A 230,686-nucleotide genomic window follows, 5' to 3' on the forward strand; every position below is an offset into this window, starting at 1 on the left:
TATGCGGTATTAACAGTCGTTTCCAACTGTTATCCCCCAGTACGAGGCAGGTTGCCCACGCGTTACTCACCCGTCCGCCACTAAGATCTAACAAGCTTTGACCGAAGTCTCTGCAGCGTTAAATCTCCGTTCGACTTGCATGTGTTAGGCACGCCGCCAGCGTTCATCCTGAGCCAGGATCGAACTCTCACGTTAAATATCTATCTCTTCACCTCTCGGTGATTTGATCGTTCGTCTGACCAGAACTAAAGCTTGGCTTTGTTCTGTCCGTTTTACCTTTGTTAGGTTTTGTTCTCTGAATATTCTTTAATGGAATTTTCAGGGTTGCATTACTATTTTATTGTCAATGTGCTTCTTATCGACTTAGCCGATAAGGAACGCAGAAGGAGGGATTTGAACCCTCGCGCCGCTATTAACGACCTGCACCCTTTCCAGGGGTGTCTCTTCAACCTCTTGAGTACTTCTGCAAAAGTTGATTCTTAAAACCACTCTTCAATTGAGCGGAGCGAGAGGGATTCGAACCCTCGTGGCGTTGCCGCCAAACGGTTTTCAAGACCGCCTCGTTATGACCGCTTCGATATCGCTCCATACAAGTAAATCTATTTATTTGCTGTGCTTTTCGCTTGCCGTTCATCGCACAGCGCGATAATTATATTAACAATGTCATGGGATAATGTCAATAACAATTTTCAAATTTTTTAAAAAATTTTTTTCAGTATATTTTCTGCCAAAATTACGTCATCCGGAGTTGTTATTTTTATGTTCTCATAACTGCCCGGAACCAGTTTAACTCTGCGGTTTCCCAGTGTTTCCATCACCATCGCGTCATCAGTTATATTGATTCCCTTGGAAATCAGCTCTTTTTCTTTGTTTATGAGTTCCTCATACAAATAATGTATTTCAGGATATAAAAAAACCTGAGGTGTCTGTATTATCCATGTCAGATCTCTGTCAGGTGTTTCTTTTGCAAACCCATCACTATCAGCTATTTTTATTGTGTCCTTTACCGGCATTCCGACAACGCATGCTCCATATTCTTTAACAGCATCCAATGCCCTTGATAATATTTCGTTGTTCACAAAGGGTCTTGCGCCGTCATGAATAAAAACAGCTTCTGTGTCCAAAGAAGCTGCTCTTAAGCCGTTACATACACTTTTATATCTGGTATCCCCGCCTTGGGTAATTGTTTTGATCTTAGTAAAGTTATATGGCTTTAAAAGAGTATTCTTGACATATTCCAGATCATCTTCAGGCACAACAAGAACGATCTCATCTATAAAGCTTTTCTCAAAAGCTTCAAGCGCATAATAGATCAGTGGTTTGCCACATATCTCCAAATACTGTTTTTTTACTTTACTTTTCATCCTGCTGCCACTACCTGCAGCAAGTACTATAGCTGTGGTTTTCATTGTTATCTCCGGATCATTTCCTGCAGTATCACGCTAAATACTAAAAAGGGCATATTATTGTCATTAAAAAAATCAATCTAAGAAGAAGTTAATTGCTACTTCTTCCGTGATATTTTCTTTCTCTGTTGCCAAGAGGCAGATTGGGAACAGCATTAAGTTCCATACCGCTTCTTACTCCTTTTTTAAATTCGTAGTAGCCTGCAGCTCCTATCATTGCTGCATTATCAGTACATAAAACAGGAGATGGACAGTAAAAATCTATTCCCGCCTTTTTGCATTCGCTACTAAGCCTCTCACGGAGGGATGTATTTGAAGCCACTCCTCCTGCAATCGCTATTTTATTGCAGCCGTATTCTTTTGCAGCCTCAATTGAATGCTCTGTAAGCACATCTACAACTGCTTTCTGGAAAGAGGCAGCTACATCATTTTTGTTTACCTCTTCGCCTTTCATTTCTGCCTGATTCAGGTAATTAAGCACAGCTGACTTAAGTCCGCTAAAACTGAAATCATAGGACTTTTCTGTAGTCTTTGCGCGAGGGAAAATGATAGCATCAGGGTTTCCTTCTCTGGCAGCTGCATCAATTTTGGGGCCACCCGGATATCCAAGTCCTATCGCCCTTGCAACCTTGTCAAAGGCTTCTCCGGCCGCATCATCTCTTGTCTGACCGATTATTTCATACTCACCGTAGTCTTTTACGAGGACAAGGTGAGAGTGTCCTCCGGATGCAACAAGACACATGAACGGAGGCTCAAGCTCTTTGTATTCTATATAGTTTGCACATATATGACCTTCTATATGGTGTACGCCGACAAGCGGTTTTCCTGTAGCAAAACTTAGAGCCTTGGCTTCAGAAACTCCCACCAAAAGAGCACCTACAAGTCCGGGGCCATAGGTTACAGCAATCGCATCAATATCCGACAGCTTAAGTTTTGCCTCTGCAAGCGCAGTCCTGACGCAGGTATTGATTTTTTCCACATGTTTTCTGGACGCGATTTCAGGGACAACACCTCCAAAAACTGTATGAAGTGCTATCTGGGAAGATATTACATTAGACAAAACTTCCCGCCCGTTTTTTACAACTGCAGCTGCAGTCTCATCGCAGCTGCTTTCAATTGCAAGTATAGTAACATCATCTTCTAAAAAAGATGTATGTTGTTCCTCATCATTTTTTATTGACATAAATATCACGCCGTCCTCATCGGTACGGCGCGTAATTGTTTCATTACTTTGCTTATTCAAAATCATTCCGCCTTTTCCTGGGAAGTCCATCCCATCAGTTTCCACTTGTCTTCGCTGTTTTTTCTGAGTATGAAAAGATAAGTATACTTAGTAGAGGATGTTCCGTGTCTAAGTGATACATCTGCGAAAACATTGGAAATTTCTTCGCCATCTTCTGTTGTCTGTCTGGCATCATTTTTATCAACTTCATATACGGGGATAGAGTAATCTCCATCTTTTTTATCCTGCACTTCGGTTTTAAGTCCGTTCGGCCAGTCATTTTGCTGAGCGATCAGCTCGGTATCAAAGATTCCCTTTAGGACCTGTGCCATGCTGTCAAATTCTTCATCCGTGTAGGTCTGTTTATACATTACCTGCATGGTCTTAAGATATAAGTCAGCAACAGCGGCAGGTGTCTGAGGGTAATTCTTTGACAGATCAAGTGTGGTTATTTTCTGAACCTCTGTCAGCTCGCGGTCTTCTTCCTGCGTATTGGATTTACTGCCATTTCTGGTAAAAAGCATAAAGAGTCCAAGCACAACCATAGCTGCAAGAATCATCATAACTATTGCTTTTATGATGCTATTCTTCTTAGATTCTTCCATAACTGCCCTCCTTAATCTGTGTCATCCTTAAATCTTAGTGTCTTTACTCTGCCATCTTTCGCGGCAATTGTGTTTTTAAAGATTTCTTTGGTTTTTCCCAGATATTCCTTGGGGTTTACCAGCGAAGGGCTGTAATGTGTAAGCCACATCTCACTTACATTTGCCCTCTTCGCCATGTCAGCTGCCTCATAAAAAGTCATGTGCTTATTTTCTTTCGCCTTTTTTAATTTGTCAGGTTCACCGTACATGCCTTCACATATAAACAGATCGGAATCTTTTGCGTTTTCGACTATGCTGTCAGTAGGTCTTGAATCTGTAACATATGTAAGATGGATTCCCTGTCTCTGCTCACCAAGTACCATGTCGGGAGTCAGGGTTCTTCCGTCATCAGTGTGGATTATTTCCCCTTTTTGCAGAGGATTCCAGTATTTTCGTTCTATGTTATGAGCTTCTGCGGCCTCTACATTGAATTTGCCGTTTCTTGACAATGTCATGGAATAGCCATAGCAGGTAATATTATGATTTACCTTAAATGCATTGATTTTAAATCCGGTCATTCCATCAATTGTAAATTCTTCGCTGTCTGTGGTTATTTCCTTGTAAATAATTGGAAAAGGCAATTCGGGGGCAATTGTCCTTAATGCTTTTACAACTCTCTCAAGTCCCTTGGGGCCAATCATTAAAAGAGGCTCACTACGCTCTGCATTTCCCATGGTAAGAAGCATTCCCGGCAGGCCTGATATATGATCTGCATGGTAATGCGTAAAGCAAATAACATCGATCGGTTTGGGACTCCATCCGGTTTTCCTTAAGGCAATCTGGGTTCCCTCTCCGCAATCGATAAGTATACATTTTCCATTATATCTCACAAGAAGTGAGGTTAAAAATCTGCCTGGAAGCGGCATCATTCCACCGGTTCCAAGTAAACAAACATCAATCATCCTTTGTCTTTCTCTTCCAATAAATTATTGCATCATCTGCAGGCTCGGTATAGAAGCCTTTTCTTAAGCCTTCGCTTTTAAATCCAAGCCTTTCATACAAAGCTATGGCAGGGGAATTCTGTGCTCGTACTTCAAGAGTAAAATCCCTGCATCCTATTTTCTCTGCTCTTAGAAGCAAAATCTCCAGCATTCTTCCGGCTATTCCGGCATTTCTGCAATCAGCAGCTACGGATACATTGGTCACTTCACCTTCTCCGGATATATTTCTTACTCCGCAAAGTCCAACTATTCTGCCTGCCTTCTCAGCTACAAGGTAAACCGTGTCATCTCTTGTACTAGCCTCTAAAAGCTGTGCTTCAGTCCACGCTTCCTTATTGAGCGAAGCCTTTTCAAGCTGCGCTGCATCTGTTATGTCTTCGGCCTTTAAGTCCCTGATAAGCACCGAATCCTTATCTATTGAAGCAGTATTTTTCTTTTTCTTCTCTGCAGCTTCCCTCTCAGCCTGAGAAGCTCGTAAATACTCAGGCGAAAAACTGTCTGTATCTACTGTTTTTCCTTTTTTCAGATATATAAGTGCAAGCTCTGCCAATGCTGCTGCGCGCTGTCTGTTCATATGTGACGGTGCACAGGTATAGTCAACTGTCAAAAGCTTTTCGAGTTTGTCTCTGTAAACAGGAACGCCATCACCAAGAAGAATTACCTTTTTCCCAATGGAATTAAGTTTCTCCGCAATCTCCTCAACAGACAAGGCAGCCTGTTCCATAACTGTTTTCATCTTATACGTAAATTCTTTTTGTCCATCATTTTCTTTTTCGGGCACAAAAGAATATATTCCTGTATATACCTGGCTTCTTCTGGCATCCATCATAGGACATATTATGCAATCGCTACCGTAAAAATTGTATGCAAGTGCATCAAGAGTGGGGACTGCTATAAGCGGCTTTTCCAATGCAAGGCATAGTCCCTTTGCCGTGGCAAGACCTATCCTAAGCCCGGTAAATGACCCGGGACCTGCGCAGACAGCTATAGCGTCAACTGTGTCCAGATCAAGCGATATTTTGTCCCTTATCTGCTCCATCATGGGGAGAAGAAGTTCCGAATGTGTGATCTTGTGCTGTATACTAAATTCCGACAACAGTCTGTCATCTTCTGTGACTGCAACGGTGCATACAAGCCCAGATGTATCCAGTGCTAATATTTTCATTTTATCTGTTATCTATCGTAGTCAAAGTAATCCTGCGATAGTCTGTTCCTTTCCTTAAATCCTTTTCTATGCGGATCTCTTCGTATTTTTCCGGTAAAATGTCCTCTATGAGATTCGCCCATTCAATAAAGCATAGTCCCTTTCCGTAAAAATAATCTTCATAACCGATTTCATCCATTTCGCTGATGTCTCCTATTCTGTATACGTCGAAATGGTAAAAGGGAATCCTGCCCTCATCATATACCTGGACAATTGTAAATGTAGGACTGTTTACCGGACCTTCAATCCCAAGACCGGCTGCAACGCCCTGTGTAAGGACTGTTTTGCCAACGCCAAGATCACCGACCAAAGTATATACTGTGCCCGGTTGTGCGCTTTCTCCTATTCTTTTTCCGAATGCGAAGGTTTCCTCCGCTGAATTTGTTTCTAATATTGTACTCATATTATAAGATTATTCCAGCAAAGTTAAAAAAGCAACTATTGACTGATTTAATATCCGTTATATAATGTGATTGTAACGAAATCTTCGGGGCAGGGTGCAATTCCCTACCGGCGGTGATCACTCATGTGTAAGTCCGCGAGCTGCGTAAGCGGCCGATTTGGTGAAAATCCAAAACCGACAGTATAGTCTGGATGGTAGAAGATGTGTTTTTTTCAGTTGTTAAATTCCCCGAACCGGCTTCATTAGCGGTTCTTTTTTATTTTTGTCAACTTGAAAATATTACCGGAATCTAAAAACTGTAATCTCGCAATTCTTCCCCCGGAATAATTTAATTCACAGGAGGAAAAACCCATGAACAACAACTTAATTTCATCAATTGCGGAAAATGCCGCATACGTAGCAGTATTTCTTCTGCTTATTCTTGCAATGTTTATGCTTGCAAAAGCAACTGAGGTATTCATTCTAAAGAGAACCAAAACCAGCAATGTAGAATCTGCGACAAGAAAGCTGGTAGTAACCGGTGTCTTTTCTGCTATATCTGTAGTTCTTATGATGATCGAAGTACCGCTTCCTTTTGCTCCAAGCTTCTATAAGCTCGACTTATCTGATCTGCCTGCAGTCATCGGCGGATTTGCATTTGGTCCAATGACCGGTGTAATGATCGAATTTATCAAGATTTTACTTGAGATTATAATCCGAGGAACAACAACAGCTTTTGTAGGAGAACTTGCCAACTTCGTTGTAGGATGCAGTTTTGTACTGCCGGCTTCAATCATTTATCTCTTTAATAAGACAAGAAAAACGGCACTTATTTCATGCATCAGTGCGACTTTGATAATTACAATTGTCGGAAGCTCACTTAATGCATTCTACCTTCTTCCCGCTTTTGCAGCACTGTATGGTATGCCGCTTGATGCGCTTGTCGGAATGGGAACTGCAGTAAATTCAGCTATTACAAACATTCCTACATTTGTTTTATTTGCAGTAGCACCTCTTAATCTTATTAAGGGCTCACTTCTTAGCATTGTTACTCTTGCTGTTTACAAAAAATTAAGTCCAATCCTTAAGAAAACAACTGTAAGTGTGGCTAAAAAGCAGGAAGCATAAGTACTTCTTTAAAGAGTTTAGTATATCTGATAATATAAACCTTCCCATACATGCTGTGTGGGAAGGTTTTGTAATTAATAGTTTATTTATCATTTTTTAATAGCTTGTAACTGTGCGTTTTATTGACTTTTATTTGGTCGCATTTTAAGATTAATTCGTATAAAAATTTATGTTTCTACTGACAATGAGGCATCTATGAAGCGGCTGATAACAAAAAAACTTGTTCCCGGCATGATATTGTCCGATAACGTATACTCATATAACAATAATCAGCTTGTATTGCCTAAAGGAACCGTATTGGATACCCAGGCAATTACCAAGCTTTCTTTTTATTCTGTACTAAATGTCCTTGTTGAAGATCCGCCTGAGGAAATGCTATCTCCCGAGGACAATAGTTACTCTTATGCTGCCCGCTTGCGTCAGACAAAAGAATTTCAGGAATTCAAAGAAGATTTTGAAAATTGTGCATCCAAATTCAAGGTTGGGATTGAAGTTCTCGTAAACGATAAGGAAAACTTTGATCTGGATACTATTATGGAGCCCATTTATGCACTGGTTCAAAAAAGCAGATCCTCTTCAAATCTTTTTGATATGATCCACAATCTAAGAACTTATGACGATGCTACGTACGTACATTGCGTAAGTGTCGCTATGATATGCAATATTTTAGGGCAGTGGCTGAAAATGAGCGAAGAAGATACCATGACTTTGACAGAAGCCGGGCTTTTACACGATATCGGCAAGCTGCTGATACCGAATGAAATCATCACCAAGCCCACAGACCTTACTCAGGATGAATATAGTGTGGTTCAAACACATCCTTCGCAGGGCTATATGATATTGACTGACCTCAACGTGAGCGATCATGTCAAAAATGCCGCTCTTATGCATCATGAACGGTGTGATGGAAGCGGTTATCCTGCTCACCTGAAAGGTCCTCAGATAGATTTCTATGCAAAATGTGTATCGATTGCTGATGTATATGATGCCATGACTTCTGCCCGTGTTTACAGAGATCCGCTTTGTCCGTTCATCGCTATCGAGATGTTTGAGTCGGAAGGGCTTCAAAAGTATGATACGAATGCCATAATGACATTTCTCCAAAATATCGTAAATACGTATCTTCTAAACGAAGTTCGCCTAAACGACGGAAGAGAAGGTGAAATAATCTTTATTAACAGGGATCATCTTTCACGTCCCACGATAAGGATTGGAAGCGAATACCTTGACCTGTCTCTTTATCCTGATCTTCATATTGAGGAAATAATATAAAAGACCTTTCGTCATGTAAACGAAAGGTCTTAATTTTTATGCAAATTTCAATTTAAATTTCTGAAGATCTCTGTCAGAATCTATTTTTTCTATCTGGGCTCCGAGTTCTCTGAGTTTCATATCAAAGTCCTCATAACCTCTCTCTATATATCTGATATCTTCTACTGTTGTAAAGCCTTCTGCTGTAAGTCCTGCAATGACAAGTGCAGCTCCGGCTCTAAGATCAGGTGCGGAAACTTCTGCGCCGGTATATTTATCCACGCCCTCTATAATTGCTGTACTTCCTTCTACCTTGATATTGCCGCCCATTCTGGTAAGCTCATCAACATATTTAAATCTGTTCTCGAAAAGAGATTCCGTAACAAGACTTATGCCACTGGCAAGCCCCAGCACTACTGTTATCTGAGGCTGCATATCTGTAGGATATCCCGGATAGGGAAGTGTCTTTACATGAACATTGCGCATGCGCTTGGTTGCAACAACTCTGACAGCATCATCTGATTCAAGTACCTGGCATCCCATCTCAATAAGTTTTGCACTGATAGATTCAAGGTGCTTGGGTATAACATTTTTAATGGTAACATCGCCCTTAGTAGCTGCAGCTGCCATCATAAATGTTCCCGCCTCGATCTGATCGGGAATAATCGTATACTCAGTACCGTGAAGCTTCTCAACACCCTTAATACGTATAACGTCAGTACCTGCACCCTTTATGTCGGCACCCATACTGTTAAGGAAGTTTGCAAGGTCTACTACATGGGGTTCCTTCGCAGCATTCTCGATAATAGTCTTTCCTTCAGCCATGGATGCAGCCATCATTATGTTGATGGTAGCTCCCACGCTTGCGATATCAAGATAAATATGGCTGGCATTCAGACTGTCAGCAAAGGCATTTATCATACCATGTTCAATTGTAACAGTAGCACCAAGTGCAGAAAATCCCTTGATATGCTGGTCAATAGGTCTAAGTCCTATATTACAGCCTCCGGGTATGACAACTGAAGCCTTCTTGTATTTACCAAGAAAAGCTCCGATCATGTAATATGAAGCACGAATTTTCTTAATATATTCGTTTTCAATCCTATAGTCGCTAACCTGAGAAGCATTTATCTTAACAGAATGACGGCCCGTACGTTCAACTATTACACCTATATTGGCCATTGCACTAAGCATTACGTTAGTATCAGCCTCATCAGGCATATTATCAATATATACAGTCTCATCTGTCATGGTGGCAGCCGCAAGAATAGGAAGCGCAGCGTTTTTAGCGCCGCCTATCTCAACTTCACCAACAAGCGGAGTTCCGCCTTTAATCACATATTTTTCCATATTATCTCTTTATTCACACCATTGTGAATATCCCAGCTCATATTAAAATTCTAAAAAAAATGTTAACGGGTAATGTTATACCACAAATATATCTTTTTGTAAAATTAACAATTAATCCAAGTAACTGAGCGGATTTACCTGTGATCCGCCTATAAGGATCTCAAAATGCAGGTGAGCGCCGGTACTTACACCGGTGTTTCCACTAAGCGCAATCTTCTCACCCTGAGAAACTGACTGACCCGGCTTAACAAGTATCTTGGACAAATGTCCGTACCTTGTTTCCCTTCCGTCTGCATGGCTGATATAGACAACATATCCATATCCTCTTCCCCATCCGGCTCTTGTTACTACGCCGGCATTAGAAGCCATGACAGCGGTTCCGACAGGAGTTGCCCAGTCTACGCCCTTATGGAATGAGCTTGCGCCTTTTGTAGGTGCCTTTCTTCTTCCGAATCCCGAACTCAGTCTTCCTCCGGAAATAGGTTTAATATATGTCGGAGGCACAATGGTACCACGTTCAACTATTTTAGGCACAGCCTCATAGGTTACTTCTTCTTTTTGGATCTCTCTTTGTGTCTCACTATTATTTTCGTATGTGATCTGAGCTACAACTTTTCTATGACCGGCAGACGGTTCCTGTACAACTTCCGATTTCGTAGTATACCAGGAATCATTATCAATATAGATAACGTCAGCTTCGTAATCTTCCTCATAGTATTCCTGCTTAGTATATACTACCGACAGTTCGGGTTCAGGAACAGTTACTATGATTTCATCTCCGACTCTAATGGTCGACTCCGCTGTTTCAATTGTTTCATTCATTGCAACAAGGTCATCCAGAGTAAGATTAAAGTTTTCGGCAATAATACCAAGTGTATCGCCTGGCTGGATCTCGTAAATCTGATTTGTTTCTTTATCCTTTGTAACTTCATCTATCGCAGTTTGGATATCAGTAATCTCAGAGACAGGAAGATAACTCTCTACGACCTCAACCTTGTCTCCAAAATCTATATTCATCAGTCCCAGGTCGTAATCCTCAAAATCTTTATCTTCCGACTCAGGATGTATTTCTTTGAACAAATTGGTCATTGCAAGATCAAATCCTGCTTCAGGAAGGTTTACAGCCTCTGCTTCTTCTCTTTCTTCCTCCTTGGAGTTGATCTGCGAAGTAAGCACATTAATCTCACGAGTTGGATCAGTCACAAGCTCCACAACATACTCTCCATCCGTATCATAGCGTGATAGAGCTTCCTGAAGGAGCTTAAAAACATCATCCTTGCTGTCAAGATTGACGGAATATTTGTTTATTTTCACTGTATATGAACGATCTAATGTACCTGAAATATTATCCTTAAGGACATTTAGCATATTCTGTCTTACTGTTTTTCTCTTATCGACCTGTCCGAAGAAGACATCATCGCCTTCAAGTTCAAGCTCTGCAGAAGCAAGAACAAGCTCATCGCTTTCGGATGAGAGTTTTCTTCTGGCATCTCTTAAACACTTTCTTGCGGCCTTTTCGGATGAAAGAGTACCTACATAAACTCCGTTTAGCGATACCTTAAAAATATTGTCTCCGCTGCTTTTTATCGGCGAAAATGACGGGAGGATCAAAATGATCCAGATCATTATAGAAAGTGCCGTTCCATATAACAAACTTACGCGGAATTTCTTGTGTCCTAAAAACTTCATTTTAAACCAAACCTATAATTCTTAATATGAGCAATACAACATTAGCGATAGAAGCCAGAAGTATTACAACTGTAAGCGGCAAAACGCCGTTGTTATTTCCTTTTGGAGTACTACTCTGCAAGGATTCCATCTTTTCAATCATAACATTTAATTCTTCCTTAATGGAATCCATTTGTTTATCTAAATCAGCTTTTATTGCATCCATTTGCTTTTTTTGCTCATCTGCAACAGAAGCCTGAACATTTCTGTATATGCGAACGCCTACATCATGTGTAGCTTCATCGCTTTCATCAACTCTTTGAACTATTTCCTTTTTCAGATCATCGAGACGGTTTTCCATTTTTTGAGCATTTTGACGAAGAAGTTCCAATTCCTGTTCATACTGCTTATTCTGATCTTCTATCTGTTTGCGGTATGCCGCTTCAGCAGCATTGTTTGCCTTGATCATTTCCTGTGCGCTGAGCTTCTCAGCTAATTTCCCCATTAAGTTTTCCATGCTTCCTCCTCTGTTGTTTATCCGACAAGTCTTATAAAAGGTTACATCATTTATGCATTTCGTACAATATTTCATTATGAATTTAGATTCTTTTGTTGGTATTAACCTTTAATTTAAACATTATTCATAATTTGTTCATAAATCGTTGTTATAATTTATATTGTGTTAAGGAAATGATTCCGAACACACGAAGCTCAAATTAAAGTAGCTCCGAAAGATAGATAAATTTTTTCATAATAGCCCGGGCGCCGAAAGGTGTCTGGGCACTCCTCATTAATAGGACTTTTTATTCCTGAAGACTTATTGCCTGAATTTCTTCATTGAGTGATAGCATTCTCTCATCGAGTTCCGCAACCATTCTTGCGCATTCAAACAACTGTGCCTTGATATTGGCCGGAGCTTTTGATTCGAATTTGTACTGTATCTTATGTTCAAGGCTTGCCCAGAAATCCATAGCAACTGTACGGATCTGAACTTCTACTTTTACTTCCGCCTTATGATCTGATAAATATACCGGAACAGCTACTATCATGTGATAGCTTCGATATCCACTGGTCTTGGGATTCATGATATAGTCCTTGATCGTAAGGACTCTTATATCCTGCTGGTTGCTGATCATATCAGCGATCCTGTAGATATCCGAAGTAAATGAGCAGATAATTCTGATACCTGCGATGTCATTTACATATTTCATCATGTTTTCAAGGGTAGACTCGTAGCCATGTCTCTTAAGCTTCTTAACAATGCTTTCAGGAGTCTTTATTCTTGACTTGATGTGTTCCATCGGATTATATCTGTGAACTTCCTGAAACTCGTCATTTAAGATTTCAATCTTGGTATTCATCTGTTTAAGGGCTGAATTGTATAAAAGGCTAACCTCTTCCCAGCTCTTTATATCCCCATCTGATAATCTCTTTTCCATAGAACCCCCTATTAAAAAGAAACGCCAATAAAGCCAAAACTATTTCCAATAACTCTTATTCATTGAACAGGCAACTACAAGCTTTTTGGGCAAGCTCTTGTAATGTCTTCCAAGCTTGTACCCGATGTATCTGCATCCACACATAGCTATATAATGTGGCACAAGATAGAATTTCCCGATACGGTGGAAATGTCTGATAGTATCACGGACCATCCTTTTTCCTTCCGATTCGGAACGAATGCCTGAGAAAATCTCGGGATGATCTGTCTGGGATACCCCCAGGTCAAAATTCCTGTGGAACTGCTGCATGCAGGTGTAGTTGTGAGAATGGATCACACCCGCCTCAGGAACATAGCATATAGCATATCCCTGATACATCGCATTTCCTGCATAAACCATGTCTTCATTAAAAATCGCCTTGTGAAGAAATCCACCTATATTGTCAAAAACATCTCTTCTATACATCGCACAGACATTTGAACAGAAAAATGTTTTTATTCCAAGTCTGGGTAAGTCCTTGATTGTCTTCCTCTGAGCTTCTGTAGGATAGTTGAATTTTCTTGAATATCTCTCAGCAAGGTTGCAATCATATTTAGGATATTGTCTAGCATAAGCAGCTGCTACCTTTTCATCCTGAAGGGCAGCAACAAGATTGGATATAAGGTTGCAATCTCTTGGAACCGCATCCTGAGTTATCATCAAAAAGAAATCTGCATTTGAAAAGCTTACTCCGAGGTTTCTGCTCTCACCATGGTCAAACTCCGACTTCTTTATATGATGAACTTCTATGTTGTCATATTTTTTTATAACATCCTGAGCCGCAACATTCTCGGCAAGATATCTCTTTTCTGTATTGATTATTATGATCTTCTGTGGTCTGTATGCCTGTTTTTCAAGCTCATCAATAAGCATTGTAAATTCCGGTCCCGGCTTGTATACAGGTATTATTACGTCTACTGTCTGCATGTATTCTCCATAAAAATAATGCTTGTTCTTTTTGCATTCAAAAAGTATTGATATAGGCTAAAAAAGGCTCCAGATAAAACCGGAGCCTCAACTTTGTTGTCATTTATTGTCCCAAATACTGTGCAGCATCGGCAGCTATCTTATCGCTGTATTTCTGCACGCTGGATGATACCTGGTAGTCTGTATCATTAAACAGGAATTCGTGCAGCCACTTAACATTGGTTGCAAGGTCTACCGGAATAACACAACTTCCCTTCTTACCCATGGTACCTGTTGATCTGTAATCAGCTGTAGGGAATCCATCATTTCCAACAACCTTATACTTAGGAACATTTCCAAGGAGCTTAATAATATCATCCAGATCAAAGGATGTGTATGTTTCATTGAACACTTTGCTTGCAACAGACTCAAGTTCACTTGTTGAAGCCTGTTTAGCCTTCTCCAGAATGGCCATAAGAACTGTTCTCTGTCTCTCTGCTCTTCTGAAGTCATCACCTGCTGTATATCTGATCCTGCAGTATGCTGTAGCCTGAAGCCCGTCAAGTGTCTGAAGTCCCGGAGTTGTAACAGGTGTATATTTCATGTTAAGTTCTTCCGGACTAGCCATTGTTGACTGATAGTTGTTAAGGTGAGTTATTTCGCTCTCCTCTACATTAACTTCAATTCCGCCAAGTTCATTAACAACATCTGTAAGTCCGCCAAATCCGATAGTAACAAAATCTGTAATATCAAGATCCAGGTTCATATTGAGCATTGAAATAGCCTGCTCAGGACCGCCTGTAGCATATGCTGTATTACACTTGTTGTAAGAGTCATTACTTAAGTTAAGATATGTGTCACGATATACAGACATGAGTTTGACATCGCCTGTCTCATTGTTTATCGAAGCAATTATTATCGTATCACTTCTTGTTTTCTTGGTAAGCTCACCATTTCTGTCATCTACGCCAAATAATGCGATATTGGTGTAGCCTGTCATTTCCTGGTTTTCTTCAACGCCGCTGTTAACGCTCTCTGCAATTTTTTCTTCGTTGAGGTTAACCTTGCCAACGTTATCTACTTTTACTCTAAAGAATAATGTATAAATTATGAAAAGAAGAATTGCGAGTACAGCAAATTCAACGCCAAGTAATATCAGAGCATTTTTGCTGTTTTTCTTTTTTCTCCTATGTCCTGCGGGTCTTCTTGAATCACTTTTTGAGCTTCTGGAGCCCCTGCTTCTCCTAAGCTCGTCGTCGTTTCGATTTGACATCAGAGTCTATCTCCTTTTGTGTATTTTCCACTGACATATTTTGCCACAAAAACGCAAAATATACAAGTGTGTCGGTCAATATGCATTTTTATTGATAAAGCCATGAAACAATGTACCGACAAGTATCCTCATGTCAAATCCAAAGCTCCAGTTCTCAATGTAATATATATCGTATTCTATACGTTTTCTTATAGAAGTATCACCTCTGTAACCGTTAATCTGGGCCCAGCCGGTAAGTCCCGGGCGTACCTGATGTTTTACCATGTACCTGGGAATCTCCATCTTAAACTTCTCGACAAACTGAGGCCTCTCAGGTCTTGGTCCTATCAGCGACATGTCACCTATCAGAATATTGAAAAACTGAGGCATTTCATCGATGCTGTGGCTTCTTAAGAATCGTCCGATCCGCGTTACTCTTGGATCGTTCTTGGTTGTCCAACCCTTCTTTTCAGCCTTTTCAGACTGGATTTCCATGGTTCTGAACTTGTACATCATAAACTTCTTACCATGAAGCCCTACTCTCTCCTGCTTGAAGATTATAGGTCCTGGGCTTGATATCTTTACAGCAATTGCCGCAAATATCATAAGGGGTGAGAACAGGATTATAGCTATGATAGAGCCTATTATGTCAACAATACGCTTTATCATAGAATTAACTCCGTTTGTAAGCGGAACGTATCTTATGTTGATAACAGGAAGTCCCAGTATCTCTTCTGTATATGGATTACTCGGGAAAAGACTTGTGTAATCCGGTATAAACTTGGTGTGGACTCCCGATCTCTCACATATATCAACCAGTTCCTCGAGCTTGTCATATCTGTCCAGAGGAAGTGTGATCGTGATCTCATCATATTCATTTTTTTCAAGGAAATCATTCAGATCATCAATTTCTCCGATGACCTTAACTCCGTGGTAGCTTGTTCCGACAGGAACCATATCATCAAGGATACCGCTTACAACATATCCCCACTGAGGGTTGTTGTTGATCCTGCTGATATAACCTTCAGCAGAACGCGAATAACCTACAAGGAGAATATGCTTTAGATTATATCCCCTTCTTCTTATGTATCTGAGGAATTTTCTGAGAGCAAGCCTGGAAATGCTTGTCAATGTAACATTAAGCACGAAGAAATAGGCGAGCATCCATCTGGAAAAGTGCACCTGTTTTATCATGTACAGAACAACAAGAGTGCCGATTATTCCGACAACATTCGCCATAAAAATATTGTACAGTTCGTAGCGCATTCTTGTAGCACGTCTTGGTGTATACAAGTTCATCACACTGTACAATATCAGATATGCGGGTATCAAAAAGTAAAGGGCCGAAAAATATGTGCCCATGTCCAGAATACCCACATCAGAAGTCACATTTGAAAATACAGACTCAAATTTTATATACCATGCGAGCATATATGAACAGGCTATTATCACACCGTCCCCAACAATATGAAACCTATTCAGATTTGTCTGATTATCTTTAATCATATCTAATTAATTTTATAACATTTTAATTTATCCAACAAGCCTGCGAAAACAGTTTATTATAAGTTCTATTTCGAGCAGGAGATAATTCTTAAAATGTCCAACCTTATATTTTATTTTTTTATCTCTATTGTCCGCAGATTTCTTTATGCCGCTTAAAAGCCCTTTAAAGTATGCTGCTCCCAGGCCTTTCTTCGAAAAGTATATCTGCTTGACTACGATGCCCGCAATGATAAGTGGGCTGTTTATTACAATCTGAAGAACCGGCATATTCTTATAAATCAAATATAAGTTGTTTGCCGAAGTAAGCTCTTCTTTGAAAACATTATATCTGGATCCGCTGCTGCCGCTGCCGGCATGATAAACGATCGCTGAAGGCTCAAAATAGTTACTGTATCCGTATACTCTTGCTCTGTATCCGACGTCAACGTCTTCAAGATAGCAAAAATGAGCATCATCAAACCCGCCTATTTCATCCATTATACTTTTTCTGTATATAGCTGCTCCTGCACATGCAGAAGTTATTTTTGATACCTTATTGTACTTTTTCCTGTTCTTGTCTCTGCCTGGAGAAAAAGCCCAGCCCAGTGCGCAATATAAATCCCCGGAATCATCTATCAGTTCAGGATCCTTCATTGATAGCATCTTTGCACTTACAGAAAAAGCTCTTTTTCTTTTTTCTATGGATTTAAAAAGTCTCTCGGTAAAATTCTCATCTGCGACAGTATCGTTGTTCAGAAGGATAACAAACTCGGTATCGCACATACTTATGCCTACATTTACGGCATGGGCAAAACCGGTATTGTCATTTAGCTTCTTAAACTCTAATTCCGGATATCTGCCGGGATGCACCTTCATATCATCAATTATCTCTTCCAAAGCTCCATCATCAGAGCCGTTGTCCACAACAATGACTTTGGAAGGCATTGTCTGTTTTGAAAGGCTTCTAAGGCAGTCCTTTAGAAACTTTTTTCCATTGTAGTTTGGAATTACTATGGTAACTTTATAATCTGTCATTTCTTTTTCCCGGGGAGCAATGCTATCGCACTCATGCCCTATGTCAAATTTTTGTACTCAGCTCAGGATCCCACATTATATGATATCCAAGCCTGCGAACTCTCTTTCCGAATTCGATGCATTTTTCCTTTATTTCACGCTCATTTCCAAGGCCTTGTGCTGCAATTACTGTTGTACCCTCACTAGTTGTGTCCACGTAGTTCATTCCGAAAACAGCCTGATAAAGTCCATACAGTTCAGGGCGTATCTTCATACATCTAACATCCACAGCATCTGCCTCCTGTTGAAGCACGGCAAGATGCTGATATCCGCCGCTAAATCCCTTGGGAAGTCCTTCATATCTTATATTGCCGTTTTCTTTATAATTGCCGCCAACAAGTGTTCCTCTGGCGTCCACTATCTTTCCGCCTATAACACCCAGGTCTTTTCTTTCAACAAAAGGATCGGACTTATATACAACTCTGTAAAAGCCGACATGCTTAAGGTGCTCAACTTCTGCATTTATGCCCTGTGAATTCATAAAATCCCTAAGCGCTCTTCTACCTGCTTCATAGGCATAGCTTTTACTTGCCGGATTGACTGATGTTGAATTGTCATGCATTCTCCAGTGATACAAAACCTTTGGAATATGAACCACCTGTTTTTTGGAATCCTTACTCCACATAGTATCGCCTATGGCTCTGAGGAAAAGGTCATAATCCTGTGCTCCGTCATATTCCGAACGGAATCTGCATCCAAATATCACATCAGATCTGAGCATTGTAAAGTGGCATATATAATTATTTGACAAAAACATATCCGGATTAAAAGAAGGCTTTTTATGACATTGAAAGAAGTTTTTCCCTTCATAGTCGCATTTGTCCTCATTTGAATAAATAAGCTTAGGATAGTTTTTTATAGCAGCAATTGCCATTTCACAAAGAGCATCCCTTGTGAGAAGATCGTCATGATCAAGCAATGCTATGTAGTCACCGCGGGCTATATCCAGTGCACCATTGGTATTCTCGGATATTCCTGCGTTGTCTTTTAATTTAAGATATCTTATCCTTCCATCTCCAACCGAACACTTCTTTATCCAATCCGTAAGAGGATATATTTTAACCTGTTTTCCACTCTCGTTTGTCTTAGTAACAGGCGCTTCCGCAAGTATCAGCTCCCACTTCCCGTAGGTCTGGTTCTTAACGGAATCTATCATATCCTTAAGAAAATGCTTATCAGTGTTATAACACGGAACAAGAATACTGATAAACGGAAGCATCTTGGATTTTGCAGGGTCGTTTAACAGAGCCCTGTACCACTTAAGCTGCTTGGTCAGTTCTTCCTCTGTAGGAGGAACATAGGTATAATTATCATTTCTTCTGTCCCTGAGTCTCTCAGCTGTTGCAACAATGGCATCGGACACTCCGTTTCTTCTCGCATATGCAATTGTCTTTTTTATATTGTTCAGCATAGATATAAATTATACCACAACCATAGGTTTACTCACTACAAATTTAAGCACATAAAAAGCGAAAAAAGAAGCACTGTCAGTCATTTAGACTGAAAGTGCTCCTTAGGATTATAATTATTTATTTCTCAATCAAAGCCTTTACAGCAGCAGTAAGCTCTTCCTGCTTCTTTTCTGCATCTTCAAGGCTGCTTCCCTTAACGCCCATGTAGAACTTGATCTTAGGCTCAGTTCCTGAAGGACGAGCGCAGCACCATGAATCATTATCAAGGTCAAAGTAGAGAACGTTAGATACAGGAAGATTAGTTGATCCCTTCTCACCGGTAGCAGGATTGATCGTTTCACCTGTCTTGTAATCACGGAATTCCTGTACTGTCCACTGACCGAATGTCTTAGGAGGATTGCTTCTTAATCTGTCCATAAGAGCAGCAATTTCCTTAGCGCCTTCGATACCCTTCATAGTGATTGAATACTGGCCCTCTTTGTAGTAACCATACTCATTGTACATATCGATCATAGCATCCCAAAGTGTCATGTTGTTCTTCTTGCAGAATGCAGCAACCTCGCAGAGCATCATAACTGCAACGATCGCATCCTTATCGCGGGCATGTGTACCTGCAAGGCATCCATAACTCTCTTCAAGACCGAATACATAGTTGTATTCCTGACCATGCTCTTCGAAAAGCTTAATCTGCTCACCGATATACTTAAATCCGGTAAGAACCTCAATATAGTGAAGGCCGTACTTCTCAGCCACTCTTCTTGCCATATTTGTTGTAACGATTGTTGTTACAAATGCAGGATTTGCAGGCATTGTGTTTGTGTTCTTTCTCTCTCTGAGGATATATTCACCGATAAGCATACCTGACATATTTCCTGTAAACGGAACATACTCACCGCTCTTAGTATCAAGTGCATATACGCCAAGTCTGTCTGCATCAGGATCTGTTGCAAGAACGATATCTGCTTTCTTCTCCTTTGCAAGCTCAAGTGCAAGCTTGAATGCCTTGGGATCCTCGGGATTAGGATATTCAAGTGTTGTAAATTCGGGATCCGGAAGCTCCTGCTCAGGAACGATGTAAACATTCTTAAATCCAAGCTCTGCAAGAACTCTCTTTACAGGTACAAGGCCTGTGCCGTGGAAAGGTGTGTAAACTATGGTGAGCTTTTCTGCCATTTCCTTGATAACATCAAGGTGAATGATCTGCTTCTTAAGCTCTACCATATATGCATCATCTATTTCTTTTCCGATGATCTCGTAAAGACCTGCTGCCATAGCATCTTCCTTTGACATAGTCTTTACATCATGGAAATCTGTGATAGCCTTAACTTCGCCGATGATTCCTGTATCGTGAGGAGGTGTAACCTGTGCGCCATCCTCCCAGTAAGCCTTGTAGCCGTTATATTCCGGCGGATTGTGGCTGGCTGTGATCATAACACCTGCGATACAGTTAAGCTTTCTAAGTGCAAATGAAAGCTCGGGTGTAGGACGAAGTTCGTCAAAAACGTATGCCTTGATTCCGTTTGCTGCAAGGCATCTTGCTGTTTCATCCGCAAACTCAGGAGAAAATCTTCTGCAGTCATATGAGATAGCGACGCCTCTCTTTGCTCCGTCTGCTCCGCCATTTTTCTTAATATAATTAGCAAGACCCTGGGTAGCTTTACGAACCACATACTTATTCATGCGGTTGGTTCCTGCACCGATTACTCCACGCAGTCCACCGGTACCAAATTCAAGCTCCTGGTAAAATCTTTCCTCTACCTCTTTTTCATCATTTCTGATTGACATAAGCTCTTTCTTGGTATCTTCATCAAAGTAAGAATCGTTAAGCCAATATTCGAGTTGCCTCTTTGCTTCGCTCATATTTTTCCTCCTTAGAAATCCATTCGTGCACTTTAAAAGTACACACATTTTAGTAAAACATTTATACGTTAAAAAAGCAAGTTGCGAGTTTAACCCTATTTATTTCTCAAACTGCTGTAGCCTTCAACATTAAGCGAAAAATCACTTCTATCAAGCGAGAAATTGGGATTATAGTAAGGGTCACCCTTATCAAGTACTTCTTTCCACTTGGTTCTGAAATGCTCAGATTCTCTGTCATAGCGTTTTGCATTTTCGCCTTCAAGGTCAAGGCCTCTTGATGCTGATTCGAAGTGGAACATCTCCGCAAAAGGAGTGAAAATGTTAAGGTATCCCTTCTGCCTTAATTTCAAGCAAAAATCAACGTCGTTAAGTGATACTTCAAAACCTTCGTCAAAGCCTCCTACTTCGTCGTATTTTTCCCTTGAAACCATGAGGCAAGCGCCTGTTACAGCCGATACATTCTGTGCATAGCACAATCTTCCCATGTATCCGAGGTTCATTCCCTCCTGGCCGTAATGAGAATGTCCTGCTGTTCTGTGTGCTCCGAGCCTTAAAACAATGCCTGCATGCTGGATCTTTCTATTCGGGAAATAGAGTTTTCCGCCAACAGCTCCGACATCTTTTCTCTGGGCATACATAAGCATTTCTTCCATCCAGTTCACGGTTATTACCTGTGTATCATTATTAAGAAGCAGTATATAATCGCCATCTGAATGTTTAACCCCGTAATTAACCACCTTGGAGTAGTTAAACGCAGGCTTTTTGCCATCTGCAGTAAGGTTGTTTTTATCTGCGTAAAAATCTACGATCTTTACAACACTGCTCATGGCACCATTTCTGAGCTCATCATAATATGCTGCTGTTTCTTTGGATGTACTTCCGTTTTCCACAACAATTATTTCATAGTTGTCGTAGGTTGATTTTTCATAGATAGAAGTAATGCATCTTCTTAAATCTTCTACATGCTCGCAGGTAGGGATCACAATTGAAATCTTTGGCGTTCCCTGAACTTCGTATGCAATCTTGAAGATTGTTTCAAATGCCCTGGTACTGGTGATCTTAAAGTGTTCGTAGCCGTGTCGTCTAAGATGATCCGCAACAGCGCCTCTTGCCGCGTCTATGGCATAGCTCTTGGCACTGATGTCAGATGCTACGCTTCCTGCATGTGATCTCCAATAATAAAGGAGCATTGGTACATGTACTATTTTTTCTGCATTGTCGGTAAGTCTAAGGATCATATCGTGATCCTGACTTCCGTCAAACTTGGTCCTGAAAAGCTCTGTTCCATCAAGGAGGCTTCTCTTAAACACGCTGAAATGACAGATATAGTTATTTGCTCTTAAGTTATCAGGCGCATAATCCGGTTTAAAATGCATAGTTATCATATGATCAATGCTGTTGCCTGAAAACGTAGCTTCATCACAGTATATATAGTCTGCATTCTGCTCGTTTATCACTTTTACGTAATGGTACAAAACCTCCGGATGAAGTATATCATCATGATCGAGAAGTCCTATGTACTCACCATCCGCAAGCTTTAGACATTCGTTGGTATTGCCGGAAATACCTGTGTTTTTCTCAAGTCTGTGATAAAGGATGCCGCATCGGGCGTCAGGACCTTTTTTATTTCTGCTGTCCTTTTCATATTCCCTTACTATCTGCTCAACATAGTCATGATCGGCATCAGAACCGTCAGCAAGACAAAGCTGCCAGTTTGAATAAGTCTGATACAAAACAGACTCTATCATATCCCTCAAAAACTTCTCGGGTGTATTATAAAGAGGAACCAGAATACTTATTAGAGGCATTTTCTCAAACTTCTCATTTTCCTCTTCTGTGCGTCTTTGTTCATCAGGAAAACTCTCTGTTCCGTAATGAACCTTTGCTTTTCTCTCTATCTGCTTATATTTAAGCTTAGCAATAACTCCGCCAATAGAGCCTGCATTTTTTACTCTGTCTTTTTGTCTTATGACAAAGTGCATCACGTTTCTTGCAGGAGTGCTTGCCTTCCAGATCGGATTGTTCTTAATTCTTCCAAGCTTGAATTCAAGCTCCTGATTCTTATCCTCAAGATCAGCCACTCTCTGTGCAAGCTCCGCACTCTTTAGCTTTTCTTTCTCGTATGCACTTTTATAATCCATTTCATTATTACTGCTCATCGTTTCACCTTAAGTAAATTTGGTACCCAGTTGATCAGCTTCAGACTTCCGGTCTGATCAAGCGCAACCATTCCCACCTGATAAAAACCGGGTTTTAGCTTTCCTCTGGCAATTCTCACCTTATAGCCTGTCATATCCACATCTATCTGATCCTGGAGTCGTAGTCTGATATCCGGTCTGTACCATGTATAAACCGGCATACTGTAAATCACCTTGGAGGCAGGCCTTGCGCCTTCATCGGATCTTTCAACCTGTCTTAATACAAGATGCCTTTCAAAAAAGGCATTATCTGAGCCTATTACAAAGCTGTAGCCTTTTATAAAATAGCCGTCCTTTGCTTCTCCGTCGCGTATTCCGCTCAGCCAGTTTTCCATGGTCCCGGCATACTCAACTCCAAGTCTCAAACAAGCATCCTCTCTGATCTCGGGAAGTCCGTCCTCATGTACTTTTATCTGATGATAAGGAATATCCGTAACCGGAAGGAAATCTTCACATGGTATGATCGCACTTATTGTCTCATCATCAGTCAGATATTTGCTATAAAAAGGATCCTTGTTGTAAAAACCGGGATGCCTTCTCATGAGCACTTCGTACTCCGCTGCAAGTCTCTCCATTTTTCTCATATCAAGCGTATCAAGGCCTCTTGATAATGATTCGTGATGATACAAACTTATATGGTTGCAGCATACGTTGTAATATCCTTTTTCAAATACGCTAAAGCACAGATCAACATCATTAAATGCAACAGCGAGTTCCTCCGGGAATCCGCCGATCTCATTAAATTTGTCCCTGCTGAGCATAAGGCATGCACCGGTCGCACCTATGAGGTTATGAATGCCTCTGTTAAATCCGAAATAGTGGGATTTCTGATCATGCATTCTCTGGAGCTTATGCACAGGACCTAGCCTTACATTGGTTATTCCCGCATGCTGAATAAGGTCGGTGTCGGGATAAAGAAGCTTGGCACCCACAACACCTACATGTCTTAGCTGTGCCTGAGATATCATCTCCCTGATCCAGCCATCTTGCGTAGCCTCAATATCATCATTAAGGAAAAGCAAAAAATCACCGCCAGATCTCGCAGCTCCTCTGTTACACATATGCGAGAAATTAAAATCTTCAACTTTATATAGATAATTTATCTTGGTTAATCCGTCTACGGTTCCAATACTGTTTATATATGAGCCATAGCGGACTCTGTTATAGGCGCTACTGCCATTATCAACAACTACAATCTCATACTTGATATTTTTTTCATGGGTCGTTGATACTATTGATTTAAGACACTGAAGCAATATATCCGGATGATCCTTTGTCGGGATAATGATGCTGACTGTTGTGGGTTTCATCAGCATATGTCTTGAATTGTGAAAGCCCCTTCCATAGAAAACATCCGCATCTGCATTGCGGTGGAATAATATCTCATCAATATGTCCTATAGGGAACTCGGTACCCGCTCTTTTTCCGAAAGCTCTCTCTTCTATGGCAAGCATGCAGAAAAGGACATCGGCAGATAGCATACTGGCTTCCCTACCAACAGCCTCGGGAGTATTTTTCTTAACTCCGGAAGTTCCACCAAGCATCTTTAATGCATTGTCATACTCGGAAAGTGCAGATTCATAAGTATTGGCTCTGCAGGCAAAAACACTTCCGATATAGAAAGCATTTAAATATGTATCGGGAGACCAGTCAGGCTTAAAATACGGATGAGCATATCTCCCTCGTCCTTCATATACGTCCTCGTCTCCGTACACAACATTTATTTCGGGATGCGCCTCAAAGTATCTTCTGATATTTTCTACAGCATGCCCGGCAAGCTTTCCCTTCGGGCTAACAAATATCAAAATCTTTTCAGCTGTAGCAGTAACATCTGACTCAAGCCACACACTGGTATAAGAGATCACTTCCATCGTCAGCTGAAGTCTGCCCGTGACTTTAGAAGCCTCCCCTCCCTCTACGAGGATTGGACGCTTCTCTCTCTTTTTCTCCCAGATGTTGTAAGCATTTCTTGCTTCCTGTACTGCCTTCTGGTAGCTTCTTTTTCTGTTTTTGATTAGAACACTTTTAGCTACTTTTTTAAGCATCATTTCCTGCCCTTAAAGGACACCCCTTGTTAACTCCTCCCACGCAGATATTAGCTGCGCAGAATCTTCTTTTTAATTTTGGATAAAAATTCGCCTTTTTCTTCAGTAGAATTATCCTCTGCGATTCTTAATGAATCTTCGAGTGTTTCAGCCGTCTCTCTGGGAATAATAGTCATCATAAGTGTAACCTTAAGATGGTTTTCCCTCTTCTTCTCAATATTTTCGCCCTCAAGCCCGAACTCAATATTAGGATCATCTGTTCCAAAAACTATGCTGTCTTCGGATATCCAGGAGCCGTTTGGATGAATGGATATGTGAAGATCACCCTCTTCTACCGATACATCATTCCAAAGAACCTGCTTTAATGTGACAATGCAAGATGAAAATGCAGGATCTATACGGATATTTCTAACCCTATCATTGCACTCAACGTCCAAAGTCACAATATTGTGATCGTTGTATGTATCCTCCGGGAAAATGGAATCATCTTCGCTATAACCATCGCCCTCATCCACATAAATCTGGATTTCTTCGGCACTTCTGGCCATATCAGCCTTGCCTGCAAGTTCTTTCGGAACAAAGGTATTTCTTCCTATCTTTTTCCATAATTCAACATAAGACTTGCGTCTTCCTGTCACATACTTCTGGAATTCAGCTTCTTCAGCAAGAAGTCCCTTGATGTCCTCCTCAGAAAGGCCTATCTTTTCATACAATTCCTTGACATCAAGCTTCTCTCTTGCTCTGTCCTCAAGCTTGTAACTGTACAATGCCCTGAAAGCAATCTCCTTGGCAGGTATACATTTGCCGTAAGTCCACTCGTAATCGATTATTGTCCAAATAGGACCGTTTACAAGTATATTCGGGAAGATCAGATCATAATCGGTTACCGGATAATCAGGTCTGTAACCTATCCTGCGCATATATTCCCTGAAAAGTGCATCAAATGAGTCCTTATCATCTGACTCAAGACACGCATCAAAGAGAGCTGTAAGCGGGATACCGTTAACATACGAAAAGATCGCACATCTTGACTTCTCATCAAGCTGGCAGTCATTAACCTCCAGATCTCCGCCTCTATATCTCTCCCTAAGTCCATAATAAGCATCCTGCATGCCAAAAATATGGTCGATTGCAGCCTCTGTAAGAGGATATTTCTTTATAACCTTTCTACCGAGCTTATCAACTGTGATATCGGTTCTTATCTTATATTCATCCGCTCTATCGTTAGAATATTTACAATATATCGTATCAAATCCAGGTCCTAATATTACCTCAAAAGAATTGGCAAAATCCGGGTACATTCCATCATGTATAAGGCACTCATATGCCCTCTTTTCATTGAAAAGAATCATTCTGTCCCTGTCGTAATTGCGAACGTTATCCAAAAGTTCCCCATACTGAGGCAGATGCCTATCTGAATGAAGGGACGTCATCAGCTTGTAATCCGGATACGGATAATAGAAATGATAGTCTTTTATGCCGCACTTTCTAAATATACGAATAAGTCCGTTTCTTGTGAAAGTCCTTGCCACAGCATCCTTTGAGTATCCTTCAATACCGGAGAAGTAACTGCCAAGGTGATCCTCGGGGGCTCCTGCAAAATACTTAAGACCTGTTCTGTTTTCGATTGCGATTACAATTCGGCCATCCTTCTTTAGATGTTTTTTCAGCATTAAAAGAAAGTTCTCGTACGGATTTTCTGTGCCAATATACCCCTGTCCGTATTCAAACACGCCTATCAGAAATATGAAGTCAAAGTCAGAGGGTAGATCAGGCTCTATATCCCTGAAATTACCTACATGTATTGTGACATTGTCACATTCACTGTTTCTGGTAGCATTTATCTCACTTCTTCTGCGTGAAAGGTCACAGGCAATAACCTCCCCTGCCTTTTCAGAAAGCATGCCAGTTATAGCGCCGCATCCGGCACCTACTTCAAGCACTTTCTCATTTCCTTTCATCGGAATCCATTCGACAATATTGCTTCTAAGCTCAGATAAATGGTAAAGAATCGGCCAACTTGCCTTCTTCTCTATTATCTCAGGGTATTCTTCCTTTTTATGCTTTCTGACAATGTCGAAGATCTCGTTCTCAACAGCCCCGTCACTGTATAGATCGAGTCCTGCATAATGTTTGTAGTTAAGTTTTACATTCCCAATAAATACTTCTTCCTGCATTAAATTCAATCCTTCTTTGAATCTGTCACACACACAGTTGATTCCATATCAAAATATCCGACAGTATTTTTATCTGATACAACAGTAATGTTAAGTGCATCGTAGAGACGATGATACACTACAAAATCATCCTGCTCAAACCCTGTTACCCCAAAGGATACAAGATATTCGCCGCCCTGAAGCAGCATCCTCTGTGTGAAAGTAATATCCTTCTCATCACCTGCTTTTACAGGTTCAAGAAAAGCTTTTTCAACCATGGAATTGGTTCCTGTTATCTCAATGCCCATGATATTTTTAAATGTATAAGCAAATATAGGACCGGCTATATCCTTAAGGAATTTAACCTTCATATGAATAGTAAACTCCGTGCCCTTTACAACAGAATTAGTCCTAAGCCCCTTTGCGTCTGTTGCGTAAAATTCTGTTATCTTAGCTCCGCTGTTTCCATATTCCAAAACATCCGGATTAGTATCATCTGCCTTGGACTCTTTCTCTGCTGCCTTTTTTTCCTCTTCTATCTTTTTAGAAGCGGCAGCTCTTATATCCTCATCTTCAAGAAGTGACTTCACATCACTAGTCGGCAGTGGATACTGACCTACAAGCACCTGCTTGTAAATATCTATCATCTTCTTGGGTGCGCCTTCGCCGAGAATAACACCCTGATTTAAAAGCACAGCCCTGTCACAATATCTGCTTATTGTCGACAGGTCATGTGATACAAACAGAATTGTCTTACCCTGCTGTTTGAATTCTTCAAATTTGTGATAGCACTTGGCCTGAAAAAATACATCTCCAACTGAAAGCGCCTCATCAACGATCAGAATTTCAGGATCGATGTTTATCGCAACCGCAAAAGCAAGTCTGACAAACATACCGCTTGAATAGGTCTTTACAGGCTGATACACATAATCGCCGATATCGGCAAATTCAAGAATTGCATCAAGTCTTTTGTCTATCTCCTCTTCGGAAAAACCGATCATCATTCCGTTCAGGTATATGTTGTCGATTCCGTTGTACTCCATATTAAATCCGGCACCAAGTTCAAGCAGCGCAGATATATGTCCGTCAACTTCAACATTTCCCGATGTGGGAGAAAGAACTCCTGTGATTATCTTAAGGATCGTGGATTTACCGGAGCCGTTTGTTCCGATAATTCCTATTGTCTCGCCTCTTTTGATCTCAAGGTTTACATGATTTAAGGCTATATGCTCCGTGCATCTGTCTTCTTTTAAAAGTCCCAGAGCATCCTTCAACCTGTCGGAATTCTTATTATAGAGTTTATATACTTTTGTAAGGTCCGTGACCTTTATCGCTATATCCTTATCCATAAACAGTACTTTCTATGTATTAGAGCACATCAGCAAAATGTGTCTTTGATCTCTTAAAAATAAGTGAGCCGATACAGAATACAACTACAACAAAAATCCAAAAATAGGTGCTTGAATAAAAATGTTCAAAGAACCATTCCTGTCCGTATACCGAGCTCCTGTAGCCATTAACAATATAAGTCATTGGATTAAGCTTGATTATCCACTTAAACTTATCGGGCAGCATATTCAAATCCCACATAATAGGAGTTGCCCACTGTCCAACCTGCAGTACTATCGCAAGTATCTGTGTGAGGTCTCTGAAAAACACTACAACCGCGCATGTCGTGTAGCATAAAGAAAGCACGAGAACAAATTCACAGATAGCATAATAAAACAACTGCAAGGTATAAACAGAAGGAGCATACCCGTATAACCAGGCTACTATCAGCATAACAAGTGCAAAGAAAACATGAATAAAAAGTGCTGCAATAACCTTAATAAGAGGCAGAATACTGATCTTAAAAAGGACCTTCTTAACAAGGTAATTGTACTCAAGAAGTGATGTTGTACCATTCATCAGAGCTTCATTAAAGAAAAACCATGGTACAAGTCCCGTTGTCAGAAACAGAACAAAGGGGACATCTATCCCTCCTGCAACCATCTGTGATCTCTGATGAAAAATACGATCAAAAACAAAGAAATACATCAAAACAGTGACCACCGGCTGAACCAGTGCCCACACGATGCCCATATAGGAACCTGCATATCTTTTTTTGAAATCATTAACTGAAAGCCGCCAGATAAGTTTTCTGGAATTATAGAGCTCCACAGGTAAGACCATGAGCTTGTCATACCACACCGTCATAAGGATACATGACAGTATGATAAGCACGCAGGCACAAATCTTTTTTAAGAACTCAGTCTCCTGATCTGCAAATGGATTATAGTGGAATACTATGACTGCCATAAAAACAGCAGCCACAATATAATACACACCAAGCACTACCTTCTTGGGAAACTCACTGATTATCGGCAAACGGTCTCTTTTTCCACTGGCCATTATTACTGTACTCCGTGTTCCCTCTTATAGTCCGCAAGTGTTCCCCACTTAGGATCCTTCTCTGACATGATAAGTTCTGATTCATCAGCGTAAGGCCAATCAATACCTATCTCCTCATCCTTCCAAAGAATTCCACCTTCATCGTCCGGATGATAAAAATCAGAACATTTATATGCAAACTCAGCATAGTCGGAAAGTACAAGGAAACCATGTGCAAAGCCCTTGGGGATAAAGAACTGTTTCTTATTCTCTGCTGAAAGAGTAACGCCAAACCATTTTCCGAAGGTTTTTGAACCCTCTCTTAAGTCGACTGCAACGTCAAATACTTCACCGCTTACAACTCTTACAAGCTTATCCTGCGGAAAGTTCTTCTGGAAATGAAGGCCTCTTAAAACACCCTTCTTGGATGCTGACTGGTTATCCTGAACGAATTCCATATCAATTCCTGCAGCCTCAAAGTCCCTTTTTGAATATGTCTCCATGAAATAGCCTCTGCTATCTCCGAAAACCTGCGGTGTAATTACTTTAAGTCCTTCTATTTCACATGTTTCTACAGTTATCTTTCCCATTTTAATTCTAAATCCTCCAAAAATAGATTATTGTTTTTCATCTGAAAAACAGAAGTTATACTTCATAAATCAGTTGGAAGCTTCCTTGGAAGCATCCTCGGGTTTAACATCATAAGGTCTGTCTGTTCCGGGTCTTGTTGCTTCATTTAAAGCATCATTTGATGTTCCTTCTTCCGGTGTAACTTTATCTGTTTCAGACTCTTTCTGCTTGTCCTGGTCCTGTGTTTCTTCAAGATCCTGCTCATCTTCGGGTTCAGCGCTATCTTCTTCATCAGCTGCTTCATCCTGATCATCAGATTCTAAATCCGCAGATTCATCAGCCGGCTTATCTATAAGATCCGTGGTATCTTCTTCCTGTTCCTCTGCATTGGCAGGAACGGGTACATTATCAACCACTACAACTACAGATGGCCTTTGCTCGCTCTTATCAAAAAAGTCATCTGCGGTAAGAAACCCCTTTAAATCATCTCCGATCTGTTCTCCATACTCGCTGCTTATCTCCTCTGTTGTTTCATAAACAGAATCATCGGTATCTGCAAAATCATCAGCACCGATGAGCGCATGAATCTTATCCCTGTTGGCTGCGTAAACCACAACTCCGACAAGGACACATGTTGTTATTATTGCAAGTATAGACAGTTTGAATGATTTAGAGTCCATTTGCTACCTCAACAAGATATTTACCATAGTCAGTTTTCATAAGGGGTTCTGCAAGCTTAAGGAGCTGCTCCTTGTCAATAAAACCTCTCTTGTAAGCAATCTCTTCGATACATGAAACATAAAGTCCCTGTCTCTTCTGGAAAGCACATACAAAGTCTGCTGCATCAAGCAGTGAATCGTGGTTTCCTGTATCAAGCCATGCAAAGCCTCGGCCCATAGTCTCAACCCTGAGGTCACCACGACGAAGATACTCGTTATTTACACTTGTTATCTCGATCTCGCCTCTGGCAGAAGGCTTTACGTTTTTAGCAATCTCTATTACATCATTGTCGTAGAAATAAAGTCCCGGTACTGCATAGTTGCTCTTGGGATGCTCGGGCTTTTCTTCGATTGAAAGAGCCTTGCCGTTTTCATCAAATTCTACAACGCCGTATTCTCTTGGATCACGGACATAGTATCCGAATATTGTTGCACCCTTTTCTCTTGATGCAACTTCCTTAAGAAGCTTACTAAAGCTCTGACCATAGAAGATGTTATCTCCAAGGACAAGTGCTACAGAGTCGCTTCCGATAAATTTCTCACCGATAATAAATGCATCGGCAAGTCCTCTTGGCTGCTCCTGAATTGCATAGGAGAATGACATTCCAAGCTGCTCGCCAGTTCCGAAGAGGTCTTCAAAGATAGGAAGGTCTCTGGGAGTTGAAATAATAAGTACTTCTCTTATGCCAGCAAGCATAAGTGTTGATAAAGGATAGTAAATCATCGGCTTGTCATAAACCGGCATAATCTGCTTTGAAATTGCTCTTGTTAACGGATAAAGTCTTGTTCCGGAACCTCCGGCAAGTATGATACCTTTCATTAAAAAATCCTCCAATTCTTCATTCGAAGATAGTCAAAAACTGCGGTGCATACCCTGCACCAATATATACTATAACATAAAAACGTGATTTATCATCATATGTTTAATATTGCACGTTATTTAGATTCTAAATCATCACTTTTACGAACTTCATCAATAATAAACGGGGGCCTGTTGCGGGACTCCTCAAGAACTCTCCAAATGTACTCTCCAAGAACTCCAAGTGTGAGCATGATCATTCCCGAAGCAAATAAAATAACGCACATAAGTGATGCATAACCCGCAATCGGTGTGCCTACAGTGAGTTTCTCATAAATAGCGCTGATGATACCGATAAGTGAAGCTATTGCAAACAAAACTCCGCACACAGACATAGCTCTGATAGGAAAATATGAAAAGCTCATCATTGAGTCAACAACAAGTTTAAATTTCTTGCCAAATGTCCATCTGGATTTTCCGACGGTGCGATCTTTTCTGTGGAAGTAAACCTTTGCACTGCGGAATCCGAGCCACATAACCTGAAGTGTAAGGGATGAATTTTTCTCATCCATAAGTTCAAGCACTTTTATAGCCTGCCTGTCCAGAAGATAGCAGTCACAACCACCCTGTGGCATTTCCTTGTTTATTGTTTTTCTAACAAGATAGTAATAGCAGCCGGCAAAGAACTTCTTCATAGCGCCTTCATCTCGCTCAGCTCTTATGGCAAGAACAACCTTGTTTCCCTCTTTCCATTTCTCATAGAGATCCAAAATGAGCGTTGAATCTTCCTGAAGGTCTGCCTGCTTGGTAACGGCACAGTCACCTGTACATACCGACAAGCCTGCAAGGATTGCAGCATGTTCTCCAAAATTCCTGGAAAGCCTTGTGCATACGACATTTTTATCCTTCTTGGCAATGTTATTCATTATTTCCCAGGAATTATCTCCTGAACCGTCATCTACAAACACGATCTCATAATCGCCAATCTTTCCGAGGATTTTTTCTTTCATATCCTCGTAAAGCATCTCCAGTGTATCGGAGTTGTAGTAGACAGGAACTACGATTGAAATCTTACTCATTAACGTCTCCTGTTTAAAGCATATATTTTAGCATATATCCATTATGCTCTTTTACCAGCTTATTATAATTTGAACTACCTCTATAACGCAACAACAGAGAGCCTTGGCAGTTAGCCATAGCTCTCCTGTTATAAATCAATTTATAGAATATATGATTTCTTTGGAAATTCAATATTCGTATTGGATCTGGTCCTTACAAAGCGCTTCTATCAGATCAAAGCTTGTTCCCATACATGCTGTCATAATACTTCTGATAATCGCCGCTTGTTACGTGCTCCATCCAGTCTTCATGAGCAAAGAACCATTCAATTGTCTTTCTGATGCCTTCCTTGAACATTGTCTCAGGCTCCCAGCCAATCTCCTTCTTGATCTTATCGGGAGCGATGGCATAACGACGGTCGTGTCCCTTTCTGTCCTCAACATAAGTGATAAGATCGTATGTGAGCTTCTCTTTTCTGGGGTCTGAATCGTCAAGTGATTCTCTAAGTACATCGATGATTGTCTGTACGATCTCGATGTTCTGCTTTTCATTGTGACCACCGATATTGTAGGTCTCAAAGAGTCTGCCCTTTTCCTGAACCATGTCGATTGCCTTTGCGTGGTCCTCAACATAGAGCCAGTCACGAACATTCTTACCGTCACCGTATACGGGAAGTGCCTTTCCTTCAAGAGCATTGTGGATCATGAGAGGAATAAGCTTCTCAGGGAACTGGTAAGGGCCGTAGTTGTTTGAGCAGTTTGTGATATTTGCAGGGAACTTATAAGTATCCATGTAAGCCTTAACAAGCATATCTGAGCTTGCCTTACTTGCTGAGTAAGGACTGTGAGGATCGTAAGGTGTATCCTCATAGAAATATGCGCCAGGATCTTCGGGAAGTGAACCGTATACCTCGTCTGTACTTACGTGAAGGAACTTCTTACCTTCCTTAAATGAACCGTCAGGAAGCTCCCATGCTTTCTTAGCTGCGTTGAGCATTGTAGCTGTACCAAGAACATTGGTCTCTACAAAGATTTCGGGATTAACGATAGATCTGTCAACATGGCTCTCAGCCGCAAAATGAACTACGCGGTCGATATCATTTTCCTCAAAAATCTTATTGATGGCATCTCTGTCACAGATGTTAGCCTTGATAAATGTGTAGTTATCTCTCTTCTCAACATCAAGAAGGTTCTCAAGGTTACCTGCGTATGTAAGCGCATCCACATTGATAATACGGATCTCATTGTCATATTTTTTGAACATGTAATGTATATAGTTAGATCCGATAAATCCCGCACCACCGGTTACTAAATAAGTTCTCATTATAATCCTCCGAAAACATTGTTATAAAATCATTAAACTATTCTAACTGTTTAATAAGATTAATGCAAATCAACTAAATTTCTTTATATTGCAAGTTGTTTTTATCCCTTATATGCAAAAACCTGTAAAGATATGCTCCCACTATTATCAGGAAAAAATTTCTGCCTATATATCTTGAAACAAATGTAGCCTCTACTATGGTATATAACGATATGGAAAAAAAGATAAGGAGTACCCAGACATTTTTTTCCTTAAGGCACATATAGATAACTACCAACATAATTACAGCCATAAGGGCAACAGGTATTATTCCGTACCAGTAAAAGAGTCTCACCCATCCCATATCAAAATAGTCCTCTGCATCATGGCCTGCAAAAAGCTTCCAATTGCTTAAAACCGCCCCATGATCATGAGCACTGTAATAGATACTGCTTAGTCTGTTGCTTAGATTTCTGTCTATAGCCCAGAACAGTTCTCCCGGCTCAAGTCCCCCGTCAGAATATCCGCCTTCACTGTATGCAGCAGTAAGTATCGCAGTCACGATGCAAAAAACAGGAGAAAATAAGGCCTCTAAAAAATATACAAATCTCCACCCTGAAATCATTGGGAACAATCTTATCACCACGGCCAAAACTAAAGTAATAAAGAGAACAATAATGCCTGTTCTTGATCTTGTAAGATATGAGCTTACGGTAAAAGCCAAAAACAAAATAAGGTAGTGCCAGAGCTTACCTGTCATCCCATAGAGATACAGCCACATCAATATAAGAACATATATGCAGCCAAGGAGTGTATTTGGATGTCCAAAGCCAAATACATATCTTTTTTCAGCTTCTATACCTCTTCCAAAATCCGCAACCTGATATACATCTCCCAAAACTCCGATTAAGGAAAGAAAAGCGATAATAACAAACCCTGTAAGGCTCACATAAAAGCTTACTTTAACCGCATCTTTTAAACTGACATCCTTTGCAGCCAGAATAAAGGCCGTAATTCTAAGAAGGTCATTTTTACCGGATAATCTGTAACAAATAAATGTAAATAATAACAAAAATATTATTACAGACCATTCCTTTTTATCATGAAAAGATATCATCACTGCAAGGAATGTAAGAGCAAAGGTAATGCGAAAGACGTAGCTTTCATAGGGAAAAATTATTTCGCTTTTTTCAATTATCATAAGGACAAGCTCTATAAAAAGGGCCACGTAAAATAAAAGCCCTGATATCTTTTTCCTTATATCTTCATATTCTTTTAGATTAAACGCTCTGATATTCATAACAAATAAAAAATTAAAATCCCTGTAATTATCAGTATCATTCCTATGATTTTGTTTCTGGTTATCTTCTCATTAAAAAATAATCTGCCAAGAAACATAACAAGTATATATCCTATTGGCTCAATTATTACCACATACATGTAGGGCATATGACCATAACATACTATGGCAATAAACATTGAAATTACTAAAAGCCCATAGCCGCCTACAACCAGAATATTAAGGTATTGCCTTATAAAGCCGTTATATTCTTTCCCTGAGCTCTTCTTTAGTAATATCTGAGAAACAGAAGCAAGGAGTTGTCCAAACAGGGCAAGCAGCACAAATAATATCAAATTATCTACCTCCTGTTTTCAAAAGAGTTTGACTCTGACTTTTCTACTAAAAACTCCGATTTGGTATTTCCAGGAGCATTTAAAATGATCGTTCCTACAATCACCAGAAATACTCCAATTATCTTAGAAGGACTAATATTTTCTCTAAACAGCAAAACGCTCCACAGAAGTGACCATAGAAGCGTCATCGCTTTATTTGCATAAGCAATCGACAGTTCGAAACGCTTTAACAGCTGCTGCCACAAAATGGCATATATGCCAAGAACAGCAAAGTCAAGAATATAAAGCAAAATAAATTCTTTTGACAAGAACTTATAGTCAGACACCAGCTTACTTATAACAGTTGTAAGGGAGTATATAAAAACCGCCCCCTGCAGAAAAAAAATCGCATAGATTCTTTTGTAGATACCATTTTTCATGGATTAAAAATATCTCCTCTATAAGCAAAATCATGATAAAAATACAGGTGGCTTAGCTCCAAGCATGATGCGAAGCCTTTTTAGCCTTAATTTATCCCACTCTCTGTATTTACATACGCTTTCTTCACACTTTTCAAGCAATGACTTGAATTTATCTTCATCCTCCATCCATGAATTTTTCTCATACTGTGATGTAAAAATCCATGGAAGAAGCCTTTCAACCAAGTACGCCTCAGCAGGAAAATTGACCTCTTTTCTGTATTCCATAAGTGTATTTAGATTTTTGTAAAAGGTTTTTGAATTTTTCAGAATCTGTGCCCTGTTTATAATGTAGCATCCGCCGGGACTAAAGTTACAAAACCTCGGTATAACAGGATTTTTATATACAAATCTCATAAAATCATCCATATCATAAAAATACCTGTATTCATGGCTTCTATTCATATACCAGGAATTATTTTTCTCTATATATCCTTCTTCGCAAAGAAGTGATGCCAGAGAATCCGGATCTCCTCCCTTTTTATACTTATCCCACATTGAGCTGTCCTGGTAGAGAAACGTGAACCATTTGTTTTGATATACCCTGTCAAAAAACTCTTTGGATACATGCCTTCCTATAATGTTCCCCTTTAAAAGTACAATCCACTCGGGGAGGGAGTCGTAATTGTCTATAAAATAATGAAAATAGCTTGTCAGATTATGCCCTGTATTCTCATAATGTATAAACTCAATCCCCTCGTTCTTAAGCTTTGTGGTCGTTTCACCATCATCCGAGGTATCAATGACAAGATATTTCTCACAATATTCTAAAAGCTCGCGTGGTACAGTATTATAATTATGAATCAGAAAAAAAGTATCTGTCTTCTTCATAGATTTCCCCTCTAAGTTCAATAATTACTTCTTGAATTATATTTCAGATATACTACCTGTCTAATAAACCAAGTCTACATTCCATAAATAACATCTGCAAAATGAGCAGCGATATGCTCATTACATGCCTGATTCACATGAATGTTATCAAGAAGAAACTCTGCGCTGTTGGTTTCATCTATTGTTCCGTAGTAATTGTCTATAAATGAAACCCCGGTATCCCCACAGGCATCTATCATATGCTGAAGATATGTGGTAAGTCTTCCGTTTCCAAAGTCCACCATATCTCCGTTTTTAAGTGTTCCGTCAGAATCATACGCATAGCAGAATGTAAATGACATGCAGACAATTCTTATAAACGGATATTTTTCCTGAATCGCCCTGATTCCGGCATCCAGCGCTCCCATATATGTCATGCTGTCAAGGGAATCGTTGGGATTCATTCCGGGTCTTAGGTTTACATAATCCGAAGCATTATAATATATAACGATCGTATCGACCGCATTGTAGTCAACACCTGAAAGTGTCTGAACGGCTCTTAAATATGTAGGGTCGTCCATTCCCTGTGCGGTGCTTTCCATTTCAGAAAAATCTCCGGAAGCTACTGACATCGCAGCATTATAGAAGCTGAATCTGTCGAGCTTGTATGAGTCATCATATGTAGCATTCTTTAAAGCTATTGTTGTTTCGGGAAATCCCGCATTTATTACTTCTGCGCCAGTCTTTTCAGCTATCTGGCCGCAGATTCCGCTCTCCGATGAGTCGTAGGTAACAGCGTCATTACCGAAAACAAGAATTGTTTCCTTGTCATCCTGCTCATGTCCCTCAAGCTTTTCAGCAGGGAGCGTGAAAATCTGATCGAGCATCTCAACCTCATACTCCGTCGGATCAACATCTGAGGTATCGATCGTAGTTCCCTTGTTCCACTTCAAAAGTCGCATAGCAGCAAACAATACAATTACCAGAATAGTACAAATAATGGCAATATGTACCCATATAGGAATGCCGCCTCTTTCATCGTTATCGTTTTGTCTAAAATCTGACATATTTTTTCCTTCCTTTTTTCAAGCAGTGCGCTGTCAGTACTCTACAGAAAACAGCTCTTCAAAATCAAACCTCTCTATTATATCTCTCATAGAAGAAAGCTCATCCTCAAACTGTTCCATGCTGCGTACCTCATGTGTACCGTCAGCAAAACACTCCGTCATATATCTGTTTATTTCAGGCTTGTAGTGGGTGTAATCCGCATAATTGTTAAGGTCGGTCACAACCTCCTCCATATTCTGAAAATAAAACAGATGCACATTATCATACTTCAAAAATTCCTCTGCGGCAAATTCGTACTGTCTCATAGTTGCCTCAAGGTGATTTTCGCAGATGACATTATTCCAGTACAATATGCTGTAAGGCGGGAAAAATACATAAAACTGAGTATCCGGATTCTCTTCTACAAAGGGAAGGATATTGACCTTTAAATTTTCTCCGGTCTGTTCTATAAAAAGCTCTTTGTCAGCTTCGGTCTCCACCCTTTGCGGTTCCTCATAATTGTGCATTACCCACTGGATATTATAATATTCGTCAGTCCACCAGCTCGCATAAGCCTCTGATAAGTTTGTTCCCTTTTTCTGAATAAACGGACGCATAATATATTGTAAAAGCACATCCTTATTCCACAGATACTTAACATCATTTATAGGGTTGTCATCATACAGATACATTGGAAGCTCGTACTTTATCTCATTAACATCCGCTGTGAGAGTCGGCACGTCAAGCCCCAGGAAAACCGCTTTAACATCATTGTTTTTCCTTGCATAACTGTCCTTGTCAAAAACAATGTTTAATATATTCGAATCATCCTTGGGATATGCTCCGCTGTATGAAAGCTTAAGAGTATTCAGGCCCATGAGCTCATAAAAATCATCCGTATGGAAATTGACCGTCATCGAGGATCCTATTATGCAGCTGTCATAATCCATATTCCTTGCCATTCCCGGGTTCTGTGACAATTGATTATCAACAACATAATAAAATCCATCTCTTGGTCCGTGGTAATGGAAAAACGGATCCACATAGATTACAAGTGCAGTCACTGCTGCGAGCATAACTAAAACCAGTCCCAGAAAAATCCATATTAAATTCTTTTTGCTACTCTTTTTATTATCCATGATCAAAAATTCACATAAAGGAAGGTGCTGACTCCGCCGAGACTAAGCACGCTCCATACAAAAATAATGCTTATAAATACTGTCTTTAAGATACCGTTATTGCCTTGTGCAAATTTATCCGCCATATTTCTTGCAGTCTTCCCACTGAATATGAAAAGCGCGGAAACAACCAGGATTATCCACATACATAAATATCCACTCTTATTCCAGGAGGGAATTGGTGTGACTTTAAATACATACCACAGCTCGTCAAGCTGAAAACATTCAGCAAGCTCTATAGATATATGAAGTCCGTATTGCCCTATGCCGGTTGCACACTTTTTGAGGATAAGTGCCGCATCATTTACGGAAGGCGCTCTGAAAAATACCCATGCGGCGGTAACATATATAAATGTAAGCGCTGTCTTTATTACATTAATTGCGCCAAAGGGCTTGTTTTTATCAGGACCGTTTTTGCTCTTATCCTTATCGGTACTAGGATGAGCTTTTATCCTTGTTATCACCATCATTACGCCATGCATCATTCCCCATATTATGAAGGTCAGTCCTTTTCCATGCCAGATTCCGCTTATAAAGAACACGATAAGTATATTCAGATATGTACGCAGCACACCTCTCCTGCTGCCTCCGAGCGGGATATACACATATTTTGTGAAAAACTTCGTAAGTGTGATATGCCATCTATCCCAAAAATCCGATATATTTCTAGCGATATATGGTGCATTAAAATTCATCTGAAGCTCGATTCCCATCATGCGGCATACGCCCTCAGCCATGTCACAATACCCGGAAAAGTCAAAATACAATTGAAATGAATACGATATAGCGACTATAACTGCATCAAGTGCTGTAAGCGAAGCAACATTTCCATATCCGAAGTCAACTGCTTTTCCCAGTATATCTGACAGAAGAACCTTCTTGAAAAGTCCGAGTGCAAACAGATAAAGTCCGTCCATTATACCTTCTGAGTTTATCTTTTTTTCACTAAGAGAGGCTATCTGCCTGTTTAAATTATCATACTCTGATAGAGGTCCCTGCAGTATCTTAGGAAAAAACAAGATATAGGACAGATAATTTAACAGACTAAAATCCTTGATATTTCCTCTTTTCAGCTCTGTGAGAAATGCTATCTGCTGGAATGTGTAAAAGCTTATAGCCACTGGCATTACAGGATTACCTGAATATTTAAATGCGCATAATAAAGATACATTAAAGACTACCGCTATAGGGAGCCCCTTATTTTTTTCGGATATTATCTTTGCAAATATCGTATTTACAACAATGCTTAGTGCAAACACGCAGATGCTGCGCATCCCAAAGAACACAAAAAACAGCGCGGACATGGCAATTATCCACAATCTGATAGCCTTATCCGCACTTTTTTTGTCCACATATATTTGCATCAGGTACAATACAGCCAGAAAAACAGGCAAGTATATAAATATAAAGCTGTATGAATTAAACGTCATATCATCACTCTACCATTTCCGGATCTTCATAAATATTATAGCCGTCTATCGTATCAATCAGAGTCAGTCCCATAGCCTCAAGAGAATAATCAATGCTTCTGTCCTTGTACATAACTATATATCTGCACTTGGTTTCTCTTGTGGTCTTTAACAGTTCAGATGCGTTTATCGTTTCAACATTTTCAAAGGCTTCATGCACCGCATTGTAATACTTCCAGGCGATGATATCTCTGCCGTAGGGCATCATTATATTTGTGTCATACTGTCTGACAAAATGAACAAGTTCCTCAGGAAAAAGCGCCCTTACTCTCGGCTCTCCCTCCTCCGGACTTATAACATCGCAAATATCAACCGCAACCTGTGGTATATGATACAGATTTTCAGCCCTCTTCATATATTCGTTTTTATAGACAATGCTTCCGCACAAAATAATCGCAGCGCTGACAACCACAAGTCCTATCCTCTTATGGGATTCAAAGAGCTTGCATCCTGCATAGGCTATGCACACTCCCATAGGAAGGAGCCACAATATTCTATAGTAGGTATCCGCTCCGTCATCAAGTATTGCCACAAAAGCTATTTTAGTAACAGGCAAAAAGAAAAGAACGAGCACTATAAAAGGAGCTATCGCTATCACAAGCTTTTTCCGCATATCCTTCTCTGTAAAGAGAAGATAGATAAGCGCTGCCACAAACAAAAACAGCAGATACCCGTTTCCTCCGTATAATTTAAATGTAACCAGGTTTTCCCTGAAAATACCGTACATATTATTGTCACCTCAGTTTTTTATAGCAAGAAGTCATGGCATCCAGACTGCGAGGTATATCAAAAGATAAACCGCACTTGGGATCATCGCAAGTATCACTTTAATGATTATCTTAAAATTCCTTGTGTAGATAAGAAGTATAAACGACAAAAGGCCGATGAGCGCACCGCAGAAGATAATTCCCATAGAACTCATTATCCCTGCTGCCATATTGACCAAAAATAAGAGGACCCAGGTACTGTTTCTTATTATGGTTTTTCCTCCGCCTGTCTCTTCCTTCCACAGATAGCCGGGTTTTCTGCAATCATCAAATCTCCACAAAAACAGCCATAAAACAAGCGGAAGCATCATATTTGCAACCATTGCTTTTCCCTGCCAGGTACGCATCATAAGAAAAGTTTCAGCTGTGTAGATAGAAGTGTTTCCAAACATCTGAAACAGAGCTATGAATATCATAAAAACAGGAAGTGCATCACGCTTTGATCCCACAAGGATCCTTCCACATTCAAGATAGATCATATAAACAAGCGGAATTAGAACAAGTGGCATGACAGAATGAGCAACAATTGTTGCATGAACACCGCTCATCTTTGCTATAAATGCTATCCACATGGTAAATACTGCCATAGCATGTCTTATATCAAGAGATGTCGAGCTTCCCGTATACGGAAGGATCGTATTCATAACATCAGCCTGCTGAGCAAGCAGTGATTCCACCACATAATAGGCATCATCTCCGTCAAAAGGAGCCATTGCGATAGCCATAACAAGCTGAAACACAACTATCAGGACAAAAATCGCCCAAAATACGATTCCTTCTTTTGAATACTGAAGCTTAAGGAGTCTTACGTCTGTCCTTGGGCTCATAAGAGCCTCAGGCTCTGCCTTTTTATTGCCGGGAAAGGTAAGAAGAAAAGCAGCCTTTACTTTCTCAAAAGCTCCGGTACTGATCGTGCCCTCTTCTCTTGCCTCGGTAAAACTCTTTCTAAGTTTAGCTGCCGTAATACCGATACCCAGTATTGCTATGATCATCTGCACTGCAGAAAAGATACTGCAGCAGACAATAAAAGCGCCGTACTTGATCTTAAGCATACTTCCTATCGCTACTATTTCAAACGATGCAAAAGACAAAAGATATCCGCAGATGAAAGTAATTCCCAGTGTTTTTTTAGTTGTAGGCAGAATACTTTGTACAAACAGTCCCATGCACAGCGGGATTATAAGCAGCCAGAAAACAAGCAGCAGAACCTTTATCAGGATCATCCTTTAGTTAACCTCCTCCCTGAGCATTGATTTTAAGTGCTCAGTAAATATGTTGATTCCGGTGAGGTTTTCTCCACCTCTTGGAATAATAAGGTCGGCGTATTTTTTGCTGGGTTCGATGAACTGCTCATGCATGGGCTTAACCGTCTGCGCGTACTGAGTAAGGACACTGTCCACGCTTCTTGCTCTTTCAATAGTATCCCTTCTGATCCTTCGCATAAGTCTCTCATCGGCATCAGTATCAACGAACACCTTTACATCCATAAGGTCTCTTAACTCCTTGTTTTCAAGGATCAGGATTCCCTCAAGCAAAATAACCGGCTTTGGTTTAATATGAATAGTCTGCTCTGATCTGTTGTGGATAGCATAGTCATATACCGGAATATCGACCTCTTCACCCTTTTTAAGCTTCTTAACATCCTCAATAAGGCGTTCTGTGTCAAATGATGAAGGATGATCGTAATTAAGCCTTGATCTCTCATCATAAGTCAGGTCATTATGAGCCTTGTAATATGAATCATGGCTTATAACGACAATATCATCCCCAAATTTCTCCCTTATCCTGTTGACGATCGTTGTCTTTCCTGATGCTGATCCCCCTGCTATTCCTACGATACAGACTTTACTCATTTATTATTTCCTTTCATTAACTTAGTACATATTCCCTTCCTGCTGAAGTAAAATACACATGCGATACAATATCACCGTTATCATCATACAAAATGATCTGGATATCTTCGCTCGTATGACTATCATCATACAGGAAGTTTGATTCTTCATCAGAAGTAGGATACAGTAATCTGAATTTTTTCTCAATGGGAATGTAATTCAGATCCCCAAGAGCCGTATGTATCCCCTCAAGATTAGTTAACCCGCAAGACTCTGCGGTTTCTCCTAATGTCTTGTCTTTAATAAGAAGATATGGTCCTCCTTGATCTGCTGCCTCATCTATAGCCCCGGAGCCTGATAAATTGCTTATAAGATGCCTTAATCCGGAATCTGTAAGAGCATCCGAGTCCTCATTTATAAAAAGGATCATATTAAGGTCTGATTCTCTTAAAAGATTCAGCTTTTCAGACAAATCTGCGCAGTCATTTATATAATTCGCAAATTCCTTTTTATAAGCTTTTGCCGCCTCGTCGTAGTCTTTATATTTTTCATCCCCTCTGTGGTCTTCAAAAATACCAAGGGATGAAAAATAATCACCTATATATTCCGTTACCTTCTTTGCGCCGATAACGTTCAGATGTCCGTGATCGTTAAGATCTGCAGCCTCATCGATGATTCCTTCAGCTTTTAACATATTAAGGCAGGTGACATCATACATTGCAGCTATCTCTTCTGCAGAATTGGCCGCTATCTGGTCAGTTGTGGTTGCTGAAAAAGGAAGATATGTTACTACAATGCCGATGCCATCCCTCTGACACTCATCTATTATCTTCATGAGATAATTTCCGCCAACTGTAATATCAGGCAGTGTCTCTCCCTCCAAAGCACTCTCGTACTCATCAACATTTGTCTTTACGCCATACCTCATCTCAGCCCCCATGAGGCTGTTTACTTCAAGATTTCCCGTAAGCTTCTTAAAATCCTCCCCCGTAAGCTCTTTCCATCTGTCGTGATAGACTTCAAAATCAAAGAGGAACTGCCGCCTGATATCAGGATCCTGAACCAGATCATTTACAGCTGCTATTTTCAGCTTTGATAAGGGATATGCATCCATATTAAGATGCAACTGATCTATAGAAGTCTGCCTGTCAGCGTCTGATGAATCTTCATACATCCTGTCAATAAACTGATAGTCTTTTTCAAGCATATACGCATCCACTACAACATATTTGGGTTTGCAATTATCAAGCGCCCTTATAAGCTGCCAGTAGCTCTCCTGAAGAAGGCTCCCGTGTCCTCCCAGGTTGTAGGAGCTTATCCCGTATTCATCGTACAAAACAGCCGGATTTATACCATTTATCACATGTGATGATCCCAAAAACAAGACGTCGATATTATCTTTTTTTGCTTCCTCAAAAAAAGCTTCGTTTTTTATATAGCTTTCTTTTCTCTCTGTAACTGCAAAAACAATAAGTAAAGCACATCCCGCAATTATGAAAAATAAAGCTGTTTTTAGAAATGTCCCAAGTTTTTTGCTCATAGCTTAAGACTCCTATTTTTTTGTATAAGTCAACGTAAGTATACCAAAATCCATGCAAAAAAAGAAGTGACGGCACTCGCCATCACTTCTTAATGATTTCATTACAGGGCTCAGCTTTTATGATCCGAAGCTGAAATTATCAATTTCTATATATGACATGGGTTCGGGATCTGTTCCAAGAGCCTTATTTATAAAGTGCGCAATTGTCGTTGCGTAAATCTGTCTGCCCAGTTCTTTGTAATGAAGACCATCTGAAAGATATGAATCCACAGTAGTTCCATTAAGATCAAAATATGTGGAATACATTGTATCTACGTATGTATATCCTCCATCTTCGCAGACATTGTTGACTATGTCAGCATAGTCAGAGAGTGTACCTATTCCTTTACTTACTGTGTAACTGTCGCCGATAGCATATCCGTCAGCATTGTACCACATACAGTATGAAGGGCTGCAAAGAATGAACTTTGCATTGGGGCTGACCTCTTTAAGTGTATTTATTCCCACTTCCAAAGCGCCTCTGAAAGTATGAACATCAAAGCTACTGTTTGGGCTGCTAAGGTCCTTACCATTAATATAGTCATTTGCGCCATATTCGATAACGTAAAAATCTACTGTAGCAGGATCGATTGTATCCATCACCGCTCTTGCTTCATATTTATCAAGGAATGACCTGTCAACTTTTCCTGCAAGTGCATAAGCCATGCCTACAAAACAGGTATCACTCCAGCCATCAAGAGCATCTGTTGCATTTCTCTCAAGGGAAGCAGGTGTTCCGCCTATTGCCAGGTTGTACACCTTTGTCTTCTGCGGAATAAGTGCTGCTGTATATGCAGGGATCTCGCTTCCTGTTCCTCTTGCATTGTCAAACTGAGAATCTCCCATGAAAACAACGTGAATTGCATCATCTTCCTCTTTGACTTCTTCAACCTGTACGGGATTCTCTATTGTTTCCTCTGATAATTCCGGCTCTACAACCTCTTCAGGAGCTACGGTTGTTGCGGTCTGAGCGCTGTCTGCAGAAGTATCCTGCGCGTTTTGTGTATCTTCTGTAGCTTCAGTTGAAGCACTATCTGCTGCAGCTGCTCCGTCTTCAGCATTTTCAGATGTTTCTGTGCTTGCATCGGCTGTGCTCTCTTCTGTGCTTGCCTCAGAAGTAGCCTCTGTGCTTTCCATGTTATTTGCCTCAACAGATGTTTTGGCAGAACCGTCATCGCACCCTGAGAGTGCAGTCATTACTGTAAAAACCGACAAAATAATAGCTAATTTTTTCTTCATAATACTCCTCCTAACATGATTAAGATAAAACCTAATCGTGTTATTTTTGTGAACTCAATAATTTATTTTTGTCCGCATGAAGAGAAATAAGCCTCATTTCAAACTGTCTTCTATGATTGATAGTCATGTTGTGTAGTATGATTCCTGCAAACAATGAAAGGATTGCTGCTACCATGACAAATCCGCATACAATAAGTGTCGGGAATCTGAGCACCAGTCCTGTCTTTAAGTACTCAGCAAAGATCGGCACAAAGAAAATTACTGATATAAGTGTAAGAAGTAAGCTTACAAGGGAGAAAAATCCCATCGGCTTATAATCTCTGTAGAGTCTTGCTATCGTCAAAAGAACTCTCATTCCGTCCGAATATGTGTTAAGTTTGGACTCAGAGCCTTCCGGCCTGTCTCTGAACTCTATTACATAATTCTCAATCTGCATGTGATTGTTTACCGCATGGATAGTCATCTCTGTTTCTATCTCAAATCCGGTTGAAAGAACAGGAAATGTCTTGGCAAACTCAAAGCTGAATGCTCTAAATCCTGTCATTACGTCCCTTATGTCGCAGTCAAATAATTTATTGATGCTTCCTCTTACTATGCTGTTTCCAAAGTTATGAAAAGGTCTCTTATTCTCTGTAAAATATGTTGATGAAAGTCTGTCTCCGACTACCATATCTGCATTTTTTTCAAGGACCAGTCTGCACATTTCCGGCGCTGAATCCATAGGATAGGTGTCATCACCGTCTACCATTACATAACATTCAGCATCTATCTCTCTGAACATTCTGCGGATTACATTTCCTTTTCCCTGTACATATTCATGTCTTACGATGGCACCTGCGTTTTGCGCAATCTCCGATGTTTTGTCGGTAGAATTATTGTCATAAACATATATCACCGCCTCAGGCAGCGCCTTCTTTGAATCATTTATTACCTTTTCAATTGTCTGTTCCTCGTTGTAGCAAGGAATGAGTACCGCTATCTTATCCATAAGACTCCCTCGTTGATCAATATTATTGCGGAATATCAGCCATTTACGGAATCCGCTATTCCATAAACGTATATTGTATACGGTGATGAAGGATCACTGTATGTATTTATAAGCTCAAGACCAGCCTCATCGGCATTGCTTATATCTATTCGTGAAAAGATGTAATCACAATCCAGGTCATACAGCGCTTTTGCATCGATATAGATGTCGTTATCCGTAACTCCCTGCATGCTCTTTGTAGCCATTACAATGGAATCATCCGTTCCTGAATACAGATAACATCTTGCACCCCAGTCATCAAAATAGATCCTTGTCTGTTCCATCCTGTCAAGCGCGGGCGCGATAACTTTTCTGAACTGTTCCTTATACTCCTGAGTATAGAAGCCAAGGTATCCGTCAAGTGTCGAAATGCCGTTATATTCGAGGATTGCGGGGTGCATTCCATAAGCCACCGCCCACTCATCCTCTTCATATTGCAGATCGCTTTTTATTTTATCAAAAAGCTCTTTGGAATAAAACTCGCCGTAGCTTAATCTGTCGAGTGTTTTCCCTGTCTTAATGCGGTAAGCCGTTCCATAAGCGGTATCATACACATCGTTATAGTGAGAAGAACAAATAAGTATAACAAATACTGCTATAACAGGTATTGCGTAAGAAATTGCGCGTAAAAGCTTTTTACCCTCTGCTCTCAAATACAGCCTTCTGCAGAAAATAAAGAGCATTGCATACCACAAAAACGGGCTAAAGAAAATGGTTCTGTTGAACTGCCATCCTGTAAGAGGCGGTACAAGAAATGCGACAAGATTTCTCATCGCCTCACTATAGTAAATTCCATAGACAAAGCTGTTGAATACTATAAGAAGCATGAAGAAATTGTATATATCTTTGAATATTCCCTTGAAATCCTTTTTTACAATATATCTTGCATTAAGGAATACAAAATAGGCGCAGCAAATCGGAAATATAAAGTACTGATGCGCATCATCTGCGTGCATCATTCCGTTTTTAAACACTCCCCATATCTCTGTCATGATCTGGGCTGCGTTCATATTGGCATCCTTCATGGTGCTTCTTATCGTTACTTCATCAGTAAAAAGCATCTGCCCAAAGAGCCTGTATTCAAGAAGCACAAACCCGATAGCCAGGACAAAGAGAGAAACAACAAGTGCCCATGAAATCCTTCTGTCGCTTATCCATCTCCAGATGATCGCAAGTACGAGATATCCAAGGATGAACATTCCAAAGTATGAAAAATAGGAAACAACAGGGTACAGAAACAGTATCACATAATAAGGTATTGTCTTTACAGATAGTCCGTATCTGTAGATTCTTCTAAACAAAAAGATCACGAGCGGGATCGATGCAAAGGGTATTCCAAATGCCGGAAAAACATTGATTATCCCATAAGCAAATGCACATATAAAACCTATGCCCTTTGCAGCCTCATCCTTCAGATCAAAATCCCTGATAAGAAGAATGCCCGATAATACGCCTATTATTATCTTACAGATATAGTTAAGAACATAGGCTGTAAAATCAGGAAAAATCATGCATAGAATTGTATAAAAATAGAATTCTCCGGGTAAATTGTCCCTGCTTATTCCTCCCAAAAAAGGAACTTCCGCGTCGTGCATGAAAAACGTACCTGTATTGGACATCATTTTCATCTGTGCCACAAACAGATCCAAATTGTCTGCTATTGCAATATAGCTGTCTTTACCAACTATCATGAACATGGCAAAAACAGCTACTATATACAATACGCCAAGGCAAATATACCATTTTGATAATGCTTTCTTAACGAAGGTTTTCACTTCTTCTCCTTATCAAATGCTTTTATCCTCAGTCTTCTTTCTTAATAAGTTTCATTCTCTGCTGACCACCAAGTGCATTGGCATCACGTCCCTCAAGAATTGCATTTACAAGAGTCATTCTGAATCCTGCATCTATAAAGTCACAGTGCTTACAGAAGGGCTCATTCTGACGTCCGTCGGCAATACGTCTTCTTACATCCATAAGTTCCTTGGAAGCCCATCCGTCTTTAAGAGATGTCTTGGTAAGATCGGCATAATTTGTAACTTCATAATTATCACAGCAGCAAAGACCTATCTTACCGTTAGGCATGATCCACATATCTGTGAAAGGAAGAAGGCAGGTCTCCTTTATAACTTTCTCTGTTGCCTGCTTGTTCGGAGCAGATCCTGCTCTGTTTGTGAGAACTTCCTGCAGATAACGCATCTGGATCTGAACATCGAGGTCCTCATATTCCTTGGGATGATCCTTGATGTAATCATAAACCTTCTGAATATTATCATGAAGTTTGAATTCCATGCTGTAGTTGTTGATAATAAGCTGATTTATATAGGGTTTTATCTGATTAACCTTATCAATATCTAGTATGAGACCGTTTGTACTCATAAAGATATAGCAATCCGGAAGCTTCTCCCTTGCGTATTTATGAAACTCAATGATCCTTGTATCGAGCCAGGGTTCATTGTTTCCGTAAAGTGTAAGGTGTCCCTTGTATCCCCAGTCTGCGAGCTGATCAATGATGCTCTTATATACATTTTCATCGATCTTGCAAAAGGGGCGCTTCTCAGCATTCCTGTTGGCTGTACAGAATGCGCATGTGGAGTTACATCTGTTTATTGTCTCTATATTTACAACATTGGGCATCGGTACTTCTTCTGCATTCATGAAGTAGTCGATATAAGCCTTCTGCGATTTATTTCTTGTAACGAACTGAAGCTTAAGATATGCTTCACTAGCCAGCATAGGGAAATGCTTTCTTGCAAACCAGCCGAATTTTCCCATAAAACTGTTTATTTTAATAGGCATTTAAAAAAACCTCCTGAAAAAATGTTCACAGCAACGGGCATATTATACCACAAGGATATATTTTTTCAACAAAGTTTGACTGTGCATTGTCATTTTCCTATAATGAAAAGACGAGTAAATAACGCATCATTTGGGAGAATCACATGGGAACTTTCAATATTTTTTCTACTTTAATTTATATCTGTATTATATTTTTCAGTCTCTACTTATTTTATAGAAGAGACAAATCATCCTACTCACCCATAAATCTTTCCGATGTTGTTTTTAACAGAATCTATACACTGATACTTCCATTCGCAATGATAGCGATCGGAACTTTTCTTCGCTTTTACATGATCGCACAGATTCCATACGGCATTCATCAGGATGAAGCTTCAATTGGTTATGAGGCCTATATTCTTTCAGCCTTTAGGATGGACCGTAACGGCTACCATCTGCCGGTTTATCCTATAACTTATGGTTCAGGCGGCGGAAGTCCTCTTATGGTTTATCTTACAGCCCTTATGACAAAGCTTTTGGGTGTATCCGAGTTCTCACTTAGATTTTTGCCAGCATTTCTTGGAAGTCTGACACTTGTTGTTTTTTTCCTTGCTGTAAGGCTCCTTGTTGCTGAATCACTGCTTTCTTCAGAAAAAGTTTCAAGTGTTCAATATATGAACGGAGAATACTCCTGGATACCGCTGATTTCTCTTACGATCCTTACACTTAGCCCATGGCATATAATGTTATCGAGGTGGAGTCTTGATTCAAATACAACACCTTTTTGGATAAGTCTTGGCCTTTTGTTTTTTGCCCTAGGAATAAAAAAGCAAAGAGAGTCTTCTTCATTTAACAGTATCGGGTCACTTTTTGCTGAAAGAGACAGAAAAAAATCACGTCTTCTTTCCATGTCAAACGGTACTGCCAACCTGTTTTTTGTTTTATCTGCACTGGTCTATGCACTTACAATGTACAGCTATGGTTCAGCGACTATCATCATACCTGTTCATCTTCTTATTCTGTGCATTTTCAGTATAAGGAAGAAAAAAATGACTGCATTTCAGATGATCCTCGGAATCCTTGTATTCCTTGCAGTTTCCAGTCCGCTGATCGTTTTTTACGTGATAAACGCATTTAATCTTCCTGAAATAATAACACCGTTCTTCTCAATAAACCGCTTTACTGCAAAGCGCTCTGTTTTCGTAAGCGATGGGATACTGATCAGCATTGCGGGTAATATTTTGACGATGATCAAAAATCTTACTATAGGCAATTCCGCCGAGCAGATCCTAAATTATGTTGAAGGATTTCCTCCACTTTTTGCCTTTACTTTTCCTACCGCACTTGTTGGTATTGTCGCTTCATTTGTTCGTGCTAAAAAGGGTAAGGACGTCGATGTCTTCATGTTAAGCGTATTTGTTCCGGCATTTTTGTTTGGATGCTTTGTGGAAGAGGATATAAATCGAATGGTGCTCATCTTCATTCCGTATATTTACTTCCTTGCGCGCGGATACATCTTTTTTATCAATGAGATTGTCTATGCTCAGAAAAATACCGGCAAGAAAGCCATTAAGTACCTGATGATCCTTATCAAAGGACTTGCCCCTTTTCTGTTCTTTGTCGCAGCAATGCTGTTTATAAAGGTTTATTTTACAACCTATAATGCACTTAGCAGCGACGCTTTTATGGCAGGATACGGAGAATGCTGCAAAACCGCAGAAAATGAAGTGGCAGACGATAAGATTATCTATTCCACCTACGAGCATCTGTCAGCGCCCTTCATGGTAGCGCTCTACTACACAAAAACACCGCCCACAGAGTTCCTGCAGACGGTGCATTATAAAGATGAAAAAGCTGAGTTCAGAATAGCTGATTCTTTCGGTAATTTTATTTTTTCACTTCCGGATGATCTATCTGATAATTTGGACAGCTACATATCCGAAGGAAACGTACTTATTCTCCATAGATCAGAGCTTGAAAGCTACGACCTTGATAACTATGAGGTTAAGACTAGCGGTAATTACGCTGTTGTTTCTTCAAAATGATGGACTCAAGCTTATCAAGGATAACACTTATGCCATATGCGCCAAAAGGCATAAGGCACATATAATATCTGATAATATAACGGGATGATCCTTCCCATATCTGATGGAACAACATTCCGCCAAATACAAATAGTATTAAAAGCGCTTGCGGCAACGTAAAGCGCTTATTTTTTATTGTGCTTATGCTGTAGATCACTACGCCCAGATAGATAAGGAAGTGCTGAATATCCATTATCATCTGAAAAATTTTCGACCACACTCCGTATACGATCGATCTTGCAAAGTGCGATTTAGTATCAGAATGTCTAAGCGAGAGTTCAAAATTCCTGATTGAAACAAAGGTCGGATCTGCCCACTGAGACAGGAATTTTCTTAGGTAAAATCTGCACATGTGAAGAGGTCTTGCCTTAAACTCTGCTATTCTCTCAGATATGGCGGTCTTTGCTGCCTCATCGGTTTTTTCATAGTCATAATCATTTTCTTCATATGAATTACGATTATAGCCGTTATACCAGCCCCATTCGCCTTCTCCCTCCTGCATGGCCATCGCAAAATAGGTGGACTTGGGAACTCCCTGAGGGTATGATTCAAGTCCTGCTTTTTTAGCATATATATTGCCTGCAGCTTTTAAGGGAATAAGTGCAGCTGCAAAAAGCAGTATTATAATAAGGAGTGCAGAAACATAGCTTTTTCTATTTTCACGTTCCTTTTTATCAGCTTCTGCGACTAGTAACATATCATTTAATACGTCAACCACAAGAAGGATCACCATTGCAATAAGCGCAATATACAGATTAGTCTTCAAATAGCACGCAAGGCCAAGATAAACTCCCGCATATATTCCAAAACGGATATGCTTCTTCTTAAGGTACATGACTTCATAGTAAAGAGCCATGATTCCCGGCGCAAATGACCACACATCGTTATAAACATAAGTGGAATATGAAAAAAGAAAAAACATCATCACGGACAAAATCAGGTATATATTGCATACTCTTTCATCCTCAAACAGTTCGCATGTCACCTTATACAGATAAACAACGCACAGACCAATCGAAAGCAGGTTTATAATCTGATATACAAAGTAGTTGCTATCACCAAATAATCTGCCTATCAGCTGCCCGATCGACACATATCCAATCTGGAAAGGATAGATATACAAATATCCTCCCTTATAGAGACTATCGTAAATGCCATTATTAAAATCATTGATAATGTTATCAAGAAGCAATCCATCAGTAACAGCTTTTGCTCTTGCAGCTATCACTATGATAAGACAAAAAAGAATTTCCAAAAAAAATACAATATATGCTCTTTTCCCGGGCTTAAAGCTCCTGAGAAAATAAGCCAGCGCAAAAAAAATGAAGATTCCTGCAAACAAAGCAATATAATTCTGAGACCCAAACCTGGGAAGATCTGCTCCCTGGTCTGTATCATAGTAGACAGTTGTCAAAAAAGAGCAAACCAGAATAACGAAGCTTAATAGAGTAAACGGCACAAAGAAGATATACGAAAGTCGACGAAAGAGTTTATGCATCATATTTGGATACCCTTCTGATAAAATCAATCGTTATTATTACAAATGCCGCAATTTCAAGGATTGAAACAAATACCATGGATACTTCTTTTTGCCCGAACAAGACGATTATATATACAAGCATTGAATTGAAATTCATAACAAATGCTGCCCACATATTCTTCCTTATGATCGCTACAAAAAGCGCAGTTGCAAGGAGTACGACAGCGTAGTCATATCTCTCATGCATTCCCGGAAGGATCATGCAACATGTCCAGGATGAAAAGACTGCCAGATAAAGGATGTTTTCTTTTGTCTTCAAAAATCCCTTATGTTTATAAACAAATACAGCAAGAAATACCATAACAGCCGCAAACAGCAAAAGTCCCGGAGTTTTAAGTACCTCATCAAAATTGTCCAAGCCGAAATTATAGAAATTAGGGTAATATGACACAAGTCCGTACCCTTCTGTCGATACCTCCTGAGTCTGTGACAGATATGCAAAATAAGTAGCACGAAGCCCTCTGTGCAGAAGTACGCAGGGAAGTCCCAGTACAAAATAGATAACCGGTATCCAAAAGAACTCAAGGATTGAGAACTTCCTCTTAACCATATAAATTATCAAAAACAGGGGTATGAAAAATATCGCCTGAAGTTTAAATCCAAAAGATATTGCCAGAAATACGAAAGCCCATCTGTATTCTTCACTTAAAAGCTTATATAACGCGATAACCAGAAATACAACATATATCGCGTCGCACTGCTTCCACAATGAGCCATTCCATACAACAAAAGGAAGGTACAATGTAAGGATCGGAACATAAAGTGATAAGAGCTGAGCTTTCCTGTCTTCTTTACCATTCTCCTTAAGGATAACGTTTATTATTTTTCCAACATAAAATGCAGTAATGAATTCTGCTATCATGGAGAATATAGTGAGCGGAATATATGGCTCGCAGTCAAATAGAGAGCATATAGCATACATCACATTAAAGGGAACATAGTAATCCCCGATCGTTGTAGATAATCCGCCTATGATCCCAAGTCTCTTATACTCCAAAACCCAGGGCAGATAATAAGATTCGTAGTCGGGTGACAATGAAGTCTGTGGCATAAGCATTATTCTTATTGCAACTGCAACAATAACAAGTATAGCGGCTGCAATTTTATCCAGATGATTGTCTATCAGAAAAAATATCCCATTATCTATTATGTTATTTTTATTGTCCCTGTTTTGACTCATAAGCCTCGGGATTCCTCCGTTTAATTATTTGTCCGTTTTTTCAAGAACTACTGATTTTTTATGATAATATTCAGCTACCGCCTTATTAAGCCAATCCTTCTTATCCTCAGTGACATCTGAGAAAAACAACAATTCAGGCTTAACAGAAAATTCGATAAGCTTTGCCTTGGATACATTGTCATCCTTAAGTACTGATAACCTGTCATAAAACTCTTTGTTGTATTTATAAGCTTTTCCGTTTACCACATCACAGATTGCCGAGCTTGTTACATAAAAATGATGATCAACCTTCACAGAAAGGCCGCTTCCTATCACAAACAAGGCACATGCAATTATTATGACTCTTGAAGCATTTTTGCCAACATAGCCGTCATATATGATGCTTGCAAGCTTGCGTTTTTCTTTTTCTTCATCCGTTATCTTGCCGGAAAAAGAAACCTGGCATCTAACCCAGCCGCATGCATATCCTATGGTTAGAACAAGAAGCAGCATCGACTGCATATAGAAAATACCCACTATTCTTCCCGCCTCTATATTTCCTGTTGCGTAAAGAGGAGGTGTGATATTGGCTGCAGCAAGAAGGAATGCAAATACCGTAAACAGAACAGGATGCCCAAAGCTGTAGTATTTCTTTATCCTCCCCGCAGCTTTCCACATAAGAGGAACCATGATTATGATAAGCACTATGACGGGCCAGGAAAGCCATGTTCCCAGCATATGCTCCATAGTGTAGTAGATAGACATAAGTACAGCTTTGACAGGTGACATTGCGCTTTGTGCTGCTCTGTTCTTATTTCCCGGAGCTATTACCGACAGAACAAATCCTATGATCATAAATACCGAAGGTGTCACAACTTTTGAAAGAGCTCTGAGTGTTTTAGCTGCCGATACGATTGGATTCTTATATAACAGGCTCTCAGATTCTGTGTTTTTATCCATAATCATATTAATTGCACTGATAAGGAGAATACAAAACGAAAGAATTGCCAGGCTAAGAGCAGTCATATAATTAGCCCCGCCAAGAAGAAATCCGAGCACGCAAGCACAAGCAAAATGAAGCTGCGGCCTTTCCTCAGAACTTGCAATTCTTATGAGAAGCCCTGTCCACAAAAGTCCCATTCCAAACATAAACATATAGTTTATTGCACCACTATACCAGTAGAAGCTCTCAACTCTTGCAAGTCCATGTGGCATGCACTGAACAAGTAAAAAGAACACGAGACTTGTAATGCATCCTGTAAGATCTGTGCCAAGCCTTAGGGCATTACTGATAAGCTGCCTCAGAAAATACCAAAGACCTAGCGCAAGGATCAGAAGCACAGCAAAGCTTCCGAGAAAATAAAGCCTCTCTCCAAATACTGACGGAGCAAGAGCCGTAAGCATATCTGAAAAGAAATATCCGGTCCAGTTCATGTAATACCATATTCCCATATATATACCGTAGAAAATAGTGTATAACACGTTTCCCGAACCAAGAAAGGCTTCATGAACCTCAAAAGACATACTGAAATCGTCAGCCGAGGGAACATTATAAACAGCTATGACAAGCATAGGAATTACTGCAAGCACATTTATTGCAAAGAAAATCTTCCTCAGATTTCTAAGTCTAATAGCACCTGCTATGTTTAGTTTTTTCTTGTATGATGCGTTATCTTCTGTCATCCCCTCATCCCCGGCACAATCAATTATTTCTTAAAATTATTTATAGCGCTTATCACATAATCTATTTCATCATCTGTCATACCACAGTAGATGGGAAGTGATAAAACTTCATCCGCATAGTTCTCAGTGATAGGCAACACACCCCGCTTTAATCCGAGATATCCGTAAGCCTCTGATAAGTGAGGCGGGATCGGATAATGAATAATAGTTGTTATGTTTTTATCAGCAAGATAGGCCATAAGCTCATCCCTGTATTTGGGAACTCTTATTACATACTGATGCCATACGCAGCTTGATCCATCTGCCACTTCAGGTTTTATGACAAGAGTGTTATCTATACCCTTAGCATATTTTGAAGCAATAGATGCTCTCTCATCATTTATCTCGTTTATGTATTTCAGTTTTACTCTAAGGAGTCCCGCCTGCATCTCATCAAGTCTTGAGTTGGCACCAACAACCATGTTGTGGTATCTCTTCTCACTGCCGTAGTTGCGGTATATCTTCATAAGTCTTGCAAGCTCTGGATCATTGCAGGTTATGGCACCGGCATCTCCAAAGGCTCCCAGATTCTTGGAAGGATAGAACGAAAAACAGCCGATATCTCCAAAGCTTCCTGTCATCTTATCGCCAAATTTGGCGCCATGTGACTGTGCACAATCCTCCACAAGTCTGAGGCCAAACTTTTTGCACAGATCTACGACTTTGTCCATGCGGGCAGCCTGTCCGTAGAGATGAACGACAAGAATAGCCTTTGTTTTATCAGTTATTTTTTCCTCGATCTTGTCTACGTCTATCTGATAATATTTATCAGGCTCAACAAATACAGGCGTTGCTCCGTTTATGGTAATCCCCATAACACTTGCTATGTATGTATTACCCTGAACGATGACCTCGTCGCCTTCTCCTATTCCCAGTACCTTAAATGCAAGCCAAAGCGCATCTAGACCGCTCGCAAGTCCGACACTGTATCTGCAGCCGACATAATCCGCAAATTCTTTTTCGAAGTTCTCTACTTCTTTTCCGAGTATGTACCAGCCTGAACGAAGGACTTCAAGCGCCTTGTTCTCATACTCTTTCTGATGTCGCATGAACCCTCTGTCCATGCGGCTCTGCATAATCTTATCCATTGAATATCACTCGCTATCTCTTCTCTTTACATATCCGGCATACCAGTCAACAAAGCGGTGAATACCTACTTCAAGTGGTGTATCGGGTTTAAAGTCAAAGTCGTTCATCAGATCGTCAACGTCCGCAAATGTAGCTTCCACATCACCCGGCTGCATAGGAAGAAGCTCTCTGTGTGCTTCAAAATCAAAATCCTTAGGAAGAACATCATGAGCAACAAGCTCCTGCTGAAGCAGGTCAACGAAGTGCATAAGGTTCTCAGGATTGTGGTTTCCGATGTTATAAACCTTATATCTGTTACCCTTCTCATCTTCGTCGGGTTTATGCTGCATTACATTAACAACACCTGTTACGATATCGTCAACATAGGTGAAGTCTCTCTTACAGTTGCCATAGTTGAATATCTGAATTTTTTCTCCTCTAAGAAGCTTATCAGCAAAGAGGAAAAGAGCCATATCGGGTCTTCCCATAGGTCCGTAAACTGTAAAGAATCTAAGACCTGTAGTAGCCATTCCGTACAGATTGCTATATGAATAAGCAAAAAGCTCATTTGATTTCTTGGTTGCCGCATAAAGTGAAAGAGGATGATCCACCTGATCCTTTGTGCTGAATGGAAGCTTGGTATTTCCGCCATATACACTTGAGCTTGAAGCATATACAAGATGCTCTACCTTAGGCTCTGAATGTCTGCATGCCTCCAGAATATTGTAAAATCCGATTACATTAGCTTCGATATAAGCTCCGGGATTTTCAATTGAATATCTGACACCAGCCTGAGCAGCAAGGTTTACTACTACATGAGGCTTATATTTTGCAAAAGTCTCATCAACCTGAGCCTTATCTGCAATATCGCCCTTTACAAAAATAAAGCTGTCATATTTTGAAAGCTTATCAAGTCTTTCGTACTTTAAACGAACATCATAATAATCATTTACATTGTCATATCCAACAACTGTTATGCCTTCAAATTCATTTAAAAGTCTCTCTGCAAGGTGTGATCCGATAAATCCTGCCGCACCTGTGATGAGAACTGTTTTACCTGTTAACACTACATTCTTTTCTTTCATGATAAAAATCCTTTCATGTTCTCGATTTTATACATCTCTTCTTTTATAATATAATGATGTATACGGATTAGTCTGCTCCTAAACAGTAGCTCATATAATCCCTCAATATATAATAGTAAAAAACACCTTGGAGGTCAATTTGATGGGCAGAGTCAAACTCGCCGCTAAAAATATAACATTCGGCTACATCGGTCAGCTCGCAACTGCGCTGATGTCCTTTATCCTAAGAACAATCTTTGTATTCAAGCTATCCGATACCCTGCTTGGAGTAAACGCATTATACAGCAATATACTATCACTTTTGTCAATGGCTGAGCTCGGAATAGGAACAGCTCTTAATTTCAGCCTATATGCACCTGTTGCCAAAAAAGATACTGAAAAAATAAAGTCCTACATGCAGATGTACAGAAAGGCCTACCACACGATTGCGATGGTAGTTGCTGTGATAGGACTTATTCTCACACCATTTCTTAAATACCTTGTTAAAAATCCCGGTCAGACAACCACAAGAGACCTTACTCTTTATTATCTGATCTTTTTGTTCAACACTGTCAGCACCTATTTTGTAGCTTATAAATACAGCCTTGTTAACGCGGAGCAAAAAAACTACATTCAGACCAACATAAATACACTTACCAAGGTAATAACTGTATTTTTCCAGATCATAGTGCTCCTTGTAATGCCAAACTTCTACCTTTATCTTCTGACAGATGCCATTGTGCAGCTTATCCAGAAGATATTTGTAAGCAGATACCTTGATAAGCTCTATCCGTATCTCACAGACAAGCAGGTCACTCCGCTCTCTGCCAAAGAGCACTCTGAAGTATGGCGTAAGACCAAGGCACTTGTCATGCACAAGGTAGGTGACGTTGCAAGGCTTCAGACCGATACGCTCATCATTTCCTCATTTATAGAAGTTGCAGTTGCCGGTGTTGTAGACAACTACACTCTCGTAACCGGCACCATTGCTAACTTTGTGAACATCATATTTAATTCAGTCATATCAAGTTTTGGCAATCTTATTGCTACCGAGAACAAAAAGAAGCAGTATCAGCTCTTTAAAGTATATCGGTTTTTCGCATCGTGGGTGTACGGTTTTACAGCTACAGGCTTTTTCATCATGCTACAGCCCCTTATTTACCTCTGGATAGTGACAAGACTTGGCAGCTCATGGATGCTTCCTACACTTGCAGTTTACCTGTTTATAACTGATTACTACTTTAAAGGCGACCGCATTGTACTATCCAACTTCAAGACCGCTGCAGGTGTATTTGAGCAGGATAAATATCTGGCTCTCATACAGGGCGTAGTAAACCTGATAATATCTATCGCCCTCGTTCAAAAGATAGGACTTGCGGGCATTTATATCGGTACAGTTGTATCCGGACTCATCGCCAATATCACAAAGCCCATAATAATCTACCATGTCTGCTTTGACGTTAATGCATGGTCCTATTTCAAAGACAGCGCAAAATACATATTAACCGAAATTGTCATGATAGGAATCCTTTATTTTATCAGCACCTATGTACTTAAAAACATAACCATTCCCTCTTTTATACTGATGGGAATAATTGTTACAATCGTATATAACCTCACCTTCTGGATTGTTTTCCACAAATCCGATGAATATGAGTATTTATATGGCATTATAAAAAGCAAATTATCCCGGAAATAATATAACTAGAAAGGCTTACTTACTATGGATATGGAACTCATGATAAAAATCGCATCTAAGGATTTAGATAAAATAAAAAAGCCCGGTCTTAAGGCATCCCTTAAAGAAACAGCAAAGAAAGCCATGGGCAAAAATGTCGCTTCTTCCGACCTCCTCTTTTGGCCGTCAGGACTTTTGCTCCTTGGATTGTCCGAGTGTGCACTAAGAGACAATACAGATCCGCATCTGACATCAGCTGCCAAGGAACTTGCTCTTGCATCTGCATCAGATTATATAAAAAACTGGAAAGACCAAACCGGTGAAAAAATATCATTTGTCGATGATGCTCTCTCCGGAGTAGCCATGATAAATCTATTTGCCAGAACCGGACAAGAAGATTTCATGCAATCTGCAACAAAGATTGCCACCTTTCTTCACCGCGCTCCTAAAAACATTGAAGAAAGCATTATCTATAATCCCAAAGCCGGCAATGACTACATTTTTGCGGATGGCGCAGGTCAAAGTGCCATGTTTTTATCTTATTACGGATTTATATTCCACAAAACATCCGCAACAAAGCTTTCTGCAAAGCAGCTCCTTAATTACTACAATCACGGCATAGATAAAACCACCGGTCTTCCATATCATGCATTTTCACTCGGAGAAGCCAAAAAACTCGGACTCCTTGGATGGGGTCGTGCTATGGGATGGCTCCTTATGGGTTATTCAGAATATGTCGCCACTATGAAGATTACAGGAAACAAAGAAGAAGACCATATAAATAATATAATCCTATCCCAGTATAAGAATCTCGTATACACAACCCTAAGCTATCAGCGACTTGATGGTGGCTTTTCATGGCTTCTTCCCGCTGTTGAAGGAGAGCCCGACACCTCCGCCACAGCCATGATCGGATATGCCATCGCTCTCTCACTAGCATTTGATCTTCTCCCCGAAGATGGATCAAAGATCAGGCAGGCACTATTACGTATGAAGGACTTTATCCTAAACCATACAAAAAACGGCCAGGTCAACCAGGCACTTTCGTCCTGCGAAGATCTGGCCGTCCACAGACAGATTTATGGGCATTTCCCATGGGGACAGGGAGCTGCACTTGCATTTTTGTGTAATCTGTAATATCAAAACAGATTACATTTTTAATAAGGCTCATCATAAGTGTCTTGCCAAACCATCTATGCCTGGTAAAAGTTGCAACTAGTCTCTATCAACACAAATAAATTTGCCCAATAATGAAAAGAGCATCAACGGATAAAACATCAAAATTAGCGGCTGCGCGTAACGTGCAAGTGATCTTGGACAGGCAAAAAATATTAGCACAGACAATAATGGAAGTAGCCATACACTCCAAAATCTCCCGTTTCTTCCTGACGTGGCCAAAAACATAAACACTGTAGCCCATGTATAAAAGGGAACTGCAAAAATCAATCCCCCAAAAGGAATCCTCTGTACAAGCGCAAATATACCATATATTTTATCGCTTCTATTTTCATCTATAAAAAATGATCTGATATACAATTCATCATTTTGATCTACTCTACTTCTAAAATACGTAAAGAACGGATGCCCAATCCACGAAAAATCAAAGTATTTATATGAAGTATTCAATGTAGATGCAAAATAAACTCCCGGATGCTTAAAGAGCATTGCTGCCCAGCACTTTAAGTACTCTTTTCTATCTTCTGCTGTAGCCGCCTGTTTATAAGTAAGCTTGATTGGATTAGTCTGCGTAGGATCATATAAATCCATTATTTCATCATAACTGATCACAGCATCGATTGCCGCTTTCTCCTTGTCAGTCACTTCATCTTCATAATTCACTACATATCTGGCAGTTTGCTGAAAAAGCACTCCGAGCATTTCCTGTTTTCCTCCGGGAGAAATGTTTAGTGCATTTAGCAATACCCCTTGCCAAACTACTGAAAAGAATACCAAAGGTACAATAAATGAAATGCAAAGCTGAAGATAGTATTTTCTATATGAGATAAGTTCAGCAACAAAAATAGCAATTACAAAATACTTTCCCTGTCCCTTTGACATCATCATCAAAAGAAGCGACATTCCAAGCAAGATTTGGAACCACCACTTTTTTAAAATCTCTCCTCCTGAGATAACTACCTCCATAAGGGCTGCGCAAGTTGACACGCAGAATATAGAAAAAGTCATATCCTTGACCATGCAAACTGAAAGAACCGGAAAATACGGAAACAGTCTGACAAACCAAAGACTGATCTTTTCTGCTTTAAGACTCATACCTAAAGCTTTAAACCTCAAAATGAAATGAGAAAGCAAAAGAGCCACCACAATCATCTGCATTAATGAAAAAACAGCTACCCCAACATACGCATTACCAAACACATCGATACCCAATTTGACAAATGCACCATACAAATAAGTAGTAAAATACGGGTGGTGATCGGTGATAAATATATCCGGTCCCTGCAGAGGAGACACATTTAAAGGGAATCCTACATCCCTGTGAAAGAACATTCGAATCTGTTTTTCAGTGTCACCATAATTACTTGTTCCCGGAAAAAACAATATATAATATGGCATCCAGCACAAAATCGTTATTACTGTCGAACGCACATAATCTCTTAATGATATTTTCGCCTTTTCAGTTTCCTTACTCTCATTGATCGTATTTAAAACATGATTAAATGCATAGAAACCAATAGATGAAACATAATACGAAATAAAGAAATAGCTTAAACCTATAAATAATGAACAAAATACCAAATAGCTGCTTGCTCCTATAGCATCAAGCTTGTTATCAGGTCTAAGATCCGCACTTATGATCTGCATGATTGCAAATGGAATGGAAAAAAGAATTCCTCTCCTTTTATCCGCTGCTGAAATCTGTAACGAGCAATATAAAAGAGAAACAGCCAATACTCCGGCAAAAATAATAAAATGAAATATTCTGTCAGAACTAATACTTTTTAAAATATTTACAACATATTTCCCTACCGTAAACAGTAAATTACGACCGGGACTGACATCTCTATACTCAACAGGGATGGTCAGTCCTATCATGATGAAAAATGCCATCATTATATTTTTTATTTTATTATTCATTAAAGTCTCTTTACCCTGCATAATCATGCTTTTTTATCTTACGGTTTATTTTTGAAGACATGCTTTTTCCCGGTGAAATAATTTATTACTATAACCAAAACTGTTACTATTATTTTGCCATAGAGTTTTTCCATATGTACGACCTCTACCAAAAAGATAAGACCTACATAATCTAAGATCATAGTTGCGCCACGCCAGAAAACAAATCTGGCAAATTCCTTAACAAGCTCCCATAAATTCTGGCACTTACTCTTAAAGACAAAATTTTTATTACACAAGTAAGCCGCAAGCTTGACGGTAATAAGTGTGATAATGTTCGCAATTCTATATTCCACACTAAGCAGAACAAGGACGTGAAACATAACAACATTAAGAACGCTTGTAAGCATGCCAAATATCGCATATAGCATAGTCTCTTTATTTACAAGCTTCTTCCATATCTTATCTATCATATAAATTAGTTATTCCCATCCTTTTTATCTACAACTATGAGATCTTCTGTTACATTCTCTTCACTACATTCGAGTTTTTTGACCCTAAACTGTATATCTTCCAGGATTTTTCTGTTTGCAGCAGTTAAATCTGCCTGGAATCCCATAAATATCATATGCACTCCGGTCAAAAGCAAGATAGCCATAAGAATTAGTGACTGAATATGCCCTGAAGCGCCAAGACAAAGGAATCTGATTCCTATAATAAGTCCGGCAATAAGGAATGCAATTCCTACAGTAGAGAAAAAGCGGAGCGGTTTATACATCATGTAGCTTCTGATAATAACTCCTCCGGAACGTTTCATATATGCCCACATGCTCTTAAACAGACGGCTCTCTCGAAGCTCAGGATTCGTTGCTATATCAATGCTCTTCATAGCAACCTTATTTCTTCCGCCCTGAATAATCGTTTCAAGAGTATAGGTATACTCATTAATAACATTTAAGCGCATAGCAGCTTGTCTGCTATATGCTCTGAATCCACTTGGTGCATCAGGCATATCTGAATTACTTGCCTTCTGAACCACATAACTTCCAAGGTGCTGGAATTTCTTTTTCGCTTTACTAAAGTGAGGTGTATCATCGATAGGTCTTGCACCTATAACCACCTCTGCCTGCTTATCGATGATTGGTCTGACAAGCTTTTCTATATCAAAACCGGAATACTGATTGTCCGCATCTGTATTTACAATAATGTCAGCTCCTAAATGAAGACATGCATCTATTCCTGCCATGAAGCCATATGCAAGTCCTCTGTTTCTTCTGAAATTGACTATATAATCTACTCCCAGATCCTTAGCCACCTGCACAGTGTCATCCTTACTTCCATCATTTATGATAAGTACTTTTATCTCATCTATTCCATCTATCTTCTTCGGCAGATCATCCAATGTAACTTTTAGTGTTGCTGCCTCATTGTAGCAGGGTATCTGAATAAATAACTTCATTTTATTTTCCTCCAAAACATTGTCATTTTAATATTCTATCACATTCATTTTTTAATTCGCAAAATAACTATCGTCAGATTCCCTTAGCTAGCTCCATTCTGATCGATCCGTCATCCTCATAAATAATTCTGTACAATCCGTTTTCTGTTATTTCACACGAAAATCTTTCCAAAAATTCATTCTTTAAATAATTATTATAAGAATGAACCCAAACGTAAGTATATCCGCCCTGCCTGAGCCTGTCTCCAAATTCATCGATAGTATTATCTGTTGATGCGACAAAAGTTATACTTCCGTCTTTTGAATATTCCCAAGGCTCGCGCAGATAATTGCTTACCTGATTGTCCATATAATAAAGAGCAACACATAAAGGATACTCATTCATAGATTCAAGTGAATACTTATTGGAAATAAGATATACCCTGTCGCCCTCAGTAATATAATCCTGAATTTCATTAACCTGTTTCTTAGTCTTGTCTATAACATAATAAACAGGATTTTTCCAATAGTGCCTTGAAGATGCTTTATATACTATTATAGGATTCAGATTACATAACATAAGCAGGCACAAAAGAATGCTCAGCAGAAAGCTTTTTCTCTGCAGCACTCTACCAGTGCCGTTTTCACCAGCTACCAAAGCATTATCTATAGCCATATTTTCTGCCAAATATCCGCACAGTATGATAAATTCATACACAATAACGATAGACAAATAGCGATATCCTGTAGCATTTCTTATACTTTCATCATAGGAAAAAACAGAAACATAGCTGACATATAATCCTAATGAATACAGAACTACCGCAATTGGGAAAAATGCTGATGTGAAAATAATCTTCCTTTTTCCCTTTTCCCTGTCCGAACAAATATATACAAATAATAAGACTACAAGAAACATGATCGTAGTCTGCACCGTACAAAATGGCATGTTTGGATTGGATGTAAGACTTTTCTTAAACAGATTCTTTATAAGAGTCTTTGCTGTCAGCTGCGCCTTAGTCGTTGAAAAAGTAAGCGCCTCAACTATTCCCGATAAATTCGCAGGTATAAAACTCTCTCCAAGTAAAAGCCAGGCAATAATAAATGTACAAACAGCCGCCAAAACAAGTGCAATGATCGCTTTACGTTTTCTTTTTACGAATGTGATGATCACCTTATCTTCATCATTTATTATTCCCAAAAGGATTACATAGCCTGCAGCAAAACAGAATATTATAGCACCTACGCCCCACTTGATTCTTGGAATAAACAAAAGCGTCGGAAGAATTGCGATAAAGCTCTTTGCAAATTTCCATTCATTTATAAGAATTGAAAAAGCTATACATGTAGCACCGGCCCATACAGCAACCGGAAGGTCCACGTACATACTCTTATATGGCTGATTGTAAAGAGTAAATAACCCGGAATACACTAATACAAGGTAAACCACTCCGTTTATCCACTTCTTCCAGCCTATGCACATAAGAGGTACAACCGCAGCTGCTGCCGTAAGCATAAAAGACGCGGTATACATATGTCCCTCATTATATCCGCCAAGGAACTGGAAAAAAGCAACAAATAAGCTTGTTTCCGGAGGCATGCTCGCACTTCCTACAAAATCACTTCCAAGCGGAATGTGATTATTTACAAACATATATTTGACTTCCGCAGCCCACTGATGAAAATCATCATAGGTCTGGATATAGTCTCCATGAAAAGCAAAGAGCATGATAAGCGACATAAAAATGAACGATACTATTCCAAAGGAAAAGTATCTGCCCTTATCCTTGCATCTGACTAAATAAAATACAAACAGAGCTATCGAGATCAGACAATATATGATAATCCCCTGTCTTATCCCAAAAGATAAGCCTGAAATATGCGTTATAGCAATCAGTGTCAGTATGGAATAAACAAGAGATAGCTCGCTTGAAACTTCAAAAATAGCATAGTATCCCATGCTACACATAATAAGCACAGCTATTCCAAGGACAAACATTATTTCCGACATGTATTAATAAGCCTTTCTAATCACAATATAGCGCATACAACAATTCCTACTATCACTCCGAGAATTGCACCAATGACAACCTGAGAAGGAGTATGCCCTACAAACTCCTTAAGCTGAACATCTGTGGGCTGTTTTCCCAACTCCTCAAAATATTCCATCATATTGTTAATAGCTATTGCCTGTTTACCGGTTTCTCTTCTTACTCCCATGGCATCATGCATAACTATAATTGCAAATATTAGTGCTATAGCAAATTCAGGACTTTGGCCACCACATACATTTGCGACTGCTGTAACAGTAGCCATAACAGTTGCAGAATGTGAACTGGGCATACCACCATCCCCAAACAGTCTCTCAAGCACAAATTCCTTATTTACCACAACATATAAGATAGTCTTCAATATCTGAGCAGAAATCCACCCCCAAGCCGCTGCTATCAAAATAATATTATTGCTTATCTGATTCCAAAATATATGCATATCTCAATCCCATCATATTTACTTTATATCGTCTGTGTGTCTGCACTTCGTTCAACATTCAAAAAATATATACTATTATCAAAACACACCGAGTTATTATATTACTAAATAAAAAATCAATCAAACTGATATATCCGCAGTATCAATTTAGGTTTCTTCCGCCAGAGATTTCTTCTTACATTTTTATACAAACAAATATCAGAAAAAACTCTGCACTTCTACAATTCCTCGTTCTTAAGAAGGTATGCCTTCTCAACATCGAATGCAAAAAGGCGATAGAAGATCACGTTCATAACTTCTCCTATTTCAATAGGTCTACGCTCAAGGGAGCGATGAGCCGTTAGTATTACACCAAAATCCAAACACAGATAAAAGCATACATATAGCACATATGAAAAAAGCATAACCATATGGAATAAAAGGTCCTTCTCCAGTATATTCTACTTTTAAGGAAAGATCATCAACATAGCTCTCTTCTCCCAAGGTCAGACTGCCCTCATATGAATCAATGTAGTAATTATCTCCGGTATAGAACATTATATTTGTTCCATCCATTGCTTTTTTCTTTATTTCAAGCCGGTATTTACTTTTCTCGGGAAAAGGCACTACATCGCCAATATCAAGTTTTAGCTTTCCCTTCTTTATATCTCCAGAATTAAAATCTTTTTCGTATATAACACTGCCAGATTCATCATATAGAGTTACCGCATAGTCTGCGGTCTCTCCCTCCGCTTCTGCCCTTATTGTTAATTTGTTAAAAACATCATCACAATAAAAGGTTTGGCTTAGCATGTTATGATCGTCCACCTCAATAGAAATCACGTCATCACTTCTTGAGTATGTATCACCATTAATCCTGTTGTACGTATACTTGGAATTTGAAGTCAATATTATGAAAAATGCCACGGACAAAACTCCAATGACAACACCGCCAAATGCCCTCACAAAACGGTTATTAGTTACCCTCTTAACTCCAGGAATTCTGTCTATTCCATCAGCAGAGACAATAGCCATGAGAAGCAGCAGTGAGTCCGCATAATCCCCCTTAACTTCCCACAGCAGATAAAAGAGCATCTCTCCAAACAAGGTTATGATAAAAAGGCTGCTCCTTCTGTCAGCTTCTCCAAAGTCCTTTATACAGAAGACCGCGTACAAGAACATACCAAAAACTAGCATTATCCTGTAAATATAAGCAAAGAATTCTCCAACATCTCCCCTCAGTATTTCAAATATCTCTCCGGTATAAGCACCTGAATACGCTCTTGAAACCACTGAAGGGAATGCATCTGAGAAGGTTATCCTGAGCTTATTTGCAAAAAGCTTTGCTATCCCTAAGGCTCCAAGCCTTTTATAATTATATATGATTCCTTCAACGTAGATTTTTGACTTTTCCTCCTTGTTCTTTCCAAAAAGCCTAGAGTAATCAAAGCCATTGTCCTCATATTCTGTTTTAACACTTCCATCACCATGCGATCCCACAAAAATCCATCTTATTGTCGGTAAATTATATTCCTGATACTCTCCAAAAATCTCTGAAATTCTGCCATTTATACCCTTAATACCCGCAAAGGATATAACCATGACACCCAATGCAAAAAGGATGCGCACTGAGTTTCTTTTCTTATCTAACACTTTTTTATCAGCCGTAAGCAGATCAAGTGTCCTGATCATCACATAAGCTATTACAGGAAATACAGCAGTAAGTCTTATTTGGAAACCAATAATTATCAGCACACTTAAAACCAGGCACAGTATTGTCCTCTTTATACTATTTTCTTCGTGATAAAGTTTTAGAAGCACATAGAATATCCCCATTAGTAATGGCACACTCATGGACGAACTATACACCCAAAATGCAAGATAATAATATATTGGATTCAAAACAATAAGAGTTAATACTTTATTTGCTTTTTTATGACCTGACAACTCATAAGCGCACAAAAACGCAAAAACAATACCTGCAAAAAGAAGGAAATAATTTATAAGCCAAAGATACCCTAAAATATTGGAGATTCCGATATGCTCCCCAAGAACTGCTAGTTCTTTCAACACCAGAATAAGAAAATAATTGTTCGGATACATTCTAAGCCATTTGACGTGAGCGTTTGTCTCAGTTAGAACATTGTCCTTTAAAAACCAACCCGTATCAATATCAGTCAAACTGTCCGAATTTGGTCTATAATCGATACACGCAAAAAGCCAGATAGAAATTACAAACTGAATCAAAATCAGTATAGCCGTAACCACTATCTGCCTATTTTTTGAAAGTCTATCAATTATTCCAAACCACTTCTTAACAGCAAAAATAAAGCATACGGAAAAAATTATACAAAGCGCATACAAAAAAGGTGTATATCTCTTATTCACAAAAGTCAGCTCTGACAAATTATAAACTATTCCACGCATAACTATAGCTGACATAAATGCTACCAGAAACATAATGATTTTTTCCGGTATAGAAATATAACTCCCCTTTTTATCCATATATATTCACCTTATATATCCAATCTTTCCAAACATAAAAGGATTATAGCCTCCTTTTTTCCTATGTAAAGCTAAGAATTTTAATGCCCCTATAGCAGTAATATCGTTTGCACAAAAAATAGCTGTTGGCTTTGCTTCAGCTTCAAGCAATGTCTTCATGGCTTCAAAGCCTTCTTTTTCCGTCTGATTCGTCTCTATTACATAACTAGGAACAAGATCAAAATTACTCTCCGTCAGAGCATCTGAAAATCCCTGATTATCTCCAGCTCCGGATTGTTCACCATCATGAAATGCTGAATGGCTGATGTTCCGGTTTTAGGTGTTCCAATATGTAAATAAAGTGTTGACACTTATTCTCTCCATTTCCTTTTTGAATACATCAAAAAATTTATTTTACTTTTACAGTTATCTTCTTCTCCACACCATTATAGGTTTTGACCGTGATGGTTGTAGTTCCCTTCTTCTTAGCTGTTATAAGACCTGTCTTTGATACTTTTGCAATCTTTTTGGAGGCAGAAGAATAGGTATAAGTACTGCAGGCCGTGTTGACCTTGGGGTTAAGCTGATAGGTCTGCCCCTTCTTTAAAGTGATCTTCTTTTTTACATTCTTTATCTTGGTCGGAGCTTTCTTGACAGTAACATCAGTTGTAACATTGACCTGTCCGCTTCCGCAGGTCCATGAAGCGCTGATAGTACTCTTTCCCTTTTTCTTTGTCTTTACCTTTTCAGAAGAAGTTACCTTAAGTACCTTCTTCTTGCTGGATGAATAGGACGGTGTGATCCTTGAGCTTAAATCATTGGTATAGACTGCAAACTTATCCTTCTTAAGGTTCTTGGTTTCTCCCAGTCCCAGATTATAACCCGGAACTATGCTTGAACCGTTGCAGTTTGATCCGTCTTCTACATATATTCCAAATGCACAGTCCCTTGTCAAAATATTTCCGCTCATATCATAGACAGAGCTTTCGCCGCGAACCGCAATGCTTGACAGAGTTTCCTGTGAAAATGTATTTCCTGATATAAGGCTTGCCTCTGAACCTGTCTGCATGAGTATACCGTGATTTCCACATGAAATACTGTTGCCCGATACATTTACGCCTCTTATGTATGCAGCACATATTCCGGCATAGATATTATCGTTTTCATAGGTACCCCAGTCGCTATATCCTACTATGTTATTACCTGAAACAGTAAATCCGGTGGGCTTATAAGTTCCTTTTACATACTTTTCTCCGCTGTCCTGACTGTTATAGCCTCTGAGCATTAAAGAAGTGTATACTCCACCGCTTCTGTCAGCTCCGCCAACAACGATCGTATTTCCGGTAATTGAAAAATCAGCATTGTATGAAAGCGCTGAAGGATTCTCATCTTCCTCCTCAGGGTAATCAGTATACCAATAGTACATAGTAGTGTTGACACCTTGTCCTACATTGGTCATGACATTGTCTTGTACGGAAGCCCCCTTCCACATGGCAGCCATGATTGCAAATCCTTTAATATCCTCAAAAGTATTGTTGTGGACATATATGTTTTTCTGATAGAACTTTCCAAGAAGAGTTATATGGCTTCCGAACCCTCTCTGAAGGTTTCTGAAGGTGCAGCATGAGACCTCAACATTTTTGCAACAAGTATCATCATACTTAGGATCCTTACCATAAGTAAATGCTCCCTCATGAAATGCATCTATCTGAAATGCCTCTAGTTCATCGCTTGGGTGTCTTGAATTCTGAAAGACACACCCCATAACCTTAACATCTTTACATCCCGCTATCTCAAGCATATGTGAAGCAGCATTATCTTCAAATGTTACATTCTCAAGTGTAAGCCCTGTCATATGACCAAGTCTGACCATTGCATGAGTAGACCCTTCACCATCAAAGCATCCACCTATAATGGTTACGTTCTTATAATCACTATATCCACCTTCTCCTCCAACATCACCATTTTTCTTCTTGAATTCAAGCATTACTTTATTGCCATTATTAACAATTGTTGCTCCATCCATACTAATTGTTATATTATTCCATATCCTAAGTCCATTTCCTTCTCCATCGTTTACAAGATAATATCTTCCGGGTGGAATTATTACCTTAAATGACAATGCATTGTTTAAATTATATTTTTTATATGCATCATTAAGAGCAGCTTGAACAAATCCACTAAAATCACCGGAAAGCTCACTCCTGCCCGTAAGATTATAAGTGACAACATTTCCGTTCTGCGCCTCTGGTACTACATATGAATTTAATGTTGTTACCGCAAACAATGAAAAAGAATCCGTATCAAAATCCAAAGTGATAGAATCTATATAAGAAGCCTCTTCGCCTCCAGATGCAAGAACAGTCGTCTCTTCAAGCGGAATTATAAGCTGACCCGTTTCAGGATCCACATTGCTCTCATCAACAAAAACTTCTTTTTCTTCATCTACAGGAACCGGAATATCTGATTCTTCCGTTGTCTTTTCAGTATCTATTTCGCTTATCTCAGTCTTTGTACCATTTTCTTCATGAATATGGGTCATGTGCACTTCTGCACTGGTATCAAGCTCGGAAAGCTCATACCAGTCATCCTCGGACAGAACTATTGATACATGAACTTCTCCGTCCTTTGGCTGTATTTCATTTCCATCTGCATCAAATAAAGAGATATCAAAAACCGTAGTATCCAGAATTGTCTTATCTGTCTTATCCTGCAGGGTTTCTTCATAATCTGCAGCTTCATCATCTGATAAAAGTCTGATCTTAACATCAGCATCTTCCGGAATGATATTCTCCTTTGCAGAAAGCTCGATATGATAACCTTCTACATCTTCTTCATAGAAAAATGCAGCACTCTCTAAGGACTCTTTTTTATCTGAAGCTTCTTTATCTAAAACTTCTTCCTTTACCGCATCTTCTGTTGAGGCATTATCTATGTTCTCATTAGTATCTGATGCTTCGGTATTTTCTCCGTTTTCATCTTCCGTCTGAATTTCTTCCTGCAAATTATCGCCTTCCGAAGTTTCATCCGTTTTTTCTTCTGAGGATTCTTCTGCATCTTCTTTATTCTCATCATCTGAATCAGAATCTTCTACTGATCCGGAGTTTTCAGCATTATCGCCATTCTCTGAAGTTTCACCAGCATCCTCTTCTTTGTTCCCATCGTTATTATCATCATGAGAAGCATCTCCTGATACGCCTTCTGAAGAATTTCCTTTTCCTGCATCAGTATTGGTATTTTCCAAATCACCTGATACTCCGTCACCTGCTTCATTACCAGCAGTATCCTCTGAAAGCGCAGTATTTTCACTCTGCTCAGCAAGCGCTTCTGCCTTTACGTCAGTTCCAAACGATCCCGACACTACTGCTATTGCCAGCATCATAGATAAAACTTTCTTTTTCATAAAACTCCTCTTTAATAATGTTACTAATACTTTTTAATACCTCAATAGTATATTTTCCCAAAAATAGAGCAAGGAGTCAAATAAACTCCTTGCTCTATAATAAATTCATATATAAGATTTTTATTTTCTTACCTTGTTGCCCTTAATACTTTTCTTCTTAGCATTATCGCAGAAGATTGCGCTATCCTTTGCCACCTTAGTGGACACTATATTATTCTTAATTGTAGTCTTACCGAATTTGCAGTTTCCGGTTCCACCTGATGCAACCATGATTCCGTAGCTCTTAGACTTAACAGTATTATTTTTTATAACATTTTTCCCACTTGTAAGCCCTTTGCCCTTACCGTAGAACTGCATGTGAATGCCTATTGAATAATACTTTCTGGACTTCTTACCGTTGCTAATCACGTTATTTCCTGTAACTGTTGCACCCTTAGTATTAAAAAGCATGATTCCTTCAGAAGTTTCACCTACAACTTCACAATTGGTAATTTTGATATTCTTGTGATATTTATTATAATAGGCGCTATTTTTACTTCTCACATCAAGATTTGCGCAGATTCCTCTTCCGCCGCCTTTAACAACACAATTATTTATCGTTACATTTTGGCAGCAAGTCCCGTTTTGTAAATTACTAGGCAAAAATGCTGCAAGATTTTTCGTGGCCTGATCAATTTGAATCTGTTCTTCAACGCTACTACTTTTTGAAGGCGCACTTATTGCCTCTATAGTACAACCATCAATATTAACATTTCTGCACGCAACAAGCTCTAATGCATGTCTATCGCCGCCAGCATGCTTTATTGTCATGTTCTTAAATGTAAGGTTATCAGCATATGCAAACTGAATCGAGCTCCCTTCAAACGGGTTTGCTCCTTGAGGAGCAAGCCATGTACCACCAATCATTTTAAATCCATGTACTGCTGTATAATCTCCCTTTGAATAATCTTCGTTTTTCACAAGACCTTTCTTACATATTATAGTTGCACCTGTCGCATTAATTGTTATAGCTCTATCAGAGGGTATTAAAATTGTATAGTCCAACGTGTATGTTTCACCTGATTTAAATGTTAATGTATCATACTTTCTAATAAGTTTAGCTATATAATCAGAATATCTATTTTTTTCTCTGAATTCTTCCAAAGACTTTGTTTCCCACCCAGGAGCTTTTCTAAGATCTTCTTCAGTTATCTTTTCTGCAGGAACAAGCTCAATTTCCTCAGCATTAACGCTCATTCCTCCAGTAAGCAGGATCATACAATTCAATCCTATAGCTGCTACCAAAAGTTTTAAGTGTTTTTTCGCAGAACTAAACATAAATGGTGTCCTCCTTAACTAATCAGACTTACATCAAAGATAGTTTCTAATATTCATCCCTAAGAATACTTTTTATAATCACTCTCTATCGTCAGCAGTTTATTAAATTGTATATTTCAAATCAACAAAATACAAGCATTGTCGCCTTCTTTAATAATTATTTATTCTACACTTTATACTAATTTAACACACTTTTACTTGTTTTTTTGTTGGCAAGAATTACTCGATGCCTCTTTACCATACAGATTTAATTTTTTTATATTTTCTCCTAAATTTACCAAGTATCCTATGCCTTTTATCCCACTCTTTCTCTTTTGCTTGAATCTCCATCTGCTTATATTTTTCAATCCATTCTATCCTACTTCTCTCAATAAATACTTTAGGATTTGCCACTAACGGCTTATGCACTCTTTCATTACACTCCTTTAAAGCTGAAATCAAAAAATCTGCTGATAATGAAGAAGCATGCTTAACTAATTCTGATGTAGTATCATAATCAATCTTCCCAATAGAATCGACACCTACAAAGCTATCTGCAACAATCCATCTATCTGAAACGGCAAAGCGATTCAACAAAGACTTTATCTTATCTCCTCCTCTGGCTCCACAAAAGAATTGCTTTTCAAATATAATAGAAAAGCATGTTCCATGGAAGGAATTAGTAAATATCCACTCTGCATGATTAATGTACCATAGCCATTCTTCTACACCTGCATTATAAACAACCTTAAGATTAACACCTTCTTCTAAAGCATACTTTTCATGATGTAGTTCCTCCGATAACTCAATTATCGGTAGACCCTTATCTTTCGCAAATCCAATTACCTTCTTTACAAAGGCTTCATCCATATCCTGAGCCAAATATACTAAGATATATTTGTCAAGCGTATAATCTGGTTTTATTTGTAGCTGTTCATAAAATGATCTAGGTAACAAAAAGACCGGGTCAACTACATGTCTAGCATCGATATCCATTCTGTCTTTTATATATTTCTGAAGTGAATCCTCCCTTGCAGAAACAAAATCAAAATCTCCAACCCACTCTATAAATTGCTTCTCCTGCTGTTCATTATATTTTCTTGCACCCATACTAGCAGAATAGGCTATTTTAATCTTATTATTCATGCATTTTGAAGCCAAAAAGAAGCCCTTATCAAATCCGACTTCAGTTGCTTTCCATATAACATCAGATGCACAAATATATACGTCAAACCCAGGATCTTCTTTATCCAAAAGTTCAGGAGTATAACATTTATCTGTTTTCTTGTAATAATTATTTACAAAGCCAAAAAATTTATCATACCGTTTTTCACGGTCGTAAAATAAGTCTTTCCATTTTATCAACTGTTTTCCATCAAGTTTTTCTCTCTCAACTAATGAAAATAGTGGATGCTTCACATCAAAGACTCCATAATAATTAGGCTTATACTCGATGACAGTAGAATCAATCCCATTTAACCTTAAAAATTGTTGCAGTGCAAAACTATGAATAATGCATCCATAATTTAATGTTTTAGTATGTATATTGATTGATATAATCCCTATATTCATATTAACCCTCATTTTATCGAATTAACTTTTTCACTATTTTTTTTATCAGATCAATCTTTTTTTGATTTTTAATCCATCTAATACGATTACTTATAATGTAATGCTTAGGGTTACTTATAACACTTTTATGTGCACTATTTTCAAGATTCTTAATAGTTGTCAAAAGAAAATCCGATGATTTAGTAACAGCCTCATTTACAAGAATATTTACAGCATCATAATTAATATTGGGCTTATTATAATCATCAAATTTTCCTGGCAATAACCATCTGTCACCAAGACCAAACATATCTAAAATCTCTTCTATCTTTCCGCCGCCTCTTCCACCAGCAAAAAACTGCGTATTATAGATTATCGACATGCTTGCTGCATGAAAAGAATTAGTAAACACTATTTCCGCATTATGTAAATACCATAACCATTCTTCCACTCCGGCATCATATATCACTTTATAAGGCACATCAGCTTCAAAATTCCTATGTTGTATTTCAACCGAAAGCTCTATAACACTAAGATTATGGTCTTTTCCATATTTGAGTGCCGTCTGAACAAGTTCATCATTGTTGTCCATAGCTAAGCATACTACCAAAAAACCGTTCTCCGGCGCATCTTTCGGTTTTATTTCCAGTTTTTCATAAAAGGATGCATCCATTAAAAAAACCGGATCTACTACACGGAGTACATCTAAATTAACCTTTTCCTTAATGTATTCTTTAAGTGTCTGCTGACGTACAGAAATAGCATCAAAATCACTGATCCATTTTATAAAGTCTTCCTCAGCTTTCAAATTAAAGTGCTTTGGTGACCCCTTGCTGGCAGCATAAGCAATTTTTTTCTTACCCTGCATAGATTTGCATGCCAAATAAAATCCTCTGTCAAAACCAACCTTTTGATTATATTTCCATATTACATCTGATGCGCAAATATAGCAGTCATATCCCAGATCAGTTTCATCTAATAGTTGTTGGTCGTAGCACTTCTCTGTTTTTTTATATCTTTGAGCAAATGATTGAAATTTATCGTAACGTTTTTCTCTCTCATAAAACAGCTCACGCCACTTGATTAGTCTTTCTCTTTGAGCATTTTCATCAGCAATCGGATTACTAACATATGAAAAAAGGGGATGCTTTTCATCAAAATCGCCAAAATACGCTGGCTTATACTCAATTACATCTGAATCAATATGGTTTTTATCTAAAAACTTTTGAAATGCATAACTATGAAGCATTGATCCATAGCTTAGCGTTGTAGAATGAATATTCACTGACAAAATACCAATTTTCATATTTTCCTCTCTAGACAATCACATATTGTATTTTTATTTACTGAAGCAACTCAACCAGTCTCTCCGCAGCTTTGCCATCGTTTTGCGGTAGATATCTTTCCCGGAAATTCTTAAGTATTCCCATGTCATACTCATCAACATTTTCTATTTTTTCGACAAGTTCCTTAGCATCACTTGTAATTATTTCAGGAAGCAGTTCTTCGTAATCCATATACATTTCCTGCGCCTTACCATAGGTTACTCGATCAGGTACCCATAAAAACAAAGGCTTTTCCGCAACAGTAGCAGCCATTGTCTGACTTGCATAATCACCGATAATTACATCTGCTATGCTGCAGGCTTCCAAGAGTGTGATCGGAGGGAACTTCTTCCAGTCTATTTCATCGAATCTTATTCCTGATGCTTCATCCACATCAAGAGTATTGGCATCCTGCTGATTGACACGTTGTCCAAGAATATATTTGGGATCAACTCCAAAGCCTTCCAGGTATTCAGCTATCTGCATTCTAATGCCCGGTCTTCCGTCGCAAGCCATACCAAGGCATACATATTCTCTGGCAAACTTTTCATGCATATACGTCATGATATTGTTCAGATAACCCGTCAGAGCATCTCTGTCCTTACCCATAAAGAGAACTATCTTTTTACCCTTTGCATAAGGACATACAAGCTCAAGTCTCTCTCTGGCAGCCTTTTTGTATTCCTGATCAAAGAGCATATCAAGGGTAACATTACCTATATTTACAATCTTTCCATCCTGGGAAAGGGAATAATTTGCCTCAATATATTTATTCTCTTCTTCTGCACTTCCCATTATAAGTGAGTACTCGGAATGAATAGGGAAAAGCCTGCACTCTTCTTTCTTATACCTGCTCCGTGATTCCTTGGAATTCTTCCACTTGGGATATAGAGGAAGAAGTTCAGGGCAAATCTGTATAAGCTTTGTATCCTTTCGAACATTTATCATTCTCATGATATATGGCTCACCTGCACATACTATATATTCTGCTCGTGATAGCTTCTCCATATAGTCTGCGACATTTTTTTCATTGAAAACTATATCTGAAAGGATTTCATATTTTCCTGCTTTTTTTATAGCTTTTTCAAGTGCTACAAAAACATCCCAATCAGAGCCTTCATCGGCAAGAAGTGCTATTCTTCCCTTTACAATGGGCTTTCCTGCAAATTTATCGTATGCACGGCGGCCCTTCTTCATTACCTTTTTCATCTTCTCAAGGTGAGCATCTTCATCTCGCTTGAATGTGTTAACTTCCGGTAATGTATGATAGTCTCCACTCAAAGGCTCTTCTCTTCTGTATTTTTCGATCTCATTTCCAAAGAACTGATCCATTATGCGCCTGGTTGCATGTCCATCGCAGGAACTCATAAATCTTTCTCTGAATGCCTTAACCTGATCTACATCAAATCTCTCATCGATATGTTCGATATATTCAATCATCTCAGAATTGGTGTAGCATACCGGTCCCGGTGTCAGTTCTTCGAAGTTGTAGTAGAACCCTCTCCAGTCAAAATAATTTGCCAGATCATAAGCAAAGAAAATCATCGGTTTTTCAAAGATGGAATACTCAAATATCAGAGATGAATAATCTGTAATACATATATCAGATACACATAAAAGCTCGGATATACTGAGCATTGTAGTCATATCAACAGCAAATTTACTGTATTCAACAGGAATAGACGGTCTTTGCTTTACCAAAGGATGATGCTTTATCAACATTACATATTCTTCACCGAAATGTTCATAAAATGCACCTACATCCAGCATATCAGGTGTAACAGCAAGTCTTGCACTTCCGCGGAAGGTTGGCGCATACAAAATAACCTTCTTACCCTTAGCTTCCGGCATGACATCATACAAATGTGTATATGCAGCATCAATAAATGATTGTCTGTAAAAGACATCCGTTCTGCTGATTCCGGTAGCTTTAACACATTCAGGGTGTTTTTCTTTACCCATAGCCTCTACGTACGCCCATTCAATCTCCGGGCTGCTCACGGTAACAAGGTCATACTCCGGATGAAGTCCGTATGTAGCCTTCTCTTTTTCAGTACCACCGAATATCTTATTCATAGTACTAAAGCCGAATTTCTTAAATGCGCCACAAGCATGCCATGTATTGAGGACATGTGTGCCTTTTCTTACACGAAAAGAGCCTTGTGTATCACTACTATCATTATAAATAAGATACTTAGCAGTCGCCGCATCTTTCACAAAATCTATCTGTCTTTTAAGTTCATTTTTGGGTGTCACAAATCCCTGTCTGAAAAAGTGACAGTGAATATCAAGCTCATAATTACGAACAAGCTCATTAAAGATTTCCTGATAGCTGTCTGTAAGCTCAGAAAATCTGATTTCCATGAAAATTACTTTGTCCTGTTGTATCGGCTTTAATGCATAGATGTGATATAAAACGGGAAATAATATCTTTCTTGTCAGCCACCTTTTTACCATAGCGGCTGTGCTTCTATTTAGCTCAAGGCTGCTTCTAATGATATTTTTTCCACTGACTCTTCTGTTATTAACAAAACTCATCTTTATCCTCTTGGCTTCAGCATTCAATATGCCCTATTCAAATGTTAATCAAGCTTTCTATATGCAAGTTTCAATGCTTCCGGTCTGTTTTCTCTAAGTATTGCAAGTGCTGCCTCAACTGCAGGCTCGCTCTCGCCTTCTCTTAGCATTTGCAGGAACCTTTCTGTTTCTCTCTTAGTTTCTTCTCTCATGGCTTTAGCATGTCTTTTTTCAAATGCCGCATTAAGCTCGTTCAAATCATCGCTATTTTGGGGCAGCTTACCTGTTGCAAGAAACTCCTCATAGCAATTACATAAAAACTCAGCATTGTCTCCAAATGCTATCTGATTGCCATGGTCAATCCACAGTATCTTATTACATAATTCTCTGACCTGAGTAATAGAGTGGGATACAAGAATACCGGTTATTCCTTCACTGAGGATCTGACGCATTTTATCTCCGCTCTTTTTTCTGAAGGCTCCGTCTCCTACACTTAGAACTTCGTCCAATATAAGTATATCCGGGTTAACCAGACAAGCTATGGAAAAGGCAAGTCTTGATCTCATACCACTTGAAAGAGCAGAAAACGTATAATCCTGAAACTGTTCCAGCTCAGCAAATTCAATGATCTGATCATATTTATCATCCATAAACTGACGGGTATAACCAAGCATTGCCCCTCGTAAATAGGCATTTTCTTTTACGGTCAGATCAAGGTCGAATCCACTTGATAATTCCAATAAAGCAGCTATATTTCCTCTTGTTTTTACATTTCCTTTCACAGGATCAAGAATTCCTGTGATAGCCTTAAGAAGGGTACTTTTACCTGCTCCGTTCGTTCCGACTATTCCAAGCATATCTCCTTCCTGAAGAGAAAAAGAGATGTTTTTATCAGCCCAAAACTCCTTTACCACATATTTTCCGGTAACTCTTTTAATTAAATAGTCCTTAAGACCCATGTGCTTAATGTCACCGGTTTTATATCGTATACTTACATTATTACACTCAACTACTGTCTTTCCCATTTTTTCACCTATACTCAGATATAATATATAAACTCTTTATTGTACTTCTTATATATAATGCTGCCCAAAATCAAGAAGAACAAAGCATAAAATGCAACCAGGCCATGATATTGAACTGATGGCAGCTTTCCATCGATAACTACAGTTCTAAAGTACTTAATGACAACATAAACAGGATTCAGCAAGAATAAATTTTGTATTTCCTGTGAAAATCTGTCTACCTGGTAAAAGATTGCAGATACATAAGTTAAAAGAGTTAAAAATACATCATACAAATATTGCGTGTCCTGAAAGAATACATACAGAGCTGACAATATAAGCCCTATGCCTACATTCATTATTGTAAGCATTACTATAGGATAAATCAGCGCAATCATATGGAAACCAAAATGTATTCCATCGATCATGCAAAACATGAAATATACCAAAAGTGTAAGTGAAAAATTCACCAGAGCTGACACGTTTTTCGAGAATGTAAAAAGATACTTGGGCAGGTTTATCTTATCTATTATTCTGCGGTTGCTTATAAGACTGCTCATGCTGTTTTTAGTTGCTTCCTTATAAAAGGACATGACCAGGTTACCGCTGAAAAGATATGTTGTATAGTGAGGTGTATTTCTTCCAAAAAACTCTGTAAACACAATTTTCATGACAAACAGTGTAAGTAGAGGTGACAACACACTCCATAATACTCCCAGAGAAGTTCTCTTATACTTTTGCTTGAAATCACGCTTAACAAGTTCAGCAAATAAAAACCTGTATTTTTTAAATCGACCAATCCACTTTTCTATCATCTTTCTATCCTTCATTTTCATTCAAATTGCAACGTGTTATTTTATCAAAAAATAACTATATAGACAAATTAATGCTCTGCTGCAATTATTTAATCTTATACGCCTGCATACTGTGGGTTTTGCGCTTATCTTCCGGGGGAAGTGTCATATAATCGCCAAACAGATTAGTAAGGTATTCGTTCCAATATGATGTAGCCTTGAATGTATGTCCTTCGAATTCTACATCTATTGATTTTTCGTATGCTTTTTTCGGAATAGCTTCTTTAACGCCGTAAAGACCTTCCGTCACGATGCCCACAAGGTTTGAAGTTTCGTAGGCATTGGCTCTTGCAGCACTGACAAGCTTCATATTATATCTGTCTGTATTTATGATATGTGCAAAAAGATATAAAAACGGTTTTGTCACTGCCTTTGCCAGACTCTTAGCCTTAAAAGGACGCACATATTTCATCTGTACAAGCTTCCTGTATCTGAACATCTTCTTATAAAGAAGCTTAGTCTCTTCCTCGGAATCCGGTATGCCATCAACAGGAAGAAGGTCTATCCATAGGCTGTCGTAATCCTTTTCCTTGAAATACTCATTGAGTACCCTTGTTCTCTTATCAAGCACCTTGATGAAAGGGAACCTTGATGTGCCGTTTTCATAGCATACAATCTCGAGCCAGTCAGGTTTATCAAGCTTTTGCTCACGGGCAAGATAAGCCAATCTGTCATATTCGGGGCGGGTCATGCATATATCTATGTCATCATCCCACGGAATAAAGCCCTTGTGCCTTACCGCGCCAAGAAGTGATCCTCCGCACAGATAAAATGTAAGATCGTTTGCATCACATATCTTCTTGAATTCCAGCAAAATATTAAGTTCAGTATCTTTTATTTCCTGTAAAGAAAGCTGCTTTTGCAATTTTTCATCACCCTTTAGTTCTTTTAATAAAGTAAGACGGTTTAACCTGCACTATCTGTGCAAATTAGGCCGTCTCTATACAATCACATATTAGTCCAGATTTTTAAGTACATCTATTGTTCTGGTCAAGCCAGCCCTCATATCATACTTTGCGCTCCAGCCGAGGCTCTTAAGCTTGGCTGAATCAAGGATCGCCTTGGTTGCCTTGGAATAGCCTGCTGCCTCTGTGGCATCCGGAATTTCGAACACTACCTTTTTGCCTGCATAATCAGCTATAAGTGCAGCCATATCTCTAAGTGTTATGTCAGAACCGGGATCTGCGATATTGTAAGCTCCGCCGCTTTCTCCCAAAAACAGGCAGTATAGAAGTCCTGAAACAGCATCTGATACGTAGCTGTATGAATAAAGCTGCGTGCCTTCTGACTTAAGTACTATGTCCTCGCCATCAACACCCTTTTTAATGAACTGTGAAATAGCCTTGGTATCGCTCTTTAGCATTGAAGGGCCATAGGTTCTTGAAAGTCTTGGTATTACGACGTCTAGATTTTTCTGGCTCTTATAAGCCTGGCAAAGAGCTTCTCCCGCTCTCTTACTCTCAGGATATCCCGCACGTACTGTATTACAGTCGATATATCCAAGATAATCCTCTGCAAAATACTCTGTATCTCCTCTGTTTTCACCATATACCTCAACTGAGGATGCAAACAGGAATCTCTCCGCCTCGCTATCTGCCGCATAATCGAGCATATTTTTAAGTCCGATGATATTGGTAATAACAGTACCTATAGGATCTGTAGAATATTGAAGCGGATGTGTATTACTTGCAAGGTGAAGCACATAATCAGCCCTTATAGCCTTAAGCTCAGGATTAAGGTCATCGTTAACGTCCTGCTCTATTGCTGTAAAAAGTGCATTATCTCCGGAAAGACCGAATCTTTTATAAATGCGCTCCTTACTTCTTCCAAGTGCTACAACCTTTACATTTGCGGAATTGTTCTCATTCCTGTATCCAAGTACATCAATAAGAAAACTTCCCACAAGTCCTGTTGCACCTGAAAGCACAAGTGTTTTTCCTTCGAGCTTTTCCCACGGAAGCGGAAGTTCTGCTACATATTTAACGTCTTCAAGATATTTTTCATTCTCAATAAGTTTCATCGCTGTTTGCTCTTTCCCTGTTTTAAGCCGGTTTATTTAAGCCAGTTGTCTTTATCTGATTTAAGGTAAGCCTTGAACATCTCAAGATCATCCTTGGTAGTAAGCTTGATGTTCTTATCGGAACCTGCTGCAAAATGAAGTGTTTCGCCGAGGTCTACCATCATTGTATTGGTATAGGCGCTTCCCTTAATGCCGATCTCCTTTTCAAAAGCTTCATGATAAGCCCAGTCAAGTTTTCCAAACTTATATGCCTGGGGAGTTGAAACCCTTCTAAGTGTCTCTCTCGGGATATACTGCTTTGTTGTACCTTCCTCAGCATCATTTACAACGAATATCTGCTCATTGTAAGGAAGTGAAGTAACTGCATTGCCGTATTTCTGGCATACTACGATAACATCTGATAAAACATTCTCATCTACAAGAGGACGGATTCCGTCGTGTACTATCACGATATCATCATCCTTAAGTTCACCTTCAAGGTTAAACACGCCGTTTCTTATGGATTCCTGACCACTCTCGCCGCCCGGAACGATCCATTTGAGTTTTGTTATATTAAACTGCTTGGCATATGCCCAAACCATATCCTGCCAGCCATCTATGCAAACAAGCTCGATCGCATCGATCTGAGGATGTTTCTGAAATCCCTCAAGTGTATAAATAAGAACCGGCTTGTCATACACGTTGATAAACTGCTTGGGAATATCCTGCTGCATACGATGTCCTGAACCACCTGCAATGATAAGTGCTATATTTGCCATATTTCCTCCTAATGAAAAACAGTTGTGAAATGCTCATAACCTAAGCATCTGCAATTATAATCTATTTAATAAGTAATAACAACTTTCTAAAAAAACAGTGCCACCTAAGAGGCCAAAACCTTTTATAACTTAAATTCTATTATCGAATGTATTTCTCTGTCTCCTACGGGCGGAATCTCCATATATCCATCGCCATATAAAACATGCATATATTTATCAGTTCCCTTAGGTATCCTGACCTTTAGATTCTCAAATGTAGCTTCTTTGGATTCGTTCATATCGCTTCTAAGATACATTTCTCCAAAGTAATGCTTTCTCCCGCTCGGAATGCAGACATATTTTGTATTGTCATCTCTGCATCTTGAGTAGAGCTTCATAACTTTCTTTGAGAGTGCATCGAGACTTATAAAGAAAAACAGTTTTCCTATGATCATCTTTTTTCTGTAGGCTTTTTTTAACGCATCAACATAGCCTATATAGGGAAGGAGCGCATCATACTCATTTGCTGTCTTCTTACAGGTGAGTGCATAGCCCCAGAACAGACATCTGTAGCCATGGAGCTTTCTTAAAAAAGCATTGTCATAAGTATTTTCCAGAACAAAAATATCGATATAGATGCCGATATCCTTCATCTTAAGTTCATTTAGAGCCTTAAAAACTGTATTTTTCTTTTTGATCTGAACATGGCTCATCCCATAGCCTCTGCCAATTTCCGGCGCGCACAGAACATATTTATCGCCCAGCTTTTCATCAAATATTTCTTTTAAATGCTCAAAATCACGCCTCGGCATATTTATGTCTATATCATCATCCCAGGGAATGAAGCCCTGATGCCTTATTGCTCCAAGGACTGAACCGCCGCTTAAAGTATAGAATATTCCTTCTTCTTCAAAGACCTCTATGAAGTCCTTTAGCATGTCAAGAAGCAGGCTCTGAAGGTTCTTTAACTGCTCATCATCAAGCTCGAATGTGCCCGGAACTTCTCTGAATATTGTCTTGAAAAAATGCCTCTTATCCGTACTTCCGAGAGTACCTTTACTCATCTTACTTTCTCCTGAAACATAGTCCAAAAATGCTCTGCCGGGCTCACCGAATCTCGTCACGAGCCCTGCCCAAATCATAAGAATTGCAGCCATAACTTTAATTATGCCTGCAAGCCTGTGTCTGTATTTAAAAACTATGCTTATATTTCTTGTGAAATACCTTTGCACGTAAAAACGCATATCCTTTTTTTAACCAGTTGATACGCTCCATGTGTATGCAAGGCAGCTCTTTTATCTGATATCTCGGAACTTCTCCTGTTGTAATCTGATAATCAAGCCATACATTAAATATGATCTCACCGATTCGTCCAACATATCTGCCCTGATAGGGATCAAGTCTGTTATCCTTTAATTCATTCTCCAGTTCACCGAGGATATCAAAGAGCCATTTGCAATATCTTGATAATATGTCTCTTCGCATTATCATCATATTGAACATATGCCCTGAAGTCTGACTCATAACACGCTCGTAAGAATCAAGATATTCGGGATATTTCCTCTCTATAATGCTTTTTGTCTTGGTAAGCTGTTCCTCATAATGTGTATGAGAATAATGTGAATGAAGAGTTTCTATATAATAATTTCTCTTTGCAGGGACAACGATGCTGGATGTTTTAAGTATCTCTTCCAGTTCATCCCTTTTAAGTACTCTGTCAAAAACATCTTCTGCCTTGGAATTCTTAGGAGAACCAAAATATCTTCTGTAGTGAACAAGTCCTATAAAATCGGCATTCAGATTCTTCCATGCCCAATAAAGGCCTGTGAGCTCACAATACTGAGAATTTTTCTCAGATATATTGTCATCTCCGTTATCGTCTCTTTCATAGCCGGGGATTGTACTCTTCGAATTCATAGCACCTACATGCAAAGGAAGATACATATTGTCATCCGGCATCTTATATTTTTTTGTAGTTGCAACAACTATCTTAATATTCGACATCCTATGATGCGCTCCTAAACAACTGCGTATTTCTGCGTGCAAGATAATTAAGCACGCATGGTTATTAATCCAACAATCGTATTATTGTACCAATAATCAGATGATTTTTCCATCCCTATCGATAAGAATCCAGCCCTTCCAGTATTCATGCATCTTTTCAGGATCGCACTCCTGGTTATTTCTCATTCTGAAGGTTCTGACAAATTCTCTGTCACTTCTACTGTTAAGCCTAGCGCCCCAAAATGAAAAGGTTGAGTTCGCACAGATATTGCCCATGCAATGGCTCATAAGCTCGATATCTAGCAAGCTGTTTCTACCGGTATTATTGGTAACTACCGTGAATTTATCTGTATCTGAATACTTCTGCCTTGCGTATTCGGGATCGTTTGTGAAGATATAAAAGTGAGCATCCTCATATTTATCTAAAAAATACTTAATTGCCCTCTCGTAATATTCGTCCGTAGATATATTTCCAAAAAGCGCCGCATTTTCAGGATCTAAATAATCCCCTCTTCTTATGTGGATACTTACGCTCTTTTCACTATCCATCTTTTGCATAAGTTCCTCATTTTTCCTCTGCATATTTTCATCTTCATGGGATGGAAAAACAAATAGCTTCTGAAGCTCCGGCAATATATCATCATAATATTTCTCGCAGGCAAAATAGCCCTCTATATAGCAGTCCTTTAGCTCAAAGACCTCCGGATGATACATTTTGCTCTCTTCAAATATCCTGCTCGTTCCGGGAACAAACTTATTAAGTGCCTTTGTAAAAACACTTCTTTTTAAGAACGAATTCCTCTCGTCCCTGGTGCACTCAGGAAGCGGGATATCCTTAAAAAATCTAAGCTCAAGTTCTCTCTTTGCAAGGACTCCCTTCTGAGCAGATTCATCAAACCATGAGGTATCAAGTTTTACATCTCTATCTGCACCCGCAACCATGAGCTTTCTGTACAGAGCATATTGCTGCATCTGATTTCCAAGCCCTCCGGCAATACGTACAATTATCATTGGTCACACCCCGTTTTAAACAAAATATTTCACGTTGCCCGATGCCCTTTTTATATACTCGGGCATAACTTCACTTAGGCGATCTCTTATCTCATCTTCTTTACTCATTATCCATTTATAACCGGATAAAAGGTCATCCTCTTTCTTAAGTCCCCAAACAGGGATAACGTAATTCTCATCTGTTCCAAATATATCCCTTGCTATTCCCCTTGATTTTACGGAATATCCTATAACAAGTGTGGGAACACAGCTTGAATATGCAGCTATCGTGGAATGTGTCCTTGCTCCGATAAAGAATCTGCACTTACTTATTATTCCTTTTAGCTTACTTGCAGGCATATCCTCTATGAGCACAACTCTATTTGATCCGGCGGGGCTATCAGAGTCTGACTTATAGCCCTTAAATTCATCATAAAGGTCCTTTAGAGGCTTCCTGTCATCATTACTGTTCCATACAACATGAGGCACAAGTGCAATTCCATAACTTGTGTTATCAAGGATATACTTGATAAGTTCCCTATAATTCTTCATTGTCATTCCGGGAGAGCTTTCCTTTCCCTGGACCATGGGACTTACATTTATTCCGATAACATCAGTTTCTTTAAAAATTCCGGGAAGCTCAACCTCTTCCGTATTAAGCGCAAAAGCAGGATCAGGGCAAAGTGACAGCTTCTCTTTATCTATACCACCTGCTATGAGTCCTTCGTACGTGATCGATTCGCGCGCAATTATGTGATCATATCTGTTTAAGTCATCCCTTAATCCCTCTACAGAATCAGGCTCAACAGAACAACCCATAAGGTATGTCTTCATGTTTTTCTTTTTAAATACATTGTGAGACAGTACCAGGTCTTTGATCATCTCAGGATAGCAGTAGTTATCTCCACCTATAGAAACTGCTATATTGTCATCTCCCGATAACCGGTTTAAGACATCCCTGTATCTGTATCTGAAAAAAGATTCAGCATCCTTTGTTATCTTTCTGTATACATAATACATAACATGTGTGAGCTTGTGTCTTGCTATATGACGCTCCTCCACAATATCACACTCTCCCCTGTCGCGAAGTCTCCCAAGGCCGTACTCCATATCTTCGCTTTCATTATTCGTAACAAAAACTATATCGTTATCTTTAGTTTTATTCTCATCCATTAAAAGCTTCATGGTACTTACGGCGATTGCTTCGCAGCCATGATTCTTGCTTCCTGCATGCATATAAAATATCATTTGTTTCTTTTGCTTTTGCATTATTTTCCCCTGTATCTGTTTGTACCGGCAAAGTTTGTATTTACAATTACAACTACTCTTTTCACTTCCATCAGTACAAGCATTTATGCCTTAAATAATCCATATAACCCAAGGTACAGTTTGGCATTCATCCTAAACACAGATACCTTGATCTTATATCCTCCCGGCAGTTTAGAAAACGCCCGTTTTCTTTCAAGTGCATGTTCTATAAGGTCCTGACATGTACTTAATATGGCATTTATCATATCCGCATCAGCAGACTTTTTATCTTCTCTGCTCATACAGGCTATCTTCCCCGCAACCAGCATCGAGTTCATTATCTGTATCACTGAGAGCCTGTCCTTAACATCCTCCGAAAAAGCATAACCGCTCTCTGTCATCTTTTCCTCTGCCTTTTTCCAGCAGATAAGCTGATGTGCGTAGCTCTCTTTAAAGGCGCTTTTCATCGCACCTTCTTCATTGTCATAATAATTATATCCGCCTTCAGGAATAACAAAGAAATCCCTGCTATCTCCTTTTTTCAGAGCAAGGTCAAGAAGAAACAACATATCTTCTCCAATTGAAAGCCCTTCGGGAAATACCACCTTATTCCTGACTATAGCTTCTCTCTTAAATAGCTTCCCCCACACATGGGTATTCTCTTGCAGTGTAACCAGGCTGATATACTCTATTCCGCTAAAGCAGCTTCCATCTTCAGCGCCATTATACATGTCAATAACATCCTTGCCGCTATCAAGCGCTTTTCTATATAAAGTGCAAAGATATTCTTCTTCAACAGTATCATCCGAATCCACAAAAGCAATGTATTTACCGGAAGATAGCTCTATTCCGATATTTCTTGCATGGGACACGCCATGGTTACCGGTATGTCTTACAATTACCTTTTCTGATGCAAATTCATCACACATCTTCTTGCTGTCATCTGTTGAGCCATCATCCACCAGAATGATCTCGCAGCTTGCACCCGCAAATTCAGGGTTGTTTTCAAGATGATCTGCAGCTGCTTTCACCGTTTCAAAGCATATTCTAAGTCTTTTTTGCGCCTGGTATACAGGAATAATGATACTTATATCAGTATTTGTCCCATTCATCCCTATCCACTCCTAAAAGCGTTTTAAATCCATAGTAATTCGCCATCATCATATTGTTCCAGTTGGTCCAGTCCTCAGTTATATCGCAGTCGTATGCTGCAGTATATCTGTTCTCAAACTGGGGTCTGAGCATTGGTGCCTCAGCATCCTCCGCGCCTTTTTTTGACCATTCTTCAAGATAGTCGTATCTTTCTTTTTCTTCGCGGTATATTCTCACAAGGCTCGCACCACAGTCAAGATATGTAAATAGCATATAAAGGAGCATTAGATAAACAGATGCCCTCTTTATAAGCTGTATCCACGTTTCATTTGTGGCAACATACTCAAACGCCTGAACTATAGCGATAATAAGGAATATTCCGCCGCCAAAAAGCGCTCTGTTCTGAGGTGTCACGGTCAGTATCAGACTATAAGATGTCGCAAGGAATAAAAATCCAAAAACAAGAACATCCAAGAGTTCTGCCCATTTTCTGCCCTGGATCCTGAGAAAAACAACAAGTACAATAAACGCACCAATAAGCACTATAAATTCATCCCTGATAGCAAGGGTAATGTTCATAAATCTTGCAGCCATTCCAAGAAGACCTGTGTGAAGCTCTTCTCTTCCTGCTGCCCTCAGCGCATTTCCGGGAGCAAGAACCATTATCGCAAGACCTGTAACATTGCCTACAAGTCCTGTTATCATCCAAATTTTCAGCTTTTTACCTTGTTTTAAATACATAGCAAGAAGGATGAGAATAAATAAAAGACATCCTCCACTTGTATTTTCATTGCACCATCCGGCAAGAACACCTGCAATCAGCATCAAAACAGCCTTCAATACGCCTTTTTCTTTAGCCGTATCATCTAAAGCAATGCTTTTTTCTATGCTGCTTCTAAAGTAAGTGATAAAAGCCATTATTATAGTTGTTGTAAACAGATAATTGCAGGCACCCGTTTCCCACAATACCGTCTGTGCAAAAGAAACACCATACATCCACACAAGGAGCAGGATGAGCAGATATGCCAAAACATCATATTTTCTCGTCTTTTGGATATTTTTGTAAATAAGAAGCGAAAATATTGTAAATGCCGCAGAAGATATTATATTGAAAATCATTCTTCCGCCGCCAAAGATGTGAAGATCGGCAAACATAACGAGTCTTAGCATCATGTGCGCTACAGATCTTCCTGTCCAGCCAAGATACTGCTGCTTTTCCTGTGCAAGAAGTCCCGCAATGCTTCCTGCCTTTTTAACCTGGGAAAGATATGTCATATCATCCATCATCATCGGCGTAAATAGTTCATATAAAAAAATAGTGGCAAAACAAAGAACAACTGAAATAACAAATAACCTCTTGCGGATATTTTCTTTTTTCATTTCTTCAGTCTCTCTAATTGTCACCATTTTATTCTCCACCCTGTCTTAACCTCTGTTTTTTAGTGAAAAAGCCGCGGTCAGGATAGACGCAGTTACAACATTTGGCTTTCTCATCACTAAATATAATAACTGATTTCCCTTATCCTTTACAACAAGAGGACATTTTTTAACTCTGTTTTTAATATCCTCCTCTTTTATCAGATCAAGGACTCTTTCTACTCGTCCTCCCTTGTGTTTAAGCTCGTTCTTCATCTGCAACATAAACATAAAGAGCTCTTCCTTCTCTACCATTACAGCAGATAGCTCCTTGTCGGAAAACTTATCTTCCATTACCTTTTTGATAGCAGCATCAAGGTATTTCATATTTTCATTCATCGTTTTGTCATAGTAGTGGACCATGGACTTGTCATTGTAGTAATAATGGTAATAATACGAGTCCTTCATCACAACTATACGCTCTGCATCGAGCATAACAGGGAGCATAGCATTTACATCCTCTGCCATTCTGATCCTTTTATCAAGATATCCCAGATTATCCCTTATAAGACCTGCCCTTGTAAGCTTCATGCATCTGGACATGGCTACAGTCCTGTTTTCATTTCCAAGGATGTTCCTGAAAATCTTTTGCTCAAGCTCAAGGCCTTCATAAATTCCGGGCGCAGCGCCATGCGCACACTTTGTCTGCCTGCCATCCTCATGCTCTATCATATGATTGCAGCAGATTATCTCATTTTTCCCGGTCAGGTACTTTGACATCTCTTCGATCATGCAGGAATCCACAAAGTCATCGCTGTCAACAAAGCTTAAATAATCTCCGCCGGCTACTCTTACGCCTTCCATCCAGGCAGAAATAAGGCCGCCGTTTTCCTTGTGGATAACCTTTATCCTATCGTCCTTACGGGCATATTCATCACACATGTCCCCGCTTCTGTCCTTTGAACCATCATCAACCAGGATGATCTCCATATTGTCATAGGTCTGACTTCTTATGCTGTTTACGCACTTTTCAAGATATTTCTCAGCACCGTATACCGGCACGATCACGCTAATAAAAAAATCTGCCATATTATCTCCGCTTTTTATCTGGCTCCGCGGCCAAATAAAACAACGCCCACTGTTTTTATCAAAATACGGATATCAAGTCCCAGTGACCAGTTATCAATGTACTGAAGGTCGAGTTTAACCACATCATCAAAGTCATCAATATCGCTTCTGCCGCTTATCTGCCACATTCCCGTAAGTCCCGGGGTCATACTGATCCTTCTTCTGTAATGCTGATTGTATTTGTCAAACTCATCCTCGGTCGGAGGTCTTGTACCCACAAGGCTCATATCGCCCTTTAATATGTTCCAAAACTGAGGAAGCTCATCAATACTTGTTTTTCTGATAAAAGCACCAACCTTGGTAACTCTTGGATCATCCTTCATCTTAAACATAAGTCCGTCGATTTCGTTCTGATCCCGAAGCTCTTCCTTTATTTTTTCAGCATCGGTCCTCATGCTTCTGAACTTATATATCTTAAAACGTCTGCCGTTTCTACCGATCCTTGTCTGTGAAAAGAAAACAGGTCCGGGAGAATCAAGCTTTATTGCAATAGCAACAAAAGGTGTAACTACCGCAGTTATAAGAAGTCCTACCAAAGAGCCCACTATATCGATAAGTCTTTTTACAATAAGTGCTCTGTATCTCTCGGTTCCGTTGATATAAGTAATCACGGAATATGTTCCAAGAGTACCAACTGAAGTACTTCCCGCTATTCCCGGAAGCTCTACGCAGTAGTGAACGGTCACACCCATGTCTCCAAAAGCCTCAATAGTCTCATTAAGAGCAGTCTGGCTTACATTAGGAGTATATATAAACACCTCGTCCAGAGGCATTCCTGTCATAACGTCAATGATATTTTTCTTATTTGCAAGAACTTCAACGCCCCTTATGACCATTCCTGTCATATCTTCATCGATACATACTGCACCAACGATCGAATAATTCATCTCGATCCTGTGCTGAAGATGTCTGATTGTCGGCATAAGGATCTCTTTTTCTGATACCACGATAAGCTTTATTGCTGTATCTCCGCTACTCCAGTACTTCTTGAGCATACCCTTTATGCTCTGATGTACAAAAAGCATAAGCGCCATATTGATAAGCGCAAAGTAGAACATTACAAGACGTGAAAACTGCTCTGCGAGCTGTAATGTATACGCAACAGCTATTGTTCCGAGAATAAGAACTACCGAATACTTAAAAATAGCAGTTCCCTCTTTCCAGACGGTTCTTTTTATATAATCCCTGTTGTAGTCAAGTGCGAAACTGTAAACTGTTCCAACCAGCATGAAAACAATACAGATATAGAAATGGAGCGATTTATCTCTCATGTCTCTGAAGTTAAAATATCTGACATAAGTAGCTATCGCAAAAGACAGCATTATTGTCCCCATATCTGCAGCCCACAGAATGTAATTCAAAAGATATTTATTCTTTCCCTGCAACTTTTAGTCCTCCCGGCTTTTAGAAAAGCCCAGCTCCCTTTTTATCTTGTGATAAGCCTTTCTCATAAATCTGCCTGCCGTAATGTCTATCTTGTGAGTAAGTTTCATAAAAGGAGTAATCTTCGGCATATAGAGATGCTCGTATTCACCAAGATGATATCTTAAATACTCAGGATAGGTTTCGTCAACTTCGACCCTCTCAAACTTTGCCTTCCTGCCAAATATATCCTCTCCAAGGATCAGATGGTCCATTGTTTCAGCAAGAACTTCGCGGTCATTATATTCCTGATGAGCGGCAGCTTTGACCTTAACGCCGATTCTCTTTGCAGGATTTGTCTCCTTGTATCCGCCCATGTAGCCAAAGTGCCATCCGCCATCCGCAACTCTTACAGACTTTTCATCGCAGGGTGAAACCAGATCCCTAAGCCTTACAATACCTTCCTTCGGGATATTGTCTATGCTGCAGACCTTGGTTCCAAGCCATTTTCTGTCCTCTTCCCTGATTTCCGGAAACTCACCTGTAATAGATAACAGCTTGCCTGATTTTTCCTCCATATTGAGGAAAGCATAAAAATTCCTCTGGGCAAGATGATAAACCCTGGTCTTATCAAAATTATCGATTATTTTTTTAAGGGCTTTGGGACTAGGTATCTCATCGCAATCACCGAAAATTATAATATCATCACTCGTTGCATCTTTTATGCCTTCTATCAGATGATTCTTCTGAAAATAATCTCTCTCATGAGTAACCTTGAAATCCCTGTCTTCTCTTACAACAACATATTCAATCTTGTGAAGAAATTCCTTGAACATATCCTTGTTTTTTTCAAAGCAAAGCTCCTTCTCCTGTCCGGAAAAAGTAGTAGTTGCTTCTTCAATTACAAACTTATCCACATACGGGTCAAGAATGTGAAGCCTAAGCTTTAAAATATCAAGTTCATTAAAAAAAGGAATTAAATCATATACCATAATATTCTCTCAAATCTACGGACTTTTTCTGTCAGTCTTTAAATCCGTGCTTTTGTCTCCAGCTCTTTGTCTTTCTCCAAAAAAGAAGCGGCCTTATCGCATTTTTTATTCTCTTATCAGGGCTGTAAAATCTTGGATAGTCTGCATTCTCGCCTCTCCACTTATGAAAAGTAAAGGGCTCTATTCCTTTATTCTCCGGAAGTGCATGCTCTCTTCCAAAATAAACAGCCTCCTCTAAAGGAGCTATTTTTATACCTTCCTGCTCCATCTCCTTTTTCAGATAGCAGCAGATATAGATGTCTTCGTTATAAAAATCATCATATACAGGAACCCACTTACTGTTATGTTTCCCCGGATATTCCATAAGTCTCTTGGATCTTATCGAAACAGAATTGCCAACCCTGCACAGATTACCCTCTCTGTCTCTGTAGAGATAGTCATTATCAGGAATCGGCCAGGGAGCTCCTATATAGTCATAATTTAGAAATTCATCCCGCCACAGTTCAGGATGAATTACAAATCCGTCAGCATGAACTATCAGCGCATAATCAGTTTTGATATGCCTGCACAGTTCATAGGTCATCTTATAATTAAATTTATCAATGCTATCAAGTTTATCAGTATAAGAAAATCTCACATTCTTTGGCAGATAAAACGGTTTTTTATCGGATATAAAAACCACATCGCCAAAATCTATGTCCTTCATACTGTACTTCAAAGCTTTGACTGTCTCATAAACGTTAACACTTGTCATAGCACAAAGCGTTACATTCTTAAGGCAAAGCTTTTTTGATGTATTACTCATCTTAAATATCCTTATCTTTACTCAGCTTTAAATACCTTAATGATTCCAAGTCTTCTCTCGAGAGACCTTATGATCTTCTTGCAGAAAAATACTCCATACAGGCATTTTCTCCTGATTATCTGACAATATGATCTCACCTTGCCGGGTTTAATGTTCCTTCTTGCATAAAGGGACGACTTCTTCTTGTACTCAGCAAGTTCAGCCCTGCACTCAGGCGCTTCCCATATTCTGCCCTTCTTATCCTGATAGTGAAGGAAGCTGTATATATTCTGCTCTGATGACCAGAACCCATCTGATACATTATGTCTTGCCCAGTATTTAGGTGCAATCGCGTATTTCAGCTCTGTGCTTGATAAAACAGGCATTATTGAAAATGATGAGTTTGACAGGATTAAATATCTTGCGTTTTTAATTGTCACATAATCCTTGCCCATATCAAAGTGATGGCATTCGTATTCAGGAAGAACCTTCCTTGCAGCTTCCTCATCCTCCGTAACAACCATAAACCTCATATCAGGGTTTATCTTCTTCATATTCTTAATGGCATTTAAAAAATAACGCCTGTCTAGATATAGCTCCGGGTGATCTGTATACTCACCACCTCTTATATTGATTATGCACAGATCATCTGCTGTATATTCATAGGACTCCGCTTCAGGTTTTACATGAAGCCAGTTCCTGATCTCATCCCTGTATTTTTCAAAATAACTCTCATCCTGCATATTGCCGTAAATAAGAGTATTGTCTTCTATATCGAACATCCTGGGATCGGCGCCGCTTATATAACAGCCGTTACTCATATCATGTCTGGAATTACCCATGTAGAGTCTGTCATCCTGCTCGATGAAAATATTGAATTTATCCTTATCCTCCATGGGAATCTCTTTTCCCATGTCTATGTCCATAAAATACATACCCCTGCTCGAATGGAAAACATTTCCAATCTGCCCGGGGTTAATAAATCCAAAATCAACGCCTTTTTCAGCTGCCATACATCTTGTTGTCACATAAAAAAACAACTGATTTCCAAGGCCGTATCCTTTTATTAATTCTGTTCCTATCATAATTTTTCCATCCCGTGGCCATATATAGCGCCACTTAAAACGCACCAAAGCTAAACAAAAGCTTTATGCATGAATTATAGTCTTTCCCTCTAGACTACTTTCAACAATCTTCTCATCCTTAACTTCGTAGATGATATCACATTTCTCAATAGTATTTAGTCTGTGTGCAATGATGATCATTGTCTTCTTGCCGTGGAAGCTATTTATCGCCTCCATAACAGCAGCTTCTGTTTCATTATCAAGAGCACTTGTAGCTTCATCAAATACAAGGATCTCCGGATTGTGATAAAGCGCTCTTGCAATACCTATTCTCTGTCTCTGACCGCCTGATAATCTTACGCCCCGGTCACCTATTTTGGTGTCGAGTCCTTCCGGAAGAGTCTTTATGAAATCAGCAAGCTGAGCTTCCCTGCACACTTCCCATATTCTATCATCATCAATCTTATCAGCAGCTATACCAAATGCGATATTATCTCTTATTGATTCATCAATAAGATAGATACTCTGAGGAATATAACCTATCTGTGCAAGCCATGACTCATAGTTACTAAAGATATTAACTCCGTCGCACAGAATATCTCCGGACTTTATATGCAAAAGTCCAAGAAGTATATCAACTATTGTAGATTTTCCGGCTCCCGATGATCCCATGATACCAACAGACTTACCCTTGGGAACTATCATGTTTGCACCTGTAAATATATTCTTATCTGAATCAGGATATGCAAAAACTATGTCCTTAAGCTCTATCTTGTCATTTAGCTTAAGCGCAGGTCCTGCAATAGCCATTCTCTCAGCTTCCATCTTCTTATCTGTCTTCATGGATTCACTCAGATTATTGTAGACAAAGTCAAGACTAGGCTCCTCATAAGCTATTTCTGTAATATATGTATTTATTCTGTTTGCACCGGGCATAAGTCTTACAGCTGCAACACCGAATGCAGCAAGCTGCGTCATAAGACGATTCACATCTCCGCCGCCTGCAACATAAACCATGATAAATCCAAATACGGAAGCCATGAATACAGTTTCGATCATAAGTCTGGGCAGATTATTCAAAACCGTATAATCCCTTCCAGTCTCAGCACCGATCTTGCCTGATTCGTAATAGTTTCTGATAAAAAAGTCCTGTCTGTTCAGAACCTTTACGTCCTTAAGACCGTAGATAGCCTGGATTCTCCACTTTGCAATCCTTGACTGAATATTCTGGTTCTTCTTACCAATCTCATTCATACGGGGTTTGATAAACTTGGTGCTAAGCAATGTCATTCCCGCAAGAACAACGATAATAAGAACCGCCATCTTCCAGTTCGTGTACACAAGGAATGCTCCAAGGAATAGCGATACAACACCCTCTGTCGCAAGACTTAGAAGTGCAAGCATCAACGAAAACATATGCGGTATATCGCTATCAGTTATTCTAAATACCGTAGGTATGTCCGCGCCAAGATAATCCTCATAGGGTCTGTTCAAAAACTCCCTCATAACCCTTGATATCATGTCATTTCTGGTTCTTGCAATAAAAGTATTCTGCTGATATGTGAGAAACAATAGATAAAGATTCTTGACGATATAAACCAAAATGAGAAGCGCCATTATGGCACAAATCTGTTTCTTGTCGGTATTAAGCCCCAATGATAACGCAATATCATTCACCATTGGAACCTTATCCATAAACTTATGGAGCGATTCAGGATTAAGGATTACCGTAACTACTGGAACAAGCATTGATACTCCAAGTGTTTCAAACACACCACCTATAAGTATCATTATTCCCAAAATAACCAAGTATCTCTTCTGCCTCTTATCGAATATATAATTGATTTTTTGAAAAAGCGAAAGCTCCTCCGCTTTATTATCATCAGGTTTTCCTAAACTCATAAACTACCTTAAATTTTCTCCATTCTATCTGTGTAAATATCATTCATCGGCTTATTATTGAGCCATTTTCCCGGAACGATCACCGTTTTTGAAGGATCATCGTTTATCCATGCGCTCCACCAGCTAAAGCTTGAATTTGCAAGTATATGATGCTTGCACAGGCTCATCAGATACATATCAACAGCATCCGCATTCTCTTCTCCGGTATCAACCATGTGGAACCTTTTGCCTGAAACATTCTGCTCACACCACTCTTTGTCACTGGTAAACACATAGAATTCCGCATTGGGGAATCTTTGGAGCATTATATCGATTGCTCTCTTGTAATAGTCTGTATCGCAGATCCCGCCGAAGGTCTCCACTGTTCCGGGCTCTAAATAATCCCCTCTTCTTACGTGGATACTTACAGATTCCGTCTGCCTTATCTGCCTGTAAAGCTCCCACGATTTATCTGAGACGAGCACCTTATCCTGGTCAAATGAATACTCTCGTCTAAGCTGCTCAAGCACATCCTTGTCCGTAAAATACTTGGCTGACTGAAAATATCCGTTAAGATAAGCAGTCTCCATCTCAAGTACCTTCGGATCAAAATTGCCTGATTCATCAATATACTCGTGGTTTTTTCTTCCAAACAGTTTTCTCTTTATTCTGCTAAAGAGGTCCATGTGCGAATCGGTTATATCTATAACCTCTTCGTTTCCGGCCTTATCATAGGTTATCCCAAACATGTCAAAAAGAGCAGGATCACGCTGTTTATCATCAACAAATCCGGAAACCTCGTCTACCTTCACCTCTCTGCCAAGGGCTTTTAGCTGTAAATATAATGCGTACTGAAACATCTGGTTACCCAGACCGCCCTTCAATCTGATTATTATCATGTGTCCCCCTGAATCTTTCTCCTGTTATTTTTTGATCTTCTGTCTAAGCGGCAAAATAATTCCCTCATTAACATCCATAAACAGGTTATAAGCCCATGGATGCCACAAAAACAGATCCATCCTCATTCTCTCATGAGGATTGGCTATCCTGCAGCCATAGATTTCATCAATCCTGTCTTTGCAGTTTCTGATGCGCTTTTCAAGTTCTTCCTTGATATGCTTCTTATTACCACTCTTATCTCTTCTTGCCTCTGTATAAAGAAGAAGGAGCTTTTTATACATAAGATAATCCTGCGTATTAACAAGGTCATCACGGCCTATCGACTTTAAGTACTCATCCCTTTTCAGATAAGCAGGAATCTGATCCGTCAAAATGCCGTCGCACGCACCTTGATTCATTATACTATCTTTTCTGTCAATTATATAGTGATATAGCGGAGTGTCAACGTATGCCGCGCTTTCCACAGCCCCAAGGAGCTTTAGTGTGACAAGAATATCCTCATAATATTTCTGACTCGGAAGCCTTATCTCGTCAAACAGGCTCTTCTTATAAAGCTTGTTCCAGACAGCATTCCTTATAGGATACTCCTCCGATTCCTCAATGTATAGACTAAGGAGCTCATCCTTATCGATTACCGATACCTTACCGGCTCTCATCTCCTCGGTAAGAGGATGGATATCGATTTCTTCATCCACGCCGTTACTGTAATACTTACAAATGCTCAAAGCGCACTCAGACCTGAGTAATGCCGTTATCAGATACTCATACATGTAGGGTTCCACATAATCATCCCCGTCAACAAAAGCAATGTAGTCACCCTCTGCCATATCGATCGCAAGATTCCTTGCTTCCCCGGGACCTGTATTGTTCTGGTGAACGACTCTTATCCTGTTGTCCTGAGTCTCGTAGTAGTCACATATAAGACCGGAGTTATCCCTTGACCCGTCGTCAACAAGGATTATATCCAGATTCTTATAGGTCTGCGCCAACACGGACTCTATACATCTTGCAAGATATTTTCCCACGTTGTAACAGGTTATCGCCACCGTTATTTTGGGAGAATTTCCCACGTTCCCATCCAAATAAAAATTATCTATCTGTCTAATCATGCCTTCTCCAGCCACTCTTCAAACATCAGAATATACCACAGAACCGGTCTGTATTCGCCACCTTCAAAAAATTCCGAAAATACCCGCTGGACCGCTTCCGCATTCAAAAAGCCTTCTCTTTTTATCTTATCAAAAGCTATCATGTCCTCAGCCCAGCTTCTTAGCTCAGTATCCCTGATCCATTTTCCGACAGGGATTGAAAAGCCCTTCTTTGGCCTGTCAACCAGCTCTTTGGGAACTCGTCTGTATAAAACGTCCCTAAGTACCTGCTTTCCTTCGTTAGTCTTCTTATCAAGAAGGTACTCTGTCGGAAGACTCCATGCAAACTCTACTACATCCCTGTCAAGGAGCGGTATCCTGCTCTCTAGTGACACAGCCATTCCGCACCTGTCTACCTTTACAAGGATATCATCCGGATGATACATCTTCATATCAAGGAGCATGATATCGTGGTTAACTTCAGAAAGGGTATCTCTTCCTGCCAGCGTAAGACTGTAGGGAAGTCTGATCCTGTTTTTTGCAATATCCAAAGCATCAGGCTCCATCTCATACTGTATGCGGTAGAGATCTTCGGGACTCTTTGCCTGAAGAAGCCTTGCCTTATCCCCTTTTACCTTATCTTTTTTGGCTGCTCCTGTGCCAAGGAGGAGTTTCCCTGCAGTATTTCTAAGCGCATAGGGCATCGAATGCATCTTACCCCATATCCTTCTTACGGACTCATAGGATCTGTATCCGCAAAACAGCTCATCTCCGCCATCTCCTGAAAGTGAGACCGTCACATGATTCCTCGTCATCTTACTTACCAGATAAGTCGGTATCTGCGACGAATCCGCAAAAGGCTCACCAAACATATATGCCAGATTGGGAATAACTTCCTTTGCATCCTTCTCTGTTATATACATCTCTGTATGCTCGGTTCCAAGATGCGCTGCTATCTCTTTTGCTATCGCTGCCTCATTAAAAGCCGGATCTTCCATCCCAATGGTAAAGGTTCTGACCTTGCTGTCACTTATGTCCTGCATAAGAGATACCACAGTACTTGAATCAATTCCCGCAGATAAAAATGCCCCAAGCGGAACATCAGAAACCATCTGACCTTTTATGGACTCCTTAAGAAGCCTCTCCAGCTCATCAGCCGCTTCCTGCCTTGTTCCCTTGAAGGGATTCTTCATTCCGGAAACAGCTACTTCTTCTATATCATAGTAAGTCTCAAATTTCCACGCGTCCCCGGAGAGCTGCTCTCCTCTTATCATCTCATCTTCCCTGCACACAGGATTGAAATATGAAAAAGGAGCCGTCACCTTAAGTATAGTTCCGGGTACAAGCTTATAAATGTCGCGATATGCTGAATAAGGAGCCGGAATATATCCATGACAAAAATAGATATTCAGGATCTCCTCACAGATTCTGTTTTTAAAGCCTTCAATTTCCTTAAGCGCGCCTATTTCAGAGGCAAAAGCAAATGCACCGTTTACAAAGCCGTAGTATAAAGGCTTTTCTCCTATTCTGTCTCTGGCAAGGCAGATTTCATGCGTCTCCAGATCATAAACTGCAATCGCAAACATGCCCTTACTTAGCTTAAGTGTTTCATTTATTCCAAGATATTCTATCGCCTCAAGAAGTACCTCTGTATCGGATGTTCCACGGAACTTATCTGTATATCCGCTTTCGTAGAGCTTATCCTTTAAGACATCGATATTGTAAATCTCACCATTATAACAGATAGCGCATCTTCCGCTGTGTGACACCATAGGCTGCGCACCGTTAGAAGATAAGTCACGTATAGCCAGTCTCCTGTGACCAAGCCATACCATATCATCAGGGCTATGCCAGATACCGCTTGCATCCGGTCCTCTGTGCTGTAGTCTGTCTATCATCTTCTGTATACTGTTTTCTGAGTCTCTTCTAAAACCGCATAATCCGGCAATTCCGCACATATTATCCCCTTTTGATCGCTGCAGTATCCCAAATCACTTTTCTTTTTCTTCGAGCTGCTTTTTTCTGTAAATATCAAAATCAATAGTACTCATCTCAGCGCCGCTTTGTACGCCGCTTCTTTTGACCACCATTCCGATAGTCCTTCCAACTATCTTAAGGTCCATCAAAAATGAGCAGTTGTTTACATATTCAACATCATATCTGAATCTGTCCTCCCAGCCAACAGTATTTCTGCCGTTAACCTGGGCAAGCCCTGTAAGTCCCGGCCTTACATCATGTCTGTGCATCTCCTCTTCAGAATAATAGGGAAGATACTTTACAAGAAGAGGTCTTGGTCCAACAAGGCTCATATCACCCTTTAAAATATTGAAAAACTCCGGAAGCTCATCTAGGCTGGTAGCCCTAAATACCCTTCCGAATTTGGGAAGTCTCTCCTCATCCGGCAAAAGCTCACCATTTTCATCTCTCTTATCAGTCATTGAACGGAATTTATATAATCTGAAAATCTTCCCATATCTTCCCGGTCTCTCCTGAGAAAAGATAACAGGTGAACCCAGCTTAACCCTTACAAGAATTATCAAAATAAGGTATAGCGGGCTAAAAACTACAAGTACGCAGAGCGCTATAATAAAATCCAGTAATCTCTTAATAAATCTTTCGTAGATCAAAACACCAAAGTTCCTTCCATATTTTATTCCCGGAAATTCCCGGGATTTACTCAGATATCAAATCTCTGATGAAATTCATTATCCTATAGCAATCATATCATTCTAGCCTACAAGCTGATTATAGTCAAAATTAAGGAGAAGCTCCTCTTCAGCTCTATAGTATTCATCCTTATTTTCATTAGTTATCCTGTCGGATATTCCTGCATTTTCAGCCGAAAGCCCGCTCTCACATTCATATATAAGCTCTATGATATCCTCATTTACCATGCTGTCGTAATGAGCCACATCCCTGTACCTGTCAAGATCCGCTGTTATATCCGTATGCAGAGAAAAGCTGTATATATGAATATTCTCGCACTCAAGCATCTCTTCTATAGCAGCCTGCTTATACCGGATCATCTTAGAAAGCTCGCCATTTTCTCTTAGCTCGCCAAAATATACCATTGAATAAGGAGGAAAGAAATATATAAACGTAGTCTCAGGATGCTCTTTTGCGATCTCTACCACGTTTTGTCTCACATTTCCCAGTACCATCTCATATTCTTCATCCGTCACGTTCAAAACCTGCTTGGGATTCTTGAACTTCTTTCTTCCAACGAGCACATAATCTTTTCCGTACACATGCTCATCGGAAGTATTACTGTACTCATCAAAACTCGTATATCCGCCATCTTTGCCCTGAAAATACCACAAAAGAGAGCGCAGCGTGTATCTTAAAAATACATCCTTATTAAACAGATACTTCACATCATCAAAGGGATTGCTGTTTGTAAGATATTCAGGGTACTCACCCATATCAAGCCTCAGCTCATCTTTATCGCGCACAAGCAGTGAATAATCAAGAGGCTTGACCACATACTTTGGATCATGCCCGCTCTCATAGGAAACCTTGAGATTATCATTGGTCTCCTTATAAGTTGCACCTGAATACACAACCTTTATAGTCTTTACCCCGAAAAGCTCTTCAAACTGCGAAGCCTTGAAGTTCTCCGCCATGGAAGTGCCTGTTATTATCGCATCATAGTCAAAATGCTTTGTTATCCCATCATTCTGGGAGCGCTGGTCATAGAGCCTGTAAAACAAAGCTTTATTTGGTGCTCTGTAATGAAAAAACGGGTCCACAAAAAAGACCATGCCACCAACCGTGACAAGAGCCGCAAGTAATAGCGCTATGCAGGAAATAAACCATTTTTTTGACGTCATTTTTTCACCCAAACCAAGTAGTAAAATTAAAAGTTAAAATACAGGAAGGTTGAGATCGAGCTCATAGAGATTATGCACATAAACAAAAGAGCAACCGTAAACAGCATATTCCTTATATTTAACTTATATTCTCTCTCATAATTATTTTTGCAGCAAAGGCAGATGATCAGTGCAAAAGCCATCGCAAGCGCGCAGCTTATCCTAAGAGCTGCCCCATCCGACGAAGGAAGGGATAGTGCCGAAAGCAGATATGAAAACTTAGGAATCCTGAAGGGTTCAAGCATGTCTTCTCTTATATCAAGATTAAGAACCGTGAGCCTCTTTAAGATCTGCAACCACATAGTGACAGAATCTGCCCTGAATAATAGCCATGTAACATTTAAAAATGCAAAAGTTATGACCCAGGCAAAAGCTCCAAAAAGCTTTGACAAAAGCTTTCCTGCCATGCTCTTTTCAAGGAACCCACAACCTGAACGCCACACATTATGGAACAGCTTATTTATGCACTGTCCTATTCCGTGAAGAACTCCCCACAAAATAAAGGTCCAGTTTGCACCATGCCATATACCGCTGACAAGGAACACGATCATCGTATTTATATAGGTCCTTACTTTGCCCTTCCTGTTACCGCCAAGCGGTATGTAAACATAGGTTGTAAGGAATCTTGTGAGTGTCATATGCCATCTCTTCCAGAAATCAGCTATGGACAGCGCCTTATAGGGCGAATTAAAGTTCATCGGAATATCGAAATTGAACATTCTTCCAAGTCCCGTCGCCATATCACTGTAGCCGCTGAAATCAAAATAAATCTGGAATGTATATGACAGCATCAAAATAATAATCTCAGGCCTTGTAAGTGCTCCTTCTCCAACAGCAACAACGCTTGCCTGATTTATCCCAAAGTCTACCGCACCGCCAAACATATCCGCTATCAGCATCTTTTTGGCAAGTCCTCTTGAAAAGATCATGAGACCTCTGCTTAAGTTATCAAAGCTTGGCCTATACTTTTCCTTATTCCTGAACTCAGGGATAAGTTCCTTATGCAAAACGATTGGACCTGCGACCAGCTGCGGAAAAAATGACACAAACAACGCATATTCTATAAAAGAATAATCCCTGACCTCTCCCCTGTACGCATCGACAATAAATGAAATCTGCTGAAAAGTGAAAAAGCTGATTCCAAGCGGCAGCGTAATATGCCTTAGCACAAAATCCGTCTTGAATAATGCATTTATATTTTCAAGGAAAAAGTCGTAGTATTTAAAATAAAAAATAAGTCCTATATTAAAGATAAGTCCCAGAGATAAAAGCACCTTTTTAGGCACCTTCCCTGCATCCATCCCTCTGTATAGCACATAGTTTATAACTATGCTTGCGCAGATTATAAGTAAATATGATGGATTAAAATATCCGTAAAACCACAGGCTCATAAGGAGAAGAAACCCCTGAGCCGCGTTTTTTTTGTTTATATTGTGCAGTCCGAAATATCCCAGTAGCGCGATCGGCAAAAAACACAATATAAAAATGTATGAATTAAATTGCACTGCTACCTACACTGCCTTTCTTTCGCGCTAGTGCGCTCTATACTCACTTCATGAGTTTATTAAAATATTCCTCCCACAAACCGTTGATGCGGTCAGGGCTGTAAAGCTTTCTCACTTCAAGAGCATTTTCCGAAAGCTTCTTCCTAAAATCATTATCTTCTGTTAGTTTAAGGAGCGCATCTGCAAGAGTATCTGTCATCTCCTCGTCACTTCCCATAGGGATAAGGATTCCGTTCTCATTATTATATATAAGATCTCTTGGACCGCCGCAGGGACAATCCGTTGAAACGCAGGCAATACCAAGTGACATGGCTTCAATAAGCGCATTTGGCATTCCCTCCTGCTTAGATGAGAGAACAAATATCCCCGCACTCTTTATCTTCGCCGGAATATCAGAGGCATTCCCCATAAAGGTAATTGCGCCCTTGTTCGCATCCTTCATCAAAGAATCTGCCGCACTCTCAAACTTTTTTCTTGAGGGGCCGTCCCCGTACAGAACAAGCCTGTACTCCGGATGCTTATCCATTATCTTTCCAAAAGCCCTGATAAGAAGGATCTGGTTCTTATTATCATCAAGCCTTCCGACAGATACTATTGTTTTCTCCCTGTCCTCAAACTCCGTTATCTCTTCGTTCATGAAGGACTGGTGCACGGAATTAGGCAAGATCACGCACTTTTTCCTTATGGATTCCTTGAAATAATCTCTCGCACCTGTAGTCTGCACAACAACACCTGCTGCCCTCTTAAACAGCACGTTCATGGCCATATTAAGCCCTTTTGCAGCATACTCTCTTGAAGGATTGGACCTTACAGAAACGACGACAGGAATTCCAAGACCTCTAGCTGAGTAAATCGCCATCACATTGTTTTTTCCAAGGAAAGATAGTATAAGGTCAGGCTCTAGCGCCTTCCATATCGCCCTGAGCTTGCCTACCCTCCCTACGAAATTAGAAACTCTTCCCTTTCTCTCATCAGGCATAAGTGCAGAAAATACGCGGTTTATCCCTGTATCTTCACTTTGCTTTACATACACCCTGCGAGGAGCATCCTCCGGAGATAGCACATCTAAAGCATGGTAGCCTTCATTTAACGCGTCACCGTTTTTGGCAAAATCATCTTCTCTTATCCAGTTTGCACCTGCTACCTCGTACTCATCATCTGCAAGATAAGTCGTAACCAGAGTTACCCTGAAACCTCTTTTATTAAAATACTCAGCGAGGTTACACATAACTCTCTCAGCTCCGCCCTTATTTAAAGAGCCTATGTACATGGCTATATGCTTTTTTCTCAGATTGTCTGTATTTTCATTTATCATAAGTATCTCTCATACCACTGCTGGAAGTTTAAAAAGCTCCACGACAGCTTGGAGAAATTGGCTCCCGAACCCGAGCCTCCATCTCCCTTTTCAAGGTAGCTTCGTATGAATTTCGAAGCATACTCAGGGTTAAAAATCCCCTGTCTTCTAAGAAAACTCTCATCACTAAAGTCAAGAAGCTTTTCCTTAAGAGGACCCCTCAGCCAGGCATCCATCGGAACTCCGAAGCCTTTCTTAGGGCGCTCTAAAATATCCCTTGGAATATAGTCATAAGCAATATCCTTTAGGATATGCTTCTTATCGCCGTTTGCGTACTTATATTCATGCGGAATGGCAAAGCTGTATTCCATAACTTCCGTATCCATTATAGGGCATCTGCACTCAAGAGAGTACTTCATGGATGCTCTGTCCATCTTGACCAGAATATCCCCCGGAAGATAAGTATCCATATCAAGGAGCATTCTCCTTATCTGCCAGGAAGGCTCCTCATAATATGACTCCACAGGATACTTGCATGGAAAATAATCTCCGTAGCCTCTTCCATTTATGTAATCATCATAGGACACAGTTGCATCATCCTGCTCTTTTCCCGTCATAAATGCATGAGCTGCCCTTATATAAGAAGCTGAAGCAAGCTGAGTCTTTGTTTCTATATCTCTGTTTTCAGCGATAGTGCGAACCTTGAAAGGCATTTTGTCGATAAGCTTTTCTTTTCCAAAAGGGATGCTTCCCACTGCATGAGCCAATCCCCCAAGCAGGTCAAGTTCCCTTGCCTTAGCTATATTTTCATATATATTATAGCCGCAGAAAAACTCATCTCCTCCATCGCCTGACAGAGCAACAGTGACCTTCTCTTTTGCAAGCTTGCACACAAGCATGGTAGGTATCTGTGACTCATCCGCAAAGGGTTCGTCGAAATACTTAGGAATACTCTCAACAAGGTCAAGCATCTCCTTTTCATCTATGTACAGCTCGGTGTGATCTGTACCAAGATGCTCTGCTACTTTTTTGGCAAACTCCGCCTCGTTGTAGTCAGGCACATTAAAACCTATCGTAAAAGTCTTTACCGGCTTATCACTGTTTTCCTGCGCGATCGCAGTAATAAGTGACGAATCATAGCCTCCCGACAAAAACGTTCCCAGGGGCACATCTGCTATCATTCTGTCAGCAACAGACTTCCTAAGTCTATCCTTAAGCCCCTGCTTTGCTTCCTCATAACCGGAAACCGGATTTTTCCTGCGCTCATGGTAGACTTTCTTGATATCCCAGTACTTGCGGATTGTCACCTCTCCCTTATAAAAGCGAAGTACAGATCCGGGCGGAAGCTGCCACACATCCTCAAAAATGCTCTCGGGAGCATTTATATACTGCTGGAACATATATCTTGGTATAACTGATCTTCTGACCCTTCCGCTAAATCCGGGGCTCTTCATAATAGGCTTAAGCTCGGATGCAAAGATCAGATTGCCATCTTTTAAATAGTAATATAAGGGCTTTTTACCGATCCTGTCCCTTGCAAGGATCAGCTCCTGTGACTGCCTGTCATAAATTGCAATCGCAAACATGCCATGGATATGGTCGATAACATCTACTCCCCACTTAAGGTATCCCGCAAGGATCACCTCCGTATCACAGGTCGATTTAAAACTGTAGTCCGACAGCTCCTCTTTAAGCTCTAAAAAATTATATATCTCACCGTTGAAAACAACGGATATCCTTCCATCCTCAGACTCCATAGGCTGGTGTCCCAGAGGAGAAAGATCTAATATTGCAAGCCTTCGCTGTGCAAGTCCGACCGTATAGCCACCCGGTCCGTCATAGAGCTCAACGCCGCTATCATCGGGACCTCTGTGTATCATTGTGTCATTCATTGCCGCAAGGTCTTGCCTTGAAATTATATTTTTGGAAATATATCCGCAGATTCCGCACATAGGCGCTCCTTCTTAGTATTATCCTCTAAAATATGTTATACTACTCTTACTTTTTTAGCAAACGACTTTTATGAGGCTGATATGAACAGTAAGATCAAGGTTCTTCACATCGTCGGAGCAATGTATCCCGGCGGAATGGAAAACTTCATAATGAACATATACGAAAACATAGACTTAGACCGTTTTTCTTTTGACTTCGCGGTTCACGACATAAGAGAGGGCGGCTACGAGGATAAGATAAAGGAAATGGGCGGAAACGTATATCTCCTCCCTAGAATGACAAGACATCCTCTAAAGAACCTTAATACTCTCTCTGACATCATAAAAAAAGGCGGCTATGACATCGTAATAAGACACACCGCAAATGCCCTGATCGCGCCGCAGCTTCTTGTAGCAAAAAGACTGCACGCAGTAACCGTCTGTCATTCTCACAACGAAACAGACCCCAAAAAGCTCGCTCACTATATCGGCAGAGAGCTTTTATTAAAGGTTACGGATGTAAGGCTTGCATGCTCTGAAAATGCAGGTAAATGGATGTATAAAAACAGGGATTATACAGTAATAAACAATGCCATCGACCTTAACAAATTTTCTTTTAATGCAGAAAAAAAGGCAAGGATAATAAAAGAGTTTAATCTCGAAGGAAAGCATATCTACGGCCATGTTGCCAATTTCATCGCTTCCAAAAACCATACTTTTTTGCTAGACGTATTTAAGGAAATTGCAGCCCTTGATGACAAAGCAGTTCTCATCTGCCTTGGAGAGGGCGAGCTCAAAAGTTCCATAGAGGAAAAAATATCCTCCTTATCTCTTGATGACAAAGTAATACTAACCGGAATAAGGCACGATGCAGATGCGTTTTTCTCTGCTTTTGATGTGATGCTCTTCCCTTCAATATTTGAGGGACTCCCGCTCACACTTATAGAAGCTCAGGTAAGCGCTCTTCCAATGCTTATTTCAGATACCATAACGCCAAATGTTAAGGTCACTGACAATCTGGTAAACGCAATGTCTATCGAGGACTCTCCCCTTTCATGGGCTAAAAAGGCAATTGAAATAAGAGAGCAAACCTATGGGTCAGACAGAATCTGCCAGGTTGATAGCATCAGATCATTTGGCTACGACCTTGAAAGCCTGGTTAAAGATTATGAAAAGATGCTCACAGAGCTTTCAAATAAACCCGGGGAGAATAAATGACATGAAGATATTATTTCATTTAAACAGCATGGGACGCGGCGGCGCAGAACACGTTGTAAGCATCCTGTCCCGCAAGTTTTCCGCTGCAGGGCATGACGTAATAGTTGCCACCGAATGGTTTTCGGAAAACGAATATTCCCTCGGTGATAAAGTAAAGCGCATAAATGTCGGTTTATCTGAAAGCGAAGAAACAAAGGGCAGGATCAGCAAGGCATTTACAAGACTTGCAAGATTAAGAAAATGCATCAAAAAAGAAAGCCCCGACCTTGTTATCTCATTTTGCGCCAAGGCAAACTTTAGAAGCGCGTTTTCACTCTTTGGAATGAAAACTCCCCTCATCGTTTCCGTAAGAAACAACCCTGTTGAAGATTACGCGGGGCACCGCTTCTCGACAAGATATATGGAGAAAAAAGCAGCAGGCTGCGTGTTCCAGACACCTGATGCCATGAACTACTTTTCAAAGGATTTCAGAGACAGATCGGTCATCATCTTTAATCCAATTGACGAAGCCTTTCTAACTCCGCTCCCTGAGACTCTTCCTTTATCCAACGAGAAAAAGATCGTAAACATCGGAAGAATATCAAAGCAGAAGAACCAGATGCTTCTTCTTAAGGCATTTAATAAAGTATCCAAAAGCCACCCTGACTATACACTTTGTATTTACGGAGGCTCACAGGAAGATGACATCTATTCCTCACTTAAAAAGTACGTAGAAGAAAATGCCCTTACCGAAAAGGTAAAATTCATGGACGTATCAAACAACATAAGAGAAGAAATCATGGGCTCTGCTATGTTTGTACTATCATCTGATTTTGAGGGAATGCCCAACGTACTTATCGAAGCCATGGCACTTGGAATCCCCAGCATTTCAACCGACTGCCCCTGCGGTGGCTCAAGGATACTGATAGATGACAATGTATCAGGTCTTCTCGTCCCCGTAGGAGACGCAGAAGCACTTTCAAATGCCATGGACGAAATACTTTCAGATAAAGAATATGCAAAAGAACTTGGAAACAATGCAAAGAGTATAGTATCAAAGGTTCTCCCCGATAAAATCTGCAAAGAATGGGAAGAATTTATCAGCAAAGCATTAAAGGCCGCACGATAAATAAACCGTGCGACCTTTTTTGTCTTTATCTAATTGTCTTTATCTAATTATCTTTATCTAATTATCTGAATCTGTTTGCCTATTAGCTCAAAATTTCCCTGTTGTATAAAACAACTGCATTCTCTGTGCCTGAGTCTTAACATCGAATCCCGCCTTCTTTATCATCTCGATAACAGGCTCTGATGACGCCTGCCTATCGCCGACGGGAAGGACTTCATCTGTTTCAAATTCTCCCTCCTGCCCGATTCCCGAAAGCATCAGATCATTTAGCATCTTCCTTGCCCATACTGAAGGATCTTCATCTAAACTGAGTCTGCTAACTAAAGGAGTGATATCAACCTCTGTAGTTATCGAATCTGACACAAGACACTGTAGTCCTGCTGCCTGAGCCTCAACCACAGTTCCCGGAAGTCCCTCGTATCTTGAAGGGAACAGGAAATAATCCATAGCCTGATAGTACTCATTTGCGTTGCTTCTATTTCCGCAGAATATGCAGTAATCACCTATATGAAGATCATGCGCAAGCTTTTTCATATCATCCATAAGTGAACCTTCGCCCAGCATCATGAGTTTGATCCTCATACCATGAAGCATACTGAAGGAATTGGCATCATCATGATTAAGGATATTCATAAATGCCGCAAATACCCTGAGTAGAAACTCATGGTTCTTGGCAAAATGGAATCTCCCGACATGACCTATTACAATAGCATTGGATAATCCCAGCTCATGCCTTATTTTTTTCCTTACCTCTTCATTGTAGACAAAACGCCTTAGATCGATCGCATTCGGAATTATCTCAACAAGCCCCTTGTCAGTAAGATTATCGCCAAATACAGCCCTTGCCGCATTTTCAGTACATGCAAATCTAAAGTCGCAGGTATCCTGACTGGACAGAGGTCTTCTGATCATCTTGGTAACCATGCCCTTTATCCCGGGATCTACTCCTGCGCTTCTTGCATGCGCTATAGTCACAGGAATCGCACAGCTCTTGGCTATAGGAAGATATATAGCAGCAGTACTCGTCATATGCCCCTGGATCATCTTCCACTCGCCTCTGTGCTGCATGAAAAACATCCTCAGCGCATTCTTATAGTCCCTTGCATTTGTACCGTGAAATCTGGGAACGCAGTAGATATTTCCCCCAAGCTTTTTGACCGCAGCATCAAAATAGTCGGGCTCTCTTACAAGCATCAGCTCATCTGAAGTAGGACACTTTTTCCCTGTTGCTTCAGCTTCACAATGTACCAGGAAATCGAACTGCACCCTGCTTCTGTCTATATGCCTGTACAGATCCATTATCCTGCTCTCAGCGCCGCCAAGTCCCAATTTTCCAAAAACGTGTAATATCCTTATTGGTTCTTGCATGAATATGCTCCTCCAAATCCCTCATGATCAAAACTTTTTATGTACCAGAATATATTTTACCCTTGCCATTATATATTCTTTTATTCCCTGAAAATCAGAAGCCTCAACAGGCTCTACCGATAGCCATTCATTGAAGCTCACAACATTTTTTTCGCTAAATAGCTTTTCATAATAAGCAAAGTCATCACCTGTCATAGTCCCTGTGTGAACAACAAACGTTGTAAATCCTTCGCTATTATTTTTCACCGCGCTCTTCTTATTATATGATATCGGATAAAAAGTGATATCAAATCTTCTGTAAGCCTTAGTCCCAAATCCATCGGTGATGCGTCTAAAGCCCGTTTCAAGAAGGGCTCTTATTGTATTTTTATCGTACGAATGACTCGGTGCCATGAAAAAGTCAGTCGCTATGCCGTGGCTTTCAAGTATCTTCTTACCCTGCCTTAGCATTTTGATCTGCTCCTCAAGGTCAATACCTGCAAACTCCGACTGTTTATTAAGCGGCAAAAGGCCGCCTTTTTTAGTTGTGTATTTATGATGAAGTCCGTGCATGGCTATGATCCACCCCTCAGTTTGAAGGGATCTTACCATTCTCCAGAATTCCGCATCTTTTTCTGATCCGAAGCCTTCATCCTTGTTATCTTCTATGTCGAATGGCCCCTCTTCCCTGTCGGACACTTTAACTCCAGATTCAGCAGCCTGAGCAATTCTTACATCATCATCGTCTCCGGCCATGAGTTTTGGATCCTCATTATCAGGAACCACACCAATAAGCGGCTTTATTCCGTGTTCATCAAGTATTCTCTTGAATCTCCGGAATTTCCCCATATCCATTCCCGGAGCAATATCATCCATACGAATAACTATCTTCATACAAACCCCTGCATATATCTTTTTGAAACGCGCGCTGTCAAGCGCATATACAGAATATGCCGCGAGTTTTATCCCGCTCGCGGCATAGTTTCACCATCTGTTAATTACAGTCTCCAGTATGCAAATTCATCTGTGTCGTAATCTGCCTTGTTGAAGATTCCCTTGATATCAAGGAATACTCTTGTTTTGTGAGCAGGATTAAACCACTTCTTCACATCTTCAGGCTTTATTGACAAAAAGTCCTCATGAGCTACAGCAACAAGAACTGCATCCATATCGTGAAGTTCATCCATAGAATCAAAAGTGATGCCATATAATCTCTTAGCTTCATCACTATCTGCCTGAGGATCGATCACAATAGGATCAATTCCGTATTCCTTAAGCTCGTTGTAGATATCAATAACCTTAGTATTACGTGTATCAGGGCAGTTCTCCTTGAATGTAAATCCAAGGATTCCGACTCTTGCGCCCTTAACGCCTATATCCTGAGCGATAAGATTCTTCACACAGCACTCAGCGATATATTTACCCATGTCGTCGTTTATTCTACGACCTGACAGAATGATCTGGCTGTGATAGCCAAGTGACTCAGCCTTGTATGTAAGGTAGTAAGGATCAACACCTATGCAGTGTCCGCCTACAAGACCGGGTGTAAATTTAAGGAAGTTCCACTTAGTACCTGCTGCCTCAAGAACGCTCTTTGTATCGATTCCCATTCTGTGGAAGATCATTGAAAGCTCGTTCATGAATGCAATGTTGATATCTCTCTGGCTGTTCTCGATAACCTTGGCAGCCTCGGCAACCTTGATGCTCTCTGCCTTATGAACTCCTGCAAGAGCAACAAGCTTATATACATTGGCAACTTCTTCAAGTGTCTCTTCGTCCATACCTGAAACAATCTTGGTTATGGTCTCAAGTCTGTGAACCTTATCACCGGGGTTAATTCTCTCGGGTGAATAACCAACCTTGAAATCAACTCCGCACTTAAGTCCTGACTCTTTTTCAAGGATCGGCACACATATATCCTCAGTAACTCCCGGATATACTGTTGACTCATATACTACGATCGAACCCTTTGTAAGGTATTTACCAAGAGTTCTTGTTGCACTCTCAACAGGTGTAAGATCCGGTGTATGGTCATCATTAACCGGTGTAGGAACTGCAACTACGTGGAATTTGCACTCCTTAAGCTTCTCGGGATCAGCTGTGAACTCTACCTTTGTCTGTTTGATAGCTTCATCGCCGACTTCTCTTGTAGGATCGATTCCTCTGTGATAAAGAGCAACCTTCTCTGCGTTAAAATCATATCCTACTACCTTAATCTTCTTGGCAAATGCAACAGCTATAGGCATTCCTACATAACCAAGACCAACCAGTGACAGTTTCTCCTCACCTGCGAGGAGCTTTTCATACAAACTCATTGTTTTATCTCCTAAAATAATTATTTATCACATTTTTTCCATTACGTTTAATATTTCATCAATATACGCATCTATTATACTATGTCTGTCAAACTCTCGCTCAACCTTTGCTCTTGCTAAAAGCCCCATAGCTCTTCTCTGGCTGACATCAAGAGATGCCATTCTATCCATCGCATCAAAGAGAGCTTTTGCATCCTGCTTTTTAAACAAAAATCCTGTTTCGCCGTCGTCAACGATCTCCTTGCATCCACTGATATTACTTGCAAGAACAGGTCTTGCGGTTGCGCTGGCCTCCATAAGGACATTGCTCATACCCTCATGATAACTTGGCATTACTATGACATCGGCCTCCTTAAGATAAGGTCTTATATCCTTATTAAAAGGTATTGTCTTAAGCTCTCCTCTTTTTCTTGCCTGCTCGATAAGGTCTCCGAAGTCCTCATCAAAATATCCGATAGTCGCTACCGAAACCTTATTACCATATTTCTCATGCATAAGGTGAGCCGCTTCAAGGTACTCAGCGGTTCCCTTCTCCTTCATGAGCCTTCCTACATATAAAAATCTGACCACATTATCCTCATGTCCCGGATAATCCTGAGGCACATGCTTTTCAAGGTCAACTCCGGACCCGTTTACAAGCCTTGTCTTTAGCTTTTTGGTGATACCGAATCTCTTAAACTTATTCTGATTTTCCTTGTTCTGGAAAAATACGCAGCTGCAGCCCTTAAGTCCCATCTTGTACATCATAATGACAAGATGCTTTATTATGCTCCTTTTTAAGCCTCCATCCTGAAAAGCGCTTCCAAGTCCCGTTATCGTTGATATAAACGGCACTCCCTTTTTCCTTGCAGCAAAGCCTCCGTATACATTTGGTTTGATGGTATAAGTCACAACCATATCGGGCTTTTCAGCTTCTATCAGGTTTTCGTATGCCTTAAGAAGCTTAAAGTCCTCTATGGGGTTCATTCCGCGCCTGTTTATATCTGTATGGACAACTTTTGCACCTTCTGCCATAAGTTCAGGTACCCTTAGTTCATCCGGAAGAGATATGACAACGTCATCCTTTTGCGCTATAAGCCTTGTTATCAGCTCGTTTCTAAAGTCGTACAGTCCCCCTGAAGAATTCGCAAGTATCAAAATCTTACTCATTATTTTGTCTCCATTTTGTTTTTGGAATACCCTTTAGAGCTTTCCGCCCTGAAGGTCTTTTGCAGGTTTTACCATGATCTCGTTATATTTCATCATGACTACGCCTTCTTCATATTCGCCTATTGCAGGCTCATTTTCTTTTCCTTCAAGGTTATTTATTATCTGGCGCGGTATATTGACTCCGCATGCATAGGCATGCGGATAACCACCGCCAAATCTCGGGTTAACTTCAGATAGATACCACTCGTCATTTTCTTCGTCATGGAACAGATCGATATCTATCATTCCACTAAATCCAACCTTCTCAACAAAGGTCTGTATCTGTGAAAAGAGTCTCTCATCTTTTACAGACAGCGACTTATCGGTTTCGCCTGCACGCATCTTTATCTTCTTTTTAAGAAAGATAGATGTGCACTTGCCGGAAATAAGATCTATATATACATCTGCGCCGTATTCCTGTCCGCGCATAAACTCCTGGATCATCAGCCCTTCATAGTCATTGTAGAGAGCTTTAAGCATGATATCCGATCTTACCGAATTGATATTGATCGAAGCGCTTCCTGCTCTTGGCTTTACAAAAACAGGGAAATCAACGTCCCCATTTTCTCTTGCAGCTTCAAACTCCTCAATAGTGTTGTAGCACCTTGCAGTAGGTATTCCAAGCTTTGTGAGCATCTCATACATCCTGTATTTATCAAGGCTCGTCTCGCACAGCTCATAGCTGGAAACAAGTGGCGTTACGCCTATTTCCCTGAACCTGTCTTCATTTTTGGCAAGAAGCGACAGCTCAGGATCTATCAAGCTCAAAACACCGGATATTTCTTCCTTTTTACATATATCCAAAATGCAGTCTATATAATCCGGCGCATCGATCCTTGGGACGATATAGCACTTATCCGCATCATATATAGCAGGTCCAATATTAGAGCAATCAGTAGCAATCACTTTGCCCTTTCCCTCAAGCTCTTTTTTAAATGCCTGCACAACCTTATTTCTGGTTCCTGCACTGAGAATCAAAATATTAGTCATATTCTGTATTTATCCTTCCAAAAATCCTATGAAAACTTGCAGTAAACAATTGAAAATTGCCTTCAGCATAATGTATTATAACTTAAAGGAAGTGCTTTGTTAAATCTTGATATTTTGGAGTAGGTATGAAAATAGATCTTAAAAGAGGTTCTGTAAGATTAGCAGTCGTTCTTGTAGCGGCTTTTTTAATGGCAATTAATATCCAGACGTTTGTAAATGCAGGCGGTCTGTACCCCGGTGGAGCGCAGGGAATCACCATCATCATTCAGCGTATCGCGCTCAAGTACTTTTCATTCGCGATTCCATACACACCCATCAATATACTGCTTAACATATTCCCGATCTATATAGGTTTCCGTTATATCGGTAAAAAGTTTACACTATATTCCATGATAATGGTCATCGCAAACGGTATTTTCGTCGATCTTATACCTGCACACTTTATAACCCACGACCCTCTGCTCATCGCAGTATTTGGCGGAATCCTGGGCGGCGTATCACTTTCCATATGCCTTATGGTTGATGCCACAAGCGGCGGAACAGACTTTATATCCATTTATTTATCCCAGAAAAAAGGAATCGATGCTTTTCCAATAATCCTTGCGGGAAACTGCGTGATCCTCACTATTGCAGGTTTCCTATTTGGTTGGGACAAAGCGCTTTATTCGATCATATTCCAGTATGTTGCAACCCAGGTTCTTCATATAATGTACAGAACCTATCAGCAGGAAACACTTTTCATAATAACCGAGTATCCCGAGGAAGTATGCGAACTCATCTATGACATAACCAATCACGGTGCTACACTTATCCACGGCGAAGGAAGCTTTGAACACAACAACAGGAAAGTAATCTATTCCGTTGTCAGCGCTTCCGATGTAAGAAAAGTTATTCCCGCGGTCAAAGAGCTCGACCACAAAGCCTTTATCAACACCATTAGAACCGAGCGTCTTCAGGGTAACTTCTATTTAAAGCCCAGAGATTGATCAATAATTTTTAATTTCTTAACGATAACGTCACATAAATGCTTAAGAAAAAGCCCTTCACCCACATTTTATAATGAGTGAAGGACTTTTTTTCAATTAGCGATTGCCTTATGACTTTTCGTCATTCATTGCTTTCTTATTCTTCTTTGCGTCTTTTTCCTGTTACAAGAAGTGTTGCTACAAGTCCTGCCGCAATGAGAAGTACCAGTGTTCTGGAAGCGTCTGTTGTATCATCTGTTCCGCCTCGTCTTGCTCCGAGAACTCCTGCCTCTTCGGGCTCTTCTCTCTTTGCTCCGAGAACTCCTGCCTCTTCCTGAGGACGGTTTACACCCTGAACCTGACCACCATCATTGTCATCATTGTCATCATCGTTTTCAACGAACGGAGCCTGTCTTGCAGGTGTGTCATCATCGTCATCATCATCATCATCATCGTCGTCATCTACAACCGGAGGTACAGGATCGATTATAGGATCGATTATAGGATCAAGCTGATCAGGATTCTTGGTCACGATACTGTAGACAATTATATCCGATGCAGGCATTGTCATTGTCTGACTTGCTGCGTGGCTTGTGATCTTGCCTGTAAGTACTGCTCCAAGTTTTGAAAGTGCATCCGACAGCTTAACTCCGAGCATCTCAGCCTTAACTTCTTCCATATTCCAGATACCGAATGTGTATCCTTCTACTGTAGGAAGGTCAGGACAATCAAATACTTCACCGGCTGTTGCTGTTCTGTTATGAGTTGCAGCTTCTGCAAGAAGTGCATCCCAGTTTGCAGGCTTCTCTACACCATCAGCTATTCTGTACTCGAATTTGATGTTATAGATTATTGCCTTAAAGGTTGCTATAAATGTTGTGTCTTCGTAAAGTGTGTAAGTTTCCTGAGCTTCGCCTGAGATATATCCGGCAGAACTATCAGGATAGCCATCTGTGTAGTTAAGATTCTTGATTACATCATCTACGCTAAGCTTTTCTCCGACACCGTCGAGCTTGACCTCAACATCTTCGCCTGCTTCATTCTTCTTAACAACATACCATGCATCAAACTCATATCCAGCCATTGGCTGTGCTTCAGATCCTGTGATCTTATCTGTCTTTGTCTTCTGGATATCAGCATCCTTATCATTAGATGTCGTTCCTCCAGCCCTTGCAACGTAGGAAACTGTGTAAGTATCATCATCGTCGAGCACAAATCTTGCTTCAAACTGTGCACCTACAAACGGTCCGGTTTCTCCGCAAAGTGCTTTGAGTTCTGAGCTGATAACTTCAGGAGTAAGTACTTTTTCCTGACTTACAAGTTTTCCGATAACTGATGCATCAAGAGGTGCTCTAAGTTCAAATTCACGGGTCTCTGCATACATGTACCAGCCGTCGAACTTGTAACCTGCGTCAGGCTTTGCAGTTGATCCGATAATTCCATCAGTTGAGCGGATCCAAGGAACTGTTTCATAGGTCATCTGATCGAATGATTCAGGATTATCAGGCCATGAAACAAGACCATGATCATATACTCCATCCTCATTTCTTACAATATATGTTATGCCATATGTTGCTTCAGGATCCTTTTCGTAGGTTCCTATAACTGTTACATTGTTTGCAGGCATCGTAAATGTGCCGCTTACTTCACTTTCATCAATGGTCCAGCCTGTAAAAACATAGCCTTCAAGATAATCTTCATCAAGGATATTAACTGTATCACCTTTATTGTAAGTATTTTCATCTATAGGTTCTGTTACTTCAGGACGAGGGCAATCTACAAATACATATTCGTAGGTTACTTTGTAATCAATCGGTGTGAAGGAACCAATAAGCTCAACATTGCTTGCTGGCATCACTTGTTTACCTGTAACTACTTCTTCCTGTCCATCAATCTTCCATCCATTAAAGGTGTATCCTTCAGGAACAGTTGCAAGTTCCTGTACTGTATAAGTATCTCCTGCGTTGTATGTATTCTGATCCACAGGTGCTACTGCATCTTCAGGTGATCCTTCTACAAATGAGTATGTCACATTGTAGTCGATCGGTGTGAAGGAGCCAACAAGAACTACGTTGTCTGCAGGCATCACTTGTTTACCTGTTACAACATTGCCTTCTCCACCAATCTTCCAGCCATTAAAGGTGTATCCTTCAGGAACACTTGCAAGTCCCTGTACTGTATAAGTATCTCCTGCCTTGTACTTATTTTCATCTACAGGTGCTACTGCACCTTCAGGTGATCCTTCTACGAATTCGTAGGTTACTGAATACGTTGCTGCAGGTTTTTCCCATACTGCGAAGATTGCCTGATAAGGTTTTGCTTCATCTGCTGCTACCTTATTTGCTTCTTTCTCAAATGCACTATCTCTGTAGAAATTTGTACCATTGTAGTAAAGGAGCATATTGGAAGGAAGTTCTGCACCATTCTCAATAATAAGTGCAGACTGTTTATAGTTGCTTTCTGTTGTCATGAAAATGTCTACTTCTTCATCGCTGCTACCCATATTTACAATTGCCCAGCCCTTAAATGTGTATGCTGTGCGTGTAGGTGCTGCCTGAATAGCTACTGCTTCATTGATACCAAGTGTGCTTTTCTTGTAGTTGGCTACATTATCAACATGGAAAGCTGCTTCTCCATCATTTTTGAACCACGGTATGAATGTAGGTGTGGGTTCTCCATTCTTCTTAAATGACGGTCTTAACTGAACCGTATAGTTGTATCGAGGCTTGCCGCTTGCATCTACCTTTCCTGTAGGTTCTTTTTTTGCATTTGCTGCAAGAACATTAAATTTAGATCCCGGATAAATCACTGAGTTTTCTACATCTACATATTCTCCTTTATCTCCTTTATCTTCATCATACTTCTGCATTACCCAGTGATCAAAACGATATCCTTCAGGTGCTTTAATTGCAGCAACTGCTGATGCTTCTGCATTATCTACATAAATATTAGAGTCAACAGGGTTTCCTTCTCCTGTAACTGCAGGATCATAATCAGAATCTGTCTTAATATATGTAACTTTAATGCCATCTGCACCTTCAAGTACCTGACTCCATCTTCCGTACAGATTGAATTCATTTTTAACCCAATATCTGTTTTCCTGCTTATCCTTATTATAGGTTGCACCCTCGCCGTGCTTATCCATATCATCTGTAAAGTGATTATCCCAGTCATATGGAGTTGTCACAGTCATGTCGTTAAGGACTGTATCTGCGCTGAACATCTTTCCGTCATCAGTATACCAGCCAACGAAAACGTATTCATTTCTAACTCCTTTAGGTAAGCTGATCTTTCCGCCATAACTTACACGGAAACACATTCCCTGTTTATCAGATCCCCATGAAAGAGATTCATCTCTATCTGAGTTTGGATGTAAGAATACACGATATTGAATCTTTCTCCACTTTGCATATACTCGTATTCCGCCTATAGGCATCGTAGTATCAAAGTTAAAGGGAGTATTACAAGTTGCATCCGTATACCATCCATCGAAAATATATCCGCTTTCACCTGCAGGAAGATCAGGAACATAATTCTTTACATTATCCGGGATTAGAGCTCCCTGATCTATTTCATCGCTTTCTTTAAACAGATGATTGTCGTTACTTCTGAAATTACCTTCATCACCTTCTATATATTTTCCATCAAAGAATGCTACTTTATAAACTTCACGCCTATAGAGATAGTTTGTGTGATGGACTGTCGGATTTTCCGTAGTCCAGCTTCTGTTCTTTCTCCAGTTATTATCAAAGCCTACTTCTCTGTTATTTTCTGAATAACAGATATAGCCATCATATTTAGGAGCATTCTGCTCTGTAACATTTGTATTACTTGAGCGTGATTGAATAACATCTGCCTCATAATAAGTAACACCATCAACAGTCTTTACTGTTTTCCCGGAATAATCCTCACCTTCAACAGTCTCATACCAAATATGATATCTCCAGTCATTACTATTACCAGGGAATCTTACTATAAGGAAATTACCATCATTACCTTCTGCCACATTGGTTTTACCAAGGATATTCTCATTTAATACAGAAACAAGTCCCTTAACTGTACCATCGCCACCTGCTGACTGATTGGGCTTAAGCTTAGTGCCGACCATCATGATAAAGCTTACAGGATAATAATTTCCCACGCCTTGTATTTGTTCATATTTTGGCCATTTTGCACTTATATCTTCTCCGTAATATGCATCAAGTTCGAAATAATGTGCAGTAAACCCTTCTACAGTAGCCTGATGATCCTCTAAGCCTGCAAGAGTAGGATGATTTCTCTGGTCGTCATGCCATGTTGCAATACCCCAAATATTACCTCCCCTATTCGAATTATTAGCAAAGGAATATCTGTTATTGCCATTTCCATTATCTCTATAGTAATAGAATCTTACTTTATACTCTATTCTATCGAAGTACAGATTCAGAACTGTATCACCTTCAGGAGTGATTTTTATTTTCTCGTCTGCTATTTTATCTCTGTTCAGGTTGAATCCTATATAATGCTTTTCAACGTTTTTATCATTACCAATCTTTACATAGTCTTCGTCCCTGTTGTCAACAATAGTATAAGGAATGTTCTGTCCAACTTTTCCTTCGTTCTCTATATAAGCTTCCTTTAAATCATATCCGCTTCTCTTATTGTTCTGAAGCCATAATATAACTGTATATGGAGCCTTATCTTTCGCTTCCCACTTTGCAAAAATATTCGTTCTATCAACGAGGTATTCGTTAAAGTTAAACTCATTACCTTCAGTACATGCCTCGTCTCTATACCATCCGGCGAAATTATATCCATTTCTCTTCATATCAATGGTAGGTTCTTCCGGATACTTTCCACTATATACAAACTGAGGAGCTACATAAGTTGCACCTTTACCATTCTCATTAAATACAAGCCAATGACCTTCTGGTGCATTTACTGAAAACTCTACATCTCCGGAAATAACAATCTCATCACCTACGCCATATACTTTTCCTTCAGTATAGTCCTTAATATTGCTGCTACCTGACTTTACAAACCAGCCTTCAAAATTGTGATAGTCGTCAATAGGTGTATATCCAAGAGTTATAGTATAATTTGCAGTTTTATCAGATGCTGTCTCGCTTATCTCTGCAGTATCAGAACCAAGAGATATGTTATTCATATCAAAGAACGAAACCTTATATCCTCTGCTAAACATAGCATAGTAGATAACAGGCTCAGCGCCTTCTTCATCTGCATCTATGTCAGGAGGAAGCATACGTTCAACTGCTGTTCTTACTTCCTCTATAGTGAGACCTTGAGTATCTAAAGTATAATCTTCTTCTGTTGTCCAGCCTCTGAAAATAGTTCCATCTTCCTGATCGTCAACACCGGGATCATAGAGAACCTGCTCCATGTTATCGCCCTGTTTTACGAGCATTGAAGCTATCTCTTTTGTTCCGTTCATGAACTTAACACGAAGTCTTGCATCAGGATCTCTGCTGGTAACAACTACATAAATTGAGAATGCGTCTGAGCTAAATGCTACCTCATCTCCACTTACCTGAGGATCGCTAACAACTGCTGCTTCACCTGCATTATCAATATGAACAACGTCAGTATTTTCAGCCTGAGCGATTGCTGTGTTCTGAAGTACTACGCTTATAGCCTTGAGGGGCTCTATTTCTTTCTTTTTGTACCAGAATGATATATCTACAGCTGCTACGCTCTCTACTTCTCCTGCAACCTTTTCTGTTGCAGCATCAAGTATTCCCTGATCCTCAACTACAGATACTTTCATTTCTGTATCTGCAGGGAATGCGCCTTCGGGAGCGCTTACTTTTACAGAGATATCTCCGGCGCTGCCTTCGAAATCCTTTGCAGGCATTTCTATTTCTTCTTCAGGCTCTTCTTCTACTTCGATCTTCTCGAAATTAGCAGTATATGTAGCGCCATCTATAATCTGAGCATCTGCCGGAACAAAGCTCTCTTCTTCGCCAACCGGGTTACCGGCTGCATCTGTCCAGTTTATGAAGTCGTATCCTTCTGTTGCTTCTGCAATAGCACCTTCAAAAGCTGCTCCTTCAACTGACAGATCAACAGATTCTGAAGGCTTTGATACAGAGCCGCCTTCTGTTGCTGCATAATTTATTGTAACAACGCTGGAAGGCACTTCTTCAGGAACTTCAGCTGCAGGTGTTTCATCTACAGGAGCCTCTTCTGCGGGAGTCTCTTCTGCAGGTGTCTCTTCTGCAGGTGTCTCCTCTGCAGGTGCTTCCTCTGCAGGTGTCTCTTCTGCAGGTGTCTCCTCTGCAGGTGCTTCCTCAGCAGGAGTTTCCTCTACCTGTTCTTCTTCAGAAGCAGTGAGTTCTTCGGGAGTCTCTTCTTCAGGTTCTTCTACCTCTTCTTCGGGAGCCTCTTCGGCAGGTTCTTCAACCTCCTCTTCAGGCTCTTCTTCAATAGGCTCCTCTACCTCTTCAGCCTCTTCTTCGGCTTCGATGTCTCCCAAAAGATCTGCCTCATCTTCTATAGTGTCATTTTCATCAATGGAATCAGCCAGCATAGATTCATCTTCTGTGGCACGAACACCGATACTGTTGTAATCGGATCCGAAGGTTGTAAATATTAAAACCATTGCCAAGATCATTGCCAGCTTTCTAAAGAAAGATTTACGCATATGCAATTCCCCCTTCTTAAGAATACATATAACTACTGTGTATAATTATTATAAGAAATATTCTTTCAAAAATGCGTACGAAAAATGATTAGTTTCCTTCAAAACTCGTACTTGACAATCCATTTTGTTAACGAACAGTTTATAGTTTCTTTAGAATTAGGGATATCCTGTTAGCCTGTCCTTACATACACGAAAGGATTTTTGCAAAGAAAATACCCCGCATCTCTGCGGGGTATCTCTGTGTTATGAGAAATTATTATTTATCCATTTCTCTGCGTTTTTTTCCTGTTGCAAGAATTGTTGCCATAGCACCTGCTGCTATAAGTACAACCAGCACTCTGGATGCATCTGTTGTGTCATCCGTTCCGCCTCGTCTTGCTCCAAGCACGCCTGCTTCTTCAGTTTCTTCAGTTTCTTCTGTTCTCTTTGCTCCGAGAACTGCTGCTTCATCTGCCTGTACATTTGAAGAAGCCTCTACCTGATCATTGCTTGTATTATCATTGTTGTTTGAGGAAGGAGTAGTTACTTTTTTCTTCTTTTCCTTCTTCTTATCAGGTGTGTCATTTTCCTTAGTAGGTTCTACTGTCAGTGTTCCGAATGCCTTGGTTATATCATAGTTTGTAAGCTTTGTCTGTGCATTACCTTCAGCTATATCGAAATCATTAGTTGTTGAACCAACTTCAGTCTGGCTCTTAGTAAATGTGTAAGTAAACTCGTCACCTTCTGCAAGCTGAGGATTAACGGTTACTGTGTTGTTTGTAAGAGCTGTTCCGTCGTAAACCTTAGTTGCTGAACCGGATATTACATCGACCTTCATAGGAGTAATTGTAAGTGTTCCTTCATTAAGAACAGGCTCTGCAAACTGATCTGTAACGATGTTGCCATATTCGTCAACAATCTTGAATTCTTCGCTAACAGTCATTGCAAGTATATGGTCTCCAACATCTCTGTAGTTAACACTGTCACTTACACTTATTCCATATACCTGGAACTTAGCCTCATCGATTTCAACTTCCTTGGTTCCATCTTCAGCATGTACATTTAATGCTCCAAGTACGGTATCAACAATATCCTTTACTGCATCAATTGCCTTTCCAAGTACTCCGGCTTCTCCCTGTACAGAACCTTCAAGTACATAATCGAAGTCTGCTGCTGTCCATGTCTTTCCGGTGAATACCTCTTTTCTGTCCTTAATAGTTGCAGTAATCATGAACTTGTTGCCATCAACTCTCTTAGAAATTACAAGAGCACCGATTGTATCGTTGATCTTATAGTTGCGAGAGTCTGTACCTTCACCGTATACAATAGTGTATTCGTTTGGCTCAGTTTCAAGTACAGCTTTACCGGTTATTGTAACTGTAGCCTTATCATCCTTAATGAGTTTTACTTCCACAGGCTGATTGTTATGCTTAGCATCTATTGTGGTTGTATTCTCTGATGTTTTTACTGTAGCACCAGCATAAAGAGGTTTTCCATTATAAAGCTGTGTATCAGTATCTGTAGTAATCTCAATTTCTGCAGGTGTTATTGTAAGTGTTCCGGCTTTCTTGGTAACACCGGTGAAGCTTGATGTTCTATCCTGACCCTCAGCATTCTTAATCACATAACTATCAACTACGTTATTGCCGGCTGCTGTGTCAGCAACATTGATAATATCCTTGGTAGACTTTACAACTGCCTCAACTGTAAATCCTTCAGGAAGTCCTGCAGGAGTAGCATTTACAAGTTCAGCCTTTGTAAGAGCCGTTCCGTCGTATACCTTCTCGCCGCTTGCAGCTTCAAGCTCAATGGCTGTGTCGTTCTTTCCAATTGTAAGGTTCTGCTTGCTTCCGCTAATGCTGTAGTTAGAATCTGTAGCCTTAGTCCAGTTAATTGTGTAATCATTGAGCTCAGTACCTTCATCAGTAATTGTTCCGGTAACTGTGATCTCAATTTCTTCATCTCCTACAAGCTTAACAACGACCGGATTATTTGCATGGTCATCATCTATTACCTGAACGCCGTCAATACCTGTTACTTTAACGGATGCTCCCTTTGTAAGAGGTGTTCCGTCATAAGGCTTGGAGCCTTCCTTGGTATCAATTATGATCTCTCGTGCTGTTACTGTTAACTCACCATCAATCTTCTTAATGTTGGTGAAGCTTGCAGTCTGATCTTTTCCGCTTGCATCATAGATTACGTATGTATCTACTTTGTTTGCTTCTGTACCTGCATTTGTAATGGTACCGGTAGCTGTTGCCTCAACTGTGAAGTCTTTAGGAAGTCCATCAAATGCTACAGGATTCTCTTTATCAGATCCGTCAGCAGTGAGCGCTGTTCCATCGTAAACCTTTCCAGCACTGGGTGCTGTAAGGGTTACAAGAGTATCATCATTAATCGATACAGTAAGCTTTCCTGTTGAAACATCTACAATATTGTAGTTACCTGCATTGTAGTTGCCGAAATCAATATCAGCATGTGTGTTGTCACTTGAACCTACTTCTGTCTGTGTACCTGTGATTGTAATAGATGCTGTCTCGTCATTTACAAGATCAAAGGTAAATGCCTTTCCATTATGATCATCAGGTACAGTAAAGGTCTCATTGCCATCCACGGATACTGTAGCGCCCTTTGTGAGAGCTGATCCGTCATACTTCTTGGTTCCTGCCTTAGTAGATACTTCAATATTTCTGGGATAGATCGTAAGCGTTCCGTTTTCAGCTTTTACTGTAAAGTTCTCTGTCTTATCTTTATCACCAAGCATGATCGCATAATCAGTGATTATGTTGTTGCCATCAGCTGTATCAGCAACTTCTACGACAGGCTTGTCAGAAGATACGGTTGCAACAATTGTGAATCCTTCAGGAAGTCCTTCAGGTTTATCTGTTACAAGTTCATTCTTCTCAAGTCGTGTTCCATCGTATGTCTTATATGCACTAGCTGCGGTGATGGTGATTACTGTATTGTTCTTGGTTACTGTAAGGGTTCCAAGTTCTTCCTTGACTGTGTAGTTTTCTTCTGAAACTCCTGCTGCCTTCCAACCAAGGTTGTAAGTATTGTTGCCCTCTTCACCGCCGACCTCAGTCTGCTTTCCGGTTACCTCAAGGTTATCCTTAAGAGCTGCAATTTCAGCCTTAACCGCGTCACTTACTGTGCCGGTGGGAACGATATCAGACTCATCCTTGGTAAGAGGTGTTCCGTCATACTCCTTAGTGTCAGAACCTGTTGATATAGTGATCTCAACTGCTGTTACTTCAAGAGTACCATTAGCCTTTTTAAAGTTTGTGAAGCTTGCAGTCTTATCTTCGTTCTTAGCATTCTTGATCACATAACCGTCATCAACTACGTTAGCGGCTGTACCGACGTTTGTGATGGTTCCGGTAGCTGTAGCCTCTACTGTAAATCCGTCAGGAAGTCCGGTTGCTGTAACCTTCTTGTCACCCGTACCATCTGCTGTAAGAGCTGATCCATCGTACTGCTTACTGTCACTGGGAGCTATAAGAGTAATTTCTGTGCCGTTCTCTGTTACAGTGAGTACTCCAAGCTGTTCTGTAATAGTGTAGTTAGTTGATTTTACATTGCCCCAGGTAATCTCATAGGTATTTTGGCTGTCTCCTACCTCTATCTGCGAACCGGTTGCTGTAATAGTAGCTGTCTCGTTAGCCGCAAATCCTGTAATACTTGCTTCAGAATTTGTAAGAGCTGTTCCGTCATACTGTTTGCTATCTGAACCTGTTGTTACAGTCAGTTCCTTAGGAGTGATTGTAAGTACGCCTTTCACCTTAGCTACATTAGGGAAATTCGCAGTCTTATCCTCTCCGCTGGGATCTCTGATGATCCAGCCATCATTAACTACGTTGTTACCTGTGATAGTTCCGTCTGCATCTGCCTTAGGATTATCCTCTACGTTTGTGATGCTTCCGGTTGCTGTTGCCTCTACTGTAAAGCCTTCAGGAAGACCTGTTGCTGTTACTTTCTTTTCGCCTGTTCCATCAGCTTTAAGAGGTGTTCCGTCGTATTCCTTGCTGTCACTTGGTGCTGTAAGAATTACATCAGCATCAGATTCAGTAATTGTAAGTGTTCCGGGTTCTTCAGTTACCGTATAGTTCGTTTCCTTTGCTGTTCCCCACTCGATAGAAACAGTATTGGTTGTAGAACCAACTTCTGTGATAGTTCCGGTACCTGTTACTGTAGCAGTCTCGCCGTCTACAAGACCGGTGATTTCAGCATCCTTGGTCTCGCATGTAAGAGCCGTTCCGTCGTAAGGCTTAGAATCTGATCCGGTCTTAGCAGTTGCTGCTTTAGGATTGATTGTAAGAACTCCGTCTACCTTCTGAACATTTGTAAAGAAGGCGGTTACATCCTGTTCTCCCTTATAAATCTTGTAGCCGTCATTAACAATGTTGTTACCAACTACTTTACCGTCTTCATCAGCTTTAGGATTATCCGCTACATTTGTGATGCTTCCGGATGCTGTTGCTTCAGCTGTGAAGGCTGCAGGGAGTCCTTCGACTGTTACATCGCTGTTTGTAAGCGCTGTTCCATCATAGGTCTTGGAATCTGAAGCAGCTATAAGCTGAATGAGGTCATCATTAGCTGTTACTGTAAGAGTTCCAAGCTCCTCATTTGTTACTTCATAGTTATTCTCAAGAGCTGTGCCGTCCCAAGTAATCTCATAAGTATTCTCGGTTTCTCCAACATCTGTGATCTTACCTGTTGCATTGATAGTTGCTGTCTCGTTGTTCTTAAGACCTGAAATGCTCTTCTCTTCATTGTAGCTATGCTCGGTTCCATCATACTCAAATTCCTTGGATCCGGTAGTTACTGTAAGAGGTGCCTTGGTTACTTCAAGAGTTCCATTCTCAAGCTTGATATTGCTGAAGTAAGCCTTAACATCATTACCCTCTGAGTCAAGAATCTTGTAGCTTGTGATTTCGTTGTCAGCTGTACCAACATTTGTGACGGTTCCTTCTACTACAGCTTCAAGTGTAAGAGCTGAAGGGAAGTTGTCGCTCTTAGTGTATCCACTATCAGTAAGAGCTGTGCCGTCATATACCTTGTCATTGCTGTTTGCGGTAATAGTAATCTCGGCATCATTGTCTGTTACTGTAAGTGTTCCAAGGTTAGGTGTAATTGTGTAGTTATCTTCCTTAACACTTGCAGCTGTCCAATTGATAGTATAAGTATTGTCACTGGATCCCACATCTGTCTGTGAACCGGTTGCTGTAATATTTCTGTTAAGGGCTACTATCTCAGCAGCTACCTTTGTGCTTACCTGACCATCAGCTGTAACTGAAGCTTCGTCCTTAGTAAGAGCTGTTCCGTCATATGCCTTGCTGGCTGATCCTGTAGCAACACTGATCGGAACTGCTGTAACTGTAAGAGTACCATTATAAGTCGCTACGGACTTGAAGTTAGCTGTCTTGTTGTTACCCTCAGCATCTTCGATTTTCCAAGTTTTAATTACGTTGTCTACAGAACCAACATCGGTAATTGTTCCTTCACATGTACCAACAATCTCGTATCCTTCAGGGAGCTTCTCACTTCCGCCGAGAACGATTTTGTTAAGTGTAAGAGCTTCTCCATCGTACTGCTTGGTAGCACTGTCAGCCCTAAGTGTAATCTCAGCTTGAGAAACTGTAAGTGTTCCAAGGCTCTCACCATTTTCTGCAAGCTCATAGTTAGCAGCACTTGCTGTTCCCCATGTAATTGTATAGGTGTTGTCACTTGTGCCTACTTCGGTCTGTGATCCTGTTGCAACTACTGTTGCAGTCTCATTATTAACAAGTCCGCTAATAGTTCCGTTGCCTGTAGTCAGAGCTGTTCCGTCATAAGGCTTAGCAGCTGTAGGTGTTGTAACTGTGTACTTAACCTTGTTAACAGTAAGGGTACCATCAACCTTGGTTGCTTTTGCAAAGTTCTCAGTCTTATCTTCGCCGGCTGAGTTCCTAATTACATATCCGTCATCAACTACGTTAGCTGATGTTCCGGCATTGGTCTGTGTGCCGGTTGCTGTAGCTTCTACTGTAAAGCCATTAGGAAGTCCGGATGCTGTTACCTTCTTTTCACCTGTTCCATTGCAGGTAAGAGCTGTACCATCGTATACCTTGCTGTCACTGGGAGCTGTAAGTGTGATGGTTGCAGTATTCTTCTTAACCTCCAGAGTTCCGAGATTCTCGGTTACTGTATAGTTTCTAAGAAGAATTCCAACATTCTGCTCATTCCACTTGTATGTATTAGTGCTGTGTCCAACTTCTGTCTGTGTACCGGTTGCTGTTACTGTAGCGCTTTCGCCGTTTACAAAACCGGTTGCAGAAGCTGTAGCATTTGTAAGAGCTGTTCCGTCATATTCCTTTTCAGCCGAACCTGTTGTTACAGTTACGGTTGCAGGATTGATTGTGAGCTTAAGTTCATTATTGTCATCAATAGAGAACTCAACTGTAAATGCAATGTCGCTTTCCTTGGCAAAATCGCCAATTGCAAGAGTCTCAGTGTATGCAATAACGTTTTCATCAGCATCACGCTTTACATTGGTCTCGCTGATTGAAGGACCGGAATAAACGATGTCATCCTTATTAAATACATCGTCAGATACAGTTACTTTTGCACCATGTACCTTATCGTTGCCTTCATAGTAATACTTCTCTTTAATACTGAATCCGTTATCAGCATATGCCTGTCCGCTGTAAGTCTCTGTTCTTTCAGTTCCCTCGATTACAACGTAGAGCTTAAGAGGCTCATAAACAGCATAAAGAGTATTGATATCAGTATTAAGTGTCTTGCTTGCTTTGTCTCCGGCTATCCATTCCTGACCGAGTCCTACATACTGTCCCTGTGAACTGTTATTAGGATCAGTATTCCAGCCAACCTGAACATAGCCATCCTTCTCAAAGATCGCGCCCTTAGCTACGATCTTCTGATTAACCTTAAGACCTGAAACAACCACCTGTCCGTTTGTTAATGTCTCACTTACTCCGGATCTCAGATGTCCGCCGTTAGGATCATACTTGATGTCCACAAGCTCATCAGGTCCGCCTGATGCGCCGGTTTCTACGTACTGAGCTACAACATGTACGCAGTGATATGTTTCAGTCTTGGTCTCTCCGTCAATTACTACTTCAATATCTTTATCTACGCCTGCGGCATAAATATCATTATCAATGGTAAATACACCGTTAGGAAGATAAATTTTTTCTGGCTTATCTCCGACTACCTTCCATCCGATGAAGGAATATCCGCCATTTTCTGTGCGCTTTCCTGTAGGAGGAGCTGCCAGTACTACAGATGAATTGGTAGCATAATTGTAATCAGGAATATAGGAAGTTGATCCATCCTGATACTGCCCCTTGGCTGCGTACGTGTCGTACCATACTCTTACAGTACCCTGGTTACGCCATACAGCTCTGAGAGTAACGGGTTCTGTAACCTTACCATACTCAAACTTGGCACCTGTGGAGCCATCTTTATTAACATAATACCAACCGATAAGTTCAAATCCGTTCTTCTCAACGCCGTTAATAAGAGTGTTACGTCCAACTTCCTCAGTTGACTTAACATTGAAATATCTATCTGCAGCGGGCTTATCCTGCATCCATGCAAGTTCGTTAACAAATGTGCCGCCATCTGCATCAAGAGTTACTCTGTACTTAACAGGTTCATAAACACCGTAAATAACAATTCCGCCATCAGGCATTGTTGTTGAGAAATCAAAGAGCTTCTCGGGATCCTTTTTGCCTACTTCGCCTTCAGGATCGCCCTGAGGAAGCTTGTACCAGTTAAAACTATAGCCGGGAATCTCTCTTGATTTATCTCTGTAATCAGTAACTTCCTTTACAGTATCAAGAGGCTTCTCGTAGTAAATATTTTTAATAACCTTTGTTTCAATAACATCGCCATTGCCGTCAATGATCTTAAAGGTTACGTTATACTGATTTCTCCTGTGGGCAACGTACAGATTATTACCGGTCAATTCGACTGATGTTCTAGCAGAACTTGATGTGTCTTGAGGATCTCTACACTTGGGCCATTCTTCCACGTCTTTACTTAAATTGAATGCATAAGCATCAACAGAAAATCCGTTGTACTTATTTGTAAAATCGAACGATCCACCGCTGGTGGTTGTAGTGGTGTTATCTGCGTTATTGTTGCTAGGATGATATTTTCCATTTATATCCATCTTATAATGACGGATCGTATATCTTCCGGACGCGTTGCTGCTTGAATAGCATGTCCTGTTTACAAGGAATGTATCAAGGAATGTAGTGGTTATTCCTGATGCAGAACTACCAGACTTTCCTTCTTTCCATGTACGCTCAGATGGCCACACATAGCTTGAATCAGCCTCAGTAAACTTCTGGCCGTAACGTCCAGTGAATTGTCCCGGGAACTGGCCATTTCTGGTATATGTCTGCCAGCCTGACTGATCGTAGCTTAGAGTAGAAATATATCTGGTACCTTGGTATTCTTTCCAGCCATAGTTCCAGCCATAGTCATAGCCATAGTAATACCATCTGCCGCCATACTTGGTCAGTTCAACATATTCTTCGTTTACAAGTCCATACTGAGTCTCCCAATCGCTAGTACTTGTTGTAGGTGTATATGTATATGTATATCCACCCTGTACATAATACTGGAAGTCTACAGTAATCTCTCTACGAACTTCATAGATATTAACAATAGTATTTCCTGATGCATTTACATAGTACTTGCCATCTCTTTCGGTGGCATTCTCGATCTTAACTTCACTCTCAAGCTGAGTATTATACTCAAATCCGGCCTGAATATACTGATTACGTGTATCTTCTGAGTCGGAAATATACTCTTGTACAGCTTTTCCGGAAACAGTCCTCTGAGGGTTCTCTCTCTGGTACCACCTATAATCATCGTCATCGTCTGTACGGACCGCGATTACTTCATGACCTTGATACCGACCTTCATAGAACACGATCTCAGCATCAGTTGTGCCTTCAAGCTCTGTGCTGCTGTAGTAATCCCAACCATCCAGAGTTCTGTTCTGATGCCACTCTACAACTGTGTACTTGGTTGTAGCATTAGGTGACCAGCATGCATACAGCTTGAGCTCGTTTTTCTCTGTATCCAAAGTAGAAACATTCTGAATAAGAGTGTTCTTCTCTTCATCTGAAAGAGGCTCACGGTCATCACCATCTGAAAGTGACCAACCCAAAAACTCATAGCCGGTACGAGTAGGAATCTGAGTTTCGGGAACCTTGGTCAGTACCTTGCCAAGCTTATCGCCTTCCTCAAGGAACTGTGAATCTGTGAAGGTTGCGCCCTTCTCACCACCTACATTATTAATGAACCTTACCCAAAACGCAGGAACGATAACAGCATAGAGGAAGATATCTCCATCCTCAGCAGCCTCAACTACATTAAGGGGATCCTCCTTTGTAATAAGGTCCTCATCCGTATACTGAGTCTTTTTCCCTCTTGACCATCCCTTAAAAGCTTTTCCTGCTCCTGCGGGAATATCAAACTTGGAATCCGTAACGTCAAGAATAGCATCTTCAGGTTTTACAACCGGTACTTTCTCAACACGAGCAATCTCTCCATCGCTACCAATAAAGGTTACGTAGTAAGTAGAGCTCATTACGGGATAAACATTGATCACACAATCATGTGTAATACCTGATACTTTATATACATCATTGGTGAATACAATCTCTGTACCTTCGCTGTCACCATCTACAAACCAGCCAAGGAACTCCTGGTTTTCACCGATATGTGGAACGCCGGGATTGGCAATCTCATCGTCATTCTTAACGATCTTCTCGAAAATAACATCCTTTTCTGTAGCCTTACCAAAAGGCTCGCTAAAGAATCTGATTGTTCCGATCTCATACTCGTTATTGTCTGGATCATCATCATTCTCACCAACTACGATAAAGATAGAGAACTGGTTTGCTTTAAACTCTACATTAGTAGCAACCTGAGTATTATCCTCAGCATCATCGTTTGCATCTTCTGTTTTAACGTCTGCTTCGATCTGCTCAACTTCACCATTATGATCATGAAGCACTGTAAAGTTCTCACCCTCGATAGTTTCCTCAAGTGCGAGATTTACATGAACGAATCTTTCATCTGCGGGCTGAATATCTTTTCCTTCATATTTAAAGGAGATGTCAACACCCTTTGCTTCCTTAGCAGTTTCGCCAAGTTCATTCTGAGCTGTCTCAAGAGCGAGTTCATCTGATACGGGCTTGATTACTATTTCTGTGCCCTCAGGGAAAAGTCCCTCTTCAGCATCAACAGACACGATCATTCCGCCTACATGAACATCCGTTACAGAAAGTTCAGGCATGCTTATTTCTTCAGCCAGCTTAAATACAGCTGTAAATGAAGTATCTTCTTCTATATTAGAAGGAGCAAAAGTAGCTTCTTTTGAAACTTCATTGCCTTCAGCATCTTCCCATTCAACAAATACATACTTGTCATTTCTGGGACTTGCTGTAGCACCTTCAAAAGCAGCACCTTCTGCATTGATATCGATAGTTTCAGAATCTCTCGAAACCTTACCACCCTTTGTAGCTGTATATGTAACAGTTACATTGTGTGCTTCTGCAGTTACTTCTTCAGTTTCCTCAGGAAGTTCTCCTGGAACTTCTTCGGGAGTCTCTTCAGGAGTTTCTTCTGAAGGAGTCTCTTCTACAGGCGCTTCCTCAGCCGGAGTTTCATCAGTAGGAACATCTGCATTTTCTTCATCTGCAGGTGTCTCTTCTGAAGGAGTTTCTTCAGCCGGAGCTTCCTCTGAAGGAGTTTCTTCTGAAGGAGTTTCTTCAACTACTTCTTCAGCAGGTTCTGCTTCCTCTACCTCCTCTGTTTCTTCTTCAGAGACTTCTTCCGTCTCTTCTATTTCAGATACATTTTGTTCAGAATTAATTTCTTCCCATAAACCTGCATCTGAGTTTTCTGATGCAACCGCATCAGCATCTTCGTTTGAACTAGCCAGCACAGCTTCGTCTTCTGTAGCACGAACACCGATACTGTTGTAATCGGATCCAAAGGTTGTTGTTAACACAACCAGTGCCAAAAGCATTGCCAGCTTTCTTGCGAACGACTTACGCATAGGATTCCCCCCTTTGAAAAATAGTTTTATAAAATAACGCATATTTATTATAAAAAAAATTTATTCTTACTTGGGCACGGAATATGAACAGAATACTTCAAAACTCGTACTTGACAAAATCAGTTTCCTTGCTCATAATATTCTAGTTGTCTTTCTGACAACAAATATGCTTTTAGCGTATTTCTTTCCCTATTATTTAGTTTTCATTATTAATGGAGTAAACATGGAAATTTTTATGACCAAACAGAATTTTATTGAAGAATTAGAAAAACGTAAGAAGCAGTTGGAATCTTGTATATCCGTCAGGCAAAAATCCCTTAAGAATGCCCCACCCGGTAATCTCAAGATTTCTCGCAAAAAGAATTCGTATCAATACTACGATCGTTCAGGCTACGATACTACAGGAACCTATCTTCGTAAGAAGAACTTGCCTAGGATTCTTTCCCTTGCACAAAAGAAATATGATTCTGATTTCATCAAGGCTGCGGAAGCGGAGCTATCATCTATAGAGGATTTTTTAAATTCCTATTCTCCCCAAACAGATTTATTGTATGACAAATACCCGGCTGAACTAACATCCAAACTCAACCTTTCATGCATTCCGGATGAACTGTATATAAAGTATTGGCTTTACGAGATGTCTTTACGCAAAGCTGAGGAAATCAAGGATCAATCGCACATTACATTTAATGGAGAAATTGTCAGATCTAAATCAGAAGAACTTATCGCCAACACGCTTTTTAAGATGAAAATTCCTTATGTGTATGAGCACGAAGTCGTTCTTTTTAATAAGAAGAGAATCCATCCGGACTTCACAATCCTTGATATCAAGAGGAGGCGAACTATATATTATGAGCATTTAGGGAAAATGCATGATCCTGAGTACGTGAATTACAACTTATCACGCCTGTCTGACATGGCAAGAAGCGGCATTGTTACTGGCAAGAATCTGATCATAACTATGGAAACTCTGGACACTCCCCTCAACTCAAGACTAGTCGAAGAAACCATCCGAAATACGTTAGACTTGAGAAAATAGTATTGGGGCTTTTGACCTTCCGCGGCGTCTGCTCCAAAACCGCAAAAGCAACAAGTTTCCCCTTTTTCATGCCTACTTGGGGCTTTTCGCACCTCTCACATGAAGAATTCGTTCAGTCACCGCATCTTCGAATTCATCAAAAGCAACAAGTTCCCTCGTTTTCGTGGCTACTTGGGGCTTTTGACCTTCCGCGGCGTCTGCTCAAAAACCGCAAAAGCAACAAGTTCCCCCGTTTTCATGCCTACTTGGGGCTTTTCGCACTTCTCACAGGAAGAATTCTTGCTGTCACCGCATCTTCGAATTCATCAAAAGCAACAAGTTCCCTCGTTTTTGTGGCTACTTGGGGCTTTTGACCTTCCGCGGCGTCTGCTCCAAAACCCCTAAAAAGCAACAAGTTCCCCCTTTTTCATGCCTACTTGGGGCTTTTGCCCTCCAGGACGCCAGCACAGGACCCCAGCACAGGGCGCCACAACAGGGGAGCTAAAAGCAAAGCAAAAAAACAGAGGGCTTAGATGCCCTCTGCAAGTTTCATTTTTTGTTTGGATACGTACATTCTGGCATCGGCGCGCTTGAAGACGGATTCTACGTTAGCGTCGGTTGACGGGTCGTATTTTACGAGACCCTTGGCGATGTTGATCTTCTCCCATTCATTAACTGTTTCGGAATTGATCCTCTCAGCCTCGATATCGAAATCTCTCATCAGTTTGTAGCAGTTATCGTAGTCATCGCCTTGAAGGATAACAACGAATTCATCTCCGCCCACTCTGAAAACAGGACTTCCTTTGAATATTCTACAGGTAAGCTTACAGGCATTCTGAAGATAGATATTACCTCTTTCATGTCCATAGGTATCATTTATCTTCTTGAGATTATTGGCGTCAAATACGATGAGACCGTACTCCTTCTCACCCTTTATGCTATCAAGCTTGGATGCTGCATCATCATAAGCAGTCTTATTCTTTACGCCTGTGAGCGAGTCATGGTAAGCAAGCGAGTTGAGATCGTCTATGTGGTGCTTTAAGTGATGAACCATCTTCTCAAGAGCATGTGTCAGCTCACCCACCTCGTCCTTGGTTTCCTTAGGGAATGTCACCTCAAGGCGGCCTTCGTTTATTTCCCTTGCAACATTAACCAGCTCTTTAAGAGGTCTTGTTACCTTATTCGAGAATACAAGTGTAATAAATATAAATGATAGGAATATCAGAATAGTTGTGATCACAATTTGTCTTATAAGCCTGTTTGGAAACTCATATATCTCGTTCTCCTGAGCAGTGATCACAATCTTCATTCCATTCCGCAGTGTCCTGAATGCCATCTGCTTTCTGGTATCGCCAAGTAAATAATCAATCGGTTCGTCGCCATTATCTTCTTCAAGAAAGATAGTTTCCTGCCACTTCTCCATTATTCCGGTCTGCTTAACTTTGTCATATTCCGGATTATACAAAAGACTTCCATCCCCATTCACAAGACATGCATACCCGGACTTATAGCACTTGATCTGCTCGATATCACTTATTACTTCATCAAAATCTATATCCATTCCAACTACTCCGACAAGAACATTTTTGTTGTACAAAGGAATAAGATATGAAATGAGCATTGAATCAAAATTAGCATTATGATATGGTCCAACCCATGTCGGTGCGCCATTATCTATGGTGCTATACCACCAGTTCACATAATCCACATCTTCTCTGGTGTATTTACTAAGATCAGTTGTTTTCTCCTTGTAAAATTCACCATCTGCATCCTGGCTTCTATAATAGATACCATCTGTAGGCGGCATGATATCAGGGTTGTATCTCACATAGTATGCAATTGTTCCGGGAACGTTCTTGGCGACATTGCCAAAAAGATTTGCAAGCTGAGCAGAATAGCTGTTTCGATAATTCTCATCCTCAACCAGCTTATCAACAGAAAATAATCTCTCACTAGCATAGTCCGCAACTATATTTACAGCCTGCTCCATGTTAATAAGTCTGCGGTCAATCTGCGAAGCACCTTTATCTGCAGTCAAATTAAGGATATGAGCAGAATCATAGCGTGCAACCTGCCTAAGCGTAACTATACCTGTGCCGCCAACAAGGACTGCTACCATTATAATTGCAACACTTGTCAGAAGCATGATCTTACTCTGAATAGACTTCATATCTACCTCTTCTTCCGGCTATCTGCTAAAAAGAATATAAAAGCTGCAAACATCATAGTTAACAAAAAGATATATATCACAACTTCAATATTGCCAGCATCCTGTACAGGATCGGGCAATGCGGAAAGGGCAACTTTCTCATCCTCAATAGTAGTCTGACTTTCCACCTCATGATCATCTGTACTAACGGTCGCATCTTCAATATCTTCCGGATCTCTTCTGGCTCCCAGTACATCCCTATCGCCATAAGTTACTTCCAACGTACCGGGACGAAGCTCTACATTAGTGAATTTATCAGTCACTTCAAGCCCTGAAGGATCTAAAATAATATAATCAGTAACCACATTGTTGTTTTCAGTGTTATCTTCAGGATATGTAACGCTTCCCTCTGCGACGGCTTTGTATGTAAAGCCCTCCGGAAGCCCCTGTACAGTTACATCAATTTGCTCAGTAAGTGGTGTTCCGTCATAGATCTTCACAGCACTTGGAGCCGTGAATATAACGTGATTATTATAGAAATCCTTGATCTTTGCTGATACTTTTACAGATTGTCCAAAGAGCAGAAAAACTATACATGTCATCACAAACATGCTTACAGGTATAATTATTCTGCTCTTTGTACTAATATTTTTCATCTATCTCCCCTCACCGTTCTTTCACCATTCGCTTTGTAAGCCGACATAGCTTTCCGATAATAGTATTATAAAATATGTTTAAGGTAAATTTAATACAGATTATGTATATCCTTATTCATAATTCGTACTTGACAAAATGAATTTTTCTGCTACTCATAAGAGTTTTTATGATATTATATTATTAAGAGTAACTTTTGATCACCGCTTATGAGGAACGTTTTATGAGTAATTCCGATGTTTTTCGTGTCGCAGTCTGCGATGATGAGATGTCCCAGAGAAGACAACTTCAATTCCTGATTGAAAAAAAGAGACCGGGAACAATTGTGGAACTGTTTGAATCAGGAGAAGAATTCCTCTCTTCCTTCAGACCCGGGTTCTATGATCTTATTTTCATGGATCTTCTTATGCCGGGAATGGGCGGAGTCGATGCCACTTCCAAGATAAGAAGTATTGATGCATCTGTACCTATCGCCTTTGCAACATCCAGTCAGGATCACGCAATGGATGGTTATAAAAACAGAGTTATCCGATATCTGATGAAACCATTCGATCCCACAGAAGTAGGAGAAGTGCTGATCCTTGCTGAACAGATGAAGGGATCCCAGGGTGGTATTACCCTACGCATCAACGGAAAAGATATGACTTTCTCTTATGAAAAAGTCTGCTATGCTGAGCAAAATGCCCATACTCTTTTCCTTCACATGGCAAACGGAGCAACTCTACAGCTTACAGGGAAACTTGATGATGTGGAAGCCCAGACTCCCGATGATACCTTTATGCGCTGTCACAAGAGCTATCTGGTAAACCTGGCTCATGTAAAAAGCATCGACAAAGAGCTCCAGATCTTCGTTATGAAGGATGGCGATTCAGTTCATATAAGAAGAGAGAGTCTGAGAGAAGCTGCAAGGCTCCTGACTGAATATTCACTCAAATAAAAAAGTTATTTTGCTCATAAACTATTTTGAGCAATTTACCCGTTTAAATGAACTCCTTCCCAGCATATCATTGCAGGAAGGAGTTTTCTTTATGATACACATGATAAAATTTTTCATTTACACACCGATCGGTCATCTGCCTTCACCGATCATTTCTACAAGTACGTCCACAAGGGTCGGGTCAAACTGCACTCCGCGGTTTTTCTCAAGCTCTTTGATTATGCGCACAGGTGGCATAACAGAAGCATACGCTCTCTCCGAAGTCATTGCTTCATAAGCATCGGCAATACCTATTATCCTTGCTTCAAGAGGGATTTCATCCCCTGCAAGTCCATCCGGATATCCTGTTCCATCAAACCTCTCATGATGCCATCTTGCGCCTGTAGCAAGTCCCGGCATCTCAGATACATTTCTTAGTATTTCATAACCTATTACAGGATGCTGTCTTACAATTTCAGACTCTTCCGGTGTAAGCCTGTCAGGCTTTCTGAGGATTTTTTCAGGGATTATGAGTTTACCGATATCATGGACAAGTCCCATATAATAGATATCCTGCTGCTCATCATCGCTCTTCCCAAGCCTTCTTGCAATCTCAGTTGCAATCTTGGCAACGCGCAAGCTTCTTCCGGAATTATTGATATCCCTGGAATCCACTGTATTAGCAAGAGCCAGAAGTATCTGAGCTGACAGAGCACCGCCACCTCCGAGCTTGTCTGAAAAGGCAGCAAGTGTGTTATCCTCAGGACTTGTTACCTGCTCCTCAACCGTATCTTCAAACTCATTGTTATACTCTTTTATACCGGACAGCAGTTTTTCGCACAGCTCATCATAATGCTTTTTAAGGCTTGGATGACCATCTGTAACTTCCTCGGGATGACCTTCTTTAAGCGCAAGTTCAAGCTTTAGAGCCTCTTCTGATACGTCATCTGCACCGATCGTTTTTGCTGTGCTCTTTAAGGAATGCACAGAGATCAGATACGAATCAAAATCTTTATTTTTAAGGAAGCCTTCCAGTTCATCGCCCTTATTGCTGTCCACAAACGCTTTCAGCTGAGAAACATAGAATTCCTCATCACCCATACAGAATTCAAGTCCTGCCTTTGAATTGATAAATCCAAAAATCTCTGTAAAGCTTTTTCTCTTCTTTTTGACCTCAACTTCACCGGGCGTCTTCTCTGACATATTTTCTGTGTAGAAAAGGTGTTCAAGCGATACCCTCTGCTCGATAAGTGCCGGATCCATGAGATCTCCCAGCAGCTCATAGAGCACATTTGCAACAATTGGCTTAGTCAGATAAGCATCAAATCCAAGCTCTTTAAATCTCTGTTCATCTCCGCGAAGTCCGCCTGCAGTCAGCATGATAACCGGTGCATCCTTGCTAAGTCTTTCTTCTCTCATGATGCTAAGAGTCTCTACACCATCCATTATCGGCATCATGTGGTCCATGATGACCAGATCATATTCATTTTTCCTAAGCTTCATCAGTGCTTTCTGTCCATCCTCTGCGGTATCAATAATGGACTCACACCTCTTTAATATCTTAATAAGCAGGTCTATGTTCATCTGATTGTCATCAACGACGAGGATCATCGCCTTGGGCATTATGGGCACAAGAACCTCATTTTCATCATTATCCAGAAGTGCCGAATAGTCGGAAAAGCTCTTTATGTCCACATCCTCTCCGGGATTTTGCGCAATCACATTTAGCAGATTATTGAAAAAAGCAAGCAGGTTTTCTCCGGCTCCTTTGATCCTTCCCGCATACTCCGATGTTTTGGCCTCTCTTGTGTTTTCAAGGATGAGGTTATTAAATCCGAGGATCGAATTTATGGGAGTCCTGATTTCGTGAGACATCTGCGACAAGAACTCGTTTTTCTCATCATTTGCTTTTCTGGCCTCTACTACCGCTTCATTTGCTTCTTTCTCAGCCTTTTCGAGTTTTACTATAGTCTTTTCAAGCTTATTATAATCAGGGGTTTCCAGTGTAAAAAACAGGATAAGAAGTGCGACAGACGCAGCAAAATAAAGAAGTGACAGATCTTTTAAAACTAGCATCTGCACAAAAAGAATTACAAAAACTACTATGCTGGCAAGGCATATGCTAAGAAGCTGCGTTATGGTGTAATTTCTGTAATTTGCAGCAACGAATCCTGAAGCAAGCACAATATAGTAGCAGGGAATTATTACTGAACACGCAAGAAACAGCATGCCGTGATTGTATCCGTCCTTTATCGAGTAGCTAAACACAGAGCCTGTAAATACATTAAGAAACATCAGCGCACATTGCACAATAATAAGAGTCAGGTTGATCCTGCCAAGCACGTGCCTGTTCGAGATGTAATTGCCGCATGACACTACATAATCAGCATAAGAGCTGGCCGCAAGAGTAGACGATAAAATATTAAGTGAATGAATGATATAGTGAACAGAAACAGGAAACCTGTAAGCAGGAATCATCACAATTAAGGTCGCAACATCTATAAATACCGCAACCGTAAATATCACAGAAAACAGCTTGAAGGTCCTTGCTGTCTTCGACTCATTTGAATAAACCATACATACATAAAAAGTCAGCACTATATCAAATACAAGTGCCGCAATTTCATATGAAATGCCGCTTAACATTTTTAAATACTCCCTCTAAGATAAAATATTTTTATGCCCATGTAACAAGCTTTTACTCATGAGTATAGTGCAACTACCGCCTTAAGCATATTGAACTTAACAGGCTTTTCTATATAATTGATAAATCCGTTATTTTTAAGGAAATCCTCTTCTGCAAAATCAATATCTCTTCCCATTGCAACTACCGGTGTTTCCGCATTCTTTTCGCACTTTTCCCTGATGTCTTCTACCAACATATCCGATGTTCCGTCTATAGTATAGTAATCGGCAATGATCAGATCATATTTATCTTTTTCTGCAAGCTCCAGAGCCTCTTCAAAACCTGGGCAAACAGTAGCATCCACTTTATCCAGTTTATCAAGAAGGAATTTTATATATATTCCCTCTACCTTTGAATCATCAACCACCAGTATTTTCTTATCCAAAACATTCCTCTTTCGTGAATAATGCTGCTCAAATATTACCTATTTGTTCACATAAAACAGCTCGTTCCGCAGTATAAGCTCCGATCCTTTCTCTAAGAAGCTCATATTCTCCCTTCCTGCAGAGAGCTTCCATTTTATCAGACATCTTGGAGAGATTCTCGGCACCAATAAGCGACGCGCAATCCCTCTCCTGCCTGAGCATAGCCATACAGGTTACGAAATCGCCCTTTCTTATGGCAGCCGATAACATAGAGCTGTTATCCTCCAGCGCATAAGCTTTAAGTATCGTTTTATACTCAGCAATATCATGCAGCAGATATTCTCTGGCATCTGCAACACGTACCGTAGGCAGTTTTTCCTGAAGCGCTTCCCACTCACTGATCGCAACTTCTCCCTGCCACTGTTCTTCAGTTATAGGAAGAAATCTTCGAAGTATATCCCTTATCATTTCCTCTGTGAATGGTTTTGTTACATAGTCTGCAAATCCTAGCTTTAAGTATTTTTCCTCCTCACCGGAGATGGCATTTGCAGTAAGCATTATGATCGGTGTATCTTCGCAGAGCTTTTCTTCACGCAGCTGTTTAAGTGCTTCAACTCCGTCCATTACCGGCATCAGATGATCCATGAAAATAAGGTCATATCTGAATTTCCTGACCTGAAGGATAGCCTGTTTTCCATTTGATGCTGTGTCCACAGTTAATCCAATTGGGCGAAGCATTCTGACAAGAAGGTCAACATTAAGGTCAGCATCATCTACCACCAGAACCCTTATCTGCGAAGCTCCGCTTATTGCCTTGCGCTCTGTTGTATCTCTTCCATCATAGATTGTGTTCTCTTCCGTCTGATCCAGAAGATCTGCCATGGAAGGAAGTCTTCTCTGTCCATTTTCCTCAGTCTCATCAGAAACATACTCGAGCACATTTTCAAAAAAGGTAAGGAGCCTTTTGGCTGATATCTTTACTCTCTGGGCATATTCCCTTGAAGATTCCTCCTTGCTGTCTGCAAGGATCAAATTGCTGTATCCCATGATCGCATTAACAGGTGTCCTTATTTCATTCGACATCTGCGCAAGGAATCTGCTCTTTGCACGGCTTGACTCTGCAGCCCTTGTAGTTGAAGCTTCCAGCTCTTTTCTGGAAATCGAAAGCTCATCTAGAGTTTTCATAAGCTTTGAATAATCAGGAGTTTCAAGCAAAAGGAACATCACAAGAAGTCCCACTGAAGCCGCAAAGAATGTGATCATTAAATCTCTAAATAAAAACATCTGCAAAAGATACAGTGAGATCATGAAGATAAACGTCAGCAAAAGACCTACCTTCATTTCCATTTGATAGCTTTCCGAATGTCCCAAAATAAACACTCCGCCATACAGAATGTAATAGAGAGGATAGGCATACACTATCATCATAAACAGTGGTCCTTCCGCGAAACGACCTTCACCTATATATCTGAAAACAGATCCCGTATATATATTGGTAAAACATATCACAAAATAAATGACCAGAAGTATTCTGTTGATATAAGCTCCCGTACTGTCCTGCCATTTTACTCCCACGTAGGCCATTACATACTGCACAAAATAATATGCCGCAATAGTTGCCACTACATAGTCAATGGTATTTACCACAAACTTAATACTCGGGGGAATAGAAGCTCCTGCGCTTAATACGATAACATCAAGCACATCGCAGAAAGTACCAAAAGTAATAAGATAAGCAAGGAGCCTGAACTGCCTGTTTACCCTGGTTCTGTCTGTATATTTTAATTTTAAAAACGCACACAGTATCAGATCGATCGGAATTACTGCTGCCTCCAGATATATGTTGAATACCATATTCAGCCTTCTCTTTTTCTCAGTATTTCAAGGGCTTCATCAAATTTTTCATACGTCATAAGTGACGGCTCCGCCGGTTCATTTTTCCTTGGCTTGTCATGTATCATACTTATCTTTTCACCGGGCAGGTAGTGCAAAAGAACCGTTTCAAGTTCCTTATATACAATGGGCTTTAGCAGATAATCTGCAAAACCCAGCTTTGTATATTCACTTTGAACCTCAACAACTGCTCCTGCTGTAAGCGCTATGCAGGGCGTATCCGCGTTTTTCTTATCCTGACCTTTTGCCTTATCCAAAGCCTTATCATTTTTCTTGCCAAACGATGCTATGCTGCTCCTCTTCTGTCGTTCTTTCTTATCTCCATGAAGAAGATAAAGCATCTCTCCGCCGTTCATTCCGGGCATTTTAAGGTCTATAAAAATAAGGTCGTAATCATTTTTTTCCGCAAGCTCAAGACCTGTTGCAGCGCTAAGAGCGGAGTCAACCTGTATTCTTGTCTCTTTAAGAAGTTCCTCCATGACCGACAGATTAAGGTCAGCATCGTCAACAACCAGAATCCTTGCCTTGGGTGCTACGAATTTTCTTCTGTGGACATTACCTTTTACTATGCTCTTGGCATAAGTCAGTTCATAATCTCCTATGGGCTCACTTCTTATTACTTCCTGTTTAACTTCAAAATGGAAATTACTTCCTTTTCCATATTCACTCTCTACCAAAAGCTCCGAATTCATAAGCGAGAGTATTCGTCTTACGATAGAAATACCCAGTCCGCTTCCTTCAACCGCCTTGTTTTTCCTCTCCTCGATTCGCTCGAAGGGACTGTAAAGCCTCTTTAAATCCTCATCCCTTATACCGATTCCGGTATCCTTTACCGCGATCTTAAGGAGTATCTCTGTTTTCCCGCTCTTACTGCTGTCAGAAACTTCCTCGTAGTCTACAGAAAAAGTAATCTCACCTTCCTCAGTATACTTAACGGCATTGGTCAAAATGTTTATTATGCACTGCTTTAGCCTGTCACTGTCTCCGTACAAAATGCGCGGCGTGTCCTTATTTACAAGGCACTTCATATCGAGGCCTTTCGCAAGAGCCCTCGGTCTTATCATACTTATAAGTTCCTCAACCATGATGCCCAGATCGTAATTTGCAGGAATAAGCTCCATCTTGCCGGCTTCAATTCTTGAATAATCAAGTGAGTCGTTTATAAGCGTAAGAAGTGTATTGCTCGCAGCCTTGATATTTCCCGCATACTGCCTAAGCGTAGGATCGTTGTATTCCCTAAGTATCAGTTCATCATAACCAAGTATCGCATTTATAGGCGTCCTTATTTCATGAGCCATGTTCGCAAGATACTGCAGCTTGATCTCCGCATCCTTCTCCGCTGCTTCCTTCTCATGAACTATCTTGTCAAAATCCCTCTGCCGGATAGTATAAGCATATATGACCATGGAAAACACAAAGAACACCACAAAAAGGAATGCAAAAAAGAGCACATAATTGATATTCCACCCTTTTATGATCCCATAAACTCCTGTGAAAAAGCTAAATATTGATACTATTATGCACAGCACAAATGATACTTTTCTATTTATACTTCGTCTGCTGATATTCATTCCAGAATCCGATATCCATTCTCTTTCAAAACAGTTACTGCAGTTTCAAAATCTTTTTCCTTGACCAGAATATAGTCTGTGTTGAATGTGGAAATCGCAAATATTCCCACGTTGTTTTTGGCTAGAATCGTTGATATCTTTGACAGAATGCCGATAAGTGAAAAATCAAGTCTGCTCTCAATCCTAAAGCCTCTCCATCCATCGCTTCTTTCGACCGTATTTTGAGGCACATGATCCGTTTTACAGACAAGGGATATTTCCTCATCAGTCTTACTGATGAATGTGAAATCTTTTGAAAAGTCTACGTTTTTAGTATCCTCAACTTTACATACAGTAAAGTTGCCACCTAATATTTTGAGTTCCATAACTATCCTCCGATTGCTATGTATAGGCGCTCCGAAAAAAAGGAACAAAGTCCTGTATATATTATACACTAAAACCTCCCACATCTCGATAGGCTATGCACCCGCGCCAAGGCTCCTCCGGTGAGAATTATATGCGCAGATGACGTTTATTTTATATGTGGGAGTGTACTATACATTATTGCAGGTATTTTTTACAAAATACCGCTAAAATGATAGGATGAAATAAACAAGCAAAAGTTACCAAACAGAGGATAAATATATACATGGATTTTAATAACCGTAAACTCAAAGTATGCATGATAGTTCAGGATCCTTCCGTAAAGGGCGGAATTGCCGCAGTAACAGGCGGATATTATGGAAGCCGCCTCGAAGAAGACATAGATATCACTTACGTTGAGTCATATTGCGACGGAAGCAAATTCAAAAAACTGATAAAAGCCCTGAAAGCCTATCGCACCTTCAGGAAAGTCCTAAAAAATAATCCCCCTGACATCGTGCATGTTCACTCATCCTTTGGACCCAGTTTTTTTAGGAAATATCCTATAATCCACATGGCATACAAGAAAAAGATCCCGGTTGTAAATCACATCCACGGTTCAGCCTTAAAAGAGCACTATCTTGATGCGCCAAACTGGAAAAAGCGCATGGTCGAAAAAAGCTACGGTGAGTGCGCAAGACTGATCGTTTTATCAAAAGAATGGCAAGAAAAACTCTCTGTAATAGTTCCCATCGAAAAAATCTGCGTAGTTCCCAACTACAGTAAGATTTTTAAGGAAACTGTATCAGAAGAATCCATAAATAATAGGTTCAAGAAAAAACAGATCCTGTATCTGGGAAGATTTGATGCCCTAAAAGGCGTATCCGACATCCCGGCCATAGCTTCTAAGGTAAGAGAAAGCGGCCTATCTGCCAATTTCGTTGTCGGAGGTGATGGCGAAAAAGAGCCCGTACTCTCCAATATAGATAAACTAAACGTTGCAGATATCGTATCTCTTCCCGGATGGATAACAGGCGAAAAAAAGGATGCTCTTCTTAGAGAAAGCGCAATTTTCCTTCTTCCTTCCCACATGGAAGCCATGCCTATGTCCATTCTTGAAGCCATGGGATACGGTCTGCCGATAGTATCCTGCGATGTAGGCGGCATACCTCAGGTTGTTCAGAAGGATATAAACGGAAAGCTATATACTCCCGGCGATACAGACAAAATGGCGGAGGGCATAATTTCCTATTTATCCGACTTAAATCTGTACAGAGAAGCTTCTAAAAAAAGTCTCGAAATAGCCGATAATAACTATAGTTTCGAAGCACATATAAATAAACTTGAAGATATTTACAGACAGGTACTTAACTGATCATCACTCAAAAAAGGCGGCGCTTATGAACATCATTAAAATATATGAATACATCGGAAGTATGGACGATATTGCTGTTGCCATAAGGCTTATACTTGCTCTTATTTTCGGAAGTCTGGTCGGATGGGAGCGCATATATACAAGGCACAGTGCAGGTATCAAAACCTTCGCTCTTGTAAGCCTTGGAGCAGCTGTTGCTACATCCCTTAATGTTTACCTTGCCATGATGCCTTCTCTCAATGCTGACGTAAGCCGCATTCCCGCAGGTGTTGTAAGCGGCATCGGTTTCCTTGGCGCCGGAACGATTCTTGTAACAGGCAGAAAACAGATAAAAGGTCTTACAACCGCAGCATCTTTATGGGTTACCGCCTGCATGGGCATGGCTCTTGGCGCAGGTTACATATCAGTCGGGATCATCTGCTTTGCCCTTATCATCATCGCTAATATCGTACTGATGCACCTTAGCATCGCGGTTGAAGAGCACAGCAAGTTCATGAGCATTTATGTCGAGGTTGAAAAAGAAGACGGCGTAAGCAGGCTCTCCCGAAGCATCAACGGAGAGGGGCACTCCATAAGCAGCATCAAAAAGAGTAAAGACAAAACTCTTAACTCCTCTGATGTAGCTCTTATTGTAGATATCGTACTTGATAAAAACAGGTCACATTCCGAAATATTAAATTCACTCAGTACTTTGGAATTCGTAAATTATGTAGAAGAAATCTAAAAAAAGGATGCTTTTAATTTGATACGTTGATCAAATATGAAGCATCCTCTTTTTCTATCTTTATTTGTACTTTTTATTTATACTGCTTTCTTAACATCATTATCTTTTTTTATTCTTTTCATTCTTTGCTATTATCGGCATGATCACACCAAGTGCTACAAGAACAAGCGGCGTAATAACGTTAAGAGCAAATGTGAAAGGATCTGTATCATACATTCCAAGTATGCAGCTTGCAGCTGTTATTGCAAAACACCAGCATCCAAAGAAAAGTGCTACAGCCTGATTTTTCACAAACTTGTACTCAGGATTGAATTTATCTTTTGCCTTTCTGAGCATTATATATGCAAAGAATACCCACAGGTAACGAAGAGGCATACAAACTGAGTTAAGCTTGGTAAGCTGTTTTAATACAGCAGCCGCACCGGGAACGAATGACTGGATAAGAATGATCGCGCCTGAAAGAACAGCAACCATCTTGATACCATTTACATAAGCTCCTGCATCGTTCTTCTTAAGAAGACCTGAAGGAATGAACTCTCTTGCATCCTCATTGTCAAGAAGCATGCGAAGAGGTGCATCGATACTGATAACAAGAGTAGAAAGCTGACCTACTGCATTGCAAAGCGCATAGATGATCATAAGCGCATTGCCGACATGATAGTAGTTGCCAAGCTTCTGGAATGCCCAGTATGCACCGTTTGAATTATATGCATTAAAGCTATCTGTTGACTCGTTTATAAGCGCAGGGTCAAACATCATTCCCATCGCAAATGTTCCAAGGATTGCACATACCACAACCATGATCGCAAGTGTGATCATTGATTTAGGGAATCCTTTGCTGGGGTTTTCAACCTTGTTTACATAAGGAGAAATCTTCTCACAACCACCTACTGCAAATACAAGGATTGAAAGTGATGTGAAATACTTGACATTAAACTGCGGGATCAATGTTTTCGCTGTAATATCCATTGGCACAAAGCCCGCACCGGGATTGATTGCAGGTGCAGCAAACATCATAAGTATGTAAAGAATAGACATTACAAACATACTGGTTCCTGCAAGTGTAGCCAGCTTCTTAAGAGGGTTAAGTCCCCTTGATGCAACATAGCAAAATACAAGCAGAATTGCGAATGTCAAAAGCTGAATAGCAATTGTGGGAAAGCTGTCATATGTCTCACCGTTTCGGAAAACAGCCCAGCTAAGAGCCTTGATACCGCCGGATGATTTTGATGCAATATAAGTGATATGACATGCCCAGTAAGTCCATCCTGCGTAATAGGCAAGCTTAGGACCTGTTGTACTCAAAATCCATGAGCTCACACCGCCGCCTGATTCCTTGAATGCGGAGCCAAGTTCACCGACCATAAGTGCATAAGGTACAAAATAAAGTGCAAACATGAGTATCCAGCTGAAAATAACCTGAATACCATTAAAATAAATAAATCCATTTAATACATTTCCAAACCCCCACACTGTTGAAAATGCCATAAATGCCAGTGTTGACCACTTGATACGCTTTGAATCCATAACAACAAATACCTCCTTGTTTTTTTCGTATCAGTTTTGCAGGGGCAAAACTCTAACATTATAACCCATAATTAAAAAAATTTAAATATGACTCTTCCTGAAGTTTTAGCTAAAGCGCGTACAACCATACCTGGAATTGTAGTTTTGGCTTATCTCCCTTCTAAATAGCTCCTCATCTGCATTTACAAAAAATCGTCCCCACTTATTACTTTCTGAACAACATCCTTATGCTCATTATTTTTTACTCCAGACGCAGAAATCAAAGTTATATGAAGTGCACTATTAGGATTAGCCTCGTTACGAAAAGCATCCCTTTTGTGTATCAAATCATCCTCAACTTGTTTGGTTATAACATATTCCCTATCTGAAAATTTCATCTCACATATGTTTATTATTCCATCTTTTCTATCAAGTAAAAGATCAATCTGTGCTCCCGGAACAGTTTTCTTGCTGCGCCATGCATATGCATTCGTTTCAACTCCACTTATCCCGAGTATTCTTTTTATCACATCAACATGATTAAGACAAAGAATTTCAAACGCATTGCCGCGCCATGCATAATACCCCGGAGAATTTATATAGTTTTCCCAGGATGAAATTCCACCATCCTCTATGCATTTTAGACTAAATAGTACAAACGGATCTATTATCTGGAAAATGTTCCCCTGCTTAGGTGTAGTAAAATCCTGATACTTTCTGATAAACCCACATTCTTCCAATTCACTTAAAGCCTTTGTTAATGGTTCTCCATCTCCTATGGTTTTTACTTTTGCAAGTTCTGTACGAAGCATACCATCTTTGCTTTTTGATAAAGCATCTATGATACTATTATGCTTACCTGGATTTTTAAAAAGAGAATCAAACAGGTTCTTATACTCATAATGCAAATCACCATACTCATTAAAAATAAGTGCATCAACATTCTGAGCAAGGCTAAGACCACTATTCAACATATTTAGATAAAAAGGAATTCCACCAAATATCATGTATGTTTCAAGTATCTGCTTATTAGTCATTATCATATTATTCTGAGCTAAAAGCTCCTTGCATTCTGTTAATGAAAAAGGAGCCAGGTGAATTCTTCTGGTAATTCGATTGTAAAATCCACCGGTATCAGCAAGAAGATTATTTATTATCCAAGATGTCGCTGAACCACAAACGATCAACATTAGATCCTTCTGAGAAGATCCCCAGCTATTCCAAAAATAATCAAGTGCGCTCTTAAAATCTGATTTTGCCGTATCCATCCATGGCAATTCATCAAGAAAAACTATGCGTCTTCCGCTTATAGAATTCCTTCTAACAGTTTTAGCTTCCAATACTTTTTTCAGCCTCATGAATGCTTCAAACCAATCTTTTGGTATTGAAGTATCAGAACAACCATATTCCCTCAATGAAATATTAAAAGCCTTCAACTGTCCCCTAACATTTTGACTATTAATGCCGGTTGCATAAAACGAAAATCTTTCATTAAAATATTCCTTAATCAGGAAAGTCTTTCCTACTCTTCGTCTTCCGTATACTACAATAAACTCCGGTCTACCTGAATTATTACATTGCCCCAGTATTTCCTTCTCGTTTATTCGTCCAATCATAATGCGCCCCTTATAGATAATCCTCTAACTTATATCAAAAAGCTACTAAGTTAGAGGATTATCTCGTATTTTTGCTTCATATTTATCTATTTCATTGTAATCCGATTTACACTGCATAGCAAGAGTAGGAATTGCTTTGGAATTCCAATTTCAATTTTCAAAGCCCAAACAACAAAAAAATTCATTATATATAGCATCTTTCTGAACAACGGACTTATGTTCAAAAACAAACTAATCTCAATAGTCCAATACGATTATTGTTTAAACATATACCTATACTTCCTCATCTGTTCAAAAACAATATTCCTTACACGATCTATCTCAGCTTGCTCATATCCATATGCATTTTCTAATATTGCATTAACATCATTTTTTGAAAAAGTAAATCTAAGGTGTGAACCATATATCGTTTCAGCGATATCAAGCTGTTCATCAAAATCCTGACAAAATGTTTTCGGTTCTACTGAATCTATAAGTTCATACATATCGCTTGTAATTGGATAGTCCATCTTAGTATCCGCAAGAAGCCCTGCACCCTGGTCAAAAAAAGGACAATATCTATAACTTCCGTCTGAACACATTATCACTGCTATATTATGTGTATGCCTATCCTCATTTAGAAAAAAAGCATCTATAGCCATCATCTTGGCCATATACACCCCAAAGTTCCTTAACCCGGTCAGGTTCTCCGTCTTTGTCACGATGATTTTGAGCCTGTCTTCATGCTCACGCGTCTTGTAAATCATACTGTTTAAACCATTGCCATAGATGTTTACAAACAACCGCTCTAAGGTAATGAGTTGCTCACCATCTTTCAAAAAGTCTTTACTTGATACTCCCATGTACACTTGTTTCTTGTAGATGATTTCTTCCTGATCATAAGTAACAAACTCCGAAGCATCTAGAGAACTCTTCATCAACAGATGTGAGACTACATACTCAGCCAGGCCTTCGTAACCAGTATAATCCGCCTTATACCATATTCCATCCCGCTCAAACTTTAACTGATTACCCTTTGATGACTTTCTGTTAAGCTCTTTTTTATCCTTATCATACAGTTCTATCATTCACCTATCTCTCTATCTTTATCCAAAAATTGTCTTCTGCCATTCTCCCATCTGTCTTTTCAATGATCATAAGCGGATCATAAAAAGGTATATCCAATTCCTTAAGTATCAGTTTCATCTTATCTCGCTCTTCGGGGAAACAACGTGATTTAAGGAATTCTTCATAATCATCAAACGAGGGATGCTCATTTTTTCCAAATGCACGAAACAACAGATTATTCGTATAATTCTTAATTTGCACCTTCTGATTGATCGTATCAACATCAATTATTGTGCACACCGAATCATAATTGTAATACCACAACCTCAGCGGATATTTTTTTTTCGGAAGAACTAGTTCCTCTGCAATATCCGGATGCAGCATAACAATCTGCGCAAGCAGCGTCACTGGTCCGGTTATTTCTTTATCCGATGTCTCCCACCTTTCAATCGTAGGTTTTGAAACATTACAAAAAAGAGCAAACTCCGCCTGTGTCATTCCGAGCTTGCTCCTTAATAACTTAACATCATTTGCCTTTATTGAATTTGGTGTAACATATTTTTTCACTCTCATATCATCATTATAACCATTAAAATGATGGTGTGTAAAGCGACTTTTACCATTATTTTGATGGTTTTTACAATTTTGTATCCTTGCATGAGAAGGAATCAAAGTTATATGAAGTACATATATAATTATCTTAGCAATCTGTTATCAATAACTTCATCATCCAATTCTTCAAGATTATGAACAACTTTATCTGTATTAACAACATGTATAGCAAAAGGCTCCCGCCCAAAGTCCATAAGATATCCAAGCCTAACTGTAATGTCCTTGGTCTCAGCAATCTTCAAAAGCCATTTTGCACAGTTATTGCCACAAGCAGACGCATTAAAAATGTGCTCATCGTCGTTATCTATAAGAATCAATGTCTTAACACCGCCAGATAAACGTTCCGGAGGAATCGGACCAAGTACAGGACTCTGTATAAGATTTGGTCCCACCACTTCAGATTTATCTATATCCAATATCATCTCTTTTGAAAGTGGCGTAGTAAGCCAATCATCAAAGTATTGATTATTGAAAAAAGTATCCGGGTCATAAATATAATTATCTTTTTCAAGTTCTCCATATATTATATTCAGCATCTTATACCTCAATCTGCTTAGGAAGTTGATTTAGTATTTTTTTCATATTACCGTCTGTCATATAGGGCAGACCCAATTTTTTCTTGCTATAACTATATACTGTGCCTTGAGAGATGTCTGTTAAATACGCTTCATAAAACTGTTCCCAACTTACATATTTACAGCTATCAGCGTAATCATATGTCTTAGCCAATTTATCTGAATCAACTCTATCACCCAATATTCCACTCTTTAGCAAAATATATTCAAAAGATTCCGGTGCATATAAAACACATTTTGCTCCATAGTTTTCTGCTTTTCTCAAAAAGAGCTCCACTTCAGATCCAAAAGCAGCCCCGTCTACAATAGCCAAAACATCTTTATGCTCTATCTTCAAAGAAGAAATCATATTTACTACATTACTTCTTCCTCCCGCTGATATACAGCTTTTAGGAAATATCCTAGCAAAACAATCATGACCAGAGTTCGAATCCTCCGTAATTACTACTTCAGGTTTTAAGCTGGTACCATCGAAATTGTAGAGTTTATACATCTCATTATAAACTCTGTGTGGGTCTCTGTATTTCTTCGCATCTCTGTCAACCCTTATCCCATATATCTCTTCTACACTGTACGATAGTTGTGGAAGACTATCCCTACAGATAATAACAAAATAGTTATCTGACTTATTAGCAATCTTTGCAAACTCATGTGTCTTAACAAAAGAGCTGTTTTCATCCAAAAAAACTATGTATCCATGCATAGCTTTAAGAAGCTCTGTCTGCAACTCATCATTTAACCGCAACGTTACACATTTTCGATCACAAGAAACTGTGACACCGGAACTAATTCCGGATTGATTGTAATCTGATATTAAATTAAACAAGCTGGTCTTCCCGGTACCACTATCTCCTTGAATAATTGTTATATTTCTCTTAATTACAAAGTGATATGATACCCTGTTATTATAGACTCTGATATCATATTTACCGACCATATGGTATTTTTAGTCCTCCTATAATATACTTTCCCATTGATACTACACTATCAGAACCATATCTCCCTTAGTATTTTTCCTTGTCCATGTCTTCACTGTCTGTTCTTTTATAAACTTCACAAATCCCTCAATGTTGTCTGTATGATCAAATACCTCGAGCCCCATGTAATAGGTTCCCTTATCCTCATCAAATATAATAACCGGTGGCAAATCATTAACCATCAAAATGTAATTAAGAAGGGTTCTTCCAACTCTCCCATTACCATCCGCAAAAGCGTGTATTCTTTCAAAACTGCAATGAAACCATGCTGCTGCCTTGAGTATTCTTGAAGGAGTATCCAAATCTGCTTCTTTTAATTCCCTACAAATAAATTGCATTTCTTCAGGAACATCCTCCGGAAGCACTCCTACGGACATACCAACTCCATAGTAATTCTTCTTATAAGTGCCGGGGCGTTCTCCCTTCTGCCATCTACTCTCATCATAGCAACCATGACACAGCTTTTCCTGAATCTCAAGAACCAACTCTTCAGTAATCGGTTCTTTCTTAAGGATTTTATCCTTTAGAAATTCATAACAAACCCTCTGATTCTCAGTCTCAAAAAGAGCACGCAAATCTCCCGTGTATCCAATAACTTTTCCATTTTCAAATATTTCTCTTGTTTGGTGAATAGTAATCTGAGAACCTTCGATTCTGTTAGAATTGTATGCAAAAAGAATCCGGAAGTCATAGAGTACAACGTCCAGATCTGCAATACTTGAAATATTCTTTTCTTTCCATGATTTTATTACATCATCATAGGTAAAAGTGTCTGGCATATTATAATATTCCTTTCGATTGTATCAAAAAAAGTCAGTTTTCTGTTCCTAGCCTCATTACGAAAAGGATTTCTTTTGTGTATCAGATCATACTAAACTTGTTTATATAAACATATTCTTTATCTAAAAAAATGGATCTCACAAATGTTTATTATTCCATCTTTTCTATCAAGCAAAAATCAATCTGTACCTCGGAACAGTCTTCTTGCTACGCCATGCATTTAAATTCGTTTCGGCTTTACTTATTCCAAGTATTCTTGCATAAAACTAAAACCTTTCATTAAGATATTCCCTAATCAGTAAAGTATTTCTCGTATATTCGTCTAATAATAATGTATCCTTTAGATAATCCTCTAACTTATACTTTTCAAATAATAAGTTAGAGGATTATCTTGCGTTTTTATGTTATATTTATCTATTTCGCCGTAATTCAATTTGCACTACATATCAAGATTATAACAGTATATGGTTCCAAAACATAAACTCTTTTACTAAAATAATACAAATCTCATAAATAAATTGATGAACAGGCTATGACTATTCCTATTTAGAAATAATATGTAATGATGTAAAATCCCTTTTTTTCACCCACATTACTATTAAATAGACCAGGAAGTATATTATTAGCGAAACTATCTTTGTAAAACAAAAACGGAATCCAACAAACATGATTGATAATGTTAATTCCGTCAGAAACACTTTATAATACTTCATTTTTTTAGCTGAAAGAATTAGCCCGAATACAAAACTTCTAACACACACAGTAATAACCATTGCTAACACTACTGCCATAATACTATTTGCTAATGATGCCATTAAGACGGAAAGCGCAAGACAAAACAAGCACGATAAGGCATTAATTCTAAGAATACTCTTTTCCTTACGCATTACCTTCATATATGTATTATATAAAACATAAACCTTTCCATCAAAACATACAATCGGAATCAATAGTCCCAAATACATGAAGCTCTCGCTATATTGTGGCAACCATTTACCTAGAACCAACTCAATTGGAAAGTAAAAAATATACATACCGCAAATGACTATTCCCACTGTATTATTCAATGCCTCATATATCTCAAGTAGTTTTTGCTCAGATGCTCTTCGCAACGCAGGAAACAGCACCATGCTAACTTGTTGCATGAATTGCATGATAAAATTCGTCAATGATATAGCCAAAGATACTTTTCCAAATGACTCTAAACTCCACTTTTTATCAACAATTATCCTTCCTATCCCAAGTATAAATGTGTTCGAAATATTAGAAATTGTTAGATTGATCCCTACCCTACAGTTGTCAAACAATTCCTTAATATACTCTTTTTTTATGTTTCCTAGTCCAAATACAATTTTTTGTCCATATATCACACAATATATAAGAGAAAGCAGCTGCGCAAACACATATACTTGAATATACTGTCTCAAATCATTTTGTCCATTCATAATGAAAAACAAGTATATTCCTAATACAATCAGTTTGAATATCATTATCGATATAGAATATCTTATAGTATTATTAGTGGCCTGAAATATATATCCCAAAAACCATGCTTCATTGGCAAATAAACCATAGAGAAAAACGCTTCTCCAAACATATATCCTTACAGCATCATCAATAATCATGGATAAAGCTAAATTACTTAACAAGCCAATTACGACGAGCCACGTTAGCATAGACCAAAAGCAGAACGACAACATATTATAATTCAACTTTTCGTACTCTTCGCCGCCAAATTTAAGGTAAACGCCATCAGACAATCCAAAATGCAATAGGCCTATGTACGATATGCCAAATATCATTAATTGAAAATATGAATACTGAGTCACTCCTAGTATTTTAGGAAGTAATAAAGATATCGTTATACTTGTTAATACAGATATAAATTGAGCAAAAAAGGCAATTATCAAATTCCGCTTAAAGCTTTTCATATTATTTCTTCCCTTTTCCTAACACTTTTCTCATTAGCAAGTAATAATCAAGATATGGCATTTCTATTTTGAATATTTCTTTAAAAAATGCTGTCTTTATTCCAGCTTGATTAAAGTCATTTATAAAGTCCTTAAAGTGACTGCAATAATAAAAAAAGCTTCTAGCGGATACCATCTTCCGTACAGTGCCTTTGGATCTCGATATAGCAATATCTTTCAAAATTGATATATCATCCAACCTTGGATTATTTAAAAAATTCTCTATATTTTTAATTGCTATACTACTGCTTGCCTCTCGATGCACTGAATCAATATATAATTTTCGTTTTAAAACATAATCAATTGCCCCTCTTTGTAATTCAGAATGAACATACCTTTCATCTACTTCATTCGTTTTTAACAATTCTTCCTTCCCAAGTATTGGAGTCAAATCTTTAGAATAGCCATTAACGGTTCCATGCTCTGCAGTAAAAAAGAATTCAAAAAAAGCTATTGCTGATTTAACTACCTGGTAAAATTTTTCTTTACCACGACCAAACAAGAAGCCTTCTGCTGCTATTTCCTTTGAAACCACCCTTTCAGAATATGGAACAATTCCAAGATATACTCCCTTTAGTATCCCTCTATTTCCATTAATTATCTTTTCTAGCGAATACTGCATATTGCCAAACCATCCAATGTCAATAATCAGCGAATTCTCGGTAAGTCCCTGTTTCAATAAGTAATCTTTTAAAAACTTCTCTTGTATTATTGAATTTTTATTTATATCTTCTTTAAACAGCTCATATAAATCACTTATATTACAATTTGAAATTTTCTCCCTGTCTTGTTTTCCATTTTCATTATTCTGTAATATTCTTGAATCTACCCCTAGCTTATCCAACAATTCAATGTTTGTTTCTCTGCCTGAAACAAAAAAACAATTACTTATCTCAGCATATGTGTTGTAATAGTGTAGTGTCGGGATAATTAGCGCTTTTCTGGAAGCATAGAAATAACTAGTATATGAATCTGGGTAAAGAAGATCATATGCCTTCTTAATTATCATCCCGTCTCTTGATAAAAAAAACAGCTTACTTATACCGTATTGCTTTCTTTTTCCATCAATCCAATTTGCAAATTCGTATAAAACCGGTCCGAACAAGCTATATCCCAGCTGATATTCTCTACTTTCCTTTATGTCACATGTACAACATATAAATTTTGAGTCGCTTATATCAGATTCAATATAATCCTCTTTTCTGCTCAAATAGTATTTATCGTAATTATGTTCTTGGTTAAACAAATGTGCTTTAATTCCCATAAGACGAGGAATAAGAAAATCACTTCTGTAATTATCTCCTATGTGTACTAATTGGCTTGATTTAATTTTCAAAGTTCTTAATACGAATTTAAAAAGAGATCCATCATATTTTGAAGCTTTGCAATCACATGAACAAAACAAGTCGATATAATCAACAATTCCAAAATAACTCAAGTATTTGTCTAAATATTCCTTCGGCCAATACATATCTGAGATAATACAGACTTCTTCTCCTTTTTGTCTCAACTGCTCTAGTCTTTTTTTCATTTCTCTGTTCACAAAAGCATATCTTAATTCTGTCTCAAACTCCAAATCTATTAGTATTTCTTTACTAACAGATATATCATTAATAAAAGAGTAAATATCAAAAATATTATAGTATTCATCTGCAGCTCTAGCCTTTTTTTCAGCAAGTATCCTCTTATCACTAAAATTGTCAGGTAACAGTATCTTCTTCTCCTTTGCTACACTGACCATTAATTTGAAAATGCAATATGGATGAACAACTATTCGATTAACTAATGTCTCAAATATATCAAACGAGTAAATTTGTACCTTTTTCATTCGAGTATTCCTCTTGAATGTATGCATTTGATAAAATTAACAATTGCAGAAAAAAGAAAAATCTAACGCCTATCATTGATTCGCTCTGACAACACAAAAAGAAAACAAATGTGACATATCCTATAAATGTACTAATTTCTTGGTTTATATAGTGTGTATTAATGAGATATGCACATATAAAAATCATAATCATGAAAAGACCAAATAGGGCAATTCCACCTGTATAGAAAATATCCAAAAACCCGTTTTGAGTGGTATTTACTGATGCAGGTGTTTTTAATCTGGCCGCCATACTTACACCATATTCAGCTCCATACCCCCATATTGGGCTATCAGCAATGACATTTATAGCTTTTTCCCATAAATGCACTCTTCCAGATAATGACACGGTCTTATGCAAAAGCTTCTCTATAAAGAAAGAAAACATTCTCTGTATTCTAAAAAAAACCAAAAGTACAAAGAAAACTAAGTCCAACAAAAAAGCGTTAGTAAAGTTTAATAATGGTATATTTTTAGGTAAAACAAATATAGCAAGTATACATAGCCAACATGTAACCAGCCCTCCCGCACTACCTGCTCCTATCAAAATTGACGAAGAAAAATTGATTCGAACTATTGTGAATGAGGCAATTATCATGTATATAATAAATCTAATCCTTGCTTTTTTGTTAAAATGGTAATTCATCCATTCAAGGTAAAAACCTATAATATAGGTTAGTGTCATACCATTTCGAATTCCTAACAGCCAACATGCATCTGTCCACCAACCAGTAATTGTCCTAAACCTATATAATCCATGTGGCGCCACCAATACAGACAAGCAGTTTCCATAAATCAATAATTCAAACACTATTAATATACAACTAATAAAGTTTTCCCTAATATATACTGACATCAAGTATGCTGTTACTACAGCTCCTATCGCAGAAACAAATTGAAAACCAATAGTTTTTACATCTCCAGCCTTAATATATGTGATTGATAACATGAATGCATAATACAATAACGTAGTCAAAAAAATATAAGGATACTTTCCACCTTTAATCATCAAAAATAGGACTATAGAAAAGCTTATAACCTTCATAACATCGAATACCCTATCCAAATAATGAAGTTGTGAAAAATAAGCAGGCTCAAAATAAACAAATAGCATCAGTACCCAAAACAATTCATTGCTTAATAAATTTTCTTTTCTTACTAAACGAATATTCATATGCTAAATAATCCCCATATTTTCTAACCTATCATCTTCCTTAGTGCTGTACCTATAACATGCCCTTTTCGTCTACCCATATAAGACAGAATCGTCTCCAAAAATAATTTTTTATTATTCATAAAGATAAAGTGTAAATCTCTGTATTTAAGAATTCTTTCCCACATGATTCTAATTACTTCTTGTTCCTCCCAGGGAACTTGTAAGAAAACACTAAATACAGCCATAAAGGCTCTAGCCTTTACCGCCTTCAAAACATCATATGGAGCGTTTTCATAATACCCCATCATCTCATTAGTAATGTCAAGAATAATTTGCTTTTTTCCAATATTGTTATTTCTTATAATGCCATCATTTCTTTTTCTATAGGCGTATAATTTCATATCTATAACAGAAATAGTATCTTGTCTCCAAAATATCTTATATAAGACTGCAAGATCCTCAAAGTATCCTTGCGGAAATTTATAATCTTCGAAAATCTTTCTATTATAAATCTTGAACTGGGCTCCAGTGCATATTTTTTCCAGCATCATGAGTTTTATAAAATCTTCATGATTGTAAGTAGTAATAAACTTTTCAATATCTTCACTTTGATCAAAAACAACTGAACTTTCATTACTCTCATAAAACGATACATATTTTCGAGTTGTTGCAATTTCTGTTCCTGTTTTTTCTATTGCATATACCATCAGTTCGACAAACTCATTAGACACAAAATCATCGCTATCAACGAACATGAAATAATCGCCATTTGCCCTTGATATTCCTTCATTCCTAGCAGCCGATAATCCCTTATTATCTTGATGAATTATTACTATTTCTGGATATCTAAGCTTATAATCCATACACACTTGTAATGAGTTATCCGTTGAGCCATCATCAACTATTATTATTTCCGTTTTTTTATATGTCTGATTCAAAACAGAATCCAGGCATTTTGGTAAATACTTTTCTACATTAAAAACAGGTATTATTACGCTCACCAAAGGTATCATTCTCGAGTCCTTTTTTTATCACATGATCTATAAATTGATATGAAGACTTTCTAAAATCTTCTATTTTATTATCAACCACTTCATAATCACTAATTAAATCCTCAGTTTTTATTTCTTTTTTTTCATCAATAATACCATGCTTTAAATTGAGTCTTCGCATTATCGAATATAATCTGTTATTTGTTGAAATAGTGCTTTTATCACTATATCTCATATACAATCCAACTTTTTTATGATGAATTAGTGATAATAAAAAGCAATGATAAGAATCTGTAAATATTACATTGGCATTCCTAATATAGTTTACAAACATGCCTGGCGAAAGAGATACATAGAATTTATCATATATTTTTTCATCTTCTTTAATATATTCATCTAGATGGATCAACCCTACGGTCGTCAGCCCCCGTTTTTTTGCATACTCAACAGCTCTTCTTCTATGCAATTTGTTATTCCCTAAAAAATAAATAAAAACATAATTGATTTCTGGTATATCCTCATTCGGAATGATAGACTCCCACTCTTGTTTATTCAACATAAGCACAGGGTCTGCCACCATCGGCGGAGTTATTCCTACCAGATCATTAACTAACCTTACACCCGCTTCTTCTCTTACTGAGATACAATCAATATTTCTAAGCATATTTGAATATACATTTTTATATCTAGGTAAAATATAGTCCACGCCAAAACTAGGGGCATAACATACCTTTTTCACTCTTTCCAAATCCCAGGCAAAGCTAAGATCATATACGTTAGTAAGGACACTTGATGGAAGCCAAACCTGATCACTGCCAAGTATCACGTATTCATAGTTCTCTGCGATTATTTTTGCGTCATTGAAGTCATCTATTACCCTCGTCAGAGAAAGATTTTTTTTTAAAAAAGATTCAAATTCTTTATAACGCATATCACATGCCATGTCATATTTTCTATTAAATTTTCTAATAACTCTGCTAAAATATAGTTTCCCTTTGCTGTGAAATATATATGAAAGTTGTAGATTTGCCAAATAAAAGTGTACCTTTTTCTGTCTAATCACACTCCACAACTTTTCTAAGTTTAACACCTCCGCCCTAAGGCCTACTTTTTCAAATAGCCTTTGAGTCGCAACTGCCTGAACAGCTGCTCCATAATTTACTGTTTTATATCCCACAACAATTAGTGCTTTTTCCATTTGCCACCCCTAAAACCTAACCACCGCTTTCATTCTATTAAAGAGTCTTCTTGCAAGTGTGTATAATTGAAGTCTGTATAATATTTCTCTACATGTTTTTTTTATTATTACTTTTGTATTTATCGGAAAATACTTGTTAATAAGCTGCTCTGTTGAAATATTATTTAAATCCATTAAAAACTTCTCTCTATTCATATTTTTCTCTACTGAACTTGTCATTTCATAAGCCGAATCCACCAAGCTTTTTGAATCAACTTCCTTATAAAAAAATCTCTCCTTTATTGCTTCAAATACTCTACATCCTTTCTCTGTATGAACAATCATCTTAGATGTACCAACATTTTCATTTAAATCAACATTAAACTTACTATTATCAAATGAATCCCATATAGTAAAATCACTTACTCTATCTATTTTTTTAAAACTACAGTGATAGCAAGATTCACGATCGCATATATCAGAAAAAAAAGCTCTGAGCATTTGATCATACTCAGTCCCCTGTAGGTATCGCGATCCATCCTCATACAAAATATTCATTTGACTATACTGATACCCTTTTGATTTGTCCCTAAAGCAAACATCTTTAATCACTTTAGACTTTTGCCTAAAGCTTATATATTTTCTCCACAATAGTGGGGAAGCCACTCCGTGACATACTACGTCGATAGTTACTAATTTAGGATATTCTTTTCCTAAAAATGATAATAACCCCTCAACTTGACATGGCGTTCCACTGAAGCACACATGTCTATCACTTATCAAATCAGCTTTAACACTTCTATATATGTCACCCATATCACTTTGAACATATTTACTTTTTTTTAATTTATTTAACGCAAGTAAATCCTCAACTGCAATGTGTCTTACACAAAACTCATTATCAAATGCCGCTCCGTATACCCTGCCATTCAACTCAATTATATATTTAGCTATTTCAGGAAAAACCGCTCCAGATGTACTTTCGAATAAAGCGTTTTTATCCTTATTTTGTAGTATATAGCCCCTTTTTTTATTATTGTTTTCTGCCATATTATTTAAAACCGGACAAGCTTTAGTGCACATAAAACATCCTACGCACTTCTCATAATCGACTCTTGGATACTTGAATCCAGCTTCATCTTCAATCATTTTTATTCCATTATAGTTACAAGTAGCGTAGCAAGCAGAGCAGCCTGTACATTTATCTTTTTCAGCAAGCATAACAACATTCCCCATACACTAAGTTGTTCTCATTATTAATATCTGGATACTAATCCTTAGAAACAATCATTACATCATACTTCAAGGGTTTGATATATGAATAAATAACCCCTGTGAAAAAAGTACAAAATATTCCATTAAATGAAAACAAAACTCTTGCCAATTTTTTAATCGCTCCTGCTTGCTCGTCTGCAGCTTTCATTTCTTTCCATTCTGAATCATTTTTAAATTTTAAATAGTAATTGACCATTGGATGCTCATGTCCAACTCCATTTTGCCATGGCCTTCTTACCAAAAAACTATTGGTAAAATGTATAATGCATGGTCTAATCTTGGCATCATCATAATCCGACTCATTATACATAAATCTGGACTTTCTATATAATTTTAATTCTTGATATGAAAAAACACATTTTATTGTCGTTAGATTATACCTAGGTGCTAGAGTTTTTATTTTTCCTTTTAAAACATAATTAATAATTCCTTCATCTGGATATTCCATTTTCTTTTCATGATTTAAGTCAATTAACTCACCTACTCTTTTCTCGACTTCCAACTCTCTCCATTTCTTAACATCCATTAATAAAACTCCAGAATTGTAGTAAGGCCAAGAATCATCCAAGCAGCAATTCCTTTTATGCATTTTACTCATGCACTCATAAACCGCAGCACACGCATTTCCTTCTAAATCTATATTTATTAGCTCCGTTATTCTATCAGTAATAATGGTATCACAATCCAAGTATAGCACCCTGTCATCTCGAAGTTCGTCGCCTAAAATAGTCAAGAAAAAAAGTCTATAGAATATATTTGCAGGCCATTTTCCCATCCCATAAATTGATATTGATAAGTTGGCATTATAGAATTTTACTTCTCGACCATATCGTGCGGACGTTCGTTTAATCTTCTCTTTGTTACTCTGTGAAATGCCATCATCTATAATAAAAACATTAATTTCATCGTCCTTAACATTACTGGCATACAGTGATAATAACGATATCCCAAGAAGATGTGCATAATTATCATCGCTTACATAAACTACTGTCATGCTATACCTCCCCTGTTCTTGTTTCTCTTTCGCAACATTTTCTTCTTTATATATTCACCGGCCACACAAAAATGCTTTTTATCATTCTCCATGATAGAAGCCTATATTTTAGAGTAATAACGATATTTTTTCCTGGATATCAGAGAATTATGCGAAAGCAAGGAAACATGATATACTCATAATGTCTAAGAATACTAATAGAAGAAACAAATAATGCTCTCTACACTATCTGTTTTAAAGTGACTATTCAAATGTCCTCACAAAAACACTTCCATCTCCACCGGTACGCTGTTTTTATACATTTCAACACCATCAAATAAGACAGTCGTTAGAACACTTTCTGCATCTGATGGTATTTCTACCGGTATTTGAAATCCTATCGCTTCATTATAGTCCACTCTTTTTCTGATTTCTGTTGCCTTTACTTCTTTACCTTGACTGCCTTTTACTGATAGCAGAATTTTCATATCTATTTGAGCAACTTTAGCCCTTCGTATGGCAGAATCATTAAAGTCAATATCCAACAATCCATTATGAATTCTTAGATTCTTTACAAATATTCCATTATAAAAAAAACATTCAAAATTAGGTCGTACATCGATCATAGGTTTGTATTTTTCGTATATGGTAGCTGAACGTTCTCTTAATAAATGCCTTAGCATAGCCCTTTCTGCCTCACTACGACAAACGATGCCTTTTAAATTACCTTCTAATGGGAATCCTTCTTTACGAATCACCTCTGACATTCTATACTTCTTTTCAGATTGCCACCTTTCGCCTGAATAAACGGTATTATCATATATTTTTTCAAAGTGAAGTCTTTTAAATGCATCTGTACCTTCTTGCTTTTCATGTCCGAAACCTGCAATTCCTTGCTCAACAAAGTAGCAATTGTCCATGCTCAGAATCGCATCCGCATCAAAAACAAGAAATACCGGCACTGGGCAACTTGCATTCATCTCGATATCTCGTACCATTTCAGGCTTATATCCTTCGCTGTGGTACTGAGTCGGAGTAAGCGGGCGAAAATATAGTCTGGCATAGTCAAAGACTTCTTCTTTTGTTCTGGATATAACTCTTTCACTCGAATTATCACTGATCATTTTGCCATTCTTTTTTGCTTCATTTCGTGACAATACGATACCCTCTTCAAGAATATTTACAATATTGTGAATATCAGAAAAATGATACAAATAGTATGGCCAAAATCGATATGCCGTATTAAGTTTTTGAGCCTGTTCAACTAGAATTTCTTTATATCCCATACCAATCCACTTTATGCAACATTATAACAATATGCGTTAGGTTTTTCCGTGTAAGATATACCGTCACGTGAAACAAATATTCGGTCCGTATAACTTATCTGTTTCATTAGACCCATCATAGGAAACAGCAAGTCATCATTTCTTTGCATCGCATCATCTTTTGACACAATCTTGACATTAGACACATAATTCCACGTATTTATTAGGCCATATTCACCCACTGGGCGGGAATCCAGCTCTAATTCACCTTCATCATTTACAGACCATACTCTATTATCATCCACAGAAACGTTGCCATTCTTTTTTATGTACGATAAACATCTATGTTTAAACAGTCTGTATCCTTCTAATCCAGCCTCACCGCTTAGCATTTTTTCTATATCTGACAATTTCTCTGTATTACTATCTGTATCAAAATAACTATCTGTATAAATGTATATATTTATCGGAAGCCTTTTTAAATACTTTTCCATTAAAGGGCGGACTTCATTCCAATCCAATCCTCCATTACCACAACCAAGCGCTGGAAATGCAATAGAATCAATCCCCAACTTATCCCAGTTAATCACAAACTTTTGCAAGCCTTTCTCAATATAGCTAAGCTGTGATTTTCTGCGCCACTCATTTTTAGTAGGAAACAATAATATCCACTTATCATATTCTCTGTATAACAAAAGGTTTCCAATGTTGAACTCTCCACTGTCACATCTCTTCTTATAAGCTTCAAACATTTTGGGATATCTCTTTTTAAACTCCAGCGCAATACCTTTTCCCATAACACCTTCAAGATTAACGGTATTTGTTATTACCTGCGCCGGACTTGCAAATATGTCGCCCTTAATATATCTGATCATATTTCTTTAACTCCAAAAAATTATTAAACGGCAGCTTTGCCCAGCCAATCTGGGCGCGCTGCCGTCAATAAATCCAAATATAAAATGCCCCCAGATTATAACTTTTTTCATTAAATCTAACCCATAAGAAAATCCCCATAGAGCCCCTCAGCCCTATAGGGATATTATAAGCTAAATATGAGAATTTGTCATTGAAATAATGCTTTATGAGCGGTATCCAATGCCTTCTTAAAACAATTAGTTACTTTTAATTAAAAATCATATCTGTCTCTTTGAAATCATAATCTGACTTTATTTATTAGCTTATCTTCTTTTCAATTTTTTCTACAGCTGCTTCTAAATGATTTACTCTTAGTGTAAGCATTTCATACTCGGTTCTGGAAGTAACTACTTCTTTTAGTTTTCTATCTAAATCCATGTGTCCTTCGGCTACCCTCATAATATTAGGACAAATTTCATTCTCTATCTGCAATTTAATACTCTTAACATCAGATTGAAGATCATTGATCTTCTCATCCATGGCATTTATCTTCTCTTCCATAATATTAAACTTGCCATCCATGGAACTCACTTTTTCTAAAATGCAATCTATTTTTTGATCATTATTCATAATATACCTCTTTCTATTCACTGCACATACTTCTCAACTATACAACTCTTTTTGCAGAAGCATATTCCATAAGACACTACCCCTAAATAGCCATCTGCAAGAATTCCTTCCTCATACTATATCTCGGATCTGATTTCCCTGTTTGGAAAGCAACTCGGTATTACATGTCATTATCTTCTTTCCTGTAAAATATCTACTCTTACCTCCTAATTTTAGCCCATGCAGTGTAATATTTCCACCGCATGAGCTGTTATAGTTTTCCTTTTTTGCCTGCAAGAAATCAAAAATTTTACTTTTTCACCCTCTTCCACGCTTTTGATGAAAACCTGGAGTTGTCCCTCTTGGGTCTTGTAAATGAGATAGTTCCACCCGATATTTTGCCTGTTACAGATTGGTGGCATGAGGAGCAGAGAATTACTATCCGGCCTGTTTTCTTTGTAAGCTTGTAATAATACTTTTCTCTGTCATGCTTTCCGTGGAAAGATGCGGTAGTTCCTGAGACTTCCCGAACGGTTCTTTTGCAGACAGCGCATGAGCATTCCTGGATCACTTTTAATTTTTTGCCTTTTACCTTAACTGACTTAACGGACCATTCCCCGCATTTGTGTTTGCCTGTGGGCGGAATGGGTTCTGTCTTTGTGGCATTACACATTGAGCAGGTTCCGGTCCTTATGCCTTCCTCTGCGCATGTTGCCGCTTTTGTTACTTTCCATTTGTACCTGTGGTCAAGCCTTTCTCCGGATTGTTCCGATGAAATAAAACCGCAAACATTACACGTTCTTTGAATAACCTTTGGCGAGCTGCAAGTAGCACTTTGCGTTTTAGCTCTTGCAAACCTATGCCCTTTTGCCGGTATTTCTTCTGTTTCTGTTACTTCTCCGCAGTTCTTGCATATATGCGACTTTACCCCCGGCATAGTGCATGTCGGCTCTTTTGTTCTTTCCCATCTGCATTTGTGTTCAAGCTTTGGAATGCTCTGCGTTTCCAGAATTTCCTCGCAGTCCTGACATATCTTTATGTCTTTGCCGAATCTGCTGCATGTTGGTTTGATGAGCGTAACCCATTCGTATTCTTCATGCATACAGTTTTGGCCATGCGCTGTGATAGGCCTCAGAAAAAATAAGCCAAAGAAAATAGCTCCGGCAAAAGAAATAGACACAGCCATACGCCTAATCCTTTTAGCTGCAATAATATTCATTTTTAGATAAAAACCTCCTGTTCAAAATTCCTGTAAATATATCAAATCAAAACATCCTGGAATATTATCTGCCGTTTGTCTAACAGCAGAACTCGTCAAGAATTGACGTATGAGATAAAATATCATTTTTCGAAATCAAAAGCAAGTACATTAAGATAATCTTAAGAAGTAGCAGCTTCCGTTTTGGGATCGATCATTTTACAATATTGGTCAAAATCAGGGCGATTCCGGAAATTATCAGCATTACAATGACAATCTTTTTTACAATCTTGTCATCGATGCGCTTTGCACTAAGCATCCCTGCTAAAAGTCCCACAAGCATAAACGGCGCAAGTAGAAGAGCTCTCTTTAGCGAATCCGGTGTTATGATCCCATAGATACTGTATAGGATGATCCTGAAAGTATTCTCAATAATAAATACCATGCAAATATTAGCTCTAAAAGCCTTTGCATCGTCTGTGGTCCTTCCTATGTATGCACCAAGCAGCGCGCCAACTCCATATAACCCGCACAGAAAACCTGAAAGAAGTCCTATTACAGTAAGCAATATCTTCGACTGCTTTCCTTTTTTTCCTGCAGCCTCACGGAAAAACATTTCCAATCCGACAAGTATTACGAGTACTCCAAATATTATTTTTACAACAGTAATATCTGCTTTTTTTAAAAAAGCTACACCTGCAAGGCTCCCTACAATTACCATGACAGATAACGGAATGAAGATCTTCCTGTCTATGGATTTTCTCTCTTTCCAGCTTATTATCAGATTGGTCGGGTAACCCAGCACCAGTTCAACAGGAGATATGTTGATATTAGCTGCGCCAAAACTCAGTATAGAAGTAAAAACCAGTGTGTTTGCAAAACCGCATAATCCTTTTATGTAAAAGGCACATACAGTCGCAATGATCCAAAAAAACATCCCTTTTTCAAAGCTCCCTCTGACTCCTATTTATTTTTTCATACTCCTCCTTGTACCCCGTCCCCGGAGCACATCACCTGTGCATCTTCAGGCTTTTTTTGTTTTCATACATTCTCTTGTCAGCAATTTCAAATACTTCAGCCACACAATCTTCATTGCTGAACTTTGCCATGCCACAGGCTATTATAACTCCGCCATACAAAATTGCATTCTCGTTATGACGTGCGATCAACTCTACCAGTTCATCGCTTCGTGCATAGTCTTCGTCCTGCGAGATCACCACAAATTCGTCCCCACCGACTCTGTACACAGGGCTGCACTTAAAAGCTTTACAGATTATCTTACATGCGTCGCATATATATCTGTCGCCTGCTTCATGACCCTCAGTATCATTAATCCTCTTTAGATCATTTACATCGAGCACAACGATAGCGAACTCAGATTGACGCCGTTCCTGGATCCTTTGGTTCATCAGGTTTTCTCTTTGCTTATATGCATTCTTATTCTTAATGCCGGTAAGAGCATCTATTTCAGCCATATTCTGCACAAGAGCAAGCTTCTCCGTATACTCACGCTTAATACGCATAGCATCGGTCACGTCCTGGCATAACCCCAGCAGGCACTCTCTGCCGGTATCATCCGTAAATTTGAGTTTTGTCGTCTGAAACTGTCGGGGATTGCCTGCCGCGTCAGGAACATCCTCAAAGAAAATATAAGGTCTGTTCATGGATAGCGCCTTCTTATCATCTTCAATAAAATGAAGCGCTGTCTCCTCATCAAAAATCTCAAAATCAGTCAGTCCTACAACTCCTTCCGGATTCTCTTTGTGTGCATAATCTGCAAATGCCTGATTGCAGGCAAGATATTTCCTTGTGTTTACATCTTTTGAAAAAGTCATGGCAGGCATATTTGTCAAAAGATCTGAAACAGATTTTTTCAGTTTCATTATCTCTCTGGTTGCATCTGCCTCTTTCCTTAAGCGTTCATTTTCCTGTTGTAATCTGGCATATTCTACGGATATATCCTCATTTTCCAGACTATCACCTACAAATGCACCCTGATCTGTATACCAGATAAAAGCAAGTCTCGTTCCATCTTCCTTGTAGATATGTCTGCCGTATGAATGGATTATCCTATATTCTCCATCTCTCTTGATCCTACAGATCACATCAAAAATCCCGCCCTCCGAAACAAATCGGTCAACCTCATTTTTTATAGAAGCGCGGTCATCTTCATGGATGTCACGATAAATATCGTTATCCATCAAATCATAAGCCTCTTTTTTGCGTTTGTCATCATAGCCCAGAAGCTCAGCAAAACCTACAGATAGTACTATTGTAGTAGCCCTATTTTCTATAAACTGGTAAATACCAAAAGGAACATGGCTGTGTTTCAGAAGTTCCAATTCCGCATCACTGTATCTGTACTTTTCCAAAAGGCGCACCTCCTTTGGTTCATTTAAGCATTTTTGTACATTCCTTCTCAAACTCTTCAACCGGCATAGGTTTATAAAAATAATATCCCTGCATCTCGGTGCATCCTCTCTCACTCAAAAAATCCGCCTGTGCCTTGGTCTCTACACCTTCAGCAATAAGCTTCATTCCAAGAAGTTTGACAAGCACTATCACCTGCGTGATGATTATACGGCTTTTTTCCATATCTCCCGTTCCGGTCAAAAAATGGAGATCCATCTTTATCCTGTCTACCGGAACCTCCTTTAGCATATGAAGTGATGAATATCCGCTGCCAAAGTCGTCCATTTCAACCTGGAAGCCATACTCACGCAGCTCCGTAGTAGTCCTGATCAAAAATTCAGGTCTCTCAACATACGCAGTCTCTGTTATTTCAATCCTTAGCTGCTCGGGATCAAGCCCGTATTTCTGAACCAGTCCATAGAAAAAGCCCGGAATATTTCTGTCCTCTCTGATATCAGATCGTGACAGGTTAACCGATACAGATCGGACTTCACCCTGCTCCTTCCATCTCTTTAGGTCCTGACATACCTTATCCCATATATATTTATCAAGGTCAAAAATCTGCCCTGTCTCTTCCAGTACAGGAATAAATATTCCTGGCGAGATCCACCCACGTGTTGGATGCTTCCAGCGGCACAGCGCTTCAGCTCCGCTCACTGATTTGGTCAGATAATCAACCTGCGGCTGATACCACACCTGTATTTCACCGGTATCCAAGGCCATCTGCAGATGTCCACTGATGTCAACTATCTGCTTACCCTTTTCCCATTGCTCCGGATTATAGAACTCATAGCCTGATTTGTGCGTATTCCTGATCTTCTTTTCTGCCATCCTTGCATAATCAAGCATTCTATCTACATCTACGTTTTGATAATCCTCCGGTGTCAAAACATAAACTCCTGTGCATAACTGGAGTTTTATTTCTTTACCCTTGTCATTAAAATAATTCAGCAGCGGTTCTACAACTCCTTTTTCGTAGACTTTCATCTGCGCATCGTCTTTTATCTTGCGAAGAATAGCAAAGCGGTCACCTGTAACGCGGCCTACTGCTTCCTCTTCTGTAAGTGCTTCTATTATGCTATGTGCCCAGAACTTTAGAAGCTCATCTCCTGCATCTCTTCCGAGTCGTTCATTTATAAATTTAAAATTCCTAATGTTGTTGAAAACAAGAATATAATGATTATCAGAATAAACTCGAAGAAGCTCCTTTGCACGTTTCTTAAACCCCTCAAGGCTCAAAGCACCTGTAAGCGGGTCTTTTTCTATCAGTTCTCGCAGTTTCTGCTCCTGGCGCCTTTCTGCCTCATGCTGCAAATGAACACCAAAAGCAATCACTGCAAAAAACAAAAATGCCAAAATAAAGAACAAAAATCTGTATTCAAAAATATAATCCCAAAAATCATTATGATATAAGCGCCTCGATGTGTAATCGAGAATTATCGCTTGTTTTCTGGTATCTTCCAACTTGGATATTCCCTCATCCAAGCGCTTTATTATATTTCTTCCTTTAGGTGTATCAAGAGTACCTGCGCGAAAATCCATAGAGAACATGGACGCAGGCTGAACTCTAAGATCCGCATAAGACGGCTTTTGCAGAACATAACTCCACACATAGGAATTATGCATAAGTGCATCAACCTTACCGCGTCTAAGTGCCTTAACACTTTGCCCCATAGTTTCAAACATAGTAATCTGAATTCCAGGATAGAGCTGTTTTACGGTTTCTGCTGCTCCGGTCAGTGAACTAAGCATTCCTATGTGCATTTCATTTATTGGAGGAAGATTCTCGTTCCCCTTGGTTACCATAGTAAACGGCGTCTGCATAAGGTTTTCGGAGACAATTGTATCTACGCCTGTTGAACTCTTTATTGCACTGCCAAATGGCATGATCAGATCATAATCCGGATTATCCAATGCATCTTTATTGGTTTTTTCATCAAGAACTCTAAAAGAAGTATTATATCCGGCCTCTGCAGCCGCTGCACGCATGAGGTCAATGCCTATACCCACAAGTTCATCTGTTTCCTCGTCATAATAAAACACAGGACATCTGTCAGCAGGAACTCCAATAACCAAAGTTTCTGCTTCATCTGAAGCTGAACGGGCATAAGCTACGCTTCCTATCAAACATAAAAATGCTATACATATGACAAAACATGAATATCGCAAGACATTCCATACTACTTTCATGTGTTTCTCCATCCCCCTCAAAAAAATAATGAAAAAAAAGCATGAAGACAGAAAATCCCCATGCATGTTCATTATAGCATTAAAAAATATCAATATGTTCATTTTATAGCATTTTAAGAAACTTTTTATTCTAAAATCTCTTTATCGTTTCGTTCATGCTTCCTGTTCTGTATCCGATAAGATCCATGGTTACGTATGAAAAACCAAATTCTTTGAATGAAGCTGTTATACGACTTCTAACCTCCTCTTCAATGAGTTTGGGAAACTCCTTAGGCATTATCTCTATTCTAGCTATGGTTCCATGAATACGTACACGCACCTGATGAAATCCAAGGTCAAGCAATAACTGCTCGGCTTTTTCAACCATTCCCAGCTTTTCTCTGGTTATCGTTTCGCCGTAAACAAATCTGGAGGAAAGACAGGCAAAAGATTGCTTATCCCAGGTCGGAAGTCCAAGATATTTGGACAATGCTCTTATGTCGTCTTTGGTCAGTCCCACCTCTCGCAGAGGACTCTTTATTCCAAGCTCTGCCACGGCCACAAGTCCGGGCCGGTAGTCGCCGTTATCATCCAGATTAGATCCTTCCGCAACCTCTGCAATATTCTCGCGTTTAGCCATTTTCTTTATATTTTCAAACAGCTCGCGTTTACAGATATAGCACCTGTTGGTCGGATTTTGTGCAAAGCCCTCTATTTCCAATTCTTCAGATTCAAAAAATATATGCCTTATCTTTTGCTCCCTGCAAAAAGCTTCCGCCTCATTTGATTCTCTCTTGGGAAAAGAGCAGGATCTTGCTGTTATAGCTATCACCTTATCACCCAAGGCTTCTTTAGCTGCATACAGCAAAAATGTCGAATCCACCCCGCTTGAAAACGCAATAGCTACGCTCCCATAGCTCTTAAGCAGGTCAATGAGGTCATCATATTTTTTCAGTTGTACTTCAGTAGGTTTAACATTTTCTGTATTATCAGTTACTGCCCTGTCTTTTATTCCTTCCATTAAAACCTCCCAAATAAAAAATTAAGTCCCAGCTTATAATGTTAGTTCTGTCTTTAGAAGTTCATTTTCATTGCAGACACATGAAGTTATAACAAATTCGTATCCCCTGGCTCCAAATCGCCGCATTCCTTTTAAAAACAGATGCATCCGCTTATCCTCGGTCATGTATTCTTCTGTAATAATTTCTCCGGCAGAGCCCTTTTCCAAGACTTTCCTGAAATCTCCAAGAAATGCGGGAATCAAAACCTTCCCCGTTTTCTTTCCGTTTTCAAATCCATATAACTTGTTAATTTCGTTCTGGAGAAGCTGATCGATCGTCATTTGGGTTATCCCCCTACTTTTTATTTCTCAATAATAACCCTGCTCAGCTGTCTTTTGCAAACAGGACCACTATCTTAATATCTCATCTATTGTAGACACTGTACTAAAGCTTCCCGAATGCGTAGTTATTATTTCTTTCATAAGAGGAAGCTCGAAAAAGCTTATATAGCAGATAAGTGTATTATTTTCTCCTGCAATTGCTCCCCTTGAATCCATAATGGTACAGGTCTTATTGAGTTTATCCTTTATATCCTTAATGATTCCGTCCGGATCCTGCGTTATTATAGTCACCTGCTTAATAGCTTCGAAGTGATCGGTATAGTGATCGATAACTGCAGTTGCAACTACATATACCAGCAGGCTAAGAAGCGCTGCAGTTGCATCGATGACAGCAAAGACCGTGATGTATACACAGGCATTAAAGACAAGAAGTATCGGTGTCAGACTATAGTTGCGACCGGTTATATCCGAAAGCTTTTTTACAATGATATTGGCAAGGATCTCCGAGCCATCTATGCATCCGCCATTTCTAAGGATAAGAGCAAGTCCTGCTCCCAAGATCGCACCGCCAAAAGCTACCGCCAGAAAATGTTCTGTATTAAGTTCAAAAGGAATTACTTCAAAGAATTCCAGTCCAACCATATAAACGACTGAGCCCACAGCAGCTTTTATCGTGAAATTTTTTCCAAGAAACAGATAGCCTGCAATTATAAACGGCAGAAAAACAAACAAAACACATAACGAGAGTTGAAGTCCCGTCAGTTTACTTATAATGATGGCAACACCCGCTGTTCCATAGTCTATTGCATCGTTTGGAAGCAGTATCAAAGCTACTGAAAAGCTCGCCATGATAGCCCCTATTATTATAAAAATATAAGACAAAATTCCGTGCTTTTTCTTCATAAAGTTTGCTCCTCGTATATTATGTATTGGCACGATTGCTCCGCAATCCTGCCCTATCGGTCGGAACCATTCCAAATCATGACTTCGTCATGATGGTTCCTCCCTAAGTCTATATTGCTTATATTTTTCTTTTCACATCTTATATCCACAATCCTTCTTCCATCAACCCCACGCATAAATTCCTTTTTTATCAGTAAAACAGAAATCGCCGGCAAGAATTCAAAAATAATAAATTTTTCCCATACAGTTTATAAAGATTTTATGTATATGTAGTATACTTTCAAATAACAAATACAATATCTTGTAGTTCAAGGGAGGTTTTACTATGCGGGGAAATTGTTCTACAGGCAAAACATATTTGGAAAAAACTGCTCCCAGGATCGTGGATGCAGTTCGGATCAACAACCGTTATTTCGATATAGAAACAGTTAAAGAGAAAGCCGCCGGCATAATATCTATCTCAATGATATTAGCCTTTTTAGCAGCCTTCTCTTTTTTGTTCTTTATATGATCAGAATATCTGTGATCAATCCAAAATAGAATATTGCATGAGCTCATATTTTAGCTGTGTGCCTTCTCTGATTCCCTCAGGTAGAAGGGCTCTGGCAACGAGCTTTAGATCTTCTGATTCAATGTCAGTTCTCTTTAAATTAGCATAATCGCCATCAATACTTACTACTGTGTAATACCATGTTTCCATATTTTGCCTCTTTCTTCTCCAATCTACTGCCCCGCATCTGGTACAGCGATAATTTCTGTAGTATTTTGTAAACTTGCTCATTCGTTTTCGGTAGATTGTTGCTCCACATCCACCGCATGTAAAAACGTACTTTACCGCCAGACTCTTTGGTTTGTAATTCTCTATACCCTTTTCATTGCCACTGGTCGTCCTTTTTATATTGTATCCGTATTCTTCATTCATTTCCCTGGCATAGACTTTCCATTTGCCTGTATGCTTCATCCCTTCTTTACAGGTATGCAAAAGCTCATGGATCATAGTTTCTTTGCAGGCCTTTTCCGAAATCCGATCATCTCTAAGAAGTCTGTCAGCAATTTGTATTGAATATGTCCCGTCAGTATTCTTTTTGCACTGTCCCCACATACTTCGTGCCCTGGTATTGATCTTCCATTCCTTAATATTCCCTATCTCAATCCCTATATCAGCAACCTCTTCCATACACTCCTTCTTGAGTCTTTCAAAATCCTTCATCATTGTAATAATTCCTACCATATTCCGCTATTATTTCAATATACTTATTCCCCACGGTAGCGAGCCTTTGTCAGGCTCCCTTTTCCATTTATCACTTTCCTCAACAAGAAGGTTCATTATTCATATTGTATCAGCCACATTAGATGCCTATGATCGTAAACCTGTTTTCCCTCTTAAAGTTTTCCTGTACCCATACATCAGCTTCTGCATATAACTCAAGACTCGTTATATCAGAATCGGGAATGTATTTTCTTACATTTTCCCAGTCTTCCATGGAAAATGCAGTTCCATGATACCTATCATATGTCGGAACTGCATTCTTTAATGCTTCGTAGAATCCCAAATTCATAATAAGAATATCATCATCAAGATATATGGACTCATCATTCCAGAATGACTGCTCATCCCAGCTTCCTGAAAAAAACTCATGATAGCAGGTCCCTTTGCGTTCATCATTTGTAACAAAGAATTTCATAATCTGATCATCCTCTTAATTACGTTTTTATTTAAATATTATAACACCCACGGATCAATTTCCGTGGGTGTTTTTGGGGTTTACTATATTTCTTGAATTCTTTTTCCAACCTCGTCATCAGCAGTTAGATCATAGACCATCCTATAGCAATCAAGGGCCTGCTCCTTGTCGCCTGTATTGGCAGCTTCTTCTGCTGCCTTATACAACAGCGCAAGTGTTACGGAGTTGGCCTCTGTTGGGATCTTATTATCCCCAAGGATCTTCTGTATCTGAGGCAGGTCCTTATTTGAAATATCTCTGCCAACAGCCTTTTTAAGGAATTCCAGTTCAGCATCAGCCTGCTTGGATTCTTCAAAATATTTGCTATAGAGGTAACAAGCGGCAGAAATCTCCGGCTCATACTTTTCCAGATAATACCATCCAAGGTTTCTGTAATAAGCCGCAAGCTCTGCCCTTGTACAGCAGTAATTATAGGATTCTGTAGTATAGGAATATTCACCTTCAACATCGCCAAGCTGCTTACAGCAATGGATTACTCCAAGGATTGCTTCCATGTCCACAGGATTGTCAAAGTGCGCATCAAGGTACTCCTTTTGCGCACCGGAATAATTTCCGGCAAGTAACAGTTCTTTTGCCTTCTCCTTATGGGGAGTCAGTGTATCTTCTCCGGATATTTCATATTCATCCTTACCAAGGCAGTAATATTCATATAAAAACACTTCCGAGATATGCCTAAGGCAGATCTTTAATTTACTCATATCTATTAACCTCTTAGTCCATTACTTTATGACAGTAATTCCCCTTTATGATTTTCAAAAAAGTCAAAATATGTCCTTACTCCCTCAAGATCTGTCCACTTCTTGATATCAACCGGGCATTCATCCAGATCATAAATCCTCGCCCCTTTAAGTGATAGCAAAAACGGTGAATGCGTAGCTATTATGAACTGACATCCAAAGAATCTGGATGAATTCTGGATGAACTCTAGCAGTTCAAGCTGCCTCTGAGGTGAGAGCGAGTTTTCAGGCTCATCCAGCAAATACAATCCATTGTCTTTTATCTTCTCAGAAAAATACTGCAGAGCACTTTCTCCATTACTATGCTCAATGATGTTATTTCCAATAGCATCTCTTACATATTTTGACTGCGTTTTGGATCTTGCATCTACAATTTTCTTAAGCTGCTCATAATCGTCCAGTGACCTCATCTGAAACTTTGAATGCTTATTCTCAATCCATTCATCAAAAACCTGCTCTCTTTTACGATCAACACCATCGTTGAGTGCTCTTAGGTTAAGCATGAAATCAAACACATCATCACTGGTTATCATTCTGATCTCTTTAGGGCTTCCCTCATATGTCATCTCATAATCACACATACCTATGTAATCCCCAAAGAAACTACTTCTGTTAAATAATGTATCCCTCTCCGCCTTAAGTTTCTCTGCCATAATATTCAGTGCAGTGCTTTTTCCTGATCCATTGTTTCCATACAGAATCGTTATCTCTGAAAAAGATAATTCTCGCAGCAGATTCTCAGCAAACACGCCAAACGGGTAAAAGGATGCATAGCACGTTCTTCTTATGTCATTAACAAACTGTTCTTCAGCTTCCACTCCCGGGAAATGAAACGAATCTATATATCGCATCTTCTATATTTTTCCAATTACTATTTCAATGATCTCATCTATTTTCATTTTTCTTTCATCCTCTTCCTAAAAAACCATAGCAGTGCTTTTCATTTCCATTCAAACTTCATAATAGCTCCTCCAAATATCTGATTCCCCACTCATTTTTCACTCATTCAATTATAGTAAAAAATGGAATCCAGTACTACATGAATCACCAGATTCCATTATCTATTCACGGTTTTTCAGGCAGCCAGCTCATTCCCTGGCCTGTCGCCCTGTTGTCCCCTCCGCAGTATAAAAAACATAAATGATCGTCATATCTTTGAATTTATAGCGTCTACGTGACATGCTACTCTTAATTTATTGCAGTTCACGTAGAAATAAGCAGATATTTAGACAAATTACGTGAGGATAGGTTTTCTTAAAGGGTGGTATCGCGTAGAGTGGCTGAAATATTTAGACGAATTACGCGAGGAAAGGTCTTTTAAAAGGTGGTATCGCGTAGAGTGGCTGAAATATCATTGCGAAACTACCTGATAATAGTCTAAAAGATAAAGCTGTGTCACGTAGATGTTTGCATTGAACCTGCATTGGACAATTCTTATCTAAATGACAATGACTGTGAATAGTTACTGATCCTTATACTTGTAAAAAAATAAAACGATGAAGAAAAATTTTCCTCATCGTCTTATTTCCATACTTCTATCTCATTTTGGAATAGAGGTTATTCATGCAAATAAAGCCTTATCTTTTCTTATACAGAACAAGTTCCGGATTTGCGCCCTCTGCCTCATATGTGCATATTAAAATAAAATCCATATTTGCAAGGATCCCAAAACATCTGTCTCCGCCAAACTCTGACTCAAGCTGGTTTCCAAGATATGTTACATTGTCGTCCAGGAATTTCACCTTTGCTCCGCTTGGTAATGGATATTCAAGATTAACATAACTGCCTACCAGCGCATTGAGCTTTTCTACCCTTGGCAAACCTTCAATATGAAGATCATTGATCTCTTCTATCAGCTGTTTCTTAAAAGCTTCAAACTGCCCATCATCACTGAGTTCTTCGTACCTTTTCCAATACTCCAGTTTAGGGAGTTCCTGCTTCAGATATTCACGTGCCTGATCCTCGGTAAAGTTCTCATTAACCATGTTAGGAATGCATACTTCTATGAGATTATCCATGTCGCTGTATGTATAGGTTCCATCTGCATAGCACCATTTACAGTAATCCTCATTAAGAGATCCGTCTTTGTTTCTTCCGATAATTGAATCATCAAGCGGCATTCCACAGCACTGACATATCATTTTATGCGGTGAGCCAAGTAATGTGTTTATAGAAACATCGTAAAGGTTAGACAAAAGTTTTAACGTCTCAGTGTTCGGGACTGTATCTCCATTTTCCCATCGTGAAACAGCCTGACGAGTCACGAAGACCTTTTCAGCCAGATCATCCTGAGACATATTATTCTTTGCTCTAAGCTCAAATAAAACGTCTTTCGTATTCATATGAATCCCTCCTCTACTATTATTCTAATACGGAGTTATTCATAATACACGCAACTTGTTGTTGCTTCTGTTCTTGCAATAATTTGCAAAAGCCTCGCTGTAACCCGGTATCGTTATTATTTCACCACTTCTTTTTACACCCAAGCAGCGTGCGAAGTTCATCCTCGTCCATCCGTGGCAAAGCCTTCCGTATATGCTTTATTATCCTGTCCAATGATTCCTCAGGGCTTCTCTTATAGGCTGACCTACACAGCTTATCACCCCTGTAGTTTTCAGCTATATCATATCGGCAGTTGCCCCATCCATATTCATCACCGCTCTTACGCTTGCTGTATTCGTAATCTACCGGCACAACATAAGTCTGCATCTGAAGTCTGGTGATTACTGTCTCAAAGCCCTTATTGCCACCTTTTTTATAGTTAAGGCCGTTCTTGATCTCTCTGGTAAGCGTTGCCCCCGACCCGTTAATGAAATCTACAACTCCCTTATCCTTGTAAGCGGCAATCCCATCATCAAACCTCGCATCAAAGTCATAACCATCACGCCTGTAGTTGCAGAAATCAGGCCATAGTTTCATGCTGATAAAGCCTGCCTTTTTCTCAAAAAACTTGCCGTAGACAAGCTCCTTTTCTCTTAGGACTTCTCCCTTCCAATCCCAGGCATCCCAATGGACTCTGCCCTTCCATCGTCCCTGGTACCATGCTTCGTACGAAACATTTTCCTCAAGTGAAAATCCTTCTATCCTACAGGAAAAAAATGGCAAAAATCCTATTTCATTAACAAGGTCTACTAGATCACTTCTCTTTCTGATTTCGTCAATAATCATATCCCCGCCTTACTTCATTCCTTTGATACTACGTTCTTAATAAGCTCATTATATATTATTTGACAAAAAACGTGTCTGGATTACAATAATATTTAACTAGATTCGAAAGACGCCAGTTGCTACCGAGTAACTGGGACAACGTCATTTCTCTATCGTTAGGTCTTAGCAGATAGGGAAATGGCGATTTTTATTATACGGAGGTTTTATAATGCAGTGGATCATTTTGTTACTAGCCGGTCTTTTTGAAGTAGGCTGGGCGATCGCCATGAAATATTCAAATGGTTTCACAGTTCTTTTTCCATCTGTAATTACAGTTGTGGGCTACATAGCCAGTGCCATCTTCTTGTCATTGGCGCTCAGGAACCTGCCTCTTGGCACGGCTTATGCCATGTGGACTGGGATGGGAATTGTCGGGACTTCGCTTCTTGGAGTTTTCCTTTTCCAGGAAAAACTGTCAATCCCTCAAGCAATATGTGTTATCCTTATTTTAGTTGGAATTATTGGTCTCAAATTACTTGCGAAAGAATGAGGTTATAAAGATATGTTCAGAAAAATGAGAAGATTCGCTCAGCAGATATCTGAGGAAAAGTGCATAGAAATTTTGAAAAATGAACCCAGAGGCGTTTTATCAGTTCTTGGAGAAGACGGCTACCCATATGGCATGCCGATGGATCACTGGTACTGTGAGGAAGACGGCAAGCTCTACTTCCATGGTGCCAAGGAGGGCCATAAGCTTGATTCCATAAAGGCTTGTGACAAGGTAAGCTACTGTGTTTATGATGAAGGATATCGCAAAGAAGGCGAGTGGGCACTCAACATCAATAGTGTCATCATCTTTGGTCGTATGAAGCTGGTTGAGGATCCCGAGAAGGCAAAAGAAATCTGCACCCACCTATGCCGAAAGTTTACCGATGATGAGGAATACCTTCAGAAAGAGCTAAAAAATGCCCTGCCACGGGTCCAGTGTCTTGAACTGACTCCGGAACACATGACAGGGAAACTTGTCAATGAATCATAGATTCCATTTTGCTTCAATTTTTGTTCCTACGTGAGGTCATTTGCCTCGCGTAGACAACATACAGCACTTCTTTAACAAGCCATTTTGGGGCGTATCAGAAATTGCTTCCATTCCATCCCCAGTCTTCCGTTCCAAAATAACAGATGTATATGTGGTCAGGTGCAATTCCCAGGATATCCCCATAAATTCCTGTCAGTTCTTTTGTCACCTTTGCGTATGTGTCTGAAGAAGCACCTCCATAAATCTTAACCTCAATGAATGCAGTGGGCTGAGAATCATCGCCTCTAAAATACATAGGAACACCACCCTCGATTGCGAGCATGAGCCAGTTCTCACTCTTTCCCGGGATTATCGATATAGCCTCTCCAAGGCGCTCCTTTATCAGAGTCTCTTTCTCCTTTGATACTGTTACATTTGTCTTTGTTGAAATAAATGGCATGTTATTTCCTCCTTCTTATAATCTAAGTTTCTTAACTTTATTCATAATACCGGGAAGCCGGTCTTCCGAAAAAAATGAATCTGCATTCTCATTTTAGTACTACTCATTCTTATCAGCCATTGCTGCAGAGATCTTAGGAATAAGTATCAGGTCAGCAGGAAGCCAGTTGACACTCCTAAGGCTACAGATATCAAGCCACTTTGCCGCCTCATGTTCCAACAGCTTTAACTCCCCTTCAGCTACTGTCGCCCAGTAACAGTTCATATGAAGATGAAAAGTCTCATAATCATAATCTATGACATCAATAAGGTCATGAACCTCGATCTTTGCATCAAGCTCCTCTTCTATTTCACGAACCAATGCCTGCTCCGGTGATTCACCTTCTTCTATCTTTCCTCCGGGAAATTCCCAGCCATCCTTATATTCCCCATAACCTCGCTGGGTTGCAAATATCTTTGTCTTTTCCTCATATTTGTCGCATATTACTGCTGCTACTACATTTACTGATTTCATTTTTTTACTTCCGATTCCAGAGGTCTGTTTTTATCATTATTCCCAGTTCTTCCACACATCAGGCTGATATCCCAGTGTGGACTGCTTGCCATTTCTAACAACAGGCGTCTTTATTATCTGCTGATTCTCTAATAGCTTTTCCAGTTTATCTTCATCAGCAATGTACTGAATAAGTGCAACGGCATCTTTATCCTTTGCATCAGAATTTATCATGTTCATGATGCCTCCATTAGCACTAGCAACAGAGGTCATCTCTCCCTTACTCATGCCTTTTTCCTTCATATCAATGAACTGATATTTTATGCCGCGCTCCTTGAAGAATCGCTCAGCTTTCTTTGTATCATTGCACTTCTTGGTGCCAAATATTTGTATATTCATCTTTCATCCCCTAAATCAAATATTTTATCCATTCTCAATACCTCATACTTTCGACCTAATTGGGACCGCTTACGGTGGGTTCCTACGTGAGGTCCTCCTAAAAAGCATCCCTTTGCGCGTAGGATTAGTACCAAAATATGCTTAGCCTACGTGAAGGCAGTAGCAAATAAAGTAAAGACTCACGTAAAATGTAGTCAAATTGATTCAAAACTACGCGTAAAAGCAGGAAAAAGCTCATATACCTCACGTAGAACATACAAATCGCCTTACTAAGGTCATTAAGCTATTTCCCCAATTGTTTCTTTAAAAATCCAGGCTATCTTTATTCATTAAAAAGTATTTCATTCCCATAATTACAAAGCCTATAAATTTATGTGTGTCAATCAGATACTACTATTTTTTGACGATTTACGCATTTTTTAGTAATGACAAAAGCAAAGGCAAGAATTATCTTCTCCCTCCTTAATCGCACAGAAATGATGCTACCCCTACATCATACACATGGACAGTCTTTCCAAACCTATCCGCTTCAGTAGGAACAATCTCTCCTCTTTCAACCTGCAGTGCCCCTTCAATGAGTTTTGGCACAATAGAATAATCCACCGGAAGTGTTCCATGATTGGCATAGATCCCTTTAATGTCATCCTTGTATTTATCCAGTCTCCTGAGACTATGGATGTATGCACTCAAATCCCTCATCTCACCAAACATGAAGATATGCCCATCCTGTATCGGATCACCACTAAAGAGCATTCCGCTGTTTTTATCCAAAAGAGCTGTGCTTCCCGGTGTATGTCCAGGGAGTGCTATTGCCAGAAGCTCTCGTTCTCCAAGATCAATCACATCCCCGTCATATACAGGTATTATCTTCTGTGAAGGATGTGGCAACTTATAGTTCACAAGCTCTGCAAGGTTCATCATCACTTCATCAAACTCTTCATTGCTGCCAACATGATCTACATCCGCATGCGTATTAAAAAGCCTGACAGGAAGATCTGTAAGCTCCTTTACGAGCTCCTTTGCATTATGCGTCTGCATCCCACTGTCAATCAGCAGAGCTTCCTTCTTACCCATCAAAAGAAAAAACCTCACTCCTCCTTCATCGTACTGATATGTACTCTCATCAATCTTTTCCCAACTCATTTTTATCCCTTTACTTTTCTACCCCGGTTATAGTTTCCTCTCTATTCTTTTCGCCGGCTCATTCTGTACGTCTCAATTTCTTCCGCTATAGTGTTATAGTCTCTCTCAAACAATTCCTCATATACCTGCTTCCAGAGAATTTCACCTGGCACTTTTTCAAGTAGCTTTTCCTGAACAAACAGTTTGCTCTTGTTTTTATATTTGGGAAGATCATTTTTCTCTAAAAGATGGTTCAACTCTGTCCTCCACAGGATAGAGATCTTCCTCTTATCTTTAACTCTGGGATTTACATCGGCATGCCTCATGACATAAAAATCCGGCGCACCGTTCTCATCAGCTTCAACTGTGATAACGCCCCACCAGTCAGGAACATGCTCCTTTACATGAGCTGCATGTGATGAACCCACCACAATGATGTTGCGGTCATAATACCAGTTGTAGTTTTTGACCTGTTTCTCAAGCCTGGCATATGTATCAGCATCGCTTTTGATCTCTATGCCGTACAGATAATCCGGAGTGATCATGACAACATCTGCCCTGGCACTGCCGGTTCTTTTCTCCTCAAGGATCCGCACTTTTCCAAATGAATCTTCAAGGAAGTCAAACAACGGCTCCCGAATATCCTTGTCATAAAATACGTCCTTCTTCATCATCACCATCAAATAAGCACCCCTGAAAAATGATCGATTTCATGCTGGATTATCTGTGCCGTAAAGCCGTTGTATTTCCCATGCTTTGGCTGAAAGTCCTGATCCAGGTAATCCACCTCAATCTCTTTATACCTGGTGCACGGCCTTACTCCATCAAGAGACAGGCAGCTCTCCTCTGTCTGATACTCTCCGGTCTTCTTGGTTATTACCGGGTTTATCATTGGAAAAATGAAGGGGCCCATAGCCACCACAATGATCTGCTTCTTCACACCGATCATGTTCGCAGCCATGCCTACACACCTGTCCTGATTTGCTCTTAATGTATCTAAAAGATCTTCTACAACCTGCTTATCTGCATTGGTTGCAGGCTCTGACTTCTGTTGTAAAAAGAATTGATCTCTAACAATCGTTTTTACCATTTCTAAAACCCCGTTCCACATTTCTGGCAAAAATCAAAATCTTTCCTGCCATCTGTAATTCCCATAATAAAAAAACATCTACTTTTCTCCTTTACTATCAGAATCTTTATATGCCGCTATACCAAGAACTCCGGTAAAGACAACCGCACTGTAAGTACTAAACCTTTCTACAATGCCAAACACACTCTTAGGAAGGGCTCCGCTTCCTGCTGCTCCCAAAAACATACAAGCAAGCGCCAATAGAGCAAGACACCCAAGCACCTTTCTACCTTCCCTAAAACACCCGATAGCTATCACTATCAGTGAAACAATTGACAATAGTACAACCAGTACGGTTACAACATAAACATGAACAAACGACTGAAAACTCCCGTCATATCCACTCCCTGTTAAAGGGAATAGTGAATATCCTATTGCAGATACTGCATTCATTGCAGTGAAAAGGTATATTCCAAGCCGAAAAACTTTATTCGATCTGCCAGCCAAGATGCATAAGAAAGCACAACAAATCCCGGTAAATATCCCATACACGGATGTATATCCGCCTGCCACTATACGCGACGGAGCATCCACAGCAGTAAGATCGCTCACCGCCTGGGTCATACGGTCATAGCCCGGATAGTAAAGTGCTCCAACAACATCATGCATGATGTAAAAAACAACTGACAATAATCCTGATATCAGAACCCATATCCTCATCTGCCTTTTCATATTTGGTTGCATCTCTATAGCTTCCTCCACGTATCTCTCTCCTTAAGTGTTTCCTCACCGATCGCAAGGATTTTGTCATTACTATCTTCATATGATTTCAATCATTCTAATTATATGCAAAAAAATACTTCGACGCTATATGAGACAATCGAAGTATCATCTATGTAAATTCCCATAAAATCGAGTTGCTGTATGAAGGGAGGCTACGAACATTATGACGTAGCCTCAATGTGGTCTTACTTCTTGAACAGATCAGCGTGTGTTCCGGTACGAACGGCAGTAAGAACTAGATTACCTTCATCTTTGCCATAAATCAGTAGCCAGTCTGGTTGTATGTGACACTCGTTAAATCCCTCGTAATCGCCATACAAAGGATGATCCAGATATTTTGCATCCAGTGTATGTCCCTGGAGCAGTTCATCAATGATATACTCAAGCAATCTCAAATCTAAACCACGTTTTTTGGCGAGTTTGTAATCTTTTTTGAACCTTGTAGTATGCTTTAGGGTGTATTTATATACATTCATTCTGCATCAAGCTCATCAAACAGCTCTCTTGCAGAACCATATGATTTAGCCTCCACCTTTCCTGCCATAATATCTTTTGCTTCATTTATCGCAGCAATCGTTTCTTTGTTATACTTAGGAATCCTTACATCAAATGGTATACCGCCTTCCATGAGGGACTTCTCAAAAAATATGTTAACTGCTTCGGCAAGTGTCATGCCAAGGTTCCCATAAAGCTCTTCAAGACTTGTTTTCTTTTGTTTGTTCATTCTCATGTTGAAATTTGTATCTTTAACCAGCGTAGCCGCCATAAATATCACCTCCTCTTAAGATAATGATACCACCATGTATCACATTTGCAATACAATGTTTTACATTTAATAAAAAAGTCAGATTTACTGGTTTAAGGCTCATCGCATCATCTTCGCTTGCCGCTGCGTTTTGCATAATCCTTGCGAATCTCAGCATCCCAATCACAGCAATTAAGCTCTTTCTCGGCATCCATTGCACTCTCCGCCATCATCACAGAACAAACTGCCTCCGAAACACCGGCATACAGATTTGCAGTTCCCACAGAATCATGCATATAGTTGACGGCTCTTTCCTTTTTTATACCGAAGCGCTGAGCCTCAGCGTAGGAATCGATATTTGCACCTATGAAAATAAACTGCCATCCATACTTCTTCTGCTCATGCCGGATCATCTTCTTTATCTGTCCATACGAATACCTGCTGCTGGCATTCTCCATGCCGTCAGTTGTTATTATGAAAATAGTTTTATCAGGCCTTTCATCCTCAGGCGCATGTCTGTGCGCATTTACCGTATGCCTGATTGCTCCGCCAACTGCATCAAGAAGTGCTGTGCAACCTCTTACATAGTAATCATCCGGAGTGATATCTTTCACTTCCCTGATATCCACCCTATTATGAAGCACCTCAGTAACATCATCAAAAAGGATTGTTGATACATATGCCTTTTCACCGGTCGCACGCTGCTTTTTTATCATGGCATTAAAGCCGCCTATCGTATCAAGCTCCAAACCGCCCATTGATCCGCTTCTGTCCAGTATATAAACGATTTCTGTATATCCCTTACTCATTTTGACACCTCCATATCTGGTCCTAAGGGGGTACCGCTTGCGGTGGATTCCTTAGGACGGTCTAATGTTTTCATAACTTGCTTTACACTACCGTCATGAAACACAATTACCCTTCGCTCCGGCATCCTCATCTCATATTCATCCGTCGCACCCAGCTTGCATGCCAGCCGAGTGCTGCTTCGTCTGCCTCGGAGCTCTATCTGATAATGCCATGTTACAATGAAGTCAAATAAAAATGGTCAACCCGAAGGCGACCATTCATATCATCCGTTTGACAGCGGAGCCAGTCCGTAATCAAACAATGTAATATCTATTTTCATAACACTGTAGTCCTTGTGGATTATAAAATATTTGACCACAACATCCGTCTGCGAAATCGGTGAAAAAGCATATCCTGCAAGTCTTAAAAAATCCACCGTCTCATCAAGATTTAGCCTAAGTCCTACAGCCAGGCAGAGGACTTTTTCTTTTGAAGGCTTCACCTGCCCTTTAAGAAGCTTTGAAAAATACTGCTTTGAAATATTTGCTGCCGTATATATCTCTGAATTCTTAAGCCCCTTCTTGTTGATCAGCTGTTGCAGGTGTTTTTCAAATGAATCCGTATACATTTCTTTTAATGCTTCATCCAAAGACTGTGTCTTCTCTGCTACAGAAGCACCCAGCTCCTCGGAAGAGTATAATTCTTCATCCTCCTCTTCTGTTATAAACTCTTCATCTTCCTCTAGCTCTGAATCCTCATCTGCCTCGCAGGGAAAAGCTTCTGCCTTTTGAAGAAACATCAAACTATCTTTAGGAATTCCGTCCCTTTGATATTCGTCATTAAGAGCCATGGTGACATATTCCTCATCAACAAAGCTCTGCACATCATCAAATATCTTACCGGACACATGATAGGCATACCCTCCGAACACAACAAGAGTTATCTCCATCTCATGTTCCTTCAGAAAATCTGTAAAAGCATCAACCGCTATCTGTATTCCAAGCTCCTTGGGAAATCCATACGTCCCTGTGGCAAGAAGCGGAAAAGCTATCGACTTACATCCATTCTCAAAAGCCAGTAAAAGTGCCTTATCATAGCACTGCCTAAGGAGTTTCTCCTCTCCATAGTCTCCTCCATCCCACCAAGGACCACTCGCATGAATAATGAATTTGGCATTCAGGTCAAAAGCCGGTGTGATCCCCACATCACCGGGCTCGAGCACTCCTATCTTCTTTCTGGCAGCAAGGAGTCTGTCCTCACCGGCAGCCTTATATATGGCAGAGTCCACACCATCCCCTATTGCAACATCAGGATTTGCAGTATTAACAATGGCATCTGCCTTAACTTTTGTTATGTCATTACGAATAATCTGAAATGGCATAGATTTTCACCCCTACTCTTTTTATATAGTATCCATCTTACGCATATTTCATCATTCATTTGTAATACGCAGAGACTTCAAGAAAACTCTTGTTGCCATCTATGTAATCTTTATATGCTGTTTCTGCATCTTTTCCGCGAAATACCTTACAAAGTCCACACATGTCACAGTCAGAAATGCATGGATATCTTTCTTTTATATATGCTCTGCGCTCTTCCAAAGTGGAATTTCCTATCTCAGGTGCACCTGCCATAACAACAATCTCCTCAGTGTATCTGCCTGTCCTGGCGATATGTTTCCATATACTCCATGTTTATCTCACGAATTTCCTTTTTACCATCGATGTAATCCTGGTATATGTCCCAGGGACTTCCGCCTCCAAGCCAGCATGAAGAACAATTCTCACAACCACCTCCGCAGTCAAGAGAGTTCTTCACTATCTGTTCGCGTTCTTCTTTAGTTGTATCTTTGATAAGAATAGACTTCATGCTTCTACCTCCCATCCCAAATACTGCTTAACTATCAAATCCATCCAGTTTCTTAGGCACCGTCAGCCTAACTGATCATACTTTTTACTGCTGCCCCTACTCTTATCTACAGGATACTTCTTCTCATTTTTGTCGATCTTATCATTAAGGATCTCGCAAATATCATATCCTTTCTTCTGGGCTAACTGAATGCAGTAATTCATTACATCGGCAAGTTCTTCTCTTAATGCCTCATCATCTGCTTCAGAGCTCCATTGAAAGCACTCCAGCAACTCCCCTGCTTCAATCGCAATGGACTTAGCCAGATTTTCAGGGCTATGAAACTGATCCCAATCCCTATCTTCAGTAAATTTTGCTATACGCTCACAAGTCTCTTCAAAACTCATATTTAGCTAATCTCTCCCAATCAAAAATATTTTTTCAGATAATTCCTCAGTCCCGGATCGCAAGCATAGATATAAGTTCCCTTTATTCCTCTTGTCATAAGCGTAACATATATATTTTGAATATATCCTTTGAGCTCATTTATATCTTTTGTTTTCCCGAGATTATCATAATAATTGGACTTATCAATTACTATTGTCTCCAGTTCTTTGTCATATCTTATTTCCGGTCCAAATATGACTCCGGCTATATTTAAGTCGTATCCCTGCACTGTATGGATGCAGCCTATCTCATTTACAGAATTCTTACTATTTATCCAATCCGTGGACTCTGTATTCCATTTATATCCCTGATCGCCAAAAACAATGTCATATGCATTCTTGTCCTTATTGGACTTCCATTTCCAGCCATAACCCGCCACTGTTCTGCAAAGGCCTATCTCATCATTTTTCCTTCTAACCGCCCGGATCATTTCATTCGGATCATCAAAAATTCTTACGTCATAATCTCCAAAGCCTTCTCTTCTGACGCCAGCCTCTTCATAGATAACTGACTTGACATATTCTATATAATCATTGCCACCTTTACATCTAAGCTGTGATGTAAGTTCTATTTCCTTACATAGATTATCTCCAATAAGCTTTTTGAACTGTGGTCTTTGTATATCTGATGGTCTGACTGATTGTTCTTTGTCATAAAAAATTAGCTGCATTCTGCTGCACTTTATAATCCAGTCCAGCTCAGTTGCATCCTTATCGAGGCCAAGTTTATCATTTGCATCATCAAAGCTTGGGTAATGCGATAAATAGGCTCTTCTGTGTAATCTATGTGCCTCATCCACCACTAATAGATCATAATAATCATTAACCACATCCGTTGGTCTTATTATCATATCTGATGAAAGCCCATCAACAGAGTCAAATACATTTTTTAGGGATTCCCTTAATGACTGCATTGGGACAACAAAACCTATCTTCAATTTCCCAATTCTATTAGCAAACTCATTTAGCAGTTCAAGTCTGTCTATCTCATCTTCTTCCTGATACAGGCTGATGCTGCCGTCAGATATTTCCTTAAGTATCTTCATAAGATACACTGCAAGAATCGTCTTACCTGTACCTGCCTCTCCATTTACCACAATGAGTTTATTCGCAGTACTTCTATGATAATTATCCTCAATGGTCTTAAGTATAGCTGTCAGTGCATCTTCCTGCTCATAGGTAAGAGATTTATATGGTGAATATTTAAAAAGATCCAGATTCTCAATCTCATCTATGGTATGCTTTGCCAGTCCTCTTTCTATAAGCTGTGACCATGTATATTTAAACTCATCTCTGTATATATCACGGTTAAAATAATTATGATCTACAATCCCGGCATTACCGTTATGAAGGCGAAATTTCCCATCTGCACCCATGTACTTTATCAGAAATGATTCCATGTCCAATGCTACAGACTTATTGAAATTCTTATCAGTCATCATGCAGATAAGTTTATACTCTGTATCAGAATCTTCTTCCAGATGCTGCTTGGTCCTCCTGACTCCATCAAGCGTTTCTCCAACATAAGCATCCGTGTCATTGTGCATAATATAGACAATGGGCCAATTGGTTGCGTAATGCCAGTATCCCATTGCTCTGAGTTCTGTACTGGAATAGTCAAATTCCTTGATCGTTATCATAAAAAACCCCTTATTATTCTTGTACTATCTGCTATTTCAGATTATTAACCATATGAATATTCTGATTGCAATAATCCACCTTTTGTGATTCATTTCGCCTTTAATATGTTCTGACATTACTAAAGCTTTTTCCCTATAGCATTAACCCACATTTCATCTTCTCTGCCAGGTCTATTATCAGTACCAACATCATTGTAAACAATCTCAAATCCCGCATCCTCAAAGAGCGTAACTATACTTTTCTCATTAAAATCACTAAATCTACGATCTCCGCGCATCTTCGTGCCATCCCCGTATTTGAAAGAAACATATATAACTCCGCCGCTTCTAATAGAATCATTCAGCTTCTTCATTATACCCGGCAGCTGATGCGCTGGCACATGAAGAAGTGATGCACAGGCCCATACTCCATCAAACTCATTATGAAAATCGATATCCTCAAATCTCATATTCAGGACTTCCTGCCCCAGATATTCAGAAGCTCTCTTCCTCATTTCTTCAGAAGCATCAAAAGCTGTTACAGTAAAACCGGCATTCAGGAAAGCCTTAGAATCTCGTCCACTTCCACAACCAGCATCCAAAACATGAGCGTGCTTAGGGAGCAGCGAAATGAACCTATTCCTCTCATATGACATATCCGCGTTAACACTTCCGGCAAAGAATGAATCAGCATTCTCGTTATAATACTCTACGTTTTTATCAACCATAGCTGCAGAAATCTTCGAAAGAAGTGCTAGATCCGCAGGAAGCCAGTCCACACTCCTTAGATCATTAACCTCAAGCCACCTTGCAGCTTCATGTTCTAATAGCTGCAGCTTTCCTTTAGCAACAGTCGACCAGTAGCAGCTCATATGAAGATGAAAAGTTTCATAATCATAATCTATTACATCTATCAGATCATGAACTTCAATCTCTGCACCAAGCTCTTCTCGAATCTCCCTTACCAGAGCTTCTTCAGGAGTTTCACCTTCTTCTATTTTTCCTCCGGGAAATTCCCAGCCATCCTTATAATCGCCATACCCACGCTGTGTTGCGAATATCTTTGTTTTTCTATTGTAATCATCGCAGATTAATGCTGCGACTACGTTAACAGTTTTCATAATCATCCTACTTCCAGTTTGCTTGTCTTCTTAATGTATTTAGCAGGTATCGGATTATCCAGGTGCCATGTTATATTCATAGGCTTGCTGCCGTAATGACTCACATATTTAGCAGTTCCCAAATATGTATATGGCGCAGTGCCAGCTATATCCTTCTTAAACTCTCTTACAAATAACAGGATCTTACTTCCTTCACGAACATGATTGATATACCTCTGTCCAGTCGGAGAAATATCTGAAGTTGTACTCTGACTCTGCCAATGGAAAAATTCCTCATTGATAGAATAATCATTGTACATTGTAGTCGGCGAATAATCCTTATCAGCTTTATTGAGCGTTACAAAGAACACATCCACCTGCTTATCCTCAAGCCACTTCACACCCTCTCTTACAGTCTGCGGCTTCATAAAATCCATAGCCACAAGGATCTGATCCCTAGTATATGTACAGTATAATTCCAGCGGGCAATCAAATCCCAAATCTACTTCATCGCCTACCACATCAATCCTTTCGAGATTGTATTTGAGAAGTTCTATCAGTTCATTAAGCATATTTTTGCAGTTACACAACTCAAGTAAATTCTGCTTAACTTCTGGAGCATTCCAATCAACAACCGTACTCTGCCACAATGTCACATAGAACATCTGCATCATCCGCTTCTCTGCTTCAGGTAACATACCAATATTTACGGTATTTATTCTTGGCAAAACATCAAGCAAAAAACTAATCCATTTTGCAGAATCAACCGCAATAAACTTCGCAAAGGCCTTTGTCATTTTCTCTTCAATTGGCTCATTGAAGTCATCTATCACACCGGAATCGGCGCAAAGTCTCGCAAAAGAGTATTTCGCATAAATACTATATAGACTCAGATGATAATAGCTCAGGAAATTCTTCAAAGACAAATCTAATCCACTATCCTCTGAAAATGTCTCAATTCTTGAAACGAGCCCCGCTCTGCTATCAAAAGACTGCTTTATGTTATTCAAGATAACCTGCGATGCCTTCTTTTCCAGCTGAACATAACAGCCCTTTGGAAGTGCTGTAAAGCCATGCTTTATTTCATACTGAACACTATGATTTGTATTAGCCAAAAGCGCTGAAAACTTTTCTTCGAAGTTATACTTCTTATTAGCTTGCCCTATAAAATCAAGAACTGTAAGGCATTCCTTTCCATCTGACAAACGAAGCCCTCTACCAAGCTGCTGCAAGAACACGGTAAGTGATTCTGTAGGTCTAAGGAACAGAACTGTCTCAACCTCCGGAATATCAATACCTTCGTTGTACAAATCTACAACAAATATGAACTTGATCTCGCCAGACAATAACATCTTCTTCGCATTAGCCCTGTCGCTGTCTGAAGAGTTTGATGTAAGCGCTATTGACGGAATACCCTTTTCATTGAAGTAATCACTCATAAATCTGGCATGCTCAATAGACACACAGAACCCAAGACCATGAACGTTTTCCATATCTGTCACATATTTATACAAAGAATTTATAATATGGTTTGCACGCTTCTTCGCAATAGTCCTATTGAGTGAATACAGATTACTCAGCTCAGACTTATCATAACCTCCTCTTACCCATCTGACTTCTGACAGATCTGTCTCATCAGATACTCCAAAATACTGGAATGGACACAATAACTTTCTCTCAATAGCCTCTGGAAGTCTGATCTCAGCAGCTATTCTTCCATCAAAATAGTCCAGGACGTTCTTTCCATCCATACGTTCCGGAGTAGCAGTTAATCCCAATAATATCTGTGGTTTAAATGAACTTAACAGCCCTTGATAAGTAGGCGCCGCAGCATGATGGAATTCATCTACAATAATAAAATCATAATAATCTGCGGGAAGGATGTTATATAATTCCTGCGATGCCACAGTTTGTATAGATACAAAAAGGTGATCCAGGTTTTCCGGCTTCTCACCACCAACATACAACTCTCCAAAATTTGGATCCTTTAAAACAGCCCTAAACACATCCCTGCTCTGCCTAAGAATTTCTTCTCTATGCACTACAAAAAGAAGCTTATTCTGCGTGCCCGGATGCATCTTACAAAATCTTCTGTAATCAAATGCCGCAATAAGTGTTTTCCCAGTACCCGTAGCAGCAACCACAAGATTTTTATTTCTGCCTCTAATTTTCCTCTCAGCACTTAGCCTATCCAATATCTCCTGCTGATAAGGGTATGGATTGATATCTACAATAAAGCCATAGCCCTCTGTATTCTTCCCATGTCTCTCTGCTCTAAGCGCTGTCTTTAACTTGTCATAACTATCATGAGTATACTTCTCAAAAGTTGTGGAATTCCAATAGCTCTCAAAAGTAGCTTCTATCTTCTGTATCGTAGGGGCCATATCCTTTGTGGTTACTTTAATGTTCCACTCCAAGCCACTGGACATAGCAACATTCGACATATTGGAAGAACCTACATATGCAGTAGTAAAACCAGTTTTTCTATAAAAAATGTATGCTTTTGCATGAAGCCTTGTCCGCTTTGTATCATAGGATATACGTACTTCAGTCCCAGGAAGATCACAAAGTTCATCTATAGCCTTTGCATCGGTTGCTCCCATGTATGATGTGGTAATAATCCTCAGTTCCCCACCTCGCTCAGTAAAGCTCTTTAGCTCATCATAGAGAAGCCTTAATCCGCTCCATTTAATAAAAGAGACAAGCATATCAATTCGGTCTGCTGTCTCCATTTCTTTCTTAAGCTCAGAATACATCTGCGGTTCATGTATAGCCCCGGTAAAGAGACTACTCTGTGCAACAGATGTTTCTGGACGCACTATATCCTTGGCCTTACGCTGTCCGATTTTGTACATAGGATCATTTTCTGAAAGAAGTGCAAGCAGTTGCTCAGCATTATCTGCTACTGCCAATTCCTTCAGATCATTCAAATCCTTTTCATCCGATATCAAGCCAACTACTTTATTAACCAGCGATATCTTCGCATCAAGATTTTCATCATCAGAAATACGATCCAGGGCCTTATGAAGCACTTCTGAAACATATCTCGAAAGGATCTCCGACGCTTCAGCTCCATCAATCTTTTCAATGCGTTTTAAATCATCTGCTGATTCTGTAAGTTCTGACTGAATCTGTTTATTAATAACCTGTTCATATAATCCTGGTTCCATAATATATGTATCCCCTCAAATAACTTGTAGTATTATGTATTATAATGATAGATTTACAGAATGCTCACCGAGCACTTCTTGTTATCCTCTTCTATTATCTGTGGGATCTTATCCTGTCAAGCTTGTTATATTCTATTACTGACATGGTTACACCTCGTATTCCCATTCCCGGAATCCGCTGTTTCTGGCAGCATCATAAACCGGATGGATGACATTGTATAATCTGTTACTAAAATCATCTTCTGACAGTCCATCGCAATACAGCTCTTTTGCAATTTCACTGCTATTAAGATGATACTTTGAAATTTTGTCAAAAGAGCTTCTTACTACCTCATTCTCTTTTGAAAGTCTATATGACTGATACTCCAGTCTTGCAAGCTGAGAAAAATACTTATCCCATAACGGAAGATTGTTGCTCTTGCTGCTGTTAATGGACTTCGTAGTAGGATGAAGGTTCCATAATTCATCATGAGCCACATACTGCCATGGGACAAAGTGATCAACAGATATCTTCTTATCTGCAAGCTCGATATTTCCATAAATATCTCTTATTTCCGGCCTTATATCGATAATCAGTTTCCAGTACTTTCTGACTCTTTCAATATCACGGTTTTGTGGTGCGTTTATCTTATCTGCAATACCTGGCACACTCGGATTTCGTCTCTGCAAGTAATGTATCAGATTCAGCTGCATCCATCCCATCAAAATCTCTTTATTATTTATTAGATATGGAATCCACTCCTCATTGATTCTGATGGAAGTTGATAACTGTTGGAATAATTCAAAATAGTATAATAGGCGTCTTTGCTGATTAATCTTATGGGACAGCTCAAGCGGCCTGGTCCACTCCTTCTTTTCTATTCGAATCTCATCATAAAAAGGGGATTGGAGCCTGTACGGAACATTTTTGATCAGTTCCTTTTTGTAGGCCTGAAGTTTTCTATCATCGCTGTTTTCCAGATATGAGATTATTACCTCTCGTTTTTCTGCTGCAGGAAACTTCTTAACTGTTCCTATATACTTAACTGCTTCTTCAAGGTTATCTGTAACGCCGCATGGTCCGAGATGTAAACGGTACTCTGTTACCATGTACCAGGCATCTGCAATCATCTCATTTATGAGCTCATCAAATGAAAATCTAGTGTGCTCAGGCGTCAGTTTCCTTAGGATAGCCTGAAACCAGAAAAACTTATAGCAGTTGCTAGTATCATCAAAAAGCCTGCTCAGATAACCAATATTCAGTTCCTCAGAATAAGGCAGTTGTATCATATACTCACGCCATCCTTTTTCTTGATTTCATCTGTTCAACAATGCATCAACCAATACTGCCATATGTCCATCAGCCACAGAATCTGCAATTCAGCTGCCTTCACTGAAATGATCTCTCCTTAAGTGTTTCCTCACTGATTTCAAGGATCTTGTCATCCAGCACTGCAAAGATGATCTTTATAAGAATAATTAATTTTACATATATTATTTTAATACTAACAGAACAATAATTGTTGTATGTTTTTTCCAGATGTTCTTCCAAGATAGGAATAACAATGATCAAATAGTATAAATCTCCTGATACTTACTCCCGACACTTAAACTATAACCGCCAATACTAGCTGCATTCGGAATCCGCAACAAATCCCTGCTCTTCCATGGCTTTCATGACCCAATCTTTATTATCGTAGGTTTTCCTTATCTGGGGATTTATACTCTGAAAAAGTCCGTAATCACCCTGTGTGTAAAAAAGTCTCTTTTTATCAAACCCTGCCTTTTGAAAGCAATGATCCACATTAGTAGTAAGAACGAAATAATCCTTATCCTTTACCAATTCAAAAAGTTCATTATATACAGGCTTTGGCGCATCCAGATATCTGTTGATATAGATATATCTTGCCCAATAAGCCCAGAACTCTTCCTTCGAAGGATAAGGATAGAATCCTCCGGAGTACATATCTTTAAAGCCGTATTTTTGTGAAAAATCAGAAAACCACTTCTCAAACCGCTCTCCACTGTATACAAAACCGGCAGAAGTAGATAATCCCGCTCCGGCACCTATTATGATGGCATCTGCACTCTCCAGCTCTGCCTTTAGTCGTTTTACATCAGCACTATATGAGTTTTTCATATATCTTTTTATCCTCATCTTTGAAAACATTAAAGATCACTCTTTCTATAACATCCGGATTCTGCTCAAGCCATTTGGTCACTGTTTTTACTGCTATCTGCGTAGCCCTTTTCCTCACTCTATAATCTGTACTCTTCCGGGCTTTCTCGGCTCGCTTGCCGGCTGCTGCCCGTCGATATATCCAAGAACCACAAAACCCTGACATATATAATTATCGGGAACTCCCCATTCTTTCATTAGTGCAAGACCTTCTTCACTATCAAATGTCTCTTGTCCTCTCAATAGAGTCAAAAAAACATCCGACGGATGAAACCCTCATGGCAGATTCGTTTCCAAAACTACCATAGGGATTTGGATCATCAAGCATAAGCCACCAACTGAACTTTGCACCGTAACCAGCACCAAGGAATCTCCTTTCCCAGTCTTTCATGCTCTTTATAATTTCAGTCTTCATGATCTTTTCATCGGAATAAAGGCCCGCATTAAGTATTCCCTCGCAAACCGCTATAGTCATAACACTGTCATCTGTAAACTCAACAGCATCGTTAAACATCTCAAATTCCTTTGATTTATTTCCCCGATCAAATTCATAGGGTGCTCCTATCATATCTCCAAGAAATGCTCCGTACATAACAGTCCTCCTTAATAATCAACCATAAAGATCCTTACACTTATCTCAGTAAAAGAATCCTGCTTATCAATCTTTGTTATCCTTGCCTTAAGGAGTTTCCCTGCATCCATAAGACGCGCAAAAACTGTATTATCCTTCATTGGTACATATCCAAGCTTCTTTTTATCCGCGTTAAGCACAAGGATAGCATTGGAATCATACTTGTTATCTTCCCTTTTAAGGATAAGCTCATCTCCTCTTTTTGCCTTCTTTAGAACAGACATATCATCAAGATGAGTTGTCCCGGCAATATAGGTGTCAAAAAGGTGTATCTCTTTAACGAGGGGTTTTAAGATATCCCCGAGGTCATGAGTACCTATGACAGCCACCATATTCTCACTATTTATCATCAGTTCATTGGCCATAGCATTGTCACCCCGCTTATTACAAAAGCCTCAAGCACTTTATCGAGTTCCTCACAGTATTTCTCATACTCCTTAAGCTCATATGACAACTCCAGCTTCTTATCGCTGATTGCATCCTCATCTTCCAAAAGAAACTTATATATATAAGGTACCATAGATATGATGTGCTCTATCTCTTCCTCAAGGGCCTTTATCTTTTCTTCGATATTGGGGATCTCAACCTCCACGACCTCTATGTCAGTATCCCGAAGCGCCTGTGCTACAAGAAACTCAAGTTCCTGAAGTGCCTGTAAATCATTACAGTTATATGCAACAACTACCCTGTTCCAAAGGTCCATAAGATCTTCATTTTCAGCTACCTCTGGATTTATGTCTGGGTGAATCTTCTTTACAATCCTGTGGTAGATACGCTTTACTTCGAGGTAATCCTTTTCACTTATAACCCCTCCGCTTTTAGCTTCTCTATAATCCTCTTCCATATGGTGAAGTTTTTCAGTAAACTCTGCCATTTCTTCCTTTATATATGCATTGAGCTTATCCTGATCTATAGGTTCATCCCGGTTTATAGCCTTCTGGCAGAAATCTATGACCTTCTTTTTCTCTATGCACTCAATCTTTTTGTTAAAAACAGCAAGGATGAGTTCTCCAAATTCCCTGACATATCCGCGCTCATACTGGAATGCATCTTTTTTATATCGATCTCGCTGGTTTATCAGCTCTTCGTATAATGAATACGACGACTTTTTCTCAGTAATAATATTGTTCACGGCTATGCACCTCCAATTTCATTAAAAATATCTACGACAAAAAGGATGCTATTAGCCCCCCTCTGTCAAAACTCTTTCCATACCCCTGTCCTTAAAGCGGACAACTCATAAACATCAGCAACATGGCTCCTAGTCCCAATAAAACTCTCATCATCATACTCATCACCTATCCTCCAGATCTCCGTCACGCTTGCAAAAATTATAGAATTCGCATGTAACACAGAAATGTTTACAGAACCTGTTATTCTTGTGAATGCACTTACTAAGCCAATAAATAAGTCTTTCCACGTCACACCCTCCAAAAGACTAGTTGCTTGTTTCTTTGTACTTTTAGTATAAAAATTTTGCAGTCCAATAAAAATGACAGCCATATCTTGTATATACACCCCATCATCAACAACTATATATTGTGGTTATTATGCCATTTACTTATTTCAGAAAATAAAAAAGAGAGCTGCACTAAATAATAGTGTTTCAGCTCTCATACTGTATGCTGGCTCTTATATAGATATTTGTTTTATGCGGTCTCTTCCTGTACCGCAGCTGTCATCGGAATAGGCTCAGAAATCGGAACTGTATTATTTTCAGCCTCATTACCGCCCTCGATTCCTTCTACATTCTTAAGAACTACTCCGTTTTTAGAAATATGCTCCATTCTTTTCACATGTATAGCCGTCTTCAAGAAGTATTTTTAAAAAATCGTCCTTTGTCACTGGTCCTCCCCATAATCATTTCTGATTACTATGCTGCTTTATACTATTTCCGCCCAAAATCAGGCGTGCGTTTCGTATTCTACAACAAATATTTGGAGAAAATCAATCCCTAATCTAGATCTCTATCTGATTCATTATTTTTCCAATACTGTCGTGAAAAACAAGATCTGCCCTGCCTTCTATCTTGGTCTTACCTTTATTTATAATCACAAGAAACTTTCCGTGGTACATATGCGCAAGCTGCGCTGCTGATCCAACCTCCAGTGATGTACCACCTATGATAAGAAGATCTGCATATCTTATAAGTGCTACAGCCTCTTCATAATCCCGCTGCGGAAGGAACTCTCCATAAAGAGTAACATCCGGTCTTACAACTTTACCGCACTTGGGACAATGCGGAATATCCTCTGTATTCTCAAATATGAAATCCGCACCATAATCTGTCCTACAGCTTACACAGTAACTCCTAAGAGCACTACCATGGATCTCACATACCTTTTTACTACCGGCTTTCTGATGAAGTCCGTCTATATTCTGTGTAATAACTCCATCCAGCTTGCCCTTCTGTTCCATCTGAAAAAGCTTTCTATGGGCATCGTTTGGCTCTATACTCCTGCAATCAAGGTTCTTGCGGAAATAATCAAAGAAAACTGACGGCTTCTTATTTAGGCAGTCATAGCTTAAGAGGTATTCCGGTTTATACATAGAAAACCGCTTATCCTTCTTATGATACAGGCCATTCTTACTTCTAAAATCGGGTATGCCACTCTCAGTTGACACGCCTGCCCCTCCAAGAAACACTATATGTTCAGAAATATCTACCATCTCATTTAAAGCATCTATCTTCTGCTCATCATTAAGAGATCTGAAGTATTTTTCTTTTTCCCTCTGGGATGAAAAATCTGGTAAAAGCATATCTATTCCTCATAAGAAACACCAAACGGCTATATTTAATAGTTTATTCCTTATTCCCTGCCACATCCTCAAGGAGCTTTGATGCCTCAAGATCTGCTTCATGCAAGGCAAGCACTATGGGATATTTCTCCATGGCATCTCCCACTGCCTTATACTGGCTCTTTTCCTCAGAAAAGCCCATGTGCCATCTGATTGCAAATATCTCAGGAGTCTTAAGCTTCATAAAACAGTTGATCAGCATCACTGATTTTTCGCCATGTCCTAAAGGCATAGTATCATTTATCTCATAGCGAAGGACGGTTTCCCAGATATAATTACCCTTATCGTCATGTTTAACCTGCCAGTTCTCAGCTGCTACAACCTTTTCAGGATCATAAGTTTTCTGATTCTTTGTCCCTTTCACATAAAAGTTCACCTTACACAGGTCATGTAAAAGAGCCATTATTATAAGACTTTCTTCCGGTATTGCCTCAATTATATTTTTCCATACAGGCGACTGCTTTTTCGCTACAAGGCAGTCATACACATTAAGGCTATGCTGCAAAAGTCCCCCGTCACATGCCAGATGAAACTGTGTAGATGCTGGAGCATTGTAGAAATCTGTCTTGTTCCTGATGTAGTCCATTAGTTCCTTTACACCATCTCTCTCCACGCTACCCATAAGTTCTTCGAATCTCTTTACATTTTCTTCCTGGTTAATCATATCTGCGACTTTCCTCTACTTATTAAATACTGGCAATCCAATCTTACCGGTTATCACCGCTTCTATCAAAAGTATTGTTCCTACAGAAACACTGGCACCAGAAAAATCATCTCTGATATTAAGAATGACTGCTATAGCAATAAGAATAATAGTAATGATTCCGCATGCTATTTTTATCTTTTTCTGATTTTTCTTATCTTCAAAGTCAACAGCATATATAATCAGCCCAAGACAGATACATAGTGCAAGCGTGGCGATAGCAGCTCCTTTCCCTGTTCCACCGCTCTTATATAAATACAGTAATCCAATAAACTGTATAAAACCTGCAGCAACTAAAGATACACTTGTTACTATTTTACTGCCCAGATCACTTTTAACCTCTGGAACCATAGCAGCAAGTCTGAAAACTCCTACAACATTCAGGAAAGTACCTACTACAAACAATATCCAGCCCCAAATTCCCATTTCATCAGGCATCGCGCAAAACAATGCACATCCAATCATGACTAATGCAATGCATATAACTAACTCTAATGGTGAAAATGTGGGCTTATTCTTAGAATACTTCTCTTCGATTTTTTTTAAATCAATTCCCATCAGGAACGCCTCCATGAAACCAAGGTGTATTTGCGGCAAATCACCTCAATTACCTTCTGTTACTTCATCCCCCAAATACTCTATGTTTTTCTCCACTATATTCCTTGAAAAGACTGCCCCGTAAAAGGACCTGTACATCTCCCAAAGCTTTTCCTTGGATCTGATACTGCTATTTTCCAGCACAAGTATGATAAATGGAACTCCAAAGCACCTTACCCGAAGCCCAGTATCAATGCAGCCGTTTCTTTCATAAAACCCTATGCGCCTTTTCTGAAGCTCCTTAAGGTCGCGTTCTTTAGTATAAGCAGGATCTTCTACCTCTAAGATAATAAGCCCTGCTCCCGACATATATTCCCGAAGCAGTTTAATGATTTCACTGCCAAGCCCTTTATTTCTGTACTTAGGGAAAACTGCAAGATAGTCTACAAGAAAGTTCATTCCCTGCTTTACAAGAAACGTGTACCCGATTATCTCAGAATCATCAAATAATCCCAGGCACTCATATACACCATCTTCAACAGCTTTTAGGATTACCGGAAGCTTTTTAAGCTCATCCTTGATAAAATCGTGGACCAGCCGTTCCTGATATATGGCTGTAATTTCAGCGCTTCGAAGCTTCCTTAGTTTCATTGGTCTAATACCTCTGCAACTGCTCTTCCAAGCTCACTTTTTATTCGTTCAAGCTCACTGTTTATCTCATTCATTCTGTCTGCATCCTTGTTAAATACATAGAATTCAGATAAACCTTCCCTCGGTGGGTACAATGATCTAAAACAAGCCTTTATGCAGTCAACTTTGTCTTCCTCTAATGCATCTGACTCCAGATATTCAATCGCTCCCTGAAGGGATTTATATTGAGGCGTTATCCTGCTGTCACCATAGTTTTTAAAGAACTGTAAGAGTTCCTTAAACAATCCAAGTACTTTTTCCATCTCTCTCCTTATGATTATCCATCTTATCTTTTACATACTGAGCTGTACTAACAAATCCTTATATCTCTGGGAGTTGGTCCTTATATCTCCCTCTGAAACACCATAATAGGAAGATAGTTTATGTATTTTATTTTTCGTTAAATGTTTTCCTTAAGCTTCCTTAGTCATAAGACCAATTATCATTGCAACAATAAGCAGCGGGAATGCTATATAAAGCAGTCCTTTAACTACCATCGCTATTAAAATGAATGGTAGGAACACAAGGTAAAATGCCACCTTGATAATGCTCCAGGAGAACTTAAAAGCAAATCCTATGAGCTTTCCAACAAAACCTAACAAACAAACTATAAAAAGCATTGTCAGTAACATGATCATCACCATCCTTCTATATGTACCAACAACTATTGTTTCATCTCTATGGTCATATTGTAAGCAAAAAGGCGGATCTGTTACATATCGAGTAGAGCAAAAAATATATCCATATTTTCTTAAGATTTATAATTGCTAAACTTGGAAAATCTCTTAAATGCTTCTTGATGACTAGCAGATTCTTGATAAAACTCTTTCATATCATCGCATGGGAATACATCACATGATGCACAAGAGTCTATTCTTTTTTCTCTGCAGCATTTGACGGGCATGCATTCATCTCCAGCTTTCCATTCTGTGAGCCGGCAAGAAGGGCACTTTCCTTCTGAGAAATCCGGACATTTCGAACAATTTACACCACAATATGCCAATTGCTCACGTAGCTGCTTTACAATTTCAGCCTGTTCCGCCGCAGACAACTCTGAAAGGTATATGCAGTACTCATTTGGATATCCCCCGACAAACTTCATATGCTCCATGCTTATCTGTTTAGGATCTGTAATCCATAGTACCTGTTCTCCCCAGAAATCTTCTATATATTTCAGTCGCTCTCCATTATAGATAATGTCCATGATACTCCTCTATTCTATCTATATTCGCCGGCATAGTATCCCGCAAGGAATACAAAAGGATTAACCAAAAAAACTGCCACCAAAAACAGCAGCGACGATCAGAACGACTCCTATGAGCATAAGCCATAGGCCGCATCCAGTCTATGCCTGCAGTCATCTCTTTTGGCAGAAGATTCTTTACCATGTCTTCTGTTTTAATCCCCATATGCTTCGCTCCTTGCGTATACTCAATTGAAATTTTCCCAACAAACATATTTTATCATAGAAAACCGTCAACGGCGGCAGAGGGTATGGTACACAGTGCACGGTCTCCAATGCTATAAGGTGTGATATGTGGTTTTATATCCATTTTGGTAAATTATTTTTCTATAATATCGTATATAACTTGTTTTTCGGGGTTTTATTTTGTATAATACCCTTAAGAAAGGAGGCGTACCGATATGTTATGCCAATTCTCATTCAAGAATTTCAAGTCTTACAAAGACGAAACGATATTTGATTTTCAGGCTGCTACTCTCCCTGAATTTAAGGATACACTCATCAAAACAGATTCCGCACCTGATCTGGTTCCAGTCAGCGTCATATATGGTCCAAACGGAGGCGGTAAGTCCAACCTGCTCCAGGCTCTATCATGTGTGATTTCCACCATAGTAAAGCCTGTACATGAGTTAGAAAAGAACCGTCAACCGCTCATCCTCCAGCAGAGGGTTGATGCCATCCCATTCTTATTTGACGATGTGTCAGCTGATGAACCGACAGAGTTCAAGCTATTTTTCTTAACAGGAAGCAACCTATACTGCTACTATATTGCCCTAAAGGATGATGAAGTAGTTTCTGAGTCACTAACTCGTAAAGCTGTCACTGCCAAGAAAACTGCCGAGCTTTTTGACCGCGAAATGAATGATATTACCCTCGGATACAGTATCAACAAAAAAAGCATCAACAAAAATGTAAATCCGAAGATGCCCTATCTTTCATTCCTTGCCATCAACTACGATATCCCTGAAATCAGCGAAGTAATGACCTGGTTTGAAAGTTGCATCATCAGAAGCTACGCAAATCCGATGATTGAGCACCAAATCATGCTGGAAAAGTATACAGAAAATAAGAGCCTGTTCATCAGTGCTCTGAATGATATGGATATCGACATTACGGACTATCGCTATGATGAAGACAGTAAACAGCTTTACATGAAGCGCAAGCTTGGAAAAAAGGAATATGAGCTGTCATTCACAGAAGAATCAGATGGAACAAAGAAGCTTATCTCCGCTCTACCAGTTATCCTACTAGCTCTACGTGAAGGAAGACTTGTCATCATTGACGAGCTTGATGCCAAACTCCACCCGAAGCTTCTGCGTTATGTGATCCTTCTTTTTAAAAATAAAGAGATAAACCGTCACGGTGCACAGCTGCTTTTCACTTCCCATGATATGTCTACGATGAAAAACTCCATCTTCCGTCGGGATGAAATCTGGTTTGCAGCAGAAAATGAAGCGCACGAAAGCGATGTATATTCTTTACATGAAATGAGAAGCGAGGACGGAACACTAATCAAGAATACAGCCTCCTATGACAAGCAATATCTTGAAGGCCGCTACGGCGCAGATCCCTATCTTCAGAACATGCTGGGAGGTGCGTTCAAATGAGTCTGAAACCAGCAAAGAAGAGCGATCAGAGCAAAAGCTGGATGCAGCCAAGACGTGACCGCCATAAGATGATTCAGCCGGAATATCATCTGATTGTTACAGAAGGGACAGAAACAGAGCCACCATAGGTTTTCCTTATCTGAGGATTTATACTCTGAAAGAGTCCGTAATCACCCTGTGTGTAAAAGAGTCTCTTTTTATCAAACCCTGCCTTCTGAAAACAATGATCCACATTAGTAGTAAGAACGAAATAATACTGATGAATTATGAATGATGGTTTTATACTTATTTAACACGCCGTTAGCAAGAAATCCCCCACCTCTATAGGTGGCGGGATGAATTACGATAAACACGGCGTTTATTATGTAGACAAGAGAACAAATGTTTGCTATAATTATATACATGAACAGAGCTGTCAAATACAGAGCATATCCCACAACTAAACAAAGTGTTATGTTTGCCAAGACCTTCGGCTGTTGCCGCAAGGTCTATAATCTCATGCTTTCCGATAAAATTGAGAGCTACAAGTCTATAGGTAAGTTTGTTACTGTAACACCTGCCAAATACAAAAAGGATTATCCATATCTCAAGGAAGTAGATAGTCTTGCTTTAGCGAATGTACAACTAAACTTACAAAGCGCTTTCAAGAACCGCTTTAGCAAATCCCGTAAGAAAAACAATGGATTTCCTAAATTCAAATCTGCAAAACGCAGCCGTAAGTCATATACTACCAACAATCAGCATGGCACTGTTGCCATTACTGATAACAGCATTAGACTCCCTAAAATCGGTAATGTGAAGACAGTTATCCATCGTAAGCCTGATGATAACTGGATGGTCAAATCAGCTACTGTATCACAGGAATCTGATGGAAAGTTCTATATTTCCGTATTGTTTGAGATTGCAGATAGTATAAATACCTATGTAGCAGACACGAATAACTGTATTGGTCTAGATTATGCTTCTGACGGTTTGTATGTAGATAATAATGGTAACGTTGGTATAAATCACAAATACTATCGTGAAAGCCATGACAAACTCGCCAAGGCACAACGTAGGCTGTCACGTATGCAAGGCTCTAAAAAGCATGAAATCAAATCCAATAATTATATAAAGCAACTCCGTAAAGTAAACAAAATACATAGACATATCGCTAATCAGCGATTAGATAATCTGCATAAAATATCTACTGAGATAGCCAATCAGTACGATGTTGTATGCGTAGAATCTCTGAACATGAAATCTATGTCAAATAAAGGTTTTGGTAACGGCAAAGCAACGCTTGATAATGGATACGGTATGTTTCTGTCGATGCTTGAATATAAGTTATCAGAAAGAAACAAATATCTTGTAAAAGTAGATAAGTGGTTTCCGTCATCACAAATATGTCATTGTTGTGGAAAGATACATCCTGAGATGAAAAATCTCACAATTCGCACAATGAAATGTGATTGCGGTCTTACAATAAGCCGTGACCAGAACGCCGCTATCAACATACTAAACGAAGGATTGCGTATACTGAATGATTCTTTCGAAGTAGCCTAAACCAAATATACAGTAGGGATGGAATAGCCCAAACCAAACGCCTGTGGACATTGTGTAAGACGTTGAGTTACGTATATTCGTAGCTGATGCAGTGGTGGTTGAAGCAGGAAGCTCCGACTTCTATAAGTCGGAGTAGTTCACCAAGTTATTGAGTTTGGTCATGGCTGTTGCTGTAGCACTGACCATGTGCTTTGTTGCTGTTCCGCAGAAGGTGTTGGCAGATTCCATTACCAGTTTTTATATATCCTCTTCCGGCACAATAACGGAAGCTAGTTCATCGGGAACGGGTGATTATGTTGCATCATTATCCTCTGAAAATCCGAATGTTTCATTAGAGACTATTAAGAGCGAAGTTAGTTATTCTTCCGGAATATTAACCATAAGTAACATCAGTCTTTTTTCTCTTAGAATATATAAAAATGATGTTACGATAAAGAGCATTGGAACAAACACTGTCGGCTATCTTTTTTTGACAGATTCTGCTACTAGCATAACAATTAAAATGACTAAAGACTCAACTATTGACATACAAGGAGTAAATGGATCTGATGGTATATCAGAAGCTTATGAAAGTGGAATTATAAAAATCATCGGAGGTACAATTTCAGGCTCATCAATAGTTGCAAATGCAGATGCAGAGTCAGCGGCACTTGCAGTAAACGATACTTCCTATGAGCAGGGCAAAAGCGCAGATGATTCTGCTACTTACAAGGTTACTTCCAATACAGAGAATAACCTGACCGTATCCTATGAGAAGCCTGCAAATAACATATCAGGCAAGGAAATAATCAAGGATACTGTAACTCTTTCAGATGGTCTGACCTACAATGTAACAACTATATCCGATAATGCCTTTGCAAAATGTACTGCACTTAAGTCCATAACACTCGGAGACAATGTTGAAACTATCGGCGATTCTGCTTTCGAGGGCTGCACCAAGCTGACCTCACTTGTAATAGGAAAAAATGTTAAGAAGATTGGCAAAAAAGCATACTATAAGTGCAGCAGTCTCAAAAAGATTACTGTAAAGAGCACTAAACTCAACAAGAAGAGCAAAATTGGTAAGAATGCATTCAAGGGCATTAAAAAGACAGCAAAAATTAAGATCAAGATGTCCAAGCAGAATGCTAAAAAATACAAGACCGGTACAATAAATGCCTTTAAATCCAAAAAGATCGGTTATGTAAATACCTGGTCAGTTAAGTAAAATTTGACCCAAAATAGTGGCTGGGAATTCTATCCCAGCCACTATTTTTTGTTTTACGATATCTAAATATTCCTCTCTGAGGCTATAAAGGTTTCATGTCATAGGTACAACATGCAATTGCTACGCCAAGTGAAGCTCCGTATACAAGCTTGATATCCATGAACTCTTTTTTGTCTTTGTATCATCCACAGTAGATCTGTATCGCCCGGTGAGTAAATTCAGCAGTTCCTTCCCCGCCCATCTTATTGATGTTATCGGTGAATTCCCCGCCACCGGCATACATCTTACCAAGGCTGGAAAGAATCTCATTAGTACACTTATAAAAATGCTCGGTAATAAAGCTCTGCAGCTTCTTAACCTGATCCTGAACTTCTGCAGAAGCAGGATCCTGATCCTTCATAGCTCCGAACTCTTCAAAGATTTTCATAAAATCAGCCATCATGCTTTTTTCTTCGCTCTCAGGCCGCTTCGCATTCTTCTCTTCGAATTCTTTATATTCCGGAGTATTGCCCCATCGTTCTTTTGCGCGCTTAGCGTATTCATCTAATTTACTAGAATCAAATGCTGTAAAATCCAAATGTCTCACTCCTCTCAGTTTTAAACCACGGCACATACTGATCAGATTTTCGATATGTTCCTTCTTTAATTCAAGAAGTTCTATCTGCTGATCAAGTGCCAATCTCTTGTCAAAATCAGATCTGGTTACGATATCCTTGATATCCTTAAGCGGAAACTCGAGCTCACGAAACAGTAAAATCTGCTGAAGTCTCTCCAGCGCTGCATCGTCATACAGCCTGTATCCGGACTCGGTATACTCCGCCGGTTTAAAGAGTCCTATCTTATCGTAATACTGCAGTGTGCGTATACTCACTCCTGTCAACTTACTCACTTCATTTACTGTCTTCATGGCTATCATCTCCTCGTATATTATGTATTGGCACGATTGCTCCACAATCCTGCCCTATCGGTCGGAACCATTCCAAATCATGACTTCGTCATGATGGTTCCTCCCTCGTGTGATTACATCATAAACTATTACGTTACGTCATAGTCAAGCAAAAAAAATATAATTTTGCAAAAAAGATCGGCATCAAATCCATTTCTGAATTCTTTGCCGATCTCCGCTTCGGTCGTTGATGATAGCCTTGGGTTATATCAGAATTATCACTTAATACACTTCCACGCATCTACTATCCCTTTGTTGCTCCAATCGACCTGGCGAAATGCGCCTCGGTTCTATGGTCTATACGTTCTCTTCGTATTCTGTTAAATTTCCATACTCTCAGGATTAAGAAGAAAATCATATATGCTCATTACTAATATGCCTTCTTCATTATATAGCGGTGCGACAGCTTCCTTTGTAATAATAATCTTTTTAAAACCATCGCCGATATTTACCAATGGCCGCTGTTCCTGAAGCATTTTTTCCTTGTCCGGAAGTGCAAATGCTGATTGAATATAAAATCTCTTTGAGCCTTTATTGCAAACAAAGTCCACTTCCAACTGTTTACGAATTTTCTTACCGTTTTTATCAACTTCATTCATTGTAACAACGCCTACATCTACATTATATCCACGAACTTTTAATTCATTGAATATAATGTTTTCCATTGCATGAGTCTCCTCTACCTGCCTGAAATTAAGGCGTGCATTTCTAAGACCAAGATCTGTGAAATAATATTTCGATGGGGTATTGATATACTTCTTGCCCTTTATATCATAACGAATTGCACTGTCTATAAGGAATGAATCCTTAAGGTAGTCAATATATTTGATTATGGTATCTTTACTTATGGTTTTATTTTTTACACTTTTAAATGTTGCGGAAAGCTTACTTGGGTTGGTAAGTGAGCCAATTGCTGAAGACAAAATATTAAGTAACTCTTCTAATTCAGCCTTATTGCGAATATTGTTTCTTCCTGTAATATCCGATATGTAAGTTTCCTCAAAAAGAGATTTTAAAAAATCTGATTTCTGATCTGCTGTTTCAAATCCAAGGACAAGAGGAATTCCACCAAACAATACATAATCACGCCAGCCCTGTTGTCTATCCCCACTTATAACTGCGTCTTCAATATTCAAATTGACATTTTTGCGGATTCCGCATTTTTGTCCAACAGATTTTACTACAGGCTCGTCTCTTTGTGTATAGCCGATTTTTTCATAGCAGGCATTTGATGCCACATGATCCGCATTGGTATAAAGCATAGGTCCTTCCATTTCTTCATCTAATTGCTACTATAATATCTATTTTGACCTTTTACTTCAAAATTTGATATAATAATAGCATTAAAAGGAGATGTATCATGACAGAATTCATATGGGAAACCCCGGCTGAGATCACACTCGACCTTGCTAAGAGGGTAAAAAAGATTCGCAAAAGACGTAAGATTACACAGAAGCAGCTTGCAGACAGGAGCAACGTCAGCTATGCCACGCTCAAGAAATTTGAACAGACCGGCCAGATATCGCTCATGTCTCTAGTCAAGATTGCAATGGAACTCGGACTTGCTGACGAGATCAAAACTCTTTTCACACAGCCTGTCTATCTTAATATTGATGAGGTTTTAAACGATGAGTAACAGAAAGCTTGATGTCTTTTATCATAATAAACTTGTGGGAACGCTGGCTGAAATGCCAGATAAACGTATTGCTTTTCAGTACAGCGATGGCTGGATCCGAAGCGGTTTTTCCATAAGCCCTCGTTCTCTCCCGCTAGCCAATACCGTATATGTTCCACCGGAAAAGAACCGCGATATCTTCCATGGTCTTTTTGGCGTTTTTGCTGATAGTCTGCCTGATTCATGGGGAGAGTTGCTATTTGACAGGTATCTCTCCTCTGTAGGAATACTCAGAGATCAGCTTACAATCCTGGACAGGCTCGCCTATGTAGGTACATCCGGAATGGGAGCCCTTGAATACTATCCTTCCAAAGAAGCAGATTTCAATATAGATAGCGCTGCCCTTGATTATGACGAGCTATCTGCCGCCTGCGCTAATCTCATCTCATCAAAACCTTCAGATCAGTTAGATCTGCTATTTAAGATGGCCGGCTCCAGTGGTGGTACACGCCCAAAGATTCTTCTACATGAAGGCAATGAGGATTTCATCGTCAAATTCCCTGCAGCCAAGGATCCATCCATATGCGAAAAAAGAGAATACGACTACTCCTTAAGTGCCAAGAAGTGCGGAATAGAGATGACTGACACATACCTGATCCCATCCAAAATATGCGAGGGCTACTTTAAGACCAAACGCTTCGACAGAAAATCAGGAAAAAAGATCTTTACCATAACTTTCGCTGGTCTCCTGGAAGCAGACTTCAGAGCGCCTTCCTGTGACTACTCCACATATATGCGCCTGATACAGATCCTGACCAAGGACAACACTCATGACAAAGAGCAGATGTTCCTTACTATGTGCTTTAACACTCTTTGCCATAACAGGGACGACCACACCAAGAATTTCTCTTTTACCTATACCGAGGATCACAGCTGGAGGCTGGCCCCGGCATACGACCTGACATACAGCACGACCTATTTCGGTGAACAGACCACATCTGTAAATGGGAAAGGAAAAGATATATCAGATAAAGATTTTGTTAAGATTGGCATAGATGCCGGACTATCCAAAGACTACTGCTTGGACAGCCTAGAGAAAATAAAAAGAATCACTCCGGATGAGCTTGGAGTTTATCTTGAAGAACAGCGTCCTCGTAAGAGAAAGAAAACTCCACTATCTGACAGAATCTCAGAGATAGCAGAATAAAAAAATCCAATACATTCAAAATGCCATGCGACGGTAGTTTAAACCGAAACATGGCATTTAAAGATATAAATTTTACTTATATTGAAAAAGATAAACCAAATGCGTTTTCTAATTCTTTCTCAATCATCATAATTACTTCAGATTATCCTTAAAGAAGTTTTCCAGCTTATCAAAAGGAATATAATCCTTATCTCCGCCATCATATAAATCTGTATGGACAGCATCAGGGATTATCATAAGTTCCTTGTTGTCTGCATGCTTGCTGTCTTTGATCATATCTGCATATGCATCCTTTGAGAAATAACATGAATGAGCCTTTTCTCCATGAACAAGTAAAACTGCACTTCTGATCTCATTACTATACTTAAGGATTGGCTGATTTACAAAAGATTCACAACCGATCACATTCCAGCCACCATTAGAATTAAGGCTTCTCTTGTGATATCCTCTGTCAGTCTTGTAATAGTCATAGTAGTCTTTTACAAAGAAAGGTGCATCCTCCGGAAGTGGATCTACTACACCGCCGCCAAGCTTATACTCACCTGCCTTAAGGTCTTCAAGTCTCTGAGCGCACATAGCAGCCCTCTTCTGATACCTTGCTTCCTCGCTGTCCTCGGAGTCAAAATATCCCTTGGCATTTACTCTTGTCATGTCATACATTGTCATTGCAGCTGTAGCTTTGATCCTTGTATCAAGAGCTGCTGTATTTACAGCCATGCCGCCCCATCCACAGATACCTATAATTCCAATCCTGTCAGGATCTACCTTTTCATTAAGTGAAAGAAAATCAACTGCAGCCATGAAGTCTTCTGTATTAATGTCAGGAGATGCCATGTATCTTACGTTTCCACCTGATTCTCCTGTAAAGGAAGGATCAAAAGCAATTGTTAAGAATCCTCTCTCTGCCATTGTCTGAGCATAAAGACCTGAGCACTGCTCTTTAACTGCACCGAATGGTCCGCATACAGCAATTGCAGGGAGCTTACCATCTGCATCCTTTGGAACATACATATCCGCTGCAAGAGTGATTCCATATCTGTTTACAAATGTGACTTTGCTGTGGTCTACCTTATCACTTTTCTTAAAAGTTTTATCCCATTCCGATACAAGGTTCAGTTCTTCTTTTCTGATCATTTTACATTCCTCCGTTTTAATTACTTTTCTTTCTGAATCTGTCTTATCAAAAAATCCATGTTATCAACTTTCTTCTGACTGTCATGAAGTTCGTCCATCAGATGGCACCGGCATTTTCTAAGATCTCGAAGAAGCGTATCTGTATCCCCTTCTTCATACATCTTTTTCATAAAGCTTATTTCTTTCTCATCACAGCCCATGTCCGTAAGGCCTTCAAGAATTCTTTTGGTATCCATCTTTTTTGCTCCTTCTGATTTCATAGTAAATCCTTGACCAGGTTTTCGCTAATGAATAAAATAAATATCATGATATTCGTTTTTGGAATAACATATTAATTGTCAGCTTTAGGGAGGTTTTCATGGAAATAAAAAATCTCAGATATTTTCTTGCAGTTGCAAGGGAAGAAAATATGTCAAAGGCCGCTGAGCAACTTCATGTATCACAGCCCACTCTTTCAAAGGCGTTAAAAACATTAGAGGAGGAACTTGGAAAGAAACTGTTTGTAAGGCACAGTTTTAGCATTTCGCTTACAGATGAGGGAATGCTTCTACGTGACCGGGCTCAGGATCTTGTTGCTATGTCAGATAAAATAGAACAGGAATTTAACTCTCTGGATGATATAACAGGTGGGGATATTTATTTTGGACTGGCTGAGAGCTATCAGATCAGATACCTTGCCAGAGAGATTTTTAAGTTAAAAGAAAAATATCCTTCCATTCTCCAGCATCTCGCAGTATAAATGTCCGCCTCTCTTTGAAGCCTGATACGCTTGTACTTTTACTGAATTTTCAAATAGTCCTCATGATAAAAAAACGTGCCCTTTCAATGATGTTCATTCCATTGAAAAGACACGCATTTCCGTTGCTATCTTTTATATTGGCAATATTCTTTAAATGTTTATGGGTATGATTAGATTAACGTTCCAAAAGAACTTACTTAATCATACTCAAATATTCCCTGAACAGCATCGGATACATTCATTATGTTTTCATACGAAAGAAAATCAACTCGGCTACATCCCCTCACCTTGGGGTCAATGGCCTTTATCTGTTCACATATTACTGTGCCCGACTCACCCTTCTTACCTTTCACTTCCAGATGTATTGGTCCGGCTGGAATCCCTGAAATCAATGGACATACATGAAATATACCCGTTGCTCTTATAAATGCGTTTTTTACTAACAATTACAAATAACTGCTTTTTAAATCCGCTAATCTTAATTATGTCCCCTTGATTAAATTCAGTCATAAAATTTCTCTCCCCACCGGTTCACCCCAGTCAAAATCGCAAACCGTTATTTCTCCGTTATATTCAGCCAACCTTTCTTCAAAAGTTTTATGGACAAACTGCTTCTTCAGCACAATTGTGTCATCCTTTATTTCAATGTCTAGTACATCAGAGATTTTTAACTGCATTTTATCAAGTATATCCTTTGGAATTCTTATACCCTGACTGTTTCCCCAGGATCTTATTACTACTTGTTTCATGGAATCACCTCCTCATCATGTATATACATTATACAGTAAACAGTATAATTATATGTGTTTCTACTTCTCTTAACCCCTGCAAATCGCGATTCGCCTTAGTCTATTAACCTGGAATAAGTCGTCCCATGACTTATATAGTCTATACGTCCTGTAGATCAATTGTTTATTTATTTTGTCTTATTATCAATAAAGGCAATCACTCGATCAAAAGCTTCCTTGGCAGTTGCATCCACTCGTTCAACTGCAACAAAACAGTGCTGCTTTTCTTCACCCTTTTCTGTCAAGGGATCTATCAAATCATTTTCTACAGCAACTGCATCTAACTGATCATGATATAAAAAAGCAGGGAGTTCGTTGGACTCCCTGCTTAATACTTTTATTCATTTAACAAAATGATTTCTATTCTGAGAATTAGCTAAATGCTAATTATTTCTTGCTAACTCTTCTTGTAATAGTAAAGCTGCTTGTATCCCACTCTTTTGTGAGTGTGTCTTGATATACTACATAGAACCTTGTACTAGATAGATTTCCTTTATACTCATTCTCATTTGTTACTGTATACTCAGTTCCATCTGCTTTACTATCTTTGTACTCTAACTTTTCATAATCATAGCTAGGAACCGTATTCAACTTAACTTTCTTACCATTCTTAATTTTCTCGTAAGAATAGCTACTCTTCTCAGATTCTGAAATACCATCTATTGTATCTTTGCAGTCACCATCGCCATTGAGATCCAAACGTGTTGTAATACTTCTAGTAGATGTATATGAATCTGAAGAAGCATATTTTTCTTCTCCAAGATATTTTTCTACATAAATACTCTTTAATTTAAAGCCCTTATTCATGGTTACCTTAAACTTACCGGACTTCTTTGTAGTAAAGTCATATCCATCATTTATGTTATCGTATGTATGCTTACCGTCTGCTTCAATGAGCTTTTTACCTGCAAATGTAACATTTTTGAAAGCTGATGCATTCTCTTTTACTGTAACAGTAATCTTCTTGGTTGCTACTTTATTTCCGTTTGCATCATTTATCTGGAAAGAAATAACAGATTTTCCTGCTTTCTTACCATATACTCTGATTGTAGCAGATCCCCAGTTGTAGAGATTCTCTTTGTTACTATCTGTAATCTCTGTCTTAGCGCCTGTTGCAGGATCTGTATAATACCTCTTGGATGTTCCGTCTGCATTTTCTGTATAAGTCTCATACGTATCGTTTATATTCTTATCATATCCACTCTGCTTTACAGTTATATTAGCTTTTCCACTATTAACCTTGAGTTTGCTGATGGAAACCTGACCGTATGAAAAAGGTATTGTTACATCCGTATAACACTTCAGCTGAACATTGACCTTTTTGGGAACATAATAATTCGTGGCATAATCTGAGTCACCACTTTTTCGATCATAATAATAATCATCATAATCACCCCAAGTTACCTTCTCATATCCGGCACTCTTCCCTGTTTCCTTGGATGTAGCTGTATATGTCTTACCATCAGCACTATAGTTATAGTCAACCATAGCATTAGCATCAACAGGTACCATTGTGAGCGCAAGAGCTAATGCCAGAGCAGATGCGCCAAGTTTGGAAAATTTGCTCATAAAATCTTTCCTCCATCATAAATGAATTGTTGTTTCCCAAATGATCCGATCATGTACCGAAGCCAGTACTTCATCATCGGTTTTCCGGTCACTCATTTGGAGTTTCGTGACCAGACTCATTCTAACACTTCATAACTTTAAATCAACACATTTTCAGACTATTTTATCTTTGCAAGAAAGCATGTTGCTTGCAACATGCTCGCGCCGTTGCAAGATGTCCTGGGGACATCTGCTCTGCAACGACCGAAGTGGAACGTAGACGCGGTTGCTGAAGGCAACATATTCCTATCGCGCGAGTGCGCATCCATAGCGGAGCGCTTTTTATATATTATTGATTCTCTCAACATTTAATATGGTATCGATATATAATTTCACGCTGGCACCGGTAACTCTGTTCCAGTCAAAATGTTTGTAGCAATAATCCATTATCTCATTAAACTTATGAAAACTCGTGGGATCATCGATTGCACTCTGCAGTGCACGCTGCAAGTCTTTCGTATCTGCCTTTTTAAAGTAGCTGGCATATTCTCTGCAGGCTTCTTTATTTTCCGGAATATCACTGGCAAGGCATCTTCTTCCAAAGCTCATAGCTTCAAGAAGGCTGATAGGCATGCCCTCTATATCACTTGGAAGTACATACAAATAGCAATTGCTGAAAAGCTCCGTAAGTATGTCGCCCTGGACAAAACCTGTCATAACTACTCTCTTATCCAGGGCAGCTTTCTTTTTGACAGCTTCAAGATAATCATCGGAATGGCTTCCGCCACCTGCTATAACCAGCTTCATATCGGTATTTGTCTTGGCAAAAGCATCAAGAAGATACATTATACCTTTCTCGGGAACAATTCGGCCAAGATACATAATATACTTATCTTTTTCAAGACCATATTTCTTTATCTTATCAGGCTCTTTAAACTCTGTCTTATTTACTCCATTTGGAATATATATAGTCTGCCTGTTATATGTGTCCAAAAAATACTGCTGTACATTTCTTGATAGCACTATCACTTCATCAGCATACTTTGCCGCGATCATCTCCCCAAATTTGAGGAATTTGGTAGCAAAGCCGCCCCACTTGGCCCTCTGCCAGTCAAGTCCGTGAATAGTCGCAACTGTCCTAATACCCAGCATATGAGGAAGCACCAACATCGCAGATGGTCCCTCTGCATGATAGTGGATCACATCATAATTCCCAAGAATCGCTCCTATTGTGGCAATAAATGAATATACCACCGCATTAAGAGATTTTATGCTGGGTGTCGGAATATGTACAATGCGAATTCCCTTATAGCTTTTTAATTTATGAAGATCTCTGTCGGCATTTTTATCCGCTACATTTCTTCCACTCCTGTTATAGACAGTTACATAATGTCCCATCTGCACAAGACGTGTTGCCAGCTCTTCCACGACTATCTCAACACCACCTTCTCTTGATGGAATTCTCTTGTGCCCAATCATTGCTATCTTCATGGTATTTCCTCTATCAATAAGCGCCTCTTTGACTAAAAATCTCCATCACAGTCTTAAATATAATCTTCATATCCATCCACAGGCTCCAATTGTCGATATAATCCACATCCATCTCAACAACTTCATTAAAATCAGTGATAGTACTTCTTCCGCATGTCTGCCACATTCCTGTAATGCCGGGTTTAATGCTGATTCTGCGCCACTGACTTGCAGAATATTTTTCAACTTCATCCAGCGTCGGAGGTCTTGTTCCCACAAAACTCATAGATCCCCTCAGAACATTAAAAAACTGCGGCAGCTCATCTATACTGGTTTTCCTGATAAATCTGCCAACCCTTGTTATTCTGGGATCGTCCTTAAGCTTGAACATCATACCATCCGCAACTTCGTTAAGCTGTATCAGATCATCCTTCTTTTCCTCGGCATCCACATACATACTTCTGAACTTCCAGATTTTAAAATGTCTGCCGTTTTTACCCACTCTGACCTGCTTAAATAAAACAGGGCCCGGTGAATCAAGCTTAATTGCTATAGCGGTAATAAGCATAACCGGAGATGTCACCATAATACCGATAACCGAAAAAACAATGTCAAATATCCGCTTAAATGCTGCCTCCCAGGTGTTCATACACACTGTATGGTATGTCAAAAGAGAGTATGTACCTATACTGGTATTAAAAATAGAAGCTTCCCTTTTGTTGTATATATCCATAACAACTCTACAGGTAATTCCCATCTCCACGCACAAATCAATATATCTCTGAATAATTGCAGCATCCATATTGCTTTTTTGCATGAAGAAGACCTGGTCGATGTTGTATTCCCTTATAATCTCCTCAAGATTTGAAATACTTCCTATATATTCTATAGACTCATCATCATCGTCATAACTTACAAAGCCAATTTCATTAATTAAAATAGATGTTTTATTCAAGAAATACCTGTATTTTTCGTAGGATTTCTTGCTTCCCACATAAACGCATCTGGGTACATGCTTCCTATTAATTATCCTGTCGATCATATTAGAAAAAATGAGCACCTCCAATATCATTATCAGATACGAAGTGATCATGAATCCAAGTAAAAATCTAACATCTGCTATTAACTTGTTTCTCGCCCATATAGCAAAATTTCTGATTGCTGTTTTATTCATGTATTACGTCGACTCTTTTTATTGGTTGAATTTTGGTTTTTGAAAATCATTTAAACAATGTTTAAAAGCCTTTATTTCTGCCGTTTTTTCATAATTCTTGGTTAAAAGCTTGGTTAAATTATTGGTTGAATGAAATATAAATCGTTTATTTAACCAAGATCCATGATGACCTCTGCTGGTTATCAGAATCTGTTGTGATAATACCTGCTGTTCTCAACGAGGTAAGCAGATTTCTTATCTTTGACTCTTTTTGCTTATCATCTAATCCTTCTGGTAATTTATCCCATAGCAAAGTCTTGATATCTTTTTTCTTAGCCTTTTTCCATTGCTTCAAGTATTCTACAATCATATCTTTGTAATACTGATCATCAAAGGCCTTTTGCTTAATATACTCCGCTTCTTGCTCTGTGCTCTTTGCAACTGAGGCTGAAATATACAAATTATTCGATCTTCCTTCTATGAGTTTTAGCTTTCTCAAATATTTCACGCCTTCTTTTGGAAGCTCATGTTTTTTCTGAACTTGATCAAGCAAAAATACTGTCTGTAAATCCAAATCCTGATTATCATAAAGTACATGCATATAGTTATCATCAAGGGATTTACCATAAATACTTACAGATACTTGATTCCTGTTAGATAAATCATAGTCTGGCATTGGGAAATATCTTTCTTGCTGTATTCTGAATACCCTTCTAATACCCATTGCCTGCGAATCTATCATGTTCAACTTAACCATTGTTTCCGCTAAAAGTTGGTTTCTATAGAATGGCGGATTATAGCTTGGCTCAAGTACTGGCTCGATTGCTCCCGGAAGGAATGAACCTGGATTTATCAGCATAAGCTTATCCTCAAACTCATTCAAAATGATTCTTCCTCCAATAGTATATTCAGAATGTGCTATACAATTGTTCAAAAGTTCACGTAGTAACCACATATCATACTGAGTTGTCTCCATTGGAAAGAGCGTCATTTGATTTGGCATGTATCTATATGTAAGGTTTCGTATTCTACCAAACAATCTGTCGCTCAGCGTAATATATGGAATCTTAAATATCTCATAATCGCTAATATCATTCTTTGAATTGTACAAACGCCAAGCCGCTTCTGGTGCAGATGCAAATAAATAATCTTTATCTTCATTTCCTAAAAGTAACATTGCAGCATTTGTAATCTTGCCATTGATAATAAGCTTTAATTTTGTAAGAAACTCTTCGTCGCTCATACCATCAACTTCTTTAGAGATATGAGGTTTTCCCATCTTTTCTTTATATTTTTGGCGTGCTAGGACAATTGCTTCTTTATCTAAGTCATCAATTGTGGCATCTTCTAGGATTTGTTTTGACCAGTCTTTCTTTTCCTGTCCACGTATTCTGTCAAATTCATCACTAGAAAGCGGTCCTAACGACTCTCCATCTCTCCCATAATAATGTCCTTTCCATGCAGTAGGTATTCCTGTCTCAGCTGCAGGTATCTGGAACATTATTACCCTACGGTTTTCGCCCTCTACTTCTACATTCAGCTCAAAAATATCAATAAATGAGAGATTTCCTGTAGTATTCTGAGCAATCTCTAATTTAATCGCATCTAGACCTTTTGTATCTCTATAATTCGAGCCAACTACCACCCTATCTTTATTTCTAACACCAAATATAAGCCAGCCATACTGCAGTGATTTTAAGTTTGCCTCGTTACTAATTGCAGAAAAATACTCTCCAATTTTGTTTTTATCATAATCATTAGTAGCTTCTTTAAATTCAACTACCTCATGCTCCCAATTATTAATAAGCTTTCGAAGCACATGCTTTAAATCTTCTTTATTTGTATTTTCCTGTAATTCGTAGAATTCTGACATTAATTCACCTCTTATTTTTTGAAATCCTTAAACTTCTTGTCATCCATCATGATCGCTTTACTGTCGGCAAGAACTTCATAAAACTTGCCATCAGTTCCAAGCTGTACCTTCTTGTAGTTGTACTTAACACCATCATCAAGATCTAGCTCTGTCCTTGCAAGTGCCAAGTGTCCAATCTTTTCATCATAATTACGACACTCTTTGAACTGCTTCTGAAGCTTTTCTTTATGCTTTGTTACAGCACCCACTTCACGGCTGTTTGTACTGTGATCAATCATATCCTGCATACGTCCAATTTCTGATTCGTATACACGCTGCATTCTATGAAGATAGTCGACACGCAAGTTACCGATTGTATCAGCATTATATCTATGAAGATGAATAAGTGCCTTAAATCCGTTCTGCTTTCCACTGTCAAATAGCCATTAGATAGGTCTTTTACCTGAGCCAGTAACAGAGTATGTCTGGCAGTGATCCTTAAAGAAATCAGAAACAAAATAATTTCTGATAATCTCTCGTGAAGAATTACCTTTGTTTCCAAGAGCCTGCGCTATATTTATTTCTCTTCATTTGGTTTTCCTCCATCATCTGGAATCATTTCCATTATGTCGCCAACATCACAGTTGAGGCATTCACAGATTCTGGTGATAACATCCATGGAGATATTTTCATTTTTGCCCATCTTGGCAATAGTGTTCGGGCTTGTCTTAACTGCTACAATTAAATCAGTCTTCTTCATGCCCTTATCAATAAGTAACTTCCATAACTTGTTATAACTAACTTTCATCCTTATTTTCCTCTTAAATATAAAATCAGCAACATACTAATTTTACCATAGTTGTAGCAATCAAGGAATATAAAATATATAGAAAGTTATATTAATTATATTTTAGCTAGAATCCATTCCCACACTTACTATTATGCATATCTACTGTCCATTAAAACGGACTTGCAACAAAGCTTTTTACAAATAAAAATAAGTGCAGCTCCGAAGAGTTGCACTTATTTGCTAAATCTAATATTTTTCATCTACAAGGAATAATTTGATTCTCTATTTAGTCTGTTGGAACAGCCAGTCCATCACGGCTACGCTGCTGTATGCATAGTCAAACGATGCCATGTGGTATGTTGCTCCTCCACCAGCGCCTCCGCCGTTGCCACCATTTCCTCTCGTCATCCCTTCTGGTTTTTCACCAGACATTTCAGATGATGCTGTTTCCCCTTCGAGCATTTCCGGCTTTTCAGAATTACCTTCGTCCGATTCAGGTCTCGCCATCTCTTCTCCTTCGCCGTTTTCTCCAAATCCGGTATTTCCACTCATAGGAGAATTACCCGAACCTGCATCTATGGTTCCTGTTCCTTTTTAAGTCGGGCCTTGGCTTCCTCAACAGATTCTCCTTCATGTGCAAGATATCTTTCAACAAACTTGTCCTCAATCTTTGTATATCCGCCAACTACAGCATTCTCAATTTTTTTATAGCCGGATACGACTCCATCTGACATGTTATTAAAGCCTTCTGTTACATTTTTTGCGATTTTCTCATTTGCCTCTACTAATTTGCTTCTGCTCATTTTCTCTTTCCTTTCTGTTTACCAAAGTTTTATTATTTGTACACTTGTTTACGTTTTGTGATTTAAAATATAATCATTCTGATAGAACTCTTCAATCAACAATTTTTAAACATTTGTTGGGATAATAAAAATGAATGTTGGAATTGGAGAAACTCCTCTTGTCAAATACGACACAGAAGATGCTGAAAAGTATTTCCATGGTGAAGACATTATGTATCATATGGAGTTCTTCAGAGGCGGTTTTAACCGCATAGTGAAGATATGGCTTGATCATGGATGCGACAAGTCTCCGGAAGAAATAGCGCAAATTATCAGTTCAGAGTATCAGGGCAGAAACTAAAGGAGTTTTATGAAAAAAATATTGCAGAAGCTTTTTATTCCTAAGCCATCCACCGCTATACTTATTTCCATCCCACTGTATGTATTTGTCGGAGCTGTGCTTGCAAAAGAAATCACAGGACCGGTGGCATATCTGGCATACTTTCTTTCCTGCTACGCTCTTGTAATAACATGTATTGCTATTGCAAAACTTATCACGTCATGGAAAAAATCTTTCCTTCACAGCAGATTTTATTTATGGCTGTCATCACTTCCGATTATTGGAAGCTGGATTACTAACGATGCTATTCGAATAAGGACGGCTCTTTACATTGGGACCTTTATCAACCTTTTGTATGTAATCCTTAAGATCACAACCGGAACAATATATCATTCTGCATGGCTTATCCTTTTTGGGTTATACTATCTGTTCCTTGCCATCTTAAGATTGTTCATCATAAGAGCAGACAGAATATATACTGAAAGTAACGACCTTCGCGGAGAGTATAAAACTTACAGATTCTGTGGAATCCAGCTTCTTGTTCTAAACATATTTCTCAGCTTCATAACAGTGATGGCATCAAGACTTGAAGGCACAATTGATTATCCAGGTCTTCTGATATTTGGGATGGCCTTTTATTCTTTTTATGCAACAATCACAACAGCTGTAAATGCTGTAAGATATCGAGGCCATACTCATCCAATGTTTACCGCAGCCAGGATTTCCAGCTTCACGGCAGCTCTTGTCTCCATGCTTTCTCTTGAGATTGCAATGACAGCCCGTTTTGGTGCAGAAGATATCAGTTTCCGGAAGCAGATGACCGCACTTACAGGCTTAGGAGTATGCTCTATCGTATTGATAATGGCAGTCTCTATGATCATAAAGTCAAGAACCTGGCTTAAACAAAACCACAACTGAACTGCCTACGCTTCTGTACAAATATGACCTTTGCCTAGTGTTTTCAGCATTTCCATTGCCTTATCATATGATTCCTTCATTGAAGCCGGATCATTTGTTGCTATTCCTTTGCTTCTTGCTTCTGAAAGCAAAGCCTTATCATCACTGATAAAAAGAACGCCTGGCTCGCAATCAGCTATAATTCTGGTAGCCTTACCTGCATCTACCCTCTCAACATCTGCATGATGCCGCTCGCTTAACATGCCAAGCTGCTTTGTAAGAACTTCATCTTCGATTTCTGATATACACAATACAATTTTAGAATACATAATCTGCTCCATGCTCTCACAATTGAATACCTATAAATTATCCTTATCACTTCATAGAGGTAGCTGCTCACGATTCTTCATCCTCCGTTCCAAGGCCATAGTACAGCATTTCATTGTACCTGGCGTTTGCTTCCTCTGCAGCCTTTTTGTTATGCCAGCTGTCGATATCACTGCAGATTGCAAGCATCTCATCAACAACAAGCTCTGCTGTTCTCGGCTTCACGTTGTATAGATAAGCCAGCATCCTGTCCATAGCCTTAGGACTACCGAGCTGCTTTGCAATCTGTCCCCCAAGCTCTTTTGGGAAACCCAGCTTTACTACTGCCGATACCAGTTCATCACGCTTTCTGGCCCATTCAATCTGATTCTCTGTCATCTTTTATACCCACAGTCCGACTTTTCAGGTCCATCTACTCCGGATTCATAGTGTGCCCTGAATTCCATATTTATCTCACGGATTTCCTTCTTACCATCAATATAGTCCTGGTACATATCAGCAAGCCCTGACATACACCCATCACATGAACCGCTTATATTTCCTATAGACTCTGCAACTATCTGCTCACGCTCTTCTCGCGTTGTATCTTTTATCAAAATTGATCCCATATTAAAATGCCCTCACATATCCAATCTCTGTATATATCATTCCATGCTTCCCACGCTCTGATTTCATAAGAGAAATTCCATTTACCCTCATCGGATCACTCTCCTGAAACTGTGGTAAAAAAGCCTTGTCTTTTGTACAGTCAGCTTTTCGTATAAGCGTGACATGAGGCATGAACTTCTTTCGATCAAACGGAATCTCTTCATCCAAAAGAGCACTTCTGAGCCGTTTGACATAATCTCTTAATTTTTCGTTTTCTTCAAAATCCGCAAAGAACATATCCTTAAATGGCCTGTAACCACTAAGTTTCACAGAAAATGATCTGAGCGGGACTTTCTTCATGACTTCTTCTATCTGCTCCGGATCATCATACTCTCCAATGAAAGCCAATGTCATGTGCAGGTTCTCACGAGAAGTATAGTTACCCTTGACTCCACTTCTTGTCAGGTCATCCTGGATCTCATTAAGAGAATCCAGCATATTTTCATCAAAACAGATTGCTATGAATAGTCTCATCTATGGCTATCTCCTTGATCATAAAAAATCATGATTACACCAACAACGGTCTGAAAACATTTTCCTATAATCAATGACCATGTGGGACTTTATCAAGCAAACCTTTTTCATAAGATAGATCTGCATGAAACAGCCCGATAAATATTAAGAGCAGAATGACTGCGCTTCCCCAGATTGATCTGTACTGAAAGTATCTGCACGCAACAGTAGAAATAACAGCACCACCCATAAAAAACAAGATGAGTCTGCCATGTGTTTTCACTCTCTCAGCATATTTACTCTCATGGTGCCGTACATACTTTGCCAGGAAGTGCCCCACCTGCCTGATATGATTTGTGACAAATGTTGTCGCTGCGGGTACTCCCTGTACCTGTCTAAAAGTGTTAAACTGCATAGAGCAGATAAAGTTCAAAGCCACCTGACATATCTGATCAGGAGCGTCCCCTGGCAGAAATCCAAGAAGTATCACCACAATGATTTCTATCGCAATGAGGACAGTATCCCATCTGAGAAAATGATACTTCTTTACACTTTTCCCAAGATACTCCGAAACAAATGCTCCTAGAAAATATGCTCCAATCGGCAGCAATAAATATGCTGCAGTTCTAAGATCTGCTTTTCCAAGTGCAATGGCGAAAAGTACAACATTAGCCGTCTGAGCATTACAGAATACTCCACCCCTCTGAATGAATGTATATGCCCCAAACCATCCTGCAGAAGCTATAAGAAGGTCATACACCCATCTTTTTTCACACTCAAGAAACTCTTCTTTCTCTGTGATCTCCATTTTTCTTTTTCCCTTATATTACTTTTTAAGGCATTTCTGTAGCCACAGTCTATTCTACTATAGTTTAGATTCAATTGCACAATAGATGTTGAACCCAGCTTGGTTGGGAGCTTGATAAACTTCTCACCATGACATTGCAGGCAATGCCGGCATGTGAAGATACAATAAATGATGAACTTGCTGCTGAACACATCTCAAGTAAAACAGCTTAATCCGTCTACACTAAAGCGCAGCCGATGTCTATGAACACCAGCTGCGCCTTTGCTTTACGTTATAAAAGTTTTCTTCTTAGCCATATACAGATAGCTTACTTAATTTCGTCCGTGGTCCCATCTTTCTTTACCACTTCCAGTCTGCATCCAAGTCCGAATGCTGCAACTGATCCGGCGATCAATGCCCACGGAGCTGCTGCAAGTCCTATTATACCACCGACTATACCTACATTTACAGGGACACTGAACACAACTTCATTACCTTTCTTGATCTGTACTCTGTCCACGTTGCCCTCTTCAACTTTCTTTTTAAGCTTATCCATTGCCTCTTTGATATCCTCACTGATATCTTTTGTATCAGGCTGAATGAGCTTAATTGCAGCATCGGGATCTCCGTCTGTCTTTAACAGTGCTTCTTTTGCAGCTTTATACTCAACCCCTGTCTGTTCCATTACCTTTTCAATTGCTTCTAATGTGATATTCATGATATTCTCTCCTTTCATCATGTACTCATGCACGGCTGAAAAGACTTACCAACCCTACGATTACAAGTATCGGAAGTGCAATATATATTAACCCGCCAAACAGCATTATCATCAATATCGCAGGCAGGAATACGATATACAGCATCACCTTCATGATGCTCCAGGATGCCCTGAATGCGAATCCTATAAGTTTTCCAAATATACCGAAAAATAAAATCATAAACAACAATGTCATCATAACGCTCACCTCTTTCACAACATCCTCATCAGCAGTTACATCTCTTTTCTATCCATCGGTTTTTCCACTTTCTATCTGTTTACAAACTTTTATATTTTTCTGTTGATGATATCATTATAGATGTGCCCGTTCTTAGTTTACATAATAACTTCAGTGATATCAGAACGGTTATTTCACATTTTCAGCAAAATAAAAAGGAGAGCATCATGTCAACCTACCACTTCATTATCGTAATATCTCTTATTATTCCAAAGCATTCCCTTATCATGTTGTTGGGCAGATACCATGGCACTGTATAGGCTGCAATTCCATAAACATCCGCTTCCGTAAGCTTTTTTGCCAAATGTATTCCGCGGAAAACATGGAAATTATTTGTCACAATCCCAATCGACTTTAGTTTATCTGACTCCCCACCAGTAGTTCCGATGATATCCAGTGAATTTGCTATATTTTCTGTTGTGTCCATGGCTCTTGTCTCTGCTATGATGCGACCCGCTTCAACTCCTTTTGAGATTAGATACTCTTTTCCTCCTTCTCCCTCGGTAACGGATTCATTTCTTCCCTGCCCTCCTGAGACAATGCATATTGTCTCGGGATTATCCAGAAGATACTCATATGCCTCATCAAGTCTGTACTTAAATATGATACTCGGACCGTTTTCTCTCATCTGAGCTCCAAGTACAACGATATAGTCAAGATCCTTTACTCCCTTGTCACCAAAGTGGCTTAACATTGCCGTCATGCAGACAGTAAAGACAATAAGCGCCGCAATAATAAAACAGTAACAGGCTCCTCTTAGTACTGCCGGCACCTTCATCCATCTGTCATCACCGGCAAAGAACCATGCACATCCGAATAATGCTGCACCTACCAGCCATATAGCAAAAGAAAAGGTTCCACTTCCTACCATGTATATGCTCACAGAATAGATCAGGCATATGACCGTGAGCACGCAGGAAATGGCTCTCAAGTATTTCACAATAAATCTTCCTTATCCCTTCATTTATATTTCAGAACAGGTTCAGCTGTTCATAGTCGCTTTTTCTATTAAGCTCAGGCATCCTGTCTCTTATCATGTCTAATGCAGCATCCCTGTTGCTCAGATATTTTCTGACATTCTTTCCTTCGATGAAAACTGGCATTCTGTCGTGAACAGGTTCCATGGAACTGTTAGCTTCTGTCGTGAGTATCACAAAAGAGTCCCTGTTTTCATTCATGTTATAAAAGCCGGCGAGATACAGTGGGCTGTTATCACCCTTGGAAAAATTATATTTTGTCTTGTCTCTGCTCCATTCGTAAAACCCACCTGCCGGAAGAATGCATCTCCTTGATTGCACACTTTCTGAAAACATCGGTTTATTAAGGACAGATTCTACCCTTGCATTTATCAAAAGTTTCTTATCTTTTGAAACCAAGCCCCAGTGCAAAGACGCCACCGTTATATCCTTCGCCTCTTTACCAATGATAAGCGCACTGGCTACTGTACCCGGCATGACATCACCAGCAGGAAGAGTCAGCACGCCCTCATGCAGGCCAAGCTCTTCTTCCACGTCCTCTGCAGTTTTATCAGCATAATAATATCTTCCGCACATGCATTCATTATCCCTTATCTGCTGCTTCTTCCATTACCTTATACTCTCCCATTGGATGGGCAACATGTTGTAATAAGTATGGCTGTTTCCGATAAAAAGTGTTCTCATATTTTCCCGCCCTTTATACTTTCTTCTACTATTTTAGTAGTGCCTTTATGAGACTCCCATTCACTGCCGGAGTGTCTTTTAAATTTCTTGGTATCGTAAGTTCTATTTCAACATGCATCCGATTCCCACGTTTACGGATAGTTTCCGTTTTAGTGATGACAGCATGCACTTCAACTGAGGGATCATCCAAAAGCGGTAGAATCACATAGTAGAGTTCATCTTCATCAAAGGACACGCTGCCAAGTATTTTGCCTGTAACAATCTCTT

At 39.4% G+C, this 230,686-nt stretch carries 207 protein-coding genes, 2 tRNA genes, 1 rRNA gene, 4 pseudogenes and 1 riboswitch (1 of these 215 cut by a window edge); of the genes and pseudogenes, 23 read left to right on the top strand and 191 right to left on the bottom strand.

The genetic code is table 11. The annotated features are described in order from the left end of the window. The 9 genes from T543_RS00005 to tsaE form a co-directional block, all read right to left on the bottom strand. Positions 1 to 195, bottom strand: a 16S ribosomal RNA gene (locus tag T543_RS00005); the annotation flags it as partial. A 183-nt stretch (positions 196 to 378) separates the two neighbouring features. Beyond that, positions 379 to 467 (bottom strand) — tRNA-Ser (locus tag T543_RS00010). Positions 468 to 501: 34 nt separating this feature from the next. Then, positions 502 to 587: transfer RNA gene (locus T543_RS00015), tRNA-Ser, on the bottom strand. A gap of 111 nt (positions 588 to 698) precedes the next feature. Beyond that, positions 699 to 1,409 (bottom strand): 2-C-methyl-D-erythritol 4-phosphate cytidylyltransferase, encoded by a 711-nt coding sequence (gene ispD / locus T543_RS00020; protein ID WP_035764389.1) that lies wholly within the window; start codon positions 1,407 to 1,409, stop codon positions 699 to 701. An 88-nt stretch (positions 1,410 to 1,497) separates the two neighbouring features. Continuing rightward, positions 1,498 to 2,589, bottom strand: a complete 1,092-nt coding sequence (tsaD, locus tag T543_RS00025; protein WP_035765707.1) for a tRNA (adenosine(37)-N6)-threonylcarbamoyltransferase complex transferase subunit TsaD — start codon at positions 2,587 to 2,589, stop codon at positions 1,498 to 1,500. A gap of 62 nt (positions 2,590 to 2,651) precedes the next feature. Next, positions 2,652 to 3,233: a DUF6715 family protein gene (locus T543_RS00030; protein WP_035764392.1), complete on the bottom strand. Its 582-nt coding sequence runs from the start codon at positions 3,231 to 3,233 to the stop codon at positions 2,652 to 2,654. 11 nt (positions 3,234 to 3,244) lie between these two features. After that, on the bottom strand, positions 3,245 to 4,174 hold the full coding sequence (locus tag T543_RS00035; RefSeq protein ID WP_035764395.1) for a ribonuclease Z: 930 nt from the start codon (positions 4,172 to 4,174) through the stop codon (positions 3,245 to 3,247). Beyond that, positions 4,167 to 5,378: a tRNA (adenosine(37)-N6)-threonylcarbamoyltransferase complex dimerization subunit type 1 TsaB gene (tsaB, locus tag T543_RS15480; protein ID WP_035764397.1), complete on the bottom strand. Its 1,212-nt coding sequence runs from the start codon at positions 5,376 to 5,378 to the stop codon at positions 4,167 to 4,169. The genes T543_RS00035 and tsaB overlap by 8 nt, the downstream gene beginning before the upstream one ends. Position 5,379: 1 nt before the next feature. Beyond that, on the bottom strand, positions 5,380 to 5,820 hold the full coding sequence (gene tsaE, locus T543_RS00045; RefSeq protein ID WP_035764399.1) for a tRNA (adenosine(37)-N6)-threonylcarbamoyltransferase complex ATPase subunit type 1 TsaE: 441 nt from the start codon (positions 5,818 to 5,820) through the stop codon (positions 5,380 to 5,382). Positions 5,821 to 5,896: 76 nt separating this feature from the next. Beyond that, a riboswitch (FMN riboswitch) is annotated at positions 5,897 to 6,027 on the top strand. Between the two features lie 144 nt (positions 6,028 to 6,171). Here tsaE and T543_RS00050 point away from each other — a divergent pair. Both T543_RS00050 and T543_RS00055 read left to right on the top strand, forming a co-directional pair. After that, a complete protein-coding gene (locus T543_RS00050) occupies positions 6,172 to 6,927 on the top strand; it encodes an ECF transporter S component (protein WP_035764401.1) in 756 nt (251 codons plus the stop codon). Between the two features lie 195 nt (positions 6,928 to 7,122). Continuing rightward, positions 7,123 to 8,199 (top strand): HD-GYP domain-containing protein, encoded by a 1,077-nt coding sequence (locus tag T543_RS00055; RefSeq protein ID WP_035764403.1) that lies wholly within the window; start codon positions 7,123 to 7,125, stop codon positions 8,197 to 8,199. A gap of 36 nt (positions 8,200 to 8,235) precedes the next feature. Here T543_RS00055 and T543_RS00060 read toward each other — a convergent pair whose 3' ends face one another. The 35 genes from T543_RS00060 to T543_RS00230 form a co-directional block, all read right to left on the bottom strand. Further along, positions 8,236 to 9,528 carry a UDP-N-acetylglucosamine 1-carboxyvinyltransferase gene (locus T543_RS00060; protein ID WP_035764406.1) on the bottom strand — a complete coding sequence of 431 codons (1,293 nt, stop codon included), beginning with the start codon at positions 9,526 to 9,528 and terminating at the stop codon, positions 8,236 to 8,238. Positions 9,529 to 9,639: 111 nt separating this feature from the next. After that, a complete protein-coding gene (locus tag T543_RS00065) occupies positions 9,640 to 11,217 on the bottom strand; it encodes a M23 family metallopeptidase (protein ID WP_035764409.1) in 1,578 nt (525 codons plus the stop codon). A 1-nt stretch (position 11,218) separates the two neighbouring features. Then, on the bottom strand, positions 11,219 to 11,713 hold the full coding sequence (locus tag T543_RS00070; protein WP_035764411.1) for a hypothetical protein: 495 nt from the start codon (positions 11,711 to 11,713) through the stop codon (positions 11,219 to 11,221). 286 nt (positions 11,714 to 11,999) lie between these two features. Then, positions 12,000 to 12,635 carry a GTP pyrophosphokinase gene (locus T543_RS00075; RefSeq protein ID WP_035764413.1) on the bottom strand — a complete coding sequence of 212 codons (636 nt, stop codon included), beginning with the start codon at positions 12,633 to 12,635 and terminating at the stop codon, positions 12,000 to 12,002. A 39-nt stretch (positions 12,636 to 12,674) separates the two neighbouring features. Continuing rightward, positions 12,675 to 13,601: a glycosyltransferase family 2 protein gene (locus T543_RS00080; RefSeq protein ID WP_035764415.1), complete on the bottom strand. Its 927-nt coding sequence runs from the start codon at positions 13,599 to 13,601 to the stop codon at positions 12,675 to 12,677. Between the two features lie 103 nt (positions 13,602 to 13,704). Next, complete coding sequence (locus T543_RS00085; RefSeq protein WP_035764418.1) at positions 13,705 to 14,853, bottom strand: LCP family protein; 1,149 nt, start codon at positions 14,851 to 14,853, stop codon at positions 13,705 to 13,707. Between the two features lie 75 nt (positions 14,854 to 14,928). Continuing rightward, positions 14,929 to 16,338: an undecaprenyl-phosphate glucose phosphotransferase gene (locus T543_RS00090; RefSeq protein WP_035764421.1), complete on the bottom strand. Its 1,410-nt coding sequence runs from the start codon at positions 16,336 to 16,338 to the stop codon at positions 14,929 to 14,931. Positions 16,339 to 16,365: 27 nt separating this feature from the next. After that, the gene (locus T543_RS00095) at positions 16,366 to 17,352 is read right to left on the bottom strand and encodes a glycosyltransferase family 2 protein (RefSeq protein WP_035764424.1); all 987 of its coding nucleotides are present in this window, start codon (positions 17,350 to 17,352) and stop codon (positions 16,366 to 16,368) included. Positions 17,353 to 17,395: 43 nt separating this feature from the next. After that, positions 17,396 to 18,802, bottom strand: a complete 1,407-nt coding sequence (locus T543_RS00100) for a glycosyltransferase (protein ID WP_051638419.1) — start codon at positions 18,800 to 18,802, stop codon at positions 17,396 to 17,398. Between the two features lie 118 nt (positions 18,803 to 18,920). Further along, complete coding sequence (locus tag T543_RS00105; RefSeq protein WP_035764426.1) at positions 18,921 to 20,663, bottom strand: phospho-sugar mutase; 1,743 nt, start codon at positions 20,661 to 20,663, stop codon at positions 18,921 to 18,923. 95 nt (positions 20,664 to 20,758) lie between these two features. Continuing rightward, positions 20,759 to 22,822 carry a glycosyltransferase family 2 protein gene (locus T543_RS00110; protein ID WP_035764428.1) on the bottom strand — a complete coding sequence of 688 codons (2,064 nt, stop codon included), beginning with the start codon at positions 22,820 to 22,822 and terminating at the stop codon, positions 20,759 to 20,761. Beyond that, the gene (locus T543_RS00115; protein WP_197023903.1) at positions 22,819 to 24,906 is read right to left on the bottom strand and encodes a glycosyltransferase family 2 protein; all 2,088 of its coding nucleotides are present in this window, start codon (positions 24,904 to 24,906) and stop codon (positions 22,819 to 22,821) included. Before T543_RS00115 ends, T543_RS00110 begins: the two co-directional genes overlap by 4 nt. Before the next feature lie 50 nt (positions 24,907 to 24,956). Then, positions 24,957 to 27,083, bottom strand: a complete 2,127-nt coding sequence (locus T543_RS15485) for a class I SAM-dependent methyltransferase (protein WP_081829862.1) — start codon at positions 27,081 to 27,083, stop codon at positions 24,957 to 24,959. Positions 27,084 to 27,088: 5 nt separating this feature from the next. Beyond that, complete coding sequence (locus T543_RS00125) at positions 27,089 to 28,411, bottom strand: ABC transporter ATP-binding protein (protein WP_035764432.1); 1,323 nt, start codon at positions 28,409 to 28,411, stop codon at positions 27,089 to 27,091. Between the two features lie 19 nt (positions 28,412 to 28,430). Further along, entirely contained in the window at positions 28,431 to 29,453 is a 1,023-nt protein-coding gene (locus tag T543_RS00130) for an ABC transporter permease (protein WP_081829863.1), read from the bottom strand. Between the two features lie 2 nt (positions 29,454 to 29,455). After that, on the bottom strand, positions 29,456 to 30,022 hold the full coding sequence (gene rfbC, locus T543_RS00135; RefSeq protein ID WP_035764434.1) for a dTDP-4-dehydrorhamnose 3,5-epimerase: 567 nt from the start codon (positions 30,020 to 30,022) through the stop codon (positions 29,456 to 29,458). 69 nt (positions 30,023 to 30,091) lie between these two features. After that, entirely contained in the window at positions 30,092 to 30,682 is a 591-nt protein-coding gene (locus T543_RS14865) for a prolipoprotein diacylglyceryl transferase (protein WP_051638420.1), read from the bottom strand. Next, entirely contained in the window at positions 30,672 to 31,541 is an 870-nt protein-coding gene (rfbA, locus tag T543_RS00145) for a glucose-1-phosphate thymidylyltransferase RfbA (RefSeq protein ID WP_035764436.1), read from the bottom strand. Before rfbA ends, T543_RS14865 begins: the two co-directional genes overlap by 11 nt. Positions 31,542 to 31,657: 116 nt before the next feature. Continuing rightward, entirely contained in the window at positions 31,658 to 32,599 is a 942-nt protein-coding gene (locus T543_RS00150) for a glycosyltransferase family 2 protein (protein WP_035764439.1), read from the bottom strand. Positions 32,600 to 32,813: 214 nt separating this feature from the next. Further along, positions 32,814 to 33,902, bottom strand: a complete 1,089-nt coding sequence (gene rfbB, locus T543_RS00155; protein WP_035764440.1) for a dTDP-glucose 4,6-dehydratase — start codon at positions 33,900 to 33,902, stop codon at positions 32,814 to 32,816. 73 nt (positions 33,903 to 33,975) lie between these two features. Beyond that, positions 33,976 to 35,082 (bottom strand): hypothetical protein, encoded by a 1,107-nt coding sequence (locus T543_RS00160; RefSeq protein ID WP_155843079.1) that lies wholly within the window; start codon positions 35,080 to 35,082, stop codon positions 33,976 to 33,978. A gap of 95 nt (positions 35,083 to 35,177) precedes the next feature. Next, the gene (locus tag T543_RS00165) at positions 35,178 to 35,516 is read right to left on the bottom strand and encodes a DMT family transporter (protein ID WP_051638421.1); all 339 of its coding nucleotides are present in this window, start codon (positions 35,514 to 35,516) and stop codon (positions 35,178 to 35,180) included. A gap of 5 nt (positions 35,517 to 35,521) precedes the next feature. Next, positions 35,522 to 35,935 (bottom strand): EamA family transporter, encoded by a 414-nt coding sequence (locus tag T543_RS00170; RefSeq protein WP_035764445.1) that lies wholly within the window; start codon positions 35,933 to 35,935, stop codon positions 35,522 to 35,524. Between the two features lie 30 nt (positions 35,936 to 35,965). After that, entirely contained in the window at positions 35,966 to 36,805 is an 840-nt protein-coding gene (locus T543_RS00175) for a DUF3431 domain-containing protein (protein WP_035764447.1), read from the bottom strand. Positions 36,806 to 36,879: 74 nt separating this feature from the next. Continuing rightward, the gene (locus tag T543_RS00180) at positions 36,880 to 37,851 is read right to left on the bottom strand and encodes a hypothetical protein (RefSeq protein WP_035764450.1); all 972 of its coding nucleotides are present in this window, start codon (positions 37,849 to 37,851) and stop codon (positions 36,880 to 36,882) included. A gap of 33 nt (positions 37,852 to 37,884) precedes the next feature. Continuing rightward, complete coding sequence (locus tag T543_RS00185) at positions 37,885 to 38,970, bottom strand: hypothetical protein (RefSeq protein WP_035764453.1); 1,086 nt, start codon at positions 38,968 to 38,970, stop codon at positions 37,885 to 37,887. A 2-nt stretch (positions 38,971 to 38,972) separates the two neighbouring features. Further along, positions 38,973 to 40,361, bottom strand: coding sequence for an MBOAT family O-acyltransferase (locus T543_RS00190; RefSeq protein ID WP_197023904.1), 1,389 nt, complete (start codon positions 40,359 to 40,361; stop codon positions 38,973 to 38,975). 82 nt (positions 40,362 to 40,443) lie between these two features. Continuing rightward, a complete protein-coding gene (locus tag T543_RS00195) occupies positions 40,444 to 41,205 on the bottom strand; it encodes a hypothetical protein (protein ID WP_035764459.1) in 762 nt (253 codons plus the stop codon). Positions 41,206 to 41,238: 33 nt separating this feature from the next. Then, the gene (locus T543_RS00200; RefSeq protein WP_035764461.1) at positions 41,239 to 42,468 is read right to left on the bottom strand and encodes a DUF6077 domain-containing protein; all 1,230 of its coding nucleotides are present in this window, start codon (positions 42,466 to 42,468) and stop codon (positions 41,239 to 41,241) included. Between the two features lie 3 nt (positions 42,469 to 42,471). After that, positions 42,472 to 43,098, bottom strand: coding sequence for a uridine kinase (gene udk / locus T543_RS00205; protein WP_035764463.1), 627 nt, complete (start codon positions 43,096 to 43,098; stop codon positions 42,472 to 42,474). A 16-nt stretch (positions 43,099 to 43,114) separates the two neighbouring features. Continuing rightward, on the bottom strand, positions 43,115 to 44,617 hold the full coding sequence (locus T543_RS00210; protein WP_035764466.1) for a hypothetical protein: 1,503 nt from the start codon (positions 44,615 to 44,617) through the stop codon (positions 43,115 to 43,117). 117 nt (positions 44,618 to 44,734) lie between these two features. After that, positions 44,735 to 45,895: an SGNH/GDSL hydrolase family protein gene (locus tag T543_RS00215; RefSeq protein WP_035764468.1), complete on the bottom strand. Its 1,161-nt coding sequence runs from the start codon at positions 45,893 to 45,895 to the stop codon at positions 44,735 to 44,737. A gap of 40 nt (positions 45,896 to 45,935) precedes the next feature. Beyond that, positions 45,936 to 46,883, bottom strand: a complete 948-nt coding sequence (locus T543_RS00220; protein WP_035764470.1) for a glycosyltransferase family 2 protein — start codon at positions 46,881 to 46,883, stop codon at positions 45,936 to 45,938. A gap of 35 nt (positions 46,884 to 46,918) precedes the next feature. Then, on the bottom strand, positions 46,919 to 48,697 hold the full coding sequence (locus T543_RS00225; protein WP_035764474.1) for a DUF6044 family protein: 1,779 nt from the start codon (positions 48,695 to 48,697) through the stop codon (positions 46,919 to 46,921). A gap of 28 nt (positions 48,698 to 48,725) precedes the next feature. After that, positions 48,726 to 49,721, bottom strand: coding sequence for a radical SAM/SPASM domain-containing protein (locus tag T543_RS00230; RefSeq protein WP_035764476.1), 996 nt, complete (start codon positions 49,719 to 49,721; stop codon positions 48,726 to 48,728). A gap of 143 nt (positions 49,722 to 49,864) precedes the next feature. Here T543_RS00230 and T543_RS00235 point away from each other — a divergent pair, with 143 nt between their 5' ends. Next, complete coding sequence (locus T543_RS00235) at positions 49,865 to 51,745, top strand: ArnT family glycosyltransferase (protein ID WP_035764478.1); 1,881 nt, start codon at positions 49,865 to 49,867, stop codon at positions 51,743 to 51,745. On the opposite strand, the gene T543_RS00240 is transcribed toward T543_RS00235, so the two are convergent. From T543_RS00240 to T543_RS00260, 5 genes are read right to left on the bottom strand one after another with little or no spacing between them, the layout of a single operon-like run. Beyond that, complete coding sequence (locus T543_RS00240; RefSeq protein WP_035764479.1) at positions 51,711 to 53,285, bottom strand: glycosyltransferase family 39 protein; 1,575 nt, start codon at positions 53,283 to 53,285, stop codon at positions 51,711 to 51,713. The two genes, T543_RS00235 and T543_RS00240, sit on opposite strands and share 35 nt — an antisense overlap. Next, a complete protein-coding gene (locus T543_RS00245; protein ID WP_035764486.1) occupies positions 53,275 to 54,504 on the bottom strand; it encodes a hypothetical protein in 1,230 nt (409 codons plus the stop codon). The genes T543_RS00240 and T543_RS00245 overlap by 11 nt, the downstream gene beginning before the upstream one ends. 24 nt (positions 54,505 to 54,528) lie before the next feature. Further along, positions 54,529 to 56,166, bottom strand: a complete 1,638-nt coding sequence (locus T543_RS00250; protein WP_035764489.1) for a DUF6056 family protein — start codon at positions 56,164 to 56,166, stop codon at positions 54,529 to 54,531. A gap of 23 nt (positions 56,167 to 56,189) precedes the next feature. Beyond that, complete coding sequence (locus tag T543_RS00255) at positions 56,190 to 57,293, bottom strand: DegT/DnrJ/EryC1/StrS family aminotransferase (RefSeq protein WP_035764493.1); 1,104 nt, start codon at positions 57,291 to 57,293, stop codon at positions 56,190 to 56,192. Positions 57,294 to 57,299: 6 nt separating this feature from the next. Then, positions 57,300 to 58,358, bottom strand: coding sequence for an NAD-dependent epimerase/dehydratase family protein (locus T543_RS00260; RefSeq protein WP_035764496.1), 1,059 nt, complete (start codon positions 58,356 to 58,358; stop codon positions 57,300 to 57,302). A gap of 142 nt (positions 58,359 to 58,500) precedes the next feature. Between T543_RS00260 and T543_RS00265 the strand changes: the two genes are divergently transcribed. Both T543_RS00265 and T543_RS00270 read left to right on the top strand, forming a co-directional pair. Then, positions 58,501 to 60,036 (top strand): lipopolysaccharide biosynthesis protein, encoded by a 1,536-nt coding sequence (locus T543_RS00265; RefSeq protein WP_035764500.1) that lies wholly within the window; start codon positions 58,501 to 58,503, stop codon positions 60,034 to 60,036. Between the two features lie 24 nt (positions 60,037 to 60,060). Next, positions 60,061 to 61,152 (top strand): glycoside hydrolase family 88 protein, encoded by a 1,092-nt coding sequence (locus T543_RS00270; RefSeq protein ID WP_035764502.1) that lies wholly within the window; start codon positions 60,061 to 60,063, stop codon positions 61,150 to 61,152. A 78-nt stretch (positions 61,153 to 61,230) separates the two neighbouring features. On the opposite strand, the gene T543_RS00275 is transcribed toward T543_RS00270, so the two are convergent. From T543_RS00275 to asnB (T543_RS00450), 37 genes are all read right to left on the bottom strand, one after another. After that, positions 61,231 to 63,111, bottom strand: coding sequence for a DUF6020 family protein (locus T543_RS00275; protein WP_035764503.1), 1,881 nt, complete (start codon positions 63,109 to 63,111; stop codon positions 61,231 to 61,233). Positions 63,112 to 63,149: 38 nt separating this feature from the next. Beyond that, complete coding sequence (locus T543_RS00280; protein WP_035764509.1) at positions 63,150 to 63,563, bottom strand: GtrA family protein; 414 nt, start codon at positions 63,561 to 63,563, stop codon at positions 63,150 to 63,152. A gap of 5 nt (positions 63,564 to 63,568) precedes the next feature. Continuing rightward, positions 63,569 to 64,549, bottom strand: a complete 981-nt coding sequence (locus T543_RS00285; protein ID WP_035764512.1) for a glycosyltransferase family 2 protein — start codon at positions 64,547 to 64,549, stop codon at positions 63,569 to 63,571. Between the two features lie 73 nt (positions 64,550 to 64,622). Further along, positions 64,623 to 66,539, bottom strand: a complete 1,917-nt coding sequence (locus tag T543_RS00290; RefSeq protein ID WP_035764514.1) for a hypothetical protein — start codon at positions 66,537 to 66,539, stop codon at positions 64,623 to 64,625. A gap of 20 nt (positions 66,540 to 66,559) precedes the next feature. Next, entirely contained in the window at positions 66,560 to 67,018 is a 459-nt protein-coding gene (locus T543_RS00295) for a divergent PAP2 family protein (protein WP_035764518.1), read from the bottom strand. 321 nt (positions 67,019 to 67,339) lie between these two features. Continuing rightward, entirely contained in the window at positions 67,340 to 69,502 is a 2,163-nt protein-coding gene (locus T543_RS00300) for a hypothetical protein (RefSeq protein WP_035764520.1), read from the bottom strand. 6 nt (positions 69,503 to 69,508) lie between these two features. After that, positions 69,509 to 69,739, bottom strand: coding sequence for a substrate-binding domain-containing protein (locus T543_RS16095; RefSeq protein WP_330369954.1), 231 nt, complete (start codon positions 69,737 to 69,739; stop codon positions 69,509 to 69,511). Between the two features lie 151 nt (positions 69,740 to 69,890). Next, complete coding sequence (locus T543_RS00305) at positions 69,891 to 72,884, bottom strand: Ig-like domain-containing protein (protein WP_035764521.1); 2,994 nt, start codon at positions 72,882 to 72,884, stop codon at positions 69,891 to 69,893. A 120-nt stretch (positions 72,885 to 73,004) separates the two neighbouring features. Further along, positions 73,005 to 74,201, bottom strand: a complete 1,197-nt coding sequence (locus tag T543_RS00310; protein WP_035764525.1) for a right-handed parallel beta-helix repeat-containing protein — start codon at positions 74,199 to 74,201, stop codon at positions 73,005 to 73,007. 234 nt (positions 74,202 to 74,435) lie between these two features. Then, positions 74,436 to 75,752 (bottom strand): polysaccharide pyruvyl transferase family protein, encoded by a 1,317-nt coding sequence (locus tag T543_RS00315; RefSeq protein ID WP_035764527.1) that lies wholly within the window; start codon positions 75,750 to 75,752, stop codon positions 74,436 to 74,438. Positions 75,753 to 75,765: 13 nt separating this feature from the next. After that, on the bottom strand, positions 75,766 to 77,037 hold the full coding sequence (locus tag T543_RS00320; protein WP_035764528.1) for a polysaccharide pyruvyl transferase family protein: 1,272 nt from the start codon (positions 77,035 to 77,037) through the stop codon (positions 75,766 to 75,768). A gap of 37 nt (positions 77,038 to 77,074) precedes the next feature. Then, on the bottom strand, positions 77,075 to 79,594 hold the full coding sequence (locus T543_RS14870) for a CDP-glycerol glycerophosphotransferase family protein (protein WP_051638422.1): 2,520 nt from the start codon (positions 79,592 to 79,594) through the stop codon (positions 77,075 to 77,077). 44 nt (positions 79,595 to 79,638) lie between these two features. Beyond that, entirely contained in the window at positions 79,639 to 80,598 is a 960-nt protein-coding gene (locus tag T543_RS00330) for an ABC transporter ATP-binding protein (protein ID WP_081829866.1), read from the bottom strand. A 14-nt stretch (positions 80,599 to 80,612) separates the two neighbouring features. After that, the gene (locus T543_RS00335; protein WP_035764529.1) at positions 80,613 to 81,392 is read right to left on the bottom strand and encodes an ABC transporter permease; all 780 of its coding nucleotides are present in this window, start codon (positions 81,390 to 81,392) and stop codon (positions 80,613 to 80,615) included. An 85-nt stretch (positions 81,393 to 81,477) separates the two neighbouring features. Then, the gene (locus tag T543_RS00340; RefSeq protein ID WP_035764532.1) at positions 81,478 to 82,296 is read right to left on the bottom strand and encodes a LicD family protein; all 819 of its coding nucleotides are present in this window, start codon (positions 82,294 to 82,296) and stop codon (positions 81,478 to 81,480) included. 90 nt (positions 82,297 to 82,386) lie between these two features. Next, on the bottom strand, positions 82,387 to 83,451 hold the full coding sequence (locus T543_RS00345; protein ID WP_035764539.1) for an NAD-dependent epimerase/dehydratase family protein: 1,065 nt from the start codon (positions 83,449 to 83,451) through the stop codon (positions 82,387 to 82,389). Between the two features lie 32 nt (positions 83,452 to 83,483). After that, positions 83,484 to 84,209: an IspD/TarI family cytidylyltransferase gene (locus tag T543_RS00350; protein WP_035764543.1), complete on the bottom strand. Its 726-nt coding sequence runs from the start codon at positions 84,207 to 84,209 to the stop codon at positions 83,484 to 83,486. A 122-nt stretch (positions 84,210 to 84,331) separates the two neighbouring features. Then, positions 84,332 to 85,345, bottom strand: coding sequence for a LicD family protein (locus T543_RS00355; protein WP_197023905.1), 1,014 nt, complete (start codon positions 85,343 to 85,345; stop codon positions 84,332 to 84,334). A 34-nt stretch (positions 85,346 to 85,379) separates the two neighbouring features. Next, complete coding sequence (locus T543_RS00360) at positions 85,380 to 86,192, bottom strand: DUF4422 domain-containing protein (protein WP_035764552.1); 813 nt, start codon at positions 86,190 to 86,192, stop codon at positions 85,380 to 85,382. Between the two features lie 96 nt (positions 86,193 to 86,288). After that, positions 86,289 to 87,203 carry an alpha-1,2-fucosyltransferase gene (locus T543_RS00365; RefSeq protein ID WP_035764558.1) on the bottom strand — a complete coding sequence of 305 codons (915 nt, stop codon included), beginning with the start codon at positions 87,201 to 87,203 and terminating at the stop codon, positions 86,289 to 86,291. Positions 87,204 to 87,218: 15 nt separating this feature from the next. Next, positions 87,219 to 88,451, bottom strand: a complete 1,233-nt coding sequence (locus T543_RS00370) for a polysaccharide pyruvyl transferase family protein (RefSeq protein WP_035764561.1) — start codon at positions 88,449 to 88,451, stop codon at positions 87,219 to 87,221. Between the two features lie 83 nt (positions 88,452 to 88,534). Continuing rightward, positions 88,535 to 89,542, bottom strand: a complete 1,008-nt coding sequence (locus T543_RS00375; protein WP_035764568.1) for a glycosyltransferase family 2 protein — start codon at positions 89,540 to 89,542, stop codon at positions 88,535 to 88,537. Then, a complete protein-coding gene (locus T543_RS00380) occupies positions 89,523 to 90,929 on the bottom strand; it encodes a DUF3329 domain-containing protein (protein ID WP_035764569.1) in 1,407 nt (468 codons plus the stop codon). The genes T543_RS00375 and T543_RS00380 overlap by 20 nt, the downstream gene beginning before the upstream one ends. A gap of 18 nt (positions 90,930 to 90,947) precedes the next feature. Further along, positions 90,948 to 91,967 (bottom strand): glycosyltransferase family 2 protein, encoded by a 1,020-nt coding sequence (locus T543_RS14875; protein WP_051638423.1) that lies wholly within the window; start codon positions 91,965 to 91,967, stop codon positions 90,948 to 90,950. 14 nt (positions 91,968 to 91,981) lie between these two features. Further along, positions 91,982 to 93,391 carry a sugar transferase gene (locus tag T543_RS00390; protein ID WP_035764570.1) on the bottom strand — a complete coding sequence of 470 codons (1,410 nt, stop codon included), beginning with the start codon at positions 93,389 to 93,391 and terminating at the stop codon, positions 91,982 to 91,984. 3 nt (positions 93,392 to 93,394) lie between these two features. Next, positions 93,395 to 94,360, bottom strand: a complete 966-nt coding sequence (locus tag T543_RS00395; protein ID WP_035764571.1) for a glycosyltransferase family 17 protein — start codon at positions 94,358 to 94,360, stop codon at positions 93,395 to 93,397. A gap of 31 nt (positions 94,361 to 94,391) precedes the next feature. Further along, complete coding sequence (locus tag T543_RS00400) at positions 94,392 to 95,165, bottom strand: DUF5672 family protein (protein ID WP_242839425.1); 774 nt, start codon at positions 95,163 to 95,165, stop codon at positions 94,392 to 94,394. Positions 95,166 to 95,182: 17 nt separating this feature from the next. Then, entirely contained in the window at positions 95,183 to 96,229 is a 1,047-nt protein-coding gene (locus T543_RS00405; protein ID WP_035764574.1) for an alpha-1,2-fucosyltransferase, read from the bottom strand. 63 nt (positions 96,230 to 96,292) lie between these two features. After that, complete coding sequence (locus T543_RS00410; RefSeq protein ID WP_051638424.1) at positions 96,293 to 98,110, bottom strand: ABC transporter ATP-binding protein; 1,818 nt, start codon at positions 98,108 to 98,110, stop codon at positions 96,293 to 96,295. A gap of 8 nt (positions 98,111 to 98,118) precedes the next feature. Beyond that, entirely contained in the window at positions 98,119 to 98,988 is an 870-nt protein-coding gene (locus T543_RS00415; protein ID WP_051638425.1) for an alpha-1,2-fucosyltransferase, read from the bottom strand. A gap of 24 nt (positions 98,989 to 99,012) precedes the next feature. After that, a complete protein-coding gene (locus tag T543_RS14880) occupies positions 99,013 to 100,098 on the bottom strand; it encodes a glycosyltransferase family 2 protein (RefSeq protein WP_051638426.1) in 1,086 nt (361 codons plus the stop codon). After that, on the bottom strand, positions 100,095 to 102,035 hold the full coding sequence (gene asnB, locus T543_RS00425; protein WP_035764577.1) for an asparagine synthase (glutamine-hydrolyzing): 1,941 nt from the start codon (positions 102,033 to 102,035) through the stop codon (positions 100,095 to 100,097). The genes T543_RS14880 and asnB (T543_RS00425) overlap by 4 nt, the downstream gene beginning before the upstream one ends. Positions 102,036 to 102,068: 33 nt before the next feature. Next, entirely contained in the window at positions 102,069 to 102,704 is a 636-nt protein-coding gene (locus T543_RS00430; protein ID WP_330369882.1) for a sugar transferase, read from the bottom strand. 102 nt (positions 102,705 to 102,806) lie between these two features. Then, complete coding sequence (locus T543_RS00435; protein ID WP_051638427.1) at positions 102,807 to 103,907, bottom strand: hypothetical protein; 1,101 nt, start codon at positions 103,905 to 103,907, stop codon at positions 102,807 to 102,809. A gap of 26 nt (positions 103,908 to 103,933) precedes the next feature. Continuing rightward, the gene (locus T543_RS00440) at positions 103,934 to 105,337 is read right to left on the bottom strand and encodes an MBOAT family O-acyltransferase (RefSeq protein WP_242839426.1); all 1,404 of its coding nucleotides are present in this window, start codon (positions 105,335 to 105,337) and stop codon (positions 103,934 to 103,936) included. A 157-nt stretch (positions 105,338 to 105,494) separates the two neighbouring features. Continuing rightward, entirely contained in the window at positions 105,495 to 106,766 is a 1,272-nt protein-coding gene (locus T543_RS00445) for a glycosyltransferase (RefSeq protein WP_035764585.1), read from the bottom strand. Further along, the gene (gene asnB, locus T543_RS00450; RefSeq protein WP_035764592.1) at positions 106,763 to 108,697 is read right to left on the bottom strand and encodes an asparagine synthase (glutamine-hydrolyzing); all 1,935 of its coding nucleotides are present in this window, start codon (positions 108,695 to 108,697) and stop codon (positions 106,763 to 106,765) included. The genes T543_RS00445 and asnB (T543_RS00450) overlap by 4 nt, the downstream gene beginning before the upstream one ends. Positions 108,698 to 108,778: 81 nt before the next feature. Between asnB (T543_RS00450) and T543_RS00455 the strand changes: the two genes are divergently transcribed. Further along, positions 108,779 to 109,894, top strand: coding sequence for a glycosyltransferase family 1 protein (locus T543_RS00455; protein ID WP_035764594.1), 1,116 nt, complete (start codon positions 108,779 to 108,781; stop codon positions 109,892 to 109,894). Between the two features lies 1 nt (position 109,895). Beyond that, positions 109,896 to 111,002, top strand: coding sequence for a glycosyltransferase (locus T543_RS00460; protein ID WP_035764596.1), 1,107 nt, complete (start codon positions 109,896 to 109,898; stop codon positions 111,000 to 111,002). An 87-nt stretch (positions 111,003 to 111,089) separates the two neighbouring features. On the opposite strand, the gene T543_RS00465 is transcribed toward T543_RS00460, so the two are convergent. The 5 genes from T543_RS00465 to T543_RS00485 form a co-directional block, all read right to left on the bottom strand. Beyond that, entirely contained in the window at positions 111,090 to 112,370 is a 1,281-nt protein-coding gene (locus tag T543_RS00465) for a glycosyltransferase (RefSeq protein ID WP_035764598.1), read from the bottom strand. A 27-nt stretch (positions 112,371 to 112,397) separates the two neighbouring features. Further along, positions 112,398 to 113,243: a DUF2334 domain-containing protein gene (locus T543_RS00470; RefSeq protein WP_035764600.1), complete on the bottom strand. Its 846-nt coding sequence runs from the start codon at positions 113,241 to 113,243 to the stop codon at positions 112,398 to 112,400. 104 nt (positions 113,244 to 113,347) lie between these two features. Then, on the bottom strand, positions 113,348 to 114,664 hold the full coding sequence (locus T543_RS00475) for a nucleotide sugar dehydrogenase (protein WP_035764604.1): 1,317 nt from the start codon (positions 114,662 to 114,664) through the stop codon (positions 113,348 to 113,350). A gap of 27 nt (positions 114,665 to 114,691) precedes the next feature. Beyond that, positions 114,692 to 115,813: a glycosyltransferase family 4 protein gene (locus tag T543_RS00480; RefSeq protein ID WP_035764606.1), complete on the bottom strand. Its 1,122-nt coding sequence runs from the start codon at positions 115,811 to 115,813 to the stop codon at positions 114,692 to 114,694. 33 nt (positions 115,814 to 115,846) lie between these two features. Beyond that, positions 115,847 to 116,842, bottom strand: coding sequence for an ATP-grasp domain-containing protein (locus tag T543_RS00485; protein ID WP_035764608.1), 996 nt, complete (start codon positions 116,840 to 116,842; stop codon positions 115,847 to 115,849). 125 nt (positions 116,843 to 116,967) lie between these two features. Between T543_RS00485 and T543_RS00490 the strand changes: the two genes are divergently transcribed. Then, the gene (locus T543_RS00490) at positions 116,968 to 117,828 is read left to right on the top strand and encodes a YitT family protein (RefSeq protein WP_035764610.1); all 861 of its coding nucleotides are present in this window, start codon (positions 116,968 to 116,970) and stop codon (positions 117,826 to 117,828) included. Between the two features lie 136 nt (positions 117,829 to 117,964). Here T543_RS00490 and T543_RS00495 read toward each other — a convergent pair whose 3' ends face one another. Further along, a complete protein-coding gene (locus T543_RS00495; RefSeq protein WP_035764623.1) occupies positions 117,965 to 124,447 on the bottom strand; it encodes an InlB B-repeat-containing protein in 6,483 nt (2,160 codons plus the stop codon). A gap of 256 nt (positions 124,448 to 124,703) precedes the next feature. Further along, positions 124,704 to 135,509 carry a beta strand repeat-containing protein gene (locus tag T543_RS00500; protein ID WP_035764626.1) on the bottom strand — a complete coding sequence of 3,602 codons (10,806 nt, stop codon included), beginning with the start codon at positions 135,507 to 135,509 and terminating at the stop codon, positions 124,704 to 124,706. 223 nt (positions 135,510 to 135,732) lie between these two features. Here T543_RS00500 and T543_RS00505 point away from each other — a divergent pair, with 223 nt between their 5' ends. Then, positions 135,733 to 136,548: a hypothetical protein gene (locus tag T543_RS00505; RefSeq protein WP_035764627.1), complete on the top strand. Its 816-nt coding sequence runs from the start codon at positions 135,733 to 135,735 to the stop codon at positions 136,546 to 136,548. A gap of 508 nt (positions 136,549 to 137,056) precedes the next feature. Here T543_RS00505 and T543_RS00510 read toward each other — a convergent pair. Further along, a complete protein-coding gene (locus tag T543_RS00510; protein WP_035764635.1) occupies positions 137,057 to 138,697 on the bottom strand; it encodes a sensor domain-containing diguanylate cyclase in 1,641 nt (546 codons plus the stop codon). Between the two features lie 2 nt (positions 138,698 to 138,699). Continuing rightward, complete coding sequence (locus T543_RS00515) at positions 138,700 to 139,332, bottom strand: hypothetical protein (RefSeq protein WP_035764637.1); 633 nt, start codon at positions 139,330 to 139,332, stop codon at positions 138,700 to 138,702. Positions 139,333 to 139,553: 221 nt separating this feature from the next. Here T543_RS00515 and T543_RS00520 point away from each other — a divergent pair, with 221 nt between their 5' ends. Then, complete coding sequence (locus T543_RS00520) at positions 139,554 to 140,267, top strand: LytR/AlgR family response regulator transcription factor (RefSeq protein WP_035764639.1); 714 nt, start codon at positions 139,554 to 139,556, stop codon at positions 140,265 to 140,267. Positions 140,268 to 140,399: 132 nt separating this feature from the next. On the opposite strand, the gene T543_RS14885 is transcribed toward T543_RS00520, so the two are convergent. From T543_RS14885 to T543_RS00545, 5 genes are read right to left on the bottom strand one after another with little or no spacing between them, the layout of a single operon-like run. Then, on the bottom strand, positions 140,400 to 142,892 hold the full coding sequence (locus T543_RS14885; RefSeq protein WP_051638428.1) for an HD domain-containing phosphohydrolase: 2,493 nt from the start codon (positions 142,890 to 142,892) through the stop codon (positions 140,400 to 140,402). A 56-nt stretch (positions 142,893 to 142,948) separates the two neighbouring features. Beyond that, entirely contained in the window at positions 142,949 to 143,317 is a 369-nt protein-coding gene (locus T543_RS00530) for a response regulator (protein WP_035764640.1), read from the bottom strand. Between the two features lie 28 nt (positions 143,318 to 143,345). Continuing rightward, positions 143,346 to 145,151 carry an ATP-binding response regulator gene (locus tag T543_RS16390; RefSeq protein ID WP_035764642.1) on the bottom strand — a complete coding sequence of 602 codons (1,806 nt, stop codon included), beginning with the start codon at positions 145,149 to 145,151 and terminating at the stop codon, positions 143,346 to 143,348. A 2-nt stretch (positions 145,152 to 145,153) separates the two neighbouring features. Further along, positions 145,154 to 146,761, bottom strand: a complete 1,608-nt coding sequence (locus T543_RS00540) for an ATP-binding protein (protein ID WP_051638429.1) — start codon at positions 146,759 to 146,761, stop codon at positions 145,154 to 145,156. Then, positions 146,758 to 147,126 carry an ACT domain-containing protein gene (locus T543_RS00545; RefSeq protein WP_035764644.1) on the bottom strand — a complete coding sequence of 123 codons (369 nt, stop codon included), beginning with the start codon at positions 147,124 to 147,126 and terminating at the stop codon, positions 146,758 to 146,760. Before T543_RS00545 ends, T543_RS00540 begins: the two co-directional genes overlap by 4 nt. Before the next feature lie 263 nt (positions 147,127 to 147,389). Between T543_RS00545 and T543_RS00550 the strand changes: the two genes are divergently transcribed. Together T543_RS00550 and T543_RS00555 are read left to right on the top strand one after the other, a co-directional pair. Then, entirely contained in the window at positions 147,390 to 148,478 is a 1,089-nt protein-coding gene (locus T543_RS00550) for a glycosyltransferase family 4 protein (protein ID WP_035764646.1), read from the top strand. A 25-nt stretch (positions 148,479 to 148,503) separates the two neighbouring features. After that, positions 148,504 to 149,202 (top strand): MgtC/SapB family protein, encoded by a 699-nt coding sequence (locus T543_RS00555; RefSeq protein WP_035764648.1) that lies wholly within the window; start codon positions 148,504 to 148,506, stop codon positions 149,200 to 149,202. A gap of 99 nt (positions 149,203 to 149,301) precedes the next feature. Here the strand turns inward: T543_RS00555 and T543_RS00560 are convergent, their stop codons facing one another. The 31 genes and pseudogenes from T543_RS00560 to T543_RS00715 all read right to left on the bottom strand — a co-directional run bounded on the left by T543_RS00560 (position 149,302) and on the right by T543_RS00715 (position 182,128). Continuing rightward, the gene (locus T543_RS00560) at positions 149,302 to 150,729 is read right to left on the bottom strand and encodes an amino acid permease (protein ID WP_035764650.1); all 1,428 of its coding nucleotides are present in this window, start codon (positions 150,727 to 150,729) and stop codon (positions 149,302 to 149,304) included. A 182-nt stretch (positions 150,730 to 150,911) separates the two neighbouring features. Continuing rightward, the gene (locus T543_RS00565; RefSeq protein ID WP_051638430.1) at positions 150,912 to 152,324 is read right to left on the bottom strand and encodes an AAA family ATPase; all 1,413 of its coding nucleotides are present in this window, start codon (positions 152,322 to 152,324) and stop codon (positions 150,912 to 150,914) included. A gap of 254 nt (positions 152,325 to 152,578) precedes the next feature. Then, a complete protein-coding gene (locus T543_RS00570; protein ID WP_035764655.1) occupies positions 152,579 to 153,391 on the bottom strand; it encodes a HipA domain-containing protein in 813 nt (270 codons plus the stop codon). 4 nt (positions 153,392 to 153,395) lie between these two features. Continuing rightward, entirely contained in the window at positions 153,396 to 153,944 is a 549-nt protein-coding gene (locus tag T543_RS00575) for a helix-turn-helix domain-containing protein (RefSeq protein ID WP_035764658.1), read from the bottom strand. A gap of 122 nt (positions 153,945 to 154,066) precedes the next feature. Next, complete coding sequence (locus T543_RS00580; RefSeq protein ID WP_035764659.1) at positions 154,067 to 154,519, bottom strand: DUF4869 domain-containing protein; 453 nt, start codon at positions 154,517 to 154,519, stop codon at positions 154,067 to 154,069. Between the two features lies 1 nt (position 154,520). Continuing rightward, positions 154,521 to 155,495 carry a hypothetical protein gene (locus T543_RS00585; RefSeq protein WP_035764662.1) on the bottom strand — a complete coding sequence of 325 codons (975 nt, stop codon included), beginning with the start codon at positions 155,493 to 155,495 and terminating at the stop codon, positions 154,521 to 154,523. A gap of 42 nt (positions 155,496 to 155,537) precedes the next feature. Further along, positions 155,538 to 156,314, bottom strand: coding sequence for a Fic family protein (locus T543_RS00590; RefSeq protein WP_035764665.1), 777 nt, complete (start codon positions 156,312 to 156,314; stop codon positions 155,538 to 155,540). A gap of 543 nt (positions 156,315 to 156,857) precedes the next feature. Then, entirely contained in the window at positions 156,858 to 158,246 is a 1,389-nt protein-coding gene (locus T543_RS00595; protein WP_035764668.1) for a lipopolysaccharide biosynthesis protein, read from the bottom strand. Position 158,247: 1 nt separating this feature from the next. Next, positions 158,248 to 160,113 (bottom strand): HAD hydrolase-like protein, encoded by a 1,866-nt coding sequence (locus T543_RS00600; RefSeq protein ID WP_035764670.1) that lies wholly within the window; start codon positions 160,111 to 160,113, stop codon positions 158,248 to 158,250. Beyond that, positions 160,085 to 161,326: an O-antigen ligase family protein gene (locus T543_RS00605; RefSeq protein ID WP_035764673.1), complete on the bottom strand. Its 1,242-nt coding sequence runs from the start codon at positions 161,324 to 161,326 to the stop codon at positions 160,085 to 160,087. Before T543_RS00605 ends, T543_RS00600 begins: the two co-directional genes overlap by 29 nt. A gap of 23 nt (positions 161,327 to 161,349) precedes the next feature. After that, positions 161,350 to 162,321 (bottom strand): glycosyltransferase family 2 protein, encoded by a 972-nt coding sequence (locus tag T543_RS00610; protein WP_051638431.1) that lies wholly within the window; start codon positions 162,319 to 162,321, stop codon positions 161,350 to 161,352. Beyond that, on the bottom strand, positions 162,284 to 163,498 hold the full coding sequence (locus T543_RS00615) for a polysaccharide pyruvyl transferase family protein (protein ID WP_035764675.1): 1,215 nt from the start codon (positions 163,496 to 163,498) through the stop codon (positions 162,284 to 162,286). Before T543_RS00615 ends, T543_RS00610 begins: the two co-directional genes overlap by 38 nt. A gap of 9 nt (positions 163,499 to 163,507) precedes the next feature. After that, positions 163,508 to 164,698: a Coenzyme F420 hydrogenase/dehydrogenase, beta subunit C-terminal domain gene (locus tag T543_RS00620; protein WP_051638432.1), complete on the bottom strand. Its 1,191-nt coding sequence runs from the start codon at positions 164,696 to 164,698 to the stop codon at positions 163,508 to 163,510. Between the two features lie 49 nt (positions 164,699 to 164,747). Further along, a complete protein-coding gene (locus T543_RS00625) occupies positions 164,748 to 165,746 on the bottom strand; it encodes a glycosyltransferase family 8 protein (protein WP_035764690.1) in 999 nt (332 codons plus the stop codon). Positions 165,747 to 166,003: 257 nt separating this feature from the next. Further along, positions 166,004 to 167,011 carry a DarT ssDNA thymidine ADP-ribosyltransferase family protein gene (locus tag T543_RS00630; RefSeq protein WP_035764692.1) on the bottom strand — a complete coding sequence of 336 codons (1,008 nt, stop codon included), beginning with the start codon at positions 167,009 to 167,011 and terminating at the stop codon, positions 166,004 to 166,006. 11 nt (positions 167,012 to 167,022) lie between these two features. Then, entirely contained in the window at positions 167,023 to 167,865 is an 843-nt protein-coding gene (locus tag T543_RS14890) for a macro domain-containing protein (protein WP_051638433.1), read from the bottom strand. Between the two features lie 298 nt (positions 167,866 to 168,163). Next, positions 168,164 to 168,475: a hypothetical protein gene (locus T543_RS00640; RefSeq protein ID WP_035764694.1), complete on the bottom strand. Its 312-nt coding sequence runs from the start codon at positions 168,473 to 168,475 to the stop codon at positions 168,164 to 168,166. 289 nt (positions 168,476 to 168,764) lie between these two features. Then, positions 168,765 to 169,673: a hypothetical protein gene (locus tag T543_RS00645; RefSeq protein WP_035764696.1), complete on the bottom strand. Its 909-nt coding sequence runs from the start codon at positions 169,671 to 169,673 to the stop codon at positions 168,765 to 168,767. A 193-nt stretch (positions 169,674 to 169,866) separates the two neighbouring features. Beyond that, complete coding sequence (locus T543_RS00650) at positions 169,867 to 170,589, bottom strand: sulfite exporter TauE/SafE family protein (protein ID WP_035764697.1); 723 nt, start codon at positions 170,587 to 170,589, stop codon at positions 169,867 to 169,869. Between the two features lie 73 nt (positions 170,590 to 170,662). After that, entirely contained in the window at positions 170,663 to 172,024 is a 1,362-nt protein-coding gene (locus T543_RS14895) for a sensor domain-containing diguanylate cyclase (protein ID WP_051638434.1), read from the bottom strand. Positions 172,025 to 172,043: 19 nt separating this feature from the next. Then, complete coding sequence (locus tag T543_RS00660; protein WP_035764698.1) at positions 172,044 to 174,254, bottom strand: EAL domain-containing protein; 2,211 nt, start codon at positions 174,252 to 174,254, stop codon at positions 172,044 to 172,046. Positions 174,255 to 174,384: 130 nt separating this feature from the next. Then, on the bottom strand, positions 174,385 to 175,254 hold the full coding sequence (gene larE / locus T543_RS00665; protein ID WP_081829871.1) for an ATP-dependent sacrificial sulfur transferase LarE: 870 nt from the start codon (positions 175,252 to 175,254) through the stop codon (positions 174,385 to 174,387). Positions 175,255 to 175,287: 33 nt separating this feature from the next. Beyond that, complete coding sequence (locus tag T543_RS00670) at positions 175,288 to 175,575, bottom strand: hypothetical protein (protein ID WP_035764699.1); 288 nt, start codon at positions 175,573 to 175,575, stop codon at positions 175,288 to 175,290. A gap of 69 nt (positions 175,576 to 175,644) precedes the next feature. Then, complete coding sequence (locus tag T543_RS00675) at positions 175,645 to 176,478, bottom strand: YitT family protein (RefSeq protein WP_035764700.1); 834 nt, start codon at positions 176,476 to 176,478, stop codon at positions 175,645 to 175,647. Positions 176,479 to 177,004: 526 nt separating this feature from the next. Beyond that, positions 177,005 to 177,178 (bottom strand): hypothetical protein, encoded by a 174-nt coding sequence (locus T543_RS16505; RefSeq protein WP_035765759.1) that lies wholly within the window; start codon positions 177,176 to 177,178, stop codon positions 177,005 to 177,007. Positions 177,179 to 177,379: 201 nt separating this feature from the next. Next, positions 177,380 to 177,709 (bottom strand): annotated as a pseudogene (locus T543_RS16510) (SprT-like domain-containing protein); the annotation flags it as partial. A 118-nt stretch (positions 177,710 to 177,827) separates the two neighbouring features. After that, positions 177,828 to 178,163, bottom strand: coding sequence for a hypothetical protein (locus tag T543_RS00695; protein WP_035764704.1), 336 nt, complete (start codon positions 178,161 to 178,163; stop codon positions 177,828 to 177,830). Positions 178,164 to 178,246: 83 nt separating this feature from the next. Next, the gene (locus T543_RS00700; protein ID WP_035764707.1) at positions 178,247 to 178,921 is read right to left on the bottom strand and encodes a hypothetical protein; all 675 of its coding nucleotides are present in this window, start codon (positions 178,919 to 178,921) and stop codon (positions 178,247 to 178,249) included. Positions 178,922 to 178,947: 26 nt separating this feature from the next. Then, the gene (locus T543_RS00705; protein ID WP_035764710.1) at positions 178,948 to 179,811 is read right to left on the bottom strand and encodes an AAA family ATPase; all 864 of its coding nucleotides are present in this window, start codon (positions 179,809 to 179,811) and stop codon (positions 178,948 to 178,950) included. Positions 179,812 to 180,537: 726 nt separating this feature from the next. Then, the gene (locus tag T543_RS00710) at positions 180,538 to 181,302 is read right to left on the bottom strand and encodes a zinc ribbon domain-containing protein (RefSeq protein WP_035764712.1); all 765 of its coding nucleotides are present in this window, start codon (positions 181,300 to 181,302) and stop codon (positions 180,538 to 180,540) included. 121 nt (positions 181,303 to 181,423) lie between these two features. After that, positions 181,424 to 182,128, bottom strand: coding sequence for an AlkZ-related protein (locus T543_RS00715; RefSeq protein ID WP_035764715.1), 705 nt, complete (start codon positions 182,126 to 182,128; stop codon positions 181,424 to 181,426). A gap of 208 nt (positions 182,129 to 182,336) precedes the next feature. Here T543_RS00715 and T543_RS00720 point away from each other — a divergent pair, with 208 nt between their 5' ends. Next, complete coding sequence (locus T543_RS00720; RefSeq protein ID WP_035764718.1) at positions 182,337 to 182,657, top strand: DMT family transporter; 321 nt, start codon at positions 182,337 to 182,339, stop codon at positions 182,655 to 182,657. A 12-nt stretch (positions 182,658 to 182,669) separates the two neighbouring features. Continuing rightward, the gene (locus T543_RS00725) at positions 182,670 to 183,146 is read left to right on the top strand and encodes a pyridoxamine 5'-phosphate oxidase family protein (protein WP_035764721.1); all 477 of its coding nucleotides are present in this window, start codon (positions 182,670 to 182,672) and stop codon (positions 183,144 to 183,146) included. A gap of 94 nt (positions 183,147 to 183,240) precedes the next feature. Here the strand turns inward: T543_RS00725 and T543_RS00730 are convergent, their stop codons facing one another. The 36 genes and pseudogenes from T543_RS00730 to T543_RS16610 form a co-directional block, all read right to left on the bottom strand. Further along, positions 183,241 to 183,585 (bottom strand): phenylpyruvate tautomerase MIF-related protein, encoded by a 345-nt coding sequence (locus T543_RS00730; RefSeq protein ID WP_035764735.1) that lies wholly within the window; start codon positions 183,583 to 183,585, stop codon positions 183,241 to 183,243. Between the two features lie 99 nt (positions 183,586 to 183,684). Further along, positions 183,685 to 184,098, bottom strand: a complete 414-nt coding sequence (locus tag T543_RS00735; RefSeq protein WP_035764740.1) for a (deoxy)nucleoside triphosphate pyrophosphohydrolase — start codon at positions 184,096 to 184,098, stop codon at positions 183,685 to 183,687. A gap of 36 nt (positions 184,099 to 184,134) precedes the next feature. Further along, positions 184,135 to 184,476 carry an arsenate reductase family protein gene (locus T543_RS00740; RefSeq protein ID WP_035764742.1) on the bottom strand — a complete coding sequence of 114 codons (342 nt, stop codon included), beginning with the start codon at positions 184,474 to 184,476 and terminating at the stop codon, positions 184,135 to 184,137. A gap of 462 nt (positions 184,477 to 184,938) precedes the next feature. Then, positions 184,939 to 185,619 (bottom strand): MBL fold metallo-hydrolase, encoded by a 681-nt coding sequence (locus T543_RS00745; RefSeq protein WP_035764744.1) that lies wholly within the window; start codon positions 185,617 to 185,619, stop codon positions 184,939 to 184,941. Positions 185,620 to 185,660: 41 nt separating this feature from the next. Further along, on the bottom strand, positions 185,661 to 186,278 hold the full coding sequence (locus T543_RS00750) for a sce7726 family protein (RefSeq protein WP_242839427.1): 618 nt from the start codon (positions 186,276 to 186,278) through the stop codon (positions 185,661 to 185,663). Continuing rightward, on the bottom strand, positions 186,278 to 186,688 hold the full coding sequence (locus tag T543_RS00755; protein WP_035764745.1) for a peptide deformylase: 411 nt from the start codon (positions 186,686 to 186,688) through the stop codon (positions 186,278 to 186,280). Before T543_RS00755 ends, T543_RS00750 begins: the two co-directional genes overlap by 1 nt. Positions 186,689 to 186,766: 78 nt before the next feature. Beyond that, positions 186,767 to 187,429, bottom strand: a complete 663-nt coding sequence (locus tag T543_RS14900) for a DUF998 domain-containing protein (RefSeq protein ID WP_051638435.1) — start codon at positions 187,427 to 187,429, stop codon at positions 186,767 to 186,769. Between the two features lie 206 nt (positions 187,430 to 187,635). Continuing rightward, entirely contained in the window at positions 187,636 to 187,926 is a 291-nt protein-coding gene (locus T543_RS00765; RefSeq protein WP_035764747.1) for a type II toxin-antitoxin system YafQ family toxin, read from the bottom strand. Beyond that, the gene (locus tag T543_RS00770) at positions 187,923 to 188,216 is read right to left on the bottom strand and encodes a type II toxin-antitoxin system RelB/DinJ family antitoxin (protein WP_051638436.1); all 294 of its coding nucleotides are present in this window, start codon (positions 188,214 to 188,216) and stop codon (positions 187,923 to 187,925) included. Before T543_RS00770 ends, T543_RS00765 begins: the two co-directional genes overlap by 4 nt. 107 nt (positions 188,217 to 188,323) lie before the next feature. Continuing rightward, complete coding sequence (locus T543_RS00775) at positions 188,324 to 189,004, bottom strand: vWA domain-containing protein (RefSeq protein ID WP_035764749.1); 681 nt, start codon at positions 189,002 to 189,004, stop codon at positions 188,324 to 188,326. A 263-nt stretch (positions 189,005 to 189,267) separates the two neighbouring features. Then, positions 189,268 to 190,365: a macro domain-containing protein gene (locus T543_RS00780; protein WP_035764750.1), complete on the bottom strand. Its 1,098-nt coding sequence runs from the start codon at positions 190,363 to 190,365 to the stop codon at positions 189,268 to 189,270. Between the two features lie 55 nt (positions 190,366 to 190,420). Beyond that, the gene (locus T543_RS00785; RefSeq protein WP_026488946.1) at positions 190,421 to 190,618 is read right to left on the bottom strand and encodes a hypothetical protein; all 198 of its coding nucleotides are present in this window, start codon (positions 190,616 to 190,618) and stop codon (positions 190,421 to 190,423) included. Between the two features lie 13 nt (positions 190,619 to 190,631). Further along, a complete protein-coding gene (locus T543_RS00790; RefSeq protein WP_035764753.1) occupies positions 190,632 to 190,853 on the bottom strand; it encodes a hypothetical protein in 222 nt (73 codons plus the stop codon). Positions 190,854 to 190,915: 62 nt separating this feature from the next. Then, positions 190,916 to 191,239: a nucleotide pyrophosphohydrolase gene (locus T543_RS00795; protein ID WP_035764755.1), complete on the bottom strand. Its 324-nt coding sequence runs from the start codon at positions 191,237 to 191,239 to the stop codon at positions 190,916 to 190,918. A gap of 20 nt (positions 191,240 to 191,259) precedes the next feature. Beyond that, on the bottom strand, positions 191,260 to 192,918 hold the full coding sequence (locus tag T543_RS00800) for a DUF2075 domain-containing protein (protein ID WP_035764758.1): 1,659 nt from the start codon (positions 192,916 to 192,918) through the stop codon (positions 191,260 to 191,262). A gap of 119 nt (positions 192,919 to 193,037) precedes the next feature. Then, positions 193,038 to 193,625, bottom strand: a complete 588-nt coding sequence (locus tag T543_RS16515) for a class I SAM-dependent methyltransferase (RefSeq protein WP_035765771.1) — start codon at positions 193,623 to 193,625, stop codon at positions 193,038 to 193,040. Continuing rightward, a pseudogene (locus T543_RS16520) lies at positions 193,623 to 194,018 on the bottom strand ((deoxy)nucleoside triphosphate pyrophosphohydrolase); the annotation flags it as partial. The pseudogene T543_RS16520 and the gene T543_RS16515, both read right to left, overlap by 3 nt. 2 nt (positions 194,019 to 194,020) lie before the next feature. Then, positions 194,021 to 197,167, bottom strand: coding sequence for a DEAD/DEAH box helicase (locus T543_RS00815; protein WP_242839428.1), 3,147 nt, complete (start codon positions 197,165 to 197,167; stop codon positions 194,021 to 194,023). A 147-nt stretch (positions 197,168 to 197,314) separates the two neighbouring features. After that, positions 197,315 to 198,436: an HNH endonuclease domain-containing protein gene (locus tag T543_RS00820; protein WP_330369893.1), complete on the bottom strand. Its 1,122-nt coding sequence runs from the start codon at positions 198,434 to 198,436 to the stop codon at positions 197,315 to 197,317. Positions 198,437 to 198,536: 100 nt separating this feature from the next. Then, positions 198,537 to 198,719: a hypothetical protein gene (locus T543_RS00825; protein WP_035764763.1), complete on the bottom strand. Its 183-nt coding sequence runs from the start codon at positions 198,717 to 198,719 to the stop codon at positions 198,537 to 198,539. Positions 198,720 to 198,773: 54 nt separating this feature from the next. Beyond that, entirely contained in the window at positions 198,774 to 199,286 is a 513-nt protein-coding gene (locus tag T543_RS00830) for an SIR2 family NAD-dependent protein deacylase (RefSeq protein WP_330369894.1), read from the bottom strand. Beyond that, entirely contained in the window at positions 199,270 to 199,404 is a 135-nt protein-coding gene (locus tag T543_RS15990; protein WP_330369895.1) for a hypothetical protein, read from the bottom strand. Before T543_RS15990 ends, T543_RS00830 begins: the two co-directional genes overlap by 17 nt. Continuing rightward, entirely contained in the window at positions 199,401 to 199,523 is a 123-nt protein-coding gene (locus T543_RS16350) for a hypothetical protein (protein WP_255347199.1), read from the bottom strand. The genes T543_RS15990 and T543_RS16350 overlap by 4 nt, the downstream gene beginning before the upstream one ends. 22 nt (positions 199,524 to 199,545) lie before the next feature. Continuing rightward, positions 199,546 to 199,917 carry an ADP-ribosylglycohydrolase family protein gene (locus T543_RS00835; RefSeq protein ID WP_035765781.1) on the bottom strand — a complete coding sequence of 124 codons (372 nt, stop codon included), beginning with the start codon at positions 199,915 to 199,917 and terminating at the stop codon, positions 199,546 to 199,548. A gap of 11 nt (positions 199,918 to 199,928) precedes the next feature. Next, positions 199,929 to 200,321, bottom strand: a complete 393-nt coding sequence (locus T543_RS00840; protein ID WP_035764765.1) for an HIRAN domain-containing protein — start codon at positions 200,319 to 200,321, stop codon at positions 199,929 to 199,931. After that, positions 200,306 to 201,088: a hypothetical protein gene (locus T543_RS00845; RefSeq protein ID WP_035764767.1), complete on the bottom strand. Its 783-nt coding sequence runs from the start codon at positions 201,086 to 201,088 to the stop codon at positions 200,306 to 200,308. Before T543_RS00845 ends, T543_RS00840 begins: the two co-directional genes overlap by 16 nt. Positions 201,089 to 201,153: 65 nt before the next feature. After that, positions 201,154 to 201,381, bottom strand: coding sequence for a hypothetical protein (locus T543_RS00850; RefSeq protein WP_155843086.1), 228 nt, complete (start codon positions 201,379 to 201,381; stop codon positions 201,154 to 201,156). Between the two features lie 224 nt (positions 201,382 to 201,605). Next, entirely contained in the window at positions 201,606 to 201,752 is a 147-nt protein-coding gene (locus T543_RS15730; RefSeq protein WP_155843088.1) for a hypothetical protein, read from the bottom strand. Between the two features lie 163 nt (positions 201,753 to 201,915). Then, a complete protein-coding gene (locus T543_RS00855) occupies positions 201,916 to 202,716 on the bottom strand; it encodes an NAD-dependent protein deacylase (protein ID WP_081829875.1) in 801 nt (266 codons plus the stop codon). A 43-nt stretch (positions 202,717 to 202,759) separates the two neighbouring features. After that, positions 202,760 to 203,419 (bottom strand): hypothetical protein, encoded by a 660-nt coding sequence (locus T543_RS00860; protein WP_035764772.1) that lies wholly within the window; start codon positions 203,417 to 203,419, stop codon positions 202,760 to 202,762. Positions 203,420 to 203,434: 15 nt separating this feature from the next. Further along, complete coding sequence (locus T543_RS00865) at positions 203,435 to 204,016, bottom strand: hypothetical protein (protein ID WP_035764774.1); 582 nt, start codon at positions 204,014 to 204,016, stop codon at positions 203,435 to 203,437. Between the two features lie 45 nt (positions 204,017 to 204,061). Beyond that, on the bottom strand, positions 204,062 to 204,646 hold the full coding sequence (locus T543_RS14905) for a GNAT family N-acetyltransferase (protein ID WP_051638437.1): 585 nt from the start codon (positions 204,644 to 204,646) through the stop codon (positions 204,062 to 204,064). Beyond that, positions 204,643 to 204,948, bottom strand: a complete 306-nt coding sequence (locus T543_RS00875) for a hypothetical protein (RefSeq protein ID WP_035764777.1) — start codon at positions 204,946 to 204,948, stop codon at positions 204,643 to 204,645. The genes T543_RS14905 and T543_RS00875 overlap by 4 nt, the downstream gene beginning before the upstream one ends. A 150-nt stretch (positions 204,949 to 205,098) precedes the next feature. Continuing rightward, positions 205,099 to 205,323 carry a hypothetical protein gene (locus T543_RS00880; RefSeq protein WP_242839429.1) on the bottom strand — a complete coding sequence of 75 codons (225 nt, stop codon included), beginning with the start codon at positions 205,321 to 205,323 and terminating at the stop codon, positions 205,099 to 205,101. A 113-nt stretch (positions 205,324 to 205,436) separates the two neighbouring features. Then, positions 205,437 to 205,889: a DUF3795 domain-containing protein gene (locus tag T543_RS15505; RefSeq protein ID WP_081673361.1), complete on the bottom strand. Its 453-nt coding sequence runs from the start codon at positions 205,887 to 205,889 to the stop codon at positions 205,437 to 205,439. A 60-nt stretch (positions 205,890 to 205,949) separates the two neighbouring features. Further along, the gene (locus T543_RS16610; RefSeq protein ID WP_442856074.1) at positions 205,950 to 206,009 is read right to left on the bottom strand and encodes a hypothetical protein; all 60 of its coding nucleotides are present in this window, start codon (positions 206,007 to 206,009) and stop codon (positions 205,950 to 205,952) included. 320 nt (positions 206,010 to 206,329) lie between these two features. Between T543_RS16610 and T543_RS00895 the strand changes: the two genes are divergently transcribed. From T543_RS00895 to T543_RS00905, 4 genes are all read left to right on the top strand, one after another. After that, entirely contained in the window at positions 206,330 to 207,535 is a 1,206-nt protein-coding gene (locus T543_RS00895) for an AAA family ATPase (RefSeq protein ID WP_035764783.1), read from the top strand. Beyond that, a complete protein-coding gene (locus tag T543_RS16355) occupies positions 207,532 to 207,663 on the top strand; it encodes a hypothetical protein (protein ID WP_255347200.1) in 132 nt (43 codons plus the stop codon). Before T543_RS00895 ends, T543_RS16355 begins: the two co-directional genes overlap by 4 nt. Before the next feature lie 253 nt (positions 207,664 to 207,916). Beyond that, on the top strand, positions 207,917 to 209,080 hold the full coding sequence (locus tag T543_RS00900) for a transposase (protein ID WP_242839430.1): 1,164 nt from the start codon (positions 207,917 to 207,919) through the stop codon (positions 209,078 to 209,080). A 160-nt stretch (positions 209,081 to 209,240) separates the two neighbouring features. Further along, a complete protein-coding gene (locus tag T543_RS00905) occupies positions 209,241 to 210,287 on the top strand; it encodes a leucine-rich repeat domain-containing protein (protein ID WP_035764786.1) in 1,047 nt (348 codons plus the stop codon). 181 nt (positions 210,288 to 210,468) lie between these two features. Here the strand turns inward: T543_RS00905 and T543_RS00910 are convergent, their stop codons facing one another. Continuing rightward, positions 210,469 to 211,194 carry a MerR family transcriptional regulator gene (locus tag T543_RS00910; protein WP_035764788.1) on the bottom strand — a complete coding sequence of 242 codons (726 nt, stop codon included), beginning with the start codon at positions 211,192 to 211,194 and terminating at the stop codon, positions 210,469 to 210,471. Positions 211,195 to 211,553: 359 nt separating this feature from the next. Next, positions 211,554 to 212,495 carry an ATP-binding protein gene (locus T543_RS00915; RefSeq protein WP_330369896.1) on the bottom strand — a complete coding sequence of 314 codons (942 nt, stop codon included), beginning with the start codon at positions 212,493 to 212,495 and terminating at the stop codon, positions 211,554 to 211,556. 98 nt (positions 212,496 to 212,593) lie between these two features. Here T543_RS00915 and T543_RS00920 point away from each other — a divergent pair, with 98 nt between their 5' ends. Together T543_RS00920 and T543_RS00925 are read left to right on the top strand one after the other, a co-directional pair. Next, the gene (locus T543_RS00920; RefSeq protein ID WP_035764790.1) at positions 212,594 to 212,869 is read left to right on the top strand and encodes a helix-turn-helix domain-containing protein; all 276 of its coding nucleotides are present in this window, start codon (positions 212,594 to 212,596) and stop codon (positions 212,867 to 212,869) included. Beyond that, positions 212,862 to 214,055 (top strand): type II toxin-antitoxin system HipA family toxin, encoded by a 1,194-nt coding sequence (locus tag T543_RS00925; RefSeq protein ID WP_081829876.1) that lies wholly within the window; start codon positions 212,862 to 212,864, stop codon positions 214,053 to 214,055. Before T543_RS00920 ends, T543_RS00925 begins: the two co-directional genes overlap by 8 nt. A 132-nt stretch (positions 214,056 to 214,187) precedes the next feature. Here T543_RS00925 and T543_RS00930 read toward each other — a convergent pair whose 3' ends face one another. Further along, on the bottom strand, positions 214,188 to 215,189 hold the full coding sequence (locus T543_RS00930; protein WP_035764792.1) for an alpha/beta hydrolase: 1,002 nt from the start codon (positions 215,187 to 215,189) through the stop codon (positions 214,188 to 214,190). Between the two features lie 20 nt (positions 215,190 to 215,209). Next, entirely contained in the window at positions 215,210 to 215,425 is a 216-nt protein-coding gene (locus tag T543_RS00935; RefSeq protein WP_035765799.1) for a hypothetical protein, read from the bottom strand. A gap of 122 nt (positions 215,426 to 215,547) precedes the next feature. On the opposite strand from T543_RS00935, the pseudogene T543_RS00940 reads away from it, so the two are divergent. Continuing rightward, a pseudogene (locus T543_RS00940) lies at positions 215,548 to 215,919 on the top strand (LysR family transcriptional regulator); the annotation flags it as partial. Between the two features lie 206 nt (positions 215,920 to 216,125). Here T543_RS00940 and T543_RS15740 read toward each other — a convergent pair. The 10 genes and pseudogenes from T543_RS15740 to T543_RS00985 form a co-directional block, all read right to left on the bottom strand. Then, complete coding sequence (locus tag T543_RS15740; protein ID WP_155843090.1) at positions 216,126 to 216,374, bottom strand: type II toxin-antitoxin system PemK/MazF family toxin; 249 nt, start codon at positions 216,372 to 216,374, stop codon at positions 216,126 to 216,128. Between the two features lie 60 nt (positions 216,375 to 216,434). Further along, positions 216,435 to 216,677: an AbrB/MazE/SpoVT family DNA-binding domain-containing protein gene (locus T543_RS00945; protein WP_035764794.1), complete on the bottom strand. Its 243-nt coding sequence runs from the start codon at positions 216,675 to 216,677 to the stop codon at positions 216,435 to 216,437. A gap of 426 nt (positions 216,678 to 217,103) precedes the next feature. Then, positions 217,104 to 218,285, bottom strand: coding sequence for a hypothetical protein (locus T543_RS00950; protein ID WP_035764796.1), 1,182 nt, complete (start codon positions 218,283 to 218,285; stop codon positions 217,104 to 217,106). Positions 218,286 to 218,606: 321 nt separating this feature from the next. Then, positions 218,607 to 219,755 carry a glycosyltransferase family 4 protein gene (locus T543_RS00955; RefSeq protein ID WP_051638438.1) on the bottom strand — a complete coding sequence of 383 codons (1,149 nt, stop codon included), beginning with the start codon at positions 219,753 to 219,755 and terminating at the stop codon, positions 218,607 to 218,609. 13 nt (positions 219,756 to 219,768) lie between these two features. Beyond that, entirely contained in the window at positions 219,769 to 220,908 is a 1,140-nt protein-coding gene (locus tag T543_RS00960) for a sugar transferase (protein WP_051638439.1), read from the bottom strand. A gap of 145 nt (positions 220,909 to 221,053) precedes the next feature. Then, the gene (locus tag T543_RS00965; protein ID WP_035764798.1) at positions 221,054 to 222,760 is read right to left on the bottom strand and encodes an RNA-binding domain-containing protein; all 1,707 of its coding nucleotides are present in this window, start codon (positions 222,758 to 222,760) and stop codon (positions 221,054 to 221,056) included. Between the two features lie 11 nt (positions 222,761 to 222,771). Continuing rightward, positions 222,772 to 223,314, bottom strand: a pseudogene (locus T543_RS16525) (hypothetical protein); the annotation flags it as partial. A gap of 2 nt (positions 223,315 to 223,316) precedes the next feature. After that, positions 223,317 to 223,547, bottom strand: coding sequence for a helix-turn-helix domain-containing protein (locus T543_RS00975; RefSeq protein ID WP_035764804.1), 231 nt, complete (start codon positions 223,545 to 223,547; stop codon positions 223,317 to 223,319). 264 nt (positions 223,548 to 223,811) lie between these two features. Continuing rightward, positions 223,812 to 224,081 (bottom strand): hypothetical protein, encoded by a 270-nt coding sequence (locus T543_RS00980; RefSeq protein ID WP_035764807.1) that lies wholly within the window; start codon positions 224,079 to 224,081, stop codon positions 223,812 to 223,814. Between the two features lie 23 nt (positions 224,082 to 224,104). Further along, complete coding sequence (locus T543_RS00985) at positions 224,105 to 224,332, bottom strand: hypothetical protein (protein WP_035764810.1); 228 nt, start codon at positions 224,330 to 224,332, stop codon at positions 224,105 to 224,107. Positions 224,333 to 224,462: 130 nt separating this feature from the next. Between T543_RS00985 and T543_RS00990 the strand changes: the two genes are divergently transcribed. Continuing rightward, positions 224,463 to 224,672, top strand: a complete 210-nt coding sequence (locus T543_RS00990; RefSeq protein ID WP_035764813.1) for a TetR-like C-terminal domain-containing protein — start codon at positions 224,463 to 224,465, stop codon at positions 224,670 to 224,672. 9 nt (positions 224,673 to 224,681) lie between these two features. Next, the gene (locus T543_RS00995) at positions 224,682 to 225,569 is read left to right on the top strand and encodes a hypothetical protein (protein ID WP_035764816.1); all 888 of its coding nucleotides are present in this window, start codon (positions 224,682 to 224,684) and stop codon (positions 225,567 to 225,569) included. A 5-nt stretch (positions 225,570 to 225,574) separates the two neighbouring features. Here T543_RS00995 and T543_RS01000 read toward each other — a convergent pair whose 3' ends face one another. The 10 genes from T543_RS01000 to T543_RS14910 all read right to left on the bottom strand — a co-directional run. Continuing rightward, positions 225,575 to 225,877, bottom strand: a complete 303-nt coding sequence (locus T543_RS01000; protein WP_035764819.1) for a hypothetical protein — start codon at positions 225,875 to 225,877, stop codon at positions 225,575 to 225,577. A 67-nt stretch (positions 225,878 to 225,944) separates the two neighbouring features. Then, complete coding sequence (locus T543_RS01005; RefSeq protein WP_035764821.1) at positions 225,945 to 226,253, bottom strand: hypothetical protein; 309 nt, start codon at positions 226,251 to 226,253, stop codon at positions 225,945 to 225,947. Next, positions 226,250 to 226,483: a purine biosynthesis protein PurH gene (locus T543_RS01010; protein WP_035764824.1), complete on the bottom strand. Its 234-nt coding sequence runs from the start codon at positions 226,481 to 226,483 to the stop codon at positions 226,250 to 226,252. The genes T543_RS01005 and T543_RS01010 overlap by 4 nt, the downstream gene beginning before the upstream one ends. Before the next feature lies 1 nt (position 226,484). After that, positions 226,485 to 226,997 (bottom strand): RNA 2',3'-cyclic phosphodiesterase, encoded by a 513-nt coding sequence (thpR, locus tag T543_RS01015; protein WP_035764827.1) that lies wholly within the window; start codon positions 226,995 to 226,997, stop codon positions 226,485 to 226,487. Between the two features lie 70 nt (positions 226,998 to 227,067). Further along, positions 227,068 to 227,784 (bottom strand): YoaK family protein, encoded by a 717-nt coding sequence (locus T543_RS01020; protein WP_035764830.1) that lies wholly within the window; start codon positions 227,782 to 227,784, stop codon positions 227,068 to 227,070. Positions 227,785 to 228,091: 307 nt separating this feature from the next. Beyond that, a complete protein-coding gene (locus tag T543_RS01025) occupies positions 228,092 to 228,481 on the bottom strand; it encodes a DUF4342 domain-containing protein (protein WP_035764832.1) in 390 nt (129 codons plus the stop codon). A gap of 25 nt (positions 228,482 to 228,506) precedes the next feature. Beyond that, positions 228,507 to 228,719: a hypothetical protein gene (locus T543_RS01030; RefSeq protein WP_035764835.1), complete on the bottom strand. Its 213-nt coding sequence runs from the start codon at positions 228,717 to 228,719 to the stop codon at positions 228,507 to 228,509. 214 nt (positions 228,720 to 228,933) lie between these two features. Continuing rightward, on the bottom strand, positions 228,934 to 229,698 hold the full coding sequence (locus tag T543_RS01035; protein WP_242839431.1) for a YdcF family protein: 765 nt from the start codon (positions 229,696 to 229,698) through the stop codon (positions 228,934 to 228,936). Between the two features lie 31 nt (positions 229,699 to 229,729). Then, on the bottom strand, positions 229,730 to 230,311 hold the full coding sequence (locus tag T543_RS01040) for an SOS response-associated peptidase (RefSeq protein WP_035764841.1): 582 nt from the start codon (positions 230,309 to 230,311) through the stop codon (positions 229,730 to 229,732). 136 nt (positions 230,312 to 230,447) lie between these two features. Further along, positions 230,448 to 230,686 carry the final stretch of a DnaJ domain-containing protein gene (locus tag T543_RS14910; RefSeq protein ID WP_051638441.1) on the bottom strand. It continues 649 nt past the right edge of the window, so 239 of the gene's 888 nt are visible here — the last part of the coding sequence; the start codon falls outside the window, past its right edge — the gene reads right to left on this strand; it ends in the stop codon at positions 230,448 to 230,450.

This window comes from Butyrivibrio sp. NC2002 (genome assembly GCF_000702265.1).
Taxonomy (GTDB): Bacteria; Bacillota; Clostridia; order Lachnospirales; family Lachnospiraceae; genus Butyrivibrio.

Excerpts from the sequence above, each read along its gene's own strand:
- ispD (WP_035764389.1), bottom strand. The coding sequence starts at position 1,409 with ATGAAAACCACAGCTATAGTACTTGCTGCAGGTAGTGGCAGCAGGATG.
- tsaD (WP_035765707.1), bottom strand. The coding sequence starts at position 2,589 with ATGTCAATAAAAAATGATGAGGAACAACATACATCTTTTTTAGAAGAT.
- T543_RS00030 (WP_035764392.1), bottom strand. The coding sequence starts at position 3,233 with ATGGAAGAATCTAAGAAGAATAGCATCATAAAAGCAATAGTTATGATG.
- T543_RS00035 (WP_035764395.1), bottom strand. The coding sequence starts at position 4,174 with ATGATTGATGTTTGTTTACTTGGAACCGGTGGAATGATGCCGCTTCCA.
- tsaB (WP_035764397.1), bottom strand. The coding sequence starts at position 5,378 with ATGAAAATATTAGCACTGGATACATCTGGGCTTGTATGCACCGTTGCA.
- tsaE (WP_035764399.1), bottom strand. The coding sequence starts at position 5,820 with ATGAGTACAATATTAGAAACAAATTCAGCGGAGGAAACCTTCGCATTC.
- T543_RS00050 (WP_035764401.1), top strand. The coding sequence starts at position 6,172 with ATGAACAACAACTTAATTTCATCAATTGCGGAAAATGCCGCATACGTA.
- T543_RS00055 (WP_035764403.1), top strand. The coding sequence starts at position 7,123 with ATGAAGCGGCTGATAACAAAAAAACTTGTTCCCGGCATGATATTGTCC.
- T543_RS00060 (WP_035764406.1), bottom strand. The coding sequence starts at position 9,528 with ATGGAAAAATATGTGATTAAAGGCGGAACTCCGCTTGTTGGTGAAGTT.
- T543_RS00065 (WP_035764409.1), bottom strand. The coding sequence starts at position 11,217 with ATGAAGTTTTTAGGACACAAGAAATTCCGCGTAAGTTTGTTATATGGA.
- T543_RS00070 (WP_035764411.1), bottom strand. The coding sequence starts at position 11,713 with ATGGAAAACTTAATGGGGAAATTAGCTGAGAAGCTCAGCGCACAGGAA.
- T543_RS00075 (WP_035764413.1), bottom strand. The coding sequence starts at position 12,635 with ATGGAAAAGAGATTATCAGATGGGGATATAAAGAGCTGGGAAGAGGTT.
- T543_RS00080 (WP_035764415.1), bottom strand. The coding sequence starts at position 13,601 with ATGCAGACAGTAGACGTAATAATACCTGTATACAAGCCGGGACCGGAA.
- T543_RS00085 (WP_035764418.1), bottom strand. The coding sequence starts at position 14,853 with ATGTCAAATCGAAACGACGACGAGCTTAGGAGAAGCAGGGGCTCCAGA.
- T543_RS00090 (WP_035764421.1), bottom strand. The coding sequence starts at position 16,338 with ATGATTAAAGATAATCAGACAAATCTGAATAGGTTTCATATTGTTGGG.
- T543_RS00095 (WP_035764424.1), bottom strand. The coding sequence starts at position 17,352 with ATGACAGATTATAAAGTTACCATAGTAATTCCAAACTACAATGGAAAA.
- T543_RS00100 (WP_051638419.1), bottom strand. The coding sequence starts at position 18,802 with ATGCTGAACAATATAAAAAAGACAATTGCATATGCGAGAAGAAACGGA.
- T543_RS00105 (WP_035764426.1), bottom strand. The coding sequence starts at position 20,663 with ATGAGCGAAGCAAAGAGGCAACTCGAATATTGGCTTAACGATTCTTAC.
- T543_RS00110 (WP_035764428.1), bottom strand. The coding sequence starts at position 22,822 with ATGAGCAGTAATAATGAAATGGATTATAAAAGTGCATACGAGAAAGAA.
- T543_RS00115 (WP_197023903.1), bottom strand. The coding sequence starts at position 24,906 with ATGCTTAAAAAAGTAGCTAAAAGTGTTCTAATCAAAAACAGAAAAAGA.
- T543_RS15485 (WP_081829862.1), bottom strand. The coding sequence starts at position 27,083 with ATGCAGGAAGAAGTATTTATTGGGAATGTAAAACTTAACTACAAACAT.
- T543_RS00125 (WP_035764432.1), bottom strand. The coding sequence starts at position 28,411 with ATGGATAAGGATATAGCGATAAAGGTCACGGACCTTACAAAAGTATAT.
- T543_RS00130 (WP_081829863.1), bottom strand. The coding sequence starts at position 29,453 with ATGGCCAGTGGAAAAAGAGACCGTTTGCCGATAATCAGTGAGTTTCCC.
- rfbC (WP_035764434.1), bottom strand. The coding sequence starts at position 30,022 with ATGGGAAAGATAACTGTAGAAACATGTGAAATAGAAGGACTTAAAGTA.
- T543_RS14865 (WP_051638420.1), bottom strand. The coding sequence starts at position 30,682 with ATGGACTCTAAATCATTCAAACTGTCTATACTTGCAATAATAACAACA.
- rfbA (WP_035764436.1), bottom strand. The coding sequence starts at position 31,541 with ATGAAAGGTATCATACTTGCCGGAGGTTCCGGAACAAGACTTTATCCG.
- T543_RS00150 (WP_035764439.1), bottom strand. The coding sequence starts at position 32,599 with ATGAGTAAGATTTCAATCGTAGTTCCTGTCTACTACAACTCCGATACA.
- rfbB (WP_035764440.1), bottom strand. The coding sequence starts at position 33,902 with ATGAGAACTTATTTAGTAACCGGTGGTGCGGGATTTATCGGATCTAAC.
- T543_RS00160 (WP_155843079.1), bottom strand. The coding sequence starts at position 35,082 with ATGATAATTGAAAAAAGCGAAATAATTTTTCCCTATGAAAGCTACGTC.
- T543_RS00170 (WP_035764445.1), bottom strand. The coding sequence starts at position 35,935 with ATGAAAAATGGTATCTACAAAAGAATCTATGCGATTTTTTTTCTGCAG.
- T543_RS00175 (WP_035764447.1), bottom strand. The coding sequence starts at position 36,805 with ATGAAGAAGACAGATACTTTTTTTCTGATTCATAATTATAATACTGTA.
- T543_RS00180 (WP_035764450.1), bottom strand. The coding sequence starts at position 37,851 with ATGTCAGATTTTAGACAAAACGATAACGATGAAAGAGGCGGCATTCCT.
- T543_RS00185 (WP_035764453.1), bottom strand. The coding sequence starts at position 38,970 with ATGGATAATAAAAAGAGTAGCAAAAAGAATTTAATATGGATTTTTCTG.
- T543_RS00195 (WP_035764459.1), bottom strand. The coding sequence starts at position 41,205 with ATGTACGGTATTTTCAGGGAAAACCTGGTTACATTTAAATTATACGGA.
- T543_RS00200 (WP_035764461.1), bottom strand. The coding sequence starts at position 42,468 with ATGATCCTGATAAAGGTTCTGCTGCTTGTTTTCTGGCTGCTTATAATC.
- udk (WP_035764463.1), bottom strand. The coding sequence starts at position 43,098 with ATGAGTAAAGTCTGTATCGTAGGAATAGCAGGGGGATCAGCATCAGGA.
- T543_RS00210 (WP_035764466.1), bottom strand. The coding sequence starts at position 44,617 with ATGAGCAAAAAACTTGGGACATTTCTAAAAACAGCTTTATTTTTCATA.
- T543_RS00215 (WP_035764468.1), bottom strand. The coding sequence starts at position 45,895 with ATGAAGAAAAAATTAGCTATTATTTTGTCGGTTTTTACAGTAATGACT.
- T543_RS00220 (WP_035764470.1), bottom strand. The coding sequence starts at position 46,883 with ATGGATAAGATAGCGGTACTCATTCCTTGCTACAACGAGGAACAGACA.
- T543_RS00230 (WP_035764476.1), bottom strand. The coding sequence starts at position 49,721 with ATGCCTATTAAAATAAACAGTTTTATGGGAAAATTCGGCTGGTTTGCA.
- T543_RS00235 (WP_035764478.1), top strand. The coding sequence starts at position 49,865 with ATGGGAACTTTCAATATTTTTTCTACTTTAATTTATATCTGTATTATA.
- T543_RS00240 (WP_035764479.1), bottom strand. The coding sequence starts at position 53,285 with ATGATGCATAAACTCTTTCGTCGACTTTCGTATATCTTCTTTGTGCCG.
- T543_RS00245 (WP_035764486.1), bottom strand. The coding sequence starts at position 54,504 with ATGAGTCAAAACAGGGACAATAAAAATAACATAATAGATAATGGGATA.
- T543_RS00250 (WP_035764489.1), bottom strand. The coding sequence starts at position 56,166 with ATGACAGAAGATAACGCATCATACAAGAAAAAACTAAACATAGCAGGT.
- T543_RS00255 (WP_035764493.1), bottom strand. The coding sequence starts at position 57,293 with ATGGATAAGATTATGCAGAGCCGCATGGACAGAGGGTTCATGCGACAT.
- T543_RS00260 (WP_035764496.1), bottom strand. The coding sequence starts at position 58,358 with ATGAAAGAAAAGAATGTAGTGTTAACAGGTAAAACAGTTCTCATCACA.
- T543_RS00265 (WP_035764500.1), top strand. The coding sequence starts at position 58,501 with ATGGGCAGAGTCAAACTCGCCGCTAAAAATATAACATTCGGCTACATC.
- T543_RS00270 (WP_035764502.1), top strand. The coding sequence starts at position 60,061 with ATGGATATGGAACTCATGATAAAAATCGCATCTAAGGATTTAGATAAA.
- T543_RS00275 (WP_035764503.1), bottom strand. The coding sequence starts at position 63,111 with ATGAATAATAAAATAAAAAATATAATGATGGCATTTTTCATCATGATA.
- T543_RS00280 (WP_035764509.1), bottom strand. The coding sequence starts at position 63,563 with ATGATAGATAAGATATGGAAGAAGCTTGTAAATAAAGAGACTATGCTA.
- T543_RS00285 (WP_035764512.1), bottom strand. The coding sequence starts at position 64,549 with ATGAAGTTATTTATTCAGATACCCTGCTACAATGAGGCAGCAACACTA.
- T543_RS00290 (WP_035764514.1), bottom strand. The coding sequence starts at position 66,539 with ATGTCGGAAATAATGTTTGTCCTTGGAATAGCTGTGCTTATTATGTGT.
- T543_RS00295 (WP_035764518.1), bottom strand. The coding sequence starts at position 67,018 with ATGCATATATTTTGGAATCAGATAAGCAATAATATTATTTTGATAGCA.
- T543_RS00300 (WP_035764520.1), bottom strand. The coding sequence starts at position 69,502 with ATGGATAAAAAGGGGAGTTATATTTCTATACCGGAAAAAATCATTATG.
- T543_RS00305 (WP_035764521.1), bottom strand. The coding sequence starts at position 72,884 with ATGAAAAAGAAAGTTTTATCTATGATGCTGGCAATAGCAGTAGTGTCG.
- T543_RS00310 (WP_035764525.1), bottom strand. The coding sequence starts at position 74,201 with ATGTTTAGTTCTGCGAAAAAACACTTAAAACTTTTGGTAGCAGCTATA.
- T543_RS00315 (WP_035764527.1), bottom strand. The coding sequence starts at position 75,752 with ATGAATATAGGGATTATATCAATCAATATACATACTAAAACATTAAAT.
- T543_RS00320 (WP_035764528.1), bottom strand. The coding sequence starts at position 77,037 with ATGAAAATTGGTATTTTGTCAGTGAATATTCATTCTACAACGCTAAGC.
- T543_RS14870 (WP_051638422.1), bottom strand. The coding sequence starts at position 79,594 with ATGAGTTTTGTTAATAACAGAAGAGTCAGTGGAAAAAATATCATTAGA.
- T543_RS00330 (WP_081829866.1), bottom strand. The coding sequence starts at position 80,598 with ATGGGAAAGACAGTAGTTGAGTGTAATAATGTAAGTATACGATATAAA.
- T543_RS00335 (WP_035764529.1), bottom strand. The coding sequence starts at position 81,392 with ATGATAGAAAAGTGGATTGGTCGATTTAAAAAATACAGGTTTTTATTT.
- T543_RS00345 (WP_035764539.1), bottom strand. The coding sequence starts at position 83,451 with ATGAAACTTATTGAGAATGAAAAATATCTTGAAGACGTTAAATATGTA.
- T543_RS00350 (WP_035764543.1), bottom strand. The coding sequence starts at position 84,209 with ATGGCAAATATAGCACTTATCATTGCAGGTGGTTCAGGACATCGTATG.
- T543_RS00355 (WP_197023905.1), bottom strand. The coding sequence starts at position 85,345 with ATGGCTGCAATTCTTATGATTTGGGCAGGGCTCGTGACGAGATTCGGT.
- T543_RS00360 (WP_035764552.1), bottom strand. The coding sequence starts at position 86,192 with ATGTCGAATATTAAGATAGTTGTTGCAACTACAAAAAAATATAAGATG.
- T543_RS00365 (WP_035764558.1), bottom strand. The coding sequence starts at position 87,203 with ATGATAATTGTACGTATTGCCGGAGGGCTTGGAAATCAGATGCAGCAA.
- T543_RS00370 (WP_035764561.1), bottom strand. The coding sequence starts at position 88,451 with ATGCAAAAGCAAAAGAAACAAATGATATTTTATATGCATGCAGGAAGC.
- T543_RS00375 (WP_035764568.1), bottom strand. The coding sequence starts at position 89,542 with ATGAATGGGACAAATACTGATATAAGTATCATTATTCCTGTATACCAG.
- T543_RS00380 (WP_035764569.1), bottom strand. The coding sequence starts at position 90,929 with ATGGTGACAATTAGAGAGACTGAAGAAATGAAAAAAGAAAATATCCGC.
- T543_RS14875 (WP_051638423.1), bottom strand. The coding sequence starts at position 91,967 with ATGGCAGATTTTTTTATTAGCGTGATCGTGCCGGTATACGGTGCTGAG.
- T543_RS00395 (WP_035764571.1), bottom strand. The coding sequence starts at position 94,360 with ATGGTATATGATTTAATTCCTTTTTTTAATGAACTTGATATTTTAAAG.
- T543_RS00400 (WP_242839425.1), bottom strand. The coding sequence starts at position 95,165 with ATGAGTAATACATCAAAAAAGCTTTGCCTTAAGAATGTAACGCTTTGT.
- T543_RS00405 (WP_035764574.1), bottom strand. The coding sequence starts at position 96,229 with ATGATAGGAACAGAATTAATAAAAGGATACGGCCTTGGAAATCAGTTG.
- T543_RS00410 (WP_051638424.1), bottom strand. The coding sequence starts at position 98,110 with ATGAGTTTAGGAAAACCTGATGATAATAAAGCGGAGGAGCTTTCGCTT.
- T543_RS00415 (WP_051638425.1), bottom strand. The coding sequence starts at position 98,988 with ATGATAATAATCAGATTGAAGGGCGGTCTGGGTAACCAGATGTTTCAG.
- T543_RS14880 (WP_051638426.1), bottom strand. The coding sequence starts at position 100,098 with ATGATTAGACAGATAGATAATTTTTATTTGGATGGGAACGTGGGAAAT.
- asnB (WP_035764577.1), bottom strand. The coding sequence starts at position 102,035 with ATGTGCGGAATTGCCGGATTATGCGGTTTTAGAAGAGACTCAGAAAAC.
- T543_RS00435 (WP_051638427.1), bottom strand. The coding sequence starts at position 103,907 with ATGACGTCAAAAAAATGGTTTATTTCCTGCATAGCGCTATTACTTGCG.
- T543_RS00440 (WP_242839426.1), bottom strand. The coding sequence starts at position 105,337 with ATGAGCCTGTGGTTTTACGGATATTTTAATCCATCATATTTACTTATA.
- T543_RS00445 (WP_035764585.1), bottom strand. The coding sequence starts at position 106,766 with ATGATAAATGAAAATACAGACAATCTGAGAAAAAAGCATATAGCCATG.
- asnB (WP_035764592.1), bottom strand. The coding sequence starts at position 108,697 with ATGTGCGGAATCTGCGGATATATTTCCAAAAATATAATTTCAAGGCAA.
- T543_RS00455 (WP_035764594.1), top strand. The coding sequence starts at position 108,779 with ATGAACAGTAAGATCAAGGTTCTTCACATCGTCGGAGCAATGTATCCC.
- T543_RS00460 (WP_035764596.1), top strand. The coding sequence starts at position 109,896 with ATGAAGATATTATTTCATTTAAACAGCATGGGACGCGGCGGCGCAGAA.
- T543_RS00465 (WP_035764598.1), bottom strand. The coding sequence starts at position 112,370 with ATGCAAGAACCAATAAGGATATTACACGTTTTTGGAAAATTGGGACTT.
- T543_RS00470 (WP_035764600.1), bottom strand. The coding sequence starts at position 113,243 with ATGAAGATAGTTATTCGTATGGATGATATTGCTCCGGGAATGGATATG.
- T543_RS00475 (WP_035764604.1), bottom strand. The coding sequence starts at position 114,664 with ATGAGTTTGTATGAAAAGCTCCTCGCAGGTGAGGAGAAACTGTCACTG.
- T543_RS00480 (WP_035764606.1), bottom strand. The coding sequence starts at position 115,813 with ATGAGTAAGATTTTGATACTTGCGAATTCTTCAGGGGGACTGTACGAC.
- T543_RS00485 (WP_035764608.1), bottom strand. The coding sequence starts at position 116,842 with ATGACTAATATTTTGATTCTCAGTGCAGGAACCAGAAATAAGGTTGTG.
- T543_RS00490 (WP_035764610.1), top strand. The coding sequence starts at position 116,968 with ATGAAAATAGATCTTAAAAGAGGTTCTGTAAGATTAGCAGTCGTTCTT.
- T543_RS00495 (WP_035764623.1), bottom strand. The coding sequence starts at position 124,447 with ATGCGTAAATCTTTCTTTAGAAAGCTGGCAATGATCTTGGCAATGGTT.
- T543_RS00500 (WP_035764626.1), bottom strand. The coding sequence starts at position 135,509 with ATGCGTAAGTCGTTCGCAAGAAAGCTGGCAATGCTTTTGGCACTGGTT.
- T543_RS00505 (WP_035764627.1), top strand. The coding sequence starts at position 135,733 with ATGGAAATTTTTATGACCAAACAGAATTTTATTGAAGAATTAGAAAAA.
- T543_RS00510 (WP_035764635.1), bottom strand. The coding sequence starts at position 138,697 with ATGAAGTCTATTCAGAGTAAGATCATGCTTCTGACAAGTGTTGCAATT.
- T543_RS00515 (WP_035764637.1), bottom strand. The coding sequence starts at position 139,332 with ATGAAAAATATTAGTACAAAGAGCAGAATAATTATACCTGTAAGCATG.
- T543_RS00520 (WP_035764639.1), top strand. The coding sequence starts at position 139,554 with ATGAGTAATTCCGATGTTTTTCGTGTCGCAGTCTGCGATGATGAGATG.
- T543_RS14885 (WP_051638428.1), bottom strand. The coding sequence starts at position 142,892 with ATGTTAAGCGGCATTTCATATGAAATTGCGGCACTTGTATTTGATATA.
- T543_RS16390 (WP_035764642.1), bottom strand. The coding sequence starts at position 145,151 with ATGGTATTCAACATATATCTGGAGGCAGCAGTAATTCCGATCGATCTG.
- T543_RS00540 (WP_051638429.1), bottom strand. The coding sequence starts at position 146,761 with ATGAATATCAGCAGACGAAGTATAAATAGAAAAGTATCATTTGTGCTG.
- T543_RS00545 (WP_035764644.1), bottom strand. The coding sequence starts at position 147,126 with ATGGAACTCAAAATATTAGGTGGCAACTTTACTGTATGTAAAGTTGAG.
- T543_RS00550 (WP_035764646.1), top strand. The coding sequence starts at position 147,390 with ATGGATTTTAATAACCGTAAACTCAAAGTATGCATGATAGTTCAGGAT.
- T543_RS00555 (WP_035764648.1), top strand. The coding sequence starts at position 148,504 with ATGAACATCATTAAAATATATGAATACATCGGAAGTATGGACGATATT.
- T543_RS00560 (WP_035764650.1), bottom strand. The coding sequence starts at position 150,729 with ATGGATTCAAAGCGTATCAAGTGGTCAACACTGGCATTTATGGCATTT.
- T543_RS00565 (WP_051638430.1), bottom strand. The coding sequence starts at position 152,324 with ATGATTGGACGAATAAACGAGAAGGAAATACTGGGGCAATGTAATAAT.
- T543_RS00570 (WP_035764655.1), bottom strand. The coding sequence starts at position 153,391 with ATGATAGAACTGTATGATAAGGATAAAAAAGAGCTTAACAGAAAGTCA.
- T543_RS00575 (WP_035764658.1), bottom strand. The coding sequence starts at position 153,944 with ATGAGAGTGAAAAAATATGTTACACCAAATTCAATAAAGGCAAATGAT.
- T543_RS00580 (WP_035764659.1), bottom strand. The coding sequence starts at position 154,519 with ATGCTGAATATAATATATGGAGAACTTGAAAAAGATAATTATATTTAT.
- T543_RS00585 (WP_035764662.1), bottom strand. The coding sequence starts at position 155,495 with ATGGTCGGTAAATATGATATCAGAGTCTATAATAACAGGGTATCATAT.
- T543_RS00590 (WP_035764665.1), bottom strand. The coding sequence starts at position 156,314 with ATGCCAGACACTTTTACCTATGATGATGTAATAAAATCATGGAAAGAA.
- T543_RS00595 (WP_035764668.1), bottom strand. The coding sequence starts at position 158,246 with ATGAAAAGCTTTAAGCGGAATTTGATAATTGCCTTTTTTGCTCAATTT.
- T543_RS00600 (WP_035764670.1), bottom strand. The coding sequence starts at position 160,113 with ATGAAAAAGGTACAAATTTACTCGTTTGATATATTTGAGACATTAGTT.
- T543_RS00605 (WP_035764673.1), bottom strand. The coding sequence starts at position 161,326 with ATGAATATTCGTTTAGTAAGAAAAGAAAATTTATTAAGCAATGAATTG.
- T543_RS00610 (WP_051638431.1), bottom strand. The coding sequence starts at position 162,321 with ATGATACCTTTGGTGAGCGTAATAATACCTGTTTTTAATGTAGAAAAG.
- T543_RS00615 (WP_035764675.1), bottom strand. The coding sequence starts at position 163,498 with ATGGAAAAAGCACTAATTGTTGTGGGATATAAAACAGTAAATTATGGA.
- T543_RS00620 (WP_051638432.1), bottom strand. The coding sequence starts at position 164,698 with ATGCTTGCTGAAAAAGATAAATGTACAGGCTGCTCTGCTTGCTACGCT.
- T543_RS00625 (WP_035764690.1), bottom strand. The coding sequence starts at position 165,746 with ATGACAGTAGTTTATGTAAGCGATGATAATTATGCACATCTTCTTGGG.
- T543_RS00630 (WP_035764692.1), bottom strand. The coding sequence starts at position 167,011 with ATGGGATATAAAGAAATTCTAGTTGAACAGGCTCAAAAACTTAATACG.
- T543_RS14890 (WP_051638433.1), bottom strand. The coding sequence starts at position 167,865 with ATGATCAGATATATTAAGGGCGACATATTTGCAAGTCCGGCGCAGGTA.
- T543_RS00640 (WP_035764694.1), bottom strand. The coding sequence starts at position 168,475 with ATGAATAATGATCAAAAAATAGATTGCATTTTAGAAAAAGTGAGTTCC.
- T543_RS00645 (WP_035764696.1), bottom strand. The coding sequence starts at position 169,673 with ATGAATATTATTGCAGCTAAAAGGATTAGGCGTATGGCTGTGTCTATT.
- T543_RS00650 (WP_035764697.1), bottom strand. The coding sequence starts at position 170,589 with ATGTTTTTTTGGATCATTGCGACTGTATGTGCCTTTTACATAAAAGGA.
- T543_RS00660 (WP_035764698.1), bottom strand. The coding sequence starts at position 174,254 with ATGAAAGTAGTATGGAATGTCTTGCGATATTCATGTTTTGTCATATGT.
- larE (WP_081829871.1), bottom strand. The coding sequence starts at position 175,254 with ATGGAAGGAATAAAAGACAGGGCAGTAACTGATAATACAGAAAATGTT.
- T543_RS00670 (WP_035764699.1), bottom strand. The coding sequence starts at position 175,575 with ATGACGATCGATCAGCTTCTCCAGAACGAAATTAACAAGTTATATGGA.
- T543_RS00675 (WP_035764700.1), bottom strand. The coding sequence starts at position 176,478 with ATGAAGAAAAAGCACGGAATTTTGTCTTATATTTTTATAATAATAGGG.
- T543_RS16505 (WP_035765759.1), bottom strand. The coding sequence starts at position 177,178 with ATGGAAACATGGTATTACACAGTAGTAAGTATTGATGGCGATTATGCT.
- T543_RS00695 (WP_035764704.1), bottom strand. The coding sequence starts at position 178,163 with ATGAAATTCTTTGTTACAAATGATGAACGCAAAGGGACCTGCTATCAT.
- T543_RS00700 (WP_035764707.1), bottom strand. The coding sequence starts at position 178,921 with ATGAGTAAATTAAAGATCTGCCTTAGGCATATCTCGGAAGTGTTTTTA.
- T543_RS00705 (WP_035764710.1), bottom strand. The coding sequence starts at position 179,811 with ATGCGATATATAGATTCGTTTCATTTCCCGGGAGTGGAAGCTGAAGAA.
- T543_RS00710 (WP_035764712.1), bottom strand. The coding sequence starts at position 181,302 with ATGAATACGAAAGACGTTTTATTTGAGCTTAGAGCAAAGAATAATATG.
- T543_RS00715 (WP_035764715.1), bottom strand. The coding sequence starts at position 182,128 with ATGATTATTGACGAAATCAGAAAGAGAAGTGATCTAGTAGACCTTGTT.
- T543_RS00720 (WP_035764718.1), top strand. The coding sequence starts at position 182,337 with ATGCAGTGGATCATTTTGTTACTAGCCGGTCTTTTTGAAGTAGGCTGG.
- T543_RS00725 (WP_035764721.1), top strand. The coding sequence starts at position 182,670 with ATGTTCAGAAAAATGAGAAGATTCGCTCAGCAGATATCTGAGGAAAAG.
- T543_RS00730 (WP_035764735.1), bottom strand. The coding sequence starts at position 183,585 with ATGCCATTTATTTCAACAAAGACAAATGTAACAGTATCAAAGGAGAAA.
- T543_RS00735 (WP_035764740.1), bottom strand. The coding sequence starts at position 184,098 with ATGAAATCAGTAAATGTAGTAGCAGCAGTAATATGCGACAAATATGAG.
- T543_RS00740 (WP_035764742.1), bottom strand. The coding sequence starts at position 184,476 with ATGAATATACAAATATTTGGCACCAAGAAGTGCAATGATACAAAGAAA.
- T543_RS00745 (WP_035764744.1), bottom strand. The coding sequence starts at position 185,619 with ATGAGTTGGGAAAAGATTGATGAGAGTACATATCAGTACGATGAAGGA.
- T543_RS00750 (WP_242839427.1), bottom strand. The coding sequence starts at position 186,278 with ATGGTGATGATGAAGAAGGACGTATTTTATGACAAGGATATTCGGGAG.
- T543_RS00755 (WP_035764745.1), bottom strand. The coding sequence starts at position 186,688 with ATGGTAAAAACGATTGTTAGAGATCAATTCTTTTTACAACAGAAGTCA.
- T543_RS00765 (WP_035764747.1), bottom strand. The coding sequence starts at position 187,926 with ATGAATGTATATAAATACACCCTAAAGCATACTACAAGGTTCAAAAAA.
- T543_RS00770 (WP_051638436.1), bottom strand. The coding sequence starts at position 188,216 with ATGGCGGCTACGCTGGTTAAAGATACAAATTTCAACATGAGAATGAAC.
- T543_RS00775 (WP_035764749.1), bottom strand. The coding sequence starts at position 189,004 with ATGAGTAAGGGATATACAGAAATCGTTTATATACTGGACAGAAGCGGA.
- T543_RS00780 (WP_035764750.1), bottom strand. The coding sequence starts at position 190,365 with ATGCCATTTCAGATTATTCGTAATGACATAACAAAAGTTAAGGCAGAT.
- T543_RS00785 (WP_026488946.1), bottom strand. The coding sequence starts at position 190,618 with ATGGCAGGTGCACCTGAGATAGGAAATTCCACTTTGGAAGAGCGCAGA.
- T543_RS00790 (WP_035764753.1), bottom strand. The coding sequence starts at position 190,853 with ATGAAGTCTATTCTTATCAAAGATACAACTAAAGAAGAACGCGAACAG.
- T543_RS00795 (WP_035764755.1), bottom strand. The coding sequence starts at position 191,239 with ATGAGTTTTGAAGAGACTTGTGAGCGTATAGCAAAATTTACTGAAGAT.
- T543_RS00800 (WP_035764758.1), bottom strand. The coding sequence starts at position 192,918 with ATGATAACGATCAAGGAATTTGACTATTCCAGTACAGAACTCAGAGCA.
- T543_RS16515 (WP_035765771.1), bottom strand. The coding sequence starts at position 193,625 with ATGGTTGATAAAAACGTAGAGTATTATAACGAGAATGCTGATTCATTC.
- T543_RS00815 (WP_242839428.1), bottom strand. The coding sequence starts at position 197,167 with ATGGAACCAGGATTATATGAACAGGTTATTAATAAACAGATTCAGTCA.
- T543_RS00820 (WP_330369893.1), bottom strand. The coding sequence starts at position 198,436 with ATGATACAACTGCCTTATTCTGAGGAACTGAATATTGGTTATCTGAGC.
- T543_RS00830 (WP_330369894.1), bottom strand. The coding sequence starts at position 199,286 with ATGAAAAACTCATATAGTGCTGATGTAAAACGACTAAAGGCAGAGCTG.
- T543_RS16350 (WP_255347199.1), bottom strand. The coding sequence starts at position 199,523 with ATGAAAGAATGGGGAGTTCCCGATAATTATATATGTCAGGGTTTTGTG.
- T543_RS00835 (WP_035765781.1), bottom strand. The coding sequence starts at position 199,917 with ATGTACGGAGCATTTCTTGGAGATATGATAGGAGCACCCTATGAATTT.
- T543_RS00840 (WP_035764765.1), bottom strand. The coding sequence starts at position 200,321 with ATGGCCAATGAACTGATGATAAATAGTGAGAATATGGTGGCTGTCATA.
- T543_RS00855 (WP_081829875.1), bottom strand. The coding sequence starts at position 202,716 with ATGCTTTTACCAGATTTTTCATCCCAGAGGGAAAAAGAAAAATACTTC.
- T543_RS00860 (WP_035764772.1), bottom strand. The coding sequence starts at position 203,419 with ATGATTAACCAGGAAGAAAATGTAAAGAGATTCGAAGAACTTATGGGT.
- T543_RS00865 (WP_035764774.1), bottom strand. The coding sequence starts at position 204,016 with ATGGGAATTGATTTAAAAAAAATCGAAGAGAAGTATTCTAAGAATAAG.
- T543_RS14905 (WP_051638437.1), bottom strand. The coding sequence starts at position 204,646 with ATGAAACTAAGGAAGCTTCGAAGCGCTGAAATTACAGCCATATATCAG.
- T543_RS00875 (WP_035764777.1), bottom strand. The coding sequence starts at position 204,948 with ATGGAAAAAGTACTTGGATTGTTTAAGGAACTCTTACAGTTCTTTAAA.
- T543_RS00880 (WP_242839429.1), bottom strand. The coding sequence starts at position 205,323 with ATGATCATGTTACTGACAATGCTTTTTATAGTTTGTTTGTTAGGTTTT.
- T543_RS15505 (WP_081673361.1), bottom strand. The coding sequence starts at position 205,889 with ATGGACATTATCTATAATGGAGAGCGACTGAAATATATAGAAGATTTC.
- T543_RS00895 (WP_035764783.1), top strand. The coding sequence starts at position 206,330 with ATGTTATGCCAATTCTCATTCAAGAATTTCAAGTCTTACAAAGACGAA.
- T543_RS16355 (WP_255347200.1), top strand. The coding sequence starts at position 207,532 with ATGAGTCTGAAACCAGCAAAGAAGAGCGATCAGAGCAAAAGCTGGATG.
- T543_RS00900 (WP_242839430.1), top strand. The coding sequence starts at position 207,917 with ATGTTTGCTATAATTATATACATGAACAGAGCTGTCAAATACAGAGCA.
- T543_RS00905 (WP_035764786.1), top strand. The coding sequence starts at position 209,241 with ATGGCTGTTGCTGTAGCACTGACCATGTGCTTTGTTGCTGTTCCGCAG.
- T543_RS00910 (WP_035764788.1), bottom strand. The coding sequence starts at position 211,194 with ATGAAGACAGTAAATGAAGTGAGTAAGTTGACAGGAGTGAGTATACGC.
- T543_RS00915 (WP_330369896.1), bottom strand. The coding sequence starts at position 212,495 with ATGCTTTATACCAATGCGGATCATGTGGCATCAAATGCCTGCTATGAA.
- T543_RS00920 (WP_035764790.1), top strand. The coding sequence starts at position 212,594 with ATGACAGAATTCATATGGGAAACCCCGGCTGAGATCACACTCGACCTT.
- T543_RS00925 (WP_081829876.1), top strand. The coding sequence starts at position 212,862 with ATGAGTAACAGAAAGCTTGATGTCTTTTATCATAATAAACTTGTGGGA.
- T543_RS00930 (WP_035764792.1), bottom strand. The coding sequence starts at position 215,189 with ATGATCAGAAAAGAAGAACTGAACCTTGTATCGGAATGGGATAAAACT.
- T543_RS00935 (WP_035765799.1), bottom strand. The coding sequence starts at position 215,425 with ATGGATACCAAAAGAATTCTTGAAGGCCTTACGGACATGGGCTGTGAT.
- T543_RS00945 (WP_035764794.1), bottom strand. The coding sequence starts at position 216,677 with ATGAAACAAGTAGTAATAAGATCCTGGGGAAACAGTCAGGGTATAAGA.
- T543_RS00950 (WP_035764796.1), bottom strand. The coding sequence starts at position 218,285 with ATGAGCAAATTTTCCAAACTTGGCGCATCTGCTCTGGCATTAGCTCTT.
- T543_RS00955 (WP_051638438.1), bottom strand. The coding sequence starts at position 219,755 with ATGAAGATAGCAATGATTGGGCACAAGAGAATTCCATCAAGAGAAGGT.
- T543_RS00960 (WP_051638439.1), bottom strand. The coding sequence starts at position 220,908 with ATGAATAAAACAGCAATCAGAAATTTTGCTATATGGGCGAGAAACAAG.
- T543_RS00965 (WP_035764798.1), bottom strand. The coding sequence starts at position 222,760 with ATGTCAGAATTCTACGAATTACAGGAAAATACAAATAAAGAAGATTTA.
- T543_RS00975 (WP_035764804.1), bottom strand. The coding sequence starts at position 223,547 with ATGAAAGTTAGTTATAACAAGTTATGGAAGTTACTTATTGATAAGGGC.
- T543_RS00980 (WP_035764807.1), bottom strand. The coding sequence starts at position 224,081 with ATGAGTGGAAATACCGGATTTGGAGAAAACGGCGAAGGAGAAGAGATG.
- T543_RS00985 (WP_035764810.1), bottom strand. The coding sequence starts at position 224,332 with ATGAGCAGAAGCAAATTAGTAGAGGCAAATGAGAAAATCGCAAAAAAT.
- T543_RS00990 (WP_035764813.1), top strand. The coding sequence starts at position 224,463 with ATGAATGTTGGAATTGGAGAAACTCCTCTTGTCAAATACGACACAGAA.
- T543_RS00995 (WP_035764816.1), top strand. The coding sequence starts at position 224,682 with ATGAAAAAAATATTGCAGAAGCTTTTTATTCCTAAGCCATCCACCGCT.
- T543_RS01000 (WP_035764819.1), bottom strand. The coding sequence starts at position 225,877 with ATGTATTCTAAAATTGTATTGTGTATATCAGAAATCGAAGATGAAGTT.
- T543_RS01005 (WP_035764821.1), bottom strand. The coding sequence starts at position 226,253 with ATGACAGAGAATCAGATTGAATGGGCCAGAAAGCGTGATGAACTGGTA.
- T543_RS01010 (WP_035764824.1), bottom strand. The coding sequence starts at position 226,483 with ATGGGATCAATTTTGATAAAAGATACAACGCGAGAAGAGCGTGAGCAG.
- thpR (WP_035764827.1), bottom strand. The coding sequence starts at position 226,997 with ATGAGACTATTCATAGCAATCTGTTTTGATGAAAATATGCTGGATTCT.
- T543_RS01020 (WP_035764830.1), bottom strand. The coding sequence starts at position 227,784 with ATGGAGATCACAGAGAAAGAAGAGTTTCTTGAGTGTGAAAAAAGATGG.
- T543_RS01025 (WP_035764832.1), bottom strand. The coding sequence starts at position 228,481 with ATGAATATCACATTAGAAGCAATTGAAAAGGTAATGGAACAGACAGGG.
- T543_RS01030 (WP_035764835.1), bottom strand. The coding sequence starts at position 228,719 with ATGATGACATTGTTGTTTATGATTTTATTTTTCGGTATATTTGGAAAA.
- T543_RS01040 (WP_035764841.1), bottom strand. The coding sequence starts at position 230,311 with ATGTGCGGAAGATATTATTATGCTGATAAAACTGCAGAGGACGTGGAA.